194 protein-coding genes, 3 pseudogenes and 1 riboswitch (1 of these 198 running past the window's edge) are annotated in these 230686 nt (G+C 67.5%); of the genes and pseudogenes, 102 read left to right on the plus strand and 95 right to left on the minus strand.

Annotated elements, in window-relative coordinates; translation table 11 throughout:
• Positions 1–1195: the 3' end of a peroxidase family protein gene (locus OF380_RS25180; RefSeq protein WP_264048359.1), read on the plus strand. Its footprint begins 5774 nt before the window's first position; the window shows 1195 of its 6969 coding nt (coding positions 5775–6969); its start codon lies off the left edge, out of view; it ends in the stop codon at positions 1193–1195.
• Between the two features lie 579 nt (positions 1196–1774).
• Here OF380_RS25180 and gcvA read toward each other — a convergent pair.
• A complete protein-coding gene (gene gcvA / locus OF380_RS25185; protein ID WP_264048360.1) occupies positions 1775–2662 on the minus strand; it encodes a transcriptional regulator GcvA in 888 nt (295 codons plus the stop codon).
• Positions 2663–2757: 95 nt separating this feature from the next.
• Between gcvA and OF380_RS25190 the strand changes: the two genes are divergently transcribed.
• From OF380_RS25190 to OF380_RS25200, 3 genes are all read left to right on the plus strand, one after another.
• Positions 2758–3714, plus strand: a complete 957-nt coding sequence (locus OF380_RS25190) for a zinc-dependent alcohol dehydrogenase family protein (protein WP_264048361.1) — start codon at positions 2758–2760, stop codon at positions 3712–3714.
• Positions 3711–3956, plus strand: a complete 246-nt coding sequence (locus OF380_RS25195) for a DUF2867 domain-containing protein (protein WP_264048362.1) — start codon at positions 3711–3713, stop codon at positions 3954–3956. The genes OF380_RS25190 and OF380_RS25195 overlap by 4 nt, the downstream gene beginning before the upstream one ends.
• A gap of 85 nt (positions 3957–4041) precedes the next feature.
• Complete coding sequence (locus tag OF380_RS25200) at positions 4042–4425, plus strand: nuclear transport factor 2 family protein (RefSeq protein WP_264048363.1); 384 nt, start codon at positions 4042–4044, stop codon at positions 4423–4425.
• A 508-nt stretch (positions 4426–4933) separates the two neighbouring features.
• Here OF380_RS25200 and OF380_RS25205 read toward each other — a convergent pair.
• Entirely contained in the window at positions 4934–5344 is a 411-nt protein-coding gene (locus OF380_RS25205) for a tellurite resistance TerB family protein (RefSeq protein WP_264048364.1), read from the minus strand.
• 379 nt (positions 5345–5723) lie between these two features.
• Positions 5724–6905 (minus strand): adenylate/guanylate cyclase domain-containing protein, encoded by a 1182-nt coding sequence (locus tag OF380_RS25210; protein ID WP_264048365.1) that lies wholly within the window; start codon positions 6903–6905, stop codon positions 5724–5726.
• A gap of 250 nt (positions 6906–7155) precedes the next feature.
• Between OF380_RS25210 and OF380_RS25215 the strand changes: the two genes are divergently transcribed.
• Positions 7156–8229, plus strand: coding sequence for an alpha/beta hydrolase family protein (locus OF380_RS25215; RefSeq protein WP_264048366.1), 1074 nt, complete (start codon positions 7156–7158; stop codon positions 8227–8229).
• Between the two features lie 476 nt (positions 8230–8705).
• A pseudogene (locus OF380_RS25220) lies at positions 8706–9102 on the plus strand (transposase); the annotation flags it as partial.
• A gap of 321 nt (positions 9103–9423) precedes the next feature.
• On the opposite strand, the gene OF380_RS25225 reads toward OF380_RS25220, so the two are convergent.
• Positions 9424–11166 (minus strand): methyl-accepting chemotaxis protein, encoded by a 1743-nt coding sequence (locus OF380_RS25225; RefSeq protein ID WP_264048367.1) that lies wholly within the window; start codon positions 11164–11166, stop codon positions 9424–9426.
• Between the two features lie 462 nt (positions 11167–11628).
• Positions 11629–14016, minus strand: coding sequence for a bifunctional diguanylate cyclase/phosphodiesterase (locus tag OF380_RS25230; protein ID WP_264048368.1), 2388 nt, complete (start codon positions 14014–14016; stop codon positions 11629–11631).
• 190 nt (positions 14017–14206) lie between these two features.
• Between OF380_RS25230 and OF380_RS25235 the strand changes: the two genes are divergently transcribed.
• Both OF380_RS25235 and OF380_RS25240 read left to right on the plus strand, forming a co-directional pair.
• Positions 14207–15742: a sensor domain-containing diguanylate cyclase gene (locus OF380_RS25235; protein ID WP_264048369.1), complete on the plus strand. Its 1536-nt coding sequence runs from the start codon at positions 14207–14209 to the stop codon at positions 15740–15742.
• Positions 15743–16219: 477 nt separating this feature from the next.
• Positions 16220–16759: an inorganic diphosphatase gene (locus OF380_RS25240; protein WP_264048370.1), complete on the plus strand. Its 540-nt coding sequence runs from the start codon at positions 16220–16222 to the stop codon at positions 16757–16759.
• 45 nt (positions 16760–16804) lie between these two features.
• Here the strand turns inward: OF380_RS25240 and OF380_RS25245 are convergent, their stop codons facing one another.
• Complete coding sequence (locus tag OF380_RS25245) at positions 16805–17050, minus strand: hypothetical protein (RefSeq protein ID WP_264048371.1); 246 nt, start codon at positions 17048–17050, stop codon at positions 16805–16807.
• The gene (locus OF380_RS25250; RefSeq protein WP_264048372.1) at positions 17047–17787 is read right to left on the minus strand and encodes a Crp/Fnr family transcriptional regulator; all 741 of its coding nucleotides are present in this window, start codon (positions 17785–17787) and stop codon (positions 17047–17049) included. The genes OF380_RS25245 and OF380_RS25250 overlap by 4 nt, the downstream gene beginning before the upstream one ends.
• Before the next feature lie 357 nt (positions 17788–18144).
• On the opposite strand from OF380_RS25250, the gene OF380_RS25255 reads away from it, so the two are divergent.
• On the plus strand, positions 18145–18363 hold the full coding sequence (locus OF380_RS25255) for a hypothetical protein (protein WP_264048373.1): 219 nt from the start codon (positions 18145–18147) through the stop codon (positions 18361–18363).
• Between the two features lie 207 nt (positions 18364–18570).
• Here OF380_RS25255 and OF380_RS25260 read toward each other — a convergent pair whose 3' ends face one another.
• The 10 genes and pseudogenes from OF380_RS25260 to OF380_RS25300 all read right to left on the minus strand — a co-directional run bounded on the left by OF380_RS25260 (position 18571) and on the right by OF380_RS25300 (position 30612).
• On the minus strand, positions 18571–19878 hold the full coding sequence (locus tag OF380_RS25260) for a hypothetical protein (RefSeq protein WP_264048374.1): 1308 nt from the start codon (positions 19876–19878) through the stop codon (positions 18571–18573).
• A 222-nt stretch (positions 19879–20100) separates the two neighbouring features.
• Positions 20101–20364 (minus strand): annotated as a pseudogene (locus OF380_RS28835) (hypothetical protein); the annotation flags it as partial.
• A 206-nt stretch (positions 20365–20570) separates the two neighbouring features.
• Complete coding sequence (locus OF380_RS25265) at positions 20571–22484, minus strand: TniQ family protein (protein ID WP_264048375.1); 1914 nt, start codon at positions 22482–22484, stop codon at positions 20571–20573.
• Between the two features lie 7 nt (positions 22485–22491).
• Positions 22492–23601 carry an ATP-binding protein gene (locus OF380_RS25270; protein ID WP_264048376.1) on the minus strand — a complete coding sequence of 370 codons (1110 nt, stop codon included), beginning with the start codon at positions 23599–23601 and terminating at the stop codon, positions 22492–22494.
• Between the two features lie 12 nt (positions 23602–23613).
• Positions 23614–25848 carry a hypothetical protein gene (locus OF380_RS25275; RefSeq protein WP_264048377.1) on the minus strand — a complete coding sequence of 745 codons (2235 nt, stop codon included), beginning with the start codon at positions 25846–25848 and terminating at the stop codon, positions 23614–23616.
• A gap of 2 nt (positions 25849–25850) precedes the next feature.
• Entirely contained in the window at positions 25851–26426 is a 576-nt protein-coding gene (locus OF380_RS25280) for a hypothetical protein (RefSeq protein ID WP_264048378.1), read from the minus strand.
• A 556-nt stretch (positions 26427–26982) separates the two neighbouring features.
• Positions 26983–27372: a hypothetical protein gene (locus OF380_RS25285; protein ID WP_264048379.1), complete on the minus strand. Its 390-nt coding sequence runs from the start codon at positions 27370–27372 to the stop codon at positions 26983–26985.
• A 400-nt stretch (positions 27373–27772) separates the two neighbouring features.
• Positions 27773–28264, minus strand: coding sequence for a hypothetical protein (locus OF380_RS25290; RefSeq protein WP_264048380.1), 492 nt, complete (start codon positions 28262–28264; stop codon positions 27773–27775).
• A 406-nt stretch (positions 28265–28670) separates the two neighbouring features.
• Entirely contained in the window at positions 28671–30005 is a 1335-nt protein-coding gene (locus OF380_RS25295; RefSeq protein ID WP_264048382.1) for a hypothetical protein, read from the minus strand.
• Positions 30006–30183: 178 nt separating this feature from the next.
• Complete coding sequence (locus tag OF380_RS25300; protein ID WP_264048383.1) at positions 30184–30612, minus strand: hypothetical protein; 429 nt, start codon at positions 30610–30612, stop codon at positions 30184–30186.
• A 1041-nt stretch (positions 30613–31653) separates the two neighbouring features.
• Between OF380_RS25300 and OF380_RS25305 the strand changes: the two genes are divergently transcribed.
• Positions 31654–31998, plus strand: a complete 345-nt coding sequence (locus tag OF380_RS25305) for an ArsR/SmtB family transcription factor (protein WP_264048385.1) — start codon at positions 31654–31656, stop codon at positions 31996–31998.
• A gap of 614 nt (positions 31999–32612) precedes the next feature.
• On the plus strand, positions 32613–32975 hold the full coding sequence (locus tag OF380_RS25310; RefSeq protein WP_264048386.1) for a hypothetical protein: 363 nt from the start codon (positions 32613–32615) through the stop codon (positions 32973–32975).
• A gap of 121 nt (positions 32976–33096) precedes the next feature.
• Here the strand turns inward: OF380_RS25310 and OF380_RS25315 are convergent, their stop codons facing one another.
• Both OF380_RS25315 and OF380_RS25320 read right to left on the minus strand, forming a co-directional pair.
• Positions 33097–33786, minus strand: a complete 690-nt coding sequence (locus tag OF380_RS25315; protein WP_264048387.1) for a Crp/Fnr family transcriptional regulator — start codon at positions 33784–33786, stop codon at positions 33097–33099.
• A gap of 559 nt (positions 33787–34345) precedes the next feature.
• Complete coding sequence (locus OF380_RS25320) at positions 34346–37330, minus strand: bifunctional diguanylate cyclase/phosphodiesterase (protein ID WP_264048388.1); 2985 nt, start codon at positions 37328–37330, stop codon at positions 34346–34348.
• Positions 37331–37912: 582 nt separating this feature from the next.
• Between OF380_RS25320 and OF380_RS25325 the strand changes: the two genes are divergently transcribed.
• Together OF380_RS25325 and OF380_RS25330 are read left to right on the plus strand one after the other, a co-directional pair.
• Positions 37913–38035: a hypothetical protein gene (locus OF380_RS25325; protein WP_264048389.1), complete on the plus strand. Its 123-nt coding sequence runs from the start codon at positions 37913–37915 to the stop codon at positions 38033–38035.
• A gap of 26 nt (positions 38036–38061) precedes the next feature.
• A complete protein-coding gene (locus OF380_RS25330) occupies positions 38062–39072 on the plus strand; it encodes a transporter (protein ID WP_264048390.1) in 1011 nt (336 codons plus the stop codon).
• Positions 39073–39256: 184 nt separating this feature from the next.
• Here OF380_RS25330 and OF380_RS25335 read toward each other — a convergent pair whose 3' ends face one another.
• Genes OF380_RS25335 through OF380_RS25345 form a run of 3 tightly spaced genes read right to left on the minus strand, consistent with a single transcriptional unit; the run spans position 39257 to position 42734 of the window.
• Complete coding sequence (locus OF380_RS25335) at positions 39257–40408, minus strand: hybrid sensor histidine kinase/response regulator (RefSeq protein ID WP_264048391.1); 1152 nt, start codon at positions 40406–40408, stop codon at positions 39257–39259.
• Positions 40409–40432: 24 nt separating this feature from the next.
• Positions 40433–40858, minus strand: coding sequence for a response regulator (locus OF380_RS25340; protein WP_264048392.1), 426 nt, complete (start codon positions 40856–40858; stop codon positions 40433–40435).
• Entirely contained in the window at positions 40842–42734 is a 1893-nt protein-coding gene (locus OF380_RS25345; protein WP_264048393.1) for a CHASE3 domain-containing protein, read from the minus strand. Before OF380_RS25345 ends, OF380_RS25340 begins: the two co-directional genes overlap by 17 nt.
• Positions 42735–42925: 191 nt before the next feature.
• Here OF380_RS25345 and OF380_RS25350 point away from each other — a divergent pair, with 191 nt between their 5' ends.
• Positions 42926–43117 carry a hypothetical protein gene (locus OF380_RS25350; RefSeq protein WP_264048394.1) on the plus strand — a complete coding sequence of 64 codons (192 nt, stop codon included), beginning with the start codon at positions 42926–42928 and terminating at the stop codon, positions 43115–43117.
• A 223-nt stretch (positions 43118–43340) separates the two neighbouring features.
• Positions 43341–45092, plus strand: coding sequence for a sensor histidine kinase (locus tag OF380_RS25355; RefSeq protein ID WP_264048395.1), 1752 nt, complete (start codon positions 43341–43343; stop codon positions 45090–45092).
• A gap of 161 nt (positions 45093–45253) precedes the next feature.
• On the opposite strand, the gene OF380_RS25360 is transcribed toward OF380_RS25355, so the two are convergent.
• From OF380_RS25360 to OF380_RS25375, 4 genes are all read right to left on the minus strand, one after another.
• Positions 45254–48451 (minus strand): hybrid sensor histidine kinase/response regulator, encoded by a 3198-nt coding sequence (locus OF380_RS25360; RefSeq protein ID WP_264048397.1) that lies wholly within the window; start codon positions 48449–48451, stop codon positions 45254–45256.
• A 367-nt stretch (positions 48452–48818) separates the two neighbouring features.
• Complete coding sequence (locus tag OF380_RS25365) at positions 48819–51626, minus strand: hybrid sensor histidine kinase/response regulator (RefSeq protein ID WP_264048398.1); 2808 nt, start codon at positions 51624–51626, stop codon at positions 48819–48821.
• A gap of 4 nt (positions 51627–51630) precedes the next feature.
• Entirely contained in the window at positions 51631–51822 is a 192-nt protein-coding gene (locus tag OF380_RS25370) for a type II toxin-antitoxin system ParD family antitoxin (protein WP_264048399.1), read from the minus strand.
• A gap of 179 nt (positions 51823–52001) precedes the next feature.
• Positions 52002–54815 carry a hybrid sensor histidine kinase/response regulator gene (locus OF380_RS25375; RefSeq protein ID WP_264048400.1) on the minus strand — a complete coding sequence of 938 codons (2814 nt, stop codon included), beginning with the start codon at positions 54813–54815 and terminating at the stop codon, positions 52002–52004.
• Positions 54816–55216: 401 nt separating this feature from the next.
• Between OF380_RS25375 and OF380_RS25380 the strand changes: the two genes are divergently transcribed.
• From OF380_RS25380 to OF380_RS25405, 6 genes and pseudogenes are all read left to right on the plus strand, one after another.
• Complete coding sequence (locus tag OF380_RS25380) at positions 55217–55411, plus strand: DUF2934 domain-containing protein (protein WP_264048402.1); 195 nt, start codon at positions 55217–55219, stop codon at positions 55409–55411.
• A 335-nt stretch (positions 55412–55746) separates the two neighbouring features.
• Positions 55747–55947 carry a hypothetical protein gene (locus tag OF380_RS25385; protein WP_264048403.1) on the plus strand — a complete coding sequence of 67 codons (201 nt, stop codon included), beginning with the start codon at positions 55747–55749 and terminating at the stop codon, positions 55945–55947.
• Complete coding sequence (kaiC, locus tag OF380_RS25390; protein WP_264048404.1) at positions 55937–57628, plus strand: circadian clock protein KaiC; 1692 nt, start codon at positions 55937–55939, stop codon at positions 57626–57628. The genes OF380_RS25385 and kaiC overlap by 11 nt, the downstream gene beginning before the upstream one ends.
• The gene (locus OF380_RS25395; RefSeq protein WP_264048405.1) at positions 57625–57948 is read left to right on the plus strand and encodes a circadian clock KaiB family protein; all 324 of its coding nucleotides are present in this window, start codon (positions 57625–57627) and stop codon (positions 57946–57948) included. Before kaiC ends, OF380_RS25395 begins: the two co-directional genes overlap by 4 nt.
• The gene (locus OF380_RS25400) at positions 57945–58274 is read left to right on the plus strand and encodes a circadian clock KaiB family protein (protein WP_264048406.1); all 330 of its coding nucleotides are present in this window, start codon (positions 57945–57947) and stop codon (positions 58272–58274) included. Before OF380_RS25395 ends, OF380_RS25400 begins: the two co-directional genes overlap by 4 nt.
• Positions 58264–59975 (plus strand): annotated as a pseudogene (locus OF380_RS25405) (ATP-binding protein). The gene OF380_RS25400 and the pseudogene OF380_RS25405 overlap by 11 nt, the downstream one beginning before the upstream one ends.
• A gap of 458 nt (positions 59976–60433) precedes the next feature.
• Here the strand turns inward: OF380_RS25405 and hmpA are convergent.
• Positions 60434–61675 (minus strand): NO-inducible flavohemoprotein, encoded by a 1242-nt coding sequence (gene hmpA, locus OF380_RS25410; RefSeq protein ID WP_264048407.1) that lies wholly within the window; start codon positions 61673–61675, stop codon positions 60434–60436.
• A gap of 1098 nt (positions 61676–62773) precedes the next feature.
• Here hmpA and OF380_RS25415 point away from each other — a divergent pair.
• The 7 genes from OF380_RS25415 (at position 62774) to OF380_RS28840 (ending at position 67729) form a co-directional block, all read left to right on the plus strand.
• Positions 62774–62968: a periplasmic nitrate reductase, NapE protein gene (locus OF380_RS25415; protein WP_264048408.1), complete on the plus strand. Its 195-nt coding sequence runs from the start codon at positions 62774–62776 to the stop codon at positions 62966–62968.
• Positions 62969–62977: 9 nt separating this feature from the next.
• Positions 62978–63283 carry a chaperone NapD gene (locus OF380_RS25420; RefSeq protein WP_264048409.1) on the plus strand — a complete coding sequence of 102 codons (306 nt, stop codon included), beginning with the start codon at positions 62978–62980 and terminating at the stop codon, positions 63281–63283.
• A 40-nt stretch (positions 63284–63323) separates the two neighbouring features.
• Entirely contained in the window at positions 63324–65840 is a 2517-nt protein-coding gene (gene napA / locus OF380_RS25425; RefSeq protein ID WP_264048410.1) for a periplasmic nitrate reductase subunit alpha, read from the plus strand.
• Complete coding sequence (locus OF380_RS25430; protein ID WP_404810631.1) at positions 65840–66298, plus strand: nitrate reductase cytochrome c-type subunit; 459 nt, start codon at positions 65840–65842, stop codon at positions 66296–66298. Before napA ends, OF380_RS25430 begins: the two co-directional genes overlap by 1 nt.
• Position 66299: 1 nt before the next feature.
• Entirely contained in the window at positions 66300–66914 is a 615-nt protein-coding gene (locus tag OF380_RS25435; RefSeq protein WP_264048412.1) for a NapC/NirT family cytochrome c, read from the plus strand.
• A complete protein-coding gene (locus tag OF380_RS25440) occupies positions 66905–67411 on the plus strand; it encodes a DUF4142 domain-containing protein (RefSeq protein WP_264048413.1) in 507 nt (168 codons plus the stop codon). The genes OF380_RS25435 and OF380_RS25440 overlap by 10 nt, the downstream gene beginning before the upstream one ends.
• A gap of 147 nt (positions 67412–67558) precedes the next feature.
• Positions 67559–67729 carry a ribosome modulation factor gene (locus OF380_RS28840; protein WP_404810511.1) on the plus strand — a complete coding sequence of 57 codons (171 nt, stop codon included), beginning with the start codon at positions 67559–67561 and terminating at the stop codon, positions 67727–67729.
• A gap of 344 nt (positions 67730–68073) precedes the next feature.
• Here the strand turns inward: OF380_RS28840 and OF380_RS25445 are convergent, their stop codons facing one another.
• Together OF380_RS25445 and OF380_RS25450 are read right to left on the minus strand one after the other, a co-directional pair.
• Positions 68074–68313 carry a hypothetical protein gene (locus tag OF380_RS25445; RefSeq protein WP_264048414.1) on the minus strand — a complete coding sequence of 80 codons (240 nt, stop codon included), beginning with the start codon at positions 68311–68313 and terminating at the stop codon, positions 68074–68076.
• Entirely contained in the window at positions 68310–69458 is a 1149-nt protein-coding gene (locus OF380_RS25450) for a helix-turn-helix domain-containing protein (RefSeq protein ID WP_264048415.1), read from the minus strand. Before OF380_RS25450 ends, OF380_RS25445 begins: the two co-directional genes overlap by 4 nt.
• A 286-nt stretch (positions 69459–69744) precedes the next feature.
• Here OF380_RS25450 and OF380_RS25455 point away from each other — a divergent pair, with 286 nt between their 5' ends.
• A complete protein-coding gene (locus tag OF380_RS25455) occupies positions 69745–70455 on the plus strand; it encodes a Crp/Fnr family transcriptional regulator (protein ID WP_264048416.1) in 711 nt (236 codons plus the stop codon).
• Between the two features lies 1 nt (position 70456).
• Entirely contained in the window at positions 70457–70717 is a 261-nt protein-coding gene (locus tag OF380_RS25460) for a DUF6894 family protein (RefSeq protein ID WP_264048417.1), read from the plus strand.
• A gap of 277 nt (positions 70718–70994) precedes the next feature.
• Here OF380_RS25460 and OF380_RS25465 read toward each other — a convergent pair whose 3' ends face one another.
• Positions 70995–71687 (minus strand): winged helix-turn-helix transcriptional regulator, encoded by a 693-nt coding sequence (locus tag OF380_RS25465; RefSeq protein ID WP_264048418.1) that lies wholly within the window; start codon positions 71685–71687, stop codon positions 70995–70997.
• Positions 71688–71787: 100 nt separating this feature from the next.
• Here OF380_RS25465 and OF380_RS25470 point away from each other — a divergent pair, with 100 nt between their 5' ends.
• From OF380_RS25470 to OF380_RS25490, 5 genes are all read left to right on the plus strand, one after another.
• Positions 71788–72579, plus strand: a complete 792-nt coding sequence (locus OF380_RS25470; RefSeq protein WP_264048419.1) for a VOC family protein — start codon at positions 71788–71790, stop codon at positions 72577–72579.
• Between the two features lie 13 nt (positions 72580–72592).
• Positions 72593–73093 (plus strand): VOC family protein, encoded by a 501-nt coding sequence (locus tag OF380_RS25475; RefSeq protein ID WP_264048420.1) that lies wholly within the window; start codon positions 72593–72595, stop codon positions 73091–73093.
• Positions 73086–73751 (plus strand): dihydrofolate reductase family protein, encoded by a 666-nt coding sequence (locus OF380_RS25480; protein ID WP_264048421.1) that lies wholly within the window; start codon positions 73086–73088, stop codon positions 73749–73751. The genes OF380_RS25475 and OF380_RS25480 overlap by 8 nt, the downstream gene beginning before the upstream one ends.
• A gap of 456 nt (positions 73752–74207) precedes the next feature.
• Positions 74208–75635: a carbohydrate porin gene (locus tag OF380_RS25485; protein WP_264051486.1), complete on the plus strand. Its 1428-nt coding sequence runs from the start codon at positions 74208–74210 to the stop codon at positions 75633–75635.
• A gap of 395 nt (positions 75636–76030) precedes the next feature.
• Positions 76031–76882 (plus strand): SGNH/GDSL hydrolase family protein, encoded by an 852-nt coding sequence (locus OF380_RS25490; protein ID WP_264051487.1) that lies wholly within the window; start codon positions 76031–76033, stop codon positions 76880–76882.
• Between the two features lie 299 nt (positions 76883–77181).
• Here OF380_RS25490 and OF380_RS25495 read toward each other — a convergent pair whose 3' ends face one another.
• From OF380_RS25495 to OF380_RS25510, 4 genes are all read right to left on the minus strand, one after another.
• Complete coding sequence (locus OF380_RS25495; protein ID WP_264048422.1) at positions 77182–78267, minus strand: HD-GYP domain-containing protein; 1086 nt, start codon at positions 78265–78267, stop codon at positions 77182–77184.
• 217 nt (positions 78268–78484) lie between these two features.
• Positions 78485–79561: a DUF2336 domain-containing protein gene (locus OF380_RS25500; RefSeq protein WP_264048423.1), complete on the minus strand. Its 1077-nt coding sequence runs from the start codon at positions 79559–79561 to the stop codon at positions 78485–78487.
• Between the two features lie 106 nt (positions 79562–79667).
• Positions 79668–81917, minus strand: a complete 2250-nt coding sequence (locus OF380_RS25505) for a methyl-accepting chemotaxis protein (protein WP_264048424.1) — start codon at positions 81915–81917, stop codon at positions 79668–79670.
• 517 nt (positions 81918–82434) lie between these two features.
• Complete coding sequence (locus OF380_RS25510; protein WP_264048425.1) at positions 82435–83103, minus strand: DUF4142 domain-containing protein; 669 nt, start codon at positions 83101–83103, stop codon at positions 82435–82437.
• Positions 83104–84145: 1042 nt separating this feature from the next.
• On the opposite strand from OF380_RS25510, the gene OF380_RS25515 reads away from it, so the two are divergent.
• On the plus strand, positions 84146–84664 hold the full coding sequence (locus tag OF380_RS25515) for a DUF992 domain-containing protein (protein WP_264048426.1): 519 nt from the start codon (positions 84146–84148) through the stop codon (positions 84662–84664).
• 169 nt (positions 84665–84833) lie between these two features.
• Here OF380_RS25515 and OF380_RS25520 read toward each other — a convergent pair whose 3' ends face one another.
• The 3 genes from OF380_RS25520 to OF380_RS25530 all read right to left on the minus strand — a co-directional run bounded on the left by OF380_RS25520 (position 84834) and on the right by OF380_RS25530 (position 88360).
• The gene (locus OF380_RS25520; RefSeq protein ID WP_264048427.1) at positions 84834–84965 is read right to left on the minus strand and encodes a hypothetical protein; all 132 of its coding nucleotides are present in this window, start codon (positions 84963–84965) and stop codon (positions 84834–84836) included.
• 781 nt (positions 84966–85746) lie between these two features.
• Positions 85747–87441, minus strand: a complete 1695-nt coding sequence (locus tag OF380_RS25525; protein ID WP_264048428.1) for a methyl-accepting chemotaxis protein — start codon at positions 87439–87441, stop codon at positions 85747–85749.
• A 133-nt stretch (positions 87442–87574) separates the two neighbouring features.
• Positions 87575–88360 carry a GAF domain-containing protein gene (locus OF380_RS25530; RefSeq protein WP_264048429.1) on the minus strand — a complete coding sequence of 262 codons (786 nt, stop codon included), beginning with the start codon at positions 88358–88360 and terminating at the stop codon, positions 87575–87577.
• A 499-nt stretch (positions 88361–88859) separates the two neighbouring features.
• Between OF380_RS25530 and OF380_RS25535 the strand changes: the two genes are divergently transcribed.
• Entirely contained in the window at positions 88860–90545 is a 1686-nt protein-coding gene (locus OF380_RS25535) for a methyl-accepting chemotaxis protein (protein WP_264048430.1), read from the plus strand.
• Between the two features lie 7 nt (positions 90546–90552).
• On the plus strand, positions 90553–90849 hold the full coding sequence (locus OF380_RS25540) for a hypothetical protein (protein ID WP_264048431.1): 297 nt from the start codon (positions 90553–90555) through the stop codon (positions 90847–90849).
• A 58-nt stretch (positions 90850–90907) separates the two neighbouring features.
• Here OF380_RS25540 and OF380_RS25545 read toward each other — a convergent pair whose 3' ends face one another.
• The gene (locus OF380_RS25545) at positions 90908–91165 is read right to left on the minus strand and encodes a DUF6894 family protein (protein WP_264048432.1); all 258 of its coding nucleotides are present in this window, start codon (positions 91163–91165) and stop codon (positions 90908–90910) included.
• A gap of 205 nt (positions 91166–91370) precedes the next feature.
• Between OF380_RS25545 and OF380_RS25550 the strand changes: the two genes are divergently transcribed.
• The 3 genes from OF380_RS25550 to OF380_RS25560 all read left to right on the plus strand — a co-directional run bounded on the left by OF380_RS25550 (position 91371) and on the right by OF380_RS25560 (position 95967).
• Positions 91371–92162 carry a Crp/Fnr family transcriptional regulator gene (locus OF380_RS25550; protein WP_264048433.1) on the plus strand — a complete coding sequence of 264 codons (792 nt, stop codon included), beginning with the start codon at positions 91371–91373 and terminating at the stop codon, positions 92160–92162.
• 13 nt (positions 92163–92175) lie between these two features.
• The gene (locus tag OF380_RS25555) at positions 92176–94854 is read left to right on the plus strand and encodes a PAS domain S-box protein (protein ID WP_264048434.1); all 2679 of its coding nucleotides are present in this window, start codon (positions 92176–92178) and stop codon (positions 94852–94854) included.
• Between the two features lie 303 nt (positions 94855–95157).
• Entirely contained in the window at positions 95158–95967 is an 810-nt protein-coding gene (locus OF380_RS25560) for an IS5 family transposase (RefSeq protein ID WP_264048435.1), read from the plus strand.
• A 1548-nt stretch (positions 95968–97515) separates the two neighbouring features.
• Here OF380_RS25560 and OF380_RS25565 read toward each other — a convergent pair.
• From OF380_RS25565 to OF380_RS25580, 4 genes are all read right to left on the minus strand, one after another.
• On the minus strand, positions 97516–97914 hold the full coding sequence (locus OF380_RS25565; RefSeq protein WP_264048436.1) for a hypothetical protein: 399 nt from the start codon (positions 97912–97914) through the stop codon (positions 97516–97518).
• A 565-nt stretch (positions 97915–98479) separates the two neighbouring features.
• A complete protein-coding gene (locus OF380_RS25570) occupies positions 98480–99397 on the minus strand; it encodes a BLUF domain-containing protein (protein WP_264048437.1) in 918 nt (305 codons plus the stop codon).
• A 32-nt stretch (positions 99398–99429) separates the two neighbouring features.
• Positions 99430–101115: a putative bifunctional diguanylate cyclase/phosphodiesterase gene (locus OF380_RS25575; protein WP_264048438.1), complete on the minus strand. Its 1686-nt coding sequence runs from the start codon at positions 101113–101115 to the stop codon at positions 99430–99432.
• Positions 101116–101442: 327 nt separating this feature from the next.
• Positions 101443–101880, minus strand: a complete 438-nt coding sequence (locus OF380_RS25580) for a MucR family transcriptional regulator (RefSeq protein WP_264048439.1) — start codon at positions 101878–101880, stop codon at positions 101443–101445.
• A 480-nt stretch (positions 101881–102360) separates the two neighbouring features.
• On the opposite strand from OF380_RS25580, the gene OF380_RS25585 reads away from it, so the two are divergent.
• From OF380_RS25585 to OF380_RS25610, 6 genes are all read left to right on the plus strand, one after another.
• Entirely contained in the window at positions 102361–102693 is a 333-nt protein-coding gene (locus OF380_RS25585; protein ID WP_264048440.1) for a hypothetical protein, read from the plus strand.
• Between the two features lie 582 nt (positions 102694–103275).
• Positions 103276–103491: a hypothetical protein gene (locus OF380_RS25590; RefSeq protein ID WP_264048441.1), complete on the plus strand. Its 216-nt coding sequence runs from the start codon at positions 103276–103278 to the stop codon at positions 103489–103491.
• Between the two features lie 247 nt (positions 103492–103738).
• Positions 103739–104203: a BON domain-containing protein gene (locus OF380_RS25595; protein WP_264048442.1), complete on the plus strand. Its 465-nt coding sequence runs from the start codon at positions 103739–103741 to the stop codon at positions 104201–104203.
• A gap of 139 nt (positions 104204–104342) precedes the next feature.
• Positions 104343–105086, plus strand: a complete 744-nt coding sequence (locus OF380_RS25600) for a cyclic nucleotide-binding domain-containing protein (protein WP_264048443.1) — start codon at positions 104343–104345, stop codon at positions 105084–105086.
• A gap of 250 nt (positions 105087–105336) precedes the next feature.
• The gene (locus OF380_RS25605; RefSeq protein ID WP_264048444.1) at positions 105337–106509 is read left to right on the plus strand and encodes a YihY/virulence factor BrkB family protein; all 1173 of its coding nucleotides are present in this window, start codon (positions 105337–105339) and stop codon (positions 106507–106509) included.
• A 154-nt stretch (positions 106510–106663) separates the two neighbouring features.
• Positions 106664–110629 carry a PAS domain S-box protein gene (locus OF380_RS25610; protein ID WP_404810512.1) on the plus strand — a complete coding sequence of 1322 codons (3966 nt, stop codon included), beginning with the start codon at positions 106664–106666 and terminating at the stop codon, positions 110627–110629.
• A gap of 276 nt (positions 110630–110905) precedes the next feature.
• Here OF380_RS25610 and OF380_RS25615 read toward each other — a convergent pair whose 3' ends face one another.
• From OF380_RS25615 to OF380_RS25635, 5 genes are all read right to left on the minus strand, one after another.
• Complete coding sequence (locus tag OF380_RS25615) at positions 110906–111202, minus strand: c-type cytochrome (protein WP_264051489.1); 297 nt, start codon at positions 111200–111202, stop codon at positions 110906–110908.
• 29 nt (positions 111203–111231) lie between these two features.
• Entirely contained in the window at positions 111232–112047 is an 816-nt protein-coding gene (locus OF380_RS25620; protein ID WP_264048445.1) for a universal stress protein, read from the minus strand.
• Between the two features lie 183 nt (positions 112048–112230).
• Positions 112231–112644, minus strand: a complete 414-nt coding sequence (locus OF380_RS25625) for a hypothetical protein (RefSeq protein WP_264048447.1) — start codon at positions 112642–112644, stop codon at positions 112231–112233.
• A 7-nt stretch (positions 112645–112651) separates the two neighbouring features.
• Positions 112652–113299, minus strand: coding sequence for a hypothetical protein (locus tag OF380_RS25630; protein ID WP_264048448.1), 648 nt, complete (start codon positions 113297–113299; stop codon positions 112652–112654).
• A gap of 944 nt (positions 113300–114243) precedes the next feature.
• Entirely contained in the window at positions 114244–115314 is a 1071-nt protein-coding gene (locus OF380_RS25635; RefSeq protein WP_264048449.1) for a linear amide C-N hydrolase, read from the minus strand.
• Between the two features lie 1277 nt (positions 115315–116591).
• Between OF380_RS25635 and OF380_RS25640 the strand changes: the two genes are divergently transcribed.
• From OF380_RS25640 to OF380_RS25650, 3 genes are all read left to right on the plus strand, one after another.
• Entirely contained in the window at positions 116592–117593 is a 1002-nt protein-coding gene (locus OF380_RS25640; RefSeq protein WP_264048450.1) for a histone deacetylase family protein, read from the plus strand.
• Between the two features lie 654 nt (positions 117594–118247).
• Positions 118248–118940 carry an OmpW/AlkL family protein gene (locus OF380_RS25645; RefSeq protein ID WP_264048451.1) on the plus strand — a complete coding sequence of 231 codons (693 nt, stop codon included), beginning with the start codon at positions 118248–118250 and terminating at the stop codon, positions 118938–118940.
• A 221-nt stretch (positions 118941–119161) separates the two neighbouring features.
• Positions 119162–119422: a hypothetical protein gene (locus OF380_RS25650; RefSeq protein WP_264048452.1), complete on the plus strand. Its 261-nt coding sequence runs from the start codon at positions 119162–119164 to the stop codon at positions 119420–119422.
• Between the two features lie 1093 nt (positions 119423–120515).
• On the opposite strand, the gene OF380_RS25655 is transcribed toward OF380_RS25650, so the two are convergent.
• Both OF380_RS25655 and OF380_RS25660 read right to left on the minus strand, forming a co-directional pair.
• Positions 120516–120866 carry a DoxX family protein gene (locus tag OF380_RS25655; protein ID WP_404810632.1) on the minus strand — a complete coding sequence of 117 codons (351 nt, stop codon included), beginning with the start codon at positions 120864–120866 and terminating at the stop codon, positions 120516–120518.
• Between the two features lie 182 nt (positions 120867–121048).
• Complete coding sequence (locus OF380_RS25660; RefSeq protein WP_264048454.1) at positions 121049–121804, minus strand: SDR family NAD(P)-dependent oxidoreductase; 756 nt, start codon at positions 121802–121804, stop codon at positions 121049–121051.
• A 114-nt stretch (positions 121805–121918) separates the two neighbouring features.
• Between OF380_RS25660 and OF380_RS25665 the strand changes: the two genes are divergently transcribed.
• A complete protein-coding gene (locus OF380_RS25665; RefSeq protein WP_264048455.1) occupies positions 121919–122809 on the plus strand; it encodes a LysR substrate-binding domain-containing protein in 891 nt (296 codons plus the stop codon).
• A gap of 273 nt (positions 122810–123082) precedes the next feature.
• Here OF380_RS25665 and OF380_RS25670 read toward each other — a convergent pair whose 3' ends face one another.
• From OF380_RS25670 to OF380_RS25680, 3 genes are all read right to left on the minus strand, one after another.
• Complete coding sequence (locus OF380_RS25670; protein ID WP_264048456.1) at positions 123083–123766, minus strand: helix-turn-helix domain-containing protein; 684 nt, start codon at positions 123764–123766, stop codon at positions 123083–123085.
• 111 nt (positions 123767–123877) lie between these two features.
• Positions 123878–124261 carry a response regulator transcription factor gene (locus OF380_RS25675; RefSeq protein ID WP_264048457.1) on the minus strand — a complete coding sequence of 128 codons (384 nt, stop codon included), beginning with the start codon at positions 124259–124261 and terminating at the stop codon, positions 123878–123880.
• A gap of 175 nt (positions 124262–124436) precedes the next feature.
• A complete protein-coding gene (locus tag OF380_RS25680; protein ID WP_264048458.1) occupies positions 124437–124865 on the minus strand; it encodes a CBS domain-containing protein in 429 nt (142 codons plus the stop codon).
• A 720-nt stretch (positions 124866–125585) separates the two neighbouring features.
• Here OF380_RS25680 and OF380_RS25685 point away from each other — a divergent pair.
• Both OF380_RS25685 and OF380_RS25690 read left to right on the plus strand, forming a co-directional pair.
• Entirely contained in the window at positions 125586–126056 is a 471-nt protein-coding gene (locus OF380_RS25685) for a DUF3597 domain-containing protein (protein WP_264048459.1), read from the plus strand.
• A 72-nt stretch (positions 126057–126128) separates the two neighbouring features.
• On the plus strand, positions 126129–126266 hold the full coding sequence (locus OF380_RS25690; protein WP_264048460.1) for a hypothetical protein: 138 nt from the start codon (positions 126129–126131) through the stop codon (positions 126264–126266).
• Between the two features lie 643 nt (positions 126267–126909).
• Here the strand turns inward: OF380_RS25690 and fixJ are convergent.
• A complete protein-coding gene (gene fixJ, locus OF380_RS25695) occupies positions 126910–127515 on the minus strand; it encodes a response regulator FixJ (protein WP_264048461.1) in 606 nt (201 codons plus the stop codon).
• Positions 127505–129007 (minus strand): PAS domain S-box protein, encoded by a 1503-nt coding sequence (locus OF380_RS25700; protein WP_264051490.1) that lies wholly within the window; start codon positions 129005–129007, stop codon positions 127505–127507. The genes fixJ and OF380_RS25700 overlap by 11 nt, the downstream gene beginning before the upstream one ends.
• A gap of 1293 nt (positions 129008–130300) precedes the next feature.
• Here OF380_RS25700 and OF380_RS25705 point away from each other — a divergent pair.
• The 4 genes from OF380_RS25705 to OF380_RS25720 are packed head-to-tail and all read left to right on the plus strand — an operon-like array spanning position 130301 to position 134044.
• Positions 130301–130798: a MarR family winged helix-turn-helix transcriptional regulator gene (locus OF380_RS25705; RefSeq protein ID WP_264048462.1), complete on the plus strand. Its 498-nt coding sequence runs from the start codon at positions 130301–130303 to the stop codon at positions 130796–130798.
• Positions 130795–132837: an FUSC family protein gene (locus OF380_RS25710; protein ID WP_264048463.1), complete on the plus strand. Its 2043-nt coding sequence runs from the start codon at positions 130795–130797 to the stop codon at positions 132835–132837. Before OF380_RS25705 ends, OF380_RS25710 begins: the two co-directional genes overlap by 4 nt.
• Complete coding sequence (locus tag OF380_RS25715) at positions 132834–133043, plus strand: DUF1656 domain-containing protein (RefSeq protein ID WP_264048464.1); 210 nt, start codon at positions 132834–132836, stop codon at positions 133041–133043. Before OF380_RS25710 ends, OF380_RS25715 begins: the two co-directional genes overlap by 4 nt.
• Positions 133044–133096: 53 nt before the next feature.
• A complete protein-coding gene (locus OF380_RS25720; RefSeq protein ID WP_264048465.1) occupies positions 133097–134044 on the plus strand; it encodes an efflux RND transporter periplasmic adaptor subunit in 948 nt (315 codons plus the stop codon).
• Between the two features lie 198 nt (positions 134045–134242).
• On the opposite strand, the gene OF380_RS25725 is transcribed toward OF380_RS25720, so the two are convergent.
• Positions 134243–135565, minus strand: coding sequence for a TadE/TadG family type IV pilus assembly protein (locus tag OF380_RS25725; protein WP_264048466.1), 1323 nt, complete (start codon positions 135563–135565; stop codon positions 134243–134245).
• A 327-nt stretch (positions 135566–135892) separates the two neighbouring features.
• A complete protein-coding gene (gene rnk / locus OF380_RS25730) occupies positions 135893–136297 on the minus strand; it encodes a nucleoside diphosphate kinase regulator (RefSeq protein ID WP_264051491.1) in 405 nt (134 codons plus the stop codon).
• A gap of 1183 nt (positions 136298–137480) precedes the next feature.
• Here rnk and OF380_RS25735 point away from each other — a divergent pair.
• The 4 genes from OF380_RS25735 (at position 137481) to OF380_RS25750 (ending at position 141778) form a co-directional block, all read left to right on the plus strand.
• On the plus strand, positions 137481–138917 hold the full coding sequence (locus tag OF380_RS25735) for a homospermidine synthase (RefSeq protein WP_264048467.1): 1437 nt from the start codon (positions 137481–137483) through the stop codon (positions 138915–138917).
• Between the two features lie 14 nt (positions 138918–138931).
• Entirely contained in the window at positions 138932–140194 is a 1263-nt protein-coding gene (gene hpnE / locus OF380_RS25740; protein ID WP_264048468.1) for a hydroxysqualene dehydroxylase HpnE, read from the plus strand.
• A 340-nt stretch (positions 140195–140534) separates the two neighbouring features.
• On the plus strand, positions 140535–141464 hold the full coding sequence (locus OF380_RS25745; RefSeq protein ID WP_264048469.1) for a universal stress protein: 930 nt from the start codon (positions 140535–140537) through the stop codon (positions 141462–141464).
• A 155-nt stretch (positions 141465–141619) separates the two neighbouring features.
• Positions 141620–141778, plus strand: a complete 159-nt coding sequence (locus OF380_RS25750; RefSeq protein ID WP_264048470.1) for a hypothetical protein — start codon at positions 141620–141622, stop codon at positions 141776–141778.
• Positions 141779–141865: 87 nt separating this feature from the next.
• Here OF380_RS25750 and OF380_RS25755 read toward each other — a convergent pair whose 3' ends face one another.
• Entirely contained in the window at positions 141866–142951 is a 1086-nt protein-coding gene (locus tag OF380_RS25755) for a calcium:proton antiporter (RefSeq protein ID WP_264048471.1), read from the minus strand.
• 404 nt (positions 142952–143355) lie between these two features.
• Here OF380_RS25755 and OF380_RS25760 point away from each other — a divergent pair, with 404 nt between their 5' ends.
• A complete protein-coding gene (locus OF380_RS25760; RefSeq protein ID WP_264048472.1) occupies positions 143356–144249 on the plus strand; it encodes a VOC family protein in 894 nt (297 codons plus the stop codon).
• 371 nt (positions 144250–144620) lie between these two features.
• Here the strand turns inward: OF380_RS25760 and OF380_RS25765 are convergent, their stop codons facing one another.
• Positions 144621–144860, minus strand: a complete 240-nt coding sequence (locus OF380_RS25765) for a VOC family protein (RefSeq protein ID WP_264048473.1) — start codon at positions 144858–144860, stop codon at positions 144621–144623.
• Positions 144861–144955: 95 nt separating this feature from the next.
• Here OF380_RS25765 and OF380_RS25770 point away from each other — a divergent pair, with 95 nt between their 5' ends.
• Entirely contained in the window at positions 144956–145894 is a 939-nt protein-coding gene (locus OF380_RS25770; protein WP_264048475.1) for an IS481 family transposase, read from the plus strand.
• Here OF380_RS25770 and OF380_RS25775 read toward each other — a convergent pair.
• The 5 genes from OF380_RS25775 to OF380_RS25795 form a co-directional block, all read right to left on the minus strand.
• On the minus strand, positions 145832–146155 hold the full coding sequence (locus OF380_RS25775; protein WP_264048476.1) for a VOC family protein: 324 nt from the start codon (positions 146153–146155) through the stop codon (positions 145832–145834). The two genes, OF380_RS25770 and OF380_RS25775, sit on opposite strands and share 63 nt — an antisense overlap.
• Positions 146156–146226: 71 nt before the next feature.
• Positions 146227–146478, minus strand: a complete 252-nt coding sequence (locus tag OF380_RS25780; RefSeq protein ID WP_264048477.1) for a DUF2798 domain-containing protein — start codon at positions 146476–146478, stop codon at positions 146227–146229.
• A 250-nt stretch (positions 146479–146728) separates the two neighbouring features.
• Positions 146729–148081 carry an amidohydrolase gene (locus OF380_RS25785; RefSeq protein ID WP_264048478.1) on the minus strand — a complete coding sequence of 451 codons (1353 nt, stop codon included), beginning with the start codon at positions 148079–148081 and terminating at the stop codon, positions 146729–146731.
• Positions 148082–148185: 104 nt separating this feature from the next.
• Positions 148186–148815 (minus strand): trimeric intracellular cation channel family protein, encoded by a 630-nt coding sequence (locus OF380_RS25790; RefSeq protein ID WP_264051492.1) that lies wholly within the window; start codon positions 148813–148815, stop codon positions 148186–148188.
• Between the two features lie 55 nt (positions 148816–148870).
• Positions 148871–149605 (minus strand): L,D-transpeptidase, encoded by a 735-nt coding sequence (locus OF380_RS25795; protein WP_264048479.1) that lies wholly within the window; start codon positions 149603–149605, stop codon positions 148871–148873.
• A gap of 320 nt (positions 149606–149925) precedes the next feature.
• Positions 149926–150015: riboswitch (glycine riboswitch) on the minus strand.
• Between the two features lie 139 nt (positions 150016–150154).
• Between OF380_RS25795 and OF380_RS25800 the strand changes: the two genes are divergently transcribed.
• The gene (locus OF380_RS25800) at positions 150155–150730 is read left to right on the plus strand and encodes a hypothetical protein (RefSeq protein ID WP_264048480.1); all 576 of its coding nucleotides are present in this window, start codon (positions 150155–150157) and stop codon (positions 150728–150730) included.
• A gap of 110 nt (positions 150731–150840) precedes the next feature.
• Here the strand turns inward: OF380_RS25800 and OF380_RS25805 are convergent, their stop codons facing one another.
• The gene (locus OF380_RS25805; protein ID WP_264048481.1) at positions 150841–151059 is read right to left on the minus strand and encodes a hypothetical protein; all 219 of its coding nucleotides are present in this window, start codon (positions 151057–151059) and stop codon (positions 150841–150843) included.
• Between the two features lie 382 nt (positions 151060–151441).
• Between OF380_RS25805 and OF380_RS25810 the strand changes: the two genes are divergently transcribed.
• Entirely contained in the window at positions 151442–151978 is a 537-nt protein-coding gene (locus OF380_RS25810; protein ID WP_264048482.1) for a YciE/YciF ferroxidase family protein, read from the plus strand.
• A 90-nt stretch (positions 151979–152068) separates the two neighbouring features.
• Here OF380_RS25810 and OF380_RS25815 read toward each other — a convergent pair whose 3' ends face one another.
• Both OF380_RS25815 and OF380_RS25820 read right to left on the minus strand, forming a co-directional pair.
• Positions 152069–152770: a sigma-70 family RNA polymerase sigma factor gene (locus tag OF380_RS25815; protein ID WP_264048483.1), complete on the minus strand. Its 702-nt coding sequence runs from the start codon at positions 152768–152770 to the stop codon at positions 152069–152071.
• A gap of 314 nt (positions 152771–153084) precedes the next feature.
• Positions 153085–153654 carry a hypothetical protein gene (locus OF380_RS25820; protein WP_264048484.1) on the minus strand — a complete coding sequence of 190 codons (570 nt, stop codon included), beginning with the start codon at positions 153652–153654 and terminating at the stop codon, positions 153085–153087.
• Positions 153655–154521: 867 nt separating this feature from the next.
• On the opposite strand from OF380_RS25820, the gene OF380_RS25825 reads away from it, so the two are divergent.
• Genes OF380_RS25825 through OF380_RS25835 form a run of 3 tightly spaced genes read left to right on the plus strand, consistent with a single transcriptional unit; the run spans position 154522 to position 155641 of the window.
• A complete protein-coding gene (locus tag OF380_RS25825; RefSeq protein WP_264048485.1) occupies positions 154522–155034 on the plus strand; it encodes a ferritin-like domain-containing protein in 513 nt (170 codons plus the stop codon).
• Positions 155035–155092: 58 nt separating this feature from the next.
• On the plus strand, positions 155093–155446 hold the full coding sequence (locus OF380_RS25830; RefSeq protein ID WP_264048486.1) for a DUF3140 domain-containing protein: 354 nt from the start codon (positions 155093–155095) through the stop codon (positions 155444–155446).
• Between the two features lie 3 nt (positions 155447–155449).
• Positions 155450–155641, plus strand: coding sequence for a hypothetical protein (locus tag OF380_RS25835; RefSeq protein WP_264048487.1), 192 nt, complete (start codon positions 155450–155452; stop codon positions 155639–155641).
• Positions 155642–156157: 516 nt separating this feature from the next.
• On the opposite strand, the gene OF380_RS25840 is transcribed toward OF380_RS25835, so the two are convergent.
• The 3 genes from OF380_RS25840 to OF380_RS25850 form a co-directional block, all read right to left on the minus strand.
• Complete coding sequence (locus OF380_RS25840; RefSeq protein ID WP_264048488.1) at positions 156158–157534, minus strand: deoxyribodipyrimidine photo-lyase; 1377 nt, start codon at positions 157532–157534, stop codon at positions 156158–156160.
• Between the two features lie 555 nt (positions 157535–158089).
• A complete protein-coding gene (locus OF380_RS25845) occupies positions 158090–158464 on the minus strand; it encodes a helix-turn-helix domain-containing protein (RefSeq protein WP_264048489.1) in 375 nt (124 codons plus the stop codon).
• A gap of 228 nt (positions 158465–158692) precedes the next feature.
• Complete coding sequence (locus tag OF380_RS25850) at positions 158693–158905, minus strand: hypothetical protein (RefSeq protein WP_264048490.1); 213 nt, start codon at positions 158903–158905, stop codon at positions 158693–158695.
• A gap of 709 nt (positions 158906–159614) precedes the next feature.
• Here OF380_RS25850 and OF380_RS25855 point away from each other — a divergent pair.
• Positions 159615–160820 (plus strand): DUF2252 domain-containing protein, encoded by a 1206-nt coding sequence (locus tag OF380_RS25855; RefSeq protein WP_264048491.1) that lies wholly within the window; start codon positions 159615–159617, stop codon positions 160818–160820.
• A gap of 225 nt (positions 160821–161045) precedes the next feature.
• Complete coding sequence (locus OF380_RS25860; RefSeq protein WP_264048492.1) at positions 161046–161330, plus strand: hypothetical protein; 285 nt, start codon at positions 161046–161048, stop codon at positions 161328–161330.
• 54 nt (positions 161331–161384) lie between these two features.
• Here OF380_RS25860 and gntA read toward each other — a convergent pair whose 3' ends face one another.
• From gntA to OF380_RS25900, 8 genes are all read right to left on the minus strand, one after another.
• Positions 161385–162089, minus strand: coding sequence for a guanitoxin biosynthesis heme-dependent pre-guanitoxin N-hydroxylase GntA (gene gntA, locus OF380_RS25865; RefSeq protein WP_264048493.1), 705 nt, complete (start codon positions 162087–162089; stop codon positions 161385–161387).
• Between the two features lie 107 nt (positions 162090–162196).
• Entirely contained in the window at positions 162197–163063 is an 867-nt protein-coding gene (locus tag OF380_RS25870; protein ID WP_264048494.1) for a type 1 glutamine amidotransferase, read from the minus strand.
• A gap of 33 nt (positions 163064–163096) precedes the next feature.
• Complete coding sequence (locus OF380_RS25875; protein WP_264048495.1) at positions 163097–163306, minus strand: hypothetical protein; 210 nt, start codon at positions 163304–163306, stop codon at positions 163097–163099.
• Positions 163307–163788: 482 nt separating this feature from the next.
• Complete coding sequence (locus OF380_RS25880) at positions 163789–164775, minus strand: NAD(P)/FAD-dependent oxidoreductase (protein WP_264048496.1); 987 nt, start codon at positions 164773–164775, stop codon at positions 163789–163791.
• A gap of 125 nt (positions 164776–164900) precedes the next feature.
• The gene (locus tag OF380_RS25885; RefSeq protein ID WP_264048497.1) at positions 164901–165395 is read right to left on the minus strand and encodes a YidB family protein; all 495 of its coding nucleotides are present in this window, start codon (positions 165393–165395) and stop codon (positions 164901–164903) included.
• 99 nt (positions 165396–165494) lie between these two features.
• Positions 165495–166382, minus strand: a complete 888-nt coding sequence (locus OF380_RS25890) for a YsnF/AvaK domain-containing protein (RefSeq protein ID WP_264048498.1) — start codon at positions 166380–166382, stop codon at positions 165495–165497.
• Positions 166379–166861, minus strand: a complete 483-nt coding sequence (locus tag OF380_RS25895; protein WP_264048499.1) for a YsnF/AvaK domain-containing protein — start codon at positions 166859–166861, stop codon at positions 166379–166381. Before OF380_RS25895 ends, OF380_RS25890 begins: the two co-directional genes overlap by 4 nt.
• A complete protein-coding gene (locus OF380_RS25900) occupies positions 166858–167829 on the minus strand; it encodes a PhnA-like protein (protein ID WP_264048500.1) in 972 nt (323 codons plus the stop codon). Before OF380_RS25900 ends, OF380_RS25895 begins: the two co-directional genes overlap by 4 nt.
• 517 nt (positions 167830–168346) lie before the next feature.
• Here OF380_RS25900 and OF380_RS25905 point away from each other — a divergent pair.
• Positions 168347–171370, plus strand: a complete 3024-nt coding sequence (locus tag OF380_RS25905) for a response regulator (RefSeq protein ID WP_264048501.1) — start codon at positions 168347–168349, stop codon at positions 171368–171370.
• Positions 171371–171429: 59 nt separating this feature from the next.
• Here the strand turns inward: OF380_RS25905 and OF380_RS25910 are convergent, their stop codons facing one another.
• Positions 171430–172137 carry a Crp/Fnr family transcriptional regulator gene (locus OF380_RS25910; protein ID WP_264048502.1) on the minus strand — a complete coding sequence of 236 codons (708 nt, stop codon included), beginning with the start codon at positions 172135–172137 and terminating at the stop codon, positions 171430–171432.
• 464 nt (positions 172138–172601) lie between these two features.
• On the opposite strand from OF380_RS25910, the gene OF380_RS25915 reads away from it, so the two are divergent.
• From OF380_RS25915 to OF380_RS25950, 8 genes are all read left to right on the plus strand, one after another.
• Positions 172602–173945, plus strand: coding sequence for an MFS transporter (locus OF380_RS25915; protein ID WP_264048503.1), 1344 nt, complete (start codon positions 172602–172604; stop codon positions 173943–173945).
• Positions 173946–174016: 71 nt separating this feature from the next.
• A complete protein-coding gene (gene cyoA, locus OF380_RS25920) occupies positions 174017–175270 on the plus strand; it encodes a ubiquinol oxidase subunit II (RefSeq protein WP_404810513.1) in 1254 nt (417 codons plus the stop codon).
• 17 nt (positions 175271–175287) lie between these two features.
• Positions 175288–177303, plus strand: coding sequence for a cytochrome o ubiquinol oxidase subunit I (cyoB, locus tag OF380_RS25925; protein WP_264048504.1), 2016 nt, complete (start codon positions 175288–175290; stop codon positions 177301–177303).
• The gene (cyoC, locus tag OF380_RS25930; RefSeq protein WP_264048505.1) at positions 177296–177922 is read left to right on the plus strand and encodes a cytochrome o ubiquinol oxidase subunit III; all 627 of its coding nucleotides are present in this window, start codon (positions 177296–177298) and stop codon (positions 177920–177922) included. Before cyoB ends, cyoC begins: the two co-directional genes overlap by 8 nt.
• On the plus strand, positions 177919–178341 hold the full coding sequence (cyoD, locus tag OF380_RS25935) for a cytochrome o ubiquinol oxidase subunit IV (protein WP_264048506.1): 423 nt from the start codon (positions 177919–177921) through the stop codon (positions 178339–178341). The genes cyoC and cyoD overlap by 4 nt, the downstream gene beginning before the upstream one ends.
• Positions 178342–178723: 382 nt before the next feature.
• Positions 178724–178963 carry a DUF6894 family protein gene (locus OF380_RS25940; protein ID WP_264048507.1) on the plus strand — a complete coding sequence of 80 codons (240 nt, stop codon included), beginning with the start codon at positions 178724–178726 and terminating at the stop codon, positions 178961–178963.
• Between the two features lie 210 nt (positions 178964–179173).
• Entirely contained in the window at positions 179174–179476 is a 303-nt protein-coding gene (locus OF380_RS25945; RefSeq protein ID WP_264048509.1) for a hypothetical protein, read from the plus strand.
• Positions 179473–179775, plus strand: coding sequence for a hypothetical protein (locus OF380_RS25950; protein ID WP_264048510.1), 303 nt, complete (start codon positions 179473–179475; stop codon positions 179773–179775). Before OF380_RS25945 ends, OF380_RS25950 begins: the two co-directional genes overlap by 4 nt.
• Positions 179776–179835: 60 nt before the next feature.
• Here the strand turns inward: OF380_RS25950 and hemN are convergent, their stop codons facing one another.
• The 4 genes from hemN to OF380_RS25970 all read right to left on the minus strand — a co-directional run bounded on the left by hemN (position 179836) and on the right by OF380_RS25970 (position 183050).
• Positions 179836–181188, minus strand: a complete 1353-nt coding sequence (gene hemN, locus OF380_RS25955) for an oxygen-independent coproporphyrinogen III oxidase (RefSeq protein WP_264048511.1) — start codon at positions 181186–181188, stop codon at positions 179836–179838.
• A gap of 628 nt (positions 181189–181816) precedes the next feature.
• Positions 181817–182137, minus strand: coding sequence for a hypothetical protein (locus OF380_RS25960; RefSeq protein ID WP_264048512.1), 321 nt, complete (start codon positions 182135–182137; stop codon positions 181817–181819).
• Positions 182138–182247: 110 nt separating this feature from the next.
• Positions 182248–182514: a hypothetical protein gene (locus OF380_RS25965; protein WP_264048513.1), complete on the minus strand. Its 267-nt coding sequence runs from the start codon at positions 182512–182514 to the stop codon at positions 182248–182250.
• Between the two features lie 287 nt (positions 182515–182801).
• Positions 182802–183050 carry a hypothetical protein gene (locus OF380_RS25970; RefSeq protein ID WP_264051494.1) on the minus strand — a complete coding sequence of 83 codons (249 nt, stop codon included), beginning with the start codon at positions 183048–183050 and terminating at the stop codon, positions 182802–182804.
• Between the two features lie 236 nt (positions 183051–183286).
• Between OF380_RS25970 and OF380_RS25975 the strand changes: the two genes are divergently transcribed.
• Positions 183287–184825: a sensor domain-containing diguanylate cyclase gene (locus OF380_RS25975; RefSeq protein WP_264048514.1), complete on the plus strand. Its 1539-nt coding sequence runs from the start codon at positions 183287–183289 to the stop codon at positions 184823–184825.
• A gap of 36 nt (positions 184826–184861) precedes the next feature.
• Here the strand turns inward: OF380_RS25975 and OF380_RS25980 are convergent, their stop codons facing one another.
• Positions 184862–185095, minus strand: a complete 234-nt coding sequence (locus OF380_RS25980; RefSeq protein ID WP_264048515.1) for a hypothetical protein — start codon at positions 185093–185095, stop codon at positions 184862–184864.
• 525 nt (positions 185096–185620) lie between these two features.
• Between OF380_RS25980 and OF380_RS25985 the strand changes: the two genes are divergently transcribed.
• From OF380_RS25985 to OF380_RS25995, 3 genes are all read left to right on the plus strand, one after another.
• Positions 185621–187576 (plus strand): AI-2E family transporter, encoded by a 1956-nt coding sequence (locus OF380_RS25985; RefSeq protein ID WP_264048516.1) that lies wholly within the window; start codon positions 185621–185623, stop codon positions 187574–187576.
• A 492-nt stretch (positions 187577–188068) separates the two neighbouring features.
• Positions 188069–190297 (plus strand): CHASE3 domain-containing protein, encoded by a 2229-nt coding sequence (locus OF380_RS25990; RefSeq protein WP_264048517.1) that lies wholly within the window; start codon positions 188069–188071, stop codon positions 190295–190297.
• Positions 190298–190882: 585 nt separating this feature from the next.
• On the plus strand, positions 190883–191266 hold the full coding sequence (locus tag OF380_RS25995; RefSeq protein ID WP_264048518.1) for a response regulator: 384 nt from the start codon (positions 190883–190885) through the stop codon (positions 191264–191266).
• A gap of 381 nt (positions 191267–191647) precedes the next feature.
• Here OF380_RS25995 and OF380_RS26000 read toward each other — a convergent pair whose 3' ends face one another.
• From OF380_RS26000 to dgt, 4 genes are all read right to left on the minus strand, one after another.
• Positions 191648–192541: a lipase family protein gene (locus tag OF380_RS26000; protein ID WP_264048519.1), complete on the minus strand. Its 894-nt coding sequence runs from the start codon at positions 192539–192541 to the stop codon at positions 191648–191650.
• A gap of 301 nt (positions 192542–192842) precedes the next feature.
• The gene (locus OF380_RS26005; protein WP_264048520.1) at positions 192843–193238 is read right to left on the minus strand and encodes a MerR family transcriptional regulator; all 396 of its coding nucleotides are present in this window, start codon (positions 193236–193238) and stop codon (positions 192843–192845) included.
• A gap of 269 nt (positions 193239–193507) precedes the next feature.
• Complete coding sequence (locus OF380_RS26010) at positions 193508–194284, minus strand: hypothetical protein (RefSeq protein ID WP_264048521.1); 777 nt, start codon at positions 194282–194284, stop codon at positions 193508–193510.
• Positions 194277–195755, minus strand: a complete 1479-nt coding sequence (gene dgt / locus OF380_RS26015; protein WP_264048522.1) for a dGTP triphosphohydrolase — start codon at positions 195753–195755, stop codon at positions 194277–194279. Before dgt ends, OF380_RS26010 begins: the two co-directional genes overlap by 8 nt.
• Positions 195756–196363: 608 nt before the next feature.
• On the opposite strand from dgt, the gene OF380_RS26020 reads away from it, so the two are divergent.
• The 9 genes from OF380_RS26020 to OF380_RS26060 all read left to right on the plus strand — a co-directional run bounded on the left by OF380_RS26020 (position 196364) and on the right by OF380_RS26060 (position 206564).
• Positions 196364–197155 (plus strand): hypothetical protein, encoded by a 792-nt coding sequence (locus OF380_RS26020; RefSeq protein ID WP_264048524.1) that lies wholly within the window; start codon positions 196364–196366, stop codon positions 197153–197155.
• Positions 197156–197270: 115 nt separating this feature from the next.
• Positions 197271–197465: a hypothetical protein gene (locus OF380_RS26025; protein WP_264048525.1), complete on the plus strand. Its 195-nt coding sequence runs from the start codon at positions 197271–197273 to the stop codon at positions 197463–197465.
• 304 nt (positions 197466–197769) lie between these two features.
• A complete protein-coding gene (locus OF380_RS26030; RefSeq protein ID WP_264048526.1) occupies positions 197770–198813 on the plus strand; it encodes a DUF6634 family protein in 1044 nt (347 codons plus the stop codon).
• 219 nt (positions 198814–199032) lie between these two features.
• Positions 199033–199815: a metallophosphoesterase gene (locus OF380_RS26035; RefSeq protein ID WP_264048527.1), complete on the plus strand. Its 783-nt coding sequence runs from the start codon at positions 199033–199035 to the stop codon at positions 199813–199815.
• A 109-nt stretch (positions 199816–199924) separates the two neighbouring features.
• Positions 199925–201685 carry an AAA family ATPase gene (locus OF380_RS26040; RefSeq protein WP_264048528.1) on the plus strand — a complete coding sequence of 587 codons (1761 nt, stop codon included), beginning with the start codon at positions 199925–199927 and terminating at the stop codon, positions 201683–201685.
• 176 nt (positions 201686–201861) lie between these two features.
• Positions 201862–202719, plus strand: coding sequence for a metallophosphoesterase family protein (locus OF380_RS26045; RefSeq protein WP_264048529.1), 858 nt, complete (start codon positions 201862–201864; stop codon positions 202717–202719).
• Positions 202720–202899: 180 nt separating this feature from the next.
• Entirely contained in the window at positions 202900–203319 is a 420-nt protein-coding gene (locus OF380_RS26050; RefSeq protein WP_264048530.1) for a hypothetical protein, read from the plus strand.
• A 62-nt stretch (positions 203320–203381) separates the two neighbouring features.
• Positions 203382–205484, plus strand: coding sequence for an AAA family ATPase (locus tag OF380_RS26055; RefSeq protein WP_264048531.1), 2103 nt, complete (start codon positions 203382–203384; stop codon positions 205482–205484).
• Between the two features lie 57 nt (positions 205485–205541).
• Positions 205542–206564, plus strand: coding sequence for a 3'-5' exonuclease (locus OF380_RS26060; RefSeq protein WP_264048532.1), 1023 nt, complete (start codon positions 205542–205544; stop codon positions 206562–206564).
• A gap of 212 nt (positions 206565–206776) precedes the next feature.
• Here the strand turns inward: OF380_RS26060 and OF380_RS28845 are convergent, their stop codons facing one another.
• Positions 206777–207109, minus strand: a complete 333-nt coding sequence (locus OF380_RS28845) for a helix-turn-helix domain-containing protein (RefSeq protein ID WP_404810514.1) — start codon at positions 207107–207109, stop codon at positions 206777–206779.
• 48 nt (positions 207110–207157) lie between these two features.
• Here OF380_RS28845 and OF380_RS26065 point away from each other — a divergent pair, with 48 nt between their 5' ends.
• Positions 207158–207886 (plus strand): 8-oxoguanine DNA glycosylase, encoded by a 729-nt coding sequence (locus OF380_RS26065; protein ID WP_264048533.1) that lies wholly within the window; start codon positions 207158–207160, stop codon positions 207884–207886.
• Between the two features lie 79 nt (positions 207887–207965).
• On the opposite strand, the gene OF380_RS26070 is transcribed toward OF380_RS26065, so the two are convergent.
• From OF380_RS26070 to OF380_RS26085, 4 genes are all read right to left on the minus strand, one after another.
• Complete coding sequence (locus OF380_RS26070; RefSeq protein WP_264048534.1) at positions 207966–208670, minus strand: nitroreductase family protein; 705 nt, start codon at positions 208668–208670, stop codon at positions 207966–207968.
• A 110-nt stretch (positions 208671–208780) separates the two neighbouring features.
• Complete coding sequence (locus OF380_RS26075; protein WP_264048535.1) at positions 208781–209377, minus strand: 7-cyano-7-deazaguanine synthase; 597 nt, start codon at positions 209375–209377, stop codon at positions 208781–208783.
• A complete protein-coding gene (locus OF380_RS26080) occupies positions 209374–210567 on the minus strand; it encodes a PfkB family carbohydrate kinase (protein ID WP_264048536.1) in 1194 nt (397 codons plus the stop codon). The genes OF380_RS26075 and OF380_RS26080 overlap by 4 nt, the downstream gene beginning before the upstream one ends.
• A gap of 535 nt (positions 210568–211102) precedes the next feature.
• The gene (locus tag OF380_RS26085) at positions 211103–212932 is read right to left on the minus strand and encodes a cation:proton antiporter (RefSeq protein ID WP_264048537.1); all 1830 of its coding nucleotides are present in this window, start codon (positions 212930–212932) and stop codon (positions 211103–211105) included.
• A gap of 160 nt (positions 212933–213092) precedes the next feature.
• On the opposite strand from OF380_RS26085, the gene OF380_RS26090 reads away from it, so the two are divergent.
• The gene (locus tag OF380_RS26090; protein WP_264048538.1) at positions 213093–214106 is read left to right on the plus strand and encodes an HWE histidine kinase domain-containing protein; all 1014 of its coding nucleotides are present in this window, start codon (positions 213093–213095) and stop codon (positions 214104–214106) included.
• 519 nt (positions 214107–214625) lie between these two features.
• Here OF380_RS26090 and OF380_RS26095 read toward each other — a convergent pair.
• From OF380_RS26095 to OF380_RS26105, 3 genes are all read right to left on the minus strand, one after another.
• On the minus strand, positions 214626–217754 hold the full coding sequence (locus OF380_RS26095; RefSeq protein WP_264048539.1) for a PAS domain-containing protein: 3129 nt from the start codon (positions 217752–217754) through the stop codon (positions 214626–214628).
• A 614-nt stretch (positions 217755–218368) separates the two neighbouring features.
• Positions 218369–218929: a TetR/AcrR family transcriptional regulator gene (locus OF380_RS26100; protein ID WP_264048540.1), complete on the minus strand. Its 561-nt coding sequence runs from the start codon at positions 218927–218929 to the stop codon at positions 218369–218371.
• Between the two features lie 414 nt (positions 218930–219343).
• Positions 219344–219709, minus strand: a complete 366-nt coding sequence (locus OF380_RS26105; RefSeq protein WP_264048541.1) for an exopolysaccharide production protein YjbE — start codon at positions 219707–219709, stop codon at positions 219344–219346.
• Positions 219710–220148: 439 nt separating this feature from the next.
• On the opposite strand from OF380_RS26105, the gene OF380_RS26110 reads away from it, so the two are divergent.
• From OF380_RS26110 to OF380_RS26145, 8 genes are all read left to right on the plus strand, one after another.
• Positions 220149–220511 carry a PilZ domain-containing protein gene (locus OF380_RS26110; protein WP_264048542.1) on the plus strand — a complete coding sequence of 121 codons (363 nt, stop codon included), beginning with the start codon at positions 220149–220151 and terminating at the stop codon, positions 220509–220511.
• 628 nt (positions 220512–221139) lie between these two features.
• Positions 221140–222231, plus strand: a complete 1092-nt coding sequence (locus tag OF380_RS26115) for a Kelch repeat-containing protein (protein ID WP_264048543.1) — start codon at positions 221140–221142, stop codon at positions 222229–222231.
• A 60-nt stretch (positions 222232–222291) separates the two neighbouring features.
• Entirely contained in the window at positions 222292–223302 is a 1011-nt protein-coding gene (locus OF380_RS26120) for a hypothetical protein (RefSeq protein ID WP_264048544.1), read from the plus strand.
• 928 nt (positions 223303–224230) lie between these two features.
• Complete coding sequence (locus OF380_RS26125; protein WP_264048545.1) at positions 224231–224944, plus strand: Crp/Fnr family transcriptional regulator; 714 nt, start codon at positions 224231–224233, stop codon at positions 224942–224944.
• Positions 224945–225546: 602 nt separating this feature from the next.
• Complete coding sequence (locus tag OF380_RS26130; RefSeq protein WP_264048546.1) at positions 225547–226404, plus strand: manganese catalase family protein; 858 nt, start codon at positions 225547–225549, stop codon at positions 226402–226404.
• A gap of 112 nt (positions 226405–226516) precedes the next feature.
• The gene (locus OF380_RS26135) at positions 226517–226834 is read left to right on the plus strand and encodes a metal-sensitive transcriptional regulator (protein WP_264048547.1); all 318 of its coding nucleotides are present in this window, start codon (positions 226517–226519) and stop codon (positions 226832–226834) included.
• Between the two features lie 1117 nt (positions 226835–227951).
• Positions 227952–229259: a carbon-nitrogen hydrolase family protein gene (locus tag OF380_RS26140; RefSeq protein WP_264048548.1), complete on the plus strand. Its 1308-nt coding sequence runs from the start codon at positions 227952–227954 to the stop codon at positions 229257–229259.
• Between the two features lie 56 nt (positions 229260–229315).
• Positions 229316–230227: a hypothetical protein gene (locus OF380_RS26145; RefSeq protein WP_264048549.1), complete on the plus strand. Its 912-nt coding sequence runs from the start codon at positions 229316–229318 to the stop codon at positions 230225–230227.
• Positions 230228–230686: the final 459 nt, after the last annotated feature.

Raw genomic sequence — 230686 nt, forward strand, 5'->3', positions numbered from 1 at the left:
CAAGGACGGTCACAGCATAAGCTTCAGTAGCACGGGTGGGCTACCGAAATTCGGTTCGGGTCGTCGTCAGGACAGCGCTGACCAATTCGATGACGAGCACGAAGTCGAAACAGGTCCGAGCGAGCCCGTCACCGGTCATCCCGGTATGGGCGAGCCTGCAACTGATAGCCCGAGCCAAACAGGCGAGGTTTTCGTTGGCGGGCCAGAGAACAACACGTTCATCGGCACGGCCAGAAACGAAACCTTTGACGGAGGTGCCGGAACGGATCGGGCCATCCTCGACTTCGCCTTCGGAGCGGCCATCGTCGGCCTCTCCATCGATGGTGTGATGACGATTGCCGGGCCTGATGGGGTCGACTCTGTCCGCGGCATCGAGGTCTTCCAATTCGCCGACCGGACGATCGACAACGCGGATGGATCGCCCTTGGTCGACGATCTATTCTACCTGTATCACAATCCCGATGTCGCCGCCGCCGGTCAGGACGCGGACGCGCACTACGCCGCCTACGGCGCCGCCGAGGGCCGCGATCCGAACGCCTACTTCTCCACCAAGGGCTATCTCGCGACCTATACCGACGTCGCCAAGGCGGGCCTCAACCCGCTGAGCCACTACGACGCGGATGGCTGGAAGGAAGGCCGTGACCCGGGCGTGAACTTCGACACCCAGTTCTATCTCGCCCGCAACACGGACGTGAAGGCGGCCGGCCTCGACCCGCTGACGCACTACCTCGAATACGGCCAGGCGGAAGGCCGCGCCATTTTCGATGCGGTCGGCCTCACCGGCAACATCAAGGGCGGGTTCGACGCCGAGTTCTACCTCCTGGCCAACGCCGACGTGGCGCAGGTCGCGACCCTCGACGGCGGCGACACCCTCGCCTTCGCCCGCCAGCACTTCGACACCTACGGCTGGAAGGAAGGCCGCGATCCGAACGCGGTGTTCGACACCAAGGGGTATCTGGCCGCCTACGGCGACGTCGCGGCGGCGGGCATCAACCCGCTCGCCCACTACGACACCTACGGCTGGAAGGAGGGCCGCGACCCCTCCGCCGACTTCGACAGCTCGGAATACCTTGCGGTCAACGGCGACGTCGCGCAGGCGGGGCTCAACCCGATGCAGCACTACCTGCAGTACGGTCTCGTCGAGAACCGTGCCGTCCTCAATGATGGCACCTTCGGGGCAGGCTTGCTCGGTTAGGTATGCAGTCTAAAGCCAAAACGTCCGGGAGAAACCCCGGCCGTTTTCGCTCGATCGACCGCCTGCAGGAAGCCACGATCGGTGTTTGATCCGAGTCCGAGGTTCGGATTCGAGCTAACCTGCTGCTGCCAACCCTTGGGAGAGTGCTTGGGCGGCAGTGATGGTTGGCTACCCACTCCGACTGAGGGTCCGAAACGGATCATGAGCGGGCACTGAGACGACGTCCGTTACCGTCACCCGGACGGCCGCAAATCCACCCGGCCCGGTCGTTAAGCGGACAGACGGGTCCCGACTCAACAGAGCCATACAGGTTACTGCGAGCGCTACCGGACAGCGGACATAGATCAAACTTCTGCTCAACGACGTAAAACGGCCCATAGCGAACATAGAAATTGGGTTGCCGGAAGTTCGGATGAAGTGAAAAGACGCGCTTAGTGTCTCCCCACAAGACAGCCGGAACTTTCACCGGCTCACCGGACCGATGTCGGCGACCCCTTACGACCGGTCTGAAGGCTCCGCCGCATTTCAGTGCGTGACGGATCGAGAAAGGACGGGAGAATAAAAATCAGGGCCGCCTGATCACTCGGCTGTGGATCGTAGCCAGTCGACCAGCTTGCCGACATCCCTCGGCCGGGCCGGCTGTCGTGGGTGGACAATCCAGTAGGGATGGGCGTCGAGCACCGGCCCGAAGGGTTGAACCAGCGCGCCGCTCGCCAAGTCGTCGGCGGCAAGCACGACCGACAGGAGCGCGATTCCCTGCCCAGCAATCGCCGCCTGGATGACATGCCCTTCGTCACTGAATCGAATACCCGCGCCGCCATCGACGTCGCTGATCCCCGCGTGCCGCAGCCAGGCGACCCAAGTTGGCGTCTCGTCGGTCAGGTGAGCCCACTCGAAGTGCAGCAGCGGGCAACTTGCCAGATCGCGCTCGGATCGAACCGCGAGGCGAGGACTGCAAGCGGGCGCGACCCGGTCGACCACCAGCCTGTGAACGTCGAGGCTGGGGTAGGGACCCGGCCCGTATCGGACAGCAATGTCGACCCCGTCGCGATCGAAGTCCACCAGGCTGTCGGAGGCGTGCAGACGCAGATCACAACCCGGATGGGCGGCGCGAAAGTCGGCAAGCCGGGGCACGAGCCACTTGGCGACGAAGGCCGTCGGCGCCGAGATCGTGAGAACGCCGGCCGGGTGTCGGCCGTGGATCTGGTCGATGGCTTCGGCGAAGGCGTCGAAGCCATCGCGAAGCACGGGCAGCAGCACGGTCCCCTCAGCGGTGAGCCGGACCCGGCGTGTCTCGCGGTGGAAGAGGCGAAGCCCCAGGGTCTCCTCGAGGAGCCGGATCTGATGGCTGATGGCGGTCGGCGTAACGCCAAGCTCGTCGGCGGCGTCGCGGAAGCTCAGGCGGCGCGCGGCGGCCTCGAAGGCACGCAGTGCCGCGAGCGGGGGAAGAGATCTCCGCATTGCCATGGCTGAACGTATCTCATCCGTCACCTGAGGGAAACGCGTTCGTCATTCGGCACTTCGGCTGACACTAAAGGCACCTGCCACAGCAGGAGGCTGACATGAAAGCGATGGCGTTGACGCGGTTCGGGGGGCCGGACAGCTTCGAACTTCGAGAGTTTCCCGATCCCCGACCGGGACCGCGGCAGGTCCGCGTGGCGGTGCATGCGACGTCGATCAACCCGCTCGACTACCAGATCCGCCGCGGTGACTACGCCGACCAGGTCGCGCTGCCGGCCATCATCGGGCACGACGTTTCTGGTGTCGTCGACCAGATCGGATCCGACGTGACGGAGTTCCGTATTGGGGATGAGGTCTACTACACGCCGCGGATTTTCGACGGGCCGGGATCGTACGCGGAATACCACCTGGCGGATGTCGACATTGTGGCGCGTAAGCCGGTCAACATCTCCCATGCCGAGGCCGCGAGCGTCAGTCTCGTCGGCGTGACCGTCTGGGAAGGGCTGGTCGAGCGCGCCCGATTGCAGGTGACCGAGACCGTCCTGATCCATGGGGGCGCCGGGGGCGTCGGAGCCATCGCCGTCCAGGTCGCCAAGGCCATCGGTGCGCGGGTCCTGGCGACGGCGCGCGGCAGCGACACGGCGCTCGTTGAAGGGCTCGGCGCTTCTACGGTCATCGATTTCGAGCACGAGGACGACGTGGACGCGGTCAATCGCCTGACCGACGGCACGGGCGTCGACGTCGTCCTGGATACGCTCGGGCGCGACACGCTTTCGCGTTCTCCACGCATCCTGCGCGAGAATGGGCGCGTGGTCACCCTGGTCGACACAGCAATGCCTCAGAACCTCATCGACGCCTGGGGTCGGAACGCGACCTACCACTTCGTCTTCTCTCGTCAGAGTAGCAGCAAGCTCGACGCCCTGACGCGCCTCATCGAGCGAGGCCTGGTGGTGCCGCAGGTCGGCTTGGAGTTTCCCCTCGAGGACGTCGCACGCGCTCACGCGCGCGCGGAGGAGGGCCGGATGAAGGGCAAGATCGTGCTGCGGGTCAGGACGTGACGCCCCGGGTTTCCTGCATAAGCCCCGGACCTGACCGGTCGCAGGCTCCTGATGGGTGGCGGCAGCGACGACAATTCCACCTTTGCCTTCTCGCTAGTCAGCCCTCGGACGGAGGGGACGACCTCGTCGCCACCACGGTCCTGCGATGCCGCGACCTGCTCGGTCGCGCCTACCTCGCGGCCGTCACGGCCATACATGTCTTTGTCGTCCAGTCCACTTTGGCAATCGCCGGACGGCACTGAGTGTCAGGCTCAACTGATGCAGGTGGCCACAGCCTCACCTACGACAATGTCTTGCTGCGTTTGAGCCCAACTTCAGAGGGAGCGCATGACGGATCTTGCAAAGAACAAGGCGAACGCGATCGCCTTCTATGAGCTGATGTTCAATGATTGCCGGCCGCGCGAGGCGATCGAGCAATATGCCGGCGCCGACTACGTCCAGCACAACCCGCATGTGGCAACCGGCAAGGACGGCTTCATTGCCTATTTCGAACGGATGGCCCGTGAGTGGCCGGGCAAGCGGGTCGAGGTGAGGCGGGTCGTCGCCGAGGGTGATCTCGTCGTTCTTCACTGTCTGCAGCACTGGCCGGGCAACCACGATTACGCGGCCATCGACATCTTCCGGCTCGACGTCAACGGCAGGCTCGTCGAGCACTGGGACGTGCTGCAGATCCTGCCGGAGACCTCCGCCAACGCGAACGGAATGTTCTGAACCAGGGGGATGCAGCGGTTGTGTCGGCGACAGGCCGCTCCACCATCAATCCTGGCAGAAGACGGAGAGGGTCCCGAGATTCGCCACCGGAGGGTCTCACAGATCCACTCGCGGGGTGATGTCAGGGATAGAACGGGTAGCCCGTCGAGCGACAGGGCTTGTCCTTCGTTCCCGGCAAGGGGATGCACTCTGCTTCCTCTCCGGACACGGTGTCGAAGCGCCCATTCGTCCTGACGTCTTTCGACAAACGCGCTCCGTTGTACGTCCGGGCTAAAGCCAAGGACGAAGGCCTGACCGCCGGGCGGTGGGCGTGGGCGGTCTCCAGGAAGAACGAGCGTTTTCTAATCGTTCCCTTGCGGCCGGACTATGCGGACCGCTCCGTCGCGCTGGCAGGCGGTCTTGAAGCGTCAAAAGATATTGGGCGGCGGCACGGCGTCGGAGTCATGCTCGAGGTAGCCGCGCCGCCGGGTGGCATCGCTTCGGTCACGAGGACTGAAAATACGATCCTTCAGCGATCCAAAACGGCGCGGTCGTTCTTAGCCACCAACGTCCGGAAGTAAGGGGTCAGCTCGCCCTCGGTCAGTCCGAAAGCGTTCGCGAACTGCAGGATCAATTGCTGTTCGCCTGGTTCAGCCTCACCATCCGACATCGCGCTGTCGATCATGTTCAGAATGATACAAAGCTTCTGATCTGGCCGCAGGTTGGTCGCTGCGTCGGTTAAGAACTGCGCTGGCTGGGTAGAGCGGGTGTAGCGCAGTGCTGCGTCCAACTGCTGGCGCGTCGCGTTGCGGCCCAGAACCGACATCAGGTGGCCGACTTCTTCGGGATCGATCTCTCCGTCCGATGCCATACAATAGAGCAAAGATACGGCGAGACAGTTCCGAGGCGTGAGGTCAATGGATGTTTGTGACTTGAACATATTGAACAAAGGTTCGCCCCCTACAGAACGCCGGCTTGTGGTGCTGGCAACGGCCTCTAATAGAAGGCGCTAACCGCCTTGTCGATTGCCTCAAACCCGATGAGCGGAAGACTTTTTTCTTTGCCTCGGATGATTATGCGCCCTAATACGTGAACTTCAGTTATGCAACGAACAGCTAAGCGGATATAGAGACCAAGAGACTGGTCGCGCTGGGCAATCGAACCATAGGACGGCTCTGGTGACCTGCGTAGAAGGTCCGCGACCGAGCAGGCGTCGGGGTATCGGGACCAAGCCGATTGCCAGGGGCGGAATACGGCAACGAGCGCGCGTCATATGTGGTTGACACCGACAAGCTCAGGCTTCCCAGGTGCGAACGTCTCTAACGGACCCGGGCTGCCAAGGCCAACGCCGCCGACGCATGCTCGGCTTCGCTCCCTGCGTAAGCCTTGGATTGTTCCACTGCTTTCCGCACACGCTGTTCCGCGAGGGCATGCACGACCATCGCTTCACTACGGCCGCGGAGCAGATGCGAGCCGAGCGCTTCGGCTTCGATCCCGTCGGGCAGTGCCGGCAGACGGGCGAAGACCACATCCGAGATAAGTACCGGTTTTCCGGCGTTGCGACAGAGGCCTTCGAGCCTTGCAGTCGCGTTCATGACGTCGCCGAAATACGCGATCTTGTGGCGATCGACGCCGACCTCCGCGGTCACGACGTTGCCGCCGTGCAAGGCGGCACGCAGTTCGGGCACGATACCGAACCGACTGACCCAGACCTCCCGATCGCTGCGAAGCGCCTCCCGGATCGCGAAGACACAGGCGACGCACCGGGCCTTTTCGACGCCCCTCGCGAACGGCCAAGAGATAATGACCTGGTCGCCCACGTAGTCATCGACCTGGCCGCGATGCCGGCGAACCGGTTCGGCGATGGCTGAAAAAACGGCCTTCAGCAGTTCCTGTGCGGCAAGGTCGCCGCGCCTCTCCGCGTAGGTGGTCGACCCGACAAGGTCGAGGAACAGGAAAACGCGCTCTTCGCTGATCGGCCGATGGTAACGGCCGACGATGAGGTTTGCGAACGTCTCCGCTCCGATCAGGTCGCGAACGCGCAGGGCAGACACGAGGAGTGCCGAGACGACCAACGCGTAGGGAATGGTAGAAAGCTTAGGCGTGACGGCTTCCGGGAAGCTTTTGTCCGTGAGACCCAGCGTCCAGACGACCGAGCCGGTGAGGGCCATTCCCGCGAGGATGATCAGGAGCAGGCTAACCTCGGCGGCGGCAAAATAGGCCAGGGTCGGCAGACGCCGGAGCCGCCTACTGTAGCCGGAGAAAAAAACACCGCGTTCATACGCAATGGTCAGAACGCCGATGCAGGTGCCGTAGAGGATGCCGACCGGACTTGGTCCATCGTTCAACAGATAACCATGCAGTGCGCCGAACAGGGCACTGATGCCAGCGATGGTGATCCAGAAGGCCGCACTGCCGTAAGGCATCGTCTTCTCCGGTAATGATGGTCCAGCAAGGGATTGCTCAATCACGGCATCAGCGTGGCCGTCGAGTCCTGCCAAGGCTGGTCTCGCCGGTCCCGTGCGATAAGGCACGTGCGAAAGGCGAAGGGCGGGCTTTTCGAGCAGAGTGACGGCTTTGGTCCAAGATGCCCGAGCTTGGTGCCGCCGAGGATTGCAGCGAAACCGCCTGAAACCTGCGGCGTTTGCAGTTGCGTGTAAGAAACGGCACCGCCCCCGCTCTCGCCTCATGACACATTGACCACATCGCTTCGATGCTTCCGCTGAAGCGACAGAGCCCGGCGGGACGTCCATGCCCCTCAACGACGATGCTTCGGTCCGGCCCCTCGTTACCCGGGCGCCGGTCGCGCGTGGCTGCGACCGCCGCCGCTTCGGCGCCATGGTGCTGGCTGCTGGAGTAGACGTCCTGCTTCCGCGCCCTTCGGCCGCCGCAGGTCCGGCGTCCGAGGAGCCCCGCATCATCGACTTCGCATGGGTCGACCCGGCGCGCGGGCGCTCGGTGCCGGCACGGCTCTACTGGCCGGCCACCTCCGGCAGGAAGGCGCCCGTGCCGCTGATCGTCTTCTCCCATGGACTCGGCGGCTCCCGGACAGGCTACAGCTATCTCGGAGACGGGTGGTCGGCGCGTGGGACCGCCAGTCTGCACATCCAGCATGTTGGCAGCGACCAGACCCTCTGGCAGGGCAATCCGCTCCTGCTCCTCGACCGTCTCGATGGCGCAGCGGATGAGCGTGAGGCCATAGAACGGACCCGCGATGTACGCTTCGGGCTCGACCGCCTGCTGGACCGGGGTGGTCCATTCGCAGCGGCTGTCGACCGGAGGCGCATCGTGGCGGCCGGTCATTCCTACGGCGCGAACACGACCCTGATCCTCACGGGTGCCCAGGTGGTCCGGGACGGTCGATTGCTCGGCGAACGAGATGCCCGCTTCTCGGCCAGCATCGTCATCTCGGCACCGCCGTTCTACGGCGAGACCGATCTCGCGTCTGTCCTCCGCTCGGTCGACGTGCCCACGCTCCACGTCACGACGACCGAGGATACGATCCGCCTGCCGGGCCGGTATTCGGCGGTTCAGGACCGCATCGACATCTTCCAGGCGATTCCAACGCCGCATAAGGCCCTCGTCGTCTTCCAGGGCGGCTCACATAGCGTCTTCACCGACAGGACCCTCCGAAACGGCGGCCCTTTGAACCCCCTGATCAAGCGGGCGACCGCGGAGGCCGCCTTGGCCTTCCTGGACCTCGCCTATCGGTCGGATGCCGCGCCCCTCGAAGCGTGGAGCGCGGTGTGGAAGCCGATCCTGGCGGCAGCGCCCACGCCGTTCAGCGTTCCCGCACGACCAGCGGGCCGTAAGCGCCAAGCCTGAGAACGTCCGCGGTGCGGGCGTAATGGCCCGACAGGGTTGCAGCCCGATCGCGGAGGATGACCTCATGGCGGGTTCCGGTGTTTTGGGGGCGCAGTTGTGAACAGGCGCAGCAACCGCATTCACGCGACCAGGAACCTACGGGCGAACACAGGCGCCCAACCGGATCGAAATGAATTCTGGAGCGCGAAACGCCACGCTTGCGACCGGCCCGCGTTTGGGCCCGGACGGGCGCCCCCAGTCGCATCGCCAAGTCGTCGATCCTGTCGGTGAGATGGGACCACGCAAGGTCCGGTTGATGACAAAGACGCCCAAAAGCAGTCAGGCACATACCACCTGATCCAGACGTAGAGCAGTCGCACGGGTGCCGACCAAACAGAGAGGCTGCTATGGCCCTGTGACGGCTGGGTTCCAGCTGGAGGGGCATGACCTCTTCACGCAAAGCCGACCCGTCCGACGTCTCGGATGAAGCGTGAGCGCTGGTCGCTCCCTCTCTGACGCTGCTGTGCGAGGATGCGGGACAGCGCGAGCACAGTCTGCGCGCGGTGTTCAACGGGCGGCGCGACGTCGTGAAGACGAGTGCGCCGTGGCGCTGGATGAACGACGACCTGCCGCCGTGGGACGCGGTCTACCAGCAGGCCCAAAGCTGGCTGGCGGCCGGGTGCTTCGGGCAACGGGCCGACGATCTGCCGCGAGCCAAGCGCGGCTTCGTCCTCTTGCCACCGCGCTGGGTGGTGGTGCGCTCCTTCGCCTGGGTGACGCTTCCGCCGCCTCGTCAAAGACTATAAGCGCTCTCCCAGCACGCTGGCAGACCTCCACATCGTCGCCTTCGTCTGCCTCATGGTCAAACAGGCCACTCAACTCGCGGCCGGTTCATGTGGTCAGTCCCGCAAATGTCGCGAAATCACGCGGCGCATTTTCAAAGACTTAGCTCAGCTTTTCCAGCCGCGGGTGCGAATCTTGGCAACCAATTACCGCGAAATATGAGGTTATTTCCGGCAAAACGTGCGAATCCCCTTTCGCACAACATAGTCCGGCTCTTTGAGGCATCCAGCTCCGGGCTCACCACCCTGCCCTGCCGGTCCCATAAGGTGCCATGGGACGCTGGAGGGATCTGAGACGAGGTCGACATGAGCCCCAATCATCGGTCACCAACGGTGGTGAGATTACCAGTGGTGCGTATTCGGAGGCTTGCGCTTAGGCGGCCCGGTTGGTGGCGGGCTCAAGGGCCGGGTGACGTAGTCCCGACCTGATGCTCAAGCCGACCCTGTCCCCCTCGATCCACGCAGTCTCCGCGGGTGTGCGGAACCCGTCGCCGGCCTCCAATTCAACCGCTTCACCGGGAACAAGGGGCGGCGCTCCGGCGATCCGCGCGCCATATGCCGAGATCTCGATCATCCGGACCGGATGCCGACATCCCCGGCTGTACAGGAAGCCCGCCTCGTCGACCCCGATGCGCAGTGCGCCGCGACGCTCTTCCAGGTCGGTCGTCACCCGCTGCACGAACTGGGCGACCGAGGATGCGAGGTCCGTCGCGACGGCCTTCAGGGCCTCCGATGCGGTCAGCGCCGTGTTCGCGTGGTGCTGCGTTTCCAGGGTCGCGCGCGAGACGGCGATGGTCCCGGCGTATGCATCCGCACTCCCCTGGGCAACCCGCGCGACCGTCCGCGAGATCACTTGCGTGGCGGCTCGCTGCTGATCGACCGAGACCGCGATGGATGTGGTCAACGCGTCCACTTCCTGGGTCGCCCGTGCCATCGCCTGAACGGAGCCGACGGTCCGCCGCGTCGACGCCTGGATCGCCTCGACCTGGGACACGATCTCGTCGGCCGCCCTCATGGTCTGGCCCGATAACGCCTTCACCTCGGAGGCAACGACCGCGAAGCCGCGCCCCGCCGCACCTGCACGGGCCGCCTCGATGGTGGCATTCAGTGCAAGGAGGTTGGTCTGGTCCGCCACGGACTTGATCAGGCTCACGACCGTACCGATGCGCTCTGCCACGACCGCGAGTTGCCCGACCTCCCCGCTCGTCGCCTGCGCGATGCCGGTCATGTTGACGATCAGCTCCCGCGCCCTCTCGGTCTGTCCGGCGATGTCGGCGATGGAGACGCTGAGTTCCTCGGATCCCGCCGAGACGGAAAGGACGTCCTTCGCGGTGGCGGATGCCGTGGTCTCGGACGAGGATGCCTGCCGGCTCGACTGCATGGCGACGTCGCTCAGTGCCAGAGCCGTTCCCCGCATCTCCTCCGTCTCACGCTCGACCCGGCGCTCTATGGCGATCAAGCCATCGCGAAACTCCGCGACAACCTCGCCGAGGCGACGTTGGCGGTGGGCCTCCAGGTCACGGTTCTGGCCCGCCGCCGCTTCGGCGCGCCGCTGCGCGACGACGCTGTCGGCTGCCTGCCGCATCGCCGCCTCTGCCGCGGCGAGCGCCTTGGCGAGCTGGCGGGCCGCCAGCATCAGGGCTCCGGCTTCTGTGACGAGAACGATGGCATGAAGGAGGACGCGTAGGTACTCGGCTCCGTTCGGAAAGACGGCGGCGGGATAGAGGACGTTCAGGGCGAGGTGATGTACCGCGACCACCCCGGCGGCCACGAGGATGGAGGACCAGCAGCACCATCCCGCGACGATGGCGAGGGATGCGAAGAACACCATGTGCACGTCGATCTGCAGGTGCGTGCCGGATGAGACGAGTGCGAGCAACGCCACGAGCAGCATCATGGACGCTGCGGAGAGGTGACGCGTGGACGCTGCCGCTCCTTGGCGCTTGGCGCTACCGGCGGTAGCCGCCAAGGACAGGATCGCGATGGCCGTCACGGTGCCCGGAAGGACATCCCTCCACCAAGCGAGGACGGTGACGACGGTCGCGAGGACGCCAAGTGCGCCGAGCATGACGGGAAGGAAGGCGAGACGCAGGCGGTCAAGGCTGGCGGAGTTCATGGCTGGCTCGGTGCTGTAAGCGTCGCGGGAAGGGGCAGACTGGGAAGGCACCCGCCGAGTGGGCCGGCGGCGGCGACGAGGTAGACCCCTTTGCGGCGCAGATCCGCCGCGAGGTCTTGTCGGTCCGCATGCAACACCGCGACATGGCCCTTGGCCGAGACCCATAGGATAGATGCGCCGGATTCCGCGATTGCGTGGGGAACGGGTGCATCCGGGATCAGGGTGAGCACTATGACCGGTTGTCCGGGCCGCGGCGTCAACGCCAGGGCGGCCGGTGCGAGACCGAAAGCGAGGACGAGGGAGCTTGCTCGGACGACCTTGCGGTGTCGCGCCAGCCGAGGCTTTGGCTCCTCGCTCCGCAGGCTTTGCAAGTCGCACCTCGCCCTGTCTTGCTTCTTCGTTCGGGTCGCCAGGAGGGATGTTAGGGCGAACGAGGTTGATTATTGCTTATTGTTTCCGGTTTCAGGCGCGTTTCGGCTCGGCTGAACCGTGGGAAACCTCGCCATGCGTATGTTGTGCGAACGCTGCGATGGGTGATGGTTTGCCCATGAGGTAACCCTGCGCGGCATGGCATTGCTCGGCCGCAAGGAAGCCAAGCTCCTCGTCTGTCTCGACGCCTTCCGCCAGGACGGGTAATCCGAGCCCGCGGCCGAGTCCCAGAACGGAGCGTACGATTGCGGCCGTCTGCTCGTTGCTGTCGACGGAGCGCACGAACGAAGCGTCGATCTTGATCTTGTCGAACGGGAACGAGCGCAGGTTCGACAACGACGAATATCCCGTACCGAAATCGTCCATCGCGATGCGCAGCCCAAGGGCTTTCAGTTGTCGAAGCGTCAGCAACGCCCGGCTGGGATCGCGGATGAGGGCGGTCTCGGTCACCTCGGCCTCCAGCCGGCTGGGCGAGAGCCCGGTCTGTAGCAGCACCTCGTGAACGAGGCGGACGAAATGCGGGCTGTGGATCTGCACCGCCGAGACATTGACGGCCAACGACAAGGGCTTCGGCCATGTCGCCGCCTCGCGGCAGGCTTCGCGCAAGACCCATTCGCCGATCTGCAGGATGGCGTCGGTTTCCTCGGCGATGGGGATGAACACGGCCGGCGAGACGTAGCCCCGTTCCGGATGCTTCCAGCGCAGCAGCGCCTCGAAGCCCGTGACGGCGCCGCTGTCGACCTCGGTCTGGGGCTGGTAGACGAGGTGCGTCTCCCCGCGCGCCACGGCATGGCGCAGGTCGTGCTCCAAAAGCCGTCGCTCGCGCACCTCCGAGCCCATCCTCGCCTCGAAGAACCGATAGGTGCCGCGGCCCTCGGACTTTGCGCGGTATAGCGCGGTATCCGCATAGTTCAGCAGCGTCGCCTTCTCCTGCGCGTCATCCGGATAGAGGGCGATGCCGATGCTTGTCGCGATCTGCGGCCCGGTTCCCTCAGCCTTGCCGGAGCGCAGAGCCTCCAGGATGCGCTCGGCAAGGCGCCCGGCCGTGGCGGCGTGCTCGCAGGGCATCAGCACGGCGAACTCGTCACCTCCGAGCCGCGCCATCGTCTGCGTGCCGTCGAGCTCCGCCGAGACGATGCGGGCGACGGCTTCCAGCATGGCGTCTCCGGCGGCGTGTCCGAAAAGGTCGTTGACCTCCTTGAATCGGTCGAGGTCGAGGCAGAGCACGGCGAGCTTGCTGTTGGCCACGTCCGCTGACCTGAGCTCCTGCTCCAGCCGCTTGCCGAAGCTCGCGCGGTTCGCAAGTCCGGTGAGCGGATCGTGATGGGCCAGGTGCTGTATCTGACGCTCTGCCTGCCGGCGAGCCCGTAAGTCGCGCACGGCGACCGCGTAATGGGGTTGCCCGGCATGATCGACCGGCTGCGTGATGATCTCGACGGGGGCCATTCCGCCATCCGACAGGCATAGTTCCACCTCGGCTGGCCGTCCGGGATGGCCGGCCATGGCCAGCCCGGTCGCGTCGCCGGGCAGGAAGGCCGATAGTGCTGCCCCGGCGAGCAAATCCGAGGATTTCCCGACCAGGCGGGCGAAGGCGAGGTTGGCGGTGACGATGGTATCTCCCGTGCAGACGACGAGCCCCTCGACGGCGGCGTTGGCTAGGCTGCGCAGGCGCTCGCCCTCCAGCTTGACGTGCCGGTGGTCACGCACGTCGAGCGCCAGTGCGGCTCCGGCAAGCAGGAGGACCGCGAAGCATGCCAGGGCCACGGCGACCGCCAACCAACTGTTCGGGACCGCCGACGGGGAAACGACCAGGGTTGGGTCCGGCGTGACGGTCACGGCACCCATGGCGGTGAAATGATGGCTGCAGATCGCAAGCAGCAGCAGGAGCGCGGCGGGGATCTGCCGTCGCAAGCCCCTTCCGCCGGACCGCGTGGCCAGTGCGGCACCGCCTAGGATCGCACCGAGCGCCACCGAGACGCAGACCGTGATAGGATCCCATGCCTTGTGTCCCGCGACGGCATAGGCCGCCATGCCGGTATAATGCATCGCGGCTATGCCCAGGCCCAGGATCCCGCCTCCGCCCCAGGTTGCCGGCAATCCGCCGACGACGACGGCGAGGGACAATCCGCAGCCGACGAGCGCGATGGCGATGACGAATGAGAGAGCGGTCAGCGTAAGGTCGTAGCCTCCGGGGATGCCTGGCTCGAAGGCGAGCATCGCGATGAAGTGGGTCGCCCAGATGCCGGAGCCTCCGGCGGTCGCGGAGACTGCGAGCCATCCGACCTGGACCCAGCCGTCCGCACGGCGAGCGTGGCTGACGAGGCAGATCGTCGTCAGGGCTGACAGGGCGCAAAGTGCAGCCGCGAGGGCGACGAGGCGCAGGTCATGTGCCTCGACGAGGCAACCGACGACGGTGATCATGAGGGACGGCCTTGAAACGTTCAGGCGCCACCATTGGGTCAAACCCTGTAGAGGGCCTTAAGGCTGGCCGCCGACCTTCCATAAAGGGACTTGATCCAGGTGAGGCATACTGTCTTGGCCGCCGCAAAGACCCGTTAGGCATTGCCGTGGCAAGGTTCCAGGCCACGAAGAAGCCCGGGGACTTCATTCCATGTGCCTGCCGCGAAGCCTATCGCGCGCAATCCGGTCCGGGCGCACCTGGATTGGCTTAAGCGTCCTGGCGCCAATCGGCATGCTCGTCGTCTCGGGACTGATGCTGCTCGACCTGCGTCGCGACGCCTGGGACAAGGCCGAGCTGACCTCGCGCAATCTTCTTCAGGTCATCGAACGCGACATCGTTCGGAACGTCGAACTCATCGACCTTACGCTCCAGGCCGTGCAGGACAACCTGCGGACGCCGGGACTTTCGCAGCTCGATCCGGCCATGCGCCAGCTCGTCCTTTTCGACCGTGCCGCGACGGCGCGCGACCTTGGGGTCATGTTCGTCCTCGACGAACACGGCGAGATCGTCGAGGACATCGCGACGTACCCTCCACGCAGGGGCAACTACGCCGACCGCGACTACTTCCAGGCCCACAAGGCCAATCCCCTTCTTGGCCTTTATGTCGGACGTCCTGTCGTGTCCCGCCTGACCGGCGAACGCATGGTCAACTTCAGCCGGCGCATCGACAAGCCCGACGGCTCCTTCGGCGGGTTGGTGCTGGGCAGCCTGAAGCTTTCCTACTTCACCCGCCTCTTCGATCAAATCGGGCTTGGGCAAGACGGCGCGATCAACCTCTATCTGCGTGACGGAACGCGCATCACCCGCCATCCCTACCTGGAGGCGGATGTCGGCGTGAACATCGCGGGCTCCCGAACCTTCGACCGGTTCGCACGCGAAGGCAGCGGCACGTTCGTCGAGACGTCCGTACGGGACGGCGTGAAGCGGCTCTACGCATTCACCCGCGTCGGCGACCTTCCCCTGATCCTGAACGTGGCACTCGCCGTCGATGAGGTCGAGGCGGCATGGCGGACGAAGGCCTCCGTGATCGGAACCATCGTGCTGACCCTGTGCGGCCTGACCATCGCCCTGTCCCTGCTGTTCGGACGGGAACTGGGCCGCCGGGCGCGGATGCAGTCGGAACTCGCCAAGCTCTCGCAGACCGACGCCCTGACCGGCCTCGCCAATCGGCGTCGTTTCGAGGCCGCCTATGGTACGGCGTGCTCGGAGGCTGTCCGCACAGGGCGGCCGCTCGCGCTTCTCGTCATCGATGCCGACCACTTCAAGCGCTTCAACGACAGGTACGGTCACGCCGTCGGTGACGCGGTCTTGAAAGGCTTGGCAGGTTGCCTCAAGGGAAGCGTTCACCGTCCGTCTGACCTTGCCTGCCGGGTCGGGGGAGAGGAATTCGTCCTCTTGCTTCCTGACACCGACGAGGCGGGCGCAACCCGCGTCGCGAAGGAGGTACATGCCCGGGTGGCGACCTTGGCGGTGGGATCGGCTGGGATAGGGCCGGGGTCCCTCACGGTCAGCATCGGTCTGGCTGCCGGCGTCGCCGATGCCCAGAGCGTGTACGGCCGCGCCGATGCCGCGCTGTACGAGGCCAAGGCTGGCGGGCGAAACCAGACGTGCAACGCCTCCTCGCCGAATGGCATGCCCGGCGGCAAGGTCCCTTTACGCTTGGTGGGGGCTGAGCGCTCGGCCTAGCTCCCGACGCCGATCCTTCCTAGGCGGTCACGTCCGGTGGGCGCGGAGCCCGCACCAACCATGCGCCTGCGCCTATGGAGACGCTCACCGCAACGAAGCGAGCGAGTGGGTCCCGCTCGATAGGCGAGAGCGACCAAGGATCGCCCTGTATCCCGTCGAGGACAGGCGCTCCCGTCATCCTTGCAAACGGACTTGCGCCGTCGGTGGCGTCGGATACGGCATGGCGTCGCCGACCCTGGACTTGTTATCTTAGCCATCCAGGACCACGCCTGACGGATACCGACGCGCGGTGCGTTCCGGACGCGCACGGGCCTGCACACCACCCTTGGAGAGCACCTCAAGGCTTGGTCTCAGGATCGGTACGTCCCTGTCGTCACATAGGTCCCATCGGCTTTCGCGCGTTGGGATCCGCCCCGCTCATTCGAGGATTGTCGATGCGTCGTGCATTCACGGGAAACGTCGCATGGGAGCGCACCGTTGATCCAGTCCTCGTCCCTCGGCCGACTACCGACCTTCGGTGAGGACGGTGCCGTCCACGTCGTCATCGAGACGCCAAAGGGCAGTCCGAACAAGTACGCCTACGCGGAGGCATTCGGCGCCTTCCAGTTCAAGATGGTGCTGCCGGAGGGCATGAGCTTTCCGTACGACTTCGGGATGGTTCCTTCCACGAAGGGTGCGGATGGCGATCCGCTCGACATCCTGATCCTCCTCGATGAGCCTGCCTTCCCGGGCTGCGTGCTGGAGGCGCGCCTCGTCGGCGTGATCGAGGCCGATCAAAGGGAAAGCGACGGTACATGGGAACGCAACGATAGGCTCATCGGCGTGGCCGTAAAGGCCCGCACCCACGCCCATATCAGATCGTTGTCCGACCTTCGGCCAGGCATGCTGGACGAGGTCGAGGCATTCTTCGCGCAGTACAATCAACTGGCCGGCAAGGACTTCAAGGTGAGGCGACGGGGTGACGCCGAAGCCGCCCTCGCCCTCGTTCGGCAAGGCCGCGATGCGGCTCGTAGCTGACCGGGACGCCGCATTCCGGAATTCGCCGCGCGCCATCCCGGTTGCTCAGGGCTGCGGTTCGAGTTGTCGTGCGATCCAATCCTGCGCCTCGTGCAGATCGGCGAACGTCGGCGGATTCGGATCGTCGACGGGCCCGAAGCCTGCCTCCAAGTACCATTTGCCCGCATCCGGACCGTGGTCGCCCGACAGCCGCACCAGCACGGCGACAAGGAGACCGTCGTCGTACACGAGGCGGCTCTCCGCATCGTCGCTGCCGGTGGCGACCTGCACGGGCTGAAGCTGAAGGTTCATGCCGCCCCCCGTTCTTCGAGGTGCAGGTAGTTGGCCTTGAACTCGGCCAGGGCCTTCAGCGCGGGGACGTCCAGGATCGTCAGCGTCCTGCCGCTGAGCGCGATGAGCCCCTCCCGCCTGAGTTCCATAAGCGACCGGTTGACGTGAACGCTGCTCATCCCGGTCGTATCGGCCAGCTCCGCCTGACCGATGGGCAATGCATAACTGTTCTCCGTCGCCAACCCCACCACCTGCAGGCGCAGGAGCAACTCGGAGAAGAGGTGTGCCAAGCGTTCCTTCGAGGATCGGCGGCCGACGTTGAGCAACCACTCGCGCAATGTCGCCTCGTCGACGAGCGTGCCGATACGCAGTGCTCGGGCAACCGCGGGGTGGCTCCGCTGGATGTCCGCAAGCGTCTCCGGCTTGATCCAGGCCACCCGGCAGGGCGAGAAGGTGCCGACACTGTGGTCCATCCGGTCGATGAGGGCCACGTCGAGGTCGCCCATGTCGCCGGGGACGAGGTAGGCAGGAATTTGGCGTGCCCCGTTGGCGCGCATCTTATAGCGATAGGCCATGCCCTCCAGCAGCAGGGGAATGCCCCGCGGCCTGTCCCCCTCGGTCACGAGATCCCGATGCGCCGGGACGTTCTCGACATGGGAGCCGATTCCCTCCAGAGCCGTGCGGTCGGCCTCCGATAGTGGGGTGAACCGCTCCAGCTTGCGAATGAGGGGGCTTCGCGTCGGCAGGCTCTGGTTCATCGATGGGCAGACCTCTGAAAGCGTCAAGGATCCCGCAGGCATATACGGCACGACATCCATGAATCGAGACGGAGCACGGAAACTCCAAGCTCGAAAATAGGGTCACGTCACAGTAAGGTAAGTCCCAGCAAGGCTCTCGATGCCAATGGGGCGCCTCGCATGAGGAAGGTCTTTATTGCCTCGCGTACGACCAGTCTAAGACTGGCGAGGCCCGGCGATTTGGGCGTCGTATTGTAACGCTGGTCGCCGACGCAGGAGTTCTTTCGGTCTTCGTAGTCTCACGCGAGCCGTCTTGGCTGGGAATGCTGCGGCGCGATCATGCAAGGTTCCGTGCACGTCGGCCAGGGGGCGCCGTAAATGGAGACGGACTGGATCGAGGCGGTGATGCGGACGAACGCAGCCATCGTTGAGGCCGAAGCCCGGTTCAGCGCACAGGCCGCCAGCCTCATCGCCTTGGCTCTAAGCGGGCAGGATACGACCGAGGCCGAGGACCTTCTGCTGTCCTGCCGAAAGACCTTGGTGCTCCTTCGCGCCCTGCAGGCACAATTGCTTCGAATGCCCGGTCCCGATGCATGACTTCCAGCCTGGCGACGTTGCCCTTGTCCGCGGCTGGCACGACCGCTTTGACCACCTCTGCGCCGCCGGACACCGACTGCGCCGGACTCACGCCACGCGTCGTCAGGCCAGGGAGGTGTCCACCGCCTCGCGCGGTCGATGCCCTATTGCCGAAGGCGAACGCGACGAAACGCCATGTCTCGGTGGTTCGATATCGAAACCTGTCCTCTAGGCCTGCGTTCCGATGATGCACTCCGACGCTGACCTCAGCCAAAAGGAACAATGCTTCTTCCTGTTTGCCGGCACGAGGACAGGATGGTGGCCGCACGCGGCGAGCTTCCGCTCAACAAGCGCCTTACGCTTGCCCAGCCGTGTCGAGAGCTCACGGATGCACACGTGTCGGGCTCGGAAATCCGCCAGGGAGGCTTCCTCGATCTCGCTGGCGAATACGTCGCCGAGGAGCAGTCCGGCCCAGACGAGACGCTTCACGTCGAGGGGTGAGCACACGAGTTCCGTAGCCGCCTCCCCCACCGTCACGACGCCGCGCATCCGCCTGAGTTCGGCGTCGAGATCGGACAGGCTGCCGCGCTGGAACAGGAAGGCACGCAACCCGGCCTGGTCCCGATCATGGACATCAGGGTGGAGGCGCCCGTCCCGTATGCGACCGATCAAATCCTGGAACGTCAGCCCCCTGCGCGTCTGGACCACCTGAGGTAGGCTGAGGAACGGTCCCCCGTGGCGTGGGGCGGGATTGCAGGCCGTGGCAGTCGCCAGGCTTCCAAGAAGCTCGTCCAACGAACGAGAGCAGATCAACGTACGGTCCGATCCGGCGATGCGGCCGACCTCGACGAGATGCCCGGAGCCGGCGAGCGCGCGCACGACGGCCGCCTGGACGCCAAGGCGGCGCGCGGCCTCGGCTTTCCTGACGAGGTCCCCCGCGTCGAGGCGTTTCCTCAGCTCGGCCCTTGAGGGCGTTCGCGAGGCCATCCGCTCCACGTCGCTCCGGTCAAGGTAAAGGAAGGTGTTCGAGGCTGTCGTGACGGTGGTGGAACGCAGGTCGCCTTCCGCTGCCAATCGGGTCACGGATCGCCAATGCATGCTCAAGACGCCGGACGCCGCCCGCAGGCTCATCCATGAGCCTGCATGCGCCTCCGCAGGCACCGCGCCGGCGAAGTGCTTCAGCGGCGCTTCGGGCACGGCATCGAGGAAGGCGCGCGTCACGAAATCACGGACCGCGTCGGATACGATGCTGATGCGCGTGTTGCGGCTGATCAGGAACTTGATCCTTGGGAAGTCCGAGGTCGAGTGCGCACTGAAACCATCGGGGATGCCTTCCGATCTTGCGAAGTCCCGCAGGCTTTGGGGCCAGTCGCACAGGAGCTTGGCCGCGGTCATCGCCGGGCCGCCCGACGCGTCGCCATCGGTCAGGCCGGAAGCGGCGACCCGCCCGAGTCGGCCGACGAGCAGGAACAGGTCCTCGTCGGCAAGCTCCGCGAAGGCCGACCCGAACGGAGAGCTCCCCCTGCCGCGGGGCATGTCGATCCGTTCGGCCAGCAAGGTGGAGAGGGCGACGAGCCTCGGGTCCGCAGATGTCGTAGGATTGTCGGTGAACCGGCCCCTGCAGCCGTTCCTGCCGCATTCGAGGACTTGTGCGCGACGCCACGTTGCGGGTTCGTCGCAGGTGGGACAGCGATGCGAGAGGAGGCAGCCATGGACCGGGCACGCGGTCCAGGCGGTGAGGTCCCAGGCCGCCGGTAGGATGGCACGTTCGCGAAGGCATTCGACGCAGAATTTGGGGTTCGCATCGAACATCGTGCGGGGAAGCCGCAGGCCCGGGATGACGGTTCGCCGGAACGAGGGACCCAAGCGCGGCGGCACGATCCGTCCGACGAGCACGGGATCCGTTCCTGTCATGGCCGCCAGGGTCCCGACGACCGACTCCCTATCCGTCGGCGCCCTTCCCCGTTGCAGGCCGGCGATGCGCTCGATGGCAAGCGGGCTGCGATAACCGTTCAACTCCATGAGCCGGAGCAACCATCCCGGCAGCCCCTCCTCCGCAAGCGGCGGCGAACGAACTGTAAGCCTGATGTCGGCCAAGCCGAGCGCCCTGATCGCAGGGACGGCAGCGGCGTCGCCGGAGGTCCTCGCCGGGTCAGGCGGCGGTCCCCGCCCCTGACCTCGTCGCCCCGTTCCGCTCCGTCGGTTTTCGCGGTCCGGCCCGATACGGGTCACGAGGCCCGCCTTCCGGAACCGTTGGTTTCCCTCGCGCCCGCCCGTGGTGTCGATGCCAGGAAGGGCCGATGGCTTGCCGACCTCCCTGGCCGCTCGCGCCGCGTGTCCGGGGCGATCCGGCCTCCCGATGAGGTCCGGCGCCAGACCGACGAGATGCCCCGCCCGGCATCGGGTTCGACGACAGCGATGGCTCCCCTCTCCTTGAGGCGCGCGATGGCGGTGCGCGTGTTCGTCCGCCAGGACTCGGCATACTCGCTTGCCAGGGCGTAACGCCGCGGGAAGGCCGCGACGGAACGCTCCGTGACGCTGCGGCGTGCGAGTGCACCGGGGCCCTGCTCCTGCGCCACCAGGCAGCCGGCCCGCACGAGGACGGGGATCATCCGGATCGAGACGCCAAGCCTCGATGCCGCTTCCCTGACGTCGAGGCATTCCTCTGTGCGCGGGTGCCGAAGGCGGAGCACGGCTTGCCCGGCGACGTGCACGTCCCCGATGTCCCCGATGGGCAGGGCCGGGGCCCTGACCGATAGTTCGCCTCGGAGCACGGCCGAGAGCACCTCGGGTAGCCGCACCCACCGGCGCTCCGCGACGTCCCTGAGGGACACGTCGCCTGGATGCAGTCCCGGGGCAACGTGCACGGCGATGCGGTCGAGCAGGCCGGCGACGGTCGCCGGACCGTACCGACCGGCACCGCGGACGCCGGGAATGCCGCGCATGACCGGGAGAACGCCCGCGCGGCGAAGCGCGGCGATCTGACGGACGGTTATGCCCAGGCGGCGAGCGGCCTCCGACGCGTCGTACGACGCGGCGCGTGCGCTTACGAGCTCGTCGATGCCGGTCACCGGCAGGACGTGCGCCCGGCGTCGGCCGGCGCCGAGGCTCTCGCCTTGGATCTCGCCGCGCGCGATGAGGGTCGCGACCGTCCCGCTGCAGACGCCCAGCCGGCGGGCGGCGTCCATGCCCCTGACGAAGGTCGCCGGGGCCCGGTCGGTGTACAGGAAGTCGGAGGGTCTCAGGAGCGGCCCATGCGGCCCGCTGGCGACGGCGCGGCGGGTCTCGTCGAGCATCCCCTCCATGCCCGGCCTCGACAGCAGCACGCGCAGTCGCCGATGCAGGATCGCGCGTTCGGCTCCCGAAGCGGCAGCCTCACCGAAACGTCCCGGCGCAAGGACCCAGTCATGCCATCCATGCGGCCAGTCCGCGAGGGCCGGCGCGGCGCGGCAGGCGGCCGCGAGGGAGCCTGCGACCGTCGGCTTCGTCATCAGGTTGGACCGCCACTCCGCCGGCGCGGCGTCCGCGCAGCCGAGGAAGCGCACCGCGTGGGCGAAGGCATCCAGCGTCGTGAGAGGAAGGCCGGCATGATGACCCGCCTGCCCGTTCGCGAGGGCGGTCAGCGTACGGGCCACGTCGACGGCCGCCGCGGGCGCGTCGACGTGGCAGGCTTCCAGACGTCTGCCGCAACGGCAACGGGCCAGCGCCGGCCGGCTCCAGCCCAACGGCCTTCCGCAGGTGCAGGCGTCCGTCAGGACGGTGCCGTGGCGTGGGCAGGCGCCGCACCCGGTCACGTCCCAGCCGGCCTCGGCCGCTCGCCCCTCGTCGAGGCACCGGACGCAGACGCGAGGCCGCGAGAACGCGACCAAGGCGGGTGCCAGGCGCGTCGCGCCGAGCCGGACGAGACCATCCGCGTCCTGCCACGACGCGGCCCGCTCCAGGGTCCCCATGTCGGTCAGGCCGCCGACGGCCGCCACGAGGCCGGACAGGTCGCAGGGCTGCGCGGCATAGGTCGCCGGCAGGCCGGCCACGCGCCGGACGGCGCTCGGATCGGAATAGCCGTTCGCCTCCGTCAGTCGCAGGACGTAGATGCGGACGGACTCGGTCGGGCGGTGGGCGAAACGGACGACGAGGCGTGGCATGCAACGTTCACCCAAGTGTCAGCGCCTGCAGGACCTCGGCGCGGCGGTCCGACTTGCGGGAGCGGTTCGAGCGGGGGCCGGACTTCCTGGGCCGCTTCTTCGGCTTGGCGATCTCGTCGCGGTGGACCAGGGGGACCGGCAACTGACGGTTCCAGAGAGGCCCCCAGGGATTGACGAGCGATTCCGCCTTCACGTCCTTGTGGAAGGCCCGGTCGAACGCCTCGTTCAGGATCGCTTCCGTGATCTCCGCTGACTGCATCCGGAGGGCGATTTTCACGGCGCGCAGGAGGAGCTTCTTCAGCAACCCGACGACGCCCCGGCTGACGTAGAAGAAGCGCAGCGCGACTTCCGGGTCCTCGACGTCGACCGACGCGGCGAACGGCAGCGGCATCTGATCCCGGTAGGTGACGAGCAGGCTGATGAAGCATTGCCGGCATTCCGGAACGGCCCCGCTCCCGTCGTCCTCGCCCCACTCGAACGGCGGCACGACGATCTCGTCCTCGAACCTGCGCCAGATCTGGCTGTCGTGGTCGAACAGGTGGCGGGTACGTCCCATGCCGAAGAGGATGATGGTGATGCCGGTGCTCTCGTTGATGTCCCTCAGTACCTCGGCGATGTCGTAGCGGCGGAGGACGCCGTCGCGGTCGACCGCACGTTGGGCCTCGTCCACGATGATCGTGCGGGTCCTGCATGCCTGCGCCTGGAGCGTGAGCCGGTTCTGGAGCTCCTCCCGGTCGCCGGACTTCCAGCCCTTGTCGCCCAGCTCCTTCAGCATCGACCGGAGCAGTCCGTTGGCCGTGGGCTGCGGCCTCATGGTCGTCGAGACCATGGGGACCCTGTCGCTGATCCGCACGGTCCCGTCCGGCATGTCGGTCCGCACGTCATCGACGATGCGTGGGTAGTGCTCCAGCAGCGATGCGATCAACGTCGACTTTCCGATGCCCGTGGGGCCGGTGACGTAGTAGCAGGGCGGCTCGGCGAGCTCGTCCTGCACGCTCAGTTCGAACAGGATGTACGACAAGGTATCCATGAAGGCCGGATGCTCGATGAACAGCCCGTCGAGCTGCTTCAGCGGGCTTGGCGCGGGCTGTCCCGTCACCGCATCTTCCTGCGACATGATGCGAGGCTCCTAACGAACGCGGCGGGGAAGGGACCCGGTGCCGAACCTGGCGACGGTCGGCGTGGCGGTGACGGGCTTGGTGCCGGTCGGGGGAGTGGGCGTCGGCTCCGTCGGCCCTGGTGGCAGGGCCGGGGTGGATGGCGGCGCCCGGACGCCGGAGGGCGTCCGGTCCGGCGGCGGCGTCAGCTGGCGCATCGCGGCATCGGGCTGGGCTGAGGAGAAGTCCTGGAGGTAAGGCAACTGGCGACCCAGGCCGAGCTGGCCGAAGACCACGTGCGTGCCGATGCCGAGCGCGCGGGCGAGCAGGCCCGAGACCCTCGTGCCGTGGTCCTCCAGCACCGCCCCGCGCATGAGGCCTCGCAGGTGGACCTCGGCCTTGATGCGGCTCTCCCAGTCCGCCTTGCCGAAGAGGCGTTCCGAGTGACGCTGCCTGAGCTTGTGCACGTGGAGGGAGACTTGCGCCTCCGTCTTGTTCAAGGCGTGGCAGGTCACCCAGGCGCCATCGCCGTAACGGGCCTGGATCCGCGACAGGTTCACGGGATTGACCTTCAGCGAAACCTTGACGTTGGCGCCGTTCCAATAGCGGATGCCGTCCACCCCCTCGCTGTAGTAGCGGATGCCCTCGTACAGCACGCCTCGGTGATCGAGCGTCACCCCCTCCCGGACGATGCCGAAGAGGAAATCGAGGTCCTGCCCGGTGCGAGGGTAACGGGGCTTGACGATCCGCGTGCCCTCCTGCCACCGGACGTTCGGGCTGGGGCCGCCAATCGTGGGTGGGTTGGGGTGATACACCTCCAGAAGGTAGCGGTGCACGATCCAGAGCAGGTGGAGGAATCCGATGAGCCCGTTCTCCTTCGGGTCGTAGTCGGAGCGGTCGACGTCCTGGGGCAGGACGAAGCCGGGGAGCTCGCTGAGCAAGCCCAGGTTGAGTAGGTGAAAGCTGTTCTCGACCGCTCCCTTCAGCCAGGGCATCCTCGCCAGCGTGAAGTCCCACGGCACGTCCAGGTCGCCGAGAAGGCGCTCGATGGAATTGCCATGGGCGCTCAGGCTGTTGTCGAACGTGACGAACCGGGGAATCCCGGACATGGGGTAGGGCTGCGCGATGTCCGGATAGGCACCGGACACATACGACTTCGGCATGGCGGCGTGGCGGAAGACGCTCGCGAAAACCGCATCCCCGGGAGGTTCGAATCCCAGGTAAAATCCGATGATGGCATTGCTATAGACGTCCACGAGCCAAGCAAGCCAAGGACGGCCGAGGGGGATCTTCAGCACGTCGCAATAACAGTAGAGCGGAAGAAGGGTCTCGTCGTACTGCACCTGGCTCAAGGCGAAGTCCGGTTCCTCATGCCCCCATGGCCGTCGGAAATCGCGGGCGGTGGCGACGCTCTTCCGAACGGCCAGCACGCGAAGCCGCGCCGGGGCTTGCCCCACGGTGTCGTAGAAGGTGGTCTTCGACGGCAGCTTAATCTTGTCGGCGAGCTCGGGCCGTTGCGCCTTCAGTTCCTCCAGCCGGTCGTACACGGTCGCCGCGATGTCCTTCACGGAAGTGGCCGGCTTGTCCCCCTTGCGCGGCGCGTGCCGGGCCGCCTCCAGCTTTTCCGCGACGGTGTCGCGGAGCACGCGCTTCACCTCCGGCAGCAGCTGGTTGCGGTTCCCCCTGGCGGACGTGTTCGGCTCCATGTCCCTGTCGTCGCCTTCGCGGCGCTTGGCCAGTACCCGGTAGTACTGGGAGACGCTGACCGAGCGCGTCTTGCCGAAGTACATCAGCCCATACTTCTCGCCGAGCTCGGTCAGCACGTCCTGCAGCACGAGCCGCTTCGTCCGCACGCCGTCGACCACCACCCGGGCCGTCTTCAGGCCAGGAGGAAGCCGCCTGTCCACGTCGCGCAGGATCGCTCGCCAGAATCTGATGTAGAGCTGGTGTCTATCGGGCTTGTCCGAAAGCAGGCGGTCCCGGTGCTTTCTCCGCCGCTCAAGCTCCTCCGGCGTATCGTCGTCGCGCTCGTCATCGAATTCGACCAGGCCCGTCGAAAGGCCGGCGACGAGCTCGGCCGTCACCCTGTGGGCGATGACCGCCCCGGTGGCCTCGCCGATACGTGCCGCGCCCTGCATGGGCAGGAGCTGTGCGTGCGCCACGCCGTCGATGGTCACTTCGGACAAGAGGCGATAGCGCCGGAAGGGGGCGAGCAAGTCTTCGCGGATCAGAAGACGGCATCCGGGCTCGAAGGCGAAGCTTTGCACGGTCAGTCCTCCGAATATTGGGTCAGGCTCGGCTCCTCCCGGCCCCGGCTGAATCGCATGCCGTCGCCGACCGGCTGGTTCAGGTCGACGGCGAGGACACCCTGTCTGACCAGGGCATGGGCCTGCTCCCGCGTGAGCGTCGGGAGGATCAGCCTCATCTGCGCCAGCGTCCGCCCCTCCCCGCCGCCGAGCCCGCGCAGCAGGGGCCACAGGACATCCGGTGCCGGGGTCGGGGTGTGCCGGTCCTCGAAGATTCGCCAGACCGTCGCGTGACGCACGGGATGGCGGATGTGCCGCTCGGTGACGACGCGATAGGAATACCCAAGGCTGTTCAGCGCCGCACCGATCAGGGGCCAGCGTGCCTCGTTCTCGGGTTCGGCCGCCTCCTCCTCGAATTTCACCTCCGTGAACTCCCAACCGGCTGCCCGCACCAGGAGCAGGTCGGGCCGGTGGCGCCTTGCACGCTCGGAGGTGACGAAGCGCAGCCAAATCGGCTGCTCGACCATGCGCTCGACGGACCCATCGAGCTCTCCGTCGAGCGCGTGGTCGAATTCGAGGCCGGACGTCAGGCGAAGCACGCGACCGCCCTTCCGGCTCCTCAGACGGCTTGGCCGGCCACGACGGGCGCCCCTGGGGGAGCGTCCGATCCGGATCGTCTCCACCCCCGGCAGATCCTCCGCAAGCGCGGGGTGACATGACTCGATGCGACAGCCCGGCACCGGCACCGGCGCTACGGGGGCAGGCCAGAACCGCTCCACGGCACGGGGCGGCGTCGCCGGCAGGGGTTCCGGCGGACGCTCCCGGATGCGCGACAGCATCCAGTTGGCCAGCGCCTCGTCCGCTGGCAGAAGCGTGCCTTCGGGCTGCGGGACCCGGACATTTGGTGGCTTCGTCACGCGATGTCCTTTCAGGGGTGCGCACGGTCGCCGGCGTCGGCGCGAGCGGCCGATTCCAACACCCTAGGCGCCCGGGACGGGACCAGCGCCCGACCCGGGATGAGCGCCGAGACGCGATCCGCTATTTCCATAATTCCGGAATTATAGTGGATCGTGCCGTCGGCTGTCGATGCGCTCGGCCGGAAATCCGGCGACGAGGTGAACGGACCTGGTCGTCCGGACTCCGGATCGGGACGTGCTAGGAGGCCGCCCCTGTCGACTCCGCGATCCAAGGGACGACCGGGTACGCCGCGAAGGCCGTCGCCAGGCGCGACAGCCAGTCCCCTGGTTCGCAGTAGCCGATGCTTACGGAACGGCTGGGCCCGTCGAGCGCGACGCCGGCGCAGAAAAGATCGACATGACCGTGCTCGCCATCGCTGGACACGGTGACGACCCACTCCCGCGCCGCGGTCCACGTCGCATCGACGAGGAGGTCGTGGAAACGGCAAGCCTGCGTCCGGTTATCGTCGCAGTCGCACGTCCCGTAGGCGGCGACGAGGGTCAGGAGCCAGGCTGCGATCTGATCGGGATCCCATGGGGGTCTGGGGGCGCGGGCACGTCGGGCCGAAGGCAGGTAGATGACGGTCATGGGTGTCCTCCTTGCGGAAGAACCGATGGAAGGCCTTGCGTGGCGGCTTGACAGGGTGGTCCGGACTCCGCAGAATCCGGATTCGCCTGGATTGGCCTGCGGCTTTCCTCCGCGGACCGGCGCACACAAGTCCTGGATCGATGTCTTCCGAAATGGTGGTTCCGGGTTCGTAGGCGATGCTGGTAACGTCGCCTGATTGGATGTGCATCTTGGCTGGGCCGTGGGTCGGGGCGGCGGCTTAGGCCGACCCGATCCACGGCCGTTTCGTTCCGCGACTGGCAGGGGCCGCGCTACTCTTCCAGTGGGTCGCAGGCCGTAGGCGGGGCGCGGGACTGCGGCCTCCTGAGCTTCGTGTGCGTTGCTCTCATCGAAAGCTCCAAGTTCTCTCTCGTAAAGGTGCTTAGGGATTGTCCTCGGGCTCGGGCGGGACGCCCGCGTCGAGGGCGTACCATCTCTGGGCGATTTTCCTGTGAATTACTAGGAAATGTTTCTTAAGGCGATTTTTGGATTTCTCAGCCGCATCGATCGTATGGCCGGCGGCGATCACCACCCTGTTGATCTCGCCCCCCGACAAGCCTGTCGGTCCCGCTTCCTCAAGGGCCTTCACGATCAGCCCGGCGACACCCTTCGTCGTGTCGGGAGCCGGTAACGACTTGGTTTTGTTGCGAGGTGCCTGGCTGGGCGCAGCCGGCGTTCCGGCCGCCGATGCGGACGGCTGCTTCCAGGCCGCCAACATCGCGTCCAGCTGAGCGACCCGCACCGTCAGGGTAGCGATCTCGTCTGCGATTTTCGGCAGCTCACGTGCGCTCTCAAGGATCGCATCGAGCTTCTGCTTCTTCCGTCGCAACGCGCGAGCGTTCCTGTCCCGCTGCTGCTGAACCTCGGCGACCATGCCGTGTGCGCTCCTGGCATCATGCCTGCGGAGACCGCAGGGTCGATGAGCCGGCATAACCTGGCCGACCATGCCGGCGCAAGAACAAAGTTTCCGGTCAACCGGACTTGGTTAAGAGAGATCGGCCTGCGTTGTCGTAGTCCGGAGGACCAGGCGGCGCGAGGGGCCGTAGCCCCTGACGCGGAGGCCACATGCGCCTCATGGCATCCCTCCGGCTCCGGGCAGCCCACTTTCGCGAGGCGGCGGGCACGCGTGGTGAACGGCATGCGCCGTCCCCTCCCCGGCCCGTCGCCGCGTCCGGCGGACATCCGGCGTATCCAGACCGGACGGGTCGCGATTGTACCGGCGCCCAGGCCGGCCGATGGTGGCTAGGTCCATCCCTATGCCGCCCCTCAATTCCGTGGCTCTACGGACCCAACGCTGCGGCGGGTGCGGCTGGCGCCCGTCGCAGGATGCCGCGGCTCCGATCATCGGGCCGCGTGAAGCCGCTGTCGATGAGCGCGGTGGCAAGTGCCGTATCCCGTAGCGCCATGAAGCGGACAGCGACCCCTTCCTCGTCGGCGATCCCTACCAGCATCCCGACGAGGTCCGCGTCGATGGGTGCCCTGGAGCGCTCCGCCACGACGAGCTCGCCGTCTTCCGACCTCGACATGCTGAACGATTCCCGGCATGCGGCCGCAAGCCGGCGCATGGCCCGATGGGCGGGCGTATCGAGATAGGCGGGCGTTGAATCGTCGAGGATGGCGTCGACCTCCGCTGCGCCCGCCCGTCTGCTGGCGGCGTCGGGCCCGACCGCGTGGACAAGGTCCATCCTGCCGGTCATGACGGCGAAACCGACCGCCAGCCTCAGCGTGACCGCTCCCCGGGTCATGCATAGCCCGAGTGCGCCCTCATGGTCGTGTCCGAGGCTGCACGATGCCCGGCCAACCACCAACCCGTGATGGCGGCGGAGCAGGCGGGCGAGTTCCGGGCGGAGCCCTCCGTCGACGATGTCATGAAGGAGAGCCTCGGACAGGCGGCGCCTCCATCCTGTCCGCTCCGGATCGGCTGCCCGGCCCCCGTGGACCGGACGGGCGCAGAGGATTCCGGCCACGGTCGGCATGGAGCCTTGCTGGAAGTCGGCGGGGGGCAATCGATGGGCGGCCTCCGCCAAGCCCCCCACAAGGAGGGGGAGGACCTTCGCGAATTCGGCCCGGAGCCTGCGCGTCGCCGTGGCCAGCGCCTGCACGTGGTCCTCTTCCTCCTTGCCCGGCGGCGTCGCGGTTCGCGGCGGCGCCTCACCGACGAAGGTGTCGAGGTCGTCGAGCGCCCCCAGGATGACGGGAAGGTTGCGAAGGTAACGAAGCCCCAGGTCGACATGGCGGCGCGTCCCGTGCGCCTGCTCGGGAAGCATGCCGGCGACGCTCACGAGGACATCCGTGACGCTTCGATGGGCTTTCAGGTCAAGGTCCATGGGAAGCCTCTGGAGGACGGCCCGGTCGGCGGGGTCGCGGGACCTCGCCAGCGGGACGACGACGCCGTCCGTCCAGGCCGCACGCACGTGCTTGCGGATGGATTGGCGCAAGCCCTTCACCGTCGACGTGCGGATGCTGCGCGTCGCGACGGCGACCCGGAGGGCCTGCAGGGCTGCTTCGGCGATGGGCCTGGTGTCCGGGTGCGAGAGCATCGAGACCACTTGGCAGGCCTTCGTGAACTCTCGGAGGCGGGGATCGGCGCTCGGTTCATCGGGGCTCGGGTGCATGGCCGGAGGGACGCCTGGGATCGCTTGCGCCCGACCGTGCGGCGGCACCCGGAGGCCGGGTGCCCTGTCCATTGTGGGAGGTCGGGGGCAAGGCACAAACGTAGCGCCCCCGACCCGGGACGCCTCTTGGCGGCATTCGCCGGACGGCGGCGGTAGAAGGGACCGCCATCGTATCGGCTCAGGCCTCGGCGTCCGAACCGCAGGCGGCGCGCCATGTGTGGGCGGCTTCCATCGCGGCTTGGCGGGTGACGAGCGCCCTCCGCTCCGGGTCGCTGGCGTGACGGCGACCCCTCACGTGCTTGCAGAGCGAGGTCAAGGTCCGCGCGAAGGGCCGCTCCGCCCTTTCGTCGGCCGCCGGTCCGGGCGGAACCGCGGCCCGCAGCTCGATGCCACGGCGAGAGAGCCAGTCCGCCGTTTCCGGCGTCGACCAAAGCAGGGCGCGGTCTGTGATCACGGCGGTGCAGGCGCATGCCCATACCGTGCCCAAGGGGCCCTCCTCGACGAGCGCCGCGTCGAGCAGCGCGAGGAGATGCCCATCGCTTGGTAGGGCGTCGTACAGGCCGAGGCCTGCTGCGCGGCCGTTGGCGACATCCATCGCGACGGCCACCCACATGCTTCGTGGGCTTGACCCGTCGTCGAGAACGATCCTGGGGACTTCGCCCACGAAGAGGCGAACGGTGAGCGGGACCTGATCGGGCTGCGGCGGGAGTTCTTCTGGAGGCATCTGGCTTCTCGCGATTGCGCTCGCCCTTGCCGGGGTGGTTTGCCCGAAACCTCGCGCTCGAAGCCCCTTGCCAGGTCGTCTCGTATCTGGCAGAAAGGCGATTCGGATCGGGCTTCGGGCGCTCCACGGCGCTCTGTTGTCGGGGCCGTCGATGGCTATCTCTACGCGCTTGGCATCGGCGGCGGTTCGGTCGGGGCGCGCGATCCTGCCAGAACGCGCGTCCCCTTTTCCTGCACGTCTCGTGCGCCGGACGATGTCCAGGCGGCGTTTGGCGTGGGCGGGCCTTATCCCTTTTCATCAACTGTTCGTCAAGAACATTCGTGCAGCGGCCAGTCTTGGGTTCCTGCTTCGAGAGTTCAGGGCGTGGCGCGTCAAGGGTCATGCGACGTCAAAGGCGGAGGAAGGCACGCGCGATACTGAAGGATTGCTTCTCTTATTCTTCCAGGATCACCTATCCAGTCCTTTGGGTCTCATCAGCCCTTCACAAGGATAGCAACGTCTTTCCTTTGGTCGTGGCGGAAAAAGAATTTTTTTTCAATGGCTTGGGCGATGCGCGTCAGCCCGGTCCCACCTGCGTCCCCCCAAACATGGATCGCAGCCTGACCTTGCCCCGGTCGCCGCGGCGTTCCTCGGCGACCAGCGAGCGTCGAAGAGATCCGACCTGGCCCGGCACCGGTCTCGGAGCTATGCCGCTCGCAAGGCTTCGTCTTACTCTGGGTTCGCCGGCTTGGCGCGGAGAGCAATCCGACACCTCGCTTCCTTGCCTGCGCCGTCAGCTTCCGGCGCACGGTGCGCAGCATCGGGCAACGCTGAAGCCGGGCGCGAGGCTGGCGGATGCCCCCTTCGGCATTGCCAGGCAGGGCTGACCGGCATCAAGCCGTCGCTCGCGTTGACCGCCTCGCAACCGTCCCGCTAGATGGCTCGATGGACATCGAATTGGCGGCAAGGCGCCTCGACGCGCTTGGCAATACGACCCGGTTGCTGATCCTCCATGCGCTGCTGCGGGCCGGGGACGACGGCGTTCCGGTTCGACGATTGCAGGCGCAGGTCGGAGTGGTCCCGGCCTCGACGATGTCTCATCATCTCCGGTGCCTCGTCGCGGCCGGCCTCGTCGCCCAGGAGCGTCGGGCCACGAACTTGCTCTGTCGGGCGGACCCCGCCGCGATCCGCGGCCTTGCCGCCTTTCTCCTCTCGGGGCACGATGCCGCCGGCGGTACGCGCACCCGCTCGGCGCCTGACGAGGGCGAGCTCGCGCTACCGCCTGGCTGACGACCTGCCGGAATAGGCCCGCGGCGGCATCGGCAACGCCATTTCGTCGCGCCAAACCTACTGCACTGGGACGGGAGCGCAGCGGAACCCTGCCATGGCGCGAGTTCCAGGCCTCCGCAACCTCGTCGTGCCGATGCGCGAGGGTGCGGGGCGGCTCCGGTCCCGCGGAGCCCTCCCCCAAGAGTCCAATTGCAGGCGATCCAAGCTCGACGCTACGCGCTGGGTATGGATCCGGTCTCGTGTTCGCCCATGTTCTCGCACCGGAACCCTGTGCTGCAGGCCCGGGACGCCTCTAGTGGATGCATTCGCAGCCGTCGCCTGCTCAACCCTGCCCATGTCCCGCCTGCGTTTGGCCAGCGATGCGCACAGGTCTCCATTCAAAACGGGACGCTCCGTTCCCGCGGCCTTGGCAACGCCCCGGATCACGTTTCCCGGCGCGATCCAATCGAACCGTCCCCGAACGCCGGCGACGCGAACTGGATCGGGGAAAGCGGCGCATCCCGGGCACGGCGGCGTGCACCGTGGCGGTTCGAGGCTGCGCGGCGGCCGGTTCGTTCGGAGCGGTGCGCCCGGCGCCGCGCCATGGCCTGCGTCCCCCGGCGATGATGTGCCATGTGACGCTCACGCTCGCCCCGGGAGGCGCCCACCCCGATGGGTGTTCCGAGCGCGGCTACAGGATGGAGGCGCCGCTCGGGGACGGCGGACGCCTCGATCCCGTCCTCTGGCGCCTTGAGCGCGAACGGTGCAGGGTATGGCGCTTCTGGGCCGACGAGCCCATTCGGACCGGACGGCTCGTGTACGAGGCGGGCGCGGTGCCGATGTGGGTGATCGCGTTCGATGGGGTGACCATCGAAAGAGAGATTCGTCACCGGCTCGGGGCCTACCTGTTCGTCCTGGGCGCGCCCGTCGCGATACGCGACAGCCTGGATGGCGGGATGCGGACCTTCGTGGTGGCCGAAATCGAGCCGGGGTCCTGAGAAACCCGTGTCCCGCCGCGGTTAGCTAAGGACATCGAGGCGCGGGGCCTTGCGGTCATGCGGATGTCCGGGTCGCTTCCGTCGAAGGCGCGGAAGGATGCTCGCCGGGCGACCTCGTCCGTCATCCGGCTATCTGGAGCAACCTACGAGGTTCGAGGATGAGGATGCGGCCCCGGGCGACCCGCACGATCCCGCTCGCCTGCCAAGCGCCGAGCATCCGGCTTACCGTGAAGTAGTTGAGGTTCGTCATCTCGGCGATGTCCCTCCTCATCCCCGGCGTGGCGACCTCGATCCCGGATGCCGAGCGGCGGCCGATCTGGTCGGCGAGCTTCAGGAGGACGCTCGCGATCCGCGCCTCGGTTCCCTTGTCGGTCAGGTCCGAGACGCGGTCGACCATCTCCCTCGCGCGGTCTCCCACGATGCCGAGTGCATTCGCCGAGATGGCAGGGTACCGCTGCATCAGTTCGAGGATCCGCTGGGCTCCCCAACCCAGCGCCGTCGTCGGCCGAACGGTGCTGGCCGTGGCCGGGTACGGGGTCCGCCGGAAGACCGCGACGCAGCCGATCAGGTCACCGGGACCCATGTACCTGAGCATGGTCTGGGCGCCATCGGGATTGACCCGGGACATCTTCACCAAGCCCGTGCGAACCTGGAAGAGCTGGTCCGGCGCGTCCCCTTGGTGGAACAGCGTCGTACCCGCCTCGAACCGCCGCTGGGACGCGGCATCCAGCAGGGCGTCCGCCGCTTCCCGCTCAAGTCCCATGAACAGCGCGCCGGCCGCCTGCTTCGTCCATTGGGCCGCATGATCCATCGATTCCTCGCCTTTCCGTCCCCGTGCAAGCACACTCGAACCTTGCGCGCCGAGTTGCATCGGCTGGAGTTCTCGATGCCAACCCAAGCCACGCGATATCCTACCTTTAATTCGATGGGTCCGGGACGATCTTCGAGCACATGGGACGTGGGGCGCGGGATGGCCAGGCACCGGCACCTGTCGCAAGCCGTCACGGCCGACAGCCCTGGCCCCCGGAGGCAGCAGGGCTTCGACGATGCCGGACCTGGAACGTCGCACCTGCCCGCGACCGGGATCAGGTCATCATCCATGAACTTGGAAGCCGAGTCGCCGTACGCTCCGCCTCCGAGGGGCCCAAAGGCGATCCGGTAGCGGTAGGAAGCCGTTGACCTTGCCACCGCGGGTGCAGCTTCGACGCAGGACGATCCTAAGCGGCGAGGGCCTGCCTCCACGGGTCATGCGCCCGCTTGGATGATGCCGGGACGGGAACCCGCATTCGGTACACCCAGCACGCTCACTTGCTGCGTCCGGCCCCGGGCATCGCCGGACCATGCGGCATCGGGTTCGGCCCCGGGCGATCCTAGGCCATGGCCTGGGCGTCACGGCCGCGCAGGAGGGCGTGGACGTCGGCTTCGGGTACCGGCCGTCCGAACAGATATCCCTGGACCTCCGTGCAGCCCTCGTTGCGGACCTGTTCCAGCTGCTCCGCCGTCTCGACGCCCTCGGCGGTGACGACCGTGCCGAGGCGCGCGCCGAGGCCGACGACGGCGCGGACGATGGCCGCCGCGACCGGGTCGCCGATCTCACGGATGAAGGAGCGATCGATCTTGATCTTGTCGAACGGAAAACGCCGCAGGTAGCTCAACGACGAATACCCCGTGCCGAAATCGTCGAGGGCGATGCGTACGCCGAGCGCGCGCAACCTGTGCAGGGAGGCGACCACGGCCTCGGCGTCGGCCAGGAGGACGCTCTCGGTGATCTCAAGCTCAAGCCGGCACGGGGACAGCCCGGTGGCGGCGAGCGCCTTCACGACGCTTTGCTCAAGGCCGGGCTGGCGGAACTGGACGGCCGAGACGTTCACCGCGACCCGGCATCGCCCCGGCCATCCGGCCGCGGCGGCGCATGCCGACCTCAGGGCCCAATCCCCGAGCGGCACGATCATGCCGCTGTCCTCGGCGATGGGGATGAAGTCGGCGGGCGAGATCATCCCGCGGGTCGGGTGCCGCCAGCGCATCAAGGCCTCGAAGCCGGCGATCTCGTCGCGCGCCAGGTCGACCACCGGTTGGTAGTGCAGCGTGAACCCGCCGCGGGCCACCGCATCCCGGAGATCGATCTGGAGCAGGTTGCGCACTGCGATGGCCGCGTCCATGCCGCTGTCATGGAAGCGATAGGTGTTCCGCCCGGCCGCCTTCGCCCGGTAGAGCGCGATGTCGGCGTTCTTGAAGAGTTGGTCCGCATCCGCGCCGGCCCCTTCCCCCACGGCGATGCCGACGCTGACCCCGATGCTGGTGAGGTGCCCGTCAAGGTCGACGGGTTCGCCGACCGCATCGATCATCCGCTGCGCCACGCGGCTCGCCTCCGCGGCATCGTCGAGCCGAGCCAGGATGAGCGCGAACTCGTCGCCGCCCAGCCGGGCGACCGTATCCCCCTCACGGACCACGGACCGGAGCCGGTCGGAGACGATGCGCAGGAGTCCGTCGCCCGCCGGGTGCCCGAGCGCATCGTTGACCGCCTTGAAGGCGTCGAGATCCGCGACCAGCACGGCGAAGGGGCTGCCCTGCCCCGCCGAATGCCGGATCTCCTGGTCGAGCCGGGAGCGGAACAGGGCGCGGTTCGGCAGCCCGGTGAGCGCGTCGTGCAGCGCCATGTGCTCGATGCGACGTTCCGCATCCTTGCGGCGCGTGATGTCGATCTGGGTACCCACCACGCGAAGCGGGCGACCGTCCCCCGCGTCGTGGACGACGCGACCGCGCGCCAGCACCCAGAGGAAGGTGCCGTCGCGTTTCCGGAGGCGGTACTCGCACTCGTAGAGGGGAGCTAGGCCAGCCAGGTGGTCCCGCATCAGACCGGCGGCGAGCCGCACGTCGTCGGGATGGACGATCCGGCGCCAGCTCCTCAGGTCCACGCGAGGCCGCTCCGCCCCGTGCCCGAGCATCTTGTGCCAACGGTTGGAGACCCACGCTTCGCCCGTGGCGAGGTTCCAGTCCCACAGGACGTCGTCACCGCTGTCGAGGGCGAGTGCTAGCCGCTCCTCGCTGACGCGAAGCCGAGCCTCGCTTCGACGCAGCGCCTCCTCGGATTCCCGGCGCGCCGTCACGTCGAGGTGCAGCCCGACGATGCGTGTCGGCTCACCGGACGCCGGGTCGGTCACCACGTGCCCGAAGGCCTGTATCCACCGGTGACCGCCTCCGTCGCCGAGTGGGCGGAGAACCCTGAACTCGGTCGTGAACGTCTGCCGCCGCTCAAGCGCCCGGGCGACCGCCGCCCAGACGGCGGGCAGGTCGTCCGGGTGCACGCCCCGTTCCCATTCCTCGGCCGTTACCTCGACGGCGCCGTCGTCGAGGCTCGCGAACCCGTACAGGCTGGCGGACCTCGGGGAATGCCGCGCCACGCGGCGGTGCACGTCCCAGTCCCAGATCGCGGCGCCCGCCGAGTCCTGCGCCAGGCGCAGCAGCTCGGTCGTCTCCTCCAGCTTGGCGCGGGCAGTGACGATGTCGTCAATGTCCAGCGCCGTGCCAAGCCACTCGGTCACCGCACCGTCCCGGCGGATGGGGATGACGACGACCTTGTGCCAGCGGAAGGTTCCGTCATGGCGCCTCAGCCGGCCCTCGACGTCGTAGGCACGCTCCTCCGCCACCGCCCTTTCCCACGCCTCCGCCATGCGGGCGGCGTCGTCGGGATGGTTCCGCGCGACCCGCTCCGCCTGCCCTGATCCTATCGGACCGTAGAAGCTGCGGAACTGCAGGTTGGAATACAGCGCGCGGCGGTCGGTCGCGTTCGTCACCCACACCATCTGCGGCAGCGCATCGGCCAAGGCCCGGTAACGGGCCTCGCTCTCCGCGAGCCGTTCGCCTGCGCTGCGGCGGGCCTCCATCTCCGACTCGTGCCCGATCCGCGCCTCATGGAGCCTGATGAGGGAGGTCACGACGTCGGCGAGGTCGCGCAGCTGCGCGACCTGTGCCGGGACAAGGGAGCGGGGTTCGGTGTCGATGACGCAGAGGGTGCCGATACGGATGTCATCGCTGAGGATGAGTGGCGCGCCCGCGTAGAACCGGATGCCGGGATGGCCCGTCACGAGGGGATTGGCGGAAAAGCGCGCGTCCCGCGTGGCGTCCTCGACCAGCAGCACCTCGTCCGCCAGGATGGCATGCGAGCAGAAGGACACGTCGCGGGTGGTCTCCCGGGCCTCCAGTCCGCAGGACGCCTTGAACCATTGACGGTCGTCGTCCACGAGCGACACCAGGGCCATGGGAGCCGAGAACAGGGCTGCCGCCGTTCGGCAGATGGTATCGAACTGGGCTTCGGGCGGGGTGTCCAGGATGCGCAGCTCGCGCAACGCGGCCAAGCGTTCCTTCTCCCTTGGATGGGGCGAGATCATCACGTTCCTCGGTCTCGGAAGCTGAGCGCAGTGCCGGACGCGCGACGCTAAGATGCAATGGTTAACCGGTAACGACGCCGTGATCCGAATTCATGGTCCGACCGTGCCCCTGAATGGATTCGGAAACATGGGCAGGTCACCGACACGGGCATCCGCGGTCACTGAACGCACGACGGTGGATCCCTGTACGGTCGCGCGGTCTCGGTTAAGGGCTACCCTGGGGCGCCCCGGCGTCAGGTCAGATGTCGGCCCCCGGGAACGTAGGCTCATACGTCATCTTCATCGTCGGCAGGGCGAACCGATCTTCGTCGGCTGCGCCGAGGGACCAAGCCGCTTCGCGATCCACGAGCGCACCCATGCCTTCGTGACACCCTGGCCCTCCCCGGGAGCCGCGACCGTCGGGATATTACATCGGCGTCGCGGGAGCGCCGGCCGGACCGGTCGACACCGCATCGCCGAAGGCGTCGCGCTTCCGCCCAGGGCGGCACGAGGCGCCCCGCATTTCCGTGCACCGATTGCTCGGTCCCACGGATCCGACGGCAACGAACCGTGGCCGTCGGCGTTGAGGGAGCCAACCTCGATGGGAAACCCATGACCCTGCTCGCCTTCCTCCTCGCCGGCAACCTTGCCATCGCGGCAGCCTTCTCCCTCGTGGCGGTGGTGACGGACTGAAACCCCATCCGGCGTTCGGAGGTCCCATGCCCCTACCGACCGATGCCACGGCGCTGCCCGGCCTTCTCTGGGCCATGTCCTTCGATGACCAGGGCCGCGGCAGCGCCATCCCCTCCGGCGAGGTGCCGGTGGACCTCGATGCCTTCGGCGGGAGCTTCGTCTGGCTGCATTTCGACCTCGGTGCGGCGGACATCGCGTCCCTGATCGACCAGGGTCGAATCGCGCCGCGGGCCCTCGCTGCGGCGGCCTTCGGGCAGGACGAACACCAGCGCGTCACGGTCGAGGACGGCCATGTGGCCGGCGTCGTGGCCGACCTTACACGCGCCGGAGCCAAACCGGACGCCTCCGGGCGGCTGCACTTCGTCATGGGTCCGCGTTCCCTCGTGAGCGGACGTCGCCGCCCGGTCGAGAGCCCGGACGCCACGCGCACCAAGGCCGAGAACGGCGCGCCGATCCCCTCGCCCGTGCTCCTTCTGGAGACGATGGTCGGCTGCGTGGCGGCTTCGATGGCCGCGACCGGACAGCGGCTTTCCGACGACCTGGATGCCATCGAGGATCACGTCCTCGACGGCCGTTCGGGAGACGACCGGCGTCGCCTCGGTCCGATTCGGCGTAGCGCGGTCCGCCTCCATCGGCAGCTCGTCGGGCTAGCGGCGGTCTTCCACCGGATGGAGGCCGACGATGCGACGCAGCACCTCCACGGCCCCGCCGTCGCCGTCGCGGCGCGCATCGCCCAGCGCCTCGACGCGCTGGACCGCGACGTCGGCCTGCTCGCCGACCGTGCAAGGCTCCTGCAGGACGAGGTCGCGGCGCATCTGGCCGAGGAAAGCAACCGCCAGCTCTACGTGCTCTCAGTTCTCTCGGCCCTGTTCCTACCGCCCACCTTCCTCACGGGCGTGTTCGGCATGAACGTGAAGGGATTGCCGCTGTCCGACGATCCGAACGGTTTCCTGACGGTGATGGGCCTGTCGCTCGCCTCGGCGGCCGGCACCTACGGGATCATGCGGTTCCTCGGCATCCGGTCACCCGGTGGGTAGGCGTGCCCCTTCCCGGATCGAAGGCCGCGTGCCCATCTCCGACCATCAGAGGCGACCGTCAACGTCCATCCTGCGCTCCGCAGGACCGAACTGCCGGCGCGGGTGTCAGGCTCGTACGTGATGTCGCCGATGGCGAACCCATCGCCGGACATGGCTCTGCCCAACTCGCCGGGTTAGCTCTGAGTCAGGAAGCCATGTCCTGCTCCGGCACGGCCGCCGCCGGCAGTCCGAGGCTGAAGGTGGTGCCAAGCCCGGGAACGCTTTCCACCGCGAGGGTGCCTCCCTGGCGCTCCACGAGGTCGCGGCAGAGCAGGAGTCCCAGGCCGCTGCCGCGCTCGCCCGCCGTGCCGTTCGTGGTGACGCGTCGGTCGAGCCTGAACAGGTCCGCCACCTTGTCGGCCGGCATGCCGACGCCGGTGTCCGAAACGACGACGCTGACCTGACCGCCCGAGCGAAGCGCCGTCACCGTCACGGCTCCGCCCGGTCGGGTGAACTTCACGGCGTTGCCGACGAGGTTGCGAAGGACCGCCGCCAACATGTCGCAGTGGGCTTCCACGTAGGCTCCGGCGCAATCCGACGTGAGGGCGATGCCCTTGCCGGCTGCCGCTTCCGCCGCGCCTCCCAGGACGCCATCCACGACGGCGCACAGGTCGACCCGGCGGATCGTCACCGCGACGGTGTCCATCTGCAGGCTCGCCCAGGCAAACAGGCCCTCCATCAGGTCGTAGGCCTGGCTCGCCGCCTCCTGGATGCCCTGTGCGCGCCGCTCGACGGTGACGTGATCACGCTCGGCCACGGCTTGGCTCAGGACGGTCGACAAGCCCAGGAGCGCCTGGAAGGGATTGCGCAGGTCGTGGGCGATGATCGAGAACAGGAGTGACTTCTGCTTGTTCAGCGTGTCGAGTTCCTGCGACTTCGCCTCGGCCTCGCGCCGGGCGGTGCTCAGTTCGGCCAGGAACTCGCGGCGTGCCTTGGCATAGCGGATCGCCCGCGCAAGGCTCGAAGGGGTCGCCTCGGCCTTGGCGAGGTAATCGAGGGCGCCCGCCCGCATCAGCCGGAAGGCGACGTCCGGGTCGTCCTCGCCCGTCAGCATCAGCACCGCCTGGTTGCCGCCGGCCTGCGAGAGGAGCGAGGCCAGGAGCTCGAAGGTGTCGACGTCGGGTAGGCGGTAATCCAGCAGCACGCAGTCGAACGCCCGCTCCTCCGCAATCCTGAGCCCGGTGGTGCCGTCAGACGCCTCCGTGAGCTCGTGGGCAAGCCCTGACTTCGCCAGCGCCCGGCGCACGGCGGTACGGTCGACCTGGTCGTCGTCGATGAGAAGGATGCGGGTCGGCATCGGCAGTCCGGTTCCGAAAAAAGGCTACTCGGGGAACTCGACGATCTTCCAGTAGTGCTCCAGCAGCGACACCGCCTGCATGAAGGTGTTGGCCGGGTCCTGCTTGACGATGTAGCCGGCCACGTGGTGCCCGTAGGCCCGTGCCTTGTCCTCCTCGGCCTTCGAGGTGGTGACCATGAACACGAGCGCGCTCTTCAGGTCCTCGTCGGCCCGCAGCGCCTCCAGGAACTCGATGCCGTTCATGCGCGGCATGTTGAGGTCGAGCAGGATCAGGTGCGGCTTGGCGAGCTTGGTCCTGCCGTTCTCGCCGCGCAGGATCTCCAGCGCCTCGATCCCGTCGCGCGCCACCGTGATGGGGTTGGCGATCTTGCTCTTGTTGAAGGCGCGCCTGAGTCCCTGCACGTCGACCTCGTCGTCGTCGACGAGGAGCAGGTTAACGGTCGGTGCCATCGGCGATTTCCTTCGTGCCATCGGGCCAGGTGAAATGGACCGAGAGGCCTCGCCCGTCCCTGCCGTCGCTCAGCCATATCCTGCCGCCCTGGCGCTCGACCAGCTTCTTGACGATGGCAAGGCCCATGCCGCTGCCCTCGACCTCGTCGCGGGGCTTCAGCGTCTGGAACATGCCGAATACCCGTTCACGGAACTGCTCGGGAATGCCGGCGCCATCGTCGGTGACGGTGAACTCCACCATATCGTCCGCTGGGTGAGCATCGACCCGGACATGTCCATCGGCTGGATGGTCGTGATGTTTGATCGCGTTGCCGATGAGGTTCTGGAACGCCTGGGTCAAGGGTGCACGGGCGGCATCCAGGGTCGGCAGGCGCTCCGATGCCTCGATGACGAAGCCGTCGGGTGGGCTGACGAGGGCGGCGAGCTCCTCGACCAGCGCCTTGGTGTCCACCGGCTCGGTGGCGACGTCGCCGCGTCCTGCCCGCGAGTACGCCAAAAGATCGTCGAGCAGGCTCTCAAGGCGCCGGACCCGGCTCTTGAGCAGGTCCATGTTCGTCCGGGTGTCGGCGTTGAGGACCTCCTCCAGGTCTTCCTCGATCCAGGTCACCAGGTTCTCGATCCCGCGCAGCGGCGCCTTGAGGTCGTGGGAGGCCACGTAGGCGAACTGCTCCAGTTCCTCGTTGGTACGGCGAAGGTCGCGGGCGTGCAGGGCGAGGCGCCGTTCCAAGCCCTTGCGCTCGGTGATGTCGGTCAGGAGCGTGACGACCCCGAGCACGGCGCCATCGGGTCCGAGGTGAGGCCGATAGAACCCTTCCACGACCCGCCGGTCGGCGCCGCGTCGGGCGAGGCGATGCTCGAAGCGGGTCTCGGTCCCGGCGAAGGCGGTCTCCAGTTCGCGCCCCGTGCCCGGGAAGGGCTCGCTCGCGAAGACCTGGGCCAGGGGACGGCCGTCGACCTGGGTCACGTCCTCGACCTGAAGGTCGAACCAGCGCTCGAACTCGCCGTTCAGGAAGCCGACCCGCCGTTGCGCATCGATATAGCCGACCATGGCAGGGAGCGTATCGGCGGTCGCACGCAGGAGAGAGGTCCGATTGACTTCGATCAGGCCGTCCTTGAACACGAGGACCGCACGCGCCATAGCCCCGACCTCGTCGCGCTGGCGGGTGCCTGGCACCTCGGTCGAAAGGTCGTGCCGGGCGAGGCGACGCATCGCTTCCGCGAGCCGAACGAGAGGAGCCACGATCCTGCGCCGGATGGCGAGGCCGACGATGGCGCAGATCAGGAGGGTCAGAATGGCACCGCCCCACGAAACGGTGGCGGCGTTTCGCCGTGCTCCGTCGAGCCTGCCGCCCTGGATCTCGCGAAGCCGTTCCTCCCCCCCCTGGATGGAGTCGAGCTTGGTCCGGAAGGTATCGAAGTAGGCCTTGCCGGTGCCGCTGGCCTCGATTCCGGCCGCGTCCGAACGGCGCGCCGGATCGGCCATGCCGCGGACGACGGCCTCGCCGACCTCGTCCTGCCAGGCCCGCGCCGCCTGTTCCGCCTCGGCGAGCCAACCGAGGCGCATGGGGTCGTCGCCTATCAGGGCGCGAAGCTCCCGGCTGGCTGCCTCGAAGGCCGGCCTTCCCTGGCGATAGGGGTCGAGGCTGTCCTCGCGCCCGGTGAGCAGGTAGCCGCGCAGCCCGGTCTCCTGGTTCAGCATGGCGATGCGCAGCGCGTAGAGCGAGCGAAGGACGAGGTTGGAGCGCCCACGGGCGTCGATGGCGGCCTGGAGCTGGGCCAGGGAAACGAGGACGGCGCCGCTGCCGAGCACCGCAACGAGCGCGATGATGCCGATGGCTCCGCCGAGCGAGCGGTTCAGGCCGAAGGTCTTCGTCATGCCGCGAGGGTTCCGGGGGGCAGCGCGAAAGGATGGCGCGGGAAATACCACGGAAACCATCATCCGTGTCCGGCCCGAGCCCGAATGGCCCAGCTGAAACCATTCCGCGTCGGCTGGATTGACGCTTCGCTCCTGTCACAGATCAATCGGCGGGCGAGGCGCCGAAAAGGCTCCCGTCCCGGAGATGCCCCATGCGCGATTGCAACGTCCGCCCTCCGGCCGACCCCGAGGCTCTCGGCGGCCCCGCCATGCACGGGATCGCGCAGGGCTTCGCCGAACTCTACGACGACTTCGGCACAGCGCAGATCCCGGAACGGTGGGAGCGCCTGGTCGATGCCATCGCGGGTCGCCTTGGCGAGGCCAGGGCCGACGAACGGGATTGATGGGGGTCCGCCCTGCCCGATGAGCGTCGGATCGCATGGCGTCGGCGGATGCCAATGCGTGCGAAGGACGTTATGCAGGGGTTAGGATGTCGACGGTTCCGAATCGGGCGGCGGGAAGGTCCCGGTGCACGGTCCCGTTTTCCCGCGCATGGAGGTTCGACGGCACGGCGTGGAAAGCGTCCGTGTCGCGGGCAGGGAGACAAGGGCTGGTGTTGATCCCTGAATGTCGCTGACCAAAAGGATCGTGGGCCTCGTCGCGCTGGCGCTTGTGCCCGCCCTCGCCATCCAGGGCTACAACGAGTACGCGCTCCGGAGCGCTCGCACCGACGCCGTGCGCGGCGAGGCGATGCGCGCCGCCCGAGGCGTCGCCGCGGACCTCGCCCAGTTCGGGCGCGGCACCCGCCAAGTCCTCGGCATCCTCTCCGAAGTCCCCGAGATCCGCGACAAGGACACCCCGTCCTGCACCGCCTACCTCAAGACCCTGCTCGGCAAGGTGCCGGGTGCCTTCTTCTTCGGGGTGGCGGATGCGGACGGGAGCATCGTCTGCAACACGCTCGGCTCCCCACGCGGCGCCTACTCCCTGGGCGACCGGGAATACTTCCGGGACGCGATGAGAACCGGCGGGTTCGCGGTCGGGAGGCTCGTCACCGGACGGATCACCGGCATACCGACCGTGCAGTTCGCCCAAGCCGTGCCGGGCACGGCGGGCCGTCCGGAGGGCGTGGTCGTGGCAAGCATCGACCTCGCCTACCTCGCCGAACAGCAAGCGCGGGTCGGGTTGCCGCCGGACGCCACCCTGACCGTCGCCGACCGGCATGGGACCATCATGATCAGGGTTCCGGACCATGGGGACTGGGTCGGCAAGCCCATCCCGGCGGACCTTTGGTCGACCTGGTCGGCGAATCGAGGGAAGGTCACCGACCTGCCGGGCCTGCGGGGCAACCTGCGCATCACCGGCATCGCGCCCGCGACGCCGGACGATCTCGATTCCGTCACGGTCGCCGTCGGCCTCCTACCCGAAACGGCGTTCGCTGACATCGATGCGGCGACCCGGCGCGGCGTGGTCTTGATCGGCCTCGGTGCCTTGCTGGCCTTGGTGGCGGCCCTGCTGGCGGGGCGCGCCTTCATCCGCAGGCCGGTGCGTCGCCTGCTGCAGGCGGCTTCGGCCTGGCGGATGGGGGACCTCGGCGCCCGGACCGGCATCTCGGGGTCGTCCGAGTTCGGCCAGCTCGGCGAGGCCTTCGACGCCATGGCGGTCGCGTTGCTGAAGCACGAAGGCGAGTTGCGGGCCGAGATCTCGCGCAGCCACGTCCTCCAGGAGCGTCAGACCATGATGCTGCATGAGCTCAACCACAGGGTCCGCAACACCCTCGCCACCGTGCAATCGCTGGCCCGGCAGGCGCATCGAAGCGACGGGACGGGCGGGCGGCTGGAGGGGCGCATCATCTCCCTGTCCAAGAGCCACGACCTGCTCTCGCGGGACGACTGGACCGGCGCCCCGCTTCGCACGGTGCTGGAGAACGAACTGGCGCCCTTCCGGGACGACCGGCACGACCGCTTCCGGCTGGACGGCCCCGACATGGAACTGCCGCCCCGGTATGTCCTGGCACTCGGCATGACGCTGCATGAGCTCACGACGAACGCCGCCAAGTACGGCGCGCTCTCCGTCGGTACCGGACGCGTGGACATCGCCTGGCGCATCACGACGGGCGAGAGCGGCTCGCGGCGGCTCTCGATGGAATGGCGGGAAAGCGGGGGGCCCGCAATCGTCGAGCCATTCCGGCGTGGCTATGGCACGCGGCTGATCCAGGGAGGCGTCGGCCACGAGCTCGGCGGCACGGTGCGCCTCGACTTCGATGCCGCCGGGCTGCACTGCATCCTGGACGTGCCCCTCGACGAACAGGACCGCTTCACCTCGTTCCATCAGGCCAAGGTCCCGTTCCCCGGGACCCGGCCATCGGCGAACGGCCGGTGAGGCCCGCCGCACCCCGTCGCGCCCGTCACGGACCCGGCCTTGCGGGACAGGACCCGGCCCGAGGGCGGCCGGCGATGGCAGGCCCGGTGCAACCAGCCCGAGGATGGGGCCGCAGTGCCTTGGGCAGCGGGCCTTAAGGCTGCGTGGGAACAGCCCGCCGCTCAGGACTCGATCATCTCGCGGATGCGCGCGGCCAGCGTCTCGACCGGGAAGGGTTTAGTGATCATCTGCATGCCGGGATCGAGGTGCCCGTTGCCGAACATCGCATTCTCGGCATAGCCGGTGATGAAGAGCACCTTGAGGTGCGGACGGCTCTCACGAGCCTGGTCGGCGAGCTGGCGCCCGTTCATGCCAGGCAGTCCGACGTCGGTGACGAGGAGGTCGACGCGCTCGCCGGATTGGAGCGCCTTGAGGCCGGAGGGGCCGTCCTGCGCCTCCAACGCGCGATAGCCGAGATCGGCGAGCACCTCGACGATGAGGTCGCGGACGACCGGCTCGTCCTCGACGACGAGCACCGTCTCGCCGGCCTCCGCCCGGTGGGCTTCCGTGAGCCCCGTGGCTTCGGCATCCTCCTCCGCCAACACCCCGCGATGACGGGGCAGGTAGATCTTGACCGTCGTGCCCTTGCCGACCTCCGAATAGATCTTGGCATGGCCTTCTGACTGGCGCGCGAAGCCGTAGATCATGCTGAGACCGAGCCCCGTACCCTGTCCGATGGGCTTGGTCGTGAAGAACGGGTCGAAGGCCCGGGCGATCACGTCCGGCGGCATGCCGGTGCCGGTGTCGGTCACGCAGATGCAGATGTACTGGCCCGGCTCCACGCCCGGGTGCAGCTTGGCGTAGGCGCGGTCGAGGTGCGTGTTGCAGGTCTCGATGGTGAGCTTGCCGCCGTCCGGCATCGCGTCCCGGGCGTTGATGGCGAGGTTCAGGATTGCGCTCTCCAGCTGGTGCGGATCGCACAAGGTCGGCCACAGCCCACCCGAGGTGACGATCTCCAGTCCGATGGCCTCCCCGATGGTTCGGCGCAGCAGGTCCTCCAGCGAGGTCACCAGCGCGTTGGCATTCACCGGCTTCGGATCGAGGGGCTGACGGCGCGCGAAGGCCAGGAGCCGGTGCGTGAGCGCGGCGGCTCGGTTGGCCGAGGACATGGCCGCCTTGGCGTACTTCTCGATGGTGTCCGTGCGCCCCTGCGCGATGCGGGTCTGCATCAGGTCGAGCGAGCCGACGATGCCGGTGAGCAGGTTGTTGAAGTCGTGCGCGATGCCCCCGGTCAACTGCCCGACGGCCTCCATCTTCTGAGCCTGGCGCAGTGCCTCCTCTGTTTGCGCGAGGGCTTGTGCCGCCTCCTTCTCGCCGGTGACATCGCGGCCGACGGCATGGATGCGGTCCTCGTCGGGGACCGCCGTCCAGGAGAGCCAACGGTACCCACCGTCCTTCCCCAGATAGCGGTTCTCGAAGCGCAGCGTCGTCACTCCTTCCGACAGCTTGCCCACTTCGGCCAGGGTGGCGGCGACGTCGTCTGCGTGTACGAGATCCATGAACGCGCGCCCGAGGAGATCCCGCTCCTCCCAGCCCAGCAGGGTCGTCCAGGCCGGGTTCACGGCCTCGATGGTGGCGTCGTAGCGCGCGACGAGCATGACGTCGGTCGAGAGCCGCCACATGCGGTCTCGGTCGGCGGTACGCTCGGCCACCAACCTTTCGAGGTCCTCGCGCGAGCGTGCCAGGACATCGCGGGCCTCGACGATGTCCTGGACGTCGGTGCAGGTGCCGAACCAGCGCGTGATCCGGCCGGCCCCGTCGCGCATCGGAAGGGCACGTCCCAGCGTCCAGCGGTACCGTCCCGTGTGGTGCCGCAGGCGGTACTCGATCCGATAGGGCTCGCCCGTCGCGAGCGACCCCTTCCAGAGTTCCCAGGTGCGCTCGCGGTCGTCGGGATGGACGATGCCGTCCCAGTCCCCGCCGTCCGTGGAGCCCGCACGGACCCCGGTGAAGTCGTACCAACGCTGGTTGTAGTAGTCGTGATACCCGTCCGCCCGCGTCGACCAAACCATCTGGTCGATGGAGTTGGCGATGGTCTGGAACGTGGCCTCGCTCTGGCGCAGCCGCTCCTCGACCTGCTTGCGCGCGGTGTCGTCGAGTTGAATGCCGTCCCAGACGAGCGAGCCGTCCTGCATCTGGCGTGGTGCCGAGATGATGCGGCTCCAACGGACCTCGCCATCGGTACGCCGGAACGGCGCCTCGAAGTCGAACGGTGCCAGGTCGCGAATGGCGACCTGCTCGGCTGCCGCCAAGCGCTCGCGGTACTCGGGGAGGATCAGGTCGTAGGCCACGGCCGGGTCGGCGAGAACTGCCTCGGCCGGGTCGCCGGTCATGCGCTCGAAGCCGCGGGACACATAGAGGAATCGTCGACCGCTACCGTCGCGGTCCATGCAGATCTGGTAGACCATCCCGCCGGGCAGATTGTCGGCGAGCGCCCGCAGGCGGGCCTCCGCCTCGCCCAAGGCCTGCTCGCGCTCCCTGCGTTCGGTCACGTCGCGGTAGAACAGCGCCAAGCCTTCCGGATGCGGGTAGGCGCGCACCTCCAACCAGGCGCCGTGCCCGTCCGGCCAGACGTAGCGGTGCTCCAGGGTGAGCGAGACGCGCTCGCACATGGCGCGACGGTACATCCGCCCGATGGGCTCGCGTTCGGAACCCGGATAGACGTCCCAATGCGACCGACCCACGACCTGGCTAGGCGGCCTGTCCTCCAGGCGAAGCCCCTCCGCGTTCATCTGCAGGATGCGGAAGTCGCGGTCGAGGAGCATGAAGCCTTCGCCCATGCCCTCCAGCACCCCCGAGGCCCGCGCCTCGCTCGCGCGCAGCGCCTCCTCGGCCTCGACCTTGGCCGTCGTCTCGGTGCAGACGCAGAACAGGCCGCCGACGGCGCCCGCGTCGTCCCGCACCGGCGAGTAGGAGAAGGTGAAGTAGGTGCGCTCGTCGTGGCCGTACCGGTTCATGACGAGCGGCAGGTTCTCCGCCCAGGTCGCCTCGCCGCCCATGGCCATGGTCACCGACGGCTCGATGTCGGGCCAGATATCCGACCAGACCTCGCGGAAGGGCCGTCCCAGGGCCGCCGGGTGCTTGTCGCCAAGGATCGCCGCGTAGGCGTCGTTGTAGAGGAAGCCGAGTTCCGGACCCCAAGCGACGAACATCGGGAACCTTGAGCCGAGCATCAGGCTCACCGCGGAACGCAGGCACGGCGGCCAGGTCCCGGGAACGCCGAGCGGCGACGCGGACCAATCGTGCGTGCGCATGCGTGCGCCCATCCGCTTGCCGCCCGTGAGGAATGTCAGTGCCGAAGCCGGGATGGACTCGAACATGCGCGACGGGAGGGCCTGCGGAAGGAGGGAATGCGAGCCTCTGAGGTCCGCCGAAGCCGGTCATGGTACGCGCAGATGGCAGGTTTGCGGCCAAGGCTCCGACGGGTGCCAGGCGCGCCCGCCGAAGTCGTCCCGGCGCAGCTTTTCGACGCGATCCCTATCCGCCTCGCGAGCGTATGCCTTGATCGGCCGAGCGTGGACATGCGGCGCCCCACACCCGCCCCGGGAAGTCGGTCGTGTGTTCCTCCCGGCCGGGGGCTTTGCTCGGCACGGTCCGCGCAGAAGGACATCCGATGAGGGATGGAGGGCGGCGCGGACCATCCGTCCGCGCCGATCCAAGAGGGCGGGACGGCTGCCGAGGGCGGCGCTACCGACCCATAATGCGCTTGCGTCGTTGCCAGGTCGCCACCTTGCGCAGGAGGCGCGAGAGCTGTTCGACCGAATACGGCTTGTGCAGCAGCTCGAACCCGAAGGTGCCATTCTGCGCCAGGACATGGCTGTAGCCCGAGGCCAGCAGCACAGGCAGGTCGTGGTGGTCCTGCCGGATCCGGTGCGCGAGGTCGATCCCGTTCATCCCCGGCATCACCACGTCGGTGAACACCACGTCGAAGCGATCCGCATCCTTCGCCAGCTCGGCCAGCGCCTCGTCGGCGTTGGTCGTCCACACGGTGACGTAGCCGAGTTCGGCCAGGGTCTGCGTCGCGAAGGTCCCGACGTCCGCGTTGTCCTCGACCACGAGGACGCACATGCCATGTCCGTCGACGAGAGGCTCGGGCTCCGCCTGGGGCGAGTGGGCGCTCGCCTCCACCCTCGGCAGGTACAGGACGAACATCGTGCCCTCGCCGACCGTGCTCTGGACCCGCACCTCTCCTCCGGACTGCTTGGCGAAGCCGAAGACCTGGCTCAATCCGAGGCCCGTTCCCTGGCCGACGTCCTTGGTCGTGAAGAACGGCTCGAAGATGTGCTCGATCTGATCGGGGGCGATGCCGGCCCCCGTGTCCTCGATGCACACCGCGACGAAGTCGCCCCGGACCGCGGGGTGGCTGCGGATCGGCGGGATGACCGGGACGGGATGCACCGTGATGGTGAGGGTGCCCTCGCCGTCCATGGCGTCCCGGGCATTGACGGCCATGTTCACGAGGGCCGTGTCGAACTGGCTCGGGTCGGCGTTGATGAAGCAGGGCTCGTCCGGGAGGTCGGTGACCACCTTGATGCGCGAACCGCTCAGGGTGCCGACCATGTCGCTGATGGTGGCGACGCTTTGGCCAGCGTCGAAGACCTCGGGCTTGAGGGCTTGCCGGCGCGCGAAGGCCAGCAACTGACCCGTGAGCTTGGCGGCGCGGTCGACCGTGTCGGAGATCGCGCCGATGTAGCGCTGGCGGCGCTCCTCCGGCAGGTTCGGCCGCTTGAGGAGGTCGGTGGAGGACTTGATGACGGTCAGCAGGTTGTTGAAGTCATGCGCCACGCCACCGGTGAGCTGGCCGACGGCCTCCATCTTCTGGGCCTGCCGCAGGGCCTCCTGAGCGGTAGCAAGCTCCGCTTCCCGTGCCTTGGTAAGGGTCAGGTCCCGGCCCACGGCGATGAAGTTGGCGCCGTCGGGCTCGGGTGCCACCGTCCACTCGATGGGCTTCCATCCGCCGTCAAGGGTGGCGATGCGGTTCTCGAAGCGTGTCGCCCGTCGCGTCGCAGACATTCGCGCAAGGGCCGCGAGGGAGGGGCCCATATCGTCGGGGTGCATGAAGGTTGCGTACGACCGCGACAGGAGTTCGGCCTCGGTCCAGCCGAGAACCCGGGTCCAGGCCGGGCTGACCCCCGACATCATGCCTTCGTAGTTGGCCCGGGCCAGCATGTCCTCGGACAGCGTCCAGAGCTGGTCCCGCTCGGCCGTGCGCTCGGAGACCTGCAGCGCCAGGGTCGCGTTCAGGACCTGGAGTGCGTCCTCCATGCGCTTGCGCTCGGAGATGTCCGTGAAGAGCACGGCGACCCGGTGTTCGGCCGGATCGCCGATCCGCAGGGCCCGCACGTCGAACCAGCGTCCGAACACGTCGGCCCGGTCCTCGACGTGGGCCGGCTCGCCGGTGATCGCGACGCGCCCGTAGGTGTCGAACCAGCGTCGTTCCAGGTTCGGGGCGAAGTCGCTGACCCAACGGCCGACCACGTTGGCGCCGGTCTGGCGTTCGAAGGCCGGGTTGGCCTCGACGATGCGATAGTCGACGGCCCGGCCCGCCTCGTCGAACCTCAGCTCGATGACGCAGAACCCGACGTCGATGCTCTCGAACAGGGTGCGGTAACGGCTCTCGCTCTCCGCCAGGGCGGCTTGTGAGCGGATCTGGTCCGTGACCTCGTAGCCGCCGACGAAGATGCCGATGACGGCACCCGCCTCGTTCCGGATGGGCTGGTAGATAAAGTCGAGGTGGCGGTCGTGATCCTCGCCGACGAGCCTGATCGGCAGGGCTCGGGCCACGTACGGTTCCCCTGTCGCGTAGACCCGGTCGAGAAGCTCGTAGAACCCCTGACCGGCGAGCTCCGGGAACACCTCCCGTACGTTGCGCCCAATATAGTCGCGCTCGCCTGCCACCGTGACGTAGGCATCGTTGACGTACTCGAAGACGTGACTGGGCTCTCTCAGCACGGCGACGAACCCGGGCATCTGCTGGAGCAGAGCGCGCTGACGCTTACGTTCGGACGCGGCCTTCCGGTCGGTTAGCACCTGGCGGGTCGTCTCGGTGCAGGCGCAGAACAGGCCGACGATGTTGCCGTCGTCCCCGGGCACGGGCGTGTAGGAGAAAGCGAAGTGGGCCTCCTCGGGGTAGCCGTTGCGATGCAGTGTGAGTTCGAGGTCATCCATGTGCACGGGGTCGCCCGCGTACACGCGATCCATCAGGGCCCCTACCTCGCCCTGGATCTCGGGCCAGGTCTCGAAGAATGGTTTGCCGAGGGCGGCCGGATGCCGCTCACCCAACATCGGAGCGTAGGTGTCATTGTAGATCAGGGTGCGGTCGGCTCCCCAAGCGATGAACATCGGCTGGCGTGAGTTCAGCATGACCCGCACGAGGGTCAGGAGTGCCGGGGGCCAACGCTCCGGGAGGCCTAGGGCTGTCGTGGACCAATCGTAGGCCCGCATGCGCGCGCCCATTCCGCCGCCGTCGTGAAAGGCCGAGGTCACGAAGCTCATGGACCTACGCCTGCCCCTCGGTGAGCGGCGTTCGCATGGCAGCGGCGGGCGGGACGGTGACCATGCCTTCATCCTGGATGCGCAGCGTGCGGATGAGGTCGCCGGTCGAGGCGTACCGGCCCTTGGCGATCTGGCCGTCAATCCAGGTCGTGGTCGTCTCGGTCAGCGTGATGTGGCGGGAGTGTCTGACGGGCATGCCCGCCTCCTAGCACATCCCGCGTGCGGGGTGATTCCTCCTGACCCATGAAAAAGCCCGTCCGGGCCCGATGGCCGATCCGGGAAGCGGGGTAGAGCGCCCTGCCTGTCCGGGGTGCGCCGTCGGTTCCCCCGGATGAAACCACCGGCTTCACGCCCGGACGGAGCTTGGGACCCTGATCAGTGTTCCGAAGGAGGTGCGACGACGCGCTGCAGGATGCGGGAAAGCTGGTCCGCCGAGTAGGGCTTATGGAGAAGTTCGAACCCGTGGGTCCCTTCTTGGGCGAGCACGTGGCTGTAGCCCGAGGTCAGCACCACCGCGAGACCGGGGCGCCGACGCCTGATCTCGCGCGCGAGGTCGACCCCGTTCATGCCCGGCATCACCACGTCCGAGAACACGGCGTCGAATCCGGATCCGTCCGCGCCGATCCGTTCGAGTGCCTCCGCCGCATTCGACGCCAGCGTCGCCTCGTAGCCAAGGTCGTCCAGGATGCGGGCGGCGAAGCGTCCCACCTCGACGTTGTCCTCCACCACCAGCACCCGCTGTCCGGTCCCGCCCGTCGCGCCGGTCGTCTCGACGGGTCGGGGCTTCTCGCAGTCCACCGCACCGGTCTCAGGCAGGTACAGGGTGAAGGTCGTGCCCTGTCCGATCTCGCTTTCGACGTCCACGTCCCCGCCGGACTGCTTGGCGAAGCCGAACACCTGGCTGAGGCCCAGGCCCGTGCCCTTGCCGACCTCCTTCGTCGTGTAGAAGGGCTCGAAGATGCGACCGGCCGCCTCCGGTGGGATGCCGCACCCGGTGTCGGCCAGCGAGACGGCCGCGAAGGGGCCGGGTGCCTCGGCGTGGCCACGGATGGCAGGCTTCGCCACGCCGCAGGCGAGACGCAGGGTGAGCGCGCCCTCCCCGTCCATGGCATCGCGCGCGTTGACGGCCATGTTCACGAGCGCCGTCTCGAACTGGCTGCGGTCCGCGTGGACGAAGCAGGCCGCATCGGGCATCTCGGTCACGACGCGGATGCGCGCGCCCGAGATCGAGTCCAGCATCTCGGCCATGCCGCGCAGGCAGTCCACGGCGTCGAAAGTCACCGGCATGAGCGCTTGCCGCCGCGCGAAGGAAAGCAGCTGCCCGGTGAGCTTCGCGGCCCGGTCCACGGTGTCGGACACGGCATCGAGGTAGCGCCGCCTCCGCTCCTCGGCGAGGTCGGGGCGGCGCAGGAAGTCGATGGACGAGCGGATGATGGTGAGGAGGTTGTTGAAGTCGTGCGCAACCCCTCCGGTCAATTGTCCGACCGCTTCCATCTTCTGCGACTGCCTGAGCGCGTCCTCGGCCTGGGCCAACGCGGCCGACTTCTCCTTCTCCGCGGTGACGTCGCGTCCGTAGCCGAAGATCAGGCCCCCCTCGACCGACGAGTGCCAGGAAATCCAGCGCGGCGTCCCGTCCGCATGGCGGTAGCGGTTCTCGAAGCTCGTCAGGTCCCTGGCGGCCGCGGCCGCCTCCACAGCCTCCTGCGTAGGGGCCGCGTCCTCGGGCCAGACGAAGGCGGAGAAATGGTGCCCGACCACCCCCGCCGGATCGTGGCCGAGGATGGCGGACCAAGCCGGATTCACGGCCTGGAAGATGCCTTGGGCGTCCATCACCACCAGAAGGTCGCGCGAGTTGCGCCAGACCCTGTCGTGCTCTGCCGTGCGCTCGGCCACGCGCCGTTCCAGGGTCTCGTTGAACAGGACGAAGTCGACCATCACGCGCTTGCGGTCGTCGATGTCGGTGTTGGTCCCGACCCAGCCGGCGACGCTCCCGTCGGTCCCGCGCACCGGCTTGCCCCGGATGAGGAACCACCGGTACACGCCGTCGGCGCGTCGGATACGGAACTCGGTCTCGTAGTCGGTCCCGGCGTCGAGGGACCGTCGCCAAGCCTCCGCGGCCGCCCCGCGGTCGTCCGGGTGGACGATGTCCGCCCAGGCCCAGCCGTCGAGGTCCCCGGGGCGCGCGCCGCTGTAGGCGTAGACGGGGTCGTTGAACCAGTGCAGATGCCCTTCTGGACGGGCGGCCCACACATGGTTCGGCGTCGCCTGGGCGACTGCGCGGAACTGCTCCTCGCTCGCGCGGAGCGCCTCCTCGCGCGCGCGCTCATCGGTTACGTCCTGTGCGATGCCGCCGAGCCGCAGGAGCCGGCCGCTTTCGTCGCGGATCGGGAAGCCGGTGTCGCGGATGTGGCGCACGCTCCCGTCGTCCGGGCGCACGATCCGGTACTCGACCGTATGGGTCTCACCCGCGAGGAGGCGCGGCATCGCGGCACCGGCTCGCCCGCGGTCATCGGGATGCACGAGCGAGGCCCACCGGCCTAGGTCGTCCATTACCAGCTCGCGCCTATCGCCCCAGACCCGCTCGTAGGCCCGGCTGAGGTACTCCAGCCGGCCACCTTTTGGGTCGGCGATCCAAAGGACATTGGCCGAGTTCTCCGCGAACGAGCGGAACCGTTCCTCGCTCGCCTGGAGCCCGGCCGTCGCAAGCGCCCGGTGCGTCGTGTCCTGCGCGACGTTGAAGACGCCGCCAACCTGCCCATCAATGTCCAGGACGGGGTTGAGGCTGTAGGCGAACCAGGCGTCCTCAAGCACGCCGTTCCGGTCGAGCAGGAGGTGCTGGTCCTGAACCTCGACCGCATCCCCGCCGGACATGACCCGGGCGAACAGGGGGCCGATCTCGTGCCATGCCTCGTGGAAGACTTCGCGTGCGGGCCGGCCGAGGGCACCCGGGTGCTTCGCGCCGACGACAGAGGCCCAGGCGTCGTTGTAGAGGATGATCAGGTCCGGACCCCAGTAGACCGCCATTGGGGACGCGGCCTGGAGCATGATGCCGATAGCTGCCGTCAGGGTGGCAGGCCACGACCCGGTCGGACCAAGGGTGGTCCCGGACCAGTCATGCTCCCGCATCCGGGCGCCCATCCGGCCGCCGCGAAGGAAAACGTGCGGGAATGCGGCGGGCGCGCCTGCCATGCCTTGGATATATCCCGTTCTGCTCCGTTCATCTTGTGGGTGAAGTACCGCGCTTCGTTCAAGCCCGTTCCACCAGGTTTTATAGGCTGCCGCTGTCCCGCGATGCGCCACCCCCCATTACTTGGCCGGACGTGTTCCGGCGGGGAGCCATACAGGGCGCCGCGCCCGCCACGTCAGGGCAATGAACGCTGCTACCTTCGCGGACGATGCGGATTGCCGGTAAGCGCCGCCGCGGGCGGCATGCTCCCGTTCGCGACGCCAACGGCGGAGGGCGGAGGGCGGGTGCCGCATCGCCCGGAGCAGGCACTCGTGCGCATGTCAAAGCGCTTAGGTACCGCACAGGGGACCGGCTCGCATGGTTCCCCGGAGGCGACCAATCGAAGGATCGGAGGCTATCGAGCATGGCGGACGACGGGATCACCATCGAGCGCATTCGGGAACGTGCCTACGACGTTTGGGACCGCAATCACCGTCCGGATGGGTTCGACTTGGAGTTCTGGCTTATTGCGGAACGCGAGCTCAAGGTCGAGGCATCCGGGCAAATCCCGGCACGGGGGAACGGCTGCGGTGGACGCATCGGCCTGGAAGCGAGCTGACAGGGTCCAGGGACGGTCCAGCCCTTGGTCATTTTTCATGCCAGGTCGGATAGCTGGACTGCCGGCTCGGTGGCCGGCATCCTTCGCGTCGGCGAGGGTGTCCGACGCTCGCCCGGGAGCCTTGATGTCGATGCCCGCCGTGCGGGGACTGCGCTTGGGCCCCGGCCGTTTCTCACATGCCATAACGATACCAGTGGAGGACGATGCGAAGGTGCCCATCGGCCCTGAGCTCCACTCCAACATGCATCCCGCACCCTATCCGGCTCTCGTGCGGATCGTGTTGCTTTTCGCATCGCGTGGCTTATTGAGGTCGGACCAGAGGCCGAGGGCGGACCATGGAGCAGCCCCTCTCGGTCAGGATCGATGCGGATCAGCTGGCGGCAGCGCGGGACCGCTCGCGCCTGGATAATCGCACCCTTACCAACCTCATCAAGGCGGCGCTGATCGCCCGCATCGCGGCGACGACGGCAGTTCGGGATGGTATCTGGCCCACGCCTCCGAGCGGGGATCCCAAGGGAATGAATCGTGGCGACTGATCCTACCTCCGCCTCGGCTCCGCCGAAGGCAAGGACCGGCATCGCCGGCTTCGACGATGTCACCTTCGGCGGCCTGCCCGCGGGACGTCCTTCCCTGGTCTGCGGGGCTGCCGGCTGCGGCAAGACCCTGTTCGCGGTCACCACGCTGGTGAACGGGGCCACCCTTTACGGCGAGCCTGGCGTCTTCATGAGCTTCGAGGAGCGGGCGGAGGACCTTGCCGCGAACGTGGCCTCGCTCGGCTACGACCTCGACGGCTTGGTGGCCGAGGGCAAGCTCGCCATCGACCATGTCCGCGTCGAGCGCAGCGAGATCGAGGAGACGGGGGAGTATGACCTCGAAGGCTTGTTCATCCGCCTCGGCTATGCGGTCGACAGCATCGGCGCCAAGCGCGTGGTGCTCGATACCATCGAGACGCTGTTCGCCGGCCTGAGCGATGCCTCGATCCTGAGGGCCGAGCTGCGCCGGCTGTTCGGCTGGCTTCGGGACCGAGGCCTGACCGCCATCATCACCGGCGAGCGCGGCGAGGGGCAGCTCACTCGCCAAGGTCTGGAGGAATACGTCTCGGACTGCGTGATCCTGCTCGACAACCGGGTCGAGGACCAGATCACCACGCGGCGCCTGCGGGTGGTGAAGTATCGCGGCTCCGCGCACGGCACCAACGAGTACCCGTTCCTGATCGACGACCAGGGCATCAGCGTCCTGCCCGTGACCTCGGCCGAACTCGACCATGGCGTCTCCGACGAGATCATGTCCACGGGAATCGCCGGGCTCGATGCCATGCTGGGGCCTGGCGGTTTCTATCGCGGATCTAGCATCCTGATCTCGGGCATCGCAGGGACGGGCAAGACCAGCATCGCTGCTTCGCTCCTGGATGCGGCTTGCGCACGCGGCGAGCGCTGCCTCTCCTTCGTGTTCGAGGAGAGCGGCGAGCAGATCTGCAGGAATGCGCGCTCCATCGGGCTGGACCTTCGGCGGCATGTCGAGAGTGGCCTGCTCCGGTTCGAGGCGGCGCGCCCGAGCCTGTTCGGCCTGGAGATGCACCTGGCGCGGATGCACCGCGACATCGTGCGATTCCAACCGACCGTCGTCGTGCTCGATCCGATCTCCGCCTTGCGCGGGCCGAGCTCCGAAGTGCAGGCCACGCTCCTGCGCATGGTCGACTTCCTGAAGAGCCGCGGGATCACGGCCGTGTTCACCAGCCTTCGGACGGACGGGACCGTCGAGGATGCCGACGACCTTGGCTTGTCCTCCCTGATGGACGCCTGGGTGAAGCTCGTCAGCGTCGAGGCCAACGGCGAGCGCACCAGGACCCTGTACGTCATCAAGGCGCGCGGGATGAGCCACTCCAACCAGGTGCGCGAGTTCCGGATGTCGACTGCCGGCATCACGCTCGTCGAGGCCTATGTCGGTCCCACCGGGGTCCTGACCGGCACCGCGCGCGTCGTGCAGGAAGCCGAGGAGAACGCCGCCGCGCTGCGCCGGCGCCAGGAGAGCGAGCGCCGAAAGCGCGACGTCCTTCGTCGCCGGCACGCCATCGAGCGCCAGATCGCGGAGTTGAGGGCAAGCCTTGAGGTGGCGGAGGAGGAGGAGGCCGTCCTGCTGACGCAGGATGAGGCGCGCGAGGCGGTCATGGGCAACGAGCGGCTCGTGGTCTCGGCCCGCAGCAGCGCCGCCGAATGAGCGATCCGCGTCAATCCGAGGTGGCCGACGAGGATGGCCACTACCGCCTGCGCCTCTACGTGGCCGGTCAGACGGTCAGGTCCATGGCCGCCCTGGCCAACCTCAAGCGCGTGTGCGAGGAGCATCTTGCCGGCCGCTACGACATCGAGGTGATCGACCTCGTCAAGAACCCGCAGCTCGCCGCCGGTGACCAGATCCTGGCCATCCCCACCCTTGTCCGTCGCCTGCCGGAGCCGCTCAAGCGGATGGTGGGCGACCTGTCCAACACCGAGAAGGTCCTAGTCGGCCTCGACATCCGCCCGAAGGTTGTCGTTCCTTGACCATTGACCACGCTGGCGGGGTATCCCAGGATCGATACCTGCTGCGCTTGTTCATCGCGGGGACGTCGCCGCGGTCGCGTCGAACGATCGAGAACCTCAACCGCATCTGCGACGAGCACCTGGCGGGTCGCTTCGACCTTGAGGTGGTCGACATCTACCAGCAGCCGGAACTCGCGGAGGAGAACCAGGTCGTGGCGGCTCCCACTCTCCTGAAGCTGTTGCCACCCCCGCTTCGGCGCATCATCGGCGACCTGTCCGACGAGGGCCGCGTCCTGCGCGCCCTGGAACTGACGCCCGCGCCTCAGCAGGGTGGCGATGGACACTGAGGCTGCGGACATCGACCTCGATCCGCGCCATCTGGCGGATCAGGCGCGTATCCGCGAGCTTGAGGCGCGACTGGAGGAGAGCGAGGAGACCCTGGGGGCCATCCGCCGGGGCGACTTCGACGCCGTCGTGGTTCAGGGCAACGACGGCCGGCGCCAGATCTACACCCTGGAGAACGCGGACCGGCCGTATCGCGTGCTCATCGAGCAGATCCAGGAAGGCGCCCTGACACTGAGCGCCGAGGGGACAGTCCTGTACTGCAACCGCCGCTTGGCCGAGATGCTTTGCGTCCGCCAGGAGCGATTGATCGGCCAGTCCCTGCAGGGCTTCATCGCCGTCGAGGACCAGCCCGAACTGGCACGCCTCCTCGAAGGTGCCCGGCTTGGCGTGGCTCGCGCCGAACTCACGCTTGCCGTCGAGGACCAGGGTCGGGTGCCGGTCTACCTGTCCCTCAGCCTGTTGGTACGGGACGAGGCGACACCTCTCCTATGCGGCGTCCTCACCGACCTGACCGAGCAGAAGTCGCATCTGCGCGAACTCGCCGCCTCTAATCTTCGACTGGAAGCGGAGAGCTTGGAGCGCGAGCGGATCGAGGATGCCCTGCGCCAGGCGCAGAAGATGGAGGCGGTCGGACAGTTGACCGGCGGCATCGCGCACGACTTCAACAACCTCCTGACGGTGATCAAGTCATCCACCGACCTCCTGCGCCGCCCGGATCTGCCCGAGGAGCGTCGCCGCCGTTATGTCGATGCCATCGCCGACACCGTGGACCGCGCCTCCAAGCTGACGGGCCAACTGCTGTCCTTCGCCCGTCGGCAGGCGCTCACGCCGATGTCTTCGACGTCGGCGAGCGGGTCCATGCGATCACGGACATGCTCGCCACCATCGTCGGCGCGCGCATCCGGATCGAGCGGACCGTACCCACGACGCCCTGCTTCATCGAGGCGGACACAAGCCAGTTCGAGACCGCGTTGGTGAACCTGGCCGTGAACGCACGTGACGCCATGGACGGAGAGGGGTTGCTCACGCTTCGCGTGGATTGCGGGACCGTGCTGCCGGCCATCCGCGGGCATGCCGCACCGGGCGGTTCGTTCGTGTCCGTCTCCGTCACCGATACCGGCTGCGGCATCGCCCCTGAACGGATCGGCCGCATCTTCGAGCCCTTCTACACGTCGAAGGAAGTCGGCAAGGGCACGGGCCTGGGCCTCAGCCAGGTGTTCGGCTTCGCCAAGCAGTCGGGCGGCAACGTCGAGGTCGAGAGCACCGTCGGGCTTGGCACCTCCCTGACCCTCTACCTGCCCGAGGCGACGTGCGATCCGGCCGGGCGTCACGAGCCGCTGGGCCCGGCCGCGGCCTCGGAGACGACGCGCGGTGGCGGACGGCGGGTCCTGGTGGTCGAGGACAACGTCGAGGTGGGGACGTTCTCGACCCAGATCCTGCGGGAGCTCGGGTATGAGACGACCTGGGCGTCCAACGCAGACGATGCGTTGCGTTGCCTCGCCGAGGCTTCGAGTCGCCACGACATCGTCTTCTCCGACGTCGTGATGCCGGGCATGAACGGCATCGAACTGGGACGGGCGATCCGAAGCCTCTATCCCGGCCTGCCCATCCTGCTCACCAGCGGCTACAGCCATGCACTGGCGGAGGATGGGCGTCATGGCTTCGAGCTGCTGCGCAAGCCCTATTCCGTCGAGGACCTCTAGCGGGCCCTTCGCCTCCTCATGAGCGCCGAGCCGGGCGTCGCTCGTACGGCATTACGGGGATCGGACCCCGACGCCGCCTGACCGCCGTCCTATGACTGCCCGAAAGGATCGTTGAAGCAATCAGAGCCCGGGACAAGGGGGATCACGGGGTCCGTGCCGAGTGCGCACGGTCGGAATGCCCGTGCGGGGGGGGCTGCCGCGCGACCAGGCTTCCGCCCCGAGGGCGTTGGACAGGGCGCTGCTTTGGTTCCGGGTCTCGCGCGATCCGAAGGCGGGATCAGGAAAGCGCAAGCGGAGCGCGCCAAGACCGTCCAAAGGTCCTGGCTGGTGACAACCACCCTCCGTTCCGCTCAAGGGCGGCTGCCGGCCCTATGCTGATGGGCGGCGAGCGCCTTACGCGCGGCTTACCCGGGTTCCCCCTGACTGGGACGCAGCCCTTGTCGGGCGGCGTCGCGCGATCAGGCGGCTTGGCGGGCCTCGTCGAGCAGCTCGTCAGTCGGACCGAAGAACTCGAATCGGATGCGCTCGGCCGGCACCCCGCGTCGCATCAACCCGTTCACCAGCGCACTGAGGAAGGGCTTCGGGCCGCAAAGATAGTAGGTGGCCGCTGCGTGCGGCGTCTGCGCGACGAGCCATTCGGGCGTGATCAGACCGGCGTCGTCGTAGTGCTCGCCCAGGCGGTCCTGCGCGTCCGGCTGCGCGTAGAAGGTCTGCACCTTGAGCATTTCGTCACCGGCGACAAGCCCTCGGACATGATCGCGCATCGCATGCGTATGGCCGTTCAGGGTCCCATGCACGTACCAAGTCGGCCTGTCGCGGCTCGTCGCCGCGATGGACTCCAGCATGCTGACCATCGGTGTGAGCCCGACGCCCCCGCTCACCAGGACGACGGGAGCGTCCGTCGAGCGGTCGAGGAAGAAGTCGCCGGCCGGAGGAGCCGCGCGGAGCACGGTTCCGGGTCCCGCGTGATCGTGCAACCAGTTCGAGACGGTTCCGCCCGGCTGACCGGGATGCGCCTCGCGCTTCACGGTGATGCGGTAGGATCGGTCGTTCGGGGCACAGGAGATCGAGTAGTTGCGCTTGAGCACCCCATGGCCGGGAAGATCGAGCATGAAGCCGAGGTACTGGCCCGGCTCGTGACGCAGGACCGGACCCCCGTCCGCCGGGACGAGGACGAACGAGCGGATGACGTCGCTTTCCGGCGAGACGCTCTCGACCACCAGATCGCGCCAACCGTTCCAGCCGCCCGGCTTCGCCGCGAGGTCACGGTAGATCGTCGCCTCTCGCCCGATCAGCAACTCGGCCAGGAACCAGTAAGCCTCGCCCCACGCCGCGCAGATCTCGGCCGTCGCCGCGTCCCCGAGAACGTCCCCGATGGCCGCCAGCAGGGCGTCGGCGACGTAGGGGTAATGCTCCGGCAGGATGTTGAGGGCGACGTGCTTCTGGGCGATCCGCTCGACCGCGCCCGAGAGGGCGCCGAGATTGTCGATGTTGCGGGCGTAGGCCAGCACCGCCTGGGCCAGCGCCTTCGGCTGCGAGCCGCTCTCGCCGTGGTGGGACTGGTTGAAGAGGTCGCGGATCTCGGCGTTACGGAACAGGCGCTCGTACATCCGTCGCGTGATCTCCAGTCCATGCGCCTCCAGCGCCGGGACCGTGGCCTTGATGAGTGCGATGGTTTCGGGGCTCAGCGGGGTCGGCATCGGCGTTCCTCGAAGGTTCATGGCGGTGCCGTGTTCTAGGGCCCTGCCTGGATAAGGTTCAATCGGAGGGTACCTTAAGGAGTGTGCCGGGGTTGACATGCGGCAGGCGGGCATTGCAGCCGCGAGAGCAGACCGATCCGCGTGGTCAGGCATCGGGACAGGCTTGGTCGCGTCGACCACGGGCGCAGGGGGCAGCTCCGGAGCTATCCGCAGTGGTGATGCCTAACCACGGTCGGTTGGGCGGCGCTCGAACGAGGCACCGTCGCGGGCACCATTCCCTTCGACGTTGCCCTTCGCCGCCTGGAGGCGAATCCGACCTCGATCCGAATGTCGCGACCCCACTCTCGTCCAGTTCGCAGAAGGCATCCCGAAGGCCTTGTCGGCACTTGCGAAGGCGCTCGACCGTCGCACGGAGATCCGCCTGTTCGCAGGGCGGGTGGCTCGACCTCGCGCTTGGCGGTGGCGACGGGCGTGCCGGTCCGGATGCGGTGTCCGTCCATCGTCCAGGCACGGTGGGGGCCCTATCCTCCCGCCTTGCGGAGAACGACGGCCGGACGAGGGGCGGGCCCGCCGAACGCTGTTCCCCCAGGCGAAGGGCCAGGACGATCCAGCCCGACTGGCCGCGGATGCGGAGACCCTCGCGGCACTTGCACGACCCCGTCCTAGCCGGTCCTGCGCCCGGTGGGCGAACCTGACCGCAAACGCACCGTTGGGCCGTCCTGTTTGCGTCGGCGCAAAGATCGGTCTGCGCATCCGGCTAGGATGCCCCAAGACGCCTTGGAGCAGGCCGTCGGGGAGATGAGATGCCGGGAAAGCGCGACGGCCGGTCATTCGCCTACGGACCCATCCCGCCGTGCTGCATCGGCAAGGTCCCCCTCCCGCTTCCGGACTTGGCTTCGAAGGCCTCCGCAAGGTGCCCGCGAGCGTTTCCGACAACGGGTATGGGCCACATCGCGCCGGCCAGCCTTCCCTGCACGCTCCGCCGCCACGGTCCGGCGGGGCGCGCCACCGTTCCCATGTCGTCCGCCTGGCGATCCGTCTCCGCCTGCTCGGACCTGCCGGTACGACGCCCCGCGTCGGCTGTCTGAGGAGCTGCGCATGCAAGACCTACGCACGCGAGCGGACCTGCCGACATCCAGCCGCGCGAAGGGCCAAGCCCTCTGGCGGGAGTTGTTGGCCTTCCTGATCCTTGCCGTCCTCATCTGGCCCTTCATCGCCGTCGGGGCGGTCGCCGGCTGGGGCTTCCTCGTCTGGATGTACTACGCGTTCACCGGTCCCCCGGGGCCCGTCTAGGAGGGTTCGATGGTTCGCGAACAGGTTGCCTTGTCCCGGCGGGACCTGCTGTCCGGCCGCGCCGCGCCCGGTCAGGCCGAGGGCGAGCACCACGTCACCGGGCTCGTCGTCCATGCACGCCCGGAGCGCCTCGGGGACGTCCTCGGGGTGCTGAGGGCCATGCCGGGGCTCGACGTGCATGGGCAGAGCCCCACGGGGAAGATCGTCGTGACGCTGGAGACCCCGAGCGAGCACGACGTCGTGCAACGCCTGGGCGAGATCGGAGAGCTCCCCGGGGTCCTCTCGACCGCCCTCGTCTATCACCGCTTCGAGTAGGTCCCGGCCCGGCGACGCCGCCGCTTTGAAGGAGACGACCATGGACCTGTCCCGCAGAACCCTGCTGATGGCGCAGGCCGCCGCCGCGGCCGCCGCGGTCGCCGGCGTCGACCTGCCGGCCAAGGCGCAGAACCTGGCCGCCGGCGAGGACGTCGCCCTGAAGTGGTCCAAGGCGCCGTGCCGCTTCTGCGGCACCGGCTGCGGCGTGATGGTCGGGGTGAAGGACGGACGCGTGGTCGCGACGCACGGCGACATGCAGGCGGAGGTCAACCGCGGCCTGAACTGCGTGAAGGGCTACTTCCTCTCGAAGATCATGTACGGGGCGGACCGGCTCACAAGCCCGTTGATGCGCGTCCGGGACGGCAAGTTCGACAAGTCCGCGGAGCTTCGGCCCGTCACCTGGGACCAGGCCTTCGACGAGATGGCGCGGCAGTGGAAGCGCGTCCTGCGCGAGAAGGGGCCGAAGGCGGTCGGCATGTTCGGCTCCGGGCAGTGGACCATCTTCGAGGGATACGCGGCCACGAAGCTGATGCGGGCCGGATTCCGGTCCAACAACCTCGATCCGAACGCGCGCCACTGCATGGCCTCGGCCGCCGTCGGGTTCATCCGCACCTTCGGCATGGACGAGCCGATGGGGTGCTACGACGACTTCGAGCATGCCGACGCCTTCGTGCTTTGGGGCTCGAACATGGCAGAGATGCACCCCATCCTGTGGACGCGGATCATCGACCGGCGCCTGAGCGCGCCGCATGTCCGCATCGCGACGCTGTCGACCTACGAGCACCGAACGACCGACCTCTCTGACCAGTCCCTGATCTTCAAGCCGGGCACGGACCTCGCCGTCCTCAATTTCGTGGCGAATTACATCATCCAGAACGGCGCCGTGAACCGGGACTTCGTCGAGCGCCACGTGAACTTCCGGATGGCCAACACGGACATCGGCTACGGCCTGAGGCCCGAGCACGTGCTGGAGCAGCGCGCGGCCCATGCCAACGAGGCCGCGGTCTCGCAGCCGTCGGACCTCGAAGCCTATTCCAGGATGGTGAGCGACTACACCCTGGAAAAGACGGCCGATCTCACCGGCGTCTCGAAGGAGCGCCTGCTGACGCTCGCCAGGATGTACGCCGATCCCAAGACCAAGGTGATGTCGCTCTGGACGATGGGCTTCAACCAGCACGTACGCGGCGTCTGGGCCAATCACCTCGTCTACAACATCCACCTGCTGACCGGTAAGATCGCGGAACCCGGCAACAGCCCCTTCTCGCTGACGGGCCAGCCTTCGGCGTGCGGCACCGCCCGCGAGGTCGGCACCTTCTCGCATCGGCTGCCCGCCGACATGCAGGTCAACAATCCGGAGCACCGCAGGCACGCCGAGGAGATCTGGAGGTTGCCGCCCGGCTTGCTGAACGGCGAGATCGGCTACCACGCCGTGCAGCAGGACCGCATGCTCAAGGACGGCAAGCTCAATGCCTACTGGATCATGTGCAACAACAACCTGCAGACCGCGCCGAACACCAACAACGAGACCTATCCGGGCTACCGGAACCCCGAGAACTTCGTCGTCTGCTCGGATCCATACCCGACGGTGACGGCCATGGCGGCCGACGTCGTCCTGCCAACGGCCATGTGGGTCGAGAAGGAGGGCGCATACGGAAACGCCGAGCGCCGCACCCACATGTGGCACCAGCTCGTCGATGCGCCGGGCGAGGCCCGCTCGGACCTCTGGCAGCTGATGGAGTTCTCCAAGCGGTTCACGACCGACGACGCGTGGGCGCCGGAAACGCTGACGGCCCACCCCGAGTACAAGGGAAAGTCCCTGTTCGACGTCCTTTGGCGCAACGGCAACGTCGACCGCTTCGGCCTCGGCGAGGCGGCGACGGACTACGGCAACTTCGAATCGAGGCAGTTCGGCTTCTACGTCCAGAAGGGCCTGTTCGAGGAATACGCCGCGTTCGGACGCGGCCACGGGCATGACCTGGCGCCGTTCGAGCGGTACCACGAGGTCCGGGGCCTGCGCTGGCCCGTCGTCGAGGGCAAGGAGACGCGCTGGCGCTATCGCGAAGGGCACGACCCTTACGTCGAGAAGGGAAGCGGCTGGCAGTTCTACGGCAACCCGGACAAGAGGGCCATCGTCATGGCCGCGCCCTACGAGCCTCCCGCCGAATCCCCGGACGAGGAATACGATCTCTGGCTGGTCACCGGCCGGGTCCTCGAACACTGGCACTCGGGTTCCATGACCATGCGGGTTCCCGAGCTCTACCGGGCGTTCACCGGGGCGGTCCTGTTCATGCATCCCGACGACGCGCAGAAGCGTGGCCTGCGCCGCGGGCAGGAGGTGCGCATCGTCTCGCGCCGCGGCGAGATCCGGTCCCGGGTCGAGACGCGCGGACGCAACAAGATGCCCGTCGGGCGCGTCTTCGTGCCCTTCTTCGACGCCAGCCAATTGATCAACAAGGCCACCCTGGACGCGACGGACCCGATCTCGAAGCAGACCGACTTCAAGAAGTGCGCCGTCAAGGTCGTCGGCGTCGCCACCGCCGACCGGGGTGCGGAATGATGCGCCCCCTCGCGCTCTCGGCCCTCGCGGCCCTCACATGCCTCGTCGCGGGTGCGTTGCTCGCCCAGGAGGCTCCGCGGCTCACCGGTCCAGAACCCTTCACGAAGGAGGCGCCGGCCCCGCCCATGCAGCGTCAGGTCACCGACGACGTGCGCCGCAAGCGGAACTACCCGGACCAGCCTCCGCTGATCCCGCATGCCATCGAGGGGTACGCGCTCGACCTCAACGCGAACAAGTGCCTGTCCTGCCACGCGAGGAAGTTCACCGAGCAATCGCAGGCGCCGATGATCAGCGTCACCCACTACCAGGACCGAGAGGGCAACACGCTCGGCGGGGTCTCGCCGCGACGCTACTCCTGCCTGTCCTGCCACGTGCCGCAGACCGGGGCCCGGCCGCTCGTGCCCAACACCTTCGTCGACATGGACGCGCTCGTCGAGCGCGAGCCGCGGGGGCGCTGAGATGGCGGCGATCGCACGGGCGTGGTCCTGGTTCTGGCTGAACCCTTGGGTGCGCACCGCCACGCGCCCACCCGTAACCCTACCGCTCGCCTTCCTGACGCTCGGCGGCTTCGTCGCAGGCGTGCTCTTCTGGGGAGGCTTCAACACGGCCCTGGAGACCACCAACACGGAGAAGTTCTGCGTCTCCTGCCACGAGATGCGGGCGAACGTCTTCGAGGAGCTCAAGGGCACGGTGCACTACGCCAACAGGTCGGGCGTACGCGCCACCTGCCCGGACTGCCACGTGCCCCATCGATGGACCGACAAGATCGCCCGCAAGATGCAGGCCTCCAAGGAGGTCTGGGGCCACCTCTTCGGCTCCATCGACACCCGGGACAAGTTCCTGGACCTGCGCCGCCACCTCGCGGAGCACGAATGGGGGCGCATGAAGGCGAACGACTCGCTGGAATGCCGCAACTGCCACAGCGCGCAATCGATGGACGTGGCGAAGCAGAACCCCCGGGCGGCGACCGCCCACGAGACGTTCCTCTTCACGGGCGAGAAGACCTGCATCGATTGCCACAAGGGCATCGCCCACAAGCTACCCAACATGCAGGGAGTGCCGGGATGGCAATGATCGGGCGTCGTACGGTCCTCGCGGTTCTGTTCCTTTGCGCGGGCGCACCCGCACGGTCCGAGACGCACGACGCCGCGCGGCGGTTCGTCGAGGCGGCCTACGCCTCGGCCGTGTTCCAGGCGCGCATCTCCGCCATCGCGGCCGGCAAGGACACCCGTCCCGAGATCAAGGCCCTGGCCGGACGCGTACGCGATTATCGCGCGGCGCAATTGCCGGGGCTCGCCCGCCTTGCCCAGGCATCCGGGATCGAGGTGCGTGACACGCTTGACCTTGAGCTGCGAAGCATCGTCGAGAACATGGAGCCCTTGGATTACCTGGCGCTGTCACGACGCTACGCCGAGACCGAGACGCAGGCCCTCGACAAGGAGATCCCGGCCTACGAGGAAGCCGTCCGTTCCGGCCCTCCGTCAATCCGCGACTATGCCGCGAAGGTGTTGGGAGACCTGCGCGACCTCGGTGAAAGCGCTCGGGAGGCACGCGGCACCATCGGCCCCTAGGCCGGCCGACCACCGTCTCGCCGGGCGGACCCTTGGCCCCGTCCCCTCCCGCCGGCGCTACCGTTCGTGGGCCGTACCAATGGCCGACGGAAGGAACGTGCGAGGCACGGGGATTGCCTCGCCTGGGCATAACCCAGGTAGGTGCCCATGCGAGAATCCCTCAATCCCTTCTGGCGTGGCTTGTACGCCTTCAATGACGGATCGAGCCTGGATGATTGTCCGTACCCTCGCGGTTCGACCGAAGCTCGCTTCTGGTGCGAAGGATATGCCCTTGCCCACGCCCTCGCGAACGGCAGGAACGGTGTGGCGGACTGGTAACCGATGGTTCGACAAGACAAGTTATCTCCGTCCCGCCGTGAAGACACCTGTCGCAGAAAGACCAGGGGAAAGGCTGTCGAACCTGGATCTGACCAGATCGGCCGTATGAGGCGCCGATTAGCGGAACGACCGGCCACTTTTCTCTCGGCTCGAAGTGGGCGTTCCACGCCCGACCCCGGTCAGCCGTTTTGACAACCGCCAGCCCTTCCCTAACACGTCCATCCGTCAACCAGATGCCGATTTCGACCTTGAGCGGCAATCGGACCCCGGTCGTTCGCCTCGAAGCGGACCTCCGCGGCCCGGGCATCAGGCAATCGGCACTGCATGAATGACTGAGCCTGGTTTCAGGATGCGAGCCGGTTTGCGATCCACGCCTGGGCCTCGTCTACGTCAGCGAACACGGGCGGATGAGGATCGTCGACACGCCCAAAGCCGGCTTCCAGGTACCATCGACCCGCATCCGCCTCGTGCTCGTCGGAAAGGCGCACCAACACCGCGACGAGGAAGCCATTGGCAAACACGAGATGGCTCTCGGTATCCGAGCTACCCGTCGCGACCTGCACGGGCTGGAGGCGGAGGTTCATGCCGCAGCTCGGTTTCCCAGATGCAGGTAGTTCGACCGAAACTCGGCGACCACTCTCAGCCGAGGTAGGTTGAGGATCGTCAAACGCCGACCCTTGAGCTCAATCAGGCCTCGCCGCCGGAGTTCTTGCAAAGAGCGGTTCACATGGACGCTTGAGAGCCCCGTCGTGTCGCCCAACTCGCTCTGCGTCACGGGGAGTTCAAAGCTGTCGCCCCGGGTTCGGTCAACCGCGCGGAACCGGACGAGAAGCTCGCAGAACAAGTGAGCGAGCCGCTCCAGGGCCGAGCGGCAACCGACGTTCACCAGCCACTCGCGCAAGGTCGCCTCGTCCACGAGCGTGCTCATGCGAAGCGCCCGGGCGATCTGCGGATGATGCTGCATCAGCTCGGCGATGGTCTCCGGGGCAAGGCGGACGACCCGGCAGGCCGAGGCCGTCGTGATGGTGTGATCCATCGTGGTCAGGAGCGCCACGTCGAGGTCGCCGAGATCCCCCGGCAACAGGTAGGCCATGATCTGCCGGGCACCGTTCCCCCGCGCCTTATGCCGGAAGGCCATGCCTTCCATGACCAGGAACACGCCATCGGGTGCGTCGCCCTCGCGGGCCAGGTCCACGCGCGGTCCAAGTAGGTGCGAACCGGCGCTGACCCGTCCCAGGATCGCTCGGTCGGCCTCCGAGAGCGCAACAAAGCCCTCCAGCTTGCGGACGAGGGAGTTGCCCTTAGGCTCCTCCCCTGGATCCAGTGAGGCAGGTGCCGCAGCCTCTGCAGCCACCCGTGCAGGCGAAGCGGACAATTCGTCCAGGAGCGAGACGACATCCCTCGGCAAGGCCGGCTTGCTCAGCCAGGACAGGCCCCGAAAACCCAGCGTGCGGGGGTCGTCCTGCGGCAGATCGGAATGGACGAGGATCGGGATGTGGCGTTGGCGCAGATCATGTCCCAGCGCCGTGCAGAAGCCATCCCTGAGCTTGACGTCCACGACCGCGAGCGCGGGGCTCTCCCACTTGATGGCTGCCAGCGACTCGGCCGTCGTCGCGAAGGGACCGAGCACGCGGTAGCCTGCTTCGCTCAGGGCGTCGCCAAGATCCTCTGCCACTAGGGAGTCGGCTTCGGCAAGGAGGACGAGGGGCTGCTGAGCGGTGGCGTTCATGACGGCTCCAGGTGGAGAAACGACCTGTCACCACGGCGGCGCCAGCTGCATGTCATAGGTCATTGACACAAAATATTCCTGGCCAAAACCAGCAAAAGCTCTCCGTTCGAAATCACACGGCTGATATGTTCGATTCAACACAAATATAAATTGATCAACTTGCAGCCCTATGGGTTGCTATGTACTTTCTTGTCCACATCTATCGGTTCATCATCCGCATGCTGATCCGAGCGTGGGTGGCTGGGAGACGCTGCGCGCTCTTGCTTCAACGAGGAGACAAGAGCGCATGCCTCAGGTTCGACAAGCCGCCGTGCGCAACCGCCTGCTGAAGGCGTTGTGCGAAGACGACTTCGCGCTGCTGCAGCCGCACCTTCAGCCGCTGCGGACCACGATGCGCCAGACGCTCATCCATCCCCACGAGCCGGTCACCCATCTGCTGTTTCCCGAGATCGGCTACGCCTCGGTCGTGGCGGACGTCGCAGGCAATCGCATCGAGGTCGGGATCATCGGACGCGAGGGGCTGGTCGGCGCCTCACCCGTGCTGCTCGATGGCGGGACCGCGCCCTACCACGAGTTCGTGCAGAGTCCCGGTGAGATGCTCGCCATCGGCACGGCCGATTTCCGCGCTGCCGTCGACCGGAGCCCGACCTTCCGCACGCAGATGCTTCGCTACCTTCAAACCGTGCTGATCCAAGCTCGGCAGACGGCCTACGCGAACGCCGCCTACACCATGGACGTACGTCTCGCCCGGTGGCTCCTGATCTGCCAGGACCGCCTGGACGGCGACATCCCGGTCACCCACGACTTCCTTGCGGTCATGCTCGGTGTCCAGCGCTCCGGGGCGACGCTGGCGGTGCAGTCGCTGGAGGGTAGCCGTCTCATCAAGGCGCGGCGCGGATGCATCACGGTGCTGAACCGCGAAGCCCTGGTCGAGCTTGCCAACGGGAGTTACGGGGTGTCCGAAGCCGAGTACGCCCGCTTGATCGAGGGCGTGTGAGATGCCGCGCTACTACTTCAACCTGCGGCACCGCCCAGGACCCGCTGGCCTGGCCGTGGACCCGGAAGGCGAGGAGTTCCCGGATCTTGATGCCGCGCGCAAGCGCGCCCTGGATGCGACGCGCGATCATATCGCTCGCACGCGGACGGACATCGTCCGGGATTGGTTCGTCTGCTCCTTCGAGATCGAGGACGAGGACGCCCAGCTTCTGCTCACGGTGCGGTTCAGCGAAACCGTTCCGGAGGTGGACTACGGGGACTGAGGCGGCTGACCTGCACGGTCAGCTTCATCGATGATGATGTGGATCGCGGACGCATGGGAACCCGCCCGACCCGTTCGTGGACCGAACCGGTAGATCCGAACTCAATCGTGGAACGCGCCGGCGGCTCCTGACCCCATGGGAGAATGGCCGGGCTTCGGCCGCGTGGCCCAAAGCAGACCCCCCCTCCGGGGAAGGCGCGTTCGCTTCCATCGTCGCGCAGCCTGTGCCGTCATCCGGCATGGCGCCGAAGATCGAATATGAGCCGCGAAGTCGCTCTTCAGGCGTCCCTGGCCGGCAGGGCGAAAAGATCGACGAAGGACCGTGCGAGAGCGGCCTCGCCAACGAAAGCGAGCGTGCCCTCTGCACCGTCCCTGGCCAGGGGCGCCTTGCCATAGATCGTGCGGCGCATCGCCATCGTATCTCCGGTGAACGCGAGGTCGGATGCCTCCATGTCACCACGTCTCACCAGGATCTCGCCGCCGGTCACCGTCGCGCCGAAGTCCTCGCCGGGGAAGTGGAAGGCGACCGACACCGGTAGTTCCGCAGCGCGCTTTGGATCGATGAGGGCCTGGAGCGACATCATGGCTGAAGCCGCCGACATGAACAGGCTCCGATCATGCCGCGGCGAGCGAGCCGCCCAGCGACCGAGGTCGCGCATCAGCGGTGCGGCCTCGCGGCCCCAATCCGTCAGGTCGTAGACCTGCACGTTGGCCGGTGATGGCAATCGGTAGCGCATCAGGATGCCCACCTCTTCCAGGCTCTCCAGGCGCTGGGTCAACACATTCGCGCTGATGCCCGGAAGGTTCGCCCGGATCTCACCGAAGCGGCGTGCGCCGAAGACCAATTCGCGCATGATCAGCAGCGACCAGCGCTCCCCGATGAACTCCAGGGCGAGCGCAGTGCCGCAAGCGTCGTCGTACCGACGTTCCCGTGGCGCCGAAACCTCGGCGGTTAATTTTTCTAACTTCATGGTTGTCTTGCGTAACCGAGAATGCCAGCCTGGGCAAAGCGGAGCCGTAAGTGGCGCCGTTGCGCGGCCGACGCGCCCGGGTCCTGGAGGAATGCGCCCAATGGCAACTGTCGATGGTACACCGATCTGGTTCGAACTGAACGCGACAGATCCTGCTGCGGCCCAGGCCTTCTATGAGGGGGTTGCCGACTGGCGTGTCGCGCCGTCTTCCATGCCTGAGCACGGCGGCTACCGGATCGCAGAGGCCGACGGCAGGCCCGTGGCCGGGATCCGGCAGACGATGCCGGAAGCGCCAGGCTTGCCCGGGTGGGCCGTCTATCTCGCGACCCTGGACGTCGACGCCACTGCGGCCCAGGTGGTGGACCTCGGCGGCAAGGTCCGGTTCGGGCCCGTCGACATCCCCCATGTCGGCCGCTTCGCCATGGTCAGCGACCCGCAGGACGTGGTCTTCGCCCTCATGACGCCGGAGAACTCCGCAGTGAGCCGCGCCTTCGGACCGGTGCCGCTTGGGACGGAGCACACCCTCGGCCACGGCGTGTGGATCGAGCTCGCGACCCCTGATCCCGAGGCTGCCCTTGCGTTCTACGGGACGCTGTTCGGCTGGGAGAAGCTCGGGGCCATGCCGATGGGCGGGATGGGCGAGTACGCCTTCATCGGCCGGGGCGACCTGCGTCCGGGCGCGATGATGTCGAGCGCCGCCACCGGCGCACCGCCTCGGTGGAGCTGGTACGTCCACGTGGCCGATATCGATTGTGCCCTTGCGATGGTTCGAGAGAGGGGTGGCACGGTGCTCCAGGGGCCCGATCCGATCCCAGGCGGCAGCTACTCGGCCAAGATCGCCGACCCTTTGGGCAACACGCTCGGCCTTGCCGGCCGACGTCGGACGTCGTGAGGGGAGACCGGTGATGACGAGCGAGAAGCTGACGACCTGCCTGTGGTTCGACCACGGCCAAGCCCGCAAGGCCGCGGAGTTCTATGCCAAAACTTTCCCCGACAGCCGTGTCGGTGCCCCCATGCACGCTCCGTCGGATTTCCCGGGCGGCGTTCAGGGCACGGAACTCACCGTTACGTTCACCGTGCTCGGTCGTCCGTTCGTCGGGTTGAATGGCGGCCCCAACTTCAAGGCCAATCAGGCGGTCAGCTTCATGGTGCTGACCGACGACCAGGCGGAGACCGACCGCTACTGGGATGCCATCGTGGGCACCGGTGGAGCGGAGAGCCAGTGCGGCTGGTGCACGGATCGCTGGGGCTTCTCCTGGCAGATCACGCCGCGCGCTCTCCTGCGCGCCAACAGCAATCCCGACAGAGCCGCGGCCCGGCGCGCGTTCGAGGCGATGATGACCATGCGCAAGATCGACATCGCCCGGATCGAGGCCGCCGTCCGAGGAGACCCCGCCGATGCGTAAGATCACCGGCTCCCTCTTCCAGTCGCTCGACGGCGTGATCCAGGCACCGGGTGGACCGGAGGAGGACCAGACCGGGTTCCGCCATGGCGGCTGGACATTCCCATACTTCGACGACTCGCTTGATGGGCCGATGGAACGGCTGCTCGGGGGAGACTACGAGTTGCTGCTCGGACGTCGGACCTACGAGATCTTCGCCGCCTACTGGCCGCACAACGACGATCAGCCGATTGGGGCGGCCTTCAATTCCGTGCGCAAGCATGTCGTGACGTCATCCGACAGGGCGCTTGGTTGGAACAACAGCCAACGTCTCGTCGGCGATCCCGTTGCGGCGGTCACACGCCTCAAGGACAGCGACGGACCCGATCTCCTCATCCAGGGGAGCAGCGTACTCTATCGAGCCTTGCTCCCGGCGGGTCTCATCGACCAGCTCGTGCTGATCACCTTCCCGGTCATGCTCGGTCACGGCAAGCGCTGGTACGCCGACCATCCGACGACAGCCGGTGCGTGGACGCTGATCGAGCAGGCTCACTCGCCGAAAGGCGTCCACTTTGCGTCGTTCGCACGGGATGGAGCCGTTCGGACCGGCAGTTTCGCCACCAAGCCTCCGAGCGAGGACGAACTCGCGCTTCGTCAACGCCAAGCGGAAGGCCATTGGTAGGAAAGCACCGCAAATCGGCATCCTGGAAGCTCAAGTGCATCTGCGATGCCGCTTGCCCGAAACAAGCCGGGCGGCTTCGATCTGTCAACGTCCTCTTGTTCCACCTTCTTGTTGGATGTAGCCCAGCTCGTATCTGCGCCGGAGCGGGCATTCGGCTCACGACCGCACCTAGCCGTACTATTTAGTCCGCACCGTAATCGAAAGCGGAAGTTCGCTGTTGGGCTTTACGGCCCTTGCCGAGAGAGCCGTTGGAGGAGCCACCCAGCTCAGAGCGTGACCGTGCTGAATCTGGGATTGCCGATTGCCATGAGGTCGGCGATGGTCACGGAGCTGCCGACATACGGCGGACCAGAGGGATGAAGCGAACCTTTGGCGGCCGTGACTCAGGTTGACTCAGAGCCAAGCCAGATGCCTTCCGGTAAGCCTCATGTGGCCCATAGCTTGGCCGTTGGCCTGATGTTGTGGCTCCTCGACAGCTCAGCCCAGGCCCAGCAGCTCGCCCTCACGCGCTTTCGCGGGGCCGGTGGGGATCCACGCACGTCCATCGCCCAACCGGAGACGACGAGCCAAGCATCGGGGGGCTACGTCAGCTCCGTCGAACCTTATCTCGGTCCCTTCGGTGACCCGCTTGGCATCCGCCCTGTGCTCAAGGAGCAGGGCATCGAGTACAGCCTGACCTACATCGCGGACGTCCGCGGCAATCCGTTCGGCGGCATTCGACAAGGGGCGGCCGTCGAGGACCGCCTGAACCTGCGGCTCAACCTCGACCTGCAGAAGCTTGTCGGCTGGGAAGGTGCGACAGCTCACGCCAACGCCTACTTCATCCATGGCACCGGCTTGTCCCGCTACTACGTCGGCAACCTGCTCACCACGAGCGCCATCGAGGCACTGCCCTCGACCCGACTCTACGTGCTCTGGCTCGACCAAAAGCTCATGGACGGCAAGCTTGCCATCAGAGGCGGACAACTGGCGGCTGACACGGAGTTCATCGTCAGCCAGACCGCGACGCTGTTCATGAACTCGACCTTCGGCTGGCCTGCGATCACGGGCGTGAACCTGCCGAGTGGCGGACCCGCCTACCCGATTGCGACGCCGGCAATCCGCGCGAAGTATTCGCCGGACGACAAGTTCTCCCTGCAGGTCGGTCTGTTCGACGGTGATCCGGCTGGAGCAAACCGGCCCGGTCCGGACCCGGAACCGCAGCGCCTGAACCGCACGGGTACGAACTTCCGAACGAACGACCCCGCCTTCGTCATCGCGGAGGCGGCCTACGCCTACAACACCGACAACGATCCCAAGACCTTACCAGGCACCGTCACCCTGGGCGGCTGGCAGAACTACGGGCGCTTCGAGGATCTGCGCGTCGACACAATGGGTCGATCCCTCGCTGATCCAGCCTCCAGCGGCATGGCCCGTCGCCTGCGCGGGAATGCAGGGATCTACGCCATTCTCGACCAGACCCTCTACCGGGAGGCAGAGAAGGAGGATGAGGGCGTGAGCGCCTTCGTCAGGGCTTCCTTCTCGCCGACCCGGAGCAGCCTGATCGACTACTACATGGATGCCGGACTTGCTTACCGTGGATTGTTCGAAGGGCGGGACAGCGACACGGTGGGGCTCAGCGTGGCCTATGCGCATATCAGCGCCGATGCGCGCCGCGCCGATCGGGACGCTAACGTATACTCCGGCCTATCGATGCCCGTACGGAAGTTCGAGACGGTATATGAAGCGACCTACCAGGCGCTGGTGGTGCCTGGGTTCACGGTGCAGCCGGACGTTCAGTACGTCGTCCGCCCGGGCGCAGGCATCGCCAATCCACGTGACGCTAACGGACATCGCGTGAAGAACGCTGCCGTGTTCGGCGCGCGCGCCACCGTCCAGTACTGACATCCTCGGTCCAGCGGTTTCGCCGGCGCAGCGCCAACCACGCTTCAGCAGTAGGCAAGGCAAAGCTTCCATCGTGGTCGCGCAAGTAACTCGACGACACCGCCGAGTTGATGCGTGTCGACGAAGTTCCCGTTGCATTGCGACAGGGATTTCTGTATTCAAAATCCGATCCACGCAGTGATTCGACAGCGTCGTCGAAAGCGTCCGCCTCGGCGGATGGGACCGAGCAGGTCTCCTGTGCGGAAGTCTGCCTTATCCGAAGTGGCACCGTAGTAGCTCAGGCCGGGCGTCCAGGACGTCCCCTTGCGATTGCGGGCCTAGACCTCGACGCGTGCGCAGCCGACGCCACGCGACCGAGCCTTGGCATGTCGGCACGCCTTCGGAGAGCCATGATGATGACGCGCCGCCTCAGCGATGATCGGCCTGGGGTTCCATCCACCTCGACCGGTAGCTGGCGTCGCATCGCGGGGAGCATCGCGTTGCTCCTCGGCCTGAGCCTGTCCTCAACGGCGGTGCTGGCCTACAACGATTTGCTGCCCGTGAGCGTGCGGCGTGCGGTCGACGGCATATCCGCCGAGACACCGCAACTGCCTCATGTCGCGCACAGCCTCGCCACGGGTGGTCCCATACGGATAGTGGCCTTCGGTTCCTCCTCGACGGAGGGTATCGGCGCCAGCAGGGCTTCGGCCGCCTACCCGGCCCGGCTCTCCGTCGCGCTCAAGCAGGCGCAGCCGCGAAGCGCCGACCGCATCACGGTTTCCAACCGCGGCGTTGGTGGCGAAGCCGTCGATGACATGCTCGTTCGAATCGACCGCGATGTCATCGCGCCGAGACCTGACCTCGTGGTCTGGCAGACGGGCAGCAACGACCCGTTGCGCGGGGTGTCCCTCGATCATTTCCGTGCAGCAACCGCCGGTGCGGTGCGCCGCATCCGGGAGGCCGGTATCGACGTGGTGCTGATGGAGCCGCAGTGGTGCCCGAAGCTCGACGCGACGCCGGGCGCATATCGGTTCCGCGATGCGGTCCGGGAGATCGGCGCCGAGCTTGACGTGCCGGTCATTCGGCGTTCGGATATGATGCGGGACTGGATCGCGCGGGGGGAGGTGACCCATGAGGAGCTCTTCGCCGCCGATGGTCTGCACATGGCCGACCGTGGCTATGATCTGCTGGGACAGGAAGTATCGGCGCTGATACTGCGTGCTGCGGGCCCTGCTCACGTCGCGAGGGTCGCCTCCACACACGAATGAGGGCTCGCGATCCGGATGATGGCTGCCTCATGAGGACCATCGGTGACGCTTGCTCCGCCGCGTCCCGATTGGAAGGCGGCGCTTCGCGATCCATCCGTTGCGGTCATCGCTCCCCGTCCACCGCGTTGCCGGGAAGCGCAGCGTCCGAAGGTTGGCAGGGGTCGCTAGCAGGCGCTCGAAGCCCGGCTCGTATCGGCCTACGAGGTTGGTGGCGGCGTTCCGGCGGGTGAACGCACCGCAATCTGGCACGGGTCAGAAGGCGCGCGTCATCGCCTGGCTCGATCTTCCTCGGGTACGGCTCAGCCCAACCGGATCCGTGGGGTAGGCCCGGCGGCTTCCGCAAGCGGGAGGAACGCGCGGACGAGGTCCTGGTCCAGCTTCCCTCCCATGTCGGTGAGGATCGCGTAGGCCGCGCCGCCCTCCATCGGCCGCCTGTAGGGACGACGCTCGATGAGGGCGGCGAAGGTGTCGCAGATCGTCACGAGGCGGACCAGGTCGGGGATCGCGCGGCCCGTGAGGGCGTCCGGGTAGCCTGACCCGTCGAGGCACTCGTGATGGGAGCGTACCACGGCGTGCATCGTCGTGCCGTACCCTTGATCCCGGAGCATCTCGTCGCCCAAGACGGCATGGGTGCGCATCACGGCCATCTCGGCCTCGGAAAGGGGCCCGGGCTTGTTGAGGATGGCGAGCGGGATGCGGGACTTCCCGATGTCGTGCAGGAGGGCCGCCTGCGTCAGCTGCTTCGAATCCGCCTCACGGAGGCCGAGATGCCGCGCGAAGCCCGCCGCGAGGCCGGCGACGAGCAGGCAGTGCTGATGCGTGGCGTCGTCGAAGCGCCAGACCACGTCGAGCCATGCCCGGACGTCGGAGCGGCGCAGCGCATCCTGGATCAAGCCGGCCCCGGACGCCACCAACTCGGGCGCCACCGCGCCGCTGACACGGCCAAGGTCGAAGATGCGGGTGAGCGCCGCGTCCGCTGCCGCGACGTCCTCGACGAGGGACGCGGCGCGGCCCGCATCGGCGGTGAGGAGCGGGGAAAGGGCTGCCGCGAGCGACCGGATGGATTGGTCCATGTGGAGGATGCCGTCCGCGCCGAGCGCCTGCGCCTGCACCCGTGCCCGGGGGGAATCCCCGTGCAGGATGCAAAGGTAAGGCGGACGTTTCGGGCCGAGGCGATCCAGATGCCGCTTGAGGCCCGCGAGGGGTGCCGACGAGGTGAATGCGACGTCGCTGACGACGGCGCGGACCGTGCGCGGATCCGGCCGCGTGCTCGACTCGGCGGGATCGAGCAAGTCGACGACCACGCTTGGTCCCAGGGAAGCAAGGCTGCGCGCGAGGCGCTCGCCGCGCGACGGCGTGTCTGTCAGCAGGAGGAACGTGCTCATGGCGGTCCCACGAGGATCCGGATCGTCGCCTCGGTCCGGAGCCGCAGGTCGATGTCCGGTCGGCTGACCCGTACCGTACGCTTCCGAGGTGGAGGTGAGGTTAACGCAGGCGCGGTCGCTCGTGACGGCCGTCCAGGGCTCGCGACGCGGTGGGCGGCCTCGCTCGCCGCGCGGATGGCCGCTGCACGGCCATCCGCGCGATGTGCCGTGGGGGCGGTCAAGGCGTGGCCGCGGGGTCGAGCCGGTCCCGGGCCGCGGTGAAGCGAACCACGCGTCGGGCCGTCTCGACGGAGAGATCCTGGAGGGCCTGGAAGGCGCTTTGGAGCTCCTCCGTCGTCGGCGGCTGCCCGGAGCGGCTTGCCAGGAGGAGCTTCAGGGTCTTCCACCCGAAGCGAACGGAGCGAACCAGGAACAGGAGCGGATCGGCCGTGGGGGCCTCGAAGGCGTTCACCGCCACCGCCGGTGGAACGCCGGCCATCCGCGCCAGCGCAACCAACGCGCACGTGACCTCGCCGGACCCCAGCCAAGCCTGAACGTCCGTCTCTTCGAGGCCCTTGGCTGCGCGCCGTGCGACGATGACCTCGGCCGGGGTCAGGTCGGCCGGCGGCTTGGTCATGCCCGCGGTAGCGGCCAGCGTGGCTGCCGCGGCGGCGCCATCGCCGAACTCGGCCGCGAGCGTCCCCCGCGCCCGCTCGCGGGCGATGGCCACGAGTTGCGCCATGCATGCCTCGGGCACGTCGGTGCGTTCGGTCAGCGCACGGTTGAGCGCGGCGTCGCCCCGGGCACGGGTGGTCAGCGCCGCGAACCCGCCGTCGGAGAAGCGGGCTCCGCGGTTGCCCGCGACATCCCGTACGACCTCGTCGTCGCCGCGCGAGACGATGACGTCGGTGACGGCCTCGGCCAGGACGCGTCGGCGGGCGATGGCCCGCAGGTGCGTCTGTCCCCCACGGCTGGCTACCTGCACCAGGTCGTCGTCGTCCAACCGTTCCGAGCGTTCCAGCACCGGGCCCGCCACTTCCGCGGACGGATCGAAGGCGAGGTCCCTGACGACCCGGTACGGCGCGTTCGGAACGTCGGCAAGCGACGCGGACAGTTCCGTGCGCGCCGCCGTCTCGATGTCGTGCGAAAGCCGGACGATCACCGTGTCGAACGCGTCGATCTGCTCTTGGCTGAGGCGCGGCGCCTGCTGGACGAACAGGCCTGTCACTTGTCGCAGCATGCTCACGCTCTTGGCGTGGTCCCCGCCGGAGATCGCCCCTTCGAGGTCGGCGACGACCGAGATGAGCGCCTTCATGGATGCTTGTCCTTTCCTGGCACCGAGGTGCCGCTTGCCTGGTTCCGCATGACGCAAGGGCGTCTGCGCCGGCGGACGTACGGATCAGCCCGCACCGTCCCGCCACTCATCCCATGGTGCCACGCAGCGGCCCCCGTCCGTCGGCCAGGGCTTCCGTGCCGGTCGCCCGCGCGAGGGCGATGCCGGCCTCGCCCGCACCCACCCAGACCACCTGTCCTGGCAAACCCACCCCGTCGCCCATGTCGAGCGTGACGGTCGCCCCCGGGCTGAGGGGGACGCCCGTGGCCTGGATCCGGGCGCCCCCGGTGCTGACGTCGTGCAGCCGCGTCTCGTACCGCCGGCCGTCAACCTCCACCAAAGCCACGCCCGAGGCGGGACGCCGCGCCTCGGCGCGGCGGTCCGCGATCTCGCGCACGAGGCGGTTCACCTCGCCGTCGAGGCGGTCGGCTTCCCGGGCAAGCCCGTCCGCCGATTCCGCCAACAGCGTCGCCAGTCGGTCTGTCTCGGTGGCGGCCGGCGGAAGGGCGTCCAGGTCCTCGATGACGGCGCGGGTCCTGTCGACCACCGTCTGCACCGTCAGGTTCAGCTCGGCCGTCGCGGCGTTCTGCTCCTCGACCGCGCTCGCCACCGAGGCGGAAACGCCGTTGACCGTCTCCACCGTCTCGCTGATGCGGTCGATGGCGCCGAAGACATCCGCGGATACGGCCTTCAGGGCCGCGACCTGCTGGGCGATCTCCCCGGTCGCCCGCGTCGTCTGCCCGGCGAGTTGCTTGACCTCGGCGGCCACGACCGCGAAGCCCCTGCCTGCCTCTCCCGCCCGCGCCGCCTCGATGGTGGCATTCAGGGCCAGGAGGTTCGTCTGCGAGGCGATGTCCCCGATCAAGGCCGTCACGCTTCCGATCCGGTCGCTGGCGACAGCGAGCTGAGCCGCCAGTTGAGTCGCCCGCCCGACCTGTTCCTGCGCCGCATGGGTGACGGCGATGGACTGGGCCGTCTGGCTCGCGATCTCGGCAATCGAGCTCGACAGCTCCATCACGGCGCTGGCCGCCGTCGCCATGTCCTGCGAGGAGCCGCGCAGTTCCGCGACGGACCCGACCAGGCGCTCGCGCGTGCCGGTCGCATGCTCCCGCACGCTGGCCGTCGAACCGCGCATGGACGCGCTGACCTCCTGGAAGTGCGAGACGCCGCCGCCGACGGAGAGGCGGATGCGCTCCGCGACCTCGCCCATGAACCTGCGTTCCCGCATGACGAGCTCCCGCCTGCGGTCGTCGCTCGATGCGTCCGCGATCTTCTCGACCGTCCTGTCGCGGAAGTACACGACGGCACGGGCGAGTTCCCCGATCTCGTCGCGGCCCTGCGCCTCCGGTACGGAGGCGTCCAGTCCCAGGTCCGCCAGCATCCGGATCCGCTGGTCGAGGGCTGCGAGGGCGCGCACGATGGAACGGCTGAGGAGCCACGCGAGCAGGAAGGCCGTCGCGGTCACGAGCGAGGCGAGGCCGAGCGCAAGCACGAGGCTGCCGGTAAAGCCCGAGATCCGGCTTTCGAGCAGGCCGTCGAGCTCGGTCGCGCCGGCTTGCCACAGGCTGTCCGCGTCCGAGAGCATCGCCTTCCCGGCCGCGACGAACGCGGCCAGTTCCGCCGTACCGCGACGGCCGGCGGCATACGTCTGGGCCATCGAGGCCGTTCCCTTCAGGAAGAGGTCGGTCGACCTGGCCAGCGCCTCGGCACCGCCCGACAGGTTCCGGCGTGTGGTGCCTCCGGCATTGGCGTTGAAGGCCGAGGCGAGCGAGGCCGCTAGGCCTTCGGCGGTGGCGCGCAGCTTGCCCTGCTCGACCAGGAACTCGACGGCATCGGCGCCGGTCGTTCCTTGCTTGTCCGCGTTCGCGATGCCGAGCCGCACGAGGCGCCCGGCCTGCTCCGCCAGGTCCGGCAGCTTCACCGTCACCGCATCCATCACATAGAAGGAGTCGAGATCGGGATCGAGGGTCAGGTTGGAACCGTCTGCGATCCTCGTCACCAGCGTGCGCGCGGCCGCTGCCGCGTCGGCGGGGCTTCCGCCGTCCCGGAACCGGGCGAGTGCCCCCGACGCCTCCCCTGCCCCCAGGGCCGTGTCCAGCAAGGTGCTCCGGCTCTCGAACGAGGCCCAGGAGCTTCGCTCCGCCGGTACGCCCAGTGCCGTCGCGTGCAGGATCGGCCACACGGACCCGAGATAGGTGACGCCGTCTCGCTCAAGCTCGGCGAAGCGGATGTCCTTGCGGGCTTGCGCAAGGTAGAGCCCCGCGAGCATCCCAATCGGAATCAGGAATAGGCTGACCGTCGCAACGAGCTTGCGGCGGATGGTGAAGGTTCCACGCATGGTCGATCCGGGATGTCGGCGACGGATACAGGTGTTCGCCTATGCGCATCGTATCCGTGACGTATTGATCCTTCCTGCTGAGCAATGGGATGCGGTTGCCGGAAGCGCTGCGTCGAATGAGCCAAAGCTCGCCTTTGCGGACGGCGCGTTTGCGCCCCGGCGGAAGCCTGTGAGCGAAAACCTCCTATTCCGCCGATCCGTACGGAATGCCTTTCTCCCCGAACGACGGTCCATCCACGTCGTATCGTCAAGCTTGGGTGACAAGTCCGGCGAGGCTGACGCGATCCGCCTCTTGCCTGTCGGGGAGCCGAAGATCCGCCGACAACCCTCAGGTCCTGCGTAGGACAGGCCGACCCGTTCGAGGCGACCGTTCGCGGTTTTGGGCCGCATCTCCGCGCGCACCGCCGGATCGGTGCGGGTCATCGAGGAACAGCTCGACCGACTTTCGACAGCCTCCAAACGAAGCAGGCCAGGCAGGTGTCTGCCGAGCCCGTCGCTACCTCATACGCTTCGCGCCTTAGCCGCGCTGGCCACCCATCATACCCTGCATCTTGGTGAGCTGGGAGATGTGAAGCTGGATGAGCGGGATGGCGCCACGAGCGATGCGGCGGAGCTGCGGGTCCTCACCGTTCTCGGCGTAGGAGCCGTGGATGGCATAGGCCTCCTGGTGACCCTGGAGCGAAGCGCTCACGAAGGCGGCGTCGTACTCCGGCCCTGGCTGCATGCTGGCAAGCTGGGAGAGGAGCTGCGCCTTCTGCTCATCCGAGGTCATGCCGCCGGGCGGGGGAGCACCGAGCACGCCACCGGCGACACCGACGGCTGCGCCGGCCACGCCACCCGCCACGGCCAGGGGAGCAGCGACAAGCCCACCGATCAACCCACCAGGTCCGGGGGGACCGCCGGCTGCCGCCGCTGCAAGGCCTTCGGAGTACGGGCCCAGCTTATTCGAAAGGCTCACCTGCTCGACTACCTCCGCCCGGGAGAACTTCTTCACGCGCGGATTGCTGGTCTTCTCGTTAGCATCACGCGCCGTGTTCTCCAGGAACAAACCACCCTTGGTCGCCATGTTGAGGTAGACCGAGGTGGGCATAGCGCCCGCAGGTGTGGGCTGCGCAACGGCAGTGCGCGTGACGGCAAGGGCCGCGGTGGCCGTGAGCATACCGAGGACGAATTGGCGGCGGTGCATCGGGGAACTCCAAGGAAGAAGAGGTGCCCGCGCTGCTAAGGCTCAGCTCAGGGCGATACTGCGCGAACCGCCTTTTCAGGGAAATGTTCCTGAGCGCCCGGAGGTCCGCCGCCGGGTCCGAACGATGTAGGCCAAAACGAACCGCCGCCTCTCGTGCAGCCGTCCAGCTCGTACCTGCGGTTGCTGCTGTCGCTCATGCGCCGTGCGACGTAGTCACTTGAGTAGGACTTCTGCCCAAACACCAACCATCCGATGCCGAACCCGATGGCGCCGGCGATGAGCAGGCTGGACGCCGTGGCGCTGTCAGCGTTGCTCACGGCGCGGCTTCCTTGCCGGTCGTAGTCGGCACCGCGCTTGGAGACACCTTCCCATGCACCGGATGCGCGGTCAGTGACGGTGCTCGGGCTTGCGAGCCGCTCCGCGCCTCCGCTCGCGATTGAAGTAGCCGATAACTGTCGGCAACCATACAGGTAGCCGCCGCGGGCGCTGGTTTTAATCTGCGTTATTGTGGTTGCGCAAGATACCCACGACTTCTTTATGTAGCAATTCGCAGCAGCATCCGCGAAAACAGGCGTCTCTTCTGGAGCCAACTCTCAGGCGAATGCTCCTGCATACAGCTGGCTGTATGCGGCCGCGATGGAGTCTGAATTCGTAATCTGAAGGTATTCCGGGGCAGCCGCAGCGGCACAACATAAGCGAAAGTTCGTCATGACCGATCCCAGCGAGGTGACTGAACTACCCGCTGGGCGCCAGAACGACATGGTTTATCTGATAGTCACGGTCATGGTGCTGGAGTGTCTCATCCCACTCAGCGCGTTTTTCTGGTCATAGGGCTGGGAAGTCGGAAAGGGAGAGTCAAGAGCGGACGCTTCTGCTTGCCCTCCGCCCCTCGCTTTGCCCCCTACGCATCGGCCGCTCGCAGCCTCCGCAATGTTTCGTGCAACTCACGGCCAGCGAAGCCTCAAGCAACATTCCGAGGAATTCACCTGCAACTCTCGCCCCTCATGGTTAACGCAACGCTTCGGAGAGAGGCGGCCACACCATGTACAGACGACACAAGGGGCTTGCCATGCACGTGCTCACCATCGCCTTCTCCGCCGCCATCCTCGCTGCTGGAGCAACCTACGCGCAGGGCAGCCGTTCGGCACTTCCGACACAACAGACCGCCGGTATCATGACGTGCACCACCAAGCCTGAAGCCAGCCTCGTGTTCGGCAATACGCCCGTCGCGGAATGCACCTTCGTGGCGGATCGCGGTAGCTTCAAGCAGACCTACCTCGCGCTGTTCTCGCGGATGGATCGGCCCCAGGCCGAACCCAAAGCGCAGACCGTGAAGTGGCAAGTAATGACGAAGGATGGCTTCGCTCGCCCGGGCATGCTTAGCGGCCTGTTCAACACGCCAGCATCAGGCGAGCACGACAACTACCGGAGCATGCCGGACCTGACGGGCCACGGAGCGAGCCTCAAGTTCCTGTCGCACTCCGGCACGGGCACCGCGAAGTTCGCCGTGAGCACCCCGCGCATCCGGCTCGCTGCAGCTACCGAGGGCCTGACGCGCTGAAGCGGTTCAATGGGTGTGGATGCGCAACCCGGAGGGAAAGCCTTATGCGTTCCTCCGGGTCGTCCTCTCGCCTTGGGTTACGCTCGATCAAGCCTGCGAATGAACGGCCGCAAGTTGGTCCCTAACGCGGTCAAGGGAGGGATGAATGATCGGGCCGGATCGTCCAGCCTCAAACCTTCCAGTAGGCAAGCGTCCGAGACTTCCTGTCTCCGAGCAGAGTCGCGGCGAGGTATGAGAACTCGACAGCCGCCAGCATCAGCAGGGCGTTCAGCAGCACGGATGTCAGTGCCCGGTGGCTCAAGGCGCCTTCCACCCCAATGGCGACTGCCAAAACCGAGACGATGAGGAGCAGGGCGGGTCGGGTAACCTAACGGATCGGCTCGCGGCGGCTCCGATCAGGACAAAACACGTGAGAAGCATTGTAACACCAGCGTGATGGCCGGTCAGACTACCTACGTACTCAAATGTTACAAGTTCCAACTATAGGCAGCTTTGTGCTCTGCGGTATTCCAGATGCACTGCAACAACTAGCCAATAAGCAGCAGCAGTAAGCTGAATGCCGCCCACGCAAGGAAGGCTATCCACGCGAGTGTCGCTCCGAAACTAAGCGCTAGGAAGAGCGGGATCGGAAGACGCCGAACGAAACGGTCCGCGGCGATGAGCATGATGCGCCACGAACGCCTACCAGCAGGAGGCTCTGGGTCGTTCGCCTTCATCACGGGGATTTCGCTCGCCAACGGGACGCCTACTCGGAACGCCAAGCGCGTGGCGCCGGGAAGGGCAGAGTGAACGCCTCGCGGGTAGAAACCGTTGCGACAGTTGCAGCGTGGAAGGTTACCGTGGACTAGGTGGCATCGCGGCCTGCGCCCCTCACGCCATGGCGTCCAACCCTCTCGCGAGTCGATGCGCGTCCTCGACGATCACGATGCATCGGCCTTTCGGCGCGCGCACGTGCATGGGCGAGCCCCTGGGGGGCACACGGGTGGTGCGATGGAAGCGCATGGACCGGAAGGCGAACGCCGCCTTACCCCGCCGTGGCCGCGATGCAGGTGACTTCGCCCTATGGGCCGCCAACGCGCGTGTTAGGCTGAGAGCGACTTGAGGCTGTGGGTGATCTCGGACACGCCGAGCGCCGCGGTCTGCATGTTGGTCGAGATGTCCTGCGTGACGGCGCTCTGTTCCTCGACGGCCGAGGCCACGCCCGTGACGAGGTCGCGGACCGAGGTGATCGACCGCGTCATCGCAGTGAGGGATCCGACGACGTCGCCCGAGATCTCCTGCATGGTCTGGATGTCCTCCGCGATCCGCCCGGTCGCGTTCGTCACCTGCTGGGACAGGAGCTTCACCTCGCCGGCGACGACCGCGAAGCCGCGGCCCGCCTCGCCGGCGCGCGCCGCCTCGATGGTGGCGTTCAGCGCCAGCAGGTTGATCTGCTCGCCTACGCCGCGGATCAGCTTGACGACCCCGTTCATCGAGGTCGCGGCGCAATCGAGCCGGGCGGTGGAACGGTCGGCCGCCTGCGCCCGGTCATGGATCGCGTCGACGTCGGCGCGCGAGCGGGAGAGGCTCTGCGCGATCTCGCGGATCGATGTGCTCAGTTCCTCCGCGGAGGACGCGACGGTCTGGACGTTCTCCAACGTCCTTTCGGATGCGCTTGCCACCCGGAGTTGCGCCGCCATCCTGTCGGAGACGTCGGTCGCGTACTTCACGATCTTGAACGGCCGTCCGTTCATGTCGAGGATCGGGTTGTAGGCGGCCTGGATCCAGACTTCCCCGGCGCCCTTGCCGATCCGACGGAACATGCCGGCCTGGAACTTGCCGGATCGCAGGTCGTCCCAGAGCCGACGGTAGTCGTCGGTCTTGGCGTAGGCGGCGTCGCAGAGGATGCTGTGATGCCGGCCGCGGATCTCCTCCATGCGGTAGCCGATGACGCGGAGGAAGTTCTCGTTGGCATCCAGGATCGTGCCGTCCATGCCGAAGTGGATGACGCCCTGCGAGCGGTTGATGGCCGAGACCTGGCCCATCATGTCGGCCGTCCGGAGCTTCTCGGCGGTCACGTCGGTCGCGAAACCCACCACCTTGTACGGCTTGCCACGGGCGTCGCGAATGGGATTGTAGATGGATTGCAGCCAGATCTCCCGTCCGCCCTTGGCGAGCCGCCGGTACTCCGCCCGCTGGAACTCGCCGCCGCCGAGTGCCTCCCAGAACGCGCGGTATGCTGGGCTTTCCCGTTCGGGCGCAGCGACGAACATGCCGTGGTGCCGTCCCCTCACCTCCTCCAACGTGTAGCCGACGGTATCGAGGAAATTCGCGTTGGCGGTCAGGATGGTGCCGTCGGGCGTGAATTCGATGGATGCGCGCGACCGGCTGATCGCCGCGATCTGGGCTTGGTTGTCCGCGTTCAGGCGACACTGCTCGGTCACGTCGACCGCGGCCAGGACGATCCTCGCGACGCGTCCCCTACGGTCAACGACGGGCGCGTAGGTGGCCTGTAGCCAGACCTCCTCCCCATTCTTCCCGACACGGGGGAAAACGCCCTGCTGCGCCTCGCCCCGCGCCAGCGCCGACCAGAACTCCGTTTCAGTGCGATCCCGCGCGTCCGTGGACTCGACGAGGATCTCATGCCGCCGGCCCCGTACATCGTCGAGGGAGCGTCCCAGGATGCGCAGGAAGGACGCGTTCGCGTCGAGGAGGGTCCCGTCCGGGGTGAACTCGGCGACGGCCTGGATGCGCGCGAGGGCGGCGAACTTGGCGTCGGAAGCATGGCCGAACGGCATGGATCATCCCCGTAGACGGTTATTGGAACCTGTCGGGCGAACGAGGGCACCAGTCCGTCGTCGCTGCCGCGGTCGTGGGACAGAATGTGCCAAAAACCCCTAAGATTTTCCTAATCGGTCTACTCTCGCAGTCTTAACTTGAATTAATGCGAGTTCTGCGCACGCCTGCGGTCGCGACATCTTGTCCGAGGAAGACGATCCCGCGGTCTTCGAGCGTCAGGCGTACGGCCCGTACCGTCGGCGTACTCGCTTTCAGGTTGGCGGTACTTGCTTCGAACCGCTTGATGGTGTTCGCCGATACGCCCGAAAGTTCCGCAAGCCGATTGATGGACCAGTCGAGCAGGCCCCGGGCGGCGCGGATCTGCGCCCCACCGAGGAAGTGCGCACCGGGCAGGTCGTAGGGCACCGGCGAGGACATGCCGTTCTTGTCCGCGCGGCCCTGCCCCAACTCGCGCAGCCAGAGCTCGCCGACAACGATCTGCGCCAAGCCTGCCAGGCGCCGCACGTCGTCGGGATCGAAGGTGCGCGGCTCGCTGTCGATGATGCACAGGGAGCCGAGCCGGATCCCTGGGGCGACCGTGAGCGGGGCGCCCGCGTAGAAACGGATGAAGGGAGGACCGACCACGAGGGGATTGCCGGCGAACGTCGGGTTCGCACGAGCGTCCTCGACGACGAACACCGTGTCGTGCAGGATGGTATGGGTGCAGAACGCCTGGTCCCGAGGCGTGCCCGGGACATCGAGGCCGCACTTCGCCTTGAACCACTGCCTACTCTCGTCGATCAGCGATACGAGCGCGACCGGAACCCGGAACACCTCCTGCGCGATGCCCGCGATGCGGTCGAAGGCCGGCTCGGGCGGCGTGTCCAGGATCTGGAGCCGGTGCAGCGCGGTCAGGCGAAGGGCCTCGTTCGTCGCCATGGGACCTTGGTTCATCCGCACCTCGACTAAGATGGTATGCCCGCACATCGAACATCCGGGTCCTTCTCGGCAGCGAGAGCCTCTGCGAGATGCGCGCCAGAGCGAGGAAGCCGACCGCCTCGGATTCGGGACTGGGCTCGGCAACCCCGGTCTCGTTGCCGGCGCCGGTAAGGCGCCATACCGGCACCCGATGGCTAAGAAGGACGATGGCCACAATAGCCGAGCCGGTTCAGGGGAGGGCATTGTCGAGCGAAGGTCAGTCATGCGCCGACTGCACCCAGACGGAAGAGTTCTCGCACCACCGTCCAAGTCGAGCGGTGCGCGGCCGCCAAATGCACGTCCGCATGTCGCGGACATGGTCGGATCGCGGAGCGGGATGTCCCCGATCTCCTTTCCGCCTCACGTTTTCGAGAGGATTAAGGTTTCCGGGCTATGAACCATGCAGTTCGAACGACCTCCGACGCGAAGCCGCCCGGGCGTCGATAGTCACGGATTCGCCATGCGCCTCTCGCTCAAAGCCACCCTTGCCTCGCTCTTCGCACTCATCGCACTTGTCTCGGTGGGCCAGGCCTTTCTCAGCATCCACGACTTCGGTTCGATCCGAGGCAACATCGACGACCTGGCGCGCAACCGGCTGCCCTCCGTGGATGCGATCAACCGGATCAACACGGCCACCCGGGACAACCGCGTCAAGCTCTACCGCCTTGTCGTGGCATCCGGCACGCCGGAGGCCCTCGCCGAGAACAGGAAGGCCGTAGCCCAGGCAAGGGAGTCCTTGGCCCGGCTCGGGACGGTGTATCGAGCCCTGATCAGCTCGCCCGAGGAGGCTGCCGCATACGAGCGCTATTCGGTCCTCTCGGGCCGGTACACGAGCGAGCAGGAGGCCGTCATGGCGTCGGTCGACGCCGGACGGGTGAGCGAAGCGCTTGCGCATCTCGTACGGCCGGACATGGGCCAGATCGCGAAGGACATGGCAAAGTCCCTCGAAGACGGGATCGACCTGAACAAGCAGGCCGCCGAGGCGAGCGCGCGCGCCGGACTCGACAGCGAGGGCGCCGCCGTACGGAATGCATACGTCGCGATGGGCATCGCCGTCGCGGCCTCGATGGGAGCCGCGCTGTTCAGCCTGGTGGGCATCTCGCGTCCCATCGCGGACATGACGGTGGCCATGCGTACGCTCGCCGAAGGGGACGCCGGCGTGCGGGTCCCGAGCGTTGGCCGGGGCGACGAGATCGGCGCGATGGCAGCGGCCGTGCAGGTCTTCAAGGACAACCTAGTCCACGCCCGGCAGATGGAGGCGGAGACGGCCCTTGCGAGATCCGGTGCGGAGGTCCAGCGCAGGCAAGCCATGCACGACGTGGCCGACCGGTTCGAGTCGGCGGTCGGCGGGATCGTCGGCGGCGTGACCGCCGCCGCCTCGCAATTGCAATCCACCGCCCAGGGCATGGCAGGCACCGCCAGGGCCACGGCCGACCGGTCGGGTGCCGTGGCGGCCGCGGCGGAGGAGGCCGCCTCGAACGTGGGGACCGTGGCAGCCGCGGCGGAGGAGCTCGGCGCCTCCGTACAGGAGATCAGCCGGCAGGTGTCGGGCTCCGCCGCGCTCGCGCAGGCCGCGGTCCGCGAGGCCGCACATACGGCCGACCTCGTGCAGGACCTGAGCGCCGCGGTGGCAAAGGTCGGCGACGTGGTGACCCTGATCACGAGCATCGCCGGCCAGACCAACCTGCTGGCGCTGAACGCCACCATCGAGGCGGCCCGCGCCGGCGAGGCCGGCCGTGGCTTCGCCGTGGTCGCCTCGGAGGTCAAGGAGCTCGCGAACCAGACCGCGCGCGCCACCGACGAGATCGGAGGGCATATCGCCCGTATCCAGGGTTCGACGAGCCAGGCCGTGTCGGCCATCTCTGCCATCACCGTGCGCATCCGCGAGATCAGCCAGGTGGCGACGACGATTGCGGCAGCCGTCGAGGAGCAGGGCGCGGCTACCCAGGAGATCGTGCGCAACGTCGGTCAGGCTGCGACCGGGACGAGCGAGGTCACCGAGAACATAGCGGGGGTTGCGGGTGCTGCAGGCGAGACCGGCGCGGCTGCAAGCCAGATGCTCGCCTCGGCCGCCGAACTCTCCCAACGGTCCGGGCAACTGGATAGCGAGATCGCGCGCTTCCTCGCGACCGTAAGGGCGGCGTGAGGCGAGAATGGCCAACATCCATGCACTTCCGGTCGTCCTCGGCCCTGAGGGGGCACGGCGCCTGCTTGCCGACCTCGCCCACCTTCACGCGAGCGGAGCCTGCCCCGGGCCACGCACGGCACAGATCGATGCGCTGGTGCGGTCATTGAGAGACCAAATCCGGATGCTGTCCGTGATGGTCGAGAGCCTCACGGCGGAGCTCGCGGTTGGCGATGCCGACACCGACGAAGCGCAGCGAGCCGTTGCCAGGCTCATCGGGTCGGTCGAGCGTGCGATGGCCTCGGCGAACGCCTGTCGCGAATAGGCGAGCCCGAAGCGTCGGCCATCGCTCGGGACCCGGTCGTGGCGCCCGTCCTTCCTTCCTAGGATTCGGAGCCCGTGCGTTCCGGATGGCAGTCGGCGGCCAGGTTCAGCCGGACCGTGCAGAGCTCCGCCCCCTGCGCGTCACGGACGAAGGCCACAAAATCGCGCCTCCCGTCACGCGGCGGAGCCTCCCGACCGATGTCGGGAAGCGCCCCGATGGCGGCATCACGGGCGGCCTGCAGGTTCTCGTATTCCTGGCCCTCCTCGTCCTTCAGCCAAAGCGTGCCGTCCTGGAAATCGATGAAATAACGAGGCATCACAAAGCGCGTTCTGGGGAAGGCGAACCTTTACGTACCTAGAAATCACCTCGGCGCGGAAGGTTGCATACGTTAAGCCGAAGGCTGGCCTCGCTACCGGGAAAAACGACGCGGCCGCCCGGTTGTGTGCACTAATAGACAGACATGGCGCCAAGCGTTGCGTTAAGCCTCGCGCCCGATACAGTCAGAAACACGCCGCCGGTCCATGCTTCCCGACATCGACACCCTGATCAGCGGCAACCTGCTCCTCAGCGCCTTGCGCTTGCCTGACCAAGCCCTGCTCAAGCCCCATCTGGAGGTCACCGAATACCGTCGCGGCGACATCCTTTTCGACGCCGGGGAGGATGTGACCTTCATTTCCTTTCCCCTCGGCGAATGCGTGGCGGCCCTCGTCATCGCGCTGCGGGACGGGCGTACCGTGGAGACCGCGACGGTCGGGCACGAGGGAGCGATTGGAGGCGTGGTCAGCCAGGGCTCGCTGCCGGCCTTCAGCCGCGCGGTGGTGCAGGTCCCTGGCTCGGTGCTCCGTATCGAGGCCACGGTGCTGCAGCGGATCAAGCAGGCTTCGCCGGGCCTGCGCAACCTGATCACCCGCTATTCCGACTGCCTGCTTGCGCAGGTCCTGCAGTCGGTGGCGTGCAACGCCAGCCACACCATCGAGGCGCGCTGCGCCCGCTGGCTGCTGAGCCTTCAGGATCGGATAGGCGGCGACGTCCTGCCCGTCACGCACGAGGTCCTGGCCGAACTCCTCGGCGTGCAGCGCTCCTATCTGACGCGCACGCTCCGGACCCTGCAGGCGCAGGGCCTGATCCAGCTCCGACGGGGACGCATCGTCATCGCGAGCCGTCCAGCCATGGAGGATGCCTCCTGCGAGTGCCATGGCGCGGTCAAGCGCCATTTCGAGAGCGTGCTCGGCGCCGTCTACAACGCTTCCGGAACGCTGATGTCCCTGCGTCCCCGTTCGGTCGAGGACAGCCCTGCGTGCCAGGCCGTCTGAGGGTGGCGTCGCCGTGACGGAACCGAACGCGCTGCCTGGGCAGTCCCGACCGCCATGGACAGAGTGCACGCGGCTGGCCACCCTCGATGCTTACGGTATCCTCGATACGCCGCGCGAGCAGGGCTTCGACGATGTCGCCGCGCTGGCGGCCGAGATCTGCGGCACGCCGATGGCGGCCGTGGCGTTCGTCGGCGAGGGACGCCAGTTCCTCAAGGCGGAGGTCGGGCTCGGCGGACTGGGGGCGCCGTTCGACACCTCGTGCTGGCGTCGGGCCGTCTTGCAGGATGATTTCCTGCACGTGCCGGACGCGACGAAGGACGGGCGTCTTGCGGGCGATCCGCTCGTGACGGGAGAGCCGGCTCTGCGCTTCTATGCCGGGGTCCTTCTCAGAGGCGACGGAGACCAACCCATCGGCACGGTCTGCGTCCTCGATACCCGGCCGCGCGATCTGACCGAGACGCAGCGGGCGAGCCTTCGTCGCCTGGCACGCCAAGCCATGGCCCAGCTGGAACTCCGCCGCTCCGCCCGCATCCGGCAGGCCGACAGGGAGCTTCAGGACCGCATCCTGGAGAGCGCGACGGACTACGCGATCATCGTGACGGACCTTGGCGGCCGGGTGACCCGCTGGAACGTCGGCGCCGAGGGGATCCTCGGCTGGCGCGAGGAGGAGATGCTGGGCGCGTCGACCCACCGGTTCTTCACGCCGGAGGACCGTGCAGCAAGGCGGCCCGAGATCGAGATGGGCCTCGCGTTGGAGCGCGGCTCCGCACCGGACGAGCGCTGGCACGTTCGAAACGGGGGCGAGCGGTTCTGGGCCAGCGGCGAGATGATGCTACTGAGGACCGCGCACGGCGAGATCCGGGGATTCCTGAAGATCCTGCGCGACCGAACCCGCCAACGCGCGGACGAGGCCGAACGGAATGCCACCGAGCTGCGCTTCCGCTCGCTGGTCGAGGTCAGCCCCCAGGTGGTCTGGTTCGGTGACGCGGCGGGCAACATCACCTACTGCAACGCCCATTGGTACGAGTTCACCGGCCTGACGCCAGGCGATGCCGGCGGGGACGCCTGGATCGACGCGATCCATCCCGACCATCGCGAGCGCGTGCTGGGCGTCTGGGCGGACGCCATCGCCGCCGAGGGGACCTACGAGATCGAGATCCCGTTCCGCCGGGCAAGCGACGGTGGGTACCGCTGGTTCCTCGCCCGCGGCAAGCCGGTCCGCGATGCGTCCGGTTCCGTGGAAAGCTGGATCGGCATCGCCCTCGACATCCACGACCGCCGGCAGGCCGACGCGGATCTCCGCGACGTCAGGGACCGGCTGCGCCTGGCCGTCGAGGCCGCCGACATCGGCATCTTCGACTACGACCTGATCGGAGGCAAACTGGACTGGGACATGCGTGTGCGCGCGCTCTTCGGCGTGGGCCCGGATGAGCCGGTGACCTACGACACGTTCCTGGCCGGCCTGCATCCGGACGACCGGGCCTGGGTGGACGAGGCGGTGCGGACTGTTCTCGACCCGGCCGGCCGAGGCGCATGCGATATCGCCTACCGCACCGTCGGTTTGCGGGATGGCATCGAGCGCTGGGTGGCGGCCAAGGGCCAGGTGTTGTTCGCGCAGGGACGTGCGATGCGTTTCGTCGGCACGGTGCGCGACATCACGGAGAGCCGACGCGCGGAGCAGGAGCTGCGCGAGACGGAGGAGCGCTACCGCCTGGCCTCGCGTGCCACCAACGATGCCATCTGGGACTGGGATCTCGCGAGCGACCACATCCGCTGGAACGAGGCCGTGCAGACCCTTTTCGGGTATGCCCCGGACGGGGTCGGCGCGAGCGGCGCATGGTGGAAGTCGCGCATCCGCCCGGAGGACCGCGACCGCGTCCGGAGCGGCATCCATGCCGTGATCGACGGCGGGGCGGAGCACTGGCGGGACGAGTACCGGTTCCTGCGCGCCGACGGCTCCTATGCGGATATCCTCGACCGTGGCTACGTCCTGCGCGACCAGGACGGACAGGCGGTGCGCATGATCGGGGCGATGCTGGACATCACTGCGCGCAAGCGGGCGGAGGAACACCAGCGGCTGCTCACCGGCGAGCTGCAGCACCGGGTCAAGAACACCCTGGCGCTCGTCCAGGCCATCGCCAGCCAGACGCTCCGCGGGGCGACGGACGTCGACGAGATGCGCGAGGCCCTCGCGGCGCGCCTGATCTCGCTGGGCCGCGCCCACGACATCCTGACCGAGGCCAGCTGGACGGCGGCACCGATCATGGATGTCGTCGAGGGCGCACTCGGCATCCACCGACAGCCGGATTCCGCCCGGCTTCGGATCGGCGGCCCGAACGTGCTCCTGGCCGCCAAGCCCGCCTTATCGCTGGCCCTTGCCCTGCACGAGCTCGCGACCAACGCGGCGAAGTACGGTGCGCTCTCGAACGAGGTCGGCGTGGTGGACCTGCGCTGGCACGTGTCGGACGAGGACGACACGCCGCGGCTGCGCCTGATCTGGTCTGAGCATGGCGGACCGCCCATGCCGGGACCACCGGCACGGCGAGGGTTCGGGTCACGCCTGATCGAGCGGAGTTTCGACGCCGAGGCAGGTGGGGAGGTCAGGCTCACCTATGCGCCGACCGGATTGACATGCCGCCTGCAGGTGGCGCTCTCCGCAAACCAGGACCAGCGTGGTGACGCCGCGGCCTAGCATCGGCGCCACTCGACGAGGCAGCGTCGCGCGAGCGAGCGCTCCATCCTCCCATCGGACCGGCGGTCGATCCTGATGCTACGTCCCGGGCTTTACCCTTGGATGGTGGAGCGAATTGGATGCACCTGCTCGGCCGTGCCCTGAGCGACCCAGGCTTGAACGAACGGATGGCGCCTTGGATCGATGGCGACCATCCCGTGCGGTGCACATGGCAGCAACGATGAACCGGACAGATTAGGTCCGCCTCCCGGCTTCCTAGAGGCTGTTATGGACCCGTTGTTCGAGGATTCCAGATGAAGGGGCATGACCTCTTCGCGCAGATCCTACCCATCCGATGTCTCCGATGATGAGTGGGCGCTGGTCGCCCCTTACCTGACGCTGCTGCGCGAGGATGCGAGACAGCGCGAGCATAGCTTGCGCGAGGTGTTCAACGGCCTGCGCTACGTCGTGAAGACAGGCGCACCGTGGCGGTGGATGCCCAATGACCTGCCACCCTGGGAAGCCGTCTATCAGCAGGCCCAGCGTTGGCTGGCGGCCGGCTGCTTCGAGCAACTGGCTGACGACCTCCGCGCGCTGCTGCGTCTGGCCTCCGGACGTTCGCCTGAGCCCAGCGCGGCGATCCTCGACAGTCGGACCTTGCGTTCGACGCCCGAGAGCGGCGAGCGGGCTGGCTACGATGGCGCCAAGCGCAAGAAGGGCTCGAAAGTCCACCTGGCCGTCGATACGCTCGGCCACCTCCTGGCCCTGCACGTCACGCCCGCCGACGCCGACGATCGCGCCCAGGTCGGGCGTCTGGCGCAAGCCGTGCAGGCCGCCACCGGCGACAGCATCGACCTGGCCTACGTCGACCAGGGGTACACCGGTGAGAAACCGGCCCAGTCCGCCCGCGAGCACGGCATCGAACTGGAGGTCGTCAGACTGCCCGAGGCCAAGCGCGGCTTCGTCCTGCTGCCGCGGCGCTGGGTGGTGGAGCGCTCCTTCGCCTGGGCGACCCGCTTCCGACGCCTCGTCAAGGACTACGAGCGCTATCCCAGTACGCTCGCAGATCTCCACATCGTCGCCTTCGTCTGCCTCATGCTCAAACAAGCCGCTCAACTCGCGGCCAGTTCATAACAGCCTCTAGGAGATGCCGTCCGACGATGCTGCTGTGACATGCACGGTAGGTCCGGAGGGCCTACCTAAGCCGCGGTCGCTCCTGAACGAGGCTGGCCGCGCCGTCGCGGCGGCGGAGGCAGCACCTGGGGTCGCGTGCCACCTCCGCCCTCTCAACGTTTCCTCCCGAGACTTATGGCCGTCTCTTGGAGGAGGCTGTATCGAGTATCGGCAACATATCGTCAATGCGGCAAAATGCTTAGAATTATAGCGCTTGCCTGTTCTGTGGAACCTGGAATACCAGCTTGCGTTGCCGCAATGCAGCATAGCGATGGCATCGCCTTGCGGCCGTCCTACTTCGGGCGTTTCCTCCCTAGACTTGGGGCCGTCCTTCGGGATGGCCCCCTTTAGGGGCGACAGTCCTTCGTGAAAGTCTCCTTACAGTCGACGACCGGTCATGAACGCAACCGGCTTCCTGCCTTGGCCCCCAGCCGGAGGCGGTGGGTAAGGCTCCGGTCGTTTCGATGGTGTGGCGACCCTGAGGCACCCGGCCTTGACCTACGGTCGCATGCGGGGTGGCGGACCGCTTGGGAGGTGACGTGAGATCCTGGTTCCTCGGGTAGGCTCGTCATGAAGATGTCTTCGGCAGTGGCCTTCCATGCCATGATCCCGGATCCAGTCGACCCGCATGGCTTGCTGCAAGCGCTCGACGGGCCGGCGTGAGGTTGCGTAGGATCGCACCTTCCGCAGCCCCTCAAAGCCCACCTTCCCCGATGTCCCGCCGAGCCTTCTATGCAGTCTGCGTGGCCTCTTTCACCCTCCCGGTGGCAGGGCTTTGCCTAGCCATCGGTTCGTTGCTCGACATGGGTCGTCTGCTGCCTGAGGACGTTCATCCTCACGCGATCCTCGGGCTGGCGCTTGGCGTCAGCATGATCCTCGGTGGTTTCACCGCCAGATAGTTCATCGAAATCCGGTGCCGGTGTCCCGTGTACGGGTGTCGAACCGGGATCTCCATGAGCCTAGCCTTGGGACTGCCATCACACCTCCGAACTCCGAGGCGCTGCGGTACAGCATCCGTCGGTCGGTGCGCACAGGCGAGGATTGCGGCTGGCGCCGTCGAGTACTGTCGCCCTCGGGCTGTCACCGAACCACTATGCCGGTCTGGCTCATCATGAGGACGCGCGGCAGGCCCGGAAGGCGAGGAAGGACGAACCTGTAGGTCCCCCCTCCCCCCGTGCGAACCGTCCATGGGCCGCGTTCCGGTAGGTCTCGCCCCCATCGGAAGTTCCACAGGGATGCGAGCCCGGTTCGGGGATGTCACCCGCCAACCGAGCGGCAGGGACGTTCGAAGTCCTTGGAGACGGGAGGAACGAGCAAGCCTACCAGCAACTGAGAGCACTATCCCTCGATGGTCGCTTGGCTCCCTTCCTGGCTCTATGCGAAGAGGCAGGATGCCGCCTTCCGATGGCGAACGCGCGCAGGTTCTCGACGACACAGCCGGGCTGGCCCGGGCGGGTGCGCGGAGGGCATATGAAGACCTAGGCTTGCCAGACGCGCGCACGGGACCCGTCAGCCTTTCGCATCGCGCGGGGGAACCCGGCTGAGGGTGTGATCGTCCGGCAGGTCCTGGCCGGCATTTGCGATGTGCCAGGCCGCTTCGTTGATGGAAGCCTCGGCTCTCCCGCTACCCCGATGGTCGATCCCGAAATACATAAGTTCACCCTCCTCGTTCACGAACTCGATGAGGGCACCGATCTCCTTGTACCGTGAATCGAACAAGTGCTCCGTAACGAGCATGATGCGCTGTGTCTTATCCAGGCCGGGAAATATCCTGAGGTTCTTATTGGTGGATATGATCTCAAGATCGGTTCCGTCGGCGCTTTCGTGGATGTCACAGTAATAGCTGCCTTCCTCCGGAGCGAAATCGTAGTTGCTGGGAGGGGACGTGCAGATACGTACCATGTCCATCAGGAGTCTCCGTCTCTTGGCATGATGCGCGGGATCGCCCATGCCGGAACTGCTCGTTCCGGGGCACTCAGGCTCTGGCGGTCGCCGTCGATTGGCTCTCCGCGCATCTAACTAGGCGCATACGGCATCGCGTCCATCGCCCAGCGAAGACTTGGGACAGTCCGCTGGCCGAGGCCGTATCGCTCGGCTCGTGTCCATGCCGACGCGTTTCGACGTTGGCCTACGGAGCGGATGGGGTTCGCGGCGCCGCATGCTGGCACTGGCATGCTTCCGTGCACGGCGGACCGCGGTCGGAACGCCCGCGCTTCCGACGCTCGCTCACGAGAGGCTGGGGATTGCGGACGTTCCCGGCGTCCGAGGCTGCTTCCCCGTTCCCCCCGGCGAGCATCGTTTGGGGGCGTATGACGATGCGATGTCGTGCCGGGTCAGGCGACGGGGCCGCCGTTGCGGCTCCGCATCGAACCCCTGCGCGGCTCGTTCTCCCTGTATCGCTAGCGCCGGGATATCCCGCCCGGGCAAGGCCCGCCATGCGCGTCCGGGCGTGGCAGGCAAGCCCAATCACCCTTCAGGCCACGACCCTGATCGATGCGCCCTGGCGCTCCTGACGGTGGTCGCCGGAACCTTGGGAATCCACGCCCATGGAGCCCGAGGCAACCGCGCCGGCCTCTCGGCTCATTGCCGTGGCCAGCACGTGCGCGCGCATCGCCCAAAGGTCACGCTCCCGACGAAGGGTCTCCGACCCTCCCAGATCGAGGGCGTGGGCGATGCGCAGGTCGTCGAGCTCGCCGCGCAGTTCGTTCGTGAGGGAGCGCTCCTGCGCGAGGGCGGCTCGTAGGATCGCGATCACGGCGGCCTGGCCGCTCGGGTCGGTTCCCTCGCTGGACGACACGCGCGGGGCAAGGGGCATCCCTTGCATCGGGGCCGCATCCGGGGCGGCCTGGATGTCCCGGCCAGGTCGCGGCAGCTCCGCGCGGACCCGCTCGACGTCCAGTGCGGCGCTGGCATTGCCAGGATGTCTCGACGGGACCGGCGACGCGCTCGCCACCGCGGGCAGGCCTTCCTCTTCGAGCACGAGCTCGTGCAGCATCGCGAAAACCGCGTCGCCGTCGAGCCGTGACAAGTCGAAGCCTGTTCCGGCGGCAATCCCGTCCCAGCGGGCACGAGCCGATTCCGACTGCCCCACGAACGCCATCGACCAGCTTTCGAAGCCACGGCGTTCGGCCGGGCCGCATTGCAGGACCGTGACATCGCCGTGGCGGGGGTCGCACTGGATGCGCTCGAAGGTGCCTTCCACGCCCTCCTGCGGGCCTTCCAGCACCTGCGCGAACGCACCGGCGTTGAACATCAGGGCTCCCGTGACGCCGGCCCGGGCGTTGTTGCGCTGGGAGGCCTCAAGGATCTGCGCAACCGCCTGGGCGATCTCGGCGTCGGAACCCTGCAGGAAGTTCTTGCTGGCATAGACGAGGCGATACAGGTCGCACATGACGGCGGCTCCGGGTGGATTGTCTTATCGGGTCAGGTGGCAGGCCAATCGGCCGAGAGGAACCTGAGGACCTCGGCTGCCGGGACGGGCTTGCTGATGAGGTAGCCCTGCACGTCGGTGCAGCCCTCCGCGCGGATGCGCTCCATCTGGTCGGCGGTCTCCACGCCTTCCGCCACGGTCGTCATGCCGAGGCTCTTGCCCAGGCCCGCGATGGCGCGGATGATGGCCTCGCCGTCGCGCTTGCCCGAGAGGTCGCTCACGAAGGAACGGTCGATCTTGATCTTGTCGAAGGGAAAGCTGCGCAGGTAGCTCAGGGACGAGTACCCGGTGCCGAAATCGTCCATCGAGACGCGGACACCGAGTTCCCGGAGGCGATGCAGGGTCTGCAAGGTCTTCTCGCTCTCCTGCAGCAGCACGCCCTCGGTGATCTCCACCTCCAGGCGGGTGGCCGGCAGCCCCGAGGACGATAAGGCCGACATCACCATCTCGACGAGACGCTCGCTCTTGAACTGCGCCGGCGAGACGTTGACCGCGACGGAAAGCGGCGCAGGCCAGGTCACCGCGTCGCGGCAGGCCTGCCGCATCACCCACTCGCCGATGGGCACGATCAGGCCGATCTCCTCGGCCAACGGGATGAAGTCGAGCGGCGAGACCATGCCACGCTCTGGGTGCTGCCAGCGGATGAGCGCCTCGCATCCGACAAGGCGGTTGCCGTCCAGCTGCAGCTGCGGTTGGTAGTGGAGCTGGAACTCGCGGCGTGCCAGCGCCTGGCGCATGTCGAGTTCGAGCCGGCGGCGCGCCTGCATGCGCGCATCCATCTCGGGCTCGAAGAAGCGGTAGGTAGCCCTGTCGTCGAGCTTGGCCCGGTAGAGTGCGAGGTCGGCGTTCTTCAGGAGCCTGTCGGCCTCGGTGCCGTCGTTCGGCGCGAGCGCGACGCCGACGCTTGCGCCGATGGTGAGCAGGTGCCCGTCGACCATGTATGTCCGCCCGACGAGGTCCACGAGCCGGCGTGCCAGGGCCTGGGTGTCGGCGGCCTCGCGTATGCCCGTCTGAAGGATGACGAACTCGTCGCCGCCGATCCGCGCGACGGTATCGGTCGGGCGCACGGTGGTTCGGAGGCGGTCGGCCACCTTCTTCAGCAAGGCGTCGCCCATGGGGTGGCCCAGGGTGTCGTTAACCGGCTTGAAGCGGTCGAGGTCGATCAGCAGGATGGCGCAGGCCTCGCCGGTGCGCTGCAGGCGTCCCACTGCTTCCTTGAGACGCTCGCGCAGGAGGACGCGGTTCGGCAGCCCCGTGAGGGAATCGTGCCGTGCCATCTCGTCCGCCTGAACCTCGGCGGCCCTGCGGGCGGTGACGTCCTCGAACGCGACCGCCCATCCGCCACCTGCGACCGGGTGCAGGTTGACCTCAAGGAGGCGATCCTGAAGCGTGACTTCGAAGGTGGCGGAATGGTGCTGCCCAAAGGCGCGCGGGAGCCGTGCCATCACTTGGCGCCAGCCATCGCCGGCGCCGTGGCGGACGGCGCGCAGTGCCTGCCGGACCGAGGCGCCTTCGGAGAGAGAGCCAGGCAAGCCGTCCAGCAGGCGTACCGCCCGGTCCGTGGACAGTGTGATGCGTCCCTGATCGTCCACGAGCACCATCCCATGGCGCATCGCGTTCAGGTAAGGCAGCAACCCTGCAGCGGATGGCGGCGCGTCCGCCACCGATGCGGCGCGCATCCTTGCTTCGCCGCGCAAGCCATGGCCAGGATAGGCGCGTGAGGGGGCGGCCATGTCTGGGCACTCCGTTGTCCCGGCCAGGATCGTTCGGACCGGGCCGACGGAGTGTTTGCGCGCAAATGACTAAATTTGCGCTAAGCCTGTCCTTCCCAAGGGACGGACAGGGGCGGTGGCGGCGCTCCCGAAGGTTCCTGGCCGGGATAGGTCATGCCTTCCGGAAGGAGGCCGCCCCGGGGCAGGCGGCCTTGATGCGCGGCGCTCGTTCGGCTTCGGCCTTCAGCGGTCGTCTCCGCCGCTCCGGCCGCTTTCCCGAACGGTCCGGTCGGGTCAGGGGGCCTTCGCCGCAGCCTTCCGACGGCTCCCGAGCCCAATCGCACGGGCTAGCTCCGAGCGTTGCGCCGAATAGCCGGCGGACGTCATCGGATAGTCCGCCGGCAGGCCGTGCTTCGCGCGGTACGCCTCGGGGGTGAGCCCCCGTATCGTGAGGTGCCGGCGAAGCGTCTTGTACGGCTTGCCGTCCTCGAAGCTGACCAGCCCGTCATGCGTGATGGACTTCCTGATCTGGGCTGCGGTGGCCTTCCCGACGCCGGTTTCGTCCGGTGCGGCAGGTCCACCCATGGCCAGGCCGCTGATCGCCCCATGCACGCCGGCAAGAAGGCTGCCCAGTTCGCTCACGGGAACGGAGTTGTTGGACACGTACGCGGCTACGATCTCGGCCGCCATCCCAAGGTGGTCTGCTCGTGTATCCGCTGCGGCTTCGGTCATGGCTCGGTCATCTCGGTTGGGTCGATGATTCTTAAGACGCGTGACCACGCGGAAATCAAGGTCTATCCTTGCCCGATGCCGCCGGGAGCATCCGTTTACTTCGCGCAACGGGACCGGCCGGGCCGCATCGGGGCGACCTCCGCCGTCGACGTCGATCAACCCGCGACAAACTCTTGTTCATCCCGACCGACGGAACCGGAAACGGCGTCGTCTCTTCACTTTCCATGCAGGCGTGCGAGGGAGGCCATCGTGAGTTCAGGCGAGAAGACGCGGCCCGGGATCCTCGACGTTCCGCCGAAGGGGAAGTCCCTCGTGGAGCCCAGGACGACAGACGACCCCGCGGAGGCCGGGCCGACGTCGCCGGGGCCCGTGAAGCCCTCCCGGGACCCCGGTCCGGCAACGGGGGGATACGACGACCACTCCCCGAGCCGGCACCCGACGAACAAGGAAGGTGGATATGGGGCTGGTTGAGGGAGCGCCATGACGGAAGCGGATCGCGCGGAATGGCGAGCCGCCGGCCTGAGGGCCGGCGCGGTCTATGGCGATGATCTCGCCGTCCTGATGCATGGCCGGGACGCCGGCGACGCGCAGGTCAGGAACCTGATGGAGGTGCTCAGCCTGAACCTGCGGGCTGAGGCGCAAAGGCTTCGGGGCCTGGAGGTGTCCGAGGAACTGATCGACGAGTACGCGCGCGCAGCCGTCGAGAGCGTGATGTTGCGGATGCAGGCCCTGCGCGAGGGACCGGACGCCCGCAGTGATTCGCATCCGCAGGACGCGTGCCGGCAAAGCCCAGCGGCACGGCTCGGATCGTAGTCACTGACGCCCGTACGAGCCAGCATGCGGCAGACGCCTATGCATGATCGTGCATATCGCGGCTTAATCCTGCATTAAGGTTCTGGACAGGTTCGCCGTGGCTGGACCATGATCGACGCCCTGAGAGCAACGCGCGGAGGCGCCGGCGATGGGTGGGTATTGGCTCTGTGACACGCCGCACGGAACGTTCCACATTCGGCGTACCTGTCTCGGACCGGAAGACCGCTACATGGTCCTGTTCGACGATGACCTGCTGGGGACGTGCGGCTCCGTCGAGCAGGGACTCAGGCTCCTCACGGAAGAACACGCGTTCAAGGCCGCGTGCGGACTGGACATCGCGCGCATGTCCATCCCGCGTTCGTTGAGCGGCTGGACGTTCGCGCCCACGGCCCATCCCGTCAAAGGCGGCGCGCAGGAACACCTCGGAACGGACGGGGCCCCGGGCGCTCCGCCGCGCAGGGCGTCCGGATATGAGACGCGGACCGGGACGGATCCAAGCCTTTCCCGTGTCCTTGCGCTGGATCAAGGCCGGCGTCCCCTGTCAGGGCCAAGGTGACCACACTCGACAGGCAGGAGAACGCCATGCGGATGTTCCTCGTTAGGTTTCACAAGACCGTCAGCGATGGTCGAGGTCACGATCACCGCGTCCTGCAGCGACAGGTCCTCGTGCGGGCTACCACGGATGTGGCGGCCCTTTGGGACGCGAAGGCGAGGTTCTGCAGGGCGCTCGGCATCTCCGATTGGAGGTTCCGCGCCGATGGATGCGACCTCGCCGAGGTGCCTGCCATCGCCGCATGAGCGTGCCCGCGACGCGATCCCGTGTGCCACCCGCGAACGGAAACGGACCGGCGGTCCCCCCATGGGGATAGCGAAGCGGGACCGAGGTCACGGGTCCGGCACGCCGGATCGCGCGGACGGCATGTTGCAGGCGCTTCATCGGTCGGGCGCGGATTGCCATGGTTGGCGCGGCTTGGGTTCCGGGTAGATCCGGTCGGGTGGCGGATGATCCGGGAGGCTCGTCCCCCGAAACGTCAAGGACGAGGACATGCGCGATACGGTCATCCGACTCGACGTCCTGGAGGAACTCCACCTGGAGGGCGGCGGGGCCGCCTCCGGCATCCAGGTCGCGGTCCGGCGGGGTTGCGTGACCCTGGCCGGCGCGGTTCCCTCGTCGGCCGCCCGGTCCGATGCTGAGCGCGCGGCCTGGAAGGTGCGCGGCGTCCTGGACGTGATCGACGAGCTTCTTGTGCGGCCGTCCGCCGGACGCTCGGACGAGGACCTCGCACGACGCGCCGCGGCCTTGTTCGAACCCGCCGGCGATCCCCTCAGGACCCTGGGCGTAACGCTGGAGGGTGGCTGGATCCTGCTGACCGGTCAGGTCGGCTCGGAGGCCGCGAAGGCCGGGGCCCGGAAGGCCCTCGGCACACTTCCCGGAGTGGCAGGAATCGTGAACCTGCTGGAGGTCGTCGCAGCCCAGCCGAGAGCTGAGGGGGCCCTGGCCGAGGGCTGAGGCCCATCCGCCTTCCATTCCTCGGCGGTCGATTGCGTTGGATCAATGCGCGACCGTCGGGGCACGCCATCCTTGGCTTGCGGGGCGCGTCGTCGCCTGGCCGGCGGCATCGCCGACCGCCCCCGCCGGGAGAATGCGAATGCAGGTCGATACGGGTTCTTGCGAGGCGTCCGCGCAGGCGTGCCGGCAGAGGCCGTCGGGGAACGGATGCGAGAACTGTCAGGTCCGTCCGATCAGCGTCTGCTCGGCCCTGTCGGTCCGCGAGCTCGCGGAGATGGAGGCACTCAGCCAGCATGCGAGGCTGGACAAGGGCCAGGCCCTGTTCGGCCAGGACGAGCCGGCAGGCGCCGTGTTCAACGTCATCGAGGGATCCCTGCGTCTGTCACGCCTGCTTCCCGACGGACGGCGCCAGGTCATGGGCTTCGCCCTGCCGGGCGACTTCCTCGGTCTCGCTCCTCAGGAGCGCCACTCGGTCTCGGCCGAGGCGCTTGCGCCGGTGCGGACGTGTCGCTTCGAGCGCCGGGACTTCGCCAGGCTGGTCGAGGCTAAGCCCCACCTGCTCATGAGCCTGCACGAGCGGGCCGGGTACGAACTTACGCTCGCGCAGGACCAGATGTTGTTGCTGGGTCGCCGCACCGCCGAGGAGAAGGTGGCCGCGTTCCTGCTCGCCCTGCGCGAGCGCTACGCCCGGGCCACCGGGCATGCCTCCGTCACGGTCGAGCTGCCGATGGGACGCCAGGATATGGGTGACTACCTTGGCCTGACCATCGAGACGGTGAGCCGCATGCTGACACGCCTGGACCGTGCACGGGCCATCCTGCTCGTGCCCGGCGGCGCGCGCCTGCTCGACGTGGTCAGGCTGGAGCGCCTCGCCGCAAGCTAGGGGCGGGATCCCGATGTGGGATAGTGCTGGCCGCCAGGAACATCCAGGCTTTCGGACCTTCCTCTCACGCTGACCGGACGCGATCCTTCCTCGCCGCCCAGTCGGCCCCTCGAAGGTCCGCTCGGCAGGGAACGGGTGCCCTTTGTTCCTCCGGGCGACCGAGCCGGACCGGCGCTCGGCAACAAAGCGGGGCCGTTGCCGTTGTGCGAATAGTCAAGGTCATACCCGTGACCTGCCGCCCCGGTGAGACATGACGGACCAGCCGACCTCGTCCAACCCCTCCGACCCGCCCGGAAGGATCCCCGCGGCCTTGTGGACCATGTTCTTGGGCACCGCGCTCGTGGGCCTCGTGGCGCTTCCGCGAAGGAGGATGGGGCCTCCGACCGTTGCGGACGGTGCCGGGAGAGCCGGAGTGAAGCTCGGGACGGAGGAAGGACCGGTCTCGCGTGAGGGCCCGGCGGCGGCCCGCCTGGCCGAGGCCGAGGCTGACCGCGGGCGCAAGGCAGGCGCACCCTCCGAGATACCAGCCAAGGGCTGGAAGGACATCGCCTTGCGGCTGTATCGGGAGTTCGGCAACGACCGCATCCTGCTGGTCGCGGCGGGCGTCACCTTCTACGCCATCCTCGCCCTGTTCCCGGCCGTCGCGGCGCTGGTCTCGATCTACGGTGCGGTCGCGGACCCGAGCACCATCAACGAGCACCTGAACGACCTGCGCGGCATCCTGCCGGACGGCGCCATCGACATCATCGGCGGGCAGGTGAAGCACCTCACCGCCAAGGGCAGCGGCACACTTGGTTGGACTGCCGTGATCAGCATCCTGATCTCGCTCTGGAGTGCCAACGGTGGCGTCAAGGCGATCTTCGATGCGCTCAACATCGCCTACGAGGAGGAGGAGAAACGCTCCTTCATCACGCTCAACCTGCAATCCCTTGCCTTCACTGCCGGCGCTTTGGTCTTCGTCGTATTGGCGCTGACCGGCATCGTGGTGGTGCCGGCCGTGCTGCAGGTGCTCGGCCTTGACGAGAAGGCCTGGTACATCGCGCTCTTGCGGTTCCCGGCCCTGCTGCTGCTCGTCGTCGGTACGCTCGCCGTCCTCTACCGCTACGGCCCAAGCCGCAGGAAGCCGAAGTGGCGCTGGGTGACCTGGGGCAGCGTGGTGGCCGGCGTGCTCTGGCTCATCGTCTCGGGCCTGTTCTCCTGGTACGTGGCCAACTTCGGCAGCTACAACGAGACCTACGGCTCGCTGGGAGCGGCCATCGGCTTCATGACCTGGATCTGGCTGTCCACCACGGTGGTGCTGCTTGGCGCGGAGTTGAACGCCGAGATGGAGCACCAGACGGCTCACGACACCACGGTCGGCGGCCAGAAACCGCTGGGCGCGCGCCAGGCCCGCATGGCGGACACCGTCGCCGCGTCCGGCTGAGCGCGGACTGCATGGACGTCCCCGACGTCGGTCAAGGGCGATTGCGTAGCATCCCAACCCGGCCTACGGCTCGCCGGCGATCATGGGCGGGTGGTTCCCATCCCCTACGGACGTCCGCCATCCTCCTCAACCCGCCCCGTACGCCATCCTGAACATGTCATCACGACACACGCCGGACGAGCCGGGCCCAGTCGCCTGCCAAGCGATCTTCGACAGCGCCGTCGACTTCGCCATCATCGCGACCGACCACGATGGGCTCGTCACGGCCTGGAACCCGGGCGCCGAGCGCATCCTGGGCTGGTCGGCCGTGGAGATGATCGGCCAGCCGACGGCGACCTTCTTCACGCCGGAGGACCGTGCCTCCGACCGACCGGCGACGGAGATGCGCCGCGCGACCGAGACCGGTCGTGCCGCCGACGAGCGCTGGCACCTGCGCAAGGATGGGTCCCGCTTCTGGGCAAGCGGCGAGCTGATGCCCCTGCGCTCGCGCGACGGGTCCGACCTCGGTTTCCTCAAGATGCTGCGCGACCGCACGGATGCCGTCGCGACGGAAGGGGAGACGCGGCGAAGCAGGGACGAGCTCCAGGTCGTCACCGACGCGCTGCCGGTGCTCATCAGCTTCATCGACAGGGACCATGTCTACCGCTTCGCGAACCGGCATTACGAGACCTGGTTCGGACGGCCCGCGACCGAGATCCTCGACCGACCCGTGCGGGAGGTCGTCGGCGAGGAGGTCTTCGCGGCGCGGCTACCCTTCATGGCGCGCGCGCTCGCCGGCGAGGACGTCACCTTCGACGCGCCGATGCCGTATCGAGGCGGCACCACGCGGCAATCCGAGATCCGCTACGTCCCCCGCCGGGCGGAAGGCGGAGCTATCGACGGATTCTTCGTGATGGTCACCGACATCTCCGAAAGGCAGGCCGTCCAAGCCGACCTGCAGGAGGCCGAGGGCCGCCTCAGGCTGGCCCTGGAGGGGGCCGGCACCGGCATCTACGACTACGACCTCGTCACCGGCGCGCTGACCTGGGACGCGCGGACCCGCGCCCTGTTCGGCATCGGGCCCGACGAGCCGGTCTCGTTCGAGGGTACCTACCTCGCGGGCCTCCATCCTGAGGACCGGCGGCGGGCGGATGCGGCGGTCCAGGCGGCCATCCGCTCGCAGGGCGCATTCCAACTCGAATACCGGGTCATCGGGCGCGCCGACGGCGCCGTGCGCCACCTCGCCGCCAATGGCACGACGGTGTTCCGGGACGGGAGGGCCGTTCGCTTCGTCGGCACCGTGCGCAACGTCACGGAGGCCCGGGCCGCGGAAGCCCAGGCGCACAGGCTCGCCGCCCTTGTCGAGCAGTCGTCGGACTTCATCGGGCTCGCCGACCTGGACGGGAAGGCCGAGTTCGTGAACGAGGCGGGCCGTTGGCTCGTCGGCCTGGCAAGCCTGGACGAGGCTCGCGGCTACAACCTGGTCGACTACTTCGAGCCGCAGGACCGGCCGACGGTGATGCGGGAGGTTCTCCCGGCCGTGCGCGAGAGCGGCTTCTGGGAAGGCGACCTCTGCTTCCGCAACTTCGCGACCGGCGCGGCGGTCCCGGTGCACTACACCATCTTCCCCGTCCGCGACGCGCACGGCGCCCTCTCGGGCTACGGCACCGTCACGCGCGACCTCACCGAGCGACGGCGTCAGGAAGCCTTCCGGGATGCGTTGATCGTATTCGGTGACAGGCTTCGCGCCTGCACCGGCACCGCCGAGATGGCCGGGGTCGGAGCCGAGATCATGGCCCGTACGCTTGGCCTCGACCGGGCCGGGTACGGCACGGTCGAGGAGACGCTGCAGCACGTCGTGATCGAGCGTGACTGGACTGCGCCAGGCATCGCCAGCATCGCGGGTCGCCATCGCTTCGGCGGCTACGGCGAGGTCCGGGCCGATTTGGAGCAAGGCCGGGAGGTCGTCATCCGGGACGTGACCACGGATTCCCGCACAGCGGGCGACGCGCAGGCCCTAATCTCGGTCGGCGCCCGGGCCCTGATCAACGTGCCCGTGATGGAGCACGGCCGCCTGGTCGCCCTCTTCTTCCTGCATGACCGGCAGGTCCGGGACTGGCGCATCGACAAGCTCGCCTTCATCCGGGACATCGCCGAGCGGACCCGCGCCGCCATCGAGCGCTTCCGCGCCGAGGAGCGCCGCCGCGAAAGCGAGGAGCAGTTCCGGGTGTTCGCCCAGGCCATGCCGAACCACGTCTGGGCGGCGGACGACACGGGCGAACTCTACTGGTTCAACGAGCAGGTCTACGCCTACAGCGGCGCGCGGCCCGGTGAGCTCGACGGCGCGGCGTGGGCGGCCATCGTCCATCCCGAGGACGTCGAGCCGGCGGGCATGGCCTGGGCGGGGACGCTCGCGACGGGCGCCCACTACGAGACCGAGTTCCGGATCCGCCGGGCGGATGGGGCCTATCGCTGGTTCCTGGTACGCGCCGAGCCCATCCGTGCGCCGGATGGCTCGGTCGTCCGCTGGATCGGCACCAACACCGACATCGAGGACCGGAAGCGCGCCACGGCGCAGCTGGAACGCCTCAACGCAGGCCTGGAGCAGCAGGTCGAGGAGCGCACGCGCGACCGCGACCGCATGTGGCGGCTCTCGACCGACGTCATGCTCGTCGCCGACTTCCAGGCCCGAATCGAGGCGGTCAACCCGGCTTGGACAACCCTCTTCGGCTGGGCGCAGGACGAGTTGGCCGGCGCGGACTTCATGGGCCTCGTCCACCCCGAGGACGTCGCTGCCACGCTCGCCGAGGTCGGCAAGCTCGCGCAAGGCATCACCACCCTGCGCTTCGAGAACCGCTACCGGCGGAAGGACGGCGTCTACCGCTGGCTGTCGTGGACCGCGGTGCCGGCCGAGGACCACATCCACGCCGTGGGCCGGGACGTCCAGGCCGAGAAGGAGGCCGCGCTGGCGCTCGCCAAGACAGAGGAGGCGCTGCGGCAATCGCAGAAGATGGAGGCAGTCGGGCAGTTGACCGGTGGTTTGGCCCACGACTTCAACAACCTGCTGACCGGCATCTCGGGCAGCCTTGAGCTCCTGCAGACCCGCATGAGCCAGGGCCGGCTGACCGACCTCGACCGCTACATCAACGCCGCCCAGGGAGCGTCGCGGAGGGCCGCGGCGCTCACGCACCGCCTGCTGGCCTTCTCGCGGCGCCAGACCCTCGACCCGAAGCCTACGGACGTGAACGCCCTCGTGCACGGCATGGAGGACCTGATCCGCCGGACGGTGGGCCCGTCCGTGCACATCGAGGTGGTGGGAGCCGGGGGCCTGTGGCCCGCACTGGTCGATCCGCCGCAGCTTGAGAACGCGCTGCTCAACCTCTGCATCAACGCACGCGACGCCATGCCGGACGGGGGGCGCATCACCATCGAGACCGCCAACAAGTGGCTCGACGAGCACGGGGCCCGGGAGCGCGAGCTGCCGCCCGGCCAGTACCTCTCGCTCTGCGTGACCGACACCGGCACCGGCATGACGCCCGACGTCGTCGCGCGCGCCTTCGACCCGTTCTTCACGACGAAGCCGACAGGCCAGGGCACCGGGCTCGGCTTGTCCATGATCTACGGCTTCGCCCGGCAGTCCGGCGGGCAGGTGCGGATCTACTCGGAGGTCGGCCAGGGCACGACCATGTGCATCTACCTGCCCCGCCACTACGGTGAGGCGGACGGGGCCGAGAGCCCGCCGGATCTCGCCTCCGCCCCCCGGGCCGAGCAGGGCGAGACGGTGCTGATCGTCGACGACGAACCGAGCATCCGCATGCTGGTCACCGAGGTGCTGGAGGATCTCGGCTACACCGCCATCGAGGCGGCGGACGCGCTCTCCGGGCTTAAGGTGCTGCAATCGGATGTGCGCATCGACCTCCTCGTCACCGACGTCGGCCTGCCTGGCGGCATGAACGGGCGTCAGATGGCGGACGCGGCCCGGGTGGGCCGGCCCGACCTCAGGGTGCTGTTCATCACCGGCTACGCCGAGAACGCCGCCGTCGGAAACGGCCACCTGGAACCCGGCATGGCGGTCCTGACGAAGCCCTTCGTGATGGAGGCGCTCGCCTCCCGCATCAAGGATCTGATCTCGGGTCCCTGACCCATCCTCCGGCCCGGAAGGTTCCGGTCACAGGAGCGGGCGGCCCTGTGGGTCGCGGCGCGCGGGAGGCCTGATCCCCATCGTCCGCTTATCGTCCGTCAAGCGGCACAGCCGAGCCGTCGGGGCCTTGTCCCGCGCGGTCACGATGGGCGCGTGCTGCACTTTGCAACCACAATCGAGGGCAGGCGAGCCGTGGCGCGCCCTGGCACCCGACAACGACGGCATGGAACCGTCCTCCTTCCGCCGGACGGCATGGGACGCATCGATGCCGGTCCGTCAGCGCTCCAGCGATTTCAGGTAGGCGATGAGGGCGTCGACCTGGTCCGGGTCGAACCGGAACTCGGGCATTCCCGGGTGCCCGGTCCTGATGCCTTCCGCGAGGGATTCGGCCAGATCCTCGACGGGGTAGCGGGTGTGTAGCTCACGGAACGGAGGCGCTTCCCGAAGAGGGCTCGCCCCGACCCGGCCGACCGCATGGCAGCGGGCGCAGTTCGTTTGGACCAGCGTCCTGCCGCGACCCACCCTGGCATCGGTTGCGGACGCAGGCGGCGCATATGCGAGCGCCAGGAGCATGAGGGCTCCCGCCTTGGCGAACGTTCCCATCAGTGGCTCATCAGGCAGCAGGCATGGGTCGCCTGCAGGATGTGGCGGGTGGCTCCTCCGAACAGCCACTCGCGAAGCCGGGAGTGTCCGTATGCGCCCATGACGACCATGTCGGCGTCCTGGCGGCGGGCGAACCGCAGGATCTCGTCCGCCTCCTCGCCTGGGGAGGCGTTCAGCAGGTGGGTGGTGACATGGGCGCCGTGTCGGGCGATGTGCCAGGATATCTCCTCGGTACCCTGGAAACGTGCGTCGCCGCCCGCGGACGCGACGAAGACCTGGTCCGCGCGCTTGATGAACGGAAGGGCGGCCATGACCGCGCGACGCGCCTCGGGGCAGTCCTTCCAGGCCACCACGATGCGGGCGGCCATGAGCTGTTCGACGCCGGGGGGAACGACGAGGACCGGGCGGCCCGCCTCCATCAGCACGGGACCGGGCTCGACGCCGAGGTCTGCCGCGGCATCATCGTCGGGACCGAGGCGGCCCACCACGACGAGATCGGCGAAGCGGGCCTGCTCGACGAGGAAGGCGGCGGGACGGGCCTCGGCCTGACGCCAGTCGGTGCGGACCTGGGTGCCCGCGTTCCCGCCGAAGATGGCGCAGGCGCTCGCCAGGTCGTCGACGAGCCTGCCCTGTTCCTCGGAGTAGCGCGATTGAGCCTCCCGAAAATCCCCCGCCTTCTCCGGCCCGGGGATCCTACGCGCCGCCACGCCGGTCAGGTCGGCCTCGAACCGCTCCGCGAGGCCGGCGGCGAGACGCACGCGCCTGGGGGCCTCCGCCCCGAGGTCGACGGAAACCATGATGTTGGCAAGGGACATGACCATCTCCGCAACGCCGGCCTTACCGGACCGCTGCGGCCACCCTGCCCGCGCAGGTCGGCGGCGGCCTTGATCCAGCGCAAACGTCTGACGGGCCGGAACCTCGAATGCAGGGGGTGACAGCGAAGCAGGGATCGAGGTCGTAAGCGCCAAGACGCGGGGCAAGGCGCATGTTGGCTGGGATCAGGGTGCAAGCTCGACTTCCGGTGTGAGGCCGGTGCGGAGTTTTTCGTACGCCCACCAGCGCCCATCGCGGGGCATGCGCGCTCTCCTCAGCGGCTCCGCCTCTGTGAAGATCAGGCGTCTTCGAAACGCCGTTGGGCTTTCCATCAGCAGGAACGGCTTCAAGCGTTCCGGTCCCATGAAGGCCGGCCGCTTCAGGAATCGTTCCGGGGCCTCGGTCCATCCAGGTGCTTGCCCGAGGGCCCAGCGGGAGCACAAGTGCTCGCCGACCGCTCCCATAAAGGCGTCAACGTTCGGATCTTGGATCAGCGTAGGCGTACGTGTCAGTCGTCGCTTCCGGTTGTCCGGATCGGGGTCCAGGTAGAACGTATCGAGGAATTCTGCGATTGCCACGCGCAAGATGGCGGCATCCATGCGTCCCTTAACCGTCGCGCGTTGTAGGGCCTCTGCCAGCTCGCCAGGTCGGTTCGGGGTCCGCGCTCGCACCTCCGTGCTCATCCAGGATGGTCCTTAGCTTTGCTTCCAATCGCGGACTGATGCCCGACTCGGTGACGCCAGGGATCATAGGATAACACAGGCGCATAAGGGCTGCCAAAGCGTCGTAGGTCGTTATACCTGTGATCTGCATCAGTCCGTGTATGTCCGCTCGGTCAGTCTCAATCTTGACCAAATCATCTTCTAAGCGGTTCGCAAGAAGCTTCATCGCCAGGATATACTCCGGGGTGGGCATGTGCACCCGAAGACCGACAGCGGTCCTTTGATGCCTGGGATACTCGCCAAATAGAAGAAGATTCGGTTGTGCTCCGCCTTTTGGAGGTGCGAGCTGGCGAACAGCTTGGTTCAGCCATTCCTCGGGCAAGTCCAGGCGAGATCGAACCCGCTCGGCCGCCTCGTAGAGAAAGTCGTTATTACGCATGAAGACGGCATCCACGTCTCCTGTGGCTTGTCGAAGGTCACTGGCCAGCATGATGCACGATCCTCCGAAGACCGCTATCTCTGCTACGAAACCTTGCTCCGCAGCATCCTCGGCCAGCAGGTCGAAAGCCCTCTCGACTTCTTCCGCCGTCATTTTGGGTTCCCATTGATGTAGGCGCAGAATGGCTTTCGCAGCGGCAAGGCACCAGTCTGAAGTCCTTTCTGTGACGCCGCCGCTGCAAGTATCCTCTTGCTCAAGCAGGGAAGAAGGGTGGTTGGGAGAGATAGGGTGAGGGTACGGTCCCTGCGGTCCGATGCACAATCGGGATGCTTGGGTGATATGGCAATGGACGGACGGAAGGCCGCCTTGGCAGGACAACGCAAGGCCTGAACAAGAGCCGCGTGCAGGCCGTCTCGCTTCCCAACTCCGTCGGCGACGCCAGCCAAGAGGTTCGCGTGGTCCTGCGACGCCTCCAGTCGTCCGCAACCCGCACTGCCGACACCAATGCCGTTGGCCGGTCCGAGAAGGACCTGCGCGAGTTGGTCAAGGCCCGCTTCGTCCTCGGCCGCGCCGGACCGGGCTGCGCGAAGCCTGGCTCCTGCGCAGTGCCACGCGCGAGGGCACCAAGCTGCGCAAGCAGCGCTCCAACGCGTGCCGGGTTTTCGGCGTTCGCCACACCCTGTAGCGGCGCCGGAAGGGCTTGATCGGGACTGGCGACCGGCGCGTCCTGCGCCTTGTCTCGCTTAGCTCCCTTCGAGACAAGTCACGCTACGGCAGCCGGCACTTCCGGCTCTCAGAGGATGCGCACACCTGCAGCGGCCTTCAAGCCTACGTACGCCGCGCTCTGGTGGCCAGTGGGGCAAGCTGTCGTTTTGCCGGATGCGGCGCTGCTGGACCGCAACGCGGACCCTCCTGGGCAACACGCCTACGCTTGGCCGGAACCTTCGCGTGGTCTTCTTCGCGTTTCACTGCCGGTCGGGATCTGATGCCTGGAGCCTGCATCGAAGGTCCGGGTCGGGTGAGGAGCGGACCCTTGGCGTTTCGTCCTGAAGCGAACGTTCCGCCTGCGATCCTTGACGGACGTCCGCTGGGGATCGCTACTCGGGCAGCCCCAGGAACGGGAACGGCTTGGTTTCCCGGAACATGCCCGTCGCGTCGCCTGAAAACGTATGGTTCTGGTTCGGGCCGAGATCGAGCTTCTTGGTCTTGCCCGTGACCTCGTCGAAGTCGATGGCCTTCAGATCGACCCAGAAGGTGTTGGGCGTCAGGGCCGACTCGAAAAAGTAAAGCTTTCGCTTGTGGTCAATGACCGTGCGCCAGCGCGTCGAAGAGATGTTGGGCTCGTCCGGCGTGGTGATCCCATAGGGAACCGAGGCGTTGCGGATCACGCTGAAGACACTCGCGACCGCGAGGTTCGGGTCCTCGAACTGCGGGATCGCGTTGATATAGAACGAAGCGCGCGCGAAGCGGTCGGCCGCTCGATTGGTGCCCGGCAGCATGACGGTTCCACCGATGACCTTCCAGTAGCCATCGAGCGCTAGTTGCTGATCGAACGTGGGCGAGTTCGTCATCACTTGGTAGGCCCGGTCGTGATGGATTACGAGCCGTCCGCCAATGTACTCGAAAATGGCGCTGTCACCCGTCGCGTCGGAGAGGGACAGGTGCACGGTCGCGAGCCTATCCTCACCCGGAACCTTGTCGGTGACGATGGTGAACGCCTCCATCCGGAGGGCTGCGACCGCTTCGCCGACGGTGGCGAAATTGTCGAGGACGTACTGTGCCCAGGCCGCGACGGTCAGGCCGGGCTTGTCCTTGTTCTGTCTCGGGTACTCGGACTCGACCAGCCAGAGCAGGTTGGCGGCCAGCCCCGCCTCGTTGACGCCGTCCGTGGTCGAGACCTCATAGCCCGAGGCGATGACGCTGCCGTACCGCGATGTCCATCGCAGCGAGTTCACCCCAGCCTCGCCGGATCGATTCATGCCGCGTGGGAAGGTCCAAAGGTTGGTGGCGATGTCGTTACGCCAGTCCATTGAGCGGGCCGTGATCACCTGCCCGTTCGCGCCGAGGTAGACGGCACGGGTACAAGCCTGGGAGGGGCCGTGGAGCCCGCAGAGCGCCACCACGAGCAGGGTCCGACAGGCACCAAGATACGCCGTCAATCTCAGCATGATATCGCTCCCGGTCGTCGCTGGATCGTTCCCCAGACGGCAGGCGACTTCTCATTCGTCCGGACACGTCAGCGAGGGCAATGCATCGCCGCCGCCGTGTCAATCGATGCGGGCGCGCCCTGCCTGGAGTTCGGTACGAATGCGGTCGAGCGCCTTGGGGAGTTCGCCCGTGGCCATCCCTGTCTGCCACCTGCCCCGCCTCCTTTGCCCGGTGCCAGATCTCGGCGTCGACGAGGCGTCCTCTTCATCGGTCAACTCGTAAGGTCGGGGCGCAGCAGGGCACCTAGGCCCACGACATAGAGAGTGGGATCGCGGCCTGCCTCCACGGCGACGTCCGATCTTCCGAACAGGAGAAGGTGACGCCCCGGACCCTCGCTGCCGTATCGAACCTCCTCTGCACGTCTCCGCAGCTTGCCGAGGATCTCATGTCGACGGGCTGCGCCGTCCACTTGCACTCGCCGAAGAAACCCGAACCGTCCAGGTCCACCCCCGCCACATCGAGGTCGAAGTCTAAGCGCCCCCAAAGCCCGCCGACGAACTGGGCAGGCACGCCAGTAGAGCCGCCAACATGGTCAACCGGCCCGCTTCGATCCTGGTAACGGCGAATTGTTTGGCCATGGTCCCGAGGTCTACTACCAGGCGACCGCCCGGGGAGCTCCGTTATCTCAATGTACTTGGCCGACTCGGAAGTCATGGGAAGCACGAAGTTGCGCCAGTCGTAGCCCCGTCGGGTCGCTGGCCGCACCTTCCGTCGTACGCTCGGGGATCAGCCTCGGTGAATCGGCGCATTGGGTGAAATCCAGCTACCGAGCGGTGAACAGGGATCCTGCCCCCGGGCCGGGCTGTCGGTGTCGCTGATCATCGGGGCGAAGCGGTCCGCGGTCATTGCGCATCTGAATGGAGCGATGGCTTATGGTCCGGCGCGAGGATGGATACGGTCCTTTTCGTCAGCCTTGATCCAAATCAAAGACTTGCGTGACGCGCACGGCAAGCGTTGGGCATTGTGTGTTGGTCTCGCTTACTTTTAGCTGCCATCCGGATGGGATCGTCTTGGCGCCCGCGCCGCCGGCGTGGCCTGCATGGTCGCAAAGGGGCGAACCAGGCGCAGGTTTCCGACGTGACCGGGGTGCGTCCTTGGGAACGAGCGGCGCTGAGGGCCAAGCGGAAGAAGGATGCCGTCGGCGTGGGCGTCCAGGGCGGCGGCCGGCATCCGGAAAGGCTTCGCACGAAAGAAGAGCCGATTCACCCAACGACTTATGGACTCTGGGAGGTCCCGAATGAGTACCCTTCATCTCACGCATGCGACAGCCTTGGGCCACCTCGTGCATCCGGGACATCCCGAGCGCGCTGACCGGGTCCGGGTCATTGAGCGGGTCCTGGAGCAGGAGCGGTACGCCGGCCTTATCCGTGAGCAGGCCCCCGCCGCACCGGCCGCCGCCCTCCTCCTCGCCCATGCCGGGCCTTACGTCGAAGCCGTGCTCGACGGCTTGGCACGTGGGGAGCTCGCCGGATTGGACGCCGATACCGTGGTATCCGCTGGAACCCTGCCGGCCGTGCTCCACGGCGCGGGCGGAGCCATGCAGGCCGTCGACGAGGTCATGGAGGGGCGGGTTCGCAACGCCTTCGTCTCCATGCGGCCGCCGGGCCATCATGCGGAGCGGGAACGTGCCGCCGGCTTCTGTTTCTTCAACAACGTCGCCGTTGCGGCACGCCATGCACTGCGCGTCCACGGCGCCGGACGCGTCGCCATCCTCGATTGGGACGCCCATCATGGCAACGGCACACAGGGCATATTCTGGAGCGACCCCGACGTCCTTTACTGCTCGACCCACCAGTGGCCACTCTACCCGGGTACCGGCGCGGCGGCCGAGCGCGGCGAGCACGACACGGTGGTGAACGTGCCGCTCGCGGCCGGCGACGGCGGCGCCGAGTTCCAGGAAGCGCTGCGTGCCGTCGTCCTGCCGCGCATGGAGGCCTTCAGGCCGGACCTCATCCTGGTCTCGGCGGGCTTCGACGCGCACTGGCGCGATCCGATGGCCGACCTCAACCTGACGGAGGCGGATTTCGGTTGGGCGACGTTGCGGCTCATGGACGTCGCCGAGCGGGTGTGCGGCGGAAGGATCGTATCCGTATTGGAAGGCGGCTACGACCTGGTCGGGCTATCGAGGTCCGTCGCGACCCACGTCGCGGCGCTGATGGAAGCCTCGCCATGCCGTCCGCACGCAGGCATGATCCGGCACCCGGCCGCGGTGGATGCGGCAGCCCCAGGCGTCGTCTGACCCGAGCGTTTACGGGTCGCCCCTCCTTCTGGCTTCGCATCGGACCCTCGCGTCGCAGTTCGTCGACGCCGGCGGTTCAGGCGGGCGCCGATGCCTTGGCCTCGTCGGCGGAGCAACCACCCTCAGGAGGCTTGCCTTGCGTCCCGCGCCTCCGGGTCGGGCGACCGATCCTGCGCCCTGGGCGACCAGTGACCAAGGCTCGGGCCGAGCACCTGCCCCGGCTTATGCAGTCGGCGGATTTCGGTAGTCGGGCCTTCCGTATCCGCCCGCGGGCGCCGAGGGGGCGTCCATGCCTGCAAGATGACCGCATGGAGGGTGCGACGCCCGGTCCCGGCGATCCGCGGATGGCCGGTCCATCCCGCTTCCATCGGTGGCGTTCCTTGGGCCTTCGGGAAACCCACGGCCGGCCGGCGCATGATCGGTCCGACGGGGGAGCGGCCCACGCGCCGTTGCACACGGACGGGTCGCCCATCGCCAGCGATGCGCATCCAAGGGGCTCCTGACGAGGACGGGTCCGCAGGACGGCAAAGCCCCCGTTCGTCCAAGCTTGGCGATTTGATCCTGATCAAGGACGGCATGCGTCGGTCGCACCTAACGACGGCCGGCGTGCCGGACGCCGTCACGCCTGACGTGTCCTCCAGGATCGACCAAGCCATGACCACCCGGATCGCCCTCCTTGCCGCAGCCTCGGCCGCCGCGCTTTCGCTCTCCGTACCGGCGGTTCGAGCTGCCGACCTTCCGACCTTCGCCGCTGCCGCCCTGCCTGAGACCGCGCTTCCGGCATGGTCGCCCTGGATGCTGCGCATCCGAGCGCTCGGGGTGCGGCCCGATCCGGGAGCCCGCCTCTCCGCGGCCGGAACCCCCTTGACCCGAGCCGGACTCGCCATCACGGACGCCGCGATCCCGGAACTCGACATCACTTACTTCTTCACGCGGAACTTGGCCGCCGAGCTCATCCTGGGCGTGACCCGCCACGGTATCCAGGGTACCGGCGCGCTGGCCGGCACGCGCATCGGCACCACCTGGATCCTGCCGCCGACGCTCACCCTGCAATACCACTTCGACGGGTTCGGCGCGTTCAAGCCCTACGTTGGTGCCGGCGTGAACTACTCGATCTTCTTCGGCGAGCAGGAAAGGGGCGGCTTCACGGGCTTCCGCCTCACGAACAGCTTCGCACCCGCGCTGCAGGTCGGCTTCGACTACATGCTCGACGAGCACTGGGGCCTCAACGTCGACGTCAAGAAGCTACTCCTCGACACCAAGGTGAAGCTCAACGCGGGTGCGATCCGCGGCGGGGTGGACATCGACCCCTGGATCGTGGGTGGCGGCGTGACCTACCGCTTTTGAATCGCCCCATGCACGTCTCCCCCGGGTCGGGTTGGGCGTGGGCCATGCTTCGTCCACAGCGGCGAACCCTCCCGACCCGGCTCCTAGGCCTTGATCCTTGCGTTGGATCAAGGCGACCCAGGCGCGCCGGGAGGAAACTCTTCCATCGCGGGCGCCAAGCCACCCGCGAGGCCAGCGCCTCTTCGGGGGCGCGCCGATCCGCGCAACATGAAGGAGCTCTCATGTCCCACGCCTCCCATGACCTTGCCACGGCGGACTGGCTCGCACTGTGGCGGACGCTCTGCCTTGATCTGCCGCTTTCCTGCGCGGGCCCGTCGGCATCGCTCGCCGACGGAATGTACAAACCTTCGCCGGCGTACCGGAAGCCGGACAACGCGCAAGCTGCCGCCAGCCCTCTTAAAGCCAAGGGGAACGGAAGGAATCGTGGCTTGGATGGGTGCGCGGAGGGCTTCCTGGAAGAGTTGGAAGGATGTTTCGCCTGAGCGGGGAACCGGACGAACCGGAGGTGGCGCCTTTCATCGCAGCACATGGCATCGGAAGGGGCAGTGGTCGAGGCGAGACATCGCGAAGCCCGGCGTGAAGGCCGGTCGCCGTGCCGCGTAGCGGCCGTTCCTTAAGACCCGGGCGAAACGAACGCCGGCTGACCCCGTTGCCCGGCTAGTCCCCTCGTGGTCGAAGTCCGAGGATTGATACCGACTCGCGAAAGTTTACTTCTGACCCGTTGCAGCCCCTGGGAAGGTTCGTTTTTGGGCTATCGACGAGGCGGAGGCCGACGGCCGAGTTGGATGGGGTTCGGCTGGTCCGCTTTCGGGCAACTATGCACGAGAGCGGACGTTACCGCCGCACTCACTTCCGACCCATAGCAGGCTCTGGGAACGTCCGCTCGTAGGATCCGCTGCTTGGCCATCCGCTACGAGCGGCGCCTCGAAATCTAACTCGCCTTCACCATGCTCACTTGTGCCTTTGTTACCCTCGACCAAAGCAGATGATTCTGTGCGACGCTCTAATTCAGAACGTGGTCGGCCTACCCGTCCGGCCTTGGCAGATCCTTCGTCCAGGAACACGTAGAGGGCTACGATCCTGCCATCTCGCACGATGATCACGTCCCAACCCGTATACTCGGCTGGAGTGCCCTTCGGACCAGAGCCCTAGGCAAGGCGCCCGCCATTGCCGACCACTTGCGGTTCCCCGTACGGCGTGTACGCAAAGTCGGGATGCGTCGCCCGGAGATCGCCGGCAAACTTATTGATTGCCTCACGACCTGCAACGCTACCTGGGGGAACGTAGAGGACTGCGTCTTCGGTCCAAAATATATCGATAGCGGCACGGCGCTTACTCGCATCTCCTTCGCCGAATACCTCCTAGAGATTGCGATAAAGTAGCTCGCGGATACGTTCCGGCGCTTCTTTGCTCTGGTTCATGGCTGGGGCTCTTGAAGGTGGCCAAGCCCCAAAATGTTGTCCGAGGCGGGCGCGAATGGGTCGCAAAAGGCTCTGGGCGTGCTGGATCAGACGGGAATTAAGCGACGTCCATGAATAGTTCGATGCCGTTGATGAAGCGCCGATATGCTCGCGGTTAGGCGCGTCCGAGCCGCGCGTCGAAGCTGAGGCCGCCGGCACCGAAGGAGACGACCTGCAACAGTCCGCCGGCCATGGCGAGGTTCTTGAGAAAGTGGATCAACTGGTTCTGGTCGGCGAAGGCCGTGTGAAAGGCGAGCGCGGTGACAACCGAGAACAGAGCCAGCACCAAGGCGACGATGCGCGCACGGTATCCGGCGATGAGTAGGAGCGAGCCACCCACTTCCACGGCGATGGCCACTGCGAGCGCAACCTGTGGCAGTGGCAACCCAGCGGACTTGATGTAGCCGAGGCTGGCGGCCGGAGCGGCAAGCTTGCTCAACCCGCTCGCCAGGAAGATCGTGCCCATGAGAAGCCGCCCGGCGGCTGGTACGAAGCGGATGAGGGGAAGCGCCGTCCTGTGGTTCGAAAGGCCGTCAGGTGAGATAGAAGCGGTCGTGGTCATCGCAGTTCTCCAGGTATCAGGGTTCGAGGGAAAGGAGCGCGGCCGCATCCAGCGGCCGACGCTCTGAAAGGCGCCCGGGTAATGGCTCAGATCTGAGCTTGGCCGCCGTCGACGAAGAGTTCGACGCCGTTGACGAAGCTCGCCTCGTCAGAGGCCAGGAACAGGACCGCATTGGCAATCTCCGGCGCTTCGCCGACGCGTCCGAGGGGGATGCGCGAACCCAGGAAATCGAGAAGGCCCTGCTGCTTTTCGGCATCGTCGCCGGCAAGACCGACGAGGCCCGGCGTGCGGGTCGCGCCGGGGCTGACTACGTTGACGCGGATGCGGCGCTCCTTGAGGTCGAGGATCCAATTCCGGGCGAAGTTGCGAACGGCTGCCTTGCTGGCGGAGTAGACGCTAAAGGCCGGCGTCCCTTCGGTGCCGGCGGTTGAGCCAGTCAGCACCACCGCGCCGCCATCCTTCAGGAGCGGAAGGGCCTTCTGGACGGTGAAGAGTGTGCCTTTCACGTTGGTGTCGAAGGTGCTGTCGAACTGCTCCTCGGTGATGGCACCGAGAGGCGCGAACTCGCCACCGCCGGCGTTGGCGAAGACCACGTCGATCTGCGCGTGCTTCTGCTGGACCGCATCGTAGAGGCGGTCGATATCGGCTAAGCGCGCCATGTCGCCCTGGACGCCGGTCACGCGTCCGCCGATCTGCTTCACCGCCGCGTCGAGCGCCTCCTGTCGGCGACCGGTGATGAACACCGAGGCGCCTTCCTCCGAGAAAGCTTTGGCCGTGGCGAGGCCGATGCCGCTCGTGCCGCCAGTCACCACCACGACCTTGTTCTGGAACCTGTTCGTCATCGTCGTTCTCCGTCGTTCGGCTTCGTTTGCGCCGCCGACGACTGAGATGCCCCGAGAACGATGATGCGAGTAGTCGGCAAACGTGGCACGTAGCGTTCCATCAGGGGAACGACGATGCGTGCCGACCTCAACGACTACCGCTACTTTGCCGAGGTGGTGGCACATGGTGGCTTCGCCGCCGCGGGACGGGCGCTGCGCGAGCCGAAATCCAAGCTCAGTCGCCGGGTTGCGGCCATCGAGGCGCGGCTGGGCCTGCGTCTGATCGAGCGGTCGAGCCGGCGCTTCCGCGTCACCGAGGTCGGAGAAAGCTTCTACGAGCGTTGCCGAGCGATGATGATTGAGGCCGAGCGGGCTGAGGCGCTTGTTGCGGAGGCACAGGCCGAGCCACACGGTCGCATCCGCATGAGCTGCCCGAAGGGGCTCGTGGAGGTTGTCTCAGGGTCCGTGCGCACCTTCCTGGCCCGCTACCCGAAGGTCAGCCTGCAGTTCATCGTCAGCGACAAGCCCGTCGACCTGATCGAGGAGCGCATCGACGTGGCCGTGCGGGTGCGACGGGAGCTCACCAGCGATGCTTCGTTGACGATGCGCTCGCTTGGGCACTCGCGCTGGATCCTGGTTGCCAGCCCTCAGGTCGCCAGCTGCCTCGGCGCCGACATCGCGTCGCTCGGCGCCTTCCCGACGCTCGGGACGAGCGACGATCCGGGCGAGGTGGAGTGGCGGTTCGAACAAGCGGACGGGGCGACGTACCGACTGCGCCACGAACCGCGCTTAACCTGCAGCGACTTTGCCTTCCTGTGCGATGCAGCCGCCGAAGGCATCGGCATCGCCTACCTGCCCGACCATGTCTGTGGCGGCCACATCGCCTCGGGTAGGCTCGTCCACGTCCTCCGGGATTGGCGCAGCCAAGTCGGCATCGTCCACCTCGTCTTTACGACTCGACGCGGCCTGCCGCCGGCTGTGCGTGCCCTGATCGACCACTTGGCGGCAGCCTTTCCGAAGCTATGAGCGCGAAGACGCAGCAGACTCGTATCATCATCCCAGCGGGGATGCGGTGAAGGTCCGCTTCGAGGCAATGTGTCAGGGTATGCAAGCCATCCTTCTTGAATGTTCAAGGATGGGTGCCCAAGGATCGGATTTTCGAATGTGAGGAGCGGTGACGCCCGCCATGCCTTCGACCTTGTGGCTTCAGGAATGCCCGGAGCGGGTGGCCGCCGATCCCAGAGCCTCGCATGGACCAGTCCCTGCGGTGAAGCCTTCGGGCGGTCGGGACCGAAAGTTTCAGGCGACGATCTCGCGAAGCGCGGCGGTGTTCCTCAGGACCACGGTCCGGCGATTGGGTGGCAGCTCGATCAATCCTTCCCTTTCAAGTTGGGTTACCGCGCGTGAGACGCTTTCCACCGTCAGCCCGAGGTGGTCGGCCATGTCGGCTCGGGGCATTGGCAGGTCGAGCGCCCCCCCTTGCTCCGCGAGGCGCTCCGCAAGGCCGAGCAGGAACGTGGCGATGCGCTCCTTCGCTGACTTGCGCCCGAGCAGCATCATGTGGTCCTGCGCCCGCTCCAGGGACCGCATCATGGCTGCCACGACCTTACGGGCAAGATCCCCGTCGTTGCCGGCCAGCGCGCTGCGCTCGCGGCGGTGGACCACCAGCTTCGTGTCGGTCACCGCCTCAGCGCTGAATCGGTGGTCGCCGCCTGCCTCGACGCCGAAGATGTCGCCCGGCAAGTGGAAGGCGTCGATTTGCCGGCGGCCATCGGCGAGGAGCTTGTAGGTCCGGACCGAGCCGGACACGACCTCGTAGAAGAAGGCGGCCCGGTCCCCTTCCGCGAACACCTCCCCGTCGGCCCCGTACGTGCGCCGCGCCGCGCACCTGGGCTCCCCCGCAGGACGTGGTGCCGACGGGCTTTCCGGGAAGGCTATGCCGAGGACGGGGAGGAGGCCGGATGCGGCGAGGGCGGTCTGCATGGGGTCCCCGGTGGTCGTGTGCGGCGTGGATCCTTGCCTACGCACGGCCCGTCGGACGCGAAATTCCGATGCATCCCTAAGGGGATCTACGTATGCTTCACCTGAACGTCCTCAGAGGCGACCGCCAAGGCCGAGGGCGTCGCGGATGCCGTCCAGCAAGGCGCAGTCCTCGAACGGTTTCTCCACCACCTGCCGGATGCCGGCTTGCGCCGCTCGCGCGCGCAAGGCCTTGGTGCATCTTCCGGTGATTAGGATGACTGGCAGCCCGACCTTGCGACCCCGCAGCTGGCCCACAAGCTCGACGCCGTCCATCCCGGGCATATGGTGGTCGACGACGAGGCACCCCGCTTCGGGCAGCTTGGCCTCGCCGAGTAGGCGCGCGCCGCCCTCGTAGAGGCGCACGTCGAGTCCTTCGAGTTCGAGGACGAACTTCAGCGAGTCTCGGACGGCCTCGTCGTCGTCGACGACGAGCACGGGTCCCGTGGGTGCGGACATGGCGGCCTGTATCCTGAGTCCGGACCGGCTTAGCCCGCGCACCGGGTCCGCGCCTTGATCTGGCTCAATCGAGCGTGGCGACACCCGAAGGCGCCTGGGTCCGAGTACGGGTACCCGCCGGGCACGGAGCGATGTCCGCGGCGCGAGGTTCAACCCAAGCTACCCTCGGACGCGCTTAGCCCATGGACTGCGCTTCGTGCGCCTCCCGGAAGCGTTGGTACATGAGCCGGTATTCGGTCGGGATGTCCCGCAAGGAGACCATGCCCACGACGTCCTCGCCCTGCATAACGGGCAGGTGGCGGTAATGGCCGTCAAGCATGTGCTGGAGCGCGTCCGCGACGCTCGCGTGCGCCGGTACCGTTTTCGGTTCGCGGGTCATCGCTTCCCTGACGAGCGTGAGCATCGGATCCCGATGGCCGGCGATGACCCGGCTGGTCACGTCACGCTCGCTGATGATCCCGGCCAGCCTCGTTCCGTCCAGGACGGCAAGTGCCCCCACGCCGTACTCCCGCAGGCGCCGGCAGGCATCGGCGACGGTCGAGTTGCATTGCACGCTGCGGAGGGGTCGACCCCCGATGCATTCGGCGATGGTGCGGGTGATCATCGGGCGGCTCCGCTGTCGGGGTTCTGGCAAGTGGCGGTCCGAACAGTCCCGGACCTTCCGACCTCACGGGGGGATCCCCTCCGATGGCCGGGACCCGCTGCCTCGTGAAAGGCCGTCCTCCGTTCGAAGCCCCCTGGTGGCGCGGCCTCCGGACTTCGCGTTGATCCACGTCAAGGCGCGGGGCACGGCGCAGGCCCGGTGCGTCGGTCCCATCCTTGATCCAGGCAGGACGACCGCGCCCTTCCTCACACGATGACGGGCGACGTCCAGCGCCGACCCGGTCCGGCGGCGCCGAGCTCGCGTCGGGTCCCAGCAGGAGCGGTGGCGGGCGCTGGTCCGCCTGGTGGGTATCGTAGGCCGTCGGACGGCTGGAGGTGGGATTGCCCCGACCGGGAGCGCGGGCCCGGTTCGTCGATGTCGGTCACCCTGAGCACGATGGCCCCGCAGGTCGCCTCAACAGCGACGAGAAGCGCGAGCGAGTCGCGCTCCCGCCGCCTTGCTTGGTCCTCGTCCGCCTCGGTCTTTCGCTGGTTCGCGCGCTCGCGAGCGTGGGCATTGACCCACCGCGGGCTCACTGGTCGCCTCGCTCCCTCGCTCCCTCGCCACCGCAATGCGCCAACTCCACGCTTGCCGCGCCCAGGTGGCCGCCTTGGAACGCCTTTCGGACCACTCCGTTGTCGAGCGCCTGGCCCGTCAGGGGGCCATCGAGTGGAGGACGGAATGAGCATTTTCGGATCGATCATGTCGAAAATCTTCGGCGGCAGCGCCAGCGCCCAGGCAGCGGCCCCGCACGCCGCGGAGACGCCGAGCGTGTCGGCCGCAGCGAAGGGCTCCGGTGGGCCGACCGGATCGGCCAGCGGCGCGGCCGCGCCCTCGATGGCCGGAGCGCCGTCGCCCGTCGCGACCGGTCCTGCCGGTGGGGGCCAGGCGAACGTCGACGTGGGACAGGTGCTCGCCGACCTTTCCTCGAAGAACGGTCAGACCCTCGACTATAAGCGGTCCATCGTCGACCTGATGAAGCTGCTCGGCCTCGACAGCAGCCTGCAGGCCCGCAAGCAGCTCGCTGACGAGCTGCACTACACGGGCGACAAGGAGGACTCTGCCACCATGAACGTTTGGTTGCATAAGCAGGTCTTGCAGAAGCTCGCCGAGAACGGCGGTAAGGTCCCGGACGACCTCAGGCACGCCTGAGGGACCCGAGAGGCCTATCGCGGGAACCGAACGACGGCCTGGGCCTTACCAGCCGTCGTCTAGGAGGCGGGCATGACCGAGAAGAAGGGACACGGCAGTGAGGCTGCCAGGAAGGCCAACGCCAAGGCCGACCACGAGGGCAAGTCAAACCCGCGCAAGTCCTCGGCCGCGCAAGCAGAGCTCGGCAAGAAGGGTGGCAAGAGCAAGTAAGGTGGGGACTTCCGGGCCGCCCTGGGGCCGGGGCTGGCAAGGGCGATCCGACCCACCTTAATCCTCCCCGTATGCTGACCGTCCTACGACGCACAAAGCCCGTCGCCTCATCTGCATGCCCTCCGGGTTGCGGGCCATTCCCCTGTGTCCTCCCGGAAGTCGACGGACCGATGCACGGAACCACGGCTTCCAAGGTCCCGTCCGCGCCGAAGGTCGGATTTCCTCCGGTCGGAGGCGCAGCGCCGGGCAACGTCGGCACAGGGGCCCGGTGACGCTGGCTAGGTACGGGGCGTCATGCGATACCGCCGGGGTAGGCTTTCGTAGGTCCGGTCGAGCTCACGACGACGACCGGCGCCGCACCGTCTGCGCGTTCGTGGATGACCACACGGAGCTGCCGCGAAAGGGGGCGCTCCTGTGATAGCCCGCCCTCGCGTACTAGGCTTGCCGTCCGCCGGCTCCGCCGCTCGGCCACCGGCATGGTGAGTCCGCCGGCCCCATCGACGAAGCCCAAGGTTAAGTCCCCCGACCGAGGCGTTCATACAACGGCTTGTCCCGGCCCCGTGGAGCGGGCGGCTACGATGGTGCGCTGCGACCGGTCCGGCCATGTCCCGAAGCGTTCCGGTGTCGTCGGCCTAGCACTGGGTCAGGACCCCACCGTCAAAGCCATGCGCACGAGCTCCGAAAGGCTGCCGGCCTGCATCTTGGCCATGACGTTCGCGCGGTAGATCTCGACGGTCCGCGGGCTGAGGGCGAGGTCGAGGCCGATGACCTTGTTCGACTTGCCGGCCACGAGCCCGTCCAACACTTGGCGTTCGCGCTCCGTGAGGGTGGCCAAGCGTGCGACGGTGGCGCTCGCCTGGCCGTCCTGCTCGGCGCGGCGTCCGGCCTTCGTGAGCGCCGAGCGTACCGAGGCGAGGAAGACCTCGTCGTCGAAGGGCTTCTCAATGAAGTCGACCGCACCTTCCTTCATCGCCTCGACGGCAAGTGGCACGTCCGCGTGCCCCGTCATGACGATGACAGGGGGCGCGCCTCCCCTCTCCCTTAGCCGGCGCAGGAAGGCAATGCCGTCCAGGCCGGGCATCCGGACGTCGGTGACGACGCAGCCAACCCCCTCGGTGACCGCGCCGAGATAGGCGATGGCGGACTCGTGCAGCCTCACCGGCAACCCGTCCGAGGCAAGGAGGAAGGCAAGCGACTGACGGACCGCCAAGTCGTCGTCCACGACGTGAACGACCGGTTCACTCGACATCCAGCATCTCCCTCCGGCCGACTGCTCGTAAAGTGAGCTTGAACGTGGTTCCCTGCCCGGGCTCGGACTCGACCCGGATCTTGCCCCCATGCGCCTCCACGATGGTGCGGCAGATCGAAAGACCCACACCCATGCCTTGCGGCTTGGTGGTCACGAAGGGCTGGAAAAGCCGAGAGGCGACCTCGGGTGCGATGCCGCTGCCAGTGTCCGCGACCCGGATCTCGACCAATCCCTCCAACGGCAGGGCATGGGTCGACACGGTGAGCTCGCGGCCGCTCGCGTCGTGCATGGCCTCGATGGCGTTCCGGATGAGGTTCAGCAGCACTTGCTGGATCTGGATGCGGTCGGCGAGCACAAGGGGCGCGTCCGGGTCGAAGGCGAACGCGACACGCACGCCTTGCTCCTTCGCCCCGACCAGGGCCAACGCGCTGGCCTCCTCGACAAGCTTGGGCAAGCCTTCGATGTGCCGCTCGCCCTCCCCCCGGGACACGAACTCGCGCAGGTGGCGGATCACCTGTCCCGCCCGGAGCGCCTGCTCCGCGGCATGGTTCACGGCGTCCGCGATCATGGCCACCTCAGGGCCTTCCATACGCCCCAGGATGCGCCGGCAACCCTTGAGGTAGCTCGCGATGGCGGTGAGCGGCTGGTTGATCTCGTGGGCAAGCGTCGAGGCCATCTCCCCGAGTGCGGTGAAGCGCGACATGTGCACGAGCTCGGTCTGGAGCTCCTGCAGGCGGGTCTCCGTCTGCTGGCGTTCGGTGAGGTCCCTGATGAACCCGGTGAAGTATCGGGCCCCCTCGGAGCGCATCTCGCCGACCGCCAACTCCATCGGGAAAGTCGAGCCGTCCTTGCGCTGGCCGACCACCACACGCCCGATGCCGATGATGCGGCGTTCCCCCGTCCTAAGGTAGCGCGCCATGTAGCCGTCATGGTGGGTGCGGTAAGGCTCCGGCATGAGCATGCTGACGTTTCGGCCGACGACCTCATCAGGTCCATAGCCGAACTGCCGTACGGCGGTGGCGCTGAAGGACTGGATCCGTGCCGCCTCGTCGATCACGATCATCGCGTCCGGCACGGTCTCCAGGATCGAGCGTAGGTGCGCCTCGCGCGTCCGCAAAGCCTCCTCCGCAGTGGCGCGCGGGGTCACCGCCCACAACGCCAGGGTATATCCCACGACCCGCCTGTCCGCGTCGCGCGATGGAACAACCAAAACGTTGGCGTGGAATGGCGTACCCCCTGCCCCCAGGTACAGGCCTTGCTCCTCGTAGCGACCAGTGTCGCACGCGATGGCGAGCATCCGCTCGGGCCAGTTCGCTTCCGCCCCTCCCAGCGGGAACAGAACCGAGAGATGGCAGCCCATGATACTGTTTTCGGACCATCCACTGACGTGCTTCGATCCGGGATGCCATCCCGTGACTAAGCCCCCCCTGTCGAGGGTGATCAGCGCAACGTCCGCGACCGCGTCAAGCCGGCGGTCGGCGTCGCTTTCCATTGGAATGCCGATCCCGTTCCCCACCCTCGCCTGCTGCAACTGGTTCTCCACCTCTAAGATCGGGACAGACTAGGAGAGAAGCATTCTGCCTCTCTAACTCCCCGATAATTGCGAAACGGGTTCCCGGATAACGGCGGCTCGAAAAGCGCTTTTCCAGGCTAACAGCGAAGCACCCCAAAATCATCCTCGCAACGCACGGCCGGTCCGCCCGCGATAGGCCTTATCCGGAAACCCTATCCTGTATAAGGCCAAGGCAGCTTCCTGAGGGTCACAGGATAAGGACGAGGCACTTCGCACTCTCGATGCCGGATAACAGCGAAGAAGGTTGTCAGCCTGAGCCCCACCTTGGCTAGCCTTCCGAGCGTGTTTTTCGCCGGTGCCTGGAAACCCAGGAACCCGAGCCTCGAACGCGCCGAGAGGGCCGCGGCGTAGACCTACGAGCCGCTTGGCCAATAGGCGTCGATTGCGACCCCGTCTTTCAGTCGTCACTCCCGCAAGGACAAGAGCCCCGAGGCTCGGACGACGAGAGGGACAGCGTGCGGCAGGCCCAAGCCGATGATCTCCGAAGTCCATCCACGCTGAGCTAGCAGCCAAGCCTATCATCCGCGTTTCGGTTCGGGCTTGCCGCCAGATCCGCCGCATGTCCCAGCGGGACAACCCCTAATGAGGTCATTATCCACGATAGGAGCGAAGCAGCGTTTCCTCGATACGGAGTAAGGGTGCAGCATGATATCGAAGGCAAAGCCGATAAGGGCGAAGCACGAAGCAGCCTGCGGCGTGGCCCGGGATTGATCCCGGACGCAGGGCCGTACCTACGCGCCGGTTGCAGAATACGTGATGCGACGTTCGTGACCCCAATTGGTCGGACCGGGTGCCGCGTGCCGAAGGGGTCGCTGGGTGTCAACGGCGAGGCCAACTTGCCGTCCGAACGGATGGTGCGGTACCATGGCCTCGACATCCCGTGTCCTACCTACCGTTCAACTTCGTCCTTCCGAGCACGGCTTGTGACGAACTGGCCCTCGCGCCAGCGGTCGATCAGGACCGCAAACCCCCATCATTCCGCGTTGGCCGAATTGGGCTCTGGGGAACCACGGCGAGCAACTGATCGCGAGCAGAATCAGGTCAACGCTCCGTGTAGATATGAATTTAGCGTCCACCTCGGCGCGGACGGGGATGTCGGGGAAAGCGCCTACCGTGCCGCGATATGCATTGTATCATAATAAATAGCCAGCTATCTGTTAGAACGCGATCTGGGGCGGTGCGTTCCCTCCACATCTGCACGGGAGCGGTTACGTGGCCACAAAGGACCTGCGCCAGCTGCATCGGGACTACACGCACGCCCTACTCCTTGCGGGGAGACAATGGCGGCGCGTCGCCAATGCGGCGGCGGAGTTGCATGGGATCTCGGATGCGACCGCGCTGCCGCTGGTGCTGATCGGGCGCATGGATGGAGATCCACGCCAGAACGCCTTGGCCGAGGCGGTAGGGATCGAGGGTCCGTCGCTCGTCCGCCTCCTCGACCAGTTGGAGAAGGTGGGCTTGGTCCTGCGCAAGGAAGATCCGCTCGACCGCCGCGCCAAGGTGCTCAGCCTCACGACGGCCGGCAAGAAGGTCGTCACAAAGATGGAGGCCGATCTCACACGGTTGCGGGAGACGGTGTTCGCCGATGTGTGCGCCGGCGACCTCGAAGCCAGCATGCGGGTGTTCACGGCCATCCAGAACCACGGGCGCGAGCCCTTGGACGCCGATGGCCTGCGAACAGAGGTAACACCCGAGGAGGCAGCCGAATGACCCTTCCAGGCTGGCGCGACTGGGCCTTCTCGTTGAAGACCTTTGGGGCCGGCATGCTGGCCCTGTTCCTGGCGTTCTGGATCGACCTGCCGAACCCCTACTGGGCGCTCGGCACCGTCTACATCACCAGCCAGGTGCTCGCCGGTGCGACCCGCTCGAAGGCACTTTATCGGGTGCTCGGTACCCTGCTGGGCGCTGTGGTGACGGTCGCCCTCGTACCAAACCTCGTCAATTCGCCGGAACTCCTGACCCTGGCCATCGCACTCTGGGTCGCGACTTGCCTGTACTTCTCGCTCCTCGACCGGACCCCACGCAGCTACCTCATGATGCTCAGCGGCTACACGGCGGCCCTGATCGGGTTCCCGGCCGTCGGCGACCCTGGGACGATGTTCGACACGGCCGTGGCCCGGGCCGAGGAGATCACCCTCGGCATCATCTGCGCCGGCCTCGTCAACACCGTGGTGCTGCCCCAATCGGTGGTGCCCGTCATCACCGGCCGGCTCGACCTGTGGCTGCGCGACGCGCGCGGCTGGGTCATCGGCGTCCTTGGAGGTGCCCGCACGGGGGCGGACACGCAGGCGACCCGGCTGAAGCTGGCCTCGGACGCGGTCGCGTTCGACACCTTGGCGACGCCGCTGCGCTACGACATGACGGGCGCGGAGCGTTCGGCTGATGCCATGGCGAACCTGCGCCAGCACATGCTGATGTTCCTGCCCATCGCCTCGGCGGTCTCGGACCGCATCGAAACGCTGGAAAACGCACGGGCCCTGCCGCAGCGCTTGCGCACCCTCCTCGACGACATGGCCGGGTGGCTCGCCTCCGGCACGACCGAACGCGCCGAGGCCGAACGGTTGAAGGCCGAAGCGGACGCCATCGAACCAGGGCTCGGCGCGCGCCCCTCCTGGGACGCCCTGGTGCTCGCGAGTCTCCTGGCGCACCTGCGCGACTTCATCGACCTGCGCCAGGACGCCCGCATCCTCCAGCGGCACATCGCGGACGGTACCCCGCTCACCGAGGACCTCACGTTCCGGTACACCGCCGCGGCACGGACGATCCGCCATCGCGACCACGGTATGGCGCTCCTGTCGGCCGTGGGCGTGTTCATCACCATCCTGGTCACCTGCGCGATCTGGATCGCCACCGGCTGGCCGCACGGCTCGGCCGCCCCCATGATGGCGGCGGTGGGATGCAGCTTCTTCGCCGCTCAGGACGACCCCGCGCCGTTCATTGTCAGCTTCGCCAACTCGGCGATCTTGGGTGCCCTCGGAGCGGGGGCCTACCTGTTCGCGGTTCTGCCCCTCGCGACCACGTTCGAGATGCTCGTCCTGGCGCTGGCCACGGCTCTCCTGCTCTGCGGGGTCTTCATGGCCCAGCCGAAGACCGCGCCCCTGGCCATGGGCGCGGCGGTCAACGGCTCGGCCATGATCGCCATCCAGGGCAGCTACAACGCGGACTTCGCTGCCTTTGCCAACTCGTCCGTCGCGGTCATCCTCGGGATGTGGGTGGCCGCCGTCGTTACCCGCCTCGTCCGCTCGGTGGGCGCCGGCTGGTCGGCGCGGCGCCTGCGGTCCGTCAACCGTCGCGACCTCGCCCGGGCAGCCCGGCGCCAGGGCGCTCAGAACGGTCTCGAACTCGCCGCCTTGATGCTCGACCGGGTCGGGCTGATCGCGCCGCGGCTGGCCGCCCTGCCATCCGACGATGCGGAATGGACCGCCGACCTCCTCGCTGAGGTCCGGGTCGGCATCAACGTGGTGGAACTGCGACGCGACCGCCGGCAACTCTCGAACACGGCGCGGGAGGCGGTCGAGCGGCTCCTCGCTGCCCTGTCTCGTCATTTTGAGGGCAAGGCCGACGACCCACCGCCCGAGCTCCTCGATACCATCGACGGAGCGCTCGACGCGGTCTCCGCCGACGCAGGGTCCCCGGCGGGCCGCGCCGCGCTCATGGGCCTCGTCGGCATCAGACGTGGGCTGTTCCCCGATGCTCGGCCCTACCTCTCGACCCTGCCTTCGTTCACGCAACCGGAGCGCGCGGCATGACGGGTGAACTCGACCTCTACGGCGTCTTCGTGCCGAGCCTGGCGGCCTGGATGCTGATCGCCTTCGTCATCAGCCTTCCCCTGCGGCGGGTGCTGGCCTGGACCGGCTTTTACCGCTTCGTCTGGCACCGGCCGCTGTTCGACCTCGCCCTCTACGTCGTGCTCCTTGGCGTCGTCGTCTCGGTCGCGGTCCCTCTCACTTCCTGAATTGCAGGCTTGTCTGGCTGCCTCGCCCCTGCCCAGACCCTCCGGAATCCGCCATGCCTCGATTGCTCGCACTCTCGTTCCGCCTTCTCGTCACCCTCGGCATGGCTGCCGCCGCCATCGTCGTCGGGCTGGCGCTTTGGGACTACTACATGGAGGCGCCTTGGACCCGGGACGGGCGGGTGCGCGCCGACGTGGTCGGCGTCGCTCCCGACGTATCCGGCCTCGTCACCGAGGTCATGGTCGAGGACAACCAGGTGGTGAAGCGGGGAGACGTGCTGTTCCGCATCGATCCGGAGCGCTTCACCCTCGCGCTTCGCCAAGCAGAAGCGATGGTCGAGGGCAAGAAGGCTACCGCTACGCAGGCCGCCGCCGACTACGCCCGCTACCTCAAGCTGAGCGACGCGGCGGCATCCCAGCAGAGGGTCGAGGCCGCACAGGCCGCCGACCTGGAGGCCAAGGCCGCTTACGGCCAGGCTACGGCAGACCGTGACCTGGCCAAGCTAAACCTCGAACGTTCCGCAGTGAAAGCCTCGGTCAACGGACGGATCACCAACATGGAGCTGCGGCCAGGCACCTATGTCACGACGGGCCGCGGCGTGATGGCCCTGATCGACGGCGACACCTTGCGGGTCGAGGGGTACTTCGAGGAGACCAAGCTGCCGCGCATCCACGTGGGCGACCGGGCCAGCATCAGGCTAATGGGCGAGGCAGGGATGCTGACTGGCCACGTCGAGAGCTTCGCGGGCGGCATCGAGGACCGCGAGCGAACCGCCGGCTCCAACCTGCTGGCCAGCGTCAACCCGACCTTCGCCTGGGTGCGCCTGGCGCAGCGCATTCCCGTCCGGATCAAGCTGGACGCTGTCGCCGACGAGGTCCGGCTCGTTTCCGGTCGCACGGCGACCGTTGCGGTGGAGCCCAAGGGCGAGACGCCGCGGTTAGACATGTTCGGATTCTGGCGAAGGGCAACGTCTCCCCCATCCCCACCCGGAAACGGACGCTGACTGGATACAAGCTCCCGATCTCCGGTGCGCCGTCCCTTGCCAGTGGTGAAAATCGGGCGGTTGGTGTCGACCCCTGTCAGGTCCTGGGAACTTCTGCCTTCAGGCTCGCCGATGGAAAAGCGACTACAGCCGGGCTGGAAGGAAGTTCTCCAATTCGCTCATACGCAGACGCCCGCCGAGTTGAATGACGCCCCTGTTCTACTGCGTCAGTATCGTATCTGCGGAGCTCGGACCGACACCGGTCGGCACGGGCACGTCACTGGAACCATATCGGGCGTTCAGCATGAGGTTGGGGCCATCGTACAGGTTGATCATTCGGGCGATGATCACCGTATAGGCAGACTGGTCGGCGACGGCCTTTTTGCTGTCGATGATCAAGCGGCCGACGGGTAGGTAGATGGTGCCGAGCAGGGTGCGCGCGTCGTCGCTGATGATTCGGTATTCGCGAAGGGCCGTGACGCCGCCGGGAGCCGGTTTCGGCTTGCCCTTTCCGCTGGCAGGGGCAAGCGACACGGGCGCCGGTGGGGCCTGTCGATCTTCGAAGAACAACAGTCCGGCCATGAGGCCGTCCTTGGGGGCGGTGAGGCTGACGGAACTCTTGTCATCGAACAGCAGGCCACCTCGGGCACCCGTGAAATAGAACGCGGTGTTGACCCCTCTGAGCGAGGCGTCCTTGTCCACCACGAGAGGGCCATCCTTCATGACGTAGATGCCCGGCTGTAGGGTGACGTCGGCCTTCTTCGTGAGGTGCAGGCCACCACAATAGGTCCCCGGGCTGAGGGTCGTGGCTCCGCTGACGACGTTCACGCCGTAGGCCGGATCATCGATGCCATCCACCAGCTTCTTCGGATCGGCGAAAGGAAGGTTGATGCAGGATCCGGGGGTCGGACCCTGCCGGTCGATCAGGGGATCGCGCAGGGGCGGGCAGTTCGTGGCTGGCGGCGGCGTGAAGTTGGCGCCTGACCCGGTGTATCCACCGCTGGAGCATGTCGAGAGGGCCTTGGCCACGGCCATGTTCTCGCTTTGGACGCCGGCGGAGCTCTTCGAGTTCGAGTAGAGCGAGCAGTCGGAGGCCGTCACCCGGGCGGCGCTTTCCAGACGGAAGGCGCCGTCGGCAGCCGGGTCGAGCGCCAGAAGGCAGAGCCGGGTCGTTCCAGCGAGTTTGGCCGTCGATTGAACCGCCACCTCGACCGTCGGCATATTGAGGATCTTGCCGAAGGTGAGCGGTATGATGTCGGACGCAGTCACCCGCATGCCTGCGTGATTGCCGATCACCGTCGCGGTCACCTGAAGGGCTCGGCCGCTGCTGTTGCGAGCCTGCGCCTGCGCCATGTTCTTGGCGGTCTGCTCTGCGGTCGCATCATCGGCGTTGGCGAGCTTGAACTGGTTGACCCCGGCGATGCTGGCACTGTCGACCGCGCGTTGAAGCTCGTTGCGACGCATCACCAGGGACGCGTAGTCGATCGCGGCGGCGCTCAACCCCATCATGACGGGAAGAAGCAGGGCCACGATGACGAGCACGCCACCGCTCTCCGATGTGCGAAACCGCGCGAGGCCCCTATCTGTCAGGAACGTTCTCATGCGACCCTTTTGACAGAGTGCCGTACCCAATTCCTGAAGTGGAATGCCGAAAACCCCATAAACAGCCCATTCCGCTCATGAGGTTAAGACAAATCCGCTGAGAATAGGGACCGCTCCAGGTTGAAGTGCACTTGCGGGCCGCAAATCTCGCCATTTCAGTTCACGGTGCCACCGGGCCAAAGGTCCGCCTTCGGATGAAGAGCTAAGGCCTGGTTGCCACCCCGACCAGGTTTTTAGGAGTGGTTGCCAAGCGTCGGATCTCCACGATCAGACGAGTTCAGGAACCTTCACGTCAAGGACCGTCAGTCGCTTCACCGTTCCCGTGCGGGTCAACCAGTCCATCGACTGACCGAGGGTCAATCCGATCAAGGCCGCCCCGATGGGCGTCAGAACGGATACTCTCCCCTGTTCGATGTCCGCCTCGCCCGGGTAAACAAGTGTCACGGTCTGGACCTTGCCCGTCGTGTCGTCCCTGAACTCGACCTGGCTCCCCATCTGGACGAGGCCGGATACGCACGCCCTGTCGCCGACGATTTTCGCCCGGTCCACCTCATCGGCAAGGAAGGAGGCAACCTCGGGCACGCGGTCGGCGGCGAACGAAGCCAGGCGCGCCAAGCGTTCATGGTCGTCCTTCGTCATCTTGATGTGCGGCTTCGTCATTTTTTGCGACATGATCATAGAGTCCTGAATGGTATTCCAAGTTGGGGCGATCAAGCTGCGCTTGGTGGCGGATCGTCGTCTTCGCCAAGACAGGTGGCGTCAGACCGATTGTCGCCAGGCGCAGACTGCGGCCTTAAGTAATTCCTTCGCGAGAAAGGTATTACGGTGCGTACTAGCGGGACTACATTGAGCGCAGTTTGCGCCGCCCTCTCCCCGTCGCAATCGTCCCGGGGGCCGGTTGCCAAGGTGGTTGTGGGGTCGGGCTTGGAAGTGTCCATGATTTCTTCTCCCGCAAGGACGTGCCCGCCGCTGATCCGACAGCAGGTCACGACGCAGGTGAGCCAACAAGCCAGCCGTATGGACTGCTACCCGTCGGTGAAATACTTGATGATTTTGGTTGGCCCTGGCGTAAGCCAGCACGCAATCCCCGAGCGGTCAGTGCACGCAGGCACCTCCGGCTCGGGGCTACTCGCCCGCGATAAGTCTCCCTGCCCGAAGCAGGTCCCGATGGGGAGGCCAAGAATTGCGCATGATCCTTCGATCCTCCCGGAAGTCGTCCTGCTTGTCAATTGCCTGCCGTGGCTCCTTCCGATGCAGGAAACCCCGACTACGGAATGACGTTCGTTGACACCCGTACGGCTTAGCCTATGCTGCGTGCCACGATGTCGAACCTTTTACAGAGCATTCGCCTCTTGGGGCGTGCGGGCAGCCTGCAAGCAGGCTCCTAAGCCCTGGCGCCTGGCCAGCCTTTCAAGGCGGGGCCCGCTCCAGGGTTAATTTCCGGAACAGTTCAGTCCTACCCAGGCGCCGTTTACGGTGGCTTGGCGAAAGCGCACAGCTTCGCCAAATTGGCGCAGGGCGGCCGCTTCCGGTGATTGCCGTCATCCATCGACGTCATGGTCATCCGGTCGGACCACAAGGTCATGCGAAGTTCTTCGCAGCCCGCGGAGTTCGGTCTTTGGCTTGGGGTAAGCAGCCAGTTCCGGTTTAGCTTCCTGCCGGCGACGGCATGCTGACTTCGCGGACTGCCTGACGATCCGACCATCGGCCCGGGACGGGTCGGGGTGACCCACGTTCCTGTTCCGATCAGGACGATCCCCACCCACCCTAAGTCGCTCCCGTCCTCAGGGCGGACGGCCTTTCGGCCGGGGCTCAAGCCCCGTCGCAATCTCGCTCACGTACAGGAACCAGAACAATGACCGAGCCCATATGGCCCGTCCACGGCCGAATCAGCGGTCCCATCGTCATGATCGGCTTCGGCTCCATCGGGCGCGGCACGCTCCCGCTGATCGAGCGTCACTTCGAGTATGATAAGGCCCGCTTCACGGTCATCGAGCCCTCCGACGCGCATAAGCCGCTCGCCGACAAGCACGGCCTGCGCTTCGAGCAGGTGGCGCTCACCCGTGAGAACTATCGCGAGATCCTGACGCCCCTCCTCACCGAGGGCGGCGGTCAGGGCTTCTGCGTGAACGTGTCCGTCGATACCTCCTCGCGTGCGATCATGGAGCTCTGCCGCGAGCTCGGCGCCCTCTACATCGACACCGTCGCGGAGCCCTGGCCGGGCTTCTACTTCGACAAGAACAGGAGCCAGGTCGACCGCACCAACTACGCGCTCCGCCAGGAGATCCTCGACGCGCGCACGGCCAACCCGGGCGGCACCACCGCGGTGTCGTGCTGCGGCGCCAATCCCGGCATGGTGTCGTGGTTCGTCAAGCAGGCGCTTCTGAACGTTGCCGGCGATCTCGGCCTGAAGACCCCCGAGCCGAAGGATCGTGCCGGCTGGACCGCCCTCATGCGCGAGGTCGGCGTGAAGGGCGTGCACATCGCAGAGCGCGACACCCAGCGGGCCAAGACCCCGAAGCCGCAGGACGTCTTCGTCAACGCCTGGTCGGTGGAAGGCTTCGTCTCCGAGGGCAACCAGCCGGCCGAGCTCGGCTGGGGCACCCACGAGACCTGGCGTCCGGACAACGCCCACGACCAGGAGAAGGGCTCGCGCTGCGCGATCTACCTGCTCCAGCCCGGCGCCGACACACGCGTGCGCTCGTGGACGCCCACCGCGCAAGCGCAGTTCGGCTTCCTCGTGACCCACAGCGAGGCCGTCTCGATCTCGGATTACTACACCGTCCTGGAAGGGGAGCGCGCCGCCTATCGGCCGACCTGCCACTACGCCTACCACCCCGCCAACGACGCGATGCTCTCGCTGCACGAGATGTTCGGCAATGGCGGCAAGGTCCAGGAGACGATCCACATCCTCGACGAGACCGAGATCGTGGACGGCATCGACGAGCTTGGCGTGCTCCTCTACGGCCACGCCAAGAACGCCTACTGGTACGGCTCGCAGCTTTCCATCGAGGAGACCCGCCGCATCGCCCCCTACCAGAACGCCACCGGCCTGCAGGTGACCTCGGCGGTGCTCGCCGGCATGGTCTGGGCCCTGGAGAACCCGGAGGCCGGCATCGTCGAAGCGGACGAGATGGACTTCCGCCGCTGCCTCGAAGTGCAAACCCCGTATCTCGGCCCCGTGATCGGCGTCTACACTGACTGGACGCCGCTGACCGGTCGCCCGGGCCTGTTCCCCGAGGATATCGACACCAGCGACCCCTGGCAGTTCCGAAACGTCTTCGTACGATAGCGGAGGGACACGCGATGACGGGTGTCGTTCACGTCGTGGGCGCGGGGCTGTCGGGGCTCGCCGCGGCCGTGCGTCTCTCGGAAGCCGGGCGCACGGTGCTCGTACACGAGTCCGCGGGCCATGCCGGTGGCCGTTGCAGGTCCTATCACGACCCGAAACTCGGGATGACCATCGACAACGGCAACCACCTTGTCCTGTCGGGCAACGGGGCGACATTCGCGTTCCTGGATCGCGTCGGCGGCCGCGAGGCGCTCGCCGTGCATGCGCGCGCGGAGTTTCCCTTCATCGACCTCGCCGCCGGCGAGCGCTGGACGCTACGCCTCAACCAGGGCCGCGTGCCGTGGTGGATCCTCGATCCCGCCCGACGCGTCCCGGACACCCGGGCGACCGATTACGCATCGATCCTCCGCCTCCTTTCGGCAAGGCCAGGCACGAAGGTCTCGGATGTCCTTCCTTGCGAGGGTGAACTCTATGAGCGGCTCTGGCGCCCCGTCCTCCTTGCGGCGATGAACATCGACCCCAGGGATGCGGACGCGACCCTTACCGCACAAGTTTTGCGCAAGACCTTCGGCGAGGGTGGGCATGCCTGCCGGCCTGTCATCGCCCATGGCGGGTTGTCGGAGGCCTTCGTCGACCCGGCATCGCGCTTCCTGAAGGCGCGAGGGGGAGTGGTCCGTCACAACGTTCGTCTGCACCGCCTGGCGTATGAAGGGGGCCGGGTCGTGGGTCTTGTCTTCAGCGACGGCTCGATGCGGCTGGCGCCTGGGGATCAGGTCATCCTCGCGCTTCCTCCCCGGGCGACGGCCGACATCGTGCCGGGTTTGGAGGTCCCGACGGATCATCGGGGGATCGCGAACATCCACTTCGCCGTGAACTGCCCTGCCGATATGCCGCGGCTGACGGGTGTGGTGAACGGGTTGTCGGACTGGATCTTCGCCTTTCCGGATCGAATCTCGGTGACCGTCAGCGCGACGGACGGGGACGACACGAGCCGACCGGAACTCGCGCATCGCATCTGGACCGAGGTCTCCTACGTCACCGGCCGTTACATGACCCGCCTGTCGGACATACCGCCGCCTTGGCAGGTCATCCGCGAGAAGCGAGCGACCTTTGCGCCCACGCCCGAGGCGGCCCGGCTTCGGCCCCGGACGCGCACGGAGTTTCGCAACCTCTTCATCGCCGGCGACTGGACCGACACGGGCCTGCCCGCCTGCATCGAGGGGGCCGTTCGCTCCGGCGACAAGGCAGCCTGGACTGCGATGGAGGCGAGTGGCTAGTCCGCTGCTGAATACCGAGCCCACTTCCCGGACGAAAACTTGAATAAACCTTCCGATTGATTATCTAGTAAGTGCTATGTTTATTTCGAGTCATCCTTTGAACCAGAGAGCCGGCCGCCTCGTCGCAGGCCGCTAAGCCCCGAAGTCGGACAGCGTCGAACGCTCTCCGCTCGGGGTCAATGACCATTCATAGAAACCAGCCCGACAATCCCCGATGGCTTCCTGGCCGCTTAAAATAGCGGCTAGCCTTCGCTCGATCCCGCGCGAGCGTGGAAGCGAAGGTCGGGGTGCCGAGCCATTCAGCCTTTCGTCGTCATCTGCGCTCTCAGGAGAAGGATCCATGCGTATTCTCGTCGCCACCGATTTCTCGCCCCGCTCGCAAAGGGCTGTGCGCCGCGCAGGCATCCTCGCCGCGCAGAGCCGTGGGACGGTCATCATGATGCACGTCGTGGACGGCCCGGGTTGCCGGGAAACCTCGCAGGACATTCGCGAGGCCCAGCGCATGACCGTCGAACAGGTGGCCGTGGTGCCCGAACTCTACCGCGTCCGGTGCGAGCCGCTCGTCGTCCGAGGTAACCCCTCCAGCGAGATCCTGAACGCCGCGGAGGACCATGATGCCGACCTCATCGTGGTCGGCTCCTCGCATCGGGGACCTTCCCGCAATGCAGGTCGGACCGTCCGAAACCTGGTCCGAAGCGCTCGATGCCCGGTCCTCGTGGTCAGGCGCTTCGCGGCGTCCCCTTACGAGAGGGTCCTGATCCCAGTCGACCTTTCGGATGCGTCGAAACGGGCTCTGGGAAGCGCGGGTGAGCTTAAGCTCGTGGACAGCGCGCACGTCACGGTCCTGCATGCCTTCGAGGCACCGGGAAAGTCCAAGCTGTCCGGGTTCGGGGTCGAGCGCGACCAGATCGACGGCTACGTCGAGGCTTGCCGTTCCAAGTCCGCCGAGGACATCGAGGCGCTTCTCGCGAGCGGCGGTTTCGATGACCGGGATTGGTCGAGGCGGACGGAGGAAGGCTCCCCGCCCGAGGCCATCACCCGCATCGCCGAGCGCATTCCCACGGACTTGCTCGTGATTGGCACGCATGCCCGTACGGGTCTGAGGAAGGCGATTTTCGGAAGCGTCACCGAGGACGTCCTGTCCAGGGCGGGCCCGGACGTCCTCGTGGTCCCGCCGCCTCGTTCCGATCTCGGGTGCCAGCCTCTACTGCCACCGACTGCCGGTCGGCCCGAGGTCGGACCGTCAGGTCCGAGGCTTGTGCTCGGGTAGGCGCCGGCTGCCGTGATGCATCCAGTCCTGCAATGACCCTGACAATGGACTTCCGCCGAGATGGACGGGAATGTCAGGGCCGTCGCTGCAAGCGCAGGCACAGGTCCGGGCCCTTCGACGAACGCAGTCGAGGTGGCCCACCGAGGAGGATCTCGATGAGGATCATCGCCGCACGGGCCATGGCCATCGCCATCATGCTGCTGGTGCTGGGCACGGCACGCTGGCTGGAGCAACTCGGCACACCCTTGCTGTTCGAGGGCTGCCTCGTCGCCTCCGTCGCAGCGACAGCGGTCGTGCTGCTCGCACGCTGGTGACGTTGCCGAAGGCGCGAACCGAGCCTTCAGCAGGCGCGACCGAGAGGGCCACCGAGGTAAGCCAAGCCCACCGCGCCTGCGGGCCCCTCAAGGCAGCACGGCGAAGAACAGGAACGAGGCGAAGATCACGAGGTGTACGATCCCCTGAAGCACGGTCGTGCGCCCGGTGCCAAGGGTGATGACGGCGACAAGGAGGGTAAGGGCCAGGAGCACCTGATCCTTGGATCCGAGCCCAAGGCTGAGCGGCTGGCCGGTGAGCACGGAGACCAAGGCGACCGTTGGGATGGTCAGGCCGATGGATGCCAGTGCCGAGCCGAGCGCGAGGTTCATGCTGGTCTGGAGCCGGTTGGCACGTGCCGCCCGTACCGCGGCGAGCCCCTCGGGCATGAGGACGAGCATCGCGATGACAATGCCGGTCACCGCCTTGGGGATGCCGAGCCCGTCGATGCCCCATTCCAGCGTGGGCGTGAGCACCTTGGCGAGCCCCACCACCCCTGCGAGGCAGACGAGGAGCAAGCCGAAGCTCGCCAGGGCCAACCTGCTGGACGGTGGCGCGGCATGCTCTTTCTCGTCGCCTGTGCCACCCTCCGGCAGGAAATAGTCCCGGTGTCGTACGGTCTGCACGAAGACGAAGGAGCCGTAGAGGACGAGGGAGGCCACTGCGGCGAACAGGAGCTGGGGCACCGTGAAGACCGGTCCGGCGGTACTCACGAAGTTCGGCAGGACCAGGGTCAGGGTGACGAGGGCAGCGAGAACCGCGAGTGCTGCGAGCGCCCCATGGAGCCGGAAGCCCTGCACGCTGTGCCGGACGCCCCCTGAGAGCAGGCACATCCCTACCAGGCCGTTGCAGATGATCATCACGGCCGCGAAGACGGTGTCGCGCGCAAGCTCCGCCTTGCCGCTGCCGCCGCCGAGCATGACCGAGACGATGAGCGCGACCTCGATCACGGTGACCGCAAGCGCCAGCACGAGGGTGCCGAAAGGTTCGCCGACCCGGTGAGCGACGACTTCCGCATGGAAAACCGCCGCGAACACTGTCGCGACAAGGACGATGCCGGCCGCGGCGAGCAGGATGACAGGTGGCTCCGTCATGAGCGCCGCCCCAAGAAGCACCAGGGCCAGGGCGGGCCAGGTCCAACTCCACCATGGCATCCCGGCTTGAGGCACCTGCATGTCCGTTATCCTCCGAAACTCTGAAAGCGCCCGACGGGCGGATTACCTGACAAAGGTCTTTGCGGGGCAACGCTTGCCCCACGCAGGCATGTCACCGGCCTGTGCGGCGACAAGGATCGAGACCGATCCGGGTCGTTCCGGCAAGCGAGAAGCGAATGGCGGTCGGACCTCCCCCGTTCATCGGAGTGGAGTCAATCGTTGGGCGGCCCACCCGACCCTTCCCCGCGCCCGGGTAAACCCGTCGAGTTCGTCGTCCGCACGGTTCGCCGCTTCAAACCGCCCGCATCCTTCCCACTTGACCGAATGCCATGTGGCTCCTTAGCGAGTCGACCGCGTTATTGTCTCGGAACCTCGCTCCACAGCATAGTCATGACCTGGGGCCTGCCGTTCTCGGAGGCATAAACATGGAAGAGCCGGCACCAAGCCTCGCAACCGACGTCGCGGATTCTATTCTGGCCGGGGCACCCTACCGGATCGGCGCGGTGACCCTCGTCGTGAACGACCTCGGCGCACTCGCGCGGTTCTACCAGGACGTCATCGGACTCGACGCGGTCTCAGGTGAGCCCGGTACGGTGCGGCTTGGCGCGGGCGACACGGTTCTCCTTGTGCTTCGGGGGGATCCGAATGCCCGACAGTGGATACCCCAGGAGGCGGGGCTGTTTCATACCGCGTTCCTGTTGCCCCGCCGCGCCGACCTAGGCGCTTGGCTCCTGCATGCCGAGGGGCGCGGCATCACGCCCACGGGTGCCGCCGACCACTCCGTCAGCGAGGCGGTCTACCTGACCGATCCGGAGAACAACGGCATCGAGATCTACGTCGACCGCCCGAGCTCGGAATGGCGGACGGCCGAGGACGGATCCGTCTTGATGCGCAACGAGCGGCTCGACCGCGCCGGGCTCATCGACGCCGTCCGCGCTCCCTGGGCCGGCATGCCGGCGGGATCGTGCGTCGGGCACGTCCACCTTCAGGTCGGTGACCTGGACGCGACGGAGCGCTTCTATGCCGGCCTGCTCGGCCTCGACGTGATGTGTCGCTATCCTGGCGCCTTGTTCCTTGGATCGGGCGGCTACCATCACCAGCTTGCCGGCAACATCTGGAACAGCGCTGGCGCGACCGAGCGAACCAAGGGAACGACGGGCCTCGCGGAGGTCGAGTTGCACGCGGACGCGGACGACCTCGCTGACGTGCGCGGGCGGTACCGGTACGCCGGTCAGCCCGCCGGCGAGAATGCCGAAGGGCTTTTCGTGCAGGACCCTTGGGGAACATGCCTGCGTCTCACGCCCACACCTCATCCGTGACGGCGCCCGGTCACCGGCAGGCCAGGATCAGCCGCCCTTCGAGGTCACGCGGCATGTCTCGGCTCGTTTCGTCCTAAGGGTTGATGCCCGCACACGATCTCCAGCGCCGCGGAGGAACCCGGGACGACGCAAGGCCTGCCGACGCGGAAGGATGCCATCAAGGATTTCAAGGCTTGGATGCTTGCGCTCCATGGCATAACCTAAGACAAGAAGCCGAACCTGTCCTATTTATGTATGATGGTATGAAGCAAACCATAAGTTCGCAAACCATGGTGCAGAGCATCGCACAGAAGACTCCGCCGGCGATGCAGGATCTCTTGGTGCGAACTTAAGGTAGAGATTGACTGGGACCATAAGGTTGCACCGTAAGATCATGGAAATGACGGAGATTGTCGCTGATCGCCTGCCAGCAACTGCTCCAGGGTGATGCGACGGTGGCCCATGCGAAGCATCCCATCCTCGGACCACCAGGTCCCTGCCGGTCGATCCCAGGTGAGTTCGACACCGTTCAGATCCGGATCGCACAGATACGCCGACAGGCTCACGCCGTGGTCAACCACCTGCTCAATCGGAATGCCGGCGGATTGCACGCGTCGGATGACCGCTTGCAAGGCGCCTAGGTGTCGAAGCTATGAAGGTTGTTCACCCGAGGCGGGGGTGAGAGGCTGGGGTTGCGAAGCCAACCAACCCTGACCGAGTGCCTCGGATGAACACCCATCAGCATGCCCGTATGACGGTTCATGGTCGAGCCCTTCTGGTGAACCGGATCCTGGTCGACGGCTGGCGCGTGGCCGAGGCGGCACAGTCTGCTGGCATCAGCGAGCGCTCGGCCTACAAGTGGCTGGCCCGTTTTCGGACGGGCGGCGTGGGGGCCCTTCGCGACAGAAGCTCGGCCCCCCTCCGGCCAACGGTGCGTGTCACGCCCGCGATCCGCATGCAGGTCGAGGCTCTGCGGCGCACGCGGCTGACGGGTCAGGCCATCGCCGAACGCCTCGCGCTTCCACGCTCCACCGTCGGCAGGGTCCTGCGCGGTCTCGGTCTCGGCCGGCTGAGCGCGCTCGAAGTTCGGCCGCCGGTCATCCGCTATCAGCGCGAGAGGCCGGGCGAACTCATCCACATCGACACGAAGAAGCTCGGTCGGATCGACGGCGTCGGTCACCGCATCACCGGCAACCGGCGCGACGGCCGGCGCGGCATCGGCTGGGAGGCCCTGCATGTGGCCATCGACGATGCCTCGCGCCTCGCCTACACGGCCGTTCTGCCCGACGAGACCAAGCAGAGCGCCATCACCTTCATGAGTGAGGCGCTGGCGTTCTTCGCCCGACATGGCGTCACCGTCGAGCGCGTGATGAGCGACAACGGCTCGGCCTACTGCAGCCATGCCTTCCGCGATCTCCTCGCCGAGGCCGGCCTGCGACACGTCCGGACCAGGCCCTACACGCCGCGCACCAACGGCAAGGCCGAGTGCTTCATCCAGACCTCGCTGCGTGAATGGATCTACGCCGTGCCCTACGCCTCGTCCGCCGACCGGACACAGGCCATGAGCCCCTGGATCGACCACTACAACACCAATCGAACCCACTCAGCCCTCAGCCGACAGACACCCTGGCAAAGGCTGAACAACCTTCTGGGCAACGACACCTAGGTCGCTGTAGGTGATCGCGAAATGATGGAGGCCGGTCGCGTCCTTCGGACTCGGCGTTCCGCCTGCGCCGCGCCATGTGTTGATACATAGGTCGTGATGGTAGCCGCCGAAGGACAGGAACACCGCCTCGCCGAGCAGCTTCGTCATCTTCATCCCGAGTAGGTCCCGGTAGAAGGCGAGCGAACGTGGGAGTTCGGTAACCGATAGGTTCACGTGGCCGATGCGGGCAGGGCTTACCGCCGCCGGCGTTTCAACGGGCATTCGTCGATCCTCTGAATTGGTGTTCATGACAGTGGAAGGCCAGCATTCCGGCATTCCGGCACTCCCGCGCTTCAGGCGCTCCGGGCGCCAGGCCGGACGGTGCGTCGACCCATGAGGCGTGCGGAGATGCCGAAGGCGATCCGACTGACAACCAGCGTCAGCAGGAAGGCGATGGGCCACGCGATGAGGAACTGCTTCGGCCAGGCGTGAAGCCACTCGGTAGTCGGGCCCAGGGTGATCATGGACATGATGCCGGACATGGCCCCGGCCATCATGAAGGTGATCAGGACCTGGGCGAGGAGGAGGGTCTTCGAATCGTGCATGTCGTTCTCTCATCCTGAAGGATGGAGAATGACGAGGCGCCGCGCCCAGCATTGCACCATCCCCGGGGTGGGGGTGATGCCGTGGGTCCGCACAAGGCGACTTTTCCCGCTTTCGCGAGGGCCGGACTAACCTCACCGGCCTGAATCTTTTCGACGTTCGAAGATTAAGCTTGGCTGTTCAAACCGTCAACCCCGAAGACGTCGATGGCTCGTCCGAGGGGAGCGGGTCATCGACGGTCCCGTCGACTGCTCAGGGCTTCGGGGCGGCGGGCACCAACCAGTGACCGGCGGCGGCGAGCATGGTCTCGACCCCGGTCCGCAAAGTCGGGGTCAGCACCGGGGCGTATTCGGGCGAGTGGTTCGCGGGAAGCGCATTCACGGTTCCGCTCTTCTCCGCCTCGGCGTAAAGCTTCGGATCGGTCCCGCCAACGAACCAAAACACGGACGGTACGTCCCAGGCGCGGGCAAAAACGGTGAAGTCCTCGCTGGCGTTCGCGCTGCTGGCGGGCTGCACCGTGTCGGCCCCCAGACGCTGCTTGAGGGCCTCGGTCACCTTGGCCGTCGCGTCCTCGTCGTTCACCGTCAGGGGGAACTGTCCGAGCATCGTGAGGAGTGGCGGCTTCGGGGCGCCGGAGATGGAGGCCTCCCCGTCGACGACCCGCTTGATCGACGCGAGCACCTTGTCCCGCACCGCGTCGTCGTAGGTCCGGACGTTCAGCTGAAGCTGGGCCTCGTCGGGGATGATGTTCGCGCTCGACCCGGCCTGCATCGACCCGACCGTGACCACGGCGCTGTCGCTCATCGAGACCTCGCGCGAGACGATGGTCTGGAGCCGCATCACCGTGGCGGCGGCCATCACCACCGGATCGATGGTGGATTCTGGACCGGAGCCGTGCCCGCCGCGCCCGTACAAGGTCACCTTCAGGCTGTCGCTCCGGGAAAGCACCGGGCCGCTGGCGAGGCGCACCTGTCCGGCGGGGAACGGCAACACGTGCTGCCCCAGGGTGACGACCGGCTTGGGGAAGCGCTTCACCATGCCATCGTCGACCATGGCCTTTGCGCCCTCGCCGATCTCCTCGCCCGGCTGGAACACGGCCATGACGGTGCCGTGCCACCTGTCCCTGTTGGCGGACAGGATCTGCGTCGCGCCCATCAGCCAGGTCACGTGCAGATCGTGTCCGCATGAATGGGCGATGGCCGTTTCCCGGCCGGACGCCGAATCGGTCCCCTTCTTCGTGCTGGCGTAGGGAAGACCGGTGTTCTCCTTCATCGGCAGGCCGTCCATGTCGGCACGCAGAAGCACGGTCGGGCCATCGCCGTTGCGCAGGATGCCGACGACGCCCGTGCCGCCCACGCCCTCGGTAATCTCGAAACCCTGATCCTTGAGCCATTTCGCGGCGATGCCGGCGGTGCGCTTCTCCTGCATCGACAATTCGGGGTTGGCGTGGAGATCCTCGTAGATGCCCTTGAGCTTCGTGAGTTGCTCGTCCGTCGGCCCGGGCAACGCCTTCGGATTGGCCTGCGCAAACGCGGCGCCGGAAGGGGTCGAGAGCGAGACGAACGCGGCCAGAGTCAGCCCGCAGGGAAGATTCCGGAGTACCATCTTGGTTCTTCCTTCAGGCCGATCCGAGCGAAGCGGTCGTTCGACGATGCGTAGGTTGCGAGAGGCGCCTCGAATCGAACCAAACGCGGTAAGGTCAGGCATGTTCAGTTGTAGGGGACGCCGGGGCGGGGGCGATAACGCGGGAGCGTCCACTCGAAGCGAAGCGATGCACCCCTGAGGAGCAAGGCAAAGAGGAAGCCGACGCCGAGCGCGAGCTCACGAGGCGCCTCAAGGAGCGTCAGGAACACGAAGGTGGCTGCTCCGACCCCGGCAGCCGATGCATAGATCTCACGGCTGAGGATCTTCGGGCTGTCGCCTCCGAGAAGGTCGCGCAGCAGGCCGCCGAAGGTGGCGGTCACTACCCCCATGACGACGGCCACCAGGGCACTCGCACCGGCCTCCAATGCCTTCTCGGCACCGGCCACCGCGAACAGCGCCAAGCCCAGGGCATCGAGCCGTACCAGGTAGCGGTATCGGGATTGCGGGATGTGAGCGACGAAGAACACGGCAAGGGAGACGACGAGGCACGCCAGCAGGTAGGCTGGCCGCTGCGTCCAGAACACCGGCAACCCGAGAAGCAGGTCCCGAAGCGTTCCGCCCCCGACGCCGGTCACGGTGCCAAGGACGGCGAAGCCGACGAAGTCCATCTCCTTACGCGACGCCACGAGGGCACCGGCGACCGTGAAGACGATGACGCCGAGCCAGTCCAGGGTCGCGGTTGCAGTCTCGAACATCATCTATCGTCTCAACGGGAGGGATGGTTCCAGCGGGTGCATTCGCATCGCGCTCTCATTCGAAAAGGAGGACTTGGTTGTCGGACCGCGGGTGGCCGTCCCACTCCCGCTGCACCATCACCTCGGGCATCGAGGTCTTCACGACGACGGTGGTGCCGAGCGGAACACGTCCGTAGAGATCGTAGATGTCCTCGTTCAGAAGGCGGATGCATCCGGAGGAATCCGTGCCGCCGACCGTCCAGGGCTCGTTGGTGCCGTGGATCCGGTAGAGTGTGTCCTTGTCGCCCTGGTAGAGGTAGAGAGCGCGGCACCCGAGCGGGTTGTCGACGCCCGGCTCGACGTACCGCGGGATGTTGGGGCGACGCTTCAGCATGTCCGCCGTCGGACGCCAACCCGGCCACTTCGCCTTCCGCTTGATCACTGCGGTGCCTGACCAGGTGAACCCAGCCCGGCCCACCCCTATGCCATAGCGGATCGCGGTCCGGCCCTCGCGCACGAGGTAGAGAAAGCGGTCGTGGGTGTCGATGACGAGGGTCCCGGCCCACTCCGGTCCATCATAGTCCACGAGCTGCTTGCGGAACTCCGGGGGGACAAGCGCCAGGTCGACCTTAGGAACGTTGAAGGGCTCGTCCGGGATCACGCCGATGAACCAGGCATCCCGGTTTGAGGCGGGATCGACCGGCGCAGGGGCCGCGGGAGGTTCGGGCTCGGTGTCCCAGAAGAACGCCTGCGCGCGGCCGGGCACGAGAACGGCGGCGGCCAGAAGGAGGCTTCGGCGGGTGGCCAACATCGGATGGCATCCAGGTTGAGGGTTCGATGGCCTGCGTCGCCTCAGGCATGCTCGACCGCGCCGCGCGGACCATGCCGCGTGCGTCGTCATCGAAGCTCTTGGGATGAGCTAGCCGGTGCGCAGGTTGGGCGAGGGCGGGAGCCGGGCGGCTCGCGGACTTCAGGCTATGGGGACATCTTCGCGCAGGCCTCCAAGGTCACTACGCACGCGTCGTGCATGCGAGCCCCCTCTGTCATCGGCCTGAGAGTTTCGACGCAGCCTCGGGCGAGGTCGCGACTTACACCATCGGCGGGAGCTGACGCTCCGCTTTCCAGAGTGTTGAACGACGTGCGGTCCGGGTGCCTGAGAGTTTCCGGGGCGGTTGCTCCTTCGGCGGCCGGTTCGCACCGGCTCTCTCCCGCTCGTCGACGACTAACTTGGCTTTTCGTATACCGCCCTATCATGGGAGGTGCCAGTTAATTCGTTAGCTTGCAATCATATATGTGCGTTGAGGCACCCCGGTTCCCCCGGCTGCCATCCGCAAGCCCCCGGATGGGAGATCCGAGCGCCTTGCCTCGTACGGGGCTGATGAACGCGACGCGCTACGCCCTGCACGATGCGCTAGTGGCGTCCGGCCTCCCGGTGGAGGCATCGACGGGCGGCCGGACCAAGTGGAACCGGACGCGGTTCGGCGTCCCGAAGGCCCACGCCCTCGACGCCGCCTGCGTGGGACGGACGGAGGGCGTCAGCGGCTGGCAACGCCCGACCCTCGTCGTCAAGGCGACGGGGCGGGGCGCCTACCAGCGCACCCGTCTGACGGCGCACGGTCTTCCGCGCCGGTACCTGATGCGGAAGAAGCGGGTGTATGGCTTCGCCACAGGCGACATGGTCCGTGCGGATGTCCCGACCGGCAAGAAGGCCGGAATCCACGCTTGGCGCGTGGCGGTGCGCGCCTCCGGCAGCTTCAACGTCACGACCGATTCCGGAACGATCCAAGGCATCGGCCATCGGCATGTCCGCCTCGTGCAGCGGGCGGACGGGTACGGTTATGCCCTGGACCTGACGGCATCCACCCTCAAACCCAGGGAAGGCCGCGTTCCTCCCAGCCCTGAAGGACGAGGTTTCCACGCGGAAGATACTCGATGACGTCTGCGTTCAGGAACTCTCCCGGTGGTGCCAGCGCCCGGTAGAAGCTCGATTTGCCTGAACCGTAATGACCACCAGGAATGGTGCAGACCGCGACGGATCCCTGATCCTCAGAACTTTCGTCCGTAGGATTCGACAACGACCTCCTCGCCTTCATGACGTTGGATACGCTCGCGCGTACCGTCGGGCATCTCGCGGATGACGCCGTCGCCAAGGGAGCGGTCCATATAGTAGGCGGGGACACCCGCCCGCCTTGCCTCCTCCAGGGCGCGCGCACCGACCTGCCGGATTCCCTCTGCCTTCTCGGCAATGAGCTTCGAGAGCGTCATGACACTTCCTAACGCTTGAGAAAGCGTTCCTGCCAAACGTCGATATAAGGAGCGGGGGCAAATTCACAAAGTGTCGGGGAGTAATCGTGCTCGCGCCGTCAACCGAGAACATCCGCGACGTCGGCGGCGCCACACCAGCGCGTCGCCCGCTTACAAGACCGCAAGTTCAACCCAGGCTTTTGGATGTTCGCAGATGGCGTTCAGGCTGCCGGTAGCCATCTAACCCTGAAGAGGAATCGCTTCAAACTTGGCCCGTCAATCGGGTCACACCCTTATCCAAAAGGTGTCGAAAGATCCGGACCTAGCGGAGTGCTCGCGCGTTCTTCGCACTCGCCAAGCTGCGCCGTGGCGCGCAGTGGCGATGACATCGGAGAGCATACCCATGGCCACGAAGCCGAAGACATTGAACGACGCCTTCTACGAGACCTTGAAGGATGTCTATTACGCCGAGCGGCAATCCGTGAAGGCGCTCAAGAAGTCAGCCAAGGCCGCCGAGCACGACGAGTTGCGCCAGGCGTTCGAGACCCACGCCGAGGAGAGCGCCCACCAGGTGGAGCGGCTCCAGCAGGTCTTCGAGATCATCGGCAAGCCGGCCCGCGGCAAGACCTGCGAGGCCATGCAGGGACTTACCTCCGAGATGGAGGAGGACCTTGAGGACTTCGGTGACAGCCCGGCGGCCGATGCCGTCCTGGTCGGCTGCGCCCAGGCGGTGGAGCACTACGAGATCGCCCGCTACGGGACGCTCAAGACCTGGGCGAGCCAACTCGGCTACGAGGACGCCGCCAAGCTTCTCGACGAAACGCTGCAGGAGGAGAAGAAGACGGACGAGCTGCTCTCGCAGATCGCCGAGCGCATCAACGTGGAAGGGTCCGAGGGGGAGGCGCAGGCCACTGGCAAGGGCAAGGCCAAGGGCGCCTGATCGAGGCACTTAAACTCGATCACTGCGGGGCGCCGTGAACGGCGCCCCCTTCGATTTGCGGGACACCTCGACGGGACTGGAGGGTCATCGCTACGGATCGTGGCGTTCCCATCCCACGCCTTCAAGGCCGAGGATGTGCGTCAGCCTCTCGCGCGCCCGCGACACGCGGCTCTTGACCGTCCCGACCTTGCAACCCATCGCCACGGCGGCCTCCTCATAGCTGAGGTCGTTCAGGACGATCAGCACCAGCGTCTCTCGATGCTCGGCGGAAAGCTGCGCCAAGGCGGCTTGCATGTCCTGCAGGTGGAGGCCGTCCTCCTGCGAAGGCGCGATGGTCATGGATCCTGCATGCCTATCGTCCGGATCCTCGACCTCGTATGTCCGCCTGCGATGGTAGGTGTAGAAGGTGTTGCGCAGGATCATCGTCAGCCAAGCGCCCAGGTTGGTGCCCGGCTGGTAGGTATGCCGGCTTCGCCAGCCCCGCATCAGGGTTTCCTGAACGAGGTCCTCCGCCCGGCTACGGTCCTTGGTGAGCGACAACGCAAAACGCAGCAACCCCGGCATCTGGGCTGTCATCCCGGCCCGGATCTCGGCGGACAACGCTTCGCCTTGCGAGGCCAACACCGCGTCGAGTTGGCGTAGCAGCGCTTGGATCGGTTCGGCCTCGTCCAGTTCCGGTGGTGGTCCATATAGGGCCTGGAGCTGCAGTCCCAGGTGCATGCGCACGGCAAGGGGCAGGACCGGATCATGGCGCTTCGCTTCGGCGGGTAGAGTCATGGCGTCGGAAGGCATTCAGGGCGTGGCTCATATTCTGGCGTGGATTTGGTGAACGACATCCTACCGTACATGCAAGAGGACGCGGGAAGCCGTGACGCCGAGCATCCCCGGCTGCGTACGTCCTGTCCATCGAAGGGCGTCACGTGGCTTCACGTGGCTGGAAAGGTCTGAAGGGTGGCATCGTCGCGCTCGCCGTTTGCCTTGCGTTCGTTCCCGCGCTCACGTCCCTTCGGACCTTCAATGCCGGACGGGCCTTCGGCCATTCCGGCAACCCTTCCGATAGGGCAGCGAAGGGATCCCGGAGCGATCCTGAGGACAGCTATGGCCGTCTAGGCTTCCGCTTCGTGGACCAGTGCCTCCGTCCCGAAGCCGAGTTGCGAGGCGAAGCGGTTCCAGGTCTCGACCCGAACCTGGCCGCCGGTTGCGCGGCGATGCCCCTGTGCGAATTGGTCGTCGGGTCCCAAATCAGGCGCGCGATTTCCCAGGAATTCGATGAGGTCCGGCACGCTGGCGCTGCGCGCTGCGAAGTGGACGAAGCCGTCACGAAACCCCGCGTTGGCTCCGATCACCACCTGCTTGCGCAGACGGTGGGTCCAGGATTGCGCGACGAGCGGGTGGATCTGGCACGGCGAGTCGCAGCGTATCAGCGCCACCGGGCCGGCGAAGAGGGGCGCGACGGAGCGGGCGGCGTCCAGGGCCGTCTTCACCTCGGCACGCGCCGCGTGCAGCGCATGCGCATCGGGGTCCTTGCCTGACACGATGTCGGCGGGGCGTTCCGCGCGCATGAGCAGGCGCAAGGCCGGCGCCGCATCGCCGGAGGCGGAGCGCCGGGGCGCATTGACGAGGCTTACCACCTCGCGCAGCGCCTTGGCCGTGTGCTCCTTGCGAAGTGGGTCCATGATTTCCGGGAAGCTGGCGTTCGCCCCACGTTCGCCGAGGTCCCCGACGAGCCCGATCCCGGCGAGCCAAGCCAGGTCGCCGGGATCGCACAGGGCCGACGCGCACGCATAGGCGAGCAGGCTTGATGTCGGAGCGGAACGTCGCCGTGTCCACTGATGACCACGGCCTCGGACGCGCTCGGCATCCCACGCGGCACGTGGTGGTCCACGAGAACGGTCGGGATGCCGGGCAGGATGGTGCCTGCCTGGACGCCGAGGTCGGTCACCACGAGGCATCCAGGCGCAAGCCTTGCGAGTTCATCGCGCACCAAGGGGGACCATGCCGACTCGCCGCGCCCGATGATTCGGACGTGGGCAGGCCTATGGCCTGTCCGGGCGAAGGCACGAGCGAGGATGGCGCCTGCCGACAGGCCGTCGGCATCATCGTGGCAGAGGACCGCCGGAGCGTTCGGTCAGGCAGCGGCGACGGCGCGAGCAAAGGCTGCTCCGTATATGGCGAGATCGGTCATGCCCGCTCCTTGTCGCACATGCACGGGCCCTCGCCTGTCCGGAGGGATCGTCGCGACAGGCACGCGGATCCTCGCGGAGGTGCTCCCCTCAACGTGCGAAGGCGATGGCCGTTCAGGACCCCGGCTGCCTTTCGCCGAGGTGCAAGCCCAGGCTCGGGGTCTGCGAGAGGTCTTACCTGGCATACTGGCGGCCTCGCCACCATGCCAAGCTCAGCTTGGCCGCAATAGTGACCAGGTGGTCGCGTTTCGAGCGGCGCCCAAGCATCCCGCAGCACTTCGGTCGCAGGTGCCCTATGGAACGTCAGTATCGCACCCACGTTGGCGCCCGGACAACGCACTGACACGAAGTAGGAAACGAATGGCTGCTACGGACATCGGCGCCGTCTACGCGGGCGCTCTGCGGAACACGCGCGCGTTAGAGAAGCAGGGCTTGGAACAGATGGAACGCCAGCTTTCCGGTCTGGAACGCTACCCTGACTACGCCGCCGTCCTGCGCCGCCATGTCGAGGCAACGAAGGCGCAGATCGTACGCCTGGACAAGGCGTTGGCCGACGTGGGCGAGAGCTCCTCCACGCTGAAGGAGACGGTCACCAGCGTCGCCGGCTCCATCGGCGCCGCGGTCCATGCCATCGCCCAGGACGAGACCCTGAAGAACCTCTACGCAGGCTACGCCCACCAGTACGACCAAGTCGCCGCCTACCGGTCCCTGGCCGTCATCGCGGAGCGGGCCGGCAAGGTCGATCAGGTGTCGGCCTTCCACACGGCGGCCGAGGATGAGGCGAAGGTCGCCGAGGAGATCGCGGCGCTGATCGAGCCCGTCACCAAGACCTACCTCGACCTCACACTCAGCGGTGCGAAGGCCGATAGCTGAGGATGGTTCTCGGGGCGGCCTCGCCGGGGTCGCCCTCACTTCGACCGGAAGGTGCGCGATGGCCGAAACGGATGACAACGAGGCGACCTACAAGGCGTTCAAGGAGGTCGTGAACATGACTGCCTCGACCTTGGAGAAGCACCTCAAGGGCGAGGCCAGCCAGTCGGTCGGCCAGAAGAAGGACGGCGCCGGCGAGGCGACCGGCCACGAGGAGGGCCGGCGCATCGTCGAGATGCTGCACAGGAAGAAGTCCGAGCTGTCGGACGAGGACTACGGACATATGCGCAAGGTCGTGGGTTACGTTCACCGACACCTGAAGCAGGGCGGCCCGAAGGACAAGGACGCGGTCGAGAACTCCCCCTGGCGGCTGTCGCTGATGAACTGGGGCCATGACCCGATGAAGGAAACCTGACCGATGGATGATCCGACGCCCGTAGCCGTCACGGTGGAGGCATGCGGCGAGATGCATGAGCGCTTCCGTTGGCACCTGACCGATGCCGACGGCGTGTCCGTCCGGGTCTCGCCGGAATCCTACGCCACTTCCGAGGACGCCGGATCGGCTGGGCAAGCTGCGTTGAATGCCTTCGGGGCTGCCCTGGGAGCCTAAGGGTGCCTCTCGGCACCTGAAGTGCTCTTATGCAGAGGCTTGGTAGAGAACGGTGACGCGAGGAGTTGATCCGTTTTGCAGGGTGTTTAGGTCCTCAAGCGCGTATGCACCCTGGGCGAGCGAGCTAGAACTCGCCGCGCAGCCTTAATGTTTCTGAGCTTTCCCAGCTTCGTGCATTGCCATAGCTACGGCGACCGCCTCGCGTTCGGCATTGGAGCGTCTATCCGGGTGTTTGGCCATCGCATCCGCAACGAAAGTTTTCCAGGCCTTTGAGTTAACCGTGGGAGCAATCTGTGCTTTGTGTGACGTGGCCATCCGTAGTCCTCGATAAGTAGCGCTTTCTGGATATCACAAAGCCAAATGGTCCGAAAACGGACCAGTCTTGCCGAAGCCTTGCGGTTATGCCCAAGGGCGTAGATGCCCGTACCTAGATCCATAAGGTCCCGAGTGGATGCACGCTGTTCACAGACGACCAAGCGCAAGGCCTGCCTTGCCGCGACCTAATCGAGGCCTGCTTTAGGTTCGTTCCATGGCGGCCAAGCGCTCGACCTCACGCACGTAGCCGTCGGCGTCGAACTTCTTGAGCGTCGCGGCGCCCAGGCTGCGAACGTTGCCGTAGACCGGACGCGGACCCCAGGGCCGGTCGTGCAAGCCGAACAGCCAGGTCACGTTCGTGAAGGAGTTCGCGTCGCGCCCGTCGATGAAATACTTGTTGTTGAGCCGTAGCGCCGTCTCGAACGCCTCCTCGGGCAAGGCCGACCACTCCACGATCTTCTTGCCCCAGTACATGCGCATGTGGTTGTGCATGTAGCCCGTCTCGCGCATCTCCATCATCGCCGCGTTCCAGTAGCGGTCGTGCGTCTCGCCACGTTCGAACTGCTCGGGTGTGTAGAGGTAGGGCCGCGGGTCGCTCCGGTGCGCGTCGAGGGTCTTGCGCGCCCAGGCCGGCGCGGCCTCGTAAGAGTCGTAATTTGGTTCGTAGAAGATGTGGTTCATCGCGAGCTCTCGTCGGACGATGAGCTCCTCCAGGTAGGCGGCCTTGTCGTCCTCGCCGCCGGTCGCGGCGGCCTGCACCCTGAGCGCGAGGGCAACGGGCGAGATCTGGCCGTAGTGCAGGTAGGGGCTCATGTGCGAGGCTGCGCCGGCTTCCGGCCTTCCCCGAACCGTGGCGTAGTTCCGGAAGCGGGCGTCCAGGTAGTGGTTCAAGGTCGCCTCGGCTTGCGTCGCCCCACCCCTGAACCGTCGCACGGGCCGGACGCTCTGGTCGGCCTTGAGCGTTCCGACGAGCCTCGGCACGTCGGAGAGGTCCAGGGTGCTCTCATAACTGAGGTGGTCGGCCCGGTGGGTGACCGGCTCCTCCCGCAGCGGCACGAGGTACTCGGGCAGGAGCCGGCGCAGCTTCGGACGAAGCGTGCGTGCCGCGATCTCGTGCTTGGGCGAGGCGGTCTCGACGGGCACGACAACCTCGCCCTCGACCTGCACCACGCGGCACGACGAGCGCTCGGCGAAGTCGGCATAGAAGCGCCGGACCGGCTTCTGGTAATTGCGGTCGCACACGATGAGCGCGGCCTCCGCCGCGTAGAGGAGCGCGGTCTCGACCGGCGGCTGACGGCGCACCACGAAGGCGATGCCACGTTCCCGCAAAGCCGGCCCAACCTCGGCCAGCCCTTCCAGCAGGAAGGCCCAGTGCCGGGCGTTCGCCTCGGGTATGCCCTCGGCGATGCCGTAGCAAACCAGTACCGGCAGCCCGAAGCGGTTGGCTTCCGCAATCGCGTATTCCAGTGCGTGATTATACCTGGCGCGCTGCGACAGGCCCATCCAGTACAGGACGTAGGAGGCGCCTTCCCGGGCAGGTCGGTCGTTCAGTACCTTGAGGCGGGTCGGCTGGATCATGCTGGCGACGTCTTTCGTGATGGCCGGATGCCGAGCGAACAGGTGCTACCGCCGACATAGGGCGGCCAACGCCGTGGCCAGAGAGGCCTTGGCGTGCAACCAAGGCGGTTCGGCAACCCGTGAAGGATACGAAACGAGTAGCGGGTCGGGTTAGACCTCGGGTTCGTTGACCGCGACCCGTCTCACGTTCCGCCCTTGCCTCCGGACGCGCTTGTACGTCGGCGAAGGAAGACCAGGGATTCCTTTCACGGTGGCCGAAAGAGGCGCTCCGCGCTGCTGCTCGGGCACGAGTGGCCAACCTCTTGCGCCGCCTCGCCGCCTCGGCCTGTTCCGCCGAGATGCCGGCGGAGATCAATGCGCTCGGGTTCGGACTCGAACGGAACGGCGGCAGCGCCCGCCCCAGCGTCACCTAACCGAGACCCCCGAGCCACGGCAGTGCGTCCCATGGCATCGGGGCGCCTTCACACGGCTCCGTACGCCCGGATCGCACTACGGCGCGCTTCCTTCACGATGCCTTCAGGACGGCGTGTGCCACGCCGGCCTCGTCGGAGTACCTCACAACGCGTAGGCACGCTCCTCTTCGGGACTGTCGGACGCATCCACGACGATGCTGCCCTCGTGATGCTTGGCGTCCGACCATGCGATGCGCACGTCCTTGCCCAAGCTCGTCAGTGCCCGCATGAGCCTGTCCGTCGAGAAGTCCCGGACGAGACGATTGACGATCCGTGAAACGTCGGATTGAGATAGACCTGTCCGGGAGGCGACATCCTTTTGCGTAAGGCCACGCGCCTCGGCGATAAGGGCGATCTCGTTCGCCATCAAAATCCTGAGTCGTAGGCTTCCGGTTTCGTTGTAACCTCGGTCAGCCAGGAAATCCCCGCTGCCGATGACGGGTCCGGACTCTTCGTCATCCATCGTTGTGGTCGACATCGCTCATCTCCCTGGGATTGGCGTCACGGTTGCCGCGTCTTCCCCGCGGTTGGTCCTTCTCTCGCTGAAACGGCGGATGAAAAGGTTCTTGTTCTGTAGATATGCCTCACGTGCCTTCGCGAGCCTTGCCTCCAATCTTTCGACCTGCTCCTGGGGGATCTGACCTCCCCTCGGTGACTTCTTCATCCCGGCGTCCAGGACGAATATGACTTCGTCGAACTCGACGACCTAATAGACCCTGTACTCGTCCGTGTTCCAAGGCAGCTTGATCTCAGTGACGCCGGCCAAGGTGCGGCCTCGTAGGGCCTCGTACTCGCCTCTCGGCAGGGAGCCCCCTTTCTGCAGTACCGACAATGCCGTCTCGGCACGTTCGAGCACCTCCGGAGGCAGGGCGTCGAACGCCTTCTCGGCTGCCCTGTTCACGAACGCCACTTCCTTCACGTCCAGGCTCGTGGCGCTTGTCAGGGATTCCTAGATATATCGGTTCCGCTATAATCACATGCGCCGTAGCAACCTTCAACGGTTCGCTCGCCAATGGCGGCACAATGGCGAGTTCTCTGGAGACGCACCCTGGCTCCAGTTAGCGTCGGCCGTACATCACAAGGGCGGCTCTGGCTGCGCGGAGCCATGCCATCCCGACCGGCGGCTGGCTATCGCGCGACGGAGGCGGTGCCGCGCTCAGCGAGGGACGGCCCCCTGGTCAATACCGTGAAGCCGGCGAACCCGGTGTCGGGAGTTCACCTCGGGGAAGCCCTCAGTGATGCCGTGGCAGGCCGACAGCCGCGGCCCGAGCCTGCAGGCATTCTCGGCGGCGAGTTCCGGTGCGGCATGGACGGGTGCGCGCCGGCCCTTGCGTACCCTGTGCGGGACCTTGGAAGAGCCCTCCCACGCCGGAAGGGCACTATGGACCTCGATGTGGGTCTGCTGGATCATGTTGGCGGCGTCGTTCGTGATGGCCGTATGCCGAACGAACCGATGTTGCCGCCGACATAGGGCGGGACAGCACGTCCGCCTCCGCATGCATGCCGCACGCGCTACCTGTCCGGTTAATCCTTGCCGAGGACGAAACAACGCACGTTGCCCACCTGTTCTCGTGCGTTGAAGAGAGCGGCCAGGACGGTGCCGCAGCCGTGCGTGCGTAAGGTGGTGAATGCCCGAGACCCGAACCTTCGGCTCCGAGGAACGCGCGGCGGTGCTTGAGCGGCAACGAACCCTGAAGATGGCCCGGTCCGCCCATGCCTACGTCCGCGGCAATACCCTCAAGTTCTACGAGTGGCTCGACGGCCTGCCACGCGGCACCCTGCCCGAGGGCCCGCCGGTCTGGATCTGCGGAGACTGCCACCTTGGCAACCTGGGTCCTCTCGCCGATGCCGAAGGGCACGTCGCCATCCAGGTGCGCGACCTCGACCAGACCGTCATCGGGAACCCGACGCACGACCTCGTTCGGCTCGGCCTGTCGCTGGCCAGCGCGGCGCGCGGCTCGGACCTTCCGGGAGTCGTCACCGCCAGGATGCTGGAGGAGATGGTGCGCGGCTACGCATCGGGCCTGGGCGGGCCCGGCTCGGACGAGCCTCCGCCCGAGCCGGACGTCGTGCGCACCGTGCGCCGCCGTGCCCTCGGACGGCATTGGAAGCACCTCGCGCGCGAGCGCCTGAAGGACGTCGAGCCCCGGATCCCGCTTGGGCGCAAGTTCTGGGCGCTCAGCGGCGAGGAACGCACCGCCCTCGATGCCCTTTTCGGCCAGGAAGCGGTGCGCCGCCTCCTGAACCCCTCCGGCCTCGGCGGTGGCCGTACCGACGTTCGCCTCGTCGATGCCGCCTACTGGATGAAGGGCTGCTCCTCGCTCGGCTTCCTGCGCCATGCGGCCTTGGTGCGGATCGATGAGCCCGGCACCAAGCGAAGGCTGGCGCTCGTCGATCTCAAGGAAGCCGTCGAGGCCGCCGCTCCCGCCGCCCGCGGCGCCGAGATGCCGGCGGACCCCGCCGAGCGTGTGGTGGCCGGCGCCCGCGCTCTCTCGCCGAACCTCGGCGACCGCATGCTGGCCTTGCACCTCCTGGGCAGGCCGGTGGTGATGCGCGAACTCGCTCCGCAGGACCTCAAGCTCGACGTCGCGCAGTTCGGGCGGGAGGAGGCCATCCGGGCCGCGCACTACCTCGCCTACGTGGTTGGTACGGCGCATGGCCGGCAGATGGACGAGGCGACCCGCTCCGGCTGGCGTTCGGAGGTCCTGTCGGGCAGGGACGACGGCGATAAGGCTCCCTCCTGGCTGTGGTCGAGCGTGGTGGAGCTCGCCGGTCGCCATGAGGTCGGCTACCTGCAGCACTGCCGCCGTTACGACGGAAAACTAGCCGCCTGAGGTCGCTCCGCCCGATTGCGGCGCCAGAACCCTGGAGGATGAGGAAGGCGCCAGGGTGGGCCCGACGGCGGATCGGAACCGGTCGCGCCAGCCTTCCGAGTCCGTCTCGTGCGGGACGCTTCGTGGCACAAGGTCGACCGATGACGCACCCCGTGGACCATAGGGCGCGACGGCTTCGTCCTTCGCAGGCATAGGGTCCGGAAGGCAGGGCGGAACCGTTACGTCATGCTCGGCGCTACCAGTCGTATGGACCCGCTCGATGACACGGTGCGCACCCTCCTCGCACTCGCGGCCCGCTATCGGCCCGGCACGATCATCGAGGCCGAGCGCGTGGTCGACGCCTACCTGACACACTTCCCGGTCTACGAGGCTCGGCGGACAGCGATGGTTGCCCTGCTCGAAGAGCTTACCATGCCGGAACACCGAGCCCGCAATCGCGGGGGCTTGTTCGAGCTTATCGAGATGCACTTGGAACGCCGCCACCGTGAGATCGCGGTACGGTTTCAATAGGCTGCCCGGGTGCGTGGCCAGGCCGTGCCCGAACGGGTCTGAGCCTTGGTCCCCTCAGGGCGTGCCGGAAGCCGGCGGCGCGTTATCGCGGGGCCGGAAGGGACAGCGCCATGCCTCGTCCACGACCCGGCCGCTGTACTGGCGCGCCTCCGAGACCTCGCCGTGTCGCGCCAGCATCGGGTTCGTCGAGCCGGCGAGCGCCTCGTCCCGCTGCAGGATGGAGGAGCGCAGCTTCTCGTAGCGGCCGGCCTCGCGCAACTGCTCGAACTGGGCGTGCAGGTTGAACACCAAGGCGGGTGACGAGAACCGGCGCGCCGGACGGCTCGCGTTCGGGTGGAGGCCGACGACGAAGAAAGCCTCGCCTGCGAAGCTCAGCGAGAAGTGCGGGCTCTCCGGCTCGGAAGCGACGCTCTTGTCCCATGGGTGGCCGAGCCAAGCGTCCTTGTCGGCGAGCGACTGCACCCGCTCCCAGAGGTGACGCTCGAACCCTTCCTCGTCCAGCTCGCCAGGTCCTTCGAAGATGACGGCGAAGCTCTGGAACAGGTCCGGCTGCCGCCGGTACCGCGCCGCGAATGCGAGCAGCGCCGGGTAAATCCGCATGTCGTCCCATGCCGAGGTGATGTCGCGGGCGACCAGCACCCGCATCTGTCCCTTCGACAAGGCCGACTTCGCGCCGACGCAAGGGAATCCGCCATCGCGGATGAAGTCGCGGAAGGCTTCGGCTCGCGGATGATTTCTGTCGTCTCGTGGCAGTTGCATGGGAACTCGGCACGCTCGTCGAAAAGTGCTCGCGGAACCTGCATGGGTGCCGCGGCACCAGGCAACGGCGCCCCGTGAGCGACGTTCCCCACGCGTTCGGGATCGCGTCACTTACCCACAGAGAAGGGGCCGGCCCGACCGAACCTGGCAACGGTCTCGATGAAGTTCCGAAGCTCTGTGAGCCTCCGTCGCTCATCCGTGACCTCCTCGTCCAGGCCCAGCTGCCAGGCAAGGTTCCGTCGGGTCGGCTTGCGGTGCAGGGCGTCTATCTGCCCGGCGTACGCCTCCACGTCGTCGCGGCTTCCGGCCAACCCCGCCTCGACCAGGCCCTCCGCCTGTCGGCGCAAGGCGCCGGCCACTTCGTCGAGGCCGATCTCGGGATGGTACTGTATGCCCCAGAACACACCGCGTTCAAAGCGGATCTCGGCGGCCTGTACGGCGGTGACGCGATTACCGGCAAGCAGCACCGCTCCGGGCGGAAGGGACGCGACCTCGTCCGTGTGGATGGCCGGCGCGTCATAGGAGGCTGGACGGCCCGCGAGGAGTGGGTGTACGCGGCCCGCTTCTGTCAACGTGATCCGCCGCGCGAAGGCGGCCTCCTGCCCATGTGCGTTCCGGCGCACGCTGCCCCCGGCTGCGACGGTCGCGACCTGCAGCCCCGCGCATGAACCGAAAGCCGGCGTACCCACCTCGAACACGGCTCGCATGAAGGCGATCGTGCGCCGGGTCTTCGGCGTCTCCTCGTACAGGTGCAGCGGCGAACCGGTGAGGAAAACGGCGTCGAAGCCGGCCAGGGTGGCGCCCGGCGGGAGAGCCGCGTCGGCGTCGGCCGGCTGGATGCGGTCGCAGACAACACCCGGTGCGAGCTTCTCCAGGATGTCGAGGTAGGTCTCGCCGGAGGAGCGACCGACGCTCCCGCGTCGCTCCTCGCGCGCCTGCGGTGTTTCGCTCTCGGCGACAAGGAACCGCAGCATCGGCTTGGATGAACTCACGGGTCTCGATCTTCCTCAGTGTCCGCGCGGCATCGGAAGCCAGCGGCGCAGGCTGGCGATGCCCGCCGTGAAGCGTGCGTTCGAAATGGCCCCGAGGGTCTCCTCCGAAGCCCCGGCCGCCCTGGCCTCGGCCTCGAAGGCGGTCAGACGGGTGAGCAGCACGTCCTCCAGGCCGGGGATGGCTGTCAGGTGGCGAGCGGCGAGCATCTCGTGCAGCCGCCGCATGTACGAGATGCTCGCTCCCTCTCCGCTGCCATTCCGTCCCAAACCTTTCCGTCTGGCTCCTGTCCGGTTGGAAGGCGCCTTTCTGGCAACCTCGAATGGAAGGAAGGGTTTGCGCGGGTGCCTGCGGCATCCTGATCCGGACCATAGATTGGCGGATGGGTCCCATCGTCGGAGGCGCCGAGCGGGCTAATGCCCGACCCTGCCACTGACAGGCCTCGCAGTTTTCCTGATCGGCCTGGCAAAGCCGGAGGTTCAGTCTCTGCGGACCCTGTCGCACCTCTTTATCGCCGTGAGATTCAGTGCGGCTCCGCTCCGCGGCTCCCTGATAACGGCGAGCGGCAACGTCCATTGTCTTCGAGCACACTGGATGGGCCGAATCCGATGGGAGCCACGTGGGCATTCGATGGGTGCTCGGAGGCGTCCTCAAGGGTGAACGGCATCGCTCTGCCGTCGCTCCCTTGAGAGTTCGGCCCACGGAGACATCAGGCGTTGCAGGCCCTCCGCTCGGCACCGTCGACCTCTTCCTCAGTGGGCAATTCGCAGCGGTTGTGGATGTCGGTGGCGGCAATTGCCCCGTGCCCCATCGCGACCACGACCTGATCGAGCCCGCGTACCACGCCACCCGCCGCGTAGAGGCCCGGCACCGTCGTACGGTTGTGCTCGTCGACGGCGAGTGCGCCTGTCCCGTCGTGCTCAGCTCCCAACGCCAGCGCGAGTTCGGAGCGGAGCTTCAGCCCCAGTGCCGAGTACAGCACCTCGAACCTGTGTTCCTCCCCGCTTGCCGTCCTCAGCACCGTGATCCTGTCCCCCTCAGTGTCGAGGCCGGACACCGGATCGTGGACGACTTGGATGCCGTGCTCCCGGACGCGTTCCCGCTCGCCTGCGTCGAGGTCCATGCCTTGACCGAGCGTCAGAAGCGTCACGTCCCGGGAATAGGTGCGAGCGACAAACACCGCCTCGCCCAGGCCTCGGTCGCCGTGACCGATGACCGCGATACGCTTACCTCGCGCCTCGTACCCGTCGCAGATCGGGCAGTAGCGCACGAGACCCTGTCGGACGGCATCCGGCAGGTCCGGAAGGTCCGGCTCCACGTCGTCCGCTCCCGTGGCGAGCAACACCCGGCGCGCCCGCACCTCGCGCACGACGCCCCGTCTCCCATCCACATCGGCTGCAAAACCTCCCTCGGCCTTGCGCAACGCGGTGACGCTGCCCCTCGCGACCTGAGCGCCGTAACGCGCGAGGTGCGCGCGTTGGCGGGCGAGGATCTCCTGCCCTGAGATGCCGTCGGCGAAGACCGGGATGTTGTGGCTGGTCGGTATCCAGTTGGCGCGGGAATCTCCCGCATCCACCAGGAGGAAGCGGCGCTCGAAGCGGGCGAGGTACAGCGCGGCGGTCAGTCCGCCAGGTCCGCCGCCGACGATCAAGCAGTCGAGGGGGGCGTCGAAGTCAGCAGACCTTGGATCCGACATCGTCCATGCGCTCCGGAACAAGGTGGGTCTCTTGGAGCGACCATCCTTGGCCGGCTTCGGTTCCGCGGCCGACTGAAGCCACCTCCTTTGCGGGCCACGCCATCGGCCATGGAACCTCGGCTTGGTTAAGCCGGAAGGCGACCATCGGGCGTGTACTGGTCGACGGCGTTCGGGAGGTTCTTGGAAAGCCGCGCCAGCAACTCGTCCCGCGATAGGCCCGTACGCTGCGTCAGCGTCGCGAGAACGTCAGGGCCAATCGCCTGCTCCAGATGGTGCGGGGCGATCTCCTGGTTGGGGCCGTGGTTGACCCACGACTGCGCTGCCTGTCCGTGACCGGCATTGTGGAAGCGCTCCAGCATCTCGCCCAGGCCACTGCTCAGGAAGCCTCCGGGCGATGCGCCACGCTGGGTGCCCGCCAGACCGCCAAGGAAGCCGCCCAAGGCACCGCCCGCGCCCTCCCCCGAACCAGTCAGGCTTCCCGGTGCGGCGCCGGACCCTGCGAGCTGCGGACTTCCCTGGCCGGCTCCGCCGAGCAACTCGGCCAGCTTGTCCTTGTTCTGGTAGCCGGCAAGAGCCAGCAGACCGAGCAGCGCCGTCATGGATGGGAAGCCGTCACTCATGTCTCGTCTCCTCGCGAGGGAGGGTCCTCCCCGAATGGCCATATGGGCCGGCGCAGCTCCGAAGCGGCGGCCGACCCGGTTGTTCGAGCCGACGCTGCCTCAGACCGGCTTGCGCGGGTCGGTGCCGCTCACGCCCGTGCGACTGACGTTGCCACGCTCGTCCTCGACCTCGACCTCTGTGCGCCGCACCGTATCGGAGACCGTCTCGGTGCGCTGGGTCGCGTCCTTGCGGATGCCGACCTCCTCGACCACGCGGGCATCCTTGGAGACCACCGCCTCCTCGCGACGCTCCGTCGCCTCGATGGTCTTCTCGGCAAACAGCGCCTCGTCGGCGGCCGTGACCGGACGGTCGACCGCGCGGCGCTCGATCTCGACGTGCTCCTCGCGCAGGCTGACCTGCTCCTCCACCGGCGTCTCGATGGCGTAGGAACGCACCCGCACGCGGCCATGCTCGGCCACGCGCTTACCGACGTTCAGCCGCTCCTCGACGACGGGGATGTAGTCGGTCTCGCCCGTGCCGCGTGCCGCCGCAGCACCCGTTGCCGTCCCGGTCGACGCCGTTCCGGACGTCACCGTGCCCGTGGCGGACGCTCCGGTCGCCGAGGCGGCGCCGTAGCCGCTCCAACCTTCCTTGCGCCACGTCGCCTCGCGCTCGTCGAGGTCGACCGATCCGTTCTCCTCCAGGATGTCCATGGCGGCGGCAACCCGGTTGTCCTCCACCGTGGCGGTCAGGAGCGTGCCGCCCCGGCTGAGGCCCTCGGTGTACGCGTAGCGGTCCTCCTCGGGCATGAAGGCGTCCTTGAGCGAGGCCCAGAAGCCGCCCTCGTCCCGGGTGTGGTCGTACGACCCCGTGCTGCGGGTGGCCGTCGTGGACGCCCCGGGCGTCAACCGGATCGACCCTTGCGGGAAGCCCGCGGCCACGAGCTTGCTCAAGGCGGCCTGCGCCTGGGCCTGGTCGTCGTAGAGTGCCGTGATGGTCTGCGTCATGAACCCGTCTCCTCCGATGTTGCCGGCGTGATCTCCCCCTCGGGACCCACGCGCTCGATCTCGGCACGCTGGCGACGCAGCGTGACCGGAAACTCCACCTCCTCGCCGGATGCGGTGTGGCGGACATGGACCTCTTCCTTGAGGACCAACCGCTTCTCGACGACGAGGACTTCCTCAAGGACGGGAATGACGATCACCCCGCCCTCGTTCCTGACCTGCGGCGCAACCTCGCCCTCGCCGAGCGTCCGGTTGACCGGCACGCGAGTGACCTCGACGGCGTCGCCGCGCAGGGTCTCGCGCAGGACCTGCTCGACCGTGTCCGTGTGGGTGCTGACCCGAACCCGGCCGGTCTCGACCACCCGCTTCTCGATGCGTGCCGTCTCCTCGATAAGGGGAACCAGGACCGTCTCGCCGGCCTGAACTTCCTCGGTGAGGATCGGGCTGCCGGTCTGGATCGGGCGGGCGGGACCGTCGCTCACGGCCGGCGCTGCATCGCGTTGAAGCCCAGGCCGGTGACGGTCGGCGCGACCGCACCCATGCGGCCACCGAACCAGGAAGCGACGGCGCCGAGCACGAGGGCGAAGAACCCGAACAAGGCACCGCGCGAGACGGCCTTGCGCGTCAGCTCGGCCGCCTGCTTGGCCTGCTGCTTGGCGCTGTCGGCCGCCTGGCGGTATTGCTGCTCGTATTGCTGGACCTGACCCTTGGCCTGATCGACCGGGATGTTCTGCGCCTTGGCCAGCGCTTCCGCCGCACGGGTGCGGGCCGCATCGGCCTGGGCCGGGTCGCCAGTCAGGGCCGCGCGCACGGCTGACACGGCCGCATCCTTCGCAGCCGCAGGGTCCTGCCCGGCGGACGCACCGCGAACGGACTGCTCGATGGAGGAGAACGGATCGCTGACCTTGGACAGCGAGGGCGCGGCGGCTTGCGCCGCTGTCTGCACGGCACCGCCTGCCGTGTTCGCCAAGCCACCGGCGACGCTGCTGAGCGAGTTGAAGGCGCCGCCGAGCACGCCGCCGACCGTCGAGGACAGCAGGTAGAAGATCACCAGCGTGGTGAAGGCCCAGGCCGTCAGCCCGTGCCACGCGGCCGTGTTCTCCTTGGGCTTGCCGCATAGCCGGCCCGCCGCGTAAGCGCCGACGAAGGAGGCGATCACGCCCGACAGGGTCCACCAGAGTCCGGCGCCGATGGAGAAGGTCTGGGCGGAAGGATTGTCGCCCCCGGCCGCGCTGAGGGAGGCCGCACCGATGCCGAGGCCAAGCAGGTTCAGGAGCAATTGTACCACGAGGGCGACGACCACACCCGCGAGCACGGCGCCCCAGGAAATCTTGTTGAGCATGATGGAGCGCGCGTCTTCCGTTGGCGTAACGGGGCTCACGTGCGGGGCCTCGTCGTCGCCGCGATTGCGCGGCGTGTCGGGCGTGTCCGGCGTGACGGTCACGGTCATGGTCTTCCTCCCGGGGGCCGCACCTGATGTGCTTGCCGGTCAAAAGTCCCTGGACGTGGGCAAAGTTCCGCCGATTAACATTCCGGGATGAGAGTCATCGGCAGAGCTGAGCCACGACGGCTGAGCCATTGCCTTGAAGGCCTGTCCCCGGAGTGGACGACGCTCGCTGGCGAGCGCCAAGCCGTGCAACCGCCGACCCGCGCAGCAACTCGACGCGATGGCGAACGAGAGGTCCGCCGACCGCGTGCCCGCGTCCCTCCCGCATCCGTCGCCCTGGGCGGCCGCGGTACGGCGCATGGAACGAAGGCCGATTCATGCGCAGCAAGGACGGACGCCCTGGCCGTTGGAGGTTCATGCTCCGCGCTTCACGCCTCCGTTCCCGTGCCGCCGAATGCAGGTCCGCTACGTAGGGACGGGTGGCCTTGTACGTAAGCGTGACCTTGGCCGTGACCTGCGATGGTGCCGGCGCGTTATACCTCGGGAGAGAGCTTCTTCCGCCGTACAGCAGGCCGCCCACATGAATTTCCTGACCTCCATGCTGCGCCGGAAGGGCTGGCGCGGTTCCCGGCCGCTCGCAGGCTTGCCGAGCTTCCCGCTGGCGTCCGTGCTGATCCTCCTCGCCTTGGTGGCCGGCGTCTGGAACTACCTGGCCGCGGAGGCGACCCGTGCCGAGGCCGCGCGCCGGCACGCCATCATGGGCCAGAGCGAGCGCCTTCTCTCCACCATGAAGGACCTGGAGACGGGCATGCGCGGCTATGCCCTGGTCGGAACCGAGGAGTACCTCCAACCCTACAACGCCGCCCTGGCCAGGGTCGACCAGGAGCTGCGCGACCTCGATGGGCTTGAGAGGGCTCGCTCAACAAAGGAGGGTGCCAAGGGCGAGTTGTTGTCGACCCTCGTCGCCGCCGAGCGTGCCTTCGCCGCAGGCGTCGTCGAGGCAAGGCAGGCGAGCGGCCTCGACGCCGCGACGGCCCTCGTGCAGACCGGTGAGGGCAAGCGCACCATGGACGCGATCCGCAGGGCGACGCGCTCCGTCGAGGATCAAGCGGCCGGGACCTTGGCGCGCCTTGAACGGGACGACCGCCGACGCTCCCTCCTCCTGTCCCTGCTCTGCGGAGGTTCGGCGCTTGCCGGCGTGGGCCTCATCGCGCGCCTCGCCATGGTGCGCCGGCGCGAGAGCCAGCGCATGACGGCCCTCCTCGACGGCGTCCTGGCGAACGCGCCCGTGGGACTGGGCTTCCTCGACCGCGAACTGAGGATCCGCCACATGAACCGGTCGATGGAGAGCATGAGCGAGCGCGGCTTCGGCGCGGACCTCGGGGCACCGATCTGGGCCTTGCTGCCGACCCTTCGGGACGAGCTCGCCCCGAAGCTTGCGGCGGCGCGCGACCAGGGGCTCGTCACCACGAACGTCGAGGTGGGGGTTCCCGCTCCCAGCGCGCCAGGCGGCACCCGGCACTTCCAGATGAGCTTCTACCCCCTTCAGGACGGTGGAGGGCGACGGCGCGCCCGGGTCGATGGCGTTGGCTTGGTCATTTCCGACGTGACGCTGCGCAAGCTCTCCGAGCTTCGCATGAGCGAGAGCGAGGAGCGCTTCCGCTCGCTGACCGAGGCGACCTCCGCGATCATCTGGACGACCAATGCCGACGGGACCTTCGCGGGCGTGCCCTCCGAGTGGACGCGCTTCACCGGCCAAAGCGGGAGCGACGCTGCCGGGCATGGCTTCCTCGATGCCGTCCATCCGGACGACCGCGCCGCGACGGCGGAGGCCTGGGGGAACGCCGTCGCATCGGTGACACCGTTCGAGGTCGAGCACCGCCTGCGGCGGCATGACGGCACCTGGCGCGACATGGAGGTGCGCGCCGTTCCGATCCTGGAGGAGAACGGTACCGTACGCGAGTGGGTCGGGGCCCATTCGGACATCACGGCCCGCAAGGAAGCCGAGCTCCAGCTGGAGATGGCCAAGGAGGCGGCCGAGGAAGCCAATCGCGCCAAGAGCCAATTCCTGGCCAACATGAGCCACGAGCTGCGCACCCCGCTCTCCGCCGTGATCGGCTATTCGGAGATGCTGCAGGAGGAGATGGAGGATCTTGGCCAGGAAAGCCTGCTTTCGGACATGCGCAAGATCGAGTCGAACGCCCGCCACCTGCTCGGCTTGATCAACGACGTCCTGGATCTGTCGAAGATCGAGGCCGAGCGCATGGAGATCTACCCGGAGGAGTTCTCCGTGGCCGAGGTCGTGCAGGACGTCGCCGCCACCGTCGAATCCCTCGTCGAGAAGAAGGGTAACGCGATGGCCCTCGATCTCGGGCAGGACCTCGGCGCCGCATGCACCGACGTGACGAAGCTGCGCCAGTGCCTGATCAACCTCCTCAGCAACGCCGCCAAGTTCACCGAAGCCGGGAAGATAACCTTGAGCGCTAGGCGGGAGCGCCATGGAAACGTCGAGTGGCTTGCGTTCGCCGTCAGCGACACCGGCATCGGCCTCAGCCCCGAGCAGCAGGCCAGGTTGTTCCAGCGCTTCAGCCAGGCCGATGCCTCGACCACGCGGCGCTTCGGCGGCACCGGCCTCGGGCTCGCGATCACCCGCGCCTTCGCGAACATGCTCGGTGGCGAGATCGGGGTCGAGAGCGAGGAAGGAGTGGGTACGACGTTCACCGTGCGCCTGCCCGCGCACTACGTCGAGGCGTCGGCCGAGGGTTCAGGCGACGCCCCGGGACAGGAGGTTATGCATCCTCCGGCTGGACGGGCCGCTTCGGCTTCCGGCCACGTCCTGATCATCGACGACGATCCCGCGACGCGCGACCTGCTCGCCCGGTTCCTGCAGAGGGACGGATTCCAGGTCGCCACGGCCGCGGACGGACGCGAGGGACTCGACCGGGCACGGACCTTGCGCCCGCGCGTGATCCTTCTCGACGTGACCATGCCGCGCATGGACGGTTGGACGGTGCTTCGCGCCCTGCGCGCCGACGCGGAGCTCGGCGACACACCCATCATCATGGTGACCGTGCTCGACGAGCAGAACCTCGCCTTCTCTCTGGGCGCGACCGACTACCTGCACAAGCCGGTGGAGTGGGGTCAGCTCAAGTCGGCGATGGAGCGGTTCAAGCCATCCGAGCATGACGGTCCCGTCCTTGTCATCGACGACGATGCGGATGCGCGGGAGCGCATGGCGACGCTCCTCACGCGCGAGGGCTGGCGCGTGGCCTCGGCCGAGCATGGGCGGGCCGGACTGGACGCGGTTGCGGCGCGAACGCCGTCCCTGATCCTGCTCGACCTGATGATGCCCGAGATGGACGGGTTCGCCTTCCTGCGCGCGCTAAGGGCGCGACGCGAGTGGCGCGACATCCCGGTCGTGGTGCTGACCGCAAAGGATGTCACCGCCGACGACCGCCGCAGGTTGGCTGGCCAGGCCGACCGCGTCCTGCAGAAGGGACAGCTCGGCCTTTCCGACCTTGCCGAGACGCTCCGTTCCCTGGTCTCGCCGGCGTCCATGCAACCGACGACGGAACTCAGCGGGCAACTTGAGCCGACGCCATAGCACCCAATGCCTCGGATGGTCAGACCCGCCTTCCCGATCTCCGTCGGGAGGGCGGGTGGTCAACGCAACGCTTCCCCTGCCGCGACGCGGCTCAAGCGCGACCTGTCGACCACGCGGACACGTTCCCGTCCGAGGACCACGATGCCGGCCCGCTCCCAACTGCAAAGCACCCGGCTCACCGTGAAGAGCGTGGTCCCGCAGAGCTGCCCCAGTTCCTGTCGCGTCATCCGCACCTCCTCCGCATTGCCGAGGCTGGCGTCCCCCGCCGGCGAGATCTTGAGGAGTTGGGTGGCGAGCCTGCGTCGGACCGGACCGTTGGCCATCTCGGCCTCGCGCCGGAACAGGTCAGCCAGGCGGCCACTCACGAGCGAGAGGGCATTGATGGCGAACCGTGGATGGGCCTCCATCAGGGCGAAGGCCTGACTGCGCGACCAGGCGTAGGTCTCGCATATGCCTATCGAGGTGGCCGTCGCGAGGTACGGCAGGTCGCGGAACACGGCGGCGCAGCCGATCAGGTCGCCGGATTGCATCAGGTGCACCGTCAACTCCCGCCCGTCGTTCGCGACCCGCGAGACCTTCACCCGCCCGGCAACGAGCAGCAGCAGGTGCGCGGGCCTGTCACCCTGGCGAACCAACGTCGTGCGCGAGCCGATGCGCGAGAACTTCGCCTGGCCGAGGATCAGGTCCACGCTTCCCTGGTCCAAGCCATGGAAGAGTTCGTAGTCGGATTGAAACTCGGCGGCGGCCACCACCCCTTGCTTGCCCATCTGTCGCTCCCGGACGCCGGGGAACCGTGGGTGATTTCGTTGGGCCGCTCTTTGATCTCGAACAAAGACGGGGGCGCCGCTTGCGCCTACGGTCCAGTCCAGGGGGCGTCGAGGAGAGGCGTGGATGCGTGTTCGCCACCTCAAGCGGGTTGATGTGCGGAAGCTCTGCATGAGTCTTGGATTGGTGCTTGCGTGTTGTCCGCGCAGATATTCCAAGTCGAGGATCGTGCGGATGGTCGCATCCGATGATTATAGATCCAACCAATAGCGCTTCCCGGTTGGGTTATCATGTAACTTGCGTCCCATGTTCAGGGTGCGCAGCTTGAGCGACGGCTCGCCTGCGCCATGGGCCTCGTCGTCACTATGGCTCGTGGCCCGCTCGGCCCGATCCCTTCTCCTAAGCGCGGCGCCGAAGCGGCCCCGCGGATCCTGCCGGAAGCAACGCGTCGGAGACCGATACCCGGATGGCGATGGACAACGTTCAAGGGCCCCTGCCCTCCTCCACGCCGCTTGAGCGTGACGCCCGCTCGGCGTCCACGGACCACAAGGTCGCGCCGGGCGAGATCGCCATCGGCGTCGTCATCGGCCGGGCCGCGGAGTACTTCGACTTCTTCGTCTACGCCATCGCCTCGGTCGTGGTCTTCCCCAAGGTGTTCTTTCCCTTCGCGGAACCCCTGACGGCGACGCTCTACTCCTTCGCGATGTTCTCGCTAGCCTTCGTCGCAAGGCCGGTCGGGTCGGTCCTGTTCACCGTGGTCGACCGCCGGCACGGCCGCGGCGTGAAGCTGGGCGTCGCGATGCTCCTGCTCGGCTTTTCCACCATGGCCATGTCCTTCCTGCCGGGCTACGCGCAGATCGGCGCCTGGTCCCTGTACCTCCTCGGCCTGCTGCGGGTCGGGCAGGGCCTTGCGCTGGGCGGCGCATGGGACGGTTTGGCATCGCTCCTGGCCCTTAACGCGCCGGTGGAGCGCCGCGGCTTCTACGCGGCCCTTCCGCAGCTCGGCGCGCCGGTCGGCTTCATGCTGGCCGCGGTCCTGTTCGCCTATTTCCTGCTGAACCTGCCCGAGCCCGCCTTCCTCGACTGGGGCTGGCGCTACCCCTTCTTCTGCGCCTTCACCATCAACGTCGTCGCGCTCTTCGCGCGCCTGCGGCTGGTGGCCACCGACGAGTTCGCGCGCCTCCTCGAACTGCGTCGGCTCGAACCATCGCCGATCATTCCCCTGCTCCGGAACCACTCCCGCGACCTGCTTGTCGGCGCGCTGATCCCGCTGTCGAGCTTCGCGCTGTTCCACCTCGTGACCGTGTTCCCCATCAGCTGGATCACCCTGTTCACGCAGCGTTCGGCCGGCGAGTTCCTGATGGTGCAATGCTCCGGCGCCTTCATCTGCGCGGGCGCGGTCCTCGCCTCCGGCCTGATCGCCGACCAGATCGGCCGTCGCATGCTCCTCCTGCTCTCGGCGGGCCTCATCGCCGTGTTCGCCATCGGCAGCATCATCGCTCCCCTCGTCATCGAGGAGAACGCGATAGGGCAGACCATCTACGTCAACGCCGGATTCCTGCTCCTCGGCCTGTCCTACGGGCAGTCCTCCGGCGCGGTGACGTCCAGGCTGGAGCAGCGCTACCGCTACACCGGGGCGGCGCTCACCAACGACCTCGCCTGGCTCCTCGGGGCGGGCTTCGCACCCCTGGTGGTCCTGTTCCTGTCGGCCCGCTACGGGCTCGCCTGCGTCGGCCTGTACCTCCTGTCCGGGGCGGTCACCACCCTGCTGGCCCTCGCAAGCTCCCGCTCCGAGATCCGGCAGGTCTGAACCGTGCGGACGCCGACGCTTCCGCCTTCCGCGAACGAACATCGCCGCCCGAGGCGGCGTGGCATCATGGAGTGACCGCCCTGGCCTTCCTTTCCGCTCAACCGCCCGCCCGGCGTCGGCGCGGGGTCACGGTCCGCACGCCCCTGCGCACCCTGGCGCTCCTCGCGGCCGCCGGCCTTCTCGGCGGCTGCAACATGATCGTGATGAATCCCGCAGGCGACGTCGCCGTCCAGCAGCGCAACCTCATCGTCGCGTCGACGGCGCTCATGCTGCTCGTCATCCTGCCGGTGATCGCCCTCACCTTCGTGTTCGGGTGGCGCTACCGCTCGTCCAACAAGGACGCCACCTACGACCCGAGCTGGCACCACTCGACGCAGCTCGAAGTGGTCATCTGGACCGTGCCGCTGCTCATCATCATCGCGCTGGGCGCGATGACCTGGATCAGCACGCATACGCTCGATCCTTATCAACCCCTGACCCGTCTCGCGCCCAACAAGCCCGTGCCCGCCGACGCGAGGCCCGTGACGGTCGAGGTGGTCGCGCTCGATTGGAAATGGCTGTTCATCTACCCCGAGCTCGGCGTCGCGAGCGTGAACGAGATGGCCGCGCCCGCGAACGTGCCCATCACCTTCAAGATCACCGCCGCCTCGGTCTGGAACACGTTCTACGTGCCTGCACTCGCCGGCATGATCTACGCGATGCCGGGCATGCAGACGCCGCTGCACGCCGTCATGAACAAGGAGGGCGATTTCAGGGGACAGTCGGCCCACTACAGCGGCTCCGGCTTCTCCCGCATGAACTTCGGCTTCAGAAGCCTGAGCCAGCAGGGCTTCGAGGAGTGGGTTGCGAAGGCCAAGGCGGCCGGATCGCCCCTCGACCGCGGGGCCTACCTCGCCCTTGAAAAGCCAAGCGAGGCGGAACCGGTCCGGTACTTCGGCTCCGTCGAGGGCGGCCTCTACGATGCCATCCTCGGAATGTGCGTCGCGCCGAACCGGATGTGCGTGGGCGAGATGCACCACATCGACAGGAGTGGGGGGGCGGGCAAGGACAGCGAGGCGAACCGCGGCAGGCTCGATTACGACAACCGCCGCCTGGAGAGCGGGCACGAGTCCTCCGCCGCCACCTTCCCGGCATCCGGGCGCCCGCCCATGGGCTCGGTGCAGCCGGAAGGCATGAAGCCCCGTGACCAGAACCTGAGCCGCGGTGGCGTCAACGACCCCAGGACCGAACCGGACCAGGGACAAGGCAATGCCTTGCCGGGCGCCGACAGGGGCCCAGCGCCGGCCCAGCTGAACAACCGGCCTACCGAACGCCACCAGCACTGATCCAGACGGGCATCCGCATGTTCTCGAACGTAGACCTCCAGCAACTCGTCTTCGGGCGCCTGACGCTCGAAGCCATACCCTACCACGAGCCCATCCTGCTCGTGACCTTCGCCGTGGTGGCGGCGGTCGGCGCGGCGCTCCTCGGTGCCGTGACCTGGTTCGGCAAGTGGGGCCATCTCTGGCGGGAATGGTTCACGAGCGTCGACCACAAGAAGATCGGCATCATGTACGTCGTGCTCGCCATCGTGATGCTTCTGCGTGGCTTCGCCGACGCGATCATGATGGTGACGCAGAAGGCGCTCTCGGTCGGCGTCAACGAGGGTTACCTGCCTCCGCACCACTACGACCAGGTCTTCACCGCGCACGGCACGATCATGATCTTCTTCATGGCCATGCCGTTCGTGACCGGCGTGATGAACTACGTCATGCCGCTGCAGATCGGCGCGCGCGACGTGGCCTTCCCCTTCCTGAACAACTTCAGCTTCTGGATGACGGCCGGCGGCGCCGTCCTCAACATGGCCTCCCTGTTCGTCGGCGAGTTCGCGCGCACCGGCTGGCTCGCCTATCCGCCGCTCTCGGGAGCGGCCTACAGCCCGGGGGTGGGCGTCGACTACTACATCTGGAGCCTCCAGATCGCGGGAGTCGGCACGACGCTGTCGGCCATCAACCTCATCGCCACCATCGTGAAGATGCGCGCGCCGGGCATGACCATGATGAGGATGCCGATCTTCACTTGGACGACGCTCGCCAGCAACGCCATCATCGTCACCATCTTCCCGGTCCTGACCGCGACCTTGGCCCTGTTGTCGCTCGACCGTTACGTGGGAACGCACTTCTTCACGAACGACTACGGCGGCAACTCGATGATGTACATGAACCTCATCTGGATCTGGGGCCATCCGGAGGTCTACGTCCTCGTCCTGCCGGCCTTCGGCATCTACTCCGAGATCGTGTCCACCTTCTCCAGGAAGCGGCTGTTCGGCTACACCTCCATGGTCTACGCGACCGTCGTCATCGCCTTCCTGTCCTGGCTGGTGTGGCTCCACCACTTCTTCACCATGGGCGCCGGCGCCAACGTGAACGCCTTCTTCGGCATCACGACCATGATCATCTCGATCCCGACGGGCGCGAAGGTGTTCAACTGGCTCTTCACCATGTACCGCGGCCGGATCGAGTTCGATTCCCCCATGATCTGGGTGATGGGCTTCATCCCGACCTTCGTGCTCGGCGGGCTGACCGGCGTGCTGCTGGCCGTGCCGCCCGCCGACTTCGTCCTGCACAACAGCCTCTTCCTGGTGGCCCACTTCCACAACGTCATCATCGGCGGCGTGGTGTTCGGGCTCCTGGCCGGCGTCAACTACTGGTTCCCCAAGGCCTTCGGCTATCGCCTCGATCCGTTCTGGGGGAAGGTCTCGTTCTGGTGCTGGCTGGTCGGCTTCTGGGTCGTCTTCTCCCCCATCTATGTCCTCGGGCTGATGGGCGTGACGCGCCGGACGCAGCACTTCGAGGACCCGGACGTGCAGCCCTTCCTGACGGTCGCCGCCTTGGGGGCCTTCATCATCTTGGCCGGCATCCTGGCCTTCGTCGTCCAGTTGGTCGTCAGCTACGTCCGGCGCGAGAAGCTGCGCGATCTTACGGGCGACCCCTGGGGCGGCCGCACGCTCGAATGGTCGACCTCCTCGCCGCCCCCTCCCTACAACTTCGCCTTCACCCCCCGTGTCCACGAGATCGACGCCTGGTGGGATATGAAGGAACGGGGACATGACCGGCCCCTGGAAGGCTACCAGCCGATCCACATGCCGAGGAACACCGCCGCCGGCCTCGTCCTGGCGGGGTTCAGCACCGTCCTCGGCTTCGCCCTGGTCTGGTACATCTGGTGGTTGGCGGCGCTCTCCTTCGCCGGCCTGATCGCCGCGGCCATCATGCACACGTTCAACTACAACCGGGACTACTACGTCCCGGCCGAGGACGTCGTCCGGCTTGAGGGCGTGCGGACGGCTCAACTCGCGCGGGGAGCCCGAGCCGATGCATGAGATGACCCCTCCGCCCGGCGCTACGGCGCCGGTCTTCTACGAGCGTGAAGGGCATGCCCACGAGGACGGGGGCACGCTGCTCGGCTTCTGGCTCTACCTGATGAGCGATTGCCTCATCTTCGCGGTGCTGTTCGCCACGTTCGGCGTGCTCGGCCGCAACTATGCGGCGGGCCCGGCGGGCGCGGACCTGTTCGACCTCAGGCTCGTCCTGGTCAACACGGGCCTCCTGCTCCTGTCCTCCATCACCTACGGCGTCGCGATGCTGGAGATGGACCGGCTCCGGGTCGAGAGGACGCTCAGGTGGCTCGCCATCACGGGCGCGCTCGGGGCCGCATTCGTCGGCATCGAGCTGTTCGAGTTCGGGCACCTGATCCACGAGGGCGCGACGCCCCAGCGCAGCGCCTTCCTGTCCTCCTTCTTCATCCTTGTGGGCACGCACGGGCTGCACGTCACGTTCGGCATCGTCTGGCTGGCCACGCTGATGGCGCAGGTGCGCCGTCGCGGGCTGGTCCCGGAGAACCAGCGTCGGCTCATGTGCCTGTCGATGTTCTGGCACTTCCTCGACGTGATCTGGATCGGCGTGTTCACCTTCGTCTACCTGCTGGGAGCCATGCGATGAGCACCTTGAGCGAGGCCAGGCTCGTCCGTCGGCCGCCCGGCGAGGGCAGCGGTGATGGCGAGACGCACGGCGGGCACCCTGCCCGGGGTGCGCACGGCACCCTCAAGGGCTACATGACCGGCTTCGCCCTGTCTGTCGTCCTCACCCTCATCCCTTTCTGGCTGGTGATGGGCGACGTCCTCGGCGACACGTTCAGGACCGGCATCGTCGTCATGGCGCTGGCCGCGGTGCAGATCGTGGTGCACATGATCTACTTCCTGCACATGAACACGAGGTCCGAGGGCGGCTGGACCTTCATAGCCCTCGTCTTCACGGTGACGTTGGTCGTGGTCACGCTCGTCGGGTCGATATGGGTCATGTACCACCTCGACCAGAACATGATGCCGATGTCGCCGCACGAGGCGTTGCACAAGCCCTGAGGCGGAAGCGGGTCCTCGGGCCTGTCTTGCCCGTCCTTCGGGCACCCCGGTACGGGTGGGAGCTCGTCCGGGGGGACAGCTACCCCGCCGCGACGGCCGTTCGGAGTACCAGGATCGGGCGCTACGTAGGCCCCGTCACGGACCGGAACCATGATAGGCTTCGAAGGGCGATGACCTGCGACCCACCGGTCTCCCGGGGGCCATTCAGGCGTCGACAGATACGATGGTTCGACATCCCGGCGCCGAAGGGCGCGACGTGGTGCCCACTCACGTTAATGTGAGCGACGGTCAAAACGTCTAGACTTAGACAATCGCGGATGTGTCTTCGGCTTGCCGCGCCTGAGAGACCAATGTGCTCCCGCCTTCGACGCCGGATACCACGATGCCCCGCTACTTCTTCGATGTTAATGACGGCTATGTTGAACGTGATGACGAGGGGGTGCTTTGCGACGACCTGCAGGCCGCAGCATGGGAAGCCGGCCGCTTGCTCCCCGCCCTTGCGAATGAGAGACGCGCCAAGGACATGGACCGCCAGACCATCACGGTGCTCGTGACGGACGAGGAAGGTCACCCGGTCTATCAAGCCAGCCTGTCGCAAGTCGGAACCTGGCTGCTCCGATAGTCCCATTCGGAAGCGTCCGGTGCCTCAGGCCGCGATATGCCCCGGCGCCCTGTCGAGGTGTGCTCCACCCTCGCTGCACTCGGCCCTGGTTGCAGCCTCGATGTAGCGACGCTTTTGCACCTCTCGCATCAGCTTCTGCTCGACGCCGGCGCCGCGCGGCTAGCGCTCGGGGAAGGCAACCGAGACGGAGAACGACGGCATCTGCAGGCGATGTACATTCAGGTGGTGGGGCCAGGCATCGTCAAGCTTCCCAGGGAGTTCGAACTTGAAGTCATTGGCAGGTATGACAACTTGACCGTTGTCATGCCACCGCCCGAGATCATCGCTGCTGCAAAGCTTGTCCGCGGCTCCGAAGTCGACTTCCAGGACGTGGCATGGTGGGTTGGCCAGCGTGGACTGGACGCAAGCGATATCGAAGCGGCGATAGACCTTTTCCCCAATTCAAGGGATCGCGAGGCCGCCCGTGAGAACATCGTCGTGGTAAGCCTTGTCGCCGATGGGCACGGAAGATGAACCGGACCAAGAGAGACATCTACGTTGAGGCCCTCGAAATCCTGCTCAAGGGCAGGATTGCGTTCGTCGTGAAGGCGAGGGATCGGCAGCTTCTACGGGAAGTGGCTCGGCTTGCCCATGAGGATGCACCCTTGGTGCTGAGCAAGACCGATCCTGCATTATTTCAGGCTTGGCGCACGGCCGTCAGTCGCTTCCATATGGCAGGGTGGACCCACATGACGCCAGCGCGGGTCGATGCCGTCCAGTCGAGCCTTCAAGAGAAAGCGGACGAGATCAACGGATCCCTAACTGCTGCTTGAGGCACCCATAGCAGCACTGCCGAGGACGATTTACGGGCAGGGAACGCTCGTCCCTTGGGTTCACACCGTGCGGCTGTGGGTTCGCCCCGAGGTGCCCAGGTATGCATCGAATGCTGCGGCCACGCTCCGGACGAACGTTCGGGCACCCTCGGGGATGCTCAGGACCTCCCCATCAAGCTCGATCAATCCATCGGCTTCGAGCGTTCGGAGCCTGTCGAGCGACTCCAGAAACTCGTCCGAACGCCGCGCATGCGCACGGCAGGCCTGTCCTACATCCACCGAGAAGTCGCACATGAGCCGCTCGATCAGCGCGGCCCTGAGACGGTCGTCCTCGGTCAGGGCATAACCCTTGACGCACGCCAGCTCGCCGCGCGCGATCCGTTCGGCATAGCGACGGACCTCCTGCTCGTTCTGGACGTAACCCTGGGGCATCCGACCTATCGCGGATGCCCCGAGGCCGATCAACACGTCGCTCGGGTCTGTCGTATAGCCTTGGAAGTTCCGGCGCAGCGTCCCGTCGGCATGCGCCGACCCCATCGGATCGTCCGGCCGGGCGTAGTGGTCGAGTCCGATCCGTCGGTATCCCGCCTCGGCGAGGACCCCGGCGATGGCCTCCGCCTGCGCCCGGCGTGCCTCGCCGTCCGGCAGGTCGGCCTCGTCGATGTGGCGCTGGTGCTTCTTGAAAGACGGCACGTGCGCATAGCCGAACACCGCAAGGCGCTCGGGGCGCAGTTCCAGGCACATCATGGCGGTCTCGACGCAGGACGCGACGGTCTGATGCGGCAGTCCGTAGATCAGGTCGAGGTTGATGCCACCCACGCCTGCAGCCCTCAGGTCCCGGACGGCGTGCTCGGTCGACCCGAAGCTCTGCCGCCTGCGGATCGCCTCCTGGACGACCGGGTCGAAGCTCTGGACGCCGAGGCTCGCACGGGTGACGCCTGCGGTGCCGATGGCGTCCGTCATCTCGTCCGTGAGGGTGCGCGGATCGATCTCGATAGCGAGCTCGGCGCCGGGGTCGAAGGGGAAGCGGGCCCGCATCTGGCCGACGAGGTCGCGGAGCGCCCGGGGCTCCATGATCGTGGGGGTCCCGCCGCCAAAATGCACGTGGCGCACCAGAGGAGGGTTGTCGAGGCGTGCGGAGACGAGGTCGATCTCACGGCGCAGGACGGAAACGTAGTCGCTGACCGGCGCATCGTGCTTGGTGATGCTGGTGTGGCAGCCACAATACCAGCACATCGAGCGGCAGAACGGGACGTGAAGGTAGAGCGACGCGGTCGAGGCCTCGGGGAGTGCACCCAACCAGGTCGCGTACGCATCGGCTCCGACGTCGGCGGCGAAATGCGGGCTGGCGGGGTAGCTGGTGTAGCGGGGCAGGCGCTCCTCCGCGTAACGCGCCCTCAGGTCGTCCCTCATGCCGGCTTCCGTCCGTGGCTACGACGCTGCCGCCCTCGGCGGCCAAAGCGATGGGCATGTCCGTACGAAGCCGCGCCCCGGCGTTCCTTGACCTGGATCAAGTGGCCTCCCGCCCCTCCAGCCATGGAGCATCGGCCACGCTGCGCCATGCGCGCATCCCCGGCGGCACATCACGTCTGAACCTCGGCGATGGCTCTATGCCGCGGCTGCCGCGTCTCGAAGGACCGGCGACCCTCTCCCCTGGATTCCGGCAGCTTCCGGCTTCGGTGCCGATCTTTTATGGCCGGCTGACGCTGCCGGCCATGCTGCGGCATGTGATTGGCACGTTCGCGGGATGCCCCACGGTTACGTCAGCCAGGTCGTGCCCGGCTTTCCTCCCGCCGGCCGTCGCGAAATAAGCCGGTCGGTAGCCGCCCCGGCGCAAGTCGCCCCTGCCCCGGTGCCGGTATTGTCGGCAGGCCCATGCGTGCATGGTAAGGGCCGGGGTACGCGTGTCGCATGCCGGCTCGTTCGGAAGAGCCGATGGCACCAGCGTCCGGCCGCGGAAGCGCCGACGGAGAATGCCGACAACGACGCTCGTCCAGCCTGTCGCCGCGAGCGCTCCTGCGCCGCAAGGGCCGCGCCTGCCTCAGCGGCGGCGAAGCAGGCCGAACGCAGCGAAGCCCGCCAACCCGGCAAGGCTAAGCGCAAGCAGGCGGTTATCCTGGAAGGCCGCGGCCGCCTGCCCTCCCGAGCGGCGGAGCGAGTGCGCGACGGGGGAGCGGGCGAGAAGCTCCTCCGCACGCGCGCGGTGCTCGTCGCGGACGTTGATCAGCACAAGGAAGCGGTCGCCCTGCCGCTCGATGTCGATGCTATTGCGCGCGAAGCCGGCGCTCGCGAGCCGCTGCCTCGCCGCCCGGGCTCCATCCAGGGAGGAGAAGAAGGCGGTGACAGGGCTGGCAGCGGTCATTCGGGATCTCCGGTGGTTTTGGGGTGAAAGCCCCGATGTGGAAGGTGGGCGGCGGGATCACGGTCGATCCAGTCGACGCCGTCGGTGATGAAGGGGAAGGTTCGGAGTGCCTATCCGGCGATCCTGACCGAAACCGGATCGCCCCTGGAAGAAGTCTCCTCCAACGCCTCGTCCAGCATCTCCTCAAGCCGATCCGGATGCTTGCCGGGCAGCGTCGCATCGTAGGGGCGGCGTGCGGTCCCGCCGGACACCGCCTGCAACCGCCGTCGCTCGGTCCCTTGGCGCACGGCGTCGTGGACGAGGTACGCGAGACCGGCGCTTGGAGAAGGATCGTGCTCCACGGAACCTGACCCCGGTGCGTGGGAGGGGTCGGGCATCTTGGCGTCTCCCTATCGCGGACGGGCGCTTAGCCGGTTCAAAACGACAGGCCGCGTCGGCGGTTCCGAACTGGACCTGGGGACCTGGCCCTCTCGATGACCTCCTTGCCACATACGGCCCCATGAGGCGGCGCGGGAGAACGACGCCCGATCCCGCCTCGGCCAGGGTAGTCGGCCCATCCGGCCTGGGACCTGTCGCATGAAGGTCTCGGCCGGACCGGCAGCGTACCCTCCCGGCACCTCCACGATGCGGCGAGGGACCAGCGCGCCATGGGCCGAGCAGCCTGTCAGGCTCTCATGAGGCGCCGCGTATTGTCCGCGACAAGCTCCCGGTAGCGCGCCAGCACTTGATCGTGCGAGCCGCCGGCCATCACCGTGTTCACCGCCTCCATCGCCGCCACGACCTTCTCGCCGACCATCGACATCATCTCGGACCGTGCGTCGGCTCCGCCCCATGCGATGCGCACCAGCCTCAGCTCCATGACCTTCTGCGCTTCCAGGGCGAGCATGAACGCGGCGCAGAACGGGTTGAGCATCGAAGTCTCCGGCATGGGTGATGGCACGTACAACGCGGCGGGGACATGGACGGTGCCGACGGAGGTCTACGCAGAAGGACGTCGCGGCCCGCGACGCGCCGGCAACTCGAATCGCGGCGGTTCTACGAACCTCACGTTAAGCACGATCCGTCAAAGGTACGCCAAGCCCTCGGGCCGTCTCCTCCTACGGGCGTTGGACCTCATTGACGAAGCAACGAAACCCGGGAGCGCTTACGATGGCACTGCCGCCGCTCCTCGGCGAGCGCCTCCGTCACGCCCGAGCCTGGATCGCCCTCGGCGTCCTGACGCCGCTCGGCATGCTCGCGGTCTCCGGGCTGATGCTGCTCGACCTGAGGCAGGACGCCTGGGACAAGGCGGAGGTCACCTCGAAGAACCTGCTCCAGGTCATCGAGCGCGACATCGCCCGCAACGTCGAGATCCTCGACCTCTCCCTTCAGGGCGCCGTCGAGAACCTGCGCCTGCCGGACATCGAGGACCTCAAGCCCGAGCTCCGCAGGCTCGTGCTGTTCGACCGCTCCGCCACAGCCCGGGACATCGGCGACATGCTCGTGATCGACGAGCACGGGAACGCCCTCGTCGATGCCGGCGCCCTCTCACCCCGCCAGGGCAACTACGCCGACCGTGACTACTTCCGCGTCCACGAGGCGCGCGACGGACTCGGCCTCCACGTCGGCAGGCCCCTCGTCTCGCGCCTCACCGGGGAGCGCATGCTGCCCTTCAGCCGCCGGGTGACCAAGCCCGATGGTTCCTTCGGTGGTGTGGCGCTGATAACCCTCAAGCTCAGCTACCTCGCCAGGCTCTTCGACCAGATCGGCCTTGGGCGCGACGGGACGATCAACCTCTACCTGCGCGACGGCACGCGCATCATGCGCCAGCCTTTCGCCGAGTCCGACATCGGCGCGGACGTCGCCGACGACCCGACCTTCCGACGCTTCCTCGACGCGCCCTCCGGCGCCTTCGTCGCCGGATCGGCCGGCGAGGACATCGAGCGACATCACGCCTTCACCTCCGTGGGCGACCTTCCGCTCGTGCTCGACGTCGCGCTTGCCACGCGCGACATAGAGGCGGGCTGGCGCACCAGGGCGTCCACCCTCGGCGCCGTCGTGCTCGCACTTTGCGGCGTGACCGTCTTCCTGTCCCTGCTGTTCGGGCGGGAACTGCGCCGCCGCGACGCGATGCAGGCCGAGCTCGCACGCTTGTCGTGGACCGATGCCCTCACGGGTCTGGCCAACCGTCGACGGTACGAGGAGGCGTTCCAGGCCGCCTGGGCCGACGCGGTTCGCAGGGGCGGGCCGCTTTCGCTCCTTGTCGTGGACGCGGACCACTTCAAGCTCTTCAACGACCGTTACGGCCATGCCGTCGGCGATACGGTGCTGAGGGACCTCGCCCGTTGCCTGTCCGCCAGCGTGAGCGCGCCGACAGGTCTTGCGGCCCGGATCGGCGGCGAGGAGTTCGCCCTCCTCCTGCCTGGGACGGACACGGACGGGGCGCTGAGGGTCGCGCGCAAGGTCCACGCCGAGGTCTCGACGCTCGGTGTCCCATCGGCCTCCATCCGGCCGGGTACGGTCACGGTGAGCATCGGCGTCGCGACCGGCCATGCCTCCGCCGGAGGGAATCCGGAGGCGCTATACCGTGCAGCCGACGCCGCGCTCTACGAGGCGAAGGCGGGCGGCCGCCATCAGACCCGCTGCGCCCAGGCGCCTTTCGGCCCCGGCGGACCGGGGGCCCGCTTGATCCGGGCGTTGAGGGCGTGACGCGTGGCCGTGGGGGACGCCGTTCCACCGCGGACATCAGGCCTCGCCGTCCACGTCGCGGTACGTGGCCTTCAGAGCCGCAACCCGGGCCCGTGCTTCCATTGCCCTGACGCGATGATGCCTGGCGAGGCTCTGGATGCCCCCGGCGATCTCGTGACCGCCATCCTCGCGGCATGTATGGGCGATCTCCGCGCACTCGCGGGCGACGCCCTCTTCGATGACGATGGCTCGGAGCAGTTCCTCGATGAGGCTGCGGACCGCGTCGCGCATCCGTGCCCTCCCTTGCACGCGCCACTCGCCCGATACGGGTGGATGCGCCGAATCTATGCCGGGCGCGTGCGAAACCCAACCAGGTCTCATCGAGGACCGAGCCTTGATGAAACCGAACCAACGTCCCGTGATAGCAACGCTTCATTATGGTTCGATGAGCTCGAACAAGCCCCCGCGATTACGGACGTGGTACTCCCGTGAGGCGAGCCCAGCGAGCAGTGCAAACGTCACGGCCTTCGCGTTCGGTGGCCCTGATGCCGAGCCAGGTAGGCATCGACCCCGCGCCCGACCTCGACGATGCCGCCAGGCGGCTGACACGTCGCATGTGAGAGGAGCGAGCGCATCGCTTTGTCGAGCGGGTCCTTACCGACGGTATCGCCAAGCGTCGAGTAACCGTTCCGCGTCGTGCCGCCCCAGCGGCACGGCATTCGACGGTGTTCGCCGGGACGAGGGTCCAAAGCGCCCCGTTCCGCGTTGGGAGGCCGTGCGCCGCGTACCGTCGGCCTCGCGTCGAGGAGTTTTCCCATGCCGGCTGACGAAGCCACCGCCCCGCGCCCACCCGCACAGGTGCCGCCGCCGCTCGTGCCGGGCTTGCGCGGCCTCCTGACCCTTGCGGTCGGCGTCGTGCTGATCGCCGCCCTCTACTTCGGACGCGAGGTCTTCATCCCGCTAGTCCTGGCGGTTCTCCTCAGCTTTGTCCTGGCGCCCGTGGTCAACCTGTTGCGCCGGATCAAGCTGGGACGCGTCCCGTCCGTGATCGTCGCCGTCCTGCTGGCCCTGGCGGTCATCGGCGGCATCGGTGCTCTCATCGGCACGCAGGTCGCCGGGCTCGCCGGCAACCTGCCGCAGTACCAGGCCACCGTGCAGAAGAAGTTCGCCGGGCTGCAGGAAGGCTGGCTGGGCCAAGCCAATCGGGTCATCGCGAAGTTCAACCATCAGGTTCACGATGCCACCCAGAAGGCCGATGCCGCCGGCACCGCCGCGGCGACCGGTCCGGCCGGCGACACGCCGAAGGCGCAGCTCGTCCGGGTGCAGGAGCCCGAGATCTCACCGTTGGCTCTGGCGGAGAAGGTGCTCGGCCCGATCTTCGAGCCGCTGACCACCGTGGGCATCGTCCTGGTCGTGGTGGTCTTCCTGCTCCTGCAGCGCGAGGACCTGCGCAACCGCATGATCCGCCTGTTCGGGTCGGGCGACCTCCACCGCACCACGGTGGCCATGGACGATGCCGCGGCCCGCCTCGGCACCTACTTCCTGGCCCAACTCGGCATGAACGCCACCTTCGGCGTCATCATCGGCGTGGGCCTCTGGTTCATCGGAGTGCCCAATCCCCTATTATGGGGCGTGTTCTCGGCGCTCATGCGCTTCGTGCCCTACATCGGTGCCTTCATCTCCGGGATCCTCCCGGTCGCCCTGGCAGCCGCCGTCGACCCGGGCTGGTCGATGGTCATCGCCACCGCCGCCCTGTTCCTGATTGCCGAGCCCATCTTCGGTCAGGTCATCGAGCCCCTGCTCTACGGGCACTCGACCGGGCTCTCCCCCTTCGCGGTGATCGTCTCCACCCTGTTCTGGGGATTCCTCTGGGGGCCCATCGGCCTGATCCTGGCCACCCCCTTCACCGTCTGCCTCGTGGTGCTCGGACGCCACGTCGACAGCCTGGAGTTCCTCGACATCATGCTGGGCGACCGGCCGCCCCTGACGCCCATCGAGAACTTCTACCAACGGATGCTGGCCGGGGACCCTGACGAGGTGCGAGACCTTGCCGAGGCGATGCTAAAGGAGCGCTCGCTCTCCTCCTACTACGACGAGGTCGCTCTGAAGGGGCTTCAACTCGCGGCCAACGACTTCGGGCGCGGGGTCGTCACGCCCGCGCAGCTGGAGAACATCCGGGCGTCCTCCCGTTCCCTCGTCGAGGACTTCGAGGACCATTCCGACGTCGAGCCGAAGGGCGAGGACAAGGCCGTCAACCCGAACGAAACTCCGACCCTGGCTGAACGGACCCATCCCAAGAACGAGGCCGTGCCCGGCCAGGCGCCGCCTCGCGAGGCGCTCCCCGAGGCGTGGCGCGGCGATGCGCCGGTGCTGTGCATCGCCGGACGCGGCCCCCTAGACGAGGCATCCTCGGCCATGCTGGCGCAGTTGCTGCGCAAGCATGGGCTCGGGGCCAAGGTCGCCGGTCACGAGGCGGTTTCGCGCGACCGCATCCGCGACCTCGACCTCACCGGCGTGGCGATGGTGTGCATCTCCTACCTCGACATCTCCGGCAACCCGGCGCACCTGCGCTACCTGCTGGAGCGCCTGAAGCGGCGCGCGCCGGGCATGCCGGTGCTGGTCGGGCTCTGGCCTGTCGGCGAGAAGGTTCTCACCGACGCCGCCATCGGTCGACAGCTCGGTGCGGACGTCTACGTGTCCTCGCTGCGGGACGCCGTCGCGGCCTGCCTGAAGGCGGCCGGGGGCGAAACGGGAAGTGCCCTCGCCGCTTGAACCCTCGCACCGACCGAGCGACTTGATCGCTCGGGCTCATCCGCGGCGTTGGAGGGAGGCGGGCCCGCGAAGTCGCCGGACGTCCGCGCGCATCTCGGCGAGTGGCGGTAGCAGGAGGACCCATCGCAGGTCGGCCCGCCCGTGGGTCAACCGCAGTCGTTTGCCATCCGGTGGCCGGTGACGGTCGCCCCTTAACGCTCGGCGCAGATCCGGTGGCCAAGGCATGCGTTGCCTAAGGCTGCATCTGCGGGAGCCGACCGTTTCCCAGCTGGGAGGGATTCGGAAGCCCCGGGTGGTGGATGACCTGAGGCGATGGTCTCGCGACGGGTGTCGCCGGATGGTTCTCGGCACGAAAGGTCGGAACCAGTCGGGAGGCCTCGACAATCCCGCAGATTCTGTCCCAATGCATGGTAGGCGGGATGCGAACGCGCACGGGACCTTCGCCGCTGGCCGCCAGATCTCCGACCATCGCCGTTCGCGGATCGAACACCAATGACACGTTACCTCGTTGCCCGCGCCAACCTGATGGTCTTCGGCGTGCTGGTCGTCATCCTGTGCCTCGTCGGCGCAATGGCCTGGGAGCGCCTGAACGCCTCCCGCGAGGCCCGGGAGTGGTCGATGCACAGCTACCGGGTGCTGACAACGACCAAGGACCTTTCCATCGCGTTGCGCGACGCCGAGCGGGGCCAGCGCGGCTACCTCCTGACCGGCAACCCCGACTACCTCAGCCCCTACAACGCCGCACGCGACCGCATCGGCGTGCTCCAGGGCGAGCTGCAGAAGCTCACGTCCGACAACATGGCACAGCAGGAGCGCCTGCGCGTCCTCGCGCCGGTGGCCCAGCACAAGCTGGAGGAACTCGCCCAGACCGTGCAGGCGCGCCGCGACGGCGGCCTGGAATCGGCGCTGCGCATCGTGGCCACGGATGCAGGCCGCAATCATATGAAGGATGCCGAGGCCATCCTCGACGTCATGCTCGTCGACGAGCAGCGGCTGCTGGACGAGCGCCTCGCCCAGAACGATGCCCGCGCAGCCTGGGTACGCTGGCTGGTCATCGGCGGCTCCGTGCTCGCCGTCCTGACGCTGCTTTGGGCGGCCCGGCTCCTGAACCAGGCGTGGTCGCACTCCCACCGGACGGAGGCGGAGCAGCGGGACCTGGCGTTGCGCCTGCGGACCACCCTGGACAGCCTCAGCCAGGGCGTGGCGGTGTTCGGGCCCGACCGCAGGCTCGTGAGCTGGAACGAGTGCTTCCAGGTGCTGCTCGACTTGCCGAAGGCCATGCTTCGGCCGGGCACCGCCTACGGTGCCTTCGCCGAGCACACGGCCGAGCCGGGACGCGCGGCGCTGGAGAGCGAGGACCAGGTCCGGCACGGAAGCCAAAACCCCCGGGAGGCCACCACCTACGAGCGCGAGCGCGCCGATGGACACCACCTGGAGATCCGTCGGACACCGATGCCGGACGGCGGCTTGGTCCTGACCATCTCCGACATGACCAAGCGTGCCCAGGCCGAGGGCGTGCTGCGCGAGGCGCAGAAGATGCAGGCCATCGGCCAGTTGACCGGCGGCATCGCGCACGACTTCAACAACCTGCTCCAGGTCATCCTGGGAAACCTGGAGATCGTACGCTCCAAGCTCAGCGACGACCCCAAGCTGCAGGACCGGATCCAGCGCGCAGCCTGGGCGGCCCAGCGCGGCGCGACCCTGACGGGCCAGCTCCTCGCCTTCGCCCGCAAGCAGCCGCTGGCGCCGGCCGCCATCGATTTGGCCGCGACCATGCCGGACCTCGTGCCCCTGCTCCGGCGCACGCTGGGCGAGCACATCGAGGTGCGCTACGTCGAGACCGCCGGGCTGTGGCCGGCGATGGCCGACCCGGCGCAGCTTGAGAGCGCCGTCCTGAACCTGGCCCTGAACGCGCGTGACGCGATGCCGGGCGGCGGGCGCCTCACCATCGAGCTCGGCAACAAGGTGCTCGACCAGGAGTACGCCCGCCACCATGCCGAGGTCGTGCCCGGGGACTACGCGATGGTCGCGGTGTCCGACACCGGGCACGGCATGGCCCCGGAGGTCGTGGCCCGCGTGTTCGAGCCGTTCTTCACGACCAAGCCCGACGGAAAGGGCACCGGCCTCGGGCTCGCCATGGTGTTCGGCTTCGTCAAGCAGTCGGGCGGGCACGTGAAGGTCTACTCGGAACCCGGCGAGGGCACGACGGTGAAGCTCTACCTGCCGCGGGCCGTCGGGAATGCGGCGGCTGCCCGCCAGCGCACCGGCGCGCCCGTGGAACTGCCGCGCGGCTCCGTCACCGTGCTGGTGGTGGAGGACGAGGCGGCGGTGCGCGAGATCGCGTGCGCGATCCTCGCCGACCTCGGCTACCGGGTGCTGGAGGCCGCCGACGGCGAGGAGGCGCTGCGCGTCCTCGGCCCGGACGCATCCGCCATCGACCTGCTGCTGACCGACGTGGTCCTGCCCGGCAAGGTGCGAGGCCGCGAGCTTTCGGAGCGCGTCCTCGCGCTGCGGCCGGACGTGCGGGTGCTCTTCATGTCCGGCTACACCGAGAACAGCATCGTGCATCACGGCCGGCTCGACGACGGGGTGCATCTCCTCGGCAAGCCGTTCAAGCGCGAGCAACTCGCCCTCAAGGTCGCCGAGGTGCTCGGAACGCTCAGGGGCGACGCGGACGGGTCCGGCAAGGTGGTGGAGCTCAGGCCGCGACGCGACGTGTGAGCGCCGCTAAGGGACATCCGGTCGACCTTCACCCTGGATGGGCCCCTCGATGGGCCCGGTCCGGACGGGCGGAATTTGACTGGCGCCTTCGGCGTCGCGGAAGCGGACACACCGCCGGTCTTCGCTATCCGGATGCGCAAGGGACTCGTGAGGTTGCGCTTCGACGGTGATCCCGTGGCATAGGCTTTCCCTCCCTGGCCCGGGCGGACCAGGCATCCGTGGATTGCGCATACGTGATCGCGATGGGCGCCAACGTTGGGGGCACGCGTTGCGTCCGCGTTGACGATGACGCCGGGAGCCTGCCACCCAAGCCGCTGGCGGCCATGCCCCGCCCTTGCCTAGGCTTGCGCCTGATCCCGGATCCGGCTCGTCGGATCGACGGAAGGCCGAGTCGGCCTGCAGCTGGCAAAGGTGTCACCGCGCCGCGCCTCGTCCGGCCGCTGCACGGAGGGAAGCACCATGAGAGTGGCGCGTGCGCAGCGGCTCAGCCGGACGCTGATGCCTAGGCACGCAGACGTCTCGCTTGCTGGGGCATGGATTTCTTAACCTGAGTGAACCTCACGTGCTCGTGATCGTTCTCGTTCCATGTCCGGTCCTCAGCAATCCTCCCCCTCCCTGGTCCTGGTCGTCGAGGACGAAGGGCTCGTTCGCCTCATGGCCGTAGACATGCTGGAAGATGCCGGGTTCACCGTCATCGAGGCATCGAGCGCCGATGAAGCCTGGACGGTTCTTCAAAGCCGGAGCGACGATGTCGGGGTGCTTTTTACTGACATCGAGATGCCGGGGTCCATGAACGGCTTTGCATTGGCGTCGCGGGTGGCCGAGTGTTGGCCCCACATTCGATTGGTGCTGACGTCCGGACGATGTCGTCCCATTGCGTGCGAGGTGCCCGACCACGGCAGGTTCGTGCCCAAACCCTATCTGGCGGACCAGCTGCTCAAGGCTTTCGATCAGGCCAGGCCGATCTGAGCATCGGTCTACGTCACCCGACCGCAGGGGCCATCCTGTGCCCAGGGATGGGGGGCGGCAGATCCGGACGTGAAGGTTCCTGGTCCGGCGGTCGTGGGGAGTTGCCGGAAGCCTTTTCGGGGTCGCTCGACATGTGAGGCAACCCTTCAGGCGGCCGTATTCCGGACGCAGGGATGAGGCCTGGGGCGCCGCCGTTATGACGGGAAGGCCGTCGACGAACGGCAGGACACGAGGACCCGATGGTGTTGGATACCCCAGCGCTGCCACCGCAGCTCGGCAAGGGATGGCGGGCCTCGTCGATAGCGGTGACGGGACGGCACGAATTCCGTCGGGGCGCATCGGCGAACGGCGCGGCACGGTGGCGACGGGGCATGGGCTCGCCTAGGCCCGTTCCCTCGCCCGAGGGATGGCAAGCGATGGGTTCGCGAACCCGCGCGCGATGCGCGAGAACTCCGGTGTGCGCAGATACCCGTAGGACTTGTGGTGGTTCGGCTCGCCGTCCGGCCGCCGGTAGCCGTTCACCACGCGCCGGTCGACCACATGCGAACCACGGCCGTTCGGCTCGAAGACCGCCTTCAGGGCTCCCATGATCGCGACGACGTCGTCGCCGTCGGCAAGGTTCGTCCACTGCCCGACGGTGTCCGGCACCCTCGGGCGTCCGTGCTCCGACTCGATCTTCAGCCTCACCTTCGCCAATCCGAGCGGCGAGCCGGCGGTCACGAGGTGCTCGACCCGCAAGGAGGGATCCTCGCGTTCCAGCATGCGCAGCACGTCGTAGGCAACGACCGATCCCATCGAGTGCGCAACGAGCAGGATGCGATGGTCCCTGAAGGCCCGCAGGCGTTCGGCCAGCCGGGCCCGGACCCGCCGCGCGAATGCCTGGTCGACGTGGTAATGCCAGAGGTCGTCGAAGCGATGTTCCAGGATCAGGTCGTCGACGAGCGTGACGCCTGTCATCTTCTCGATGGTGTCGATGCCCGCGTATACCGGCGCCAGGACGTCCTTGGCCGTGGTTTCCGGCGCCTCGTCGCCCCCGGGGAGCGGTCCAGCGCCGTCGTAGGGCCGATACGGCTCCCGGTTCTCGGCCTCCGTGAGGGGAGCCTCGTACCGGAGGTCGGCCCAGTAGACGAACTCGAAGGCGAAGCCCGCATCTGGCATTTCCTCGTTGCGGGCAAGGCCTTCGGCGATGGCCGCCTTCCACCACCGCGTCTTCTCGTCGACGGGCGGCTTGTTCGCCAAGCCATGGATGCCGATGACGACGGGATGACGCTTCATGCGGCCGAGGTACCCTCCCGATGTGGCGCAGCCCTCCACTTCGTCGGGATTGCCTTAGCCGCCTTTGTAACGCCGTTTCCGCGGCTTGGATGCGTGCCGCCCGGCCCCTGCGACCTTGGTCGCACTGCGTAGGGCCTGTAGCGGTGCAGCTTGTCCGCACCGCTACAGGCGTCGCCCGGTCTTCGGCTGACCGTTACCCACCCTCGTGCTGTCCTGGTAGTACGGCGCCGGCCGCTTCCTGCGGGTGGTCGGTGCGTGCGGGACCGTAGGCCCGTGCTTCCCTCCGAGGTATGGCTGCCGGTCAGTCGTCGGCGTCGGCCAGTGCTTCGACGATGCGGCCCCCTGGCCCTCGGTCGGCGACCGCCTGCACCTCGATCCGGAGCGCCGAAAGGCGGGCCAGGCGGCTGTCGATGGCGGCGAGGTGCCGGCGCGCGATCACGTCATCCTCGCCGCGAGGACCGTCGCCCCGGTCGGCGAGGTCGAGCATCGACCGGATGGCCTCCACGTCGAATCCCAGGTCGCGCGCATGCCGGATGAACCTGAGACGGCGCACGGTGGCCTCGTCGTAGGTCCGCCTGTTCGTGTCCGTCCGGACGGCGGCCGGAAGGAGCCCGTTGATCTCGTAGTAGCGGATGGTGGGGACCTTGACCCCGGCCTTCTCCGAGAGCGTCCCGATCGCGAAGGTCTTGTTCTCCATGCCCGCTCCTCCAGCCACCGGAGGCGGTACGGCATTCACGTCGCCCGGGGAAGGCCCGTCGCTGTCCGGTGGGGCCCAGGGCATGGGTCGTCCGGTCACGGTGCAAGGATGCCGTGTCCTCCCGCGACTTCCCCACGCGGCATGATGCCAAGGCCGCCGACCCGACCCGGCGACGCAGCGGTTGAGACGCGCGCCGCGGCGAAGCTACCCGTGCCGGCTGGGAGCCCGCCTCGGCGAGCCCGGCTGCAAGTCGCTCGACAGCGGCTCACTCAGGCACACGCACCGTTGGCGCCGGTCCGGCGCCGGGCCCTGGACCGGTATCCCGTACCCCGACGCCCGGCCGAAGCGTCCTGGCATCCCCCGGAACGCGCCCATGCCGTCGTGAGCGCCTGGAGCCTGTCCCTCGTCGCGTGGTCGAGCAGGTGCGAGGAAGTGCGCGATTTCTCGGAAAGGTACTCGACCAAGCGGGGACCGGCCTTCTGCTCCCAATCGAGGACGAGGCGCAGGGCCCGCGCGATGGTGCCCGCCGTGTTCGGATTGGCCTCAAGGTTGATGTCGACCGTGGCGTGCCTGAGGGACGACCAGTATCGCCTCGCGTGATGGACCCTGTCCGCCTTGCAAAGGTAGAGGACCGCGTCGCGGTCGAAGAAGGTGGTCCTGAGGAGGTCCGTCAGGCCGGTGGCCTCGACATGCCCGCACCGGATCGCCCACGTGGAGGGAAGGGCCCAGACATCGTAGGAGTGCCGGTGTCCGGCGACGCGGTAGCCGCCGAATCGGTTGCGGACCGCGGGTCCGTCCCGCAGCAACTCGGCCAGTGCCTCGGAGGAGGCATCGACCACGAGGTCGACGTCGGACCGGAACGCGTCGGCGCCGCCGCGCGCGAGGTCTCGGGGCATGCCGCCGAAGATGGCGACCTCGCCGACGGCTCCCAGGTGCCCGACCATGTCGGCGATCTCGCCACCACCCCTGGAGGCATCCTCGATGAAGGCCCGCACGCGTCGGGCGAGCTCGCCGGCGTTCCCGGCCACCGTCCCGCGCTCACCCATGGTGGCGCCTCAGGTCGTCGTGGAGCGCGATGGCGAAGCTGTCGCTCATGCCCGAGACCATGTCGGTGAGGAGCTGGAGCTCCCGGTAGCGCATCGGCATCCTGTTGTTCGGCCCCTCGGCCACGCGCCGGTAGTTCTCGGAGATGAGCGAATAGACGTAGCCCGACAAGGGTGGGCGCCGAGAGGACAGGTCCGTCGGGTCCGCCCTGTCAGTGATGGCTGACCAGAAGATGTCCATCAGCGCGTGGATGGTGCGATGCCCTTCCAGTTCCACCTCCAGCACCTTCCGGTGCGAATAGACGTGCAGCCTTGCGAAGGACTTCAGCGAGGCCCAGAGACCGTTCGCCTTCGATACGGCCATCAGCTCCTTGTCGAACGTCCCGCAAAGGATGGCGCCCCTGTTCTCGACGAAGGCCTCGACGGCGGCGTTGACCATCCAACCGATGGCGTCGACCCGGAACATCTGCATCGAGATGTCGTCGAGCTCGCGCGGCGACAGGTTCTTCGCCCGGAAGCCGGAATGGCGCTGCTCGGCCTTGTCCACGACCTTCGACGTGACCTCGTCGCCCTCGCCATGGTGCTTCAGCCAGGCCATCAGGACGTTGAAGTTGATCAGCCCCTTCTTGGCCGCGTCCTCGACGTCCACGACCGAGTAGGCGATGTCGTCGCACGCCTCCATGACGTAGGTCAGGGGATGGCGGATGCCCTTGGCGAGGCCGGTCCTGGCCCAGACGGCCTCGACGATGTCGGCCTCGGATTGGAAGAAGTTGAACTTCTTCCGGGACTGCGACCCCTTCTGGGTCTCGTTCGACGGGACGGGATACTTCATCAGCGCCGCCAGGAACGCATAGGTCATGTTCAGGCCGTACTCGTCGTTGACGATCTGCAGCCTCGTGAGCAGCCGGAAGGCCTGGGCGTTCCCCTCGAAACGCAGGAAGTCCTGCCGCCGGGCTTCCGTCGGCGCCCAGCCGTCGAAGATCCCGAGGGAGCCGCCGTTCTCGGCCCGTGGCGCAGCGTTCCGCGCCATCCATCCCTGGATCGCATCCTCGCCCTGGTGGCCGAAGGGCGGGTTGCCCAGGTCATGCGCCAACCCCACCGCTTCGAGGAGCGCCGGAACGTTGCGCAGCGGCTGAACCTCCTCGGGAAACCCGAGCACGTCGCCGTGCACGAACGCCAGCGTCGTCCCCATGCTACGGGCCATGTTCGCGACCTCGTGGCTATGGGTCAGCCGGGTGCGGACGCTGTCGTTGCGCTCAAGCGGAAAGACCTGCGTCTTGTCCTGGAGGCGACGGACGGGCGTCGAGAAGAGGATGCGGTCGTGATCACGCTCCAGTTCGGTCCGCGCCTCATGGGCCCTCGCGACCCGCTCCGGCGGCGCGGCGTCGTCCTGCAGGCCCGATCTCGGCACCGCCTCGTCATCCTTGCGCCGCCTCGTGTCGAGGAGCTTCGTCCAGTCGAGCTGCGTCGCCATTCCATCCCGTTTCCGCCCGATGCCGGCGTTCCGGCACGCCAACAACCGGACGATGCCCGGTGTACGTTCCCGCTCCGGGCCCCGTCACGCTTCGATTCGGGGGTTGTCCACGATTCGTTGCCGCGATGATGCCGTATGCCTGGGCATGACCCTAGGCCTAAGGCCCCGCCATGTAGGAACATAACGTGAACGCAGCGTGCGGCCCAGCCCGAATTTGCCGTCGGGCAGCATCAGGCGAAGCGGCACGGCGAAGACCGTCAGAACCCTGGACCTCACCGCTTGGCACGACCTCGACGATCTCACGAGCTTCAAGGCCTGCACGACGGTTACGAGGCGGGGACTCCGCTGGCCGGTGCCCGGGCCCGGATCCTGCCACGGATCACCCCCTTCTTTGGGCTTGCGGAGCGCCGTCCCCGGACGGCGGGTGGGACGCGCCGCCTCACGCTCACTACGCGGGGGTAGCCAACGGCGGCCTTGCGCGAAGGACTTCTTAACTCTGGCTGCCGCCAATTCTCTAGTCGCTAGAGATTTTTCTTGATCGGAAGTATCCGGGCAGTCTAATATTGCATTGTGCCCGAGAGGCACGGGCCGATTGCGGAGTTTCCGTGATGAACATCGGGTTTTTTGCCGACGACAGCTCAGCCAGCCACGCCGCCCTGCTTGCGAATAACGCCCTGTGCCGAGCCGACGCATCCAAGTCCGGGGTGTTGGCTGGAGGGTACAACATCGTCGACGTCGTGCCCGCCTACCTCGACGAGGCGTCCGAGCGGGGACGCCACCTGATGCTGGCGCTTCCGTTGGCGCAGCTCGGCAACGCCTCCGTCCGGCGGCGCCTCGACCTGTCCGTGGTCACCTTCGGGGCAGAGCCGCTGGCGCATGACGGGGCCCGCCGCGCCATGGCTTCGAAGGCCGCGCAGCCCACCGACGCCCAGGCACCCCCCTGGATGCTCGCGTCCGGCGGCAAGGCCCTACCCGCGGGACCGCGTGCGTTGCCGGTTCGAACCGGTTCGCTCCGCCGCGACGAGGTCGCGAGCCTCCGGGCCGGCTGCACCTGCGGCAGCCTCCACTGGAGGGCCGTCGGGCTTGCCGCCGCGCTGCGCATCGCCGCCGACGACCCCTACGCGGCCGAACTCGACCGCGCCCGCGTCGTCGAGGCCATGACGGAAGGGGCGACCGTCGCGGAGATGAGGCTCCGGGACGACCTCCTCGACCTCGCCGTCGACCTCGACGAGCACCCCGTGGACCCGGGCGCCCGCTCCGACCGGCGCCGGCTCGCCTCGTACGTCCGTTCCGCCCGCCGTGGCACCGGTCGGATGGTCCGGACGGGGCGGACTGTCATCGCATCCCAGCTCCCGGCGGCCCGCCATTCGGCGGACTGCGTCTGTTCCGCCCGCGTCTGAGACGGAGGTCGCCATGCAGGTTCGCCACAAGACCCTCACGAAAGCCCGCCCCGCGCCGCGTCCCCGCCCGGGCCCCCCGCTGGAACCCCGCCGCCGCCGTGGCACGGCGAGAAGGGTGCTCGACCGATCCAGGGGCGTCGCACCGCAACCGGCGGACTCCGGCTACGACGACGCCGTCGACTGGGATGCCCTTCCGGTCCACTCCGTTCTCGATGGGGACTTCGACTGGGAGGACGAGGAGGTCACCCTCGGTCGCGCGCGGTCAACCGCGCTCGGCATCCGCGAAGAGGAGGACAACTACCCGGCCTGATCCATGCTCCGGCCGGTCCCTAGGGGCCCCGGCGCCTCTCCCGACGCCATGGCCCTGGCCGCGGCGTCGGGGGTCCGTCCGGCTCGCTCGGCGTGCGACCGGCGGAGCCGGGGCTATCGCGCCCGTATCCCATAGTCACCATTAACCATAAGCCAGGGTCACGACTTGCCAAATACGTAGGTGTATTGCTATTTTGCCCGGTTTTGCTGTATTATTCGCATCTTCCAAATTCACCGAACGACGCGTGGCCGTCCCGGAACATCCCGGCATGGCGTGCGCGTCCGCATGCCTGCGGAGGATCCCATTGATCTGCGCTTTCTTCGGCACGTCCGGACGGGTCGACGCCACCCATTCCGCCATGATCCTCAGCGACGTGCTTGCCGCGCTCGGGGAACCCGTGACGCTCATCCGATGCCGGCTTGAAGGCGAGCCGGCCCTGCCGCCGCGGGCGCCGGCGGACGGTTCCGTCGCGATGTGCGAGCAGGTCTTCGGAACGTTCGAAGGATGCACCGTCCCGACCGTCGACGCGATTGAGCGAGCGTCGGACGCTGGTCGTCACGTGGTGCTCGACATGCCAGGCGCGTGGCTGCGGGACCCGGCCGTGCGCAAGCACGTCGACGTGGCGGTCCTGGCGGTGGGGCCGGCGCCCTTGGATGAATTCGCCGCCTGCCAGGCATTGACCAGGGAGGCACAAGACCGTGCCGACGGGTCGGCCGGCAACGGCCTCGCCCCACCGTGGCTGCTCGGTTGTGGCCGCGGCGGCGGCGGGACCACGGGAGCGGCCTTCGCCAGGACCATGGCGCGGCTGGCCGCCGGCACCGACCCGGGCATGCCGGTGCGCGCCCTGCCCGTGACCTTGCCTCCCCTGACGTACGCGGAAGCATCGCACCTCGTCGGGGGCGACCGCGCCGCCAGGACCCTGGCCGCGGGCGTTCAGCTGCTGGCCGCGCTCCGAGCGGTTTCTCGTGATCCCCTGGCCGCGTCCATCGACGCGGGCGGTCTCGCAGCCGCCATCGGCGTCGAGGCCGGGACCATCCGCCTGATGGACGAGCGTCGCATCGACGAGCGCCTGCGCGACCTCGCCGACGGGCTCGGGGCCATCCGGGACGGGCACGGTCCTTCCACGGCCGAGCTCGGCGAGAGCCCCAGGCTCGATGACTGGAGCGTGGGAACGGCGCCCGTGCGCATCCTTACCGGCCGCGTGTACGGCCACCCCAACATCCCCGACGGCCGGCGCGTGACCACCTCGGCGCTCTACGCGACGGACGGCGTCTCGTTCGCCAGGACGCTCTCGCGCACCTACGCGCTCGGCCGGCAAGCCGACGACACGGCAACTCCCCTGCACTAGGCCCGCGATGGACGGGGTCGGGGGAATACCGCGGACCGGAAGCCGAGGCGCGATCCGGAGCCGCCCCGCCTTGCGGCCCTGACCTCCGCCATCCGGAATCCATGTCCCGTCCGAGGGACGTGCGCGAGGCGTCGCCTCCGGCGCGCCGGTCCCCGGCCGAGCGGCGGCGCGCCGCAGACAGCCACCAAGTCCACCCGATGACCAGAGGAGGCTCGACCCATGCGGATCTGGATCCTTTCCGACCTTCACCGCGACGTCGGCGTCCCGTGGACGCCCCCGGCCATCCCGGACGCCGACGTCGCGGTCGTCGCGGGCGACGTCTGCGAGGGCCTCGTCGAGAGCGTCGCCTGGGTCGCCGACGCGATCCTCCCGCACATGGATGCCGTCCTCGTGGCGGGGAACCACGAGTTCTACCGGCGTCGCTTCGAGGCGGAGCTCGCCTCGGGGAGAAGGACCGCCAAGGACCTCGGCGTCCACCTCCTGGAGAACGACACCGTCGCCGTCGGCGGCGTGGACTTCACCGGCTGCACGCTTTGGACCGACTACGAGCTCGACGGACGCGATTACCGTGGAGCATCCATGGACGATGCGCGCCACGGCATGAACGACCACCGCCTGATCTCGACCGACACGGGCGGCGGGCCCCGGGATTTCCGGCCCGAGGACGCGCTCGGCATCCATCTCGGCTCGCGCCGGCACCTCGAACGCGAGCTGTCGCAGCCCCTGGTCGTCGGCGGCGAGCGCCGTCCGCGGGTCGTGGTCACCCACCACGCGCCGAGCGCCCGATGCGTCGCGCCGAGGTACAGGGCCGCCCCGCTCAACCCCTGCTTCGCCTCGCGTCTCGACCCCCTCATCGAACGGTTCCAGCCAGCGCTCTGGGTGCACGGGCACACCCATACCTCCATGGACTTCCTCATCGGCGCGACGCGCGTGCTGTGCAACCCGAAGGGGTATCGCGGCGAGAACCCGGCGTTCGATCCCGCCCTCGTCGTCGAGGTCTGAGGACCGCGCCGCCCGGTCCCGCACTCGTGCGGACCCCATTCGCCGGCACGGTGACGCGAGGGCGTCCGAAGCCCGACCGTCCGATCCCGACCCCGACCCCTGGAGGCAGATGGCGAGAATTCCCGCATCGACCGCGCGCGCCGTCGTGCTGAGGCTGTTCCCGCGCGTCCTTCGCGCGGGCCTCGACAACGCGGTGCGCTACGGCGCGCTCCCGCGGCAGCTCGCGGCCGATGCCGGCGCCATCGAGCCCGCGCTCGGCGCGCTCGTCGGGACATGGCTCGCCAACCCCTACACCGTGCCGTTCCTTCACGGCGTCCCGCGACGCACGGGCGGGATGGTGTCCCGGTGCAGGGACGTCCTCCGGCGCGCCGGGTCCCGGGAGCGCCCGACCGAGCCGGGAACGATCCTGGCCGGTGGCCTCGCGACCCTCGACGCCTATTGCGCGAGGACCGACGACCGGACCATGCGCGACATCGTCGATGCGTCCCTACTGCTCGGCGCGTCCGCCCTCGTGCAGCCGCTCGCTTCCCGTGTCGCCGCGGCCGCGTGGAACGACCTCGAACGCCTGGAGGAGGTCGCAGCCGCCCTGCATCAGCTCGCGCTGGTCACGGCGACCGCGCAAGGCGACCGGGAGGTCGATTATGTTGACCTCGGGCTTCCCGACCCGTTCCCCGCCGACGAGCTCGACCCGCGCGGCGTGGACACGGCCGTCGCCGCCTGGCGTGCCGCGCTCGGCCAGGCGTTCCAGGACCTCAAGGCGGAAGCCCGGACGGTGGCGGTCGGGCTGTCGGCCATCAGCGTCGGCCAGACCCTCGACTTCCTCGCCGACGACACCTTGGCTGCCCACGCGCGGGCCGTCGGCCAGCAGGCCGTGCAGCCCCTGGAGCGGCATGCCGCGGCCCGGTCGGGCAAGGATGCGGCCCGTAGGAGGCTGCCGCAGCCTCCGAAGCCCGCCAGGGCGGTGTCGGAGGAGCCGAAGGGACGGGAGGATGCGGTCCGGCCGGGGCACGTGCTCGTCTGTCCGGCGGGCCCGGCCACCGGGACGGGGAAGGGCCGGGACGTGGCGCGCGGCTTCGAGCATGCCATCGGCAAGGCTCTCCGCCTCGTCCCCACGCCTTCCCTGCCCGCGGTGCGCGAGCGCCTGCTCGCCGAGTTCTGCCAAGCCGGGCGGGCGGTCGACGCCATCCTGGGCGAGCTCGTCGGCAAGGAGTTCGTGCGCCTGCCCCCGCTTGTCGTGGTCGGGCCCCCGGGGTCCGGTAAGTCTCGCTTCGTGCGCAGGCTGGGCGAGGCGCTCGGCGTCGGCGTGTTCCGCGTGGATGCCACCAACGATTCGGGGGCCTCCTTCGGAGGCACCGAACGCAGGTGGTGGAGTGCCGAGCCGTGCCGCGCCTTCATGGCCTGCGCCCGGCATGCCCAAGCCAATCCCCTCGTGCTGGTCGACGAGGTCGACAAGGCCCCGACGCGCTCGGAATACGGACGCATCTGGGATTCCATGCTCCAGACGCTCGAACCCGAGAACGCGGCCCGGTTCCCGGATCCGTGCCTGCAGACCGACCTCGATCTCTCCTGGGTGTCCTTCGTCTGCACGGCCAACGATGCCGGGAAGTTGCCCGGACCCCTGCTCGACCGGCTGCGCGTCGTGGCGTTTCCCGCGCCCGGCCGGGAGCACGTGGAGGCGCTGTCCGTCGCCTTGCTCGCCGACATCGCACGCGAGCGTGGCCTCGACCCCGCCTTCCTGCCGCCGCCCGACGCGACCGAGTTGCGCGCCCTGCGGCACCGCTGGAGCGGAGGCTCGGTCCGTCGCCTCCGCCGTGCCGTCGAGGCCATCGTCCGTGTCAGGGACCGGGAACTGGAGGGGCGCCCCCAATGAGCCGCTTGGCCAAGCTTGATCGGAAGGTCCCCTTGCCGGCGCCAGGCGTGCCGTCGCAGAGGCGGAGCCCCTGCCCGTCCCGGCGCCTTCCAAGGTCCTGGGGAAGCGCCGGATCGCGGTCGCACGAGGGCGCGGCCTTCCCCGACGCGACGGGCAAGGTCGAGCATCCTCTCGGCATGCGGTTGTGGATCCTGTCGGATGTCCGGGCGGACCTGAACCCCGCGTTCTCCCTGCCCGATCCCCTGCCGGACTTCGATGCCCTCCTCGTGGCCGGTGGCATCTGCGCCGGCCTGGAGGCCTCGCTAGGATGGCTGGCGGCCGCGCTTGGCGGCCGCCAAGGACGCCGTCCGGTCGTCATGGTGCCCGGGAACCTCGAATATTGGTCGGAGATCCCCCTGGTCGAGGCCCTCGCCAAGGGACGGCGGCGCGCCGTCGAGCTCGGCATCCACCTGCTCTCCGACGAGACCGTCCGGCTTGAGGGGCCGGACGGCCGCGGCGTGCACGTGGTCGGCGCGACCCTCTGGACGGACTGGTCCCTCGAAGGCGCCTTCCAAGGCAAGCTCGCTCGTGTCGGCGCCAGGCACGCCGCGCCGGATTGCGACCGGATCCTGCTGCGGCGCGGCCGACCCTGGTCGCCTCTCGATGCGCTGGCGGTCCACGCCCGGTCGCGCGCCTACGTCGAGGATGCCCTCACGACCATCGCCTACCAATCGCTCGGGTATCCGGCGCCGCCCAGGGCGCTCGTCGAGGGTGTCATGCCGGGCGACCGGGCCGTGGTGCTGACCTGCCATGCACCCTCGCGGCGCTCGCTGCCCGAGGATTGGTCCGGCTGGCTCTGCGACGGGTGGGTCGCCGCGTCCCTGGCCTCCGACCTAGACGCCGTGATGCAGGCCTGGGGGGCGCCCTGCCTCTGGGTGCATGGGATCACCCCGGGGCCCGTGGACTACAGGCTCGGCCGGACGCGGATCGTCGCCAACCCCCGTGGGGATGCGCGTGTGCCGGGCTTCGATCCCGCCCTCGTCGTCGTCGCCTGAGGCGACCGCCGACTCCACCCCTGCCGAACCGGCCCCCATGGCTGCCCCTGGGCGTGCCGGTCCCTTCAGAGTGAGCGAGGTCTCATGGGAACCCACCAAGGCAAGGTCACTTCCCCGGCGGCCAAGCGCCGTCGCGGTCGCAGTCACGTCGCGCGACGCCGGGGCCGCCGGACACGGAGGTTGGAGGCCGTTTGCCCCCTGGCGCTCTGGCGAACCCGGGACCCGGCGCGGATCTCGCCCGCCGAGGTCCTGCGGCTGGCCAGGACCGTCGCCGGCACGGAGATCCTCCACGAACGGCGCTGGCGGGCAGCGCGGGCGGGGGATGCCGCCGCGGCGGCCGCCATCGCCATCGACCACCTCCACCGGCGCAAGGCGTGGACACCGTTGACCGACCTGATCCTCGGCAACCTCGTCATCCTCGCCCTCCGAGGCGACCCGACCGCCGCCGTCGTCATCGCGCACGCGCTGCGGACCTTCGGCCGGCTCGACGCTGCGGGAAGGACGCTCGGCGGCCTGTCGGCGCGATGGGGAAACCTGCACGCATCGCCGCGGCGCCGGACGGGGACGGAAGCGGCCTTCCGCCCGGGGGCCCCCGTTTGATCGGGTCGGACAGCACGAAACGGCGCCCCTCCGGGACGGGGCCTACACGAAGGGGGACCACGATGAGCGGCATCACCAAAGACGGCCTCGCGCGCACCTTCATCGACCTTCTCCGCCGTGAGTCGACCGACGAACGCGAGTTCGTCGTCCTGGCCGCGGACGAGGACATCGACGGGATGCAGGGCATGCCGGGACATCCCGGGACCGACGCGCCACCGACCCTGTCGGCCGGGACCGTGGCCGCGGCGGTGATGCTGGCGCGGGCCATCGAGGCGGAGCCCGGCCTCCTGCGTGCGTTGCGGCGCGGCGCCCCCCTCGTGACCATCGCGGTTCCCTCCGGAGAGTGGGTCGCGGCCGTCGAGCATGCCGTCAAGGTCTGCGCGCTCGGCGCCGCATGCAGGGTGGGGAACGGCGATGTCTCGCGCCTCGACCACGGCGGCACGACACGGCGCGAGGCGATGCTGTTCGCACGCGACGGCTCGTCGACCAGCCATCGGCCCGACAAGGGCAACGACGCCGTCGGAGAGGCCGCGCAATCGCGGCATGCCGTCATCGGCATCGCCGTCGACCCGAACCGCACCCTGCCGCGGGACCTCGTGCGCGCGGCCGAGCACCGGGTCGACGTCCTCCCCCTCGATCCCTCCGCCGTCGGCCTCGTCGTCGAGGCCGTCACCGGGGAGATCCCCGACAGGGAGCTGGCCGGTCCCCTCGCCGAGGCATGCACCCCGACGGACCTTCGCCTGGCCGTTCATGCCGACCGAGGGGCCGCGGGCGCGTTGGACCGGCTGGAGTCGCTCGTAAGCTCCGGAACCTCCGACCTCTGCGCAGGACCGCGGTTGGAGGACATGCACGGGTATGGCGAGGCGCGGACGTTCGGCCTCGCCCTCGTGGAGGATCTCCGTCTTTGGAGGAACAAGAGGATCCGGTTCTCGGATTGCGAGACGGCCCTCCTCCTCTTCGGTCCCCCCGGTTGCGGAAAGACCCGGTTCGCCCTGGCGCTCGCCAGGAGTGCGGGATTGCCGCTTCTGGCCGGGTCCCTGGGCCAATGGCAGGCGGAGCGGGACGGCCATCTCGGCCATACGCTCGCCGCCATGAAGGCCTTCTTCGAGAAGGCGCGCCGGGCGCCGTGCATCGTCCTCGTGGACGAGCTCGACAGCTTCGGTAGCAGGAATAATTTCCCAGAGCATCACAGGGATTACAGCAGCCAGGTCGTCAATGCCTTGCTGGAGCACCTCGACGGGGCGGTGTCCCGCGAGGGCGTCGTCGTCATCGGCGCGACGAACCATCCGGGCCGCATCGATCCCGCGATCCTTCGTGCCGGCCGGCTGGACCGGCACATCCGGATCGACCCGCCGGACCTGGAGGACCTCCAGGGAATCCTGCGTCACTACCTCGGCGGTGACTTGCCGGACGTCGACCTGCGGCCCCTCGCCCTGCGCCTGCGAGGCTCGACCGGGGCGGATGTCGAGGCCCTCGTCAGGCGCGCGCGCGGCGTCGCCCGGCGGCGGAACGGCGCGGCGCTGACCGTGGAGGATCTCGCCGCCGCCGACGGCACGCCGCAGCTCGGCGAGGCGATGCGCCTTCGGGCGTCCGTGCACGAGGCCGGCCATGCCGTCGCGGCCCTGGCGGGGGGGAACCTCGACGAGGTCGCGCTTTCGGTCCAGGCCTCGGGCGGCCTGTCCGTGATCAGCCTTGACGCGGCATCGTTCAGCCAGACCGAGTCCGATTTCGAGGGCTTCCTCCTCCTTGCCCTCGCGGGCCGTGCGGCGGAGGCCGTGATGCTCGGCGAGGTGTCGGCCGGGGCCGCCGGCGACCTTGCCGAGGCGACGCGGTGCGCGGCCCTGATGGAGGCCCGGCTGGGGTTCTCCTCGGAGTTCCCCCTCGTCAGCCTCGGGCCCGACGGCGAGGTCGACGTAGCCAGGATGCCCTGGCTGCTCCGCCCGATCCAAGGCAGGCTGGACCGTTCCTACGAGCGCGCCATGGACCTGATGCGGACGGAACGCCACGCGCTGGAACGCATCGCGGAAGCCCTGTTCCGTTCGGGCCACCTGGGGAACGCCGAGGTACGGGACCTTTTCGCGGGCCCCGCCCGGCCGTCCGGCGGACGCAAGCCCGGTCGCCCGAGGCCCCCGGGGCGCGGTGCGGTGCAGCCACCTTCCAAGTGAACGAACGCTCCGGGACCGGATCCCGGATTTCCCATGGCAGGCCAGGAGGAGATCGAGATGTCGTCACACGCAATCGCGCGCGGCGCCGGACGCATCAGGACCGGGCATGCCCGGCTGCGCCACGGACCCCTGCCCGGCGGACCCACGCTGTTCGACCGCGCGGCGCCGGAGCGCATGGACCTCCCGAGGCACGGCGACGAACCGGCCGCGGGTACCAAGCGCGCCGATGGGTCGGCTCCGCACGATGCCCTGCTTGCGCTCGACATCGAGACCGTCGTCGATGCCGAGCTGCTGCCACCGGACTGGCCCGCGGACAGGTTCCCGAAGCCGGCTTGGCACCGCGTCGTCGCGATCTCCTTCGTCGAGGCAAGCATCCACAGGAACGGCTGCGACGGGACTGAGGAATACCGCATCCGGTCCTGCCGCAGCGGCGGAGACGCAGGGTGGTGCGAGGAGCGTCTCCTGCGTGCGTTCTGGAAATATTTCGAGGGCGGCCGGTTCCGTGTGGTCACGTGGAACGGGCGCGGCTTCGACATCCCGACGCTGCTCATGAGGTCCATGCGGCACGGCATCGGCACGCCGGCTTGGTTCCGCAGGGGGACCAAGTGGAGCGGCTACGGGTACCGTTACGCCCTGGATTGGCACGCGGACGTCATGGAGGCCATGGCCGATTTCGGAAGCTCTTCCAAGCTGACCCTGGACGAGGGCGCCGCGCTGATCGGGATGCCGGGGAAGCTGGGCGAGCACGGGTCCAACGTCGCCGCCATGGTGGAGGCGGGGGAGATCGGGCGCGTCCGCGCCTACTGCGAGACGGATACCCTGAATCTCGTCGCGCTCTACTTCCGCTGGTGCTTCCTCACGGGGAGGATCAACGCCGAGGCCCACGACCGCGCCGTCTCCGACCTCATGAGCTACCTGCGGCGGGAAGGTTCCGAGCGCCCCCACCTGGCCCGATTCCTCGACGCCTGGGCCGTCTCGTCCCAGCATCGTTCCGCCTTCGTCGGGAATGAGGCGCGACAACTCGGAATGGCGGGCGCCCTGCGGTTCGTTGCGCCGCTGGCGTTCGGCACCACTCACTGACGGCCCAAGTCAACACCGGCGTTCCGGCGACTATGGTCATGCGGGCGTCACCCGAACGGGATGACGGTGGAGCGTGATGTGGAGTTCAACATCCTCGGGGCGAAGGTTGCGCCGCTGGTTCCACGCTGTTGCCGGTCCCCTGCTGCGCTCCAACTTGGCCCTGCACCCACAGGCCCCCGAACCAGGGCAAAGGATCCGAGCCCGCGTCCTTTTCAGTCCCTTCGGTCTCCCTCCGCCGCGTTAAGCGCATGAGAACGCATAACCCGTAGCATGGCATCAATCGCTGCGCGGAAGTCGGCGGACGTCCTGGCAGCCGTGGAAACGGAGCTTAACCAAGCGTCGAACGGCTGCTCATCGGAAAGTATCAGCTTGCCAATCGCCGCTGTCAGGCGACGCCCCGGACGATGCCGACCACGAAGGACCTTCGATAGCTGTCCTTGGGAGATGCCCAGTCGCTCCGCCATCTCCGACTGAGTCCAATCGTCCCGTTCCGCCAACGAATTCAGCTGATTCAGGAGCGCGTCGACGCTTGTGTCTTTCCTCATAACGCATAAAATGCATATCCAGGGTTACAAGGCAACGGAGCGACGCCGATGCAGACGATGTTCACCGTCGTGGGGGACCGGACCCATCGCCTGGAGATGCCGCCCTGCAGCGAACTCATCATGCCGGGCATCCGGTGGGGGGCCTTCGATGCGCTGTTCACGGCCGCCTACTGGTGCGGGCAGGCGTGGCAGGCGTCCCTGCATGGCCAATTCCGCTCGCTCAGGCTGGGGCGGTCCTTGGCCGAGGAGACCACGGCCTGCCTCCTTGGCGGTTATGGGATGAAGGCGGAGCTTGGGCTGGCTGCCTTCCGGAGGCTTCGCGACAGGGCGTTGCTGAACGGTTCGGCCGGAGCCGCGGAGATCGAGCGGCACTTGGCGGAACCCTTTTCGGTCGGCGGAAGGCCGATGCACTACAGGTTTCCCCGTCAGAAGGCCGTCTACCTGGCTGGTTGCCTCGACGGCCTGGGCCGTATCGACGAGGAAGACCTGGGCGATATCGAACTTCGTAAGGCCTTGATGGCCCTGCCTGGCATCGGCCCGAAGACCGCCTCGTGGATCGTCCGGAACCACCGAGGGTCCGATGACGTCGCCGTGCTCGACGTCCACATCCTTCGCGCCGGGCAGATGCTCGGGCTCTTCGCCGCGCATGAGACGCCGCAGCGGGACTACCTGGCCATGGAAGGCCGATTCATCCGCTTCGCGTCGGCGGTGAATGCACCGGCCTCGCTGCTCGACGCGCTTGTGTGGCAATACATGCGGCTGCTCCGCTACGCCTGACCGTCGCGTACCCTGGCCTCAAGGTCTGAGCTTTCCCATACGGGAATGAGGACTCGATGCGAGGACGTGGGCTCCCATCTCAGGGATGCGTGATCGGGCGTCCGACGACGGCGGATCCCGCTGCGAAAAGCGCCGTGCTATCACCGAAGACCGCTTCCAACGCCTCATGCCCGAGGATGCCCATCGGACAGAGGCCCAGGCGGAACGCGGTTGCGCAGAGGTGTATCGTCTGCATGAGGGCTCCCGCGTCCCGCCAGACGAGGGAGACGGCTTCCTCGTAGATCGCGTTCGGTACGGCAGGATCGGCCGCGAGGACCAGGATATCCGCGGCCGCGGACGGAACGATGCGGCTCGCTGCGTCCACCAAGTCCACCAAACGCTTCGGGCGCTCGGGGCGCAGGAATTCGATGCGGGCGGCAAAGGGATCGAGCCTCAGTATGCGGGGCTTCGGCCCGCTCCTGACTACGAGGACCGAGAGGGGATGGATCGCGCCGGCCGAATGGGAGGGACGCAAGGAGCGTCGCGGCGACACTCCCCATGCATGCCGTGCCGCCGCGGCGACGAGCAGGAGGTTCGCCACTTCCCTCAGCGGAGCGCGGGAGAGGTGCCGCTCCGAGGATCGCGTCTCCAGCACTTCCATGAAGTTCGAGGGCATCGGCGGCACGACGTTCCCGAGCCCGAAGGACCGCGTGACCGGCCACGTCACCGTGTCGAAGGGGAGCATGGATCCGCGCGGCCGCACATCGCCCTGTCGGGAGAGCCGGCTGTTCGTCACGGCGGGCATCCCTGGCTCATGGAAACCGCCCCGCCGCCCTCGCCCGGCGCACCCCGGATGCATGCAGGTGATCCACGGCACCGGTCGGACGATCCGTTCGAGCTGCTGTCGAGCATCGGTCAGTAAGGACCTGCACCGATGGCTTCCATGGTCCGGTAGTGCTTTCGACAGCCTCCGCATTCACCGCAGGCGTAATCGGAGCGATGGCAGGAATGCGACCACGCCAGGACATCGATGGGTACCCCCGCCCGCCGGACGAGCTCGGCCGCGCTCATTCCGATGGCAGGGGCTTCGAGTGACATGCCGCCTTCCTGCATGCGAAGGAGGCCGTCGAGGCGCTCGATGAAAGCGGGTTGCCCGTCGACGTGCTCGCCGTCCGTACCCAACGTCCCGATCATCAGGCGGGTGACGCCGAGCGGGATGACAGCCATCGCGGCCAGGGTCACGACCATCTGGTTCCGGTATGGCCACCACTCGGAAAGCGGGGCCACGCCGATCTTTGGGCGGCCCGCCATGTCGCCGCTGCCGAGGGCCGCCAGGTTCGCACGGACGACGCGGTGCGCGATGCCCAGCATCTCGCAGACCGCCGTGGCCGCCCGCACTTCCGCAGGGGCCGCAAGCTGGCCGTAATCGATGGTGACCGCGAACTCGGGACGCTTCCAATACGCGATGGCGACGGAGTCCATGCCGCCGGACAGGAGCAATGCCGCGCTCACGGCCGCCAAGCCAGATGATGGATGGCCGTCACGAAGTCGTCGTGCACCAGGCATCCCGACCCCACGACCATCTTCAGGTCCTCGTCCTTGACGGCCTGGGCGAAGGCGTAGACGGGCTTGTCGATGGCCCTGGCGAACCCGACCTCGAACATGGTTCCGCTATCGAGGCCGTCCAGGATCGCGAAGACGGCATCGCAGCGCCTGATCGCCTCGATGTCGGCTGGGGCGACGTCCCCCGCCAACCCGGGGCCTATGTCGTGGAACGGCGAGAACACGCTCATCCCGACTTCCGCAAGGCATCGACGTGCCTCGTCGACTTGCCACCGCTGCGCCATCGTGAAGAAGGGGCCCGCCAGGTAAACCTCGCCAGGCTTGGCCACCAACGGAGGTGGGCTCGCACCAGTCAGGAGGCCCGGATCCCGGATCGGAAGGCTTCGGCTGGATACGTACTCGGAGACCGCCACCGAGGCGATGCGTGCGGACGTGTTCGGATCCATGCCGCGGACGCCCCAGCACGCCGCGAAGGTCGCGGCGAACACGTCCCCGCTACCTATGGTGAAGGCTTGCTCGGAGCGATAGGCGCTGACCCGGGTGGCTCCGTCGGCGGTCACCACCAACGCGCCGTCCGCTCCGCACTTGACGACCACGACCTCGGCGCCCTCGGTGGCCAGGATCCGGCGCGCCGCCGTCTCCGTATCCGCTCCGCCCGCCATGCCAAGGATCTCTCCGCGGTTGGCAACTACCGCGAGCCGGCGTGCGGTGCTTCCGTTCGCGGAGAACGCCTCGGGTGCGAAGGCCGATTGGGGATCGTAGACGCAGCAATCGGCGGACACCTTGGCCGTAGTCTCCATCATCCCGAAGCGGAGGACGACGTCGCCGTCGACCTCAAGGGGTGCAAGACGGCCGATCCGCACGGGCGAGGGCCTGATCACGGGCATGGACATGGGATGGACGTAGTCGAACGAGATCCGCTGCGACGCCTCCTGTGTCCGGAGGGCGAAACCGTAAAGTTCCGCGTATTGTAGGAAGTGGCTTCGTAAGCCGGGTTCGGCGTACGTCACGAGTTCAAGGTCGGTCACGATGCCGCCCAGGGCTGCGGCGGCTCGCCCTCCGGACCCGAAGACCTGATCCCATTCCGGCCAGGAACAGCGCTCGCGGTAGACGCCGCCCACGATGGTCAGCTTCGTCATCGGGGTTGGACCTGCACGTCGATGAGTCCTCCGAGGATGCTCAGGATCACGACGTCGTATTGGAAGCCGGCCCCGATGCACTGGATCAGCTGCGGCATCGACGGCGAGGTGATCGACCCGAGGATCGCGCCCGCAGCGGTGCGGATAAGCAGCCTCTTGGGCGGCCCCGGATCGTATTCCAGGCTTAGGATGTCCCCGTTCCGGAGCGTGGACCTGACCGTCGGGTCGGGGGAGTTCACCTTCGTCCGCTCGACGATGTTGCAGGGAGTGCCCGCAGGGGCACCCCCGCCCCCGCCGGTTCCGCCCGGTCCCGGAGCGACGGGGACGGGTCTGGCCGCAGGCCTCAACGGTGTGTCGTCGTTCCCGCCGCCGTTGCCGCTGCTTGACATTCATGCACCCCCAAGGTGAAGCGCCCGATCCTCGTCTCGTGTCTGCAAGTGGGCAGGACATCGGCAGGGCCGGCTTTCCCTGGACGTTGCATCCGCGTCGGACCGCGTCAAGAAGTCGGCCCGCGTCATCGAATCCGGCCTCGGGTTCAGCTCGCGCCCGTGAGCGCGACCGAGCGGCTCGGCGTGCGCTGTGCCTCCTGCGGCGGGCGGAGCAGCAACAGCCTGTCGCCCGCGGTGGGTTCGATGATCCCGTGTTCGGGCGACGGAAAGCCGAGGCTGCCGTCCGACCCAATCACCAGCAGGCACGGCACGCCGTGGGTTGTCGCGGCGCCGCCCGCCACCACCTCGAACCGCCAACCGGCCGCGTGCCGTTCGCTGAGGCTTTGGAAGTCGAGGTCGCCGCCACCCAGCACCTTGCCGCGCAGGTCCCGGCTGACGCCGGTCTCGGCGTGCAGCAGGTGATCGGCCGACGGCGCGAGCTGGTAGACCCGCTCCCGGCCGAGCTCCGGTGCGAGCCGCGTGCAGACGAGTGCGTTGTAGAGCTCGTCGCGGGTGGCCGCGAGCAGGTAGTCCGGCGGCTGGTCCGCCAAGCCCTCCTCGGCATGTCGCGAGAGCAGTTCGGCCTGCAACGTCGGTACGCCCCCGACGTGGGCGGCCTGCAGGGCGCCGGGATAGGTGTCGATCAGTAGAACCGGAACGCCCGCCCCATGCAAGGCCAGGGCGAGCGCGGTCGACCAGGGCGAGGCGCCGACGATGGCCAGGCGCTCGGCGTCCGCGGCCACCGAGAGCCGGAGCCGACGCGCCAGCGGTCCGAGCGTGAAGCCATGGGCGAGCACCGTCGCGACGATGACGGCGAACACCGTGGGCTGGATCAGGTCGCCCCCGGCGAACCCCGCCTCGCTCAGCCTCGGGCCTGCAAGTCCGGCGACCGCGGCCGCCACGATGCCGCGCGGCCCGATCCAGCCGACGAACAGGCGCTCGCGCCACGTCAGGTCGCTGCGCCAGGTGGCCAGCCAGATCGCGGCGGGTCGTACCAGGAACAGCGTCGCGGCCGTCAGCGCCAGGATGGGAAGGGAGAGCTTGCCCAGGACCGCGAGGTCGAGGTCGGCCGTGAGCACGACGAAAAGGCAGGACACCAGCAGGACGACGAGGGCTTCCTTGAACCGCCTCAGCTCCGCGATGCCGGGCACGTGGAGGTTGGCGAGCGCGACCCCGAACGCGGTCGCGCCGATGAGGCCGGCCTCGTGCATCAGGAGGTTCGGGGCCGCGTAGGCGACGAGCGCCAGCGCAAGGAGCGAGGGCGTCTTCAGCGTCTCGGGCACGAGGTCGCGCCGGAACGCCCAGGCAACCAGGAAAGCCGACCCGACCCCGAGCACCGTCGCCGCTCCTGCGCCTTCCGCCAGGCGGAGCGCGATGCCGGTCATCGCTTCCTCGCCCGACCGGTGCGGGAAGCCGACCAGGATCTCGATGACGATGGCGGTCAGGATCGCGCCGATAGGGTCGTTGACGATGGCCTCCCACTTCAGGAACGAGGCCGAGCGCCGTTCCAGCTTGGCATGGCGCAAGAGGGGCAGGATGACCGTGGGACCGGTCACCACCAGGATCGCGCCGAACACGGCGGACGGCCCCCACAGCATCCCGCCGATGAGGTGCGCGGCGAGGGTGCCCAGCACGAAGTTGATGGGCAGCGCGATGGCGGTGAGCCGCAGCACGCCTCCGCCGGCGGCCCGGAGCTCGCGGAGATCGAGTGCCAGGCCGCCCTCGAACACCACGATGGCGACGGCGAGGCCGATCAGGGCCCGCAGGTTAGGCCCGAACGATTGGGTCGGATGCAGGAACCCGAGGATCGGTCCGACGAGGAACCCGAGGCCGAGCAAGAGGACGATGGCGGGTATCCGAAGGCGCGCGGCGAGCACCTGGGCGGCCACGCCCCCGCCGACGATGCAGAGGACGGCCGTCGCGACACCCTGTTCCATGCTCGATGCTCCCTGGCCGACGCCGAACCTACGCCGCGGGTGACAACGCGCCCGGACCTTGGCGGTCCCCAGCTTTGGTCACGCGTCTTGGCAACCGACGCCCCGCTCGTCGGTTGAACGGCAGGCCCCCGGGCGGCGGGCCGACACGGGGGTGGACTTGGTGGAGCACGAAGACGCGGGACCGCCCCGTCCGGACCTGGAGGTCCTCCTCGCCGCCATCGAGGCCTCCGGCGAGGCCATCCTGATCACCTCGGCCGAGCTCGACGAGCCGGGCCCGCGCATCGAGTATGCCAACCCTGCCTTCTCGCGCATGACCGGCTACCGGGCGTCCGAGGTCCTGGGCCGCACGCCGCGCATCCTTCAGGGACCCCGGACCGACCGGGCCGTCCTCAACCGCATGCACGGGGCGCTCGCGGCAGGCGAGCCGTTCCAGGGCGAGGCGCTCAACTACCGCAAGGACGGTTCGACCTACATGGTCGAGTGGCTCATCACGCCGGTGCGGGACGCGGAAGGCCGCATCGTGCGCTGGGTTTCCGCCCAGCGCGACATCACCGAGCGGCATGCGGCGGAGGACCGCCAGAACCTGCTTGTGCGCGAGCTCCACCATCGCGTGAAGAACACGCTCGCCACCGTCCAGGCGGTTCTCAACGCCAGCCTGCGCTCGTCCCTCGGGCTGGCGGAGTTCCGTCAGGCGTTCACCGGTCGCATCGCCTCGCTCGCCAAGACGCATGCGCTCATCACGGAGGACCGCACCCAGGCCGTGGCGTTCCAGGATCTGCTGACCGCTGAACTCAAGGCCTACGACGAGGCGGGACGCCGGCGCGTGACGATGCGCGGCCCCCACGTGCTCCTCCCGTCGGAGTTGGCCGTGCCGGTCGGCATGGCGCTGCACGAGCTCGCCATGAACGCCGTACTCCACGGCGCCCTGGCCGATCCGGATGGTTGCCTGGAGCTCGATTGGTCGGTCGAGGAAGGCCCGAGCGGCCCGATGTTGCATTGGACCTGGAACGAGCACGACGGCCCTCCGGTCGCCTTGCCAACGCGGGAGGGGTTCGGCTCGCAACTCCTCAACCGTGTGCTCACCCAGCAGATCGGCGCGAAGGTGGACATCGCCTTCGATCCGGATGGCCTGAGGGTCGACGTCGCCATCCCTCTCTCCGGGACGACGTCCTAGCCGCAAGCACGACCCGATCAGCGGTTTCGGCGGCGTTGCCTGCGCGAGCGGCGGGCAGGGACACGGCTGTCTCGGACCCCCCGGTCCACGCGGACGCTCGCCCTCAGGATGGTCGAATGCACGGTGCCCCCCCTTTCGACCTCAGCCCGTGCTCGTCTCAGATCCCCCGTACGGGCCGATGCCACGGCCGGGGTCGGCGGGCATGCCACCCCGGCGGCCGAGTGGAACCGGATGACAGCCACCGGTCGGCCCCGGATGCCGGTCGCGCGACGATGGCGACCTGACCGCCTCCGCACCTGAGGACGGGCCATCCGGCAGGGTGACCCGCTCGGATCCCGTCGCCCGATGCCGGTACGTTCCGCTCCGTGCCGGGTCGTCGAACATGGCAATCCCATCATCGAACAAGCCAGCCGCTCCGGCTTTGGAAGAGCGTTCCCCTCCCCGGTAGGCGAAGACATCTCGAAAGGGGAAGCCGAAGTTCGAACCCATCCGCTCCCGAGGCCGCGGCCTACGATGGGGTCAGGCAACCCTCTCCTTGTCGGCGTCATGGAACCGGAAGGTGTTCCGGCCCGCGGCCTTCGCGGTGTACAGCGATGCGTCCGCACGCCTGAACACGGCGTCGTGATCGAGACCGTCGTCAGGCATCAGGGTGATGCCGATGCTGAGGCCGACCGCGATTTCCCGCTCCTCGAAGACGAAAGGCCGCCCGACCGCCGCGATCAGGCTTTCGGCGAGCATGGCCGCGTCCTTTCGGCTGCGTAGGTTGGTTCGCAGGACGGCGAACTCGTCGCCGCCCAACCTGGCCAGCGTGTCCTCGGCGCGCAGCGTTGCCCTCAGACGTGTCGACACCTCGACGAGCAGTGCGTCCCCGGCATGATGACCGAGCTCGTCGTTGACCTGCTTGAAGCGGTCGAGGTCCAGGTAGAACAGCGCGAGCCTCTTGCCCTCGCGCCGGGCCTCCGAGAGATCCTGCTCGAAGCGCTCCCGGAACAGGGAGCGGTTCGGCAGGTCCGTCAGCGGGTCGTGACGGGCGAGATGGACAAGCCTTTGCTCGGTCCGCTTCCGGTCGGTGATGTCCAGGGTCAGTCCCACGATTCGGACGGGCCTGTCGCTCACCTCGTCGTAGACGATCCTTCCGAAGCTCTGGGCCCACCGGAATCCACCCGCATCGGAAGCGCGGACCCTGAACTCGGCGACGTAGGTGGTGCGCGTGTCGATGGCACGCTCGACGGCGGCTTTCGCGAAATCCAGGTCATCGGGATGCACCACGAAGTCCCACTCCTCCGCGCTCAGCTCGATGGCGGTGTGCTGCCCTGCGCTCGCCGGCGCCAACAAGCCGTGCATGCCGGGATTATGGCTCGACAGGCGGACCAGGCCGGTCGTCAGGTCCCACTCCCAGACGGAGGCGCCCGCAGCCTCCTGGGCGAGGCGCAGGAGACCTGCCGTCTCCTCAAGCCGGTGCCGCGCCTCGACGCTGTCGTGGATGTCGAGCGCCGTCCCGATCCAGCCCGAGATGCCTTGCCGCTGCTGGATAGGAAGCATCAGGACCTTGTGCCAACGGTAGGCCCCATCGCGACGTCTCAGGCGGCCTTCCACCTCGTACATGCATCCATCGGCGAGGGCGCGGTCCCAGGCTCGCTCCATTCGCCCCGCGTCGTCCGGATGGTTCCGGTCCAGTCGCTCCCGGCGCGTGGTGCCGGCGGAGCCGTAGTACGTCCGGAAGGGCTTGTTGGTGTAGGTGGCGCACCCGTCTTCCGGGCGCATGACCCACACCATCTGCGGCAGGGCATCGGACAGGGCACGGTAGCGGGCTTCGCTTTCCGCCAGGGCAAGCTCGGCCCGCTTGCGGGCGTCGACGTCGATCTGCGTGCCCACCATGCGAAGCGCCTTGCCCTCGCCGCCTCGCCTGACGACCTTGCCGCGCACGAGGACCCAGCCGTATCCGCCGTCCTTCCTTAGGAGCCTGAGCTCGCACTCGTAGGCAGGCGTCCGACCCTTCAGGTGCTCGCGCAGCAGTTCCGTGGCCGCCTCGGCGTCGGCTGGGTGGGCAAGGCGCGTCCACGAGGAGAGATCCGACGCCAGGTCGCCGCGGGCGTAGCCCAGCATTGCGTACCATCGATCCGAGAACCAAGCCTCCCCCGTCGCGACGTCCCAATCCCAGAGCCCGTCGGAGCCGCTGTCGAGGGCAAGCGCCAGCCGTTCCTCGCTGGCCCGGAGCGCCTCCTCCACCGCCTTGGCGGCGGTGACGTCGCGCAGCGTCGCGACGTAGCCGGTCGGCTTGCCTGTCTCGGCATCGCGCATGAGGTTGAAGGAGTTCTCCAGCCAAACCCACGAACCGTCGCGATGGCGATAGCGCTGCCGGGTCAGCGCCCGGTCCGTCTTGCCTTGCGTGAGGTCGTCGAGCATGGCCCGATAGGCCGGAGCGTCCTCCGGATGAACGTAGTCGAGCGGGCGCGTGCCGACCGATTCATCCGCGTCGTGGCCAAGGATCGTCTTCATGGCAGGCGACACGTAGCGCCGCGTGGTGTCGAGATCGCACCAGACGATGATGTCCGTCGCATTCTCCGCCAGGAGGCGGTACCTGCGCTCCGAGTCCTGCACGGCCGCCTGCGCCGCCCTGCGGAGGGTGATGTCCGAGAAGGTGAGGAGGCAGCCTCCGTCCGGCAGGGCGACACGTCGCACTTCGAGGATGGCACCGCCTGGGCCTTGCCACTCGGTCGGCGATGGATGTCCAGGCTTATCGCCGTCTGCGGAGGCTTGATCGTTGCCGGTCAACGTTGGCGGGAGGTCACCGCGGTCACGTTGGAATGCTTGTATATCCTCGCATGCGGCCCCTTCGTGCAGGACGGACGCCGGCAGGTTCAGGAGTTCCGAGGCGCGGGGATTGAACAACCTCACCCGCGCGTCGGCGCCGAACATGATCAGACCCTGATCCATCTGCCTGAGCGTGGTGCCGAGGGTCGCGTTGGCCTCCCGGACCAGCCCCTCGCTTGCGGTAAGGTCGGTGATGTCGAGGATGACGCCGTACAGCGCGGTCAGCGCCCCTGTCTGATCGTAGTCGGGGGCGCCTTGGACAAGGACGTGGCGGATGGTTCCGTCGGGGCGCACGACGCGGGCACGTCCCTGGTAACCGGCTGCATGCGGAGATTGGCCGGCAAGGGCGGCCTCGATACGGGCGCCTACGCCGGCCCTGTCCTGGGCATGGTAGTAGGCGAGGTGGCGATCCAGGGGGATCGAGCCGCCCTCGGGCCTGGGGCGTCCGAAGATGTGTGCGAGCCCTTCGGACCAGAGGATGCGCCTGTCCTCCGGGGTGATGCGCCAGTGGCCGACGCTCGCCGCGCATTCCGCCATGCGCTGCGCCCGGAGCATGGAATCGGTCGCCGATGCGCTTTCGGCCAGCGCGCGTTCGGCCCGTTGCCGCGCCTCGGCCTCGCCCGCGCTCGCACGGTGCGCCGAAAGCAGGCGGATATGGCCGGACACGATCCGGCCGAGGTTCCGGAGTTGCTGACGCTGCTCGTGGGAGAACGTACGCGGCACCGTGTCGATGATGCACAGGGTGCCGGCCCAAGGGTCAGGTTCAAAGCCGACGGCTACGCCGGCGTAGAAGCCGATGTGCGGCGCGCCCGTCGCCAAGGGGCCGCCGGCCAACCGCCCATCCCGACCGGCGTCCTCAACCACCAGAAGCCCGTCGGGCGGCGAAGGATGGGAGCCGAACGGGACCTCCAGGGAGATGTCCCCGAAATCCGGGCCGCGTTCCGCCCTGGACCACTGCCCGCCCCCTTGGGGTAGTGCTACCCGAGCGAAGGGGACGTCGAAGAGGGCGCATGCCGTCTGGCAAACGGCATCGAACTGTTCTTTGGTCGCCATATCGAACGCGTCGGGCACACGCGGTGCTTCGAGCCGGTGGGCCTCGTTCGGCAGGTTGGTGGACATGGTGGACCTACCAGAGGCATGAACAGGATGGCTGGCAAGCCATGCACCGCCCACGATAGGACTCTTATGGTTAAGGCAGTCCTATCCGCCGTTCGTGCCGTCCTCGTATGCTGCCGTTCGCTTGGATCTTCCCTTGGGAGGTACGGTGCAAATCGTGGACGGTCCCGAGGAACCGCAAAAACCCGCCACGGATCGCTCCGGGCGGGTCGAGGTTGCGGCAGTCGACCGCGCGGGGGCGCATACCGGCCGAAAGCCATCCGCACCTTCGCTTGGATAGGTTACCGAAAGCTTTCGAGGACGTAGCTCCTGGCGCCGGGATGGTCGAAGTCCTAGAGCGTGCCGCTTCGCAGAACCTTCAGGATGGCGGCGATCACGGCGCCGAGGCGCGCTTCCGCGATGTCAGCCGGCAGACTGGCGTCGTTTCGGATCGCCGCCGGGTGGGTGAAGCGATAGCTTGCGTCGAAGATGTGCGCGATGGCCCGTTCCCGGTCCCTGGCCGAGAAGGCGCCTGTGGCGATGCCCTCCTCGACGATGCCCTCCACTAGGCTGCGGAGACGAATACGATGCCGCCGCGCGGTCGGACGCGCTCGGACCATGGCGTCGAGGTGAACGGCGAATAGGTTCGGCTCCTTGGCCAGCGTCTCGCGCTGCATTCCGGCCAGGGAGGTCAGCAGGCGCTCGATCTTGTCTTCGGCTGGGTCCGGCCCTTCGGCGATGCGGGCAAGTTCATGCTCGACGTTGCGCAGCCACCCTTCCGCGACCGCGTCGATGAGGGCCTCCTTGGATGGGAAGTAGCGGTAGACGTTAGCATGGGTCATCCCTGCCTCGTTCGCGACCGCCACGACGGTCAAGCGCCTAGGGCCGAGACGATGCAGGTGCTCGGTGGCCACGGCGAGAAGGCGAGGGTTACCTCCTGACGTCGCCCGCGCCGGCTTCGCTTGCCCGTTGCCGGGATCGACGACGCTGGTGGCACTTCCCGGTGCCTCGGGAGCGTTCGGGTACCCGCACCCAGGCAAGACGCCCTGCCCGACCTTACGCAAGAAGGCCGACACCAAGCTTGGGGGCGTCATCAGGCCCGGCACCGGGGATCGGGGAGATGGTCCACGAGGCGCCTGCCGGAAGGGGTCCGCCAAGCACTTCGTGTCCTTGGGTATCCGTGTCCTTCCTGTCGGGGGCGCTGCATGCCCGCATCCGACGGTCGCAGCCTAGCCCAATCCTCGGTGGACCCAGATAGGCCCTTGATGAAGGCCCGCCGCGGGAAGTGCTGAACGAGCCTCGGGGCAAGCTCACGGAAGGTTATAGGATCAGCACCCGTCGTCCTTCTTGCCGATGCCTTGGTTCGCACCGGCGTTGTTCATGGCTCCGACCGTTCCGGGCGAGGCGGGCTGCTGGCCTCCGGCCAGGTTCTTGCTGGCGGGGTCCTCGCTTCCCTTGCTCGCGGACGTGCTTGCGCCCTGCTTCTCGCCAAGGCCTTGGTTGGCGCCGACATTGTTCATCGCACCGACGGTACCAGGCGACGCGGGCTGCTGACCGCCTGCGAGGTTCTTGCTGCCGGGGTCCACGCTGGCACCCCTGTCCTTGCCCGATCCCGTGTCACATGGCGCGGCATGAGACGCTGCGGTCGTGACGGCAAGGATGGCGACGGTTCCGGCGATCAAGGAGAGCTTCACGGGCGTTCCTCCGTAGTTGTTGGCGGGAAGTATAATTCCATCCGCCGCCGTCAGTTCCCGAATGTCTCTATCCTGCATCGATGGAAGCCAACTGATGGTAAGCCTGAGCCTTCTTGAAGGATCATGGCATTATGGTTCCTGCGCTGCGCGCGAAGCGGATGGCATCGTGACGAACGCAAGTGACTTGCTTCAGAAAAGGGACGCTCCTTGGGGATCCGATACGGCGACCGGACCACGGCCGACTCAAAGCCGTGGAGGCGGACGCTCTGGAGGCGTGGCCGGTCTTCCAAGAATGGTGTGCCGACTTCCGCGAGGTGGCGATGGAAGCCCGGCCATTCGTTCGCCCGGTACCGGCTCGCGTGATTCGTTAATGACGCCTAGGTATGAATTCAGTCGTCGTAACCGCGCGGTGAACCGTATGTCTGCGAACTCACAACCGGTGACCGGGGAAGCATCGTTCGGGGAGAGGGAGGCCAGGGCCGAGACGAACTGGATAGGCGTCATCCGGACGTCCGAGGGCATCGAGATCCCCTGCACCGTCAAGGACGTCTCGAAGACGGGCGCAAGGATCTGGGTCCCGGCCTCCTATCACCTGCCGGAGAACTTCATGCTTCGGGTGCTGGGCAAGGATTTCGTCTGCAAGGTCGCGATGGCTTGGCGCAAGGGGAACTTCGTCGGGGTCCGGATCGAGCGGATCGGCAAGCTGCCACAGAAGCAGGCGGAGACCATTGCGGACTCCGAGACGGTGGCGAGCAAGCATCAAGTTATCGGCTCCCGGCGAAGCCGGATATCGGCCTTCTGAGATAGCGTATGCCCCCGATACGGGGAACATAAGCCGATATAAACCGGGTTCCGCGCGTGCTCGAACGCCGGTGCAAGGTCTGTTCTTCCGACACGTCCCGACGCCGCCCGGGTCTGCAACGCCCGACGGATGGCCATCAGGCGTTGCCTAGACCGTACCATGTCCCTTGTCGCCCCCGGTATTCGTCCAGACGATCAGGTTCCAGAGGACTGGTCCTGCTTGTGGATGCTGGTGATGGTTCTGTGGCGGGAACGGATCGCCTGAATTGCAGGTCGCCTCTTTCCCGCAGTTCCTGCATCGATAGATCCCTGACTGTGGAACGATGTCTCCGGGTTTGTAGAAAGTGGACCAAACCGCCTCCGTGCCGTTGGCTTTCACCAAATTGTCGGCGTTCTTGTACCATGCCACCTAGCCTGACCTCCGCCCATCCCTGAAAATCCCCTTCCGCCAAGTTGGCGCAGGCCCTCTCCTTTGACAAGGCGTGGCGGATGACATCCCGCAGGCACCATGGCGCAGTAATCGCCGGTCGCTATTGCAGAATGCCAGCAATCTGTACTCCCGCAGCGCGACATGCTTCCATGTGAGCCGTCGCCTGGTCGCGGCCGCATCTTCCCCAACGAGGTCGTCCATGCAGCCTCTCCGACGCCTGCTCCATGTCGCTGCCGGCGTTCTCTCTTCGCTGGTCGTTCCGTCGGTGCATGCCCAGCAGGCCGAGCCCGTCCTGTCCGAGTGGACATCGACCGCTTCCTTCGAAGGGCCGCGTACCTCGCATGCCGCCTTCGTGGCCGGCAATCGCATCTATGTACTGGGCGGCCTGTTCGTTGCCGGAACCGGCCCGACGATGCTGGACGACATCCAGGTCGCCGAACTGGGGAACGACGGTGCTGTCCTTCCCACCGGGTGGCGTACGGTCGGGCACATGCCGAGCGCGCGCTCGGGTCACGGCTTGGTGGCTTTCGACGGCCGCGTCTACCTCGTGGGCGGATACTCCGGAACCGGCACGCTCGGCGACACCGACGTCGCGACCCTTGGGACCGACGGAGCCCTTGAACGATGGGTTCCAAGCCAATCGCGGCTCAACATACCGAGGTCCAACCTGGCCCTGCAGGCCTGGAAGGCTCCCTCGGGCCAGGCATACCTGCTGGCCATCGGCGGCGTGAACCAGGTCGGATCGGACACGGTCCATTTCGACGAGGTCGAGACCGCTCCGGTCTCCGCCGACGGGGCGGTCGGACCCTGGCGTGTGTGCCCCTTCCACCTGAAGGGTGGCCGGTCCGCGCCCGGCGCGGCCGTGCTGGGGAGCACCTTGATCGTGATGGGCGGCTGGGGGGACCTCCTCGAAGACGTGTTCGGGGACGTCCAGGTCAGCACCCTGCAGGAGGATGGCTGCCCGGGTCCATGGACGACCTCGCCGCGTCCCCTGCCGCTGCCCGTCTACGGCCACTCGGTTGCCCTGCTGCGCACCGCGAGCGGGTCCAAGGCCTTCGTGCTCGGCGGAAACGCGGGCGAGGGGAACTACCTGAACACGGTCCAGGCCGTGTCCATCGCGAGCGATGGCCTGCCCGGACGCGTCGGTTTCGACAGCCACGTCTTCGCGGTCCCCCGATGGGGGCATGCGACCGTGCGCTACAACGACTACCTGTACGTGATTGGCGGGGCCCGGCGCGGAGGCAGCGGGTTCCTGGCCGACGTCCAGTTCACGCGCGCGACGTTTCCCTAAGTGCCGACCCGAGGTCCCTTCCTCGCGCGTCTTGCCCGGTACGGGTTCCCGGCCTTGCTCGTGGCCACGCCGCCCGGGACCCTCGGGTCGCGGCCCGGTACGCCGTCGCCCCTGCCTTCGGCGGCAGGGCCCCTCGCCCTTTGGATCGCCTCCCGGCCTCACCTTGGGCCGAACACGCTCGGCAGCTTCGGGACGTCGCCCGCGCGCCTCTCGTCCTTCGGTCGGTTCGTCGCATTCCTCGTCTCGGGCGATTGGGAAGCGGCCCGGGCGCTGGCCCCTTCGCTGAACTACGACGTCGTCGCCATCGACGACGGAGGAGCCAGGTACGTCGCTGCATCTGACAGGTCCGGTCGGGACGCGACCGTCGTCGTGAGCCTGGCACCCGCTCGGGACGTAGTCTTCGAGGCGCCGCATGTTCCGTTCGAGGCCGGGACGGTGGAGGAGGCGATGGAACTCCTTCATCGTTCCGGCGGGCGTGCGGCGCTCGTCTCCGGCGCGCATCGCTGCGCCAGCATGACCTTCGCCGGATGCAGCGGGACGACGGACGTCTGCGGCCGGTCGGAGGCATACAGGGATTCCGACGTCGGCCATTACGCCGACACCCTCTTCCAGGTCGCGCACCAAACCTTGGCCTCTCTATGGCCACGCTCCGTGGCAGTCTCCCTGCATGGCATGAGGGACGATGCCGAGGGCGTAAGGACGTCGCTCATCGTCTCAAGCGGAGCGCACGGTGCGGATCCCGGGATGACGTTGCCGGCGACCCGCTTGCGTGCTTGGCTGGGGCGGTTTCCGTCCCCGGACGGCACGGTCGTGAGCTGCAATCACCCCCCGGACGACCGGTATGGTTTCCGAAGGCTGTGCGGCTTCACCAACGTGCAAGGCCGCTTCGCGAACGGGAGCCCCGACATCTGCTCGGCGAGTGCGGAAACGGCGACGGGACGCTTCATCCATCTCGAACAGGATTGGACCATCCTTCGGCCGTTCGCGGAGGATTGGCGCAACATCGGCCGATACCCCTTCGCGATGAGCCTGGTCCAAGGGATCATCGCGGTGACGCCCCCGGCCAGGTGACGGTCCCGGGCTAGGACTTCGACTGAGGGCGCGCCTCGCGGCTTTGGAAGCCTGGGTCGGCTTCGCTGAGCGGCCTTCCGTCCGACGCCCTCGCTCACCACCCTGCCGGCGTGTGCCCGTCGGTTAGCGCCGGTTGACGAGGCTTGTACGTCGCGCCGGGCGGTGCCCTGACGTTCGCCGGCAAGGGCCAGGCCCAGAGGGCGACACGCGGCGAGCCCCCACGCCTCACCGACTGAACTCATCTACGTTGCAGGGTATGAACGGACGCGCGAACTTCCCGTCGCCTACCGTGACGCGGGATGGGGTGAATTTTGCTCAGGTCGAGGAGAGTATGGCGCGGGCGGGGAGGCGCGTCACCGAGCAGGAGCCCGGGAGCGAGATCCTGCGTTCCCGGGGGCACGACTCAACGCAGACCGAGGGAATGTTCGCCAGCCTCTATGCAACCCTGGGGTATTGGAGCGCGAGCCGCGCACGGGCTTTCGCCACGAGCCAAGCGTGGTGCAAAGCTTGAGCGGCTGCGCGTCTGGAAGTGCAGGCTTGCCTCGCTCCTCGTGCCGCGGACCGACGCACGCAGAATGGCTTGCCGCATGTCCGATGCGCGGTGACCTCCTGGCGGCCGCGGGCACAGCTCAATGACCGCGTGGAGACCGTCCACACGGGGACGGGACGATCTGCCATGGTCGGATGGTACCGCCCGGTGCTTGGAAGCGACTTCCGGAGATGCGGCTCCGGGAGCCGCATCGGCCTGGGAGACGGCTCTTCGATTGCTTGGGGGATCCGTGCGTTTGGGTCGCGTCCCGACGCGTTGCTTATACAGCCTGCCGTCGCTTAAGGCGCGCCACTGCGGGCCATCGGCAGAACGATGCGCCTCGACCACTAGCCGAGGCGAAGCAACATGCCATCCCCGTCCGCTCGTCAGCCGTCGGACATGCTCCTGCGGAAGCTGGAATCGATTGCGGCCATTTCGGGGAACACGCGTCGAGCGGTCCAGGAACTGCCGTTCAACGTCCGCACGCTGAGGGGAGCGCAGGACATCGTTTCCAACGGCGACAGTCCCTCGCAATGCTGCCTACTCGTGGAAGGATGGGCGTTTCGCTACAAGCTGACCGGCAAAGGACGGCGGCAAGTCCTGTCGTTCGACGTGCCCGGAGACATCCCGGACCTTGGAGGACTGCACCTCCCAACGATGGATTACGGGCTCGCCACCCTCGGGGGCGCCATCGTGGCCTTCATCCCGCATCAGAGCCTTCGCGCCATGGTCGGAAGCTATCCGGATGTTGCTGCCATCCTCTGGCGCCTCACCCTGGTGGACTCTGCGGTCCTCCGTGAGTGGATCGTGGGCCTGGGGCAGCGCTCCGCCTGCGCGCACATAGCCCATCTCTTCTGCGAGTTGTACCTTAGGCTCGAAGCGGTAGGCCTCGCCAGCGGGCATCGTTGCTCGCTGCCGATGACCCAGGCCATGCTCGGGGATGCCCTTGGATTGTCGACGGTGCACGTCAACCGCGTCCTTCAGGAGCTGCGGGGCATGGGGTTGATCACCTTCAGCGGCCAAGTGCTGGTCATCCAGCGATGGGATGAGCTCCGGCGTGTCGCACAGTTCGATCCAGTGTACCTGCACTTGGCGGCGCGGCCAGGCGGGTAAGGCTCGGCTACGTTCCGTACCTGGCTGCACGGAGACCTCCTGTGAGCGGGGCTGCGGCCCACGTAGGAAACGTTCCGGTGCTGCCGCCAGGTAGGCCGGGACCCTGCGCCTGTCCCACGGGAACAGGGACGTCGGCGGCCGTGCCGGCGTTCGGCACCTCAGGCGAGGCTCCAAGCGAGCACCAGGATGCCGCCGACGAAAAGCCCGTACGTGACGATCAACGCCGCGATCTCACGGTGCAGCAGCAGGGTGGCCTTGGAGGCAGGGGGCATCTGATCGGACCGGCAAGGAGGCATGCCCCTTGTGGTCCAAGGTCATTCCCAATTCGAGCGACATGCGCTTCGCGGGGCGAGGAAACACGCGGCGTTGCACGCATGCCACGATGGATGGGTGCCCGACGCTCCGGGCGTAAGTTCGTCGGGATGGAAGTAGAAGGCGCCACATCGTCGGTCGCATCGGCTCATATGCCTTCGCCGCCGCACGCAGGAATCCGGTGAACAAACACACGCCTGGCCGATTATGAGGATGCCGGCACATACTCCCCGTGAGTACCCAGCGAGCCTTCGTGCCGCTGTGCCCGCTTCGCCGGCAGGAGAATCCACATGCTGTACCTCGACAAGCGCCTGCAATACCCCGTGAAGGTCGACAGCCCCGATCCGGTCTATGCGCGCATGCTGCAGCAGGCCATCGGCGGCATCGAGGGCGAGATCCGCGTCTGCATGCAGTACTTCTTCCAGGGCTGGGGTGCCCGTGGGCCGACGACGAAGTACCGCGACATGCTCCTCAACACCGCCACCGAGGAGATGGGCCACATCGAGATGCTGGCCACGGCGGTGGCGATGAACCTGGAGACCGCGCCGACGAAGGTCCAGGAAGCCGGCGTCGCCGACGCGGTGGTGGGAGCCGTGATGGGCGGCGAGAACCCGCGCCACGTCATCGAGGGCATGCTGCACCGGCACGTGCTCTCCACCGGCATGGCCGCCTTGCCGGTCAACTGCGACGGCGCGCCCTTCGACATGAGCCACGTCTACGCCAGCGGGAACCTCGCGGCGGACATGTACTGCAACGTCGCCGCCGAGACGACGGGCCGGGTCCTGGCCGTGCGCCTGTTCAACGCCACGAACGATGCCGGCATGCGAGACATGTGGAGCTTCCTTATCGCCCGGGACACCATGCACCAGCAGCAATGGCTCGCCGTGGTGGAGGAGCTTGGGGGCAACGAGGGCAACCTGCCGATCCCGAACAGCTTCCCGCAGAGCAAGGAGCACGAGAAGTTCAACTACAGCTTCTTCGTCTCGACGCAGGATGGCTCGGCTCCGCCGGAAGGTCGCTGGACCAGCGGTCCCTCGCTCGATGGCAAGGGCACGTTCAACGTCGTGCAAAACGCCCCCATGGGCGAGGAGCCCGTGCTCGGCCCGGCACGGCCCGACAGCGGTGCCCAGTCCCAGCAGATCGCTTGATCAAGACGGGGGCCTCGGGCGCGTCCTGAGGCCCCATCTTAGCCGCCAGCGCCCTCATGGTAGGTGTCTGAACCAGGGCCAGTGTCGGTTGGCCTGAGTGAGGATGCGTGCCGTGACCGAGAGCAAGCTCATCGACGGGCGACTGGAGTTGCGGCGCAGCGAGGACGACAAGAAGCCGCTACTGCAGCGCCTCAACAAGATCGAGGGTCAGGTGCGGGGCTTACGCACCATGATCGAGGAAGACCGCTACTGCCTGGATGAGGTCCAGCAGATCAACGCGGTCTCCGCAGCGCTTCGTGAGGTCGCGTTGCTGATCATCAGCCAGCACGTGGCGCAAGGCGTCCAGCTCGCGGTTCGCGAACAGGAAAGCGATGGAGCGGTCGAGGATGTCATGCGCGTCCTGAAAGCCGCAATGCGCATGCGCGAGTGAAGGGCTCGCCGACCTGCGGGTTCGGGCAGCTCGGCCTAGCGGCATCGATTCAGCCGGTACGAGATCGAGGCCGACGGTCTCGGATCCTCGCTCGTCGACTGCGGGTCCGGCAACGCCGGTGGCCGCAAGGGGTCGCCGCTTGCCACCAGCTCCCGTTCGAGCCTCCTGAGCGACAGAGCCCTAAGGGCATTTCGTGCCGTCAACACCGACCATGCCCAGAGGACAGCCAGGACCGAGAGGTCCTCTCGGCTTCGGAACGCGCGCCGTTCGCTGCGGCCATCGTTCTCCAATCGGATCATCTGCAGGCGCAGGAGCGCGATCTTCTCCGGAGGCGACGAGCTTCGACGGTGCGGCATGGCCCCTACCTCCTTCCATTCCCTCTGCGGCGTTGCGGGGCGATGTGCGCTGCAAGATTCCTTCTGTCGGGCGTTCCTTGCTTTCCCATCGCATGGGACGGCGGGTCCGCTCGTTGGAGCGAAGGCTCTCCCGGAGTTGACGATGGGTACGCCCGCCGACCGGTATCGGACGTCCCTTCCCGCGAAGAGGGACCGGTCGTGGCCCAGGGGGCCTGCCTATGCCCCATCGTTCGATGCCGCGTTGCGGTACGGCGCATGGTAACCTTCCCCGCTACCGGGACGCCCCTGCATAAATGTAAGCGAGTATCCGAAGTTCGGCGACAGCAAACCAGGGGACGCCAGGTACATCGGACTCGTCCCCTGGCGAGACCGGCGACACCGCCCGACCCACTCTGTTCGTTCCGGCACCGTCCCCGAACCAGCATCGGAGCTGTAGCCGGGCGGACCCATCGAACGGGTAGCGGCTTGCTTGCGGCCCCCGGTCACCCGCCCGTGGCACCCGTCGACGTTCCTCCGACTTGCGGGACCTGCCGGCGCACCTGGCAAGCGGCTCACCATCGTGCCGAAGGTCATTCGCCCGGACGCGTTGTGCATGCCAAGCGGAAGACCTCGGCCCCGATGCCGTCGGAGGGGCACCAGACCCGCTCGACGGAACGGTCCGTCCCACGCGCGATCATCCTGACTGGCTCGGCACAGAATGGCCCTGGCGGATTTCGGCGCTCCGCCGTATACGCGTCGCCCCCTACCCTCCTTGGCTTCCCATGACACCCGCTGACTGGATCGAGAGCGCCTCGGCGCTCGCGGCGCGACACCGTGACCTTACGGACCTTTCGGCCGCGACCTGTCGCAAGGCTCTGCTCGACGTCGACCGGCTCTTCAGGCAGGCACCGACGCCCATGCGCGAGGCGTACTCGCAGGTGCCTGAGCGGGCGCTCGTCGCTGCAGGCCGGCTCCGGGCGGATGCGGTGACGTCGGGCGACTACGCCTGGACGTTGCCCGTCGACGCGGACCTGCGTTCCTGGGCGCTGGCGGCGGGCGCTCAGGCGCGGGCCCTCGACGAGGTCCTCTTCCGCACGGCTCCGAGCCATTTCGGACCCGTCGATCCGGAGGAATGGCTCTGCGCCGCGAGCGGCGCCTACGCCATCCCCCGCTCACGGGTGCGGGAATCCGAACGCCGCCGCGAGGGTCATCGCTTCACCCGACGCGGCATCCTGCATCACCGCGTCCTGCCGGAGATCCTGGAGGCGGGCTACCGCGTCAAGCTCGTCCGGCACGACACCACGGCTTCGCCCGCCGGCGAACAGGTGACGATGGGGGCGGCGCTCTTCCCCGGCCTGAAGCTGGCAATCCGTTCGGCCGATGGAGGCTTCGTGGTCACCGACGCCATCTGCGACGGCGCGGCGGACACGGTAGCCAGGCAAATCGAGGCAGCCTACGCCGGGGGCTGCTTCGCGGCGATGTGGCCCGAGCTCACCGTCACGCCGGCGCTGCTCGCCCTAATCCGCGACACCCTCGGGCTGCGCATCCTCACGGCCGACCCGCGCAGCGCGCTGCAGATGGTCGTCGCCGGCTCCTGGCACACCGAGGAGGATGGTAAGGTCTGGAACGTCGCCACCGTCCTCGACGGCTACGGAGCGGAAGCGCTCACCTATCGGAAGGTGCTGCCCTACCGCGATGGGAAGATCGGCACCGAGGCCATCGGGATGCCGGCGGAGGTGCCGGTGCTCGTCACCGACGACCACCTGTTCGGCTTCGGCATCTGCAAGGACTTCTGCGATCTCGGCGTTACGCTCGCCTACAAGGACCTCGACGTCGACCTCGTGCTCGTGCCCTCGATGGGCAACCCCGCGACCATGGAGGGGCATCGCAGTACGGCCAAGGGAATGCGCGTCACCTTCGGGACCCGGGCCTTCGTGGTCCAGCAGGCCGATCCGGACGGACCGACGGCCGAGCAGCCCGGCTGGGTGCTGCCCTTCCCGGAGGATCCGACCGGAAAACCGGTCGCCGAGCTGCGCCAGGGTGGGGATTGGCAGGTCTATACGGGAACCATACCGCGCGGCGGCGACTAGACGAAAATGTGAAACGTCCTAGAATGAGGGCGAGCGAAGCTGAAAGGTTATGAAGGATGGCGACTGACGCGACGCTGGACGACATCGCGCTGGGCGACGTCGGTCCGGCACAGGCGCGGGCGGCCCTCTCCAAGGCGTTCGGCGGCGAGGATCCCAAGGCGGTGGGACGGGCCTATACCGTGTTGAGGGCCTGGGTCTGGAAGGCGCTGGACGGCCGGCGGCGCGATGCGGAACTGCGCGAGTGGTTCGACGTCCTGAAGCGCGCCGCGGCCTTCCTGAGGACGCGGGACGTCGCCCTTGCGGAGCGCGTGGCCGCGCTGCACGAGCTCATCCACGAGTCCATCGTCGTGTCCGAACGGCTGCCCATGAGGGCCGTCCTGCAGCGTCGCCATGTGCGCGACGTGCTTGCCATGCTGGTCGTCGCCCCGGGCGGGCGCCTCGACCGCGCCGAGGTCGGTCGCCGGCTCGGCCTCAAGCAGGGCAACCTGACGCGCGTCCTGAACATGGTGACGGAAGCCGGACTGGCGGAGCGCACCGTGCACGGCAAGCAGGCCGAGTTCCAATTGACCCGCGCGGGCTTGGACGCAGCGGCCGAGCTCGGCTTTCGCAAGCCCACCCCCAAGCCAGTGGCCAGGACCCGGGTCCGAACGGATCGTCGCACCGAAAGCGCCCCCCTGCCTGGCTTTTCGGACGCGGCGGCAGGTGCAGCCATCTACGACTCGTTGGAGCGGGATGGTTTCACGCTGCTCGGCTTTGCGAGTGACCCCGGGGGAGCGCTCATCGACCAGGGCCTTTCCCGCGGGAGGTTGTATGGCAAGGCGCAGCTGATGGAGCATGCATCGGCCCTGACCTTTCTGGAGAAGCCGTCGGCGGAAGCCATGCCCCAGGGATCCCCTGCCCGACCGCCCTTGGCGCCTTCCCCGGCCCGAAGGTCGAGGAAGGCGCGTGCGGAAGCTGCCCACGATTGAGGTTGCGGGACCGGGCGAAGGCTGTCTGCTTCGACGGCAGCCTTCAGCTGGTCGTGACTTCACCATACTCCAGCTCTGATATCATCGACCGCACCGTTCGCGCAGATGTCGATTCTGCTCCGGTCGAGCCGCCGGCCGGCGATCAGGGGCGGCCACGCCCTTGTCCCTTCGCATCGCCTGCTCGAAGCTTGCCCGAGCCGCTGAGAAGGGCGGGCCAGCACGAGGACCTTTTCTCCCGATGGTGGATGCCGGGGAGCGAGGCCTTCCTGATGTTCCCCGATGTCCGCGGTTTCCGGCTCGCCCGAAGGCATCTCGGAACGATGCCCGGGGATCGTCGGCCTGGCAGCCCGCGGGGCTACCCTTTTCGCGAGTTACGAGCTCGTTGCGCTTGCCCGGATTCTCGACGTTCGCGGTGGCGAACTTGCCCCGGCCCGTGTCGCGTAGCCGCTTCCCGATTGG

Origin of the sequence: Methylobacterium sp. FF17 (assembly GCF_025813715.1) — a bacterium.
Lineage (GTDB): Bacteria > Pseudomonadota > Alphaproteobacteria > Rhizobiales > Beijerinckiaceae > Methylobacterium > Methylobacterium flocculans.

Bases quoted from the DNA above. Each gene is read 5' to 3' on its own strand.
- cyoC (WP_264048505.1), top strand. From the start codon at position 177,296: ATGCATGAGATGACCCCTCCGCCCGGCGCTACGGCGCCGGTCTTCTAC.
- OF380_RS25505 (WP_264048424.1), bottom strand. From the start codon at position 81,917: ATGCGTGGAACCTTCACCATCCGCCGCAAGCTCGTTGCGACGGTCAGC.
- OF380_RS25415 (WP_264048408.1), top strand. From the start codon at position 62,774: ATGCAAGACCTACGCACGCGAGCGGACCTGCCGACATCCAGCCGCGCG.
- OF380_RS25595 (WP_264048442.1), top strand. From the start codon at position 103,739: ATGCGCGATACGGTCATCCGACTCGACGTCCTGGAGGAACTCCACCTG.
- OF380_RS25495 (WP_264048422.1), bottom strand. From the start codon at position 78,267: ATGAGCACGTTCCTCCTGCTGACAGACACGCCGTCGCGCGGCGAGCGC.
- OF380_RS25330 (WP_264048390.1), top strand. From the start codon at position 38,062: ATGCCCCTACCGACCGATGCCACGGCGCTGCCCGGCCTTCTCTGGGCC.
- OF380_RS25540 (WP_264048431.1), top strand. From the start codon at position 90,553: ATGGCCAACATCCATGCACTTCCGGTCGTCCTCGGCCCTGAGGGGGCA.
- OF380_RS25770 (WP_264048475.1), top strand. From the start codon at position 144,956: ATGAACACCCATCAGCATGCCCGTATGACGGTTCATGGTCGAGCCCTT.
- OF380_RS25650 (WP_264048452.1), top strand. From the start codon at position 119,162: ATGTCCCACGCCTCCCATGACCTTGCCACGGCGGACTGGCTCGCACTG.
- gcvA (WP_264048360.1), bottom strand. From the start codon at position 2,662: ATGGCAATGCGGAGATCTCTTCCCCCGCTCGCGGCACTGCGTGCCTTC.
- OF380_RS25830 (WP_264048486.1), top strand. From the start codon at position 155,093: ATGGCCGAAACGGATGACAACGAGGCGACCTACAAGGCGTTCAAGGAG.
- OF380_RS26055 (WP_264048531.1), top strand. From the start codon at position 203,382: ATGAGCGGCATCACCAAAGACGGCCTCGCGCGCACCTTCATCGACCTT.
- OF380_RS25670 (WP_264048456.1), bottom strand. From the start codon at position 123,766: ATGCAGACCGCCCTCGCCGCATCCGGCCTCCTCCCCGTCCTCGGCATA.
- OF380_RS26060 (WP_264048532.1), top strand. From the start codon at position 205,542: ATGTCGTCACACGCAATCGCGCGCGGCGCCGGACGCATCAGGACCGGG.
- OF380_RS25270 (WP_264048376.1), bottom strand. From the start codon at position 23,601: ATGTCGCAGGAAGATGCGGTGACGGGACAGCCCGCGCCAAGCCCGCTG.
- OF380_RS25450 (WP_264048415.1), bottom strand. From the start codon at position 69,458: ATGAACGCCACCGCTCAGCAGCCCCTCGTCCTCCTTGCCGAAGCCGAC.
- OF380_RS25190 (WP_264048361.1), top strand. From the start codon at position 2,758: ATGAAAGCGATGGCGTTGACGCGGTTCGGGGGGCCGGACAGCTTCGAA.
- fixJ (WP_264048461.1), bottom strand. From the start codon at position 127,515: ATGTCGAGTGAACCGGTCGTTCACGTCGTGGACGACGACTTGGCGGTC.
- hmpA (WP_264048407.1), bottom strand. From the start codon at position 61,675: ATGCCGACCCCGCTGAGCCCCGAAACCATCGCACTCATCAAGGCCACG.
- OF380_RS25665 (WP_264048455.1), top strand. From the start codon at position 121,919: ATGCGTGCCGACCTCAACGACTACCGCTACTTTGCCGAGGTGGTGGCA.
- OF380_RS25885 (WP_264048497.1), bottom strand. From the start codon at position 165,395: ATGAGTGACGGCTTCCCATCCATGACGGCGCTGCTCGGTCTGCTGGCT.
- OF380_RS25285 (WP_264048379.1), bottom strand. From the start codon at position 27,372: ATGACCGTCATCTACCTGCCTTCGGCCCGACGTGCCCGCGCCCCCAGA.
- OF380_RS25230 (WP_264048368.1), bottom strand. From the start codon at position 14,016: ATGATCACCGTCGTCGGTTGCCTCGTCGAGGCACATGACCTGCGCCTC.
- OF380_RS25255 (WP_264048373.1), top strand. From the start codon at position 18,145: ATGGAGACGGACTGGATCGAGGCGGTGATGCGGACGAACGCAGCCATC.
- OF380_RS25485 (WP_264051486.1), top strand. From the start codon at position 74,208: ATGTTGTGGCTCCTCGACAGCTCAGCCCAGGCCCAGCAGCTCGCCCTC.
- OF380_RS25535 (WP_264048430.1), top strand. From the start codon at position 88,860: ATGCGCCTCTCGCTCAAAGCCACCCTTGCCTCGCTCTTCGCACTCATC.
- OF380_RS25680 (WP_264048458.1), bottom strand. From the start codon at position 124,865: ATGATCACCCGCACCATCGCCGAATGCATCGGGGGTCGACCCCTCCGC.
- OF380_RS25965 (WP_264048513.1), bottom strand. From the start codon at position 182,514: ATGCCCGACCCCTCCCACGCACCGGGGTCAGGTTCCGTGGAGCACGAT.
- OF380_RS25710 (WP_264048463.1), top strand. From the start codon at position 130,795: ATGACCCTTCCAGGCTGGCGCGACTGGGCCTTCTCGTTGAAGACCTTT.
- OF380_RS25585 (WP_264048440.1), top strand. From the start codon at position 102,361: ATGACGGAAGCGGATCGCGCGGAATGGCGAGCCGCCGGCCTGAGGGCC.
- OF380_RS25645 (WP_264048451.1), top strand. From the start codon at position 118,248: ATGACCACCCGGATCGCCCTCCTTGCCGCAGCCTCGGCCGCCGCGCTT.
- OF380_RS25840 (WP_264048488.1), bottom strand. From the start codon at position 157,534: ATGATCCAGCCGACCCGCCTCAAGGTACTGAACGACCGACCTGCCCGG.
- OF380_RS26045 (WP_264048529.1), top strand. From the start codon at position 201,862: ATGCGGTTGTGGATCCTGTCGGATGTCCGGGCGGACCTGAACCCCGCG.
- OF380_RS25880 (WP_264048496.1), bottom strand. From the start codon at position 164,775: ATGTCGGATCCAAGGTCTGCTGACTTCGACGCCCCCCTCGACTGCTTG.
- OF380_RS25440 (WP_264048413.1), top strand. From the start codon at position 66,905: ATGGCAATGATCGGGCGTCGTACGGTCCTCGCGGTTCTGTTCCTTTGC.
- OF380_RS25560 (WP_264048435.1), top strand. From the start codon at position 95,158: ATGACCTCTTCGCGCAGATCCTACCCATCCGATGTCTCCGATGATGAG.
- OF380_RS25690 (WP_264048460.1), top strand. From the start codon at position 126,129: ATGACCGAGAAGAAGGGACACGGCAGTGAGGCTGCCAGGAAGGCCAAC.
- OF380_RS25565 (WP_264048436.1), bottom strand. From the start codon at position 97,914: ATGGACATGGTACGTATCTGCACGTCCCCTCCCAGCAACTACGATTTC.
- OF380_RS25350 (WP_264048394.1), top strand. From the start codon at position 42,926: ATGCGCGATTGCAACGTCCGCCCTCCGGCCGACCCCGAGGCTCTCGGC.
- OF380_RS25910 (WP_264048502.1), bottom strand. From the start codon at position 172,137: ATGGGCAAGCAAGGGGTGGTGGCCGCCGCCGAGTTTCAATCCGACTAC.
- OF380_RS25845 (WP_264048489.1), bottom strand. From the start codon at position 158,464: ATGTCGACCACAACGATGGATGACGAAGAGTCCGGACCCGTCATCGGC.
- OF380_RS25260 (WP_264048374.1), bottom strand. From the start codon at position 19,878: ATGCCCCGCGGCAGGGGGAGCTCTCCGTTCGGGTCGGCCTTCGCGGAG.
- OF380_RS25315 (WP_264048387.1), bottom strand. From the start codon at position 33,786: ATGGATCATGCGGCCCAATGGACGAAGCAGGCGGCCGGCGCGCTGTTC.
- OF380_RS25525 (WP_264048428.1), bottom strand. From the start codon at position 87,441: ATGCCGTTCGGCCATGCTTCCGACGCCAAGTTCGCCGCCCTCGCGCGC.
- OF380_RS26010 (WP_264048521.1), bottom strand. From the start codon at position 194,284: ATGGGTGAGCGCGGGACGGTGGCCGGGAACGCCGGCGAGCTCGCCCGA.
- OF380_RS25805 (WP_264048481.1), bottom strand. From the start codon at position 151,059: ATGACGCTCTCGAAGCTCATTGCCGAGAAGGCAGAGGGAATCCGGCAG.
- OF380_RS26035 (WP_264048527.1), top strand. From the start codon at position 199,033: ATGCGGATCTGGATCCTTTCCGACCTTCACCGCGACGTCGGCGTCCCG.
- OF380_RS25370 (WP_264048399.1), bottom strand. From the start codon at position 51,822: ATGCCCGTCAGACACTCCCGCCACATCACGCTGACCGAGACGACCACG.
- OF380_RS25500 (WP_264048423.1), bottom strand. From the start codon at position 79,561: ATGAAGGCGCTCATCTCGGTCGTCGCCGACCTCGAAGGGGCGATCTCC.
- OF380_RS25780 (WP_264048477.1), bottom strand. From the start codon at position 146,478: ATGCACGATTCGAAGACCCTCCTCCTCGCCCAGGTCCTGATCACCTTC.
- OF380_RS25835 (WP_264048487.1), top strand. From the start codon at position 155,450: ATGGATGATCCGACGCCCGTAGCCGTCACGGTGGAGGCATGCGGCGAG.
- OF380_RS25735 (WP_264048467.1), top strand. From the start codon at position 137,481: ATGACCGAGCCCATATGGCCCGTCCACGGCCGAATCAGCGGTCCCATC.
- OF380_RS25355 (WP_264048395.1), top strand. From the start codon at position 43,341: ATGTCGCTGACCAAAAGGATCGTGGGCCTCGTCGCGCTGGCGCTTGTG.
- OF380_RS26070 (WP_264048534.1), bottom strand. From the start codon at position 208,670: ATGCCCGCCGTGACGAACAGCCGGCTCTCCCGACAGGGCGATGTGCGG.
- OF380_RS25225 (WP_264048367.1), bottom strand. From the start codon at position 11,166: ATGAACTCCGCCAGCCTTGACCGCCTGCGTCTCGCCTTCCTTCCCGTC.
- OF380_RS25475 (WP_264048420.1), top strand. From the start codon at position 72,593: ATGACGAGCGAGAAGCTGACGACCTGCCTGTGGTTCGACCACGGCCAA.
- OF380_RS25290 (WP_264048380.1), bottom strand. From the start codon at position 28,264: ATGGTCGCCGAGGTTCAGCAGCAGCGGGACAGGAACGCTCGCGCGTTG.
- dgt (WP_264048522.1), bottom strand. From the start codon at position 195,755: ATGGCGACGCAGCTCGACTGGACGAAGCTCCTCGACACGAGGCGGCGC.
- OF380_RS25205 (WP_264048364.1), bottom strand. From the start codon at position 5,344: ATGTTCAAGTCACAAACATCCATTGACCTCACGCCTCGGAACTGTCTC.
- OF380_RS25345 (WP_264048393.1), bottom strand. From the start codon at position 42,734: ATGACGAAGACCTTCGGCCTGAACCGCTCGCTCGGCGGAGCCATCGGC.
- OF380_RS25455 (WP_264048416.1), top strand. From the start codon at position 69,745: ATGCCTCAGGTTCGACAAGCCGCCGTGCGCAACCGCCTGCTGAAGGCG.
- OF380_RS26125 (WP_264048545.1), top strand. From the start codon at position 224,231: ATGCTCCTGCGGAAGCTGGAATCGATTGCGGCCATTTCGGGGAACACG.
- OF380_RS25375 (WP_264048400.1), bottom strand. From the start codon at position 54,815: ATGGCAGGCGCGCCCGCCGCATTCCCGCACGTTTTCCTTCGCGGCGGC.
- OF380_RS25905 (WP_264048501.1), top strand. From the start codon at position 168,347: ATGAATTTCCTGACCTCCATGCTGCGCCGGAAGGGCTGGCGCGGTTCC.
- OF380_RS25530 (WP_264048429.1), bottom strand. From the start codon at position 88,360: ATGGCGACGAACGAGGCCCTTCGCCTGACCGCGCTGCACCGGCTCCAG.
- OF380_RS25810 (WP_264048482.1), top strand. From the start codon at position 151,442: ATGGCCACGAAGCCGAAGACATTGAACGACGCCTTCTACGAGACCTTG.
- OF380_RS25890 (WP_264048498.1), bottom strand. From the start codon at position 166,382: ATGACGCAGACCATCACGGCACTCTACGACGACCAGGCCCAGGCGCAG.
- OF380_RS25445 (WP_264048414.1), bottom strand. From the start codon at position 68,313: ATGAACCTCCGCCTCCAGCCCGTGCAGGTCGCGACGGGTAGCTCGGAT.
- hemN (WP_264048511.1), bottom strand. From the start codon at position 181,188: ATGAGGGACGACCTGAGGGCGCGTTACGCGGAGGAGCGCCTGCCCCGC.
- OF380_RS25640 (WP_264048450.1), top strand. From the start codon at position 116,592: ATGAGTACCCTTCATCTCACGCATGCGACAGCCTTGGGCCACCTCGTG.
- OF380_RS25795 (WP_264048479.1), bottom strand. From the start codon at position 149,605: ATGTTGGCCACCCGCCGAAGCCTCCTTCTGGCCGCCGCCGTTCTCGTG.
- OF380_RS25570 (WP_264048437.1), bottom strand. From the start codon at position 99,397: ATGTGCGACCTGTATCGCCTCGTCTATGCCAGCAAGAACTTCCTGCAG.
- OF380_RS25625 (WP_264048447.1), bottom strand. From the start codon at position 112,644: ATGGATGCCGCCATCTTGCGCGTGGCAATCGCAGAATTCCTCGATACG.
- OF380_RS25785 (WP_264048478.1), bottom strand. From the start codon at position 148,081: ATGGTACTCCGGAATCTTCCCTGCGGGCTGACTCTGGCCGCGTTCGTC.
- OF380_RS25395 (WP_264048405.1), top strand. From the start codon at position 57,625: ATGAGCGATCCGCGTCAATCCGAGGTGGCCGACGAGGATGGCCACTAC.
- cyoD (WP_264048506.1), top strand. From the start codon at position 177,919: ATGAGCACCTTGAGCGAGGCCAGGCTCGTCCGTCGGCCGCCCGGCGAG.
- OF380_RS25200 (WP_264048363.1), top strand. From the start codon at position 4,042: ATGACGGATCTTGCAAAGAACAAGGCGAACGCGATCGCCTTCTATGAG.
- rnk (WP_264051491.1), bottom strand. From the start codon at position 136,297: ATGTCGCAAAAAATGACGAAGCCGCACATCAAGATGACGAAGGACGAC.
- OF380_RS25265 (WP_264048375.1), bottom strand. From the start codon at position 22,484: ATGCCACGCCTCGTCGTCCGTTTCGCCCACCGCCCGACCGAGTCCGTC.
- OF380_RS25480 (WP_264048421.1), top strand. From the start codon at position 73,086: ATGCGTAAGATCACCGGCTCCCTCTTCCAGTCGCTCGACGGCGTGATC.
- OF380_RS25250 (WP_264048372.1), bottom strand. From the start codon at position 17,787: ATGAACCAGAGCCTGCCGACGCGAAGCCCCCTCATTCGCAAGCTGGAG.
- OF380_RS25245 (WP_264048371.1), bottom strand. From the start codon at position 17,050: ATGAACCTTCAGCTTCAGCCCGTGCAGGTCGCCACCGGCAGCGACGAT.
- OF380_RS25985 (WP_264048516.1), top strand. From the start codon at position 185,621: ATGCCGGCTGACGAAGCCACCGCCCCGCGCCCACCCGCACAGGTGCCG.
- OF380_RS25820 (WP_264048484.1), bottom strand. From the start codon at position 153,654: ATGGACCCACTTCGCAAGGAGCACACGGCCAAGGCGCTGCGCGAGGTG.
- OF380_RS25940 (WP_264048507.1), top strand. From the start codon at position 178,724: ATGCCCCGCTACTTCTTCGATGTTAATGACGGCTATGTTGAACGTGAT.
- cyoB (WP_264048504.1), top strand. From the start codon at position 175,288: ATGTTCTCGAACGTAGACCTCCAGCAACTCGTCTTCGGGCGCCTGACG.
- OF380_RS25610 (WP_404810512.1), top strand. From the start codon at position 106,664: ATGTCATCACGACACACGCCGGACGAGCCGGGCCCAGTCGCCTGCCAA.
- OF380_RS25655 (WP_404810632.1), bottom strand. From the start codon at position 120,866: ATGGGCACGATCTTCCTGGCGAGCGGGTTGAGCAAGCTTGCCGCTCCG.
- OF380_RS25980 (WP_264048515.1), bottom strand. From the start codon at position 185,095: ATGCGCGACGCGGTCCGCAGCCTCATCGAGGAACTGCTCCGAGCCATC.
- OF380_RS25515 (WP_264048426.1), top strand. From the start codon at position 84,146: ATGTACAGACGACACAAGGGGCTTGCCATGCACGTGCTCACCATCGCC.
- OF380_RS25235 (WP_264048369.1), top strand. From the start codon at position 14,207: ATGTGCCTGCCGCGAAGCCTATCGCGCGCAATCCGGTCCGGGCGCACC.
- OF380_RS25960 (WP_264048512.1), bottom strand. From the start codon at position 182,137: ATGACCGCTGCCAGCCCTGTCACCGCCTTCTTCTCCTCCCTGGATGGA.
- hpnE (WP_264048468.1), top strand. From the start codon at position 138,932: ATGACGGGTGTCGTTCACGTCGTGGGCGCGGGGCTGTCGGGGCTCGCC.
- OF380_RS25970 (WP_264051494.1), bottom strand. From the start codon at position 183,050: ATGCTCAACCCGTTCTGCGCCGCGTTCATGCTCGCCCTGGAAGCGCAG.
- OF380_RS25365 (WP_264048398.1), bottom strand. From the start codon at position 51,626: ATGAGCTTCGTGACCTCGGCCTTTCACGACGGCGGCGGAATGGGCGCG.
- OF380_RS25385 (WP_264048403.1), top strand. From the start codon at position 55,747: ATGGAGCAGCCCCTCTCGGTCAGGATCGATGCGGATCAGCTGGCGGCA.
- OF380_RS25295 (WP_264048382.1), bottom strand. From the start codon at position 30,005: ATGCACCCGAGCCCCGATGAACCGAGCGCCGATCCCCGCCTCCGAGAG.
- OF380_RS25600 (WP_264048443.1), top strand. From the start codon at position 104,343: ATGCAGGTCGATACGGGTTCTTGCGAGGCGTCCGCGCAGGCGTGCCGG.
- OF380_RS25550 (WP_264048433.1), top strand. From the start codon at position 91,371: ATGCTTCCCGACATCGACACCCTGATCAGCGGCAACCTGCTCCTCAGC.
- OF380_RS25750 (WP_264048470.1), top strand. From the start codon at position 141,620: ATGAGGATCATCGCCGCACGGGCCATGGCCATCGCCATCATGCTGCTG.
- OF380_RS26020 (WP_264048524.1), top strand. From the start codon at position 196,364: ATGAACATCGGGTTTTTTGCCGACGACAGCTCAGCCAGCCACGCCGCC.
- OF380_RS25335 (WP_264048391.1), bottom strand. From the start codon at position 40,408: ATGCCGACCCGCATCCTTCTCATCGACGACGACCAGGTCGACCGTACC.
- OF380_RS25620 (WP_264048445.1), bottom strand. From the start codon at position 112,047: ATGTCCCTTGCCAACATCATGGTTTCCGTCGACCTCGGGGCGGAGGCC.
- OF380_RS25745 (WP_264048469.1), top strand. From the start codon at position 140,535: ATGCGTATTCTCGTCGCCACCGATTTCTCGCCCCGCTCGCAAAGGGCT.
- OF380_RS25430 (WP_404810631.1), top strand. From the start codon at position 65,840: ATGCGCCCCCTCGCGCTCTCGGCCCTCGCGGCCCTCACATGCCTCGTC.
- OF380_RS25755 (WP_264048471.1), bottom strand. From the start codon at position 142,951: ATGCAGGTGCCTCAAGCCGGGATGCCATGGTGGAGTTGGACCTGGCCC.
- OF380_RS25990 (WP_264048517.1), top strand. From the start codon at position 188,069: ATGACACGTTACCTCGTTGCCCGCGCCAACCTGATGGTCTTCGGCGTG.
- OF380_RS25715 (WP_264048464.1), top strand. From the start codon at position 132,834: ATGACGGGTGAACTCGACCTCTACGGCGTCTTCGTGCCGAGCCTGGCG.
- OF380_RS25580 (WP_264048439.1), bottom strand. From the start codon at position 101,880: ATGACCGAAGCCGCAGCGGATACACGAGCAGACCACCTTGGGATGGCG.
- OF380_RS25635 (WP_264048449.1), bottom strand. From the start codon at position 115,314: ATGCTGAGATTGACGGCGTATCTTGGTGCCTGTCGGACCCTGCTCGTG.
- OF380_RS25760 (WP_264048472.1), top strand. From the start codon at position 143,356: ATGGAAGAGCCGGCACCAAGCCTCGCAACCGACGTCGCGGATTCTATT.
- OF380_RS25465 (WP_264048418.1), bottom strand. From the start codon at position 71,687: ATGAAGTTAGAAAAATTAACCGCCGAGGTTTCGGCGCCACGGGAACGT.
- OF380_RS26145 (WP_264048549.1), top strand. From the start codon at position 229,316: ATGGCGACTGACGCGACGCTGGACGACATCGCGCTGGGCGACGTCGGT.
- OF380_RS25615 (WP_264051489.1), bottom strand. From the start codon at position 111,202: ATGCTCCTGGCGCTCGCATATGCGCCGCCTGCGTCCGCAACCGATGCC.
- OF380_RS25815 (WP_264048483.1), bottom strand. From the start codon at position 152,770: ATGCCTTCCGACGCCATGACTCTACCCGCCGAAGCGAAGCGCCATGAT.
- OF380_RS25380 (WP_264048402.1), top strand. From the start codon at position 55,217: ATGGCGGACGACGGGATCACCATCGAGCGCATTCGGGAACGTGCCTAC.
- OF380_RS25605 (WP_264048444.1), top strand. From the start codon at position 105,337: ATGACGGACCAGCCGACCTCGTCCAACCCCTCCGACCCGCCCGGAAGG.
- OF380_RS25915 (WP_264048503.1), top strand. From the start codon at position 172,602: ATGGCGATGGACAACGTTCAAGGGCCCCTGCCCTCCTCCACGCCGCTT.
- OF380_RS25900 (WP_264048500.1), bottom strand. From the start codon at position 167,829: ATGACCGTGACCGTCACGCCGGACACGCCCGACACGCCGCGCAATCGC.
- OF380_RS25975 (WP_264048514.1), top strand. From the start codon at position 183,287: ATGGCACTGCCGCCGCTCCTCGGCGAGCGCCTCCGTCACGCCCGAGCC.
- OF380_RS25790 (WP_264051492.1), bottom strand. From the start codon at position 148,815: ATGTTCGAGACTGCAACCGCGACCCTGGACTGGCTCGGCGTCATCGTC.
- OF380_RS26115 (WP_264048543.1), top strand. From the start codon at position 221,140: ATGCAGCCTCTCCGACGCCTGCTCCATGTCGCTGCCGGCGTTCTCTCT.
- OF380_RS25870 (WP_264048494.1), bottom strand. From the start codon at position 163,063: ATGCTGCGGTTCCTTGTCGCCGAGAGCGAAACACCGCAGGCGCGCGAG.
- OF380_RS28845 (WP_404810514.1), bottom strand. From the start codon at position 207,109: ATGAGGAAAGACACAAGCGTCGACGCGCTCCTGAATCAGCTGAATTCG.
- OF380_RS25340 (WP_264048392.1), bottom strand. From the start codon at position 40,858: ATGGCACCGACCGTTAACCTGCTCCTCGTCGACGACGACGAGGTCGAC.
- OF380_RS25875 (WP_264048495.1), bottom strand. From the start codon at position 163,306: ATGCGGCGGCTGCACGAGATGCTCGCCGCTCGCCACCTGACAGCCATC.
- OF380_RS26080 (WP_264048536.1), bottom strand. From the start codon at position 210,567: ATGACGAAGCTGACCATCGTGGGCGGCGTCTACCGCGAGCGCTGTTCC.
- OF380_RS26140 (WP_264048548.1), top strand. From the start codon at position 227,952: ATGACACCCGCTGACTGGATCGAGAGCGCCTCGGCGCTCGCGGCGCGA.
- OF380_RS25460 (WP_264048417.1), top strand. From the start codon at position 70,457: ATGCCGCGCTACTACTTCAACCTGCGGCACCGCCCAGGACCCGCTGGC.
- OF380_RS25825 (WP_264048485.1), top strand. From the start codon at position 154,522: ATGGCTGCTACGGACATCGGCGCCGTCTACGCGGGCGCTCTGCGGAAC.
- OF380_RS25435 (WP_264048412.1), top strand. From the start codon at position 66,300: ATGGCGGCGATCGCACGGGCGTGGTCCTGGTTCTGGCTGAACCCTTGG.
- OF380_RS26130 (WP_264048546.1), top strand. From the start codon at position 225,547: ATGCTGTACCTCGACAAGCGCCTGCAATACCCCGTGAAGGTCGACAGC.
- OF380_RS25630 (WP_264048448.1), bottom strand. From the start codon at position 113,299: ATGACGGCGGAAGAAGTCGAGAGGGCTTTCGACCTGCTGGCCGAGGAT.
- OF380_RS25490 (WP_264051487.1), top strand. From the start codon at position 76,031: ATGACGCGCCGCCTCAGCGATGATCGGCCTGGGGTTCCATCCACCTCG.
- OF380_RS25855 (WP_264048491.1), top strand. From the start codon at position 159,615: ATGCCCGAGACCCGAACCTTCGGCTCCGAGGAACGCGCGGCGGTGCTT.
- OF380_RS25675 (WP_264048457.1), bottom strand. From the start codon at position 124,261: ATGTCCGCACCCACGGGACCCGTGCTCGTCGTCGACGACGACGAGGCC.
- OF380_RS25700 (WP_264051490.1), bottom strand. From the start codon at position 129,007: ATGGAAAGCGACGCCGACCGCCGGCTTGACGCGGTCGCGGACGTTGCG.
- gntA (WP_264048493.1), bottom strand. From the start codon at position 162,089: ATGCAACTGCCACGAGACGACAGAAATCATCCGCGAGCCGAAGCCTTC.
- OF380_RS25945 (WP_264048509.1), top strand. From the start codon at position 179,174: ATGTACATTCAGGTGGTGGGGCCAGGCATCGTCAAGCTTCCCAGGGAG.
- OF380_RS25545 (WP_264048432.1), bottom strand. From the start codon at position 91,165: ATGCCTCGTTATTTCATCGATTTCCAGGACGGCACGCTTTGGCTGAAG.
- OF380_RS25720 (WP_264048465.1), top strand. From the start codon at position 133,097: ATGCCTCGATTGCTCGCACTCTCGTTCCGCCTTCTCGTCACCCTCGGC.
- OF380_RS26065 (WP_264048533.1), top strand. From the start codon at position 207,158: ATGCAGACGATGTTCACCGTCGTGGGGGACCGGACCCATCGCCTGGAG.
- OF380_RS25215 (WP_264048366.1), top strand. From the start codon at position 7,156: ATGCCCCTCAACGACGATGCTTCGGTCCGGCCCCTCGTTACCCGGGCG.
- OF380_RS25470 (WP_264048419.1), top strand. From the start codon at position 71,788: ATGGCAACTGTCGATGGTACACCGATCTGGTTCGAACTGAACGCGACA.
- OF380_RS25305 (WP_264048385.1), top strand. From the start codon at position 31,654: ATGGACATCGAATTGGCGGCAAGGCGCCTCGACGCGCTTGGCAATACG.
- OF380_RS25420 (WP_264048409.1), top strand. From the start codon at position 62,978: ATGGTTCGCGAACAGGTTGCCTTGTCCCGGCGGGACCTGCTGTCCGGC.
- OF380_RS26085 (WP_264048537.1), bottom strand. From the start codon at position 212,932: ATGGAACAGGGTGTCGCGACGGCCGTCCTCTGCATCGTCGGCGGGGGC.
- OF380_RS25685 (WP_264048459.1), top strand. From the start codon at position 125,586: ATGAGCATTTTCGGATCGATCATGTCGAAAATCTTCGGCGGCAGCGCC.
- OF380_RS25510 (WP_264048425.1), bottom strand. From the start codon at position 83,103: ATGCACCGCCGCCAATTCGTCCTCGGTATGCTCACGGCCACCGCGGCC.
- OF380_RS25575 (WP_264048438.1), bottom strand. From the start codon at position 101,115: ATGCGCGCCGCATCGGTGGCGGACGCGCCGCCATCCGCTGCAGGGTTG.
- OF380_RS26005 (WP_264048520.1), bottom strand. From the start codon at position 193,238: ATGGAGAACAAGACCTTCGCGATCGGGACGCTCTCGGAGAAGGCCGGG.
- OF380_RS25860 (WP_264048492.1), top strand. From the start codon at position 161,046: ATGCTCGGCGCTACCAGTCGTATGGACCCGCTCGATGACACGGTGCGC.
- OF380_RS25775 (WP_264048476.1), bottom strand. From the start codon at position 146,155: ATGCCCGTTGAAACGCCGGCGGCGGTAAGCCCTGCCCGCATCGGCCAC.
- OF380_RS28840 (WP_404810511.1), top strand. From the start codon at position 67,559: ATGCGAGAATCCCTCAATCCCTTCTGGCGTGGCTTGTACGCCTTCAAT.
- OF380_RS25660 (WP_264048454.1), bottom strand. From the start codon at position 121,804: ATGACGAACAGGTTCCAGAACAAGGTCGTGGTGGTGACTGGCGGCACG.
- OF380_RS26040 (WP_264048528.1), top strand. From the start codon at position 199,925: ATGGCGAGAATTCCCGCATCGACCGCGCGCGCCGTCGTGCTGAGGCTG.
- OF380_RS25360 (WP_264048397.1), bottom strand. From the start codon at position 48,451: ATGTTCGAGTCCATCCCGGCTTCGGCACTGACATTCCTCACGGGCGGC.
- napA (WP_264048410.1), top strand. From the start codon at position 63,324: ATGGACCTGTCCCGCAGAACCCTGCTGATGGCGCAGGCCGCCGCCGCG.
- OF380_RS25995 (WP_264048518.1), top strand. From the start codon at position 190,883: ATGTCCGGTCCTCAGCAATCCTCCCCCTCCCTGGTCCTGGTCGTCGAG.
- OF380_RS26000 (WP_264048519.1), bottom strand. From the start codon at position 192,541: ATGAAGCGTCATCCCGTCGTCATCGGCATCCATGGCTTGGCGAACAAG.
- OF380_RS25950 (WP_264048510.1), top strand. From the start codon at position 179,473: ATGAACCGGACCAAGAGAGACATCTACGTTGAGGCCCTCGAAATCCTG.
- OF380_RS25590 (WP_264048441.1), top strand. From the start codon at position 103,276: ATGCGGATGTTCCTCGTTAGGTTTCACAAGACCGTCAGCGATGGTCGA.